The sequence below is a fragment of the Vibrio pelagius genome (assembly GCF_024347575.1).
Taxonomy (GTDB): domain Bacteria; phylum Pseudomonadota; class Gammaproteobacteria; order Enterobacterales; family Vibrionaceae; genus Vibrio; species Vibrio pelagius.
The window spans coordinates 1-230,686 of sequence record NZ_AP025503.1; the positions used below are offsets into that span (position 1 = coordinate 1).

Here is a 230,686-nt window from a genome sequence, read left to right on the forward strand (position 1 = left end):
GTGTCATCTTCGCTTTGGTTGCAATGTTTGCAACAGCTTCAAGAAGAGCTACCAGCTACAGAATTCAGTATGTGGGTTCGTCCGTTACAAGCGGAGCTCAATGACAATACTCTTACTCTATTTGCACCGAACCGCTTCGTGTTGGATTGGGTGCGTGATAAGTACCTAAATAGCATTAACCGTCTACTGCAAGAGTATTGCGGTAACGATATCCCACATCTTCATTTTGAAGTGGGAAGTAAACCGGTATCGGCGCCTAAGCCTGCAGCCCCTAAGCCAACGCGCACAGCCGCTGATGTTGCAGCTGAATCTTCGGCTCCGGCACAACTGCAAGCTCGTAAACCTGTTCACAAGACATGGGATGATGAAGAGCCTGCAGCAGAGGTCGACCTTAACCACCGCTCAAACGTGAACCCTAAACACAAGTTCAACAACTTTGTTGAGGGTAAGTCTAACCAACTCGGTTTAGCTGCAGCACGCCAAGTTGCGGATAATCCAGGTGCTGCGTACAACCCACTATTTCTGTATGGCGGTACCGGCCTAGGTAAAACTCACCTATTGCACGCGGTAGGTAATGCGATTGTTGATGGTAAGCCGAACGCTAAAGTCGTCTACATGCACTCTGAGCGTTTTGTTCAGGATATGGTTAAAGCCCTGCAGAATAACGCAATTGAAGAGTTCAAACGTTACTACCGTAGTGTTGATGCACTGCTTATCGATGACATCCAATTCTTTGCTAATAAAGAGCGTTCACAGGAAGAATTTTTCCATACCTTTAATGCGCTACTGGAAGGCAATCAACAGATCATTCTAACTTCAGACCGCTATCCAAAAGAGATCAACGGGGTAGAAGATCGTCTTAAATCTCGATTTGGTTGGGGTCTAACGGTTGCGATTGAGCCGCCTGAACTAGAGACTCGCGTTGCGATCTTGATGAAGAAAGCCGAAGACCACCAGATTCACCTGGCTGATGAAGTGGCATTCTTTATCGCTAAGCGACTGCGCTCAAACGTTCGTGAGCTTGAAGGTGCATTGAACCGTGTCATTGCTAACGCAAACTTCACAGGTCGTCCAATCACCATCGATTTCGTGCGTGAAGCACTGCGTGACCTACTGGCACTGCAAGAGAAGCTGGTTACTATCGATAACATTCAGAAGACAGTGGCGGAGTACTACAAGATTAAAGTCGCGGACTTACTGTCTAAGCGTCGTTCTCGCTCGGTTGCGCGCCCACGTCAATTGGCGATGGCATTGGCAAAAGAGCTAACCAACCACAGCTTACCTGAGATTGGTGATGCATTTGGTGGTCGTGACCACACCACGGTTCTGCACGCGTGTCGTAAAATTGCTCAGCTTCGTGAAGAGAGCCACGACATTAAAGAAGACTATTCTAACCTGATCCGTACCCTTTCTTCTTAATACACAGTATTCTTAACCAGAGATAACAGAATATCGGCCGCTCGTTGGATAACGAGCCGCCCTTGATACCTTAAGAGTAAGCTATGAAATTTACCATTGAACGCAGTCACCTGATTAAGCCGTTACAACAAGTCTCTGGCGCACTGGGTGGTCGACCAACCCTACCAATCCTAGGTAACCTACTGATCAAGGTTGAAGATAACGTATTATCAATGACTGCCACCGATCTAGAAGTGGAATTGGTGAGTCGCGTGACACTAGAAGGTGAGTTTGAAGCGGGCAGCATCACGGTACCTTCTCGTAAATTCCTAGATATCTGTCGCGGTTTACCTGATAACTCGATGATCACAGTGGTTCTCGACGGCGATCGTGTTCAAGTACGCTCTGGCCGTAGCCGCTTCTCTTTAGCAACGCTACCGGCGGCTGATTTTCCAAATATCGAAGACTGGAGCAGCGAAGTTGAAGTGTCTGTGACACAAGCAGAACTGCGTGGTCTGATTGAGAAGACACAATTCTCAATGGCGAACCAAGACGTTCGTTACTACCTCAACGGTATGTTGTTTGAGATTGAAGGCTCAACACTGCGCAGCGTGGCAACCGATGGTCACCGTATGGCGGTATCTCAAGCTCAGCTTGGTGCTGATTTCGCACAGAAGCAGATCATTGTGCCTCGTAAGGGTGTTCAAGAGCTCGTTAAGCTATTAGATGCACCCGAGCAGCCGGTAACACTGCAAATCGGTAGCTCAAATGTGCGTGCAGAGGTGAACAACTATGTCTTCACTTCTAAGCTTGTTGACGGTCGTTTCCCAGATTATCGCCGCGTAATGCCGCAAAATACCACCAAAACGCTAGAAACTAGCTGTGATGAACTGCGCTCTGCTTTCTCTCGTGCTGCGATTCTATCGAATGAAAAATTCCGTGGCGTGCGTGTGAATCTTGCGGATAGCGAAATGCGCATTACGGCGAACAACCCAGAGCAAGAAGAAGCGGAAGAGATGCTAGACGTGAACTACGAAGGCGACGCGCTAGAGATCGGCTTCAACGTAAGCTACGTTCTGGATGTATTGAACACGCTACGCTGTGAACAGGTTCGTGTTTCGATGTCGGATGCCAACGCCAGTGCGCTGATTGAGAACGCACAAGATGACAGCGCGATGTACGTTGTTATGCCAATCCGTCTATAGAGATGGTACCGTCGTTAATGATTAATATGATGACGTTATGCCACTCTCTCGTCTGATCGTTAAGCAGTTTAGAAATATTGAAGCCTGTGACATTCAACCGTCATCAGGCTTTAACTTTCTTATAGGGGCGAACGGCAGCGGTAAAACCAGTGTCCTCGAAGCGATTTATCTGCTCGGACATGGCCGCTCTTTTAAGAGCTCCTTAACCGGTCGCATCATTCAAAATGAGTGCAGTGAGCTGTTTGTTCACGGCCGTTTTTTGACCTCGGATCAATTTGAGCTGCCTATTGGCATTAATAAGCAGCGCGATGGCACAACAGAGGTTAAAATAGGCGGTCAATCTGGACAAAAGCTGGCGCAATTAGCACAAGTCTTGCCTTTGCAGTTGATTCACCCAGAAGGGTTTGATTTACTGACGGATGGGCCGAAACATCGCCGCGCCTTTATTGACTGGGGCGTGTTTCACAGCGAATCTGGTTTTTACGATGCATGGGGGCGAGTGAAGCGTCTTAATAAGCAACGTAACGCGCTGCTCAAAACAGCCACCCACTATCGCGAGCTCAGCTACTGGGATCAGGAGCTGGCGCGATTGGCGGAAAACATCAGCCAGTGGCGAGCAACCTATGTTGAGCAGCTTAAACAGGTCGCAGAAGAGATTTGCGCCACCTTCTTGCCAGAGTTTGAGATAAAGATTAACTACTATCGTGGTTGGGACAAAGATACGCCCTATGCCGAGATACTAGAGAAGAACTTTGAAAGGGATCAGCAGCTTGGTTACACCTTTAGTGGACCAAATAAAGCGGATCTAAAGATAAAAGTGAACGGCACTCCAGTGGAAGATGTCTTGTCACGAGGTCAACTGAAGTTGATGGTGTGTGCACTGCGCGTGGCTCAAGGCCAGCACCTCACTCAGATGACAGGTAAGCAGTGCGTCTACTTGATAGATGACTTCGCTTCCGAATTAGATAGCCAACGCCGAGCACGCCTTGCGGAGTGTTTAAAGGCGACCCAGGCACAAGTTTTTGTAAGCTCTATTACCGCTGATCAGATTGCCGACATGCATGATGAAAATAGCAGGATGTTTCATGTGGAACATGGCAAAATAGAGCAAGGATAATTAGTCAGAGAGTAACTATGTCAGATAATTACGATTCATCGAGTATTAAGGTACTGAAGGGTCTGGATGCGGTACGTAAGCGTCCTGGAATGTACATTGGCGACACGGATGATGGTACCGGTCTGCACCACATGGTCTTCGAGGTGGTAGATAACTCTATTGATGAAGCACTTGCTGGTCACTGTAATGACATCATTGTTACTATTCATGACGATAACTCGGTTTCTGTTCGCGATGACGGCCGTGGTATCCCTACCGAAATGCACCCAGAAGAGCAGGTATCTGCAGCGGAAGTAATCATGACGGTTCTTCACGCGGGTGGTAAGTTCGATGACAACTCATACAAGGTATCGGGTGGTCTGCACGGTGTAGGTGTTTCTGTAGTAAACGCACTGTCGAAGCAGGTTACTCTTACTATCCACCGCGGTGGTCAAATCCATACTCAAACCTACCACCACGGTGAGCCTCAAGCGCCACTAGCTGTGATTGGTGAGACGGACAAAACGGGTACAGAGATCCGTTTCTGGCCAAGTGAAGAGACGTTTTCTAACACAGAATTCCACTACGACATTCTAGCGAAGCGTCTGCGTGAGCTTTCTTTCCTAAACTCAGGCGTATCGATCAAGCTGCGTGATGAGCGTGAAGAAGACAAAGGCGACCACTTCATGTTTGAAGGTGGTATCCAAGCGTTTGTTGAGCACCTAAACACCAACAAAACACCAATCATCCAGAAAATCTTCCACTTCGATAACGAGCGTGATGATGGCATCACTGTCGAAGTCGCGATGCAATGGAATGATGGTTACCAAGAGAACATCTACTGTTTCACTAACAACATTCCTCAACGCGATGGTGGTACTCACCTTGCAGGCTTCCGTGCAGCGCTAACGCGTACACTGAACAGCTTCATGGATAAAGAAGGCTTCTCTAAGAAAGCGAAGACAGCGACTTCAGGTGATGATGCACGTGAAGGTCTAACTGCGGTTATCTCGGTGAAAGTGCCAGATCCTAAGTTCTCAAGCCAAACCAAAGACAAGCTGGTTTCTTCTGAAGTGAAATCTGCGGTTGAGCAGGCGATGGGTGAGAAGCTGTCTGAGTTCCTAATTGAGAACCCAGCGGAAGCGAAAACGGTTTGTACTAAGATCATTGATGCAGCGCGTGCACGTGATGCAGCGCGTAAAGCTCGCGAAATGACTCGTCGTAAAGGCGCGTTAGACCTAGCAGGCCTACCAGGTAAACTGGCTGACTGTCAGGAAAAAGATCCAGCACTCTCTGAACTATACATAGTGGAGGGTGACTCGGCAGGCGGCTCCGCAAAACAAGGCCGTAACCGTAAGAACCAGGCTATCCTACCGCTGAAAGGTAAGATCTTGAACGTTGAAAAAGCGCGTTTCGATAAGATGCTATCTTCACAAGAAGTAGCAACGCTGATCACAGCACTTGGCTGTGGTATCGGTCGCGATGAGTACAACCCAGATAAACTGCGTTACCACAACATCATCATCATGACCGATGCCGACGTCGATGGTTCGCACATTCGTACGCTACTATTGACCTTCTTCTACCGTCAAATGCCTGAGCTTATCGAGCGCGGCTACGTGTACATCGCTCAGCCACCGCTTTACAAAGTGAAGAAAGGTAAGCAAGAGCAGTACATCAAAGACGAAGACGCAATGAACCAGTACCAAGTGGCATTGGCTCTTGATAACGCAGCGCTACACGTAAATGCCGATGCGCCAGCACTGGCAGGTGAATCGCTAGAGAAGCTGGTTCAACAGTACAACTCTGGCATTAAGCTGGTGGAGCGCATGAGCCGTCGTTACCCACACGCACTGATGCACGAAATGATCTACATGCCACGCCTAACGGCAGAGCAGTGTCATGACGAAGCAGCGGTTGAAGCGTGGGGCAAGCAGCTTATTGAGCAACTGAATGCGAAAGAAGTCGGTGCAAGCCAGTACTCACTAGAAGTTGAGAAACACGAAGAGCTAGGTCTAAGCCTGCCTAAAGTTGTTGTTCGTACACACGGTGTGACACACGAGCACGCATTGAGCGTTGAGCTGTTCAACTCGAAAGAGTACGACAAGCTAGCAAGCCTATCTGAGGCTCTAGATGGTCTAATCGAAGAGGGCGCATACATCAAACGTGGTGAGCGTACTCAAGAGGTGAGCAACTTTGTTGATGCATTGAACTGGTTAGTGAAAGAGTCTCGTCGTGGCCTAAGCCTGCAGCGATACAAAGGTCTAGGTGAGATGAACCCTGATCAGCTTTGGGAAACCACTATGGACCCAGAAACGCGTCGCATGATGCAAGTAACGATCGAAGATGCAGTCGGTGCAGACCAGCTGTTCACTACGCTAATGGGTGACCAAGTTGAGCCGCGTCGTAACTTCATCGAGGAAAACGCATTGAAGGTTGCTAACCTGGATGTGTAGATTGACCTAAAAAACAATCTGAAAATTTTAAAAGACTGCTAGAAATGGCAGTCTTTTTTATTGCCGATATTTTAATTATCTTTCAATAGGTTGGTTCGTCATCCTCAAGAGGGAGGAACGACCGAGTTGGGGATCTCTAGAAGCGCGTAGAAAATTTTTTAATCCGATCCCTTGAACCTATTTTGTTCAATCCATATATCTAGTTATGAAGAGGATGACTGTCTTGCTCAAGAGAGAAGAAACAGATCTTCTGGAACGCTGAATAGGTATCGCTCAGGAGAGGATAACCTTGAAGGCACATAATTGAACTGATTTATTACTACGTCCCAGCGTTATCAAAACCCGAGGAGTAGCGGATAAATCCCTTAGTCGGCAGCGATCGAACATACTATCGATCCGTGCAAACTCACGACTAAGACTATTGCTTACTAAAAGGATAGCATTATGAGAACTGTAGATTTCACTCCACTATACCGCAATGCAATTGGCTTCGATCGTCTATTTAACATGATGGAAGCGAACACATCGAAGAACTCTTCTGGCGGTTACCCTCCATACAATATCGAGCAAAAAGACGAGAACAACTACCGTATTACTATGGCAGTTGCAGGCTTTGCTGAAGAGCAGCTAGACCTAACTCAAAAAGATAACATGCTGATTGTAAAAGGTGAGCGTAAACCAGAAGCAGAAAAAACCTATGTGTACCAAGGTATCGCAGAGCGTGATTTCGAGCGTAAATTCCAACTGGCAGACTACGTAAAAGTCGTAGGTGCGAGCATGGAAAACGGTCTATTGCACATTGATCTAGAACGCGAAATCCCAGAAGCGATGCAACCACGTAAGATTGCTATTAATGGTAACAGCCTACTAGAAGGCTAATTACGATTAGCTTTTGAGAGCTAAAACTATCGGGAAATAAGAGTGAAAGAGCACCCAATGAGGTGCTCTTTTTGTTTATTCTTCTAACGTCATTCCATAGAGGGAGGAACGACCGAGTAGGGAATCTCTATTTGCTTTCGCTGTAAGCTTTCTCCACTTCCTCTGCAATGATTGCAATACCTTTCTGCATCATCTCATCGTCTTGTACGTAGTTCATACGCAGACATTGGTGAGCATGGTCCCATTCGTCTTCTTGACCAATGAAGAAATACTCACCTGGAACAATCAATACCCCGCGAGCTTTTAGACGCTTGTACAGCTCCATGGTTGTAATTGGCAGCTCATCAAACCATAGCCACAAGAACATCGCGCCCTCTGGTTTGTGAATACGGAAGCGCTCATCGGTGATCGCTTGTTGCAGTAGCTCGACAGCACGCAGAGATTTCTGACGGTAGAACGGCTTGATGGTGTTTTCACTCAACTCAAGCAGGTCGCCTTTCTCAATCATATGATGCGCCAGTGCAGGGCCGATGCTACCCGGCGCCAAGCTGATGATGCCATTCATATTGGTCATCGCTTGTGTGACTTCTTCACTCGCAATCACGATACCGCAACGTACACCTGGTAAACCAAGCTTAGACAGGCTCATGCATAGGATGGTGTTCTCGTTCCAGAACGGTTCTACATCCTCAAAGATGATGTTTGGAAACGGCAAGCCGTAAGCATTATCGATGATCAGTGGAATGTTGTTTTCGCGTGCTAGCTTATCGAGCTTACGAATTTCTTCATCTGTGAGTACGTTACCGGTTGGGTTGGTTGGACGTGAAGCACAGATAGCTGCTACTGACTCATCCACTTTGAGCTCTTCAAAGTCGACGTGGTACTTGAACATGCGATTATCAAGCATCTCAATTTCTGGGTGGTAAGAGACAAAAATGTCTTCATCAACGCCCGCATCTCCATAGCCGATGTATTCAGGCGCGAGCGGCAGTAGGATTTTCTTATGTGAGCCATCTGGCTGCTTACCTGCAAGCAGGTTGAACAGGTAGAAGAAGCCACTCTGGCTACCATTGGTTAGGCTGATGTTCTTTTCGCTGATATTCCAGCCATAGGTCTCTTTAAGTAGAGCGGCTAACGCTTTTACAAAAACATCTTTGCCCTGCGGTCCATCATAGTTGGCGAGGGCGTTGAGAAGGGCCCCACTGGCGAGGAGTTCCTCACTGGCTTGGTGAAAGTAGTCGAGCATGGCAGGAATGGCTGCTGGGTTACCACCACCGAGCATGATGGCACCTGGAGTGCGTAGGCCATCATTCAAATCATCCATTAACTGCGTAATACCTGAGTACTGATTAAACTTTTCACCAAATTGAGAGAATTGCATCGCTTGTGTTACCTAATTCATTATGTTCGTTTTAATAATTTGTGCACCAGATGTTGCTGGTGGTCGAGGGTAATTCTTGAACATACCGCAATGTGTCGGATGAGCAAAGCACGAATGTGGTATCAAACGAAAAAAAGCCAGCGAAATATGCTGGCTTTATCAACAATGGTCATGATTATACTGTTTGGTGCTTATTTAGCCCCTGTATAAACCACGAGCACTTTATCGTCTTTGTATTGGCGTTCGAAGGCGTAGTAGCCCTCTTGGTTACGAATGATGTGTTTACCCTGTGCAACCGATGGGTGGCGCTGACGGAACTGACCTAGTGCTTGCCAGTGCTTCAGTAGCTCGGCTCGCTCACCCTTGATTTGCTCCCAAGGCATATCTGAACGAGTGCCCTGCATTGGATCGGATCCCGTTGGTCCGAAGTCACGCGCAACTTCATCGCCGTAATAGATCTGTACTGCGCCTGGAGCCAGCATCAGCGCGTTCGCTGCTCGAGTCTGTTTCGCAAAATCGCTACCATGTTGTGTCCAGAACAGAGAGGTATCGTGTGATGATAGGTAACTCAGAACATTAAACTCACTATCGCCATTGATCTTCTCTGCGTAGCGAAGGTAATCCGCATCGAGGTCAGACAAACACTTGAGCGCCTTTGGGGCGATATCACTCTGGAACTCAAAGTTGATGATCGAATCAAAGCCGTTAGCGAAATAATCTGATTTCACGACACTGTGCGCCCAGACTTCACCGGTCATCCAAAACGGTAAATCATCCAATGCTTTGTCTGGGTGGTTCTGTTTCCATTCTGCGAGTGCTTGAGTGGTGCTCTCTTTTAGCTCTGCCCAGGCATCAAGTTCGACGTGTTTGGCGGTATCGACGCGGAAACCATCAACGCCATACTCTCTCACCCAGTCTGAAAGCCAAGTGATTAGGTGTTGGCGAGGTGTACGCTGCACATCTTCAGCGTTGGTCTCTTTGTTAGCGTAGAAATTAGGGTGCCCTGTCAGCTCTGTGGATTCGGTTTTTAGATCTGGCAGGTGCGCAAGTGACATAGTGATGTTGTTGTAGCCAGGTGAATCATAGGCGCCAATATCGCTGCGTAGCCATGCCTTACCCCACCATTTCTCCCACGCTTCTTGGTCACTGTAGGAGATGTAGTTATTGAAGTAGTGCCAGTTTTGTCCCTCTTTTGGCTGCCAGTCTGTCCAGTTTTTACCAAGCGTCTGCTGTGCTTCTTGGTCGCTGAGGTTGAGCTTACCGAAATCGAACTCCTGCATGTCGGCGAGGGTTGCGTATCCGGTGTGGTTCATCACCACATCCCAAATCACGCGGATACCTTTACTGTGAGCGGTGTCTATGAAGGTTCTAAGCTCGTCTTCGGTACCCATGTTGTCATCGAGCTTGGTCCAATCTTGGTGGTAGTAGCCATGGTAAGCGTAGTGCTTAAAGTCACCACGGTCGCCACCGCCAACCCAGCCATGAATTTGCTCTAGAGGGGATGTAATCCAGATAGCGTTAGCCCCGAGCGATTCGATGTAGTCGAGCTTCTCAGTTAAGCCTGCTAGGTCACCGCCGTGGAAGGTGCCAACTTCATCTTGGCCATCTTTGCTGCGCCCATAGCTGTTGTCATTGTCTGGGTTGCCATTATAAAAGCGGTCAGTCATGACGAAGTAAACTGTGGCATTATCCCAACTAAACGTCGATTGTTCTGCTGACTCAACCTCTTCAAGCAAAAGGAGCCCTTGGCTTGATTTGGCCGGTTTCATGCTGATCGTGCCGTTGGTCACTGTCGCTTGCTGGCCAGAGAGTGCGTCACGTAACAAGGTGCCATCTGCAAAGGTCTTAGTGACATCGACGGTGGTCGGTGAATCGCTTGGCACCGGACATGTGAAGCTCTGAACCTTCTTCTGTTTCGGTTTTACCTTAACTGTTAGCTCATTGGATTGTGGGTTGAGGGTAAATTGGTAGGTATTAGCCTTGAATACCTTGATATCTATTTGAGACTCTTCTGCGCAGTCGTCGACACGTAGAGGCTTGTTAAATTTCACTCGGCTCTCTTCTGCCAAGGCGTAGCTTGTGCCACAGGTTTGCGCGGCATCGCTAATAGAAAAGGTGTGTGTGCCTTTGCTGAGCTCATGCTCGACAATCAATGTCCCTTGTCCTGTTGAGTGAAAGGGCTGCGCCTGATCATCAATGGTCAACAGCAGTGGATTGTCGCTGGTTTGGCTGCATGCGCTGAGTGCAAGAATTGAGAGCGCGAGAGTGGTCTTCTTCATTGTATCCTTCCCCGAATAAGACTCTCGTTATATCAAAGGTTGGGATCTACATTCTGAGGACTAATACAATCGACTTATGGTTATTACCTCTACAAATAAATACCGAGTTCACAAAAACAAAAAGGGAAGCACGTGCTTCCCTTTGGGTATTTACCTTTCGTTGCTCAGAGCATCGCTTTGAACAGCTGTCTCACTCGTACTTATTTTTGCAGTAGAGAGATGTCAGCAATCTGTAGGAACAGGTTACGTAGGTTGTTCAATAGCGTTAGACGGTTCTTCTTAAGCGCTTCGTCATCAGCCATAACCATTACGTTGTCGAAGAACGCATCAACAGGCTCACGTAGAGCAGCTAGCTTGCTTAGGGCTTCTTGGTAGTTACCTGTCGCGAATGCTGGCTCTAGAGCTTCCGTCATTACTGCAACGTTTTCAGCCAGTGTTTTCTCTGCGTCTTCTTGTAGAAGTGCCAGATCGATATCTGCTGCTAGTTCACCATCGAATTTCGCAAGGATGTTACCTACACGTTTGTTCGCTGCTGCTAGAGCTTCTGCCGCTTCTAGTTCACGGAAGTGAGAAACCGCTTTAACACGTTGGTCAAAGTCAGTTGGCTTGGTTGGACGATTCGCTAGTACCGCTTGGATGATATCAACGCTGAAGCCAGCATCTTGGTACCATGCACGGAAACGACCTAGCATGAAGTCGATAACGTCTGCTTCTACGTTGTCGTTGGTTAGCTTGTCGCCTAGTAGTTCTTTCGCTTTTGCGATTAGATCTGTTAGGTCTAGGTTGTAGCCGTTTTCAACGATAATACGTAGCACACCTAGAGATGCACGACGAAGTGCGAATGGGTCAGAACCCTTAGGTGCTTGACCAATACCGAAGATACCAACAATCGTATCTAGCTTGTCAGCCATTGCGACAGCAGATGAGATACCAGTGCTTGGTAGGTCATCACCTGCGAAACGAGGCATGTACTGCTCGTAAAGTGCTAGTGCAACTTGCTCGTCTTCACCATCGTGAGTCGCGTAGTGCATGCCCATAACACCTTGAGTATCCGTGAATTCGAATACCATAGAGGTCATTAGGTCACATTTCGCTAGTAGACCTGCGCGCTTAGATTTCTCAACGTCAGCATCGATCTGCTCAGCGATGTAGCTAGCAAGCTCTGTGATGCGGTCTGTTTTGTCTTTGATAGTACCAAGCTGCTTCTGGAAGATAGCTTGCTCTAGCTCAGGTAGGCGGTCGATAAGAGGACGCTTACGGTCAGTGTTAAAGAAGAATTCTGCATCCGCTAGACGTGGACGTACAACCTTCTCGTTACCTTCGATAACGTGGCGAGGCTCTTTAGATTCGATGTTTGAAACGAAGATGAAGTTAGGTAGTAGCTTTTTGTTGTCATCGCCTTTCTCATGTGAATAGACAGGGAAGTACTTTTGGTCACCCTTCATGGTGTAAACTAATGCTTCAGAAGGTACTTTTAGGAACTCTTCTTCAAACTTCGCTGTTAGTACTACTGGCCACTCAACCAGAGACGTTACTTCTTCTACTAGGTCATCTTCTAGATCAGCTGTACCACCAACCGCTGCTGCTGCTTTTTGCGAATCAGCAAGGATAATCGCTTTACGCGCTTCGTAATCTGCCATTACTTTACCGCGCTCTTCTAGGATCGCTGGGTATTGCTCTGCAGAATCGATAGTAAACTCTTGCTCACCCATGAAGCGGTGACCACGGATAGTGCGGTCAGATGCTACGCCTAGGATCTCGCCTTCGATAAGGTCAGAACCCATCAGCATAGTTAGTGTTTTAACTGGACGAATGAACTGAGTTGTCTTGTTGCCCCAACGCATTGGCTTAGCGATTGGTAGGTTACCTAGTGCTTTTGCTGCTAGGTCAACAACGATTTCAGACGTTGCTTGGCCTTTTACTTCTTGTTTGAAAAGAAGCCATTCGCCTTTGTCTGTTACTAGACGGTCAGCTTGTTCAACCGTGATGCCGTTACCACGAGCCCAGCCTTGAGCTGCTTTAGTTGCGTTGCCGTCAGCATCGAATGCTACAGAAACTGCAGGGCCACGTTTTTCAACGACTTTGTCTTCTTGGCCTTCAGCCAGTGCTGCGACTTTAAGAGCAAGACGACGAGGTGCTGCGTACCATTTCACGCCTTCGTGAGCCAGGCTCGCGCCCTTTAGCTCTGCTTCGAAGTTTGCTGCGAACGCTTCTGCTAGAGTACGAAGCTGTGTTGGTGGTAGCTCTTCAGTACCCAGTTCAATTAGAAATTCTTTAGCCATGATTACTTCTCCTCGTCCTTCTTGCACATTGGGAAGCCAAGCGCTTCACGCGATGCGTAGTATGCTTCTGCAACTGATTTAGTCAGGTTGCGGATACGAAGGATGTAACGTTGGCGCTCTGTTACAGAGATAGCTTTACGCGCATCAAGGATGTTGAATGCGTGGCCAGCTTTTAGAATGCGCTCGTAAGCTGGAAGCGGAAGTGGCTTCTCAAGCTCAAGTAGCTCTTTACACTCTTTCTCACACTGATCAAAGAACGTGAATAGGAAATCTACGTCTGCGTGCTCGAAGTTGTAAGTTGATTGCTCAACTTCATTCTGGTGGAAGATGTCACCGTAAGTCACTTTGCTGCCGTCTGGTGCGATGTTCCACACTAGGTCGTAAACAGAGTCTACTTCTTGGATGTACATAGCTAGACGTTCGATACCGTAAGTGATCTCACCAGTAACCGGCTTACACTCAAGGCCACCAACTTGCTGGAAGTAAGTAAACTGAGTGACTTCCATACCGTTTAGCCATACTTCCCAACCAAGACCCCATGCGCCTAGCGTTGGGTTTTCCCAGTTGTCTTCTACGAAACGAATGTCGTGTACTAGCGGGTCGATACCAAGAACTTCAAGTGAGCCTAGGTACAACTCCTGAATGTTGTCTGGAGATGGTTTTAGAGCTACTTGGAACTGATAGTAGTGCTGCAGACGGTTCGGGTTTTCACCGTAGCGACCATCGGTCGGACGACGTGAAGGTTGAACGTATGCCGTAGACATTGGCTCTGGGCCAAGTGCACGTAGACATGTCATTGGGTGAGAGGTGCCAGCACCTACTTCCATATCTAGAGGTTGAACAATGGTACAACCGTTTTGTGCCCAGTAATCCTGCAGCGCGAGGATCATTCCCTGGAAGGTTTTGATATCGAATTTTTGCATAGTCAGGTTCGCGCGATTCTTATAAATGATTTGAAAAATAACAATCAAGTATACCCAGATATTTGCCCAGCGAGTAGCGTTAATCTTGTTTAATTAATAGCCTTAAATCCCTTTTAATGGATTTTTTACCCTTTAATCTTCTTTTTTCGACTTAACGGGAATTTTTAGTCACTTTTCAGCTTGTTTTAGAGGAGGGGGCTCGCTAAAATCACGCCGTCTTTGGGGAGTAGCTTACCTATTTATCAGCACTGGGATAATAGGTTCGTTCGTCAACATAATTGATGCAAAATCATCATGGCGTTCGAGACGACAATCGACCACAACAACACATAAGTCGACTTCGTTTAGCAAGACCTTAGACAAACATCGTGAACCGGGGTGGGGCGCGAGGTTTGTCTACGGTTAAAATAATAATCCCGCCCCAAATGAGCATGTCGTGAGCGTTTTAGCAATTTCAATTACAACTGTCGCCTTGGCCGAGATCGGTGATAAGACACAGTTACTCTCTCTTCTATTAGCCAGCCGTTATCGCAAGCCGATACCGATTATTGCTGCAATCTTCTTTGCCACTATTGCCAATCATGCCCTGGCGGCTTGGTTAGGTGTTGTTGTATCCGATTACTTATCGCCAGAAGTCCTCAAATGGGTTGTGGTGGTGAGCTTTTTGGCGATGGCGGGTTGGATTCTGATCCCAGATAAACTTGACGACGATGAGGAGATCTCTAGCCGTGGTCCGTTTGTCGCAAGCTTTATTGCGTTCTTCATTGCTGAAATTGGTGATAAGACTCAGATAGCCACTTCTATCCTAGGGGCTCAGTATGCCGATGCGCTGCTGTGGGTTATCTTGGGCACCACGATTGGTATGTTATTAGCCAACGTGCCTGTAGTGGTGATCGGCAAATTGTCAGCCGATAAGATGCCACTGGCGTTGATTCGCAAGATCACCGCTCTGCTGTTTGTTGGCTTAGCTATCGCAGCCGCAATCTATTGATGATTTTTCGGCGATAGGTCCCCTGTTTTGCTGGAGAATCTATCGCCATATCTATCAATCTATAATTATAAGCGTGCCAATTTTTGCGCTGCGATCTGCATTCTGTGTTGCAGTTCAAACTCTAACAGAGAGGTGGTGTGAGTACCGCCGACTGACATATCACTGTCACAATTGTCATGATATTTTAATGTTGTGAGTTGAGAACACGAGGGCATGATTATGTTGACGCGTTATATGGGAATCACTCCACAAAGCCAAAGCTACCTGTTTACTTTTGGCTTGGCATTAACTCTATTGGGGATGGTATTAACTGACATGTGGTTGCCGATGGTGGCAGGTGCGATGATCATGACCGGACTCGCCGTTGAGGCTTGGATTCGAGTCGCCCATATTATCCCTATGCGTAAAGAACTACGCTCAATTCAACACCAACTCGACAATCTGCAGCAACGCAGTCGAGATAGCGAATAACAAAAAGCCGCTCATTTTCAATTGAGCGGCTTTTTTACTTCTGAATCAAGCCGTTGCTAGGCTTCTAGGCCTTTCTTGATTAAGTACTGGTATGGCACAGAATCCGTATTCTGTCCTACAAGTTGATGATCCATAAATCGACAGAAACTTGGGATGTCGCGTGTGGTTGATGGATCGTCTGCCGTTACCAGTAATACATCGCCATCCTGCATGTTTCGAATTGTCTTCCTGACCATCATTACCGGTTCTGGGCAGCGTAGCCCTTGTGCTTCTAAAGTGTGTGTGGCCAGCTCAGGATTGAATGTCATGATAGGTGTCTCTTTCTGTATAACGAGGGGAATAATACGTCTGCAGAAAAAATATGCAATAAGTGCTTGGCAAACAGAATTATTTACTATAAATTATTTAACAAGTTGGTAACAACTTAAACAAATGACAACTAGCTAAGGAGTGGCGATGTTGACAGCACTTGATAGATTAACCATATATTCGGTTCTCTGCTTTATCTCTTTTTGCGCGTTAGTGTTACGCACACCAGCAGAGGCCTCGTTAATGCCAATCTTTGGCATAGCAGCAACAATTATTGGTATTTGGGTTGAAATGCGACGCTGGCGTGGCTTGCCAGAAGAGCAGGAACATTAAATCGTAAGATATTTAACCTAAGTACAAAACGTTTTTCCGATACGACACATTCCGACACTATCCCCAAATTTTCTTGGGCTTCCCCGCGTAATTGCGGGATTTTTTTTATCTAAAGCATGCTATAAACATTAATCATCAAAATTGATTGTTAACAAGCTCATTAGGTAAGCGTGTGGAACTAGAAGACATCTATCGTCGAGATTTAAATCTGTTGGTTGCTCTTAAGGTGTTGATCGAAGAGGGTAGCGTGAGCCAAGCCGCTTTGCGTTTGAATCTCAGCCAGTCTGCGACCAGCCGTGTGTTGGGGCGACTTCGCGAACTCCTTAACGATCCCCTCTTCACTCGTCAGGGGCAGCGTCTACTGCCGACCAAGAGAGCGCTCGAAATCAGCCAGCGCATTGATCAGCCGCTAGAGTCATTTCGTCAGCTGTTAAGCCCGAGTGACTTTGACCCATACTACTGCACGGAACGTTTCCTGATCGCGACCACGGATTACGCGATGCAAACTATCCTTCCGTATGCGCTGCCTAAGATTTATGAGCAAGCACCAAACATCTCGTTAGAGTTCGCACCGCTTCAGCATGAGAATCTATTTAAACAGTTGAGTACTGAGCGGGTTGATATGGCGATATGCCGACCAACAGGCCCAGTTGCACCATTGCATCAGCAAGTACTAGGGCCAGTTGGGGTATCGTGCCTACTCTCTAAAAACCACCCTCTGGCTGATAGCGCGTTAAGCCTCAATGACTATGTATCACTGCCTCATGCGATGATTGCTATCAGTGATGGTGTAAAAGCCTTGCTTGATAATGCATTAGCCAATCAACCTCCAAGAAGGATGGTGCTGCGGGCCTATCATTTAGAGGCGGCTTTAGCGATCGTCGATAGAATGCCTCTTGTGATTACTGTACCTGCCGACCTCGCGTATTTAGTGGCAGAGCGCTACGACCTCGTTGTTAAGCCACTACCATTCGAGTTTATGCCGTTTGATTATTCACTGATTTGGCATTCACGTTGTGATTCGTCAGCTTCTCAGCAATGGTTGAGACGAGTGGTGAAAGAGGAGTGTGGCGAGTTGATTCAGAAGCGGATTGCTGATGTTGGGCTAGGTTAACGGAATGAAAAAGGGCTGAGTAAACTCAGCCCTTTGTATTTTTTTCTTGAAGCTCTATAGCTTCGAGTGTTTAAAGCTATAGCTTGATGACAACACGACCAGTGATTTGACCGTTAGTAATGTCTTCAGCAGCTTGGATCGCATCATCCAGTGCCACTTCTTTAGTTGCTTGTTGGTAGAACGACTCTGGAAGTAGTTCAGCTAACTGTTCCCATGCTTTGATGCGTTTCTCACGTGGACACATTACTGAATCTACACCCTGTAGACGCACGTTACGTAGGATGAATGGCATTACCGTTGTTGGTAGATCGAAGCCACCCGCTAGGCCACATGCCGCGACAACGCCGTTGTAATCGATCTGTGCCAGTACTTTTGCTAGAACTTTGCTGCCTACCGTATCGATAGCACCAGCCCACAGCTGTTTCTCTAGTGGTTTTGCTGGCTCTTCTAGTTCTGCACGCTCAACAATGCGCGATGCGCCTAGAGATTTAAGTAGCTCACCGTTCTCAGATGCACGGCCTGTTACTGCTGCTACTTTGTAGCCTAGTTGGTTAAGTAGAGTGATAGACACACTGCCCACACCACCGCTTGAACCTGTTACTAGAATCTCGCCGTCTTCTGGTTTAACACCTGCATCAACGATAGCTTGAACACATAACATTGCGGTGAAGCCTGCAGTACCAATCGCCATCACTTTTTTAGCGTCTAGGCCTTTTGGCATTGGTACCAGCCAGTCACCGTTTAGGCTCGCTTTTTCAGCCATGCCACCCCAGTGACCTTCACCAACACCCCAACCAGTTAGTACCACTTCGTCGCCCGCTTTGTAACGAGGGTCGTCTGATTGAGAAACCACACCTGAAAGGTCGATACCCGGTACCATAGGGAAGTTACGAATAATGCGCCCTTTACCAGTGATCGCTAGACCATCTTTGTAGTTTAAAGATGAGTAATTCACATCAATCTTAACGTTGCCTTCTGGAAGTTGTGACTCGTCGATTTGAGAAACGCTAGCAATCGTTTTTTTGTCTTCTTGGTTTAGTACAAGTGCTTTAAACATGGTGCTCTCCACTGGAGGAATATTAGGAAACTGAGATAACTGTAGTTGAATAATTGAAGAAAAAATAATGAAACGTCAACATTGAATCTATGCATCACATGCATAGTTCCAGTTTTGTGATATCGGTAAGTCGGCAGATAAAAAAATGCAGCCCTAGAGACTAAGGCTGCATTTTTATCGTTACCCTACTAACGACAATTAATTGGTCTCTTAACTTAGAGTTACTCTAGATTAAGGGCGTTCAAATACCGTTGCGATACCTTGGCCCAAACCAATACACATGGTTGCTAGGCCGTACTTCACGTCCTTCGCTTCCATTAGGTTAATCAAGGTGGTTGAGATACGCGAACCTGAACAACCCAGCGGGTGACCAAGTGCGATTGCACCACCATTGAGGTTTACTTTCTCGTCGACCACATCCAGAAGACCTAGGTCTTTAGCACATGGCAGAGATTGCGCTGCAAAGGCTTCGTTAAGCTCAATGACGCCCATATCTTCAATCGATAGACCTGCACGCTTCAGTGCTTTCTTAGTCGCTGGAACAGGACCGTAGCCCATGATTGATGGGTCACAGCCTGCAATTGCCATTGACTTAACACGAGCACGAATCGTCAAACCAAGCTCGTTAGCTTTCTCTTCGCTCATGATCAGCATCGCAGATGCACCATCTGACAGCGCTGATGATGTACCAGCGGTTACGGTACCGTTAGCTGGATCGAATACTGGGCGAAGCTGAGATAGGCCTTCAACTGTGGTCTCTGGGCGAATCACTTCATCATGATCGAGTGTGAACAGTGAACCGTCTGCCGCGTGACCTTCAGTTGGTAAGATCTCGTTTTTAAAACGACCTTCAATCGTTGCAGCATGTGCACGAGCGTGAGAGCGGGCAGCGAAAGCATCTTGGTCTTCACGACTGATGCCGTGCAGCTTACCAAGCATTTCTGCCGTCAGACCCATCATGCCCGCAGCTTTCGCTACGTTCTTTGACATGCCTGGGTGGAAGTCCACACCATGCGTCATAGGAACATGACCCATATGCTCAACACCACCAATCAGACAGATATCGGCATCGCCAACCATAATTGAGCGTGCTGCATCATGCAGAGCTTGCATAGATGAACCACATAATCGGTTAACAGTTACAGCACCAATTTCAATCGGTAGACCAGCAAGTAGCGCAGCATTACGTGCCACGTTAAAGCCCTGCTCAAGTGTCTGTTGGACACAGCCCCAGTAGATATCTTCAATCTCACTCGGGTTAACTTGCGGGTTACGCTCAAGAATGCCTTTCATCAGGTGTGCAGAAAGATCTTCTGCACGTGTATGACGGAAAGCGCCACCTTTGGAACGGCCCATTGGGGTGCGAAGGCAATCAACAACAACTACGTTCTTCATTTTGTAATTCCTTTTCCAAATGTGGGTTATAGAGAGCTAGCTTGTTGAGCGTCGTAAAAGCTTTCGCCTTTCTCTGCCATATCAAGCAACAGTTGAGGTACTTTGTACATTGCGCCAAGGTCTTGGTAGCCTTTCGCTGTCTCAACAAAGTTCGCGATGCCCACACTGTCTAGGTAACGGAAAACGCCGCCTCTGAATGGAGGGAAGCCAAGTCCGTAAACCAGAGCCATGTCTGCTTCTTGTGGTGAGGCAATAATGCCTTCTTCAAGACAAAGTACCACTTCGTTGATCATTGGAATCATCACACGCTGGATAATGGTCTCTTCATCAAATTCCTGTGGTGCTTGGCATACGTCTGCCAAGATAGGAAGGATATCTTCAGAGAAAGCTTTCTTCGGACGACCACGTTTGTCGACGCTGTAGCTGTAGAAGCCGCTACCATTTTTCTGCCCAAACTTGTTCGCTTCAAATAGCGCGTCGATCGCGTCACGGCCTTCTTTACCCATTCGCTCTGGGAAGCCTTGTGCCATCACATCTTGAGCGTGATGCGCAGTATCAAGACCAACCACATCCAGTAGGTAAGCAGGACCCATAGGCCAACCAAACTTACGTTCCATGATTTTGTCGATCTTGGTGAAGTCAGCACCGTCGCGAAGCAACATGCTAAAGCCGCCAAAGTATGGGAAAAGAACACGGTTAACGAAGAAGCCTGGGCAATCGTTAACGACAATTGGTGATTTACCCATTTTCGCCGCGTAAGCGACAACGCGATTGATGGTTTCATCTGAAGTGTGCTCACCACGGATGATCTCTACTAGCGGCATGCGGTGCACTGGGTTGAAGAAGTGCATACCACAGAAGTTTTCTGGGCGTTGTAACGATTTTGCTAGTAGATTGATTGGAATCGTCGACGTGTTAGAAGTAATCACGGTATCAGGACTAACCTGCTGTTCTACTTCACTCAACACGGCTGCTTTAATTTTCGGGTTTTCTACTACCGCTTCAACAATCACATCTGATTGCTCGATACCTGCGTAGTGAAGGCTAGGAGTAATAGAAGAGAGAATGCCCGCCATCTTGAAGCCATCGATGCGGCCACGAGATAGACGTTTATTAAGAAGCTTAGATGCTTCGTTCATGCCTAGATCTAGCGATGCTTGAGCAATATCCTTCATCATCACTGGCACGCCTTTCAGCGCAGATTGGTAAGCAATACCACCACCCATGATACCTGCACCTAATACAGCAGCACGCTCTGTGGCTTTATTCGCTGACTTGCCCGCTTTTTTCGCGATGCCTTTGATGTATTGGTCGTTAAGGAATAGACCAACCAGTGCTTTTGCTTCTTCAGACTTCGCCAGTTTAATGAAATGTTTACGCTCGATATCCAGTGCAGCATCACGATCGCAACGAGCCGCTTCTTCAATCGCGATAACTGATGTGATCGGTGCTGGGTAGTGAGGACCTGCTTTCTGAGCTACTAGGCCTTTCGCCATCGTAAAGCTCATCATCGCTTCTAGCTTGCTGAGTGATAACGCAGAGGTTTTCTGTTTGCGGCGAGCAACCCAGTCTAACTTCTCGCTCGCTGCCAGAGATACTGTATTAATTGCCGATTCGAGTAGTTGGTCGGTTTCAACAATCGCATCTAACAACCCAACTTTCAGTGCTTCATCTGCTCGGCATGCTTTGCCCTGCGTGATGATTTCCATTGCGCTGTCAGCACCAATAACACGTGGCAGACGTACACAACCACCAAAGCCAGGCATGATACCTAATTTGGTTTCTGGTAAGCCGATGCTGGTGGTCTTGTCACCAATACGGAAGTCAGTGGCTAGTACGCACTCACAACCGCCGCCAAGTGCATGGCCGCGCATCATTGAAAGGGTAGGAACAGGTAGGTCTTCTAGCTTGCTAAAAATAGAGTTCGCAAAAATCAGCCACTCTTCTAGTTCCGCTTCTGGTTTCGCGAATAGGCCCAAAAACTCCGTGATGTCTGCACCTACGATGAAGGCATCTTTGTTTGAAGTTAAGATCAAGCCGCGCAGTCCAGCGTGGTCATTTAAAGCATCAAGTGCTTTGTCGAGTGATTCTAATGTAGCAAGGTCGAGCTTATTTACAGAGGCTGGAGCACAAAAGCTAAGTTCGGCTATACCATCTTGTAATTCCTTTACCTGTAGGGTGTTAGCTTGGTAAATCATTGTCTATCTCCATGACATACAATCGACGATTGTTTGAGAGAATTTTGTTATCTTTCTTTAAGTATAGAATACCTGGTAAGACCAGTTTCTTTAGTCTGTACCCACTACTGGCTAATTTCAATACATTTTTTAAACAATTGTTTAACATTGTGCGTTAGCACAGATCCGCTAACCCTTATTATTCACCCGTGATACACTTTGCCGCCCTGATCGCTAAAGTAAATGATATGAATGACCAACCATATTTAATCCCGGCTGCTTCGGCTGTTTTTGAAGAAGAAATTAAGAAAAGTGTCTTCATTACCCACCTTGCTCATACACCGAGTATCGAGGAGGCTAAGCAGTTTGTTGATCAGATAAAACAAGAGCATAGCGCAGCAAGACACAATTGCTGGGGATTTGTTGCGGGGCGACCAGAAGACTCGATGAAGTGGGGCTTCAGTGATGACGGTGAACCTTCTGGAACGGCGGGTAAACCAATATTGGCTCAACTGTCTGGCTCTGGAGTGGGGGAACTGACGGCCGTGGTGACTCGTTATTCGGGTGGAATTAAGCTCGGTACAGGTGGTTTAGTAAAGGCGTACGGCGGTGGTGTGCAACAAGCGCTTAAGCTGCTTCAAACTATCGAGAAAAAAATAACCACAAAATTTCGCCTAGAGTTAGACTATGGGTTTATGCCGATCGCCCAATCAATCATGTCGCAATATCAGGCGGTAGAGGTTGAAGCGGATTATGGCGTTCAGGTCACAATGGTCATAGAGATTGAGCTGCTTCAGGTCGAAGCCTTCACTCAAACCATGATCAATAAAAGCGGTGCCAAGGCACTGGTCACTCAAGTAAAAGATAACTAGGAAGTGTGAAGCCTTTCGCTTCGTTCATTAGCTCATGCAATTTCGCTCAATTATTCGAATCGTCGGATTATTATTAGCACTCTTTAGTGTCTCAATGCTTGCACCCGCGCTGGTGGCATTGATCTATCGAGATGGTGCTGGTGTTCCTTTTGTTACGACCTTCTTTGTTTTACTGTTCTGTGGTGCTACCTGCTGGTTTCCAAACCGTCGACACAAGCATGAATTAAAGGCGAGAGACGGCTTTCTTATTGTGGTTTTGTTCTGGACTGTAATCGGCAGTGCTGGTGCACTTCCTTTTTTAATAGCAGATAACCCAAATGTTTCGGTTACTGATGCCTTCTTCGAGTCTTTCTCGGCTCTTACCACAACCGGTGCTACTGTTATTGTTGGACTGGATGACCTACCTAAAGCGATTCTTTTTTATCGTCAGTTCCTGCAGTGGTTTGGTGGTATGGGTATCATCGTACTCGCGGTAGCGATCTTACCGGTACTGGGTATCGGTGGTATGCAGCTATATAGAGCGGAAATCCCAGGTCCTGTTAAAGACAGTAAGATGACCCCGAGAATTGCAGAAACAGCAAAAGCACTCTGGTATATCTATTTAAGTTTAACTATTGCTTGTGCAGTGGCGTTTTGGCTGGCGGGAATGAGCTTCTTTGATGCCATTAGCCACAGTTTCTCTACTATAGCTATCGGTGGCTTCTCGACGCATGATGCCAGTATGGGTTATTTCAATAGCCCTGCGATTAACATGATCACGGTTGTGTTCCTTCTTATCTCTGCGTGTAACTACTCTCTTCACTTTGCAGCATTTGCATCGGGCGGTGTTCACCCTAAGTACTATTGGAAAGATCCTGAGTTTCGTGCCTTTATCTTTATCCAAGCGGTGTTGTTTCTGGTTTGCTTCTTATTACTACTGAATCACCACTCTTACGACTCTTATTATGATGCGTTTGATCAAGCGCTATTCCAGACTGTCTCTATTTCAACCACGGCTGGTTTTACTACAACCGGCTTTTCAGAGTGGCCACTGTTCTTGCCAGTACTGCTTTTATTCTCTTCTTTTATAGGCGGGTGTGCAGGTTCGACTGGTGGCGGTATGAAAGTTATCCGTATTCTATTGCTGACTCTGCAAGGCGCTCGTGAAATGAAGCGTTTGGTTCACCCACGTGCGGTTTACACCATCAAGGTTGGCGGTACGGCACTTCCTCAACGTGTTGTTGATGCGGTATGGGGATTCTTCTCTGCTTATGCTCTGGTGTTCGTGGTTTGTATGTTGGCTCTGATTGCAACGGGTATGGATGAGCTGAGTGCGTTCTCTGCCGTAGCGGCAACATTGAACAATCTGGGCCCAGGCCTAGGAGAAGTAGCAGTCCACTTTGGTGATGTTAACGATAAAGCAAAGTGGGTATTGATTGTCTCTATGCTGTTTGGGCGCTTAGAGATCTTCACTCTATTAATTCTATTAACGCCTACGTTCTGGCGTAGCTAAGGAACCATTGTGGCAAAAGCACTATTTCTTTACTCAAGCCGAGAGGGGCAGACCAAGAAGATTCTTAACTATATAAAAGAGGAGATGGCGGAGTTTGATTGCGACATTCGCGATCTGCACATCGTTGGCGACGTAGATTTCGCTCAGTATGACAAAGTACTGATTGGTGCCTCTATTCGTTATGGTCATCTTAATAAAAAGCTGTACCAGTTTATTGAGCGCAATCTTACTCAACTTCAATCGAATAAAGTGGCGTTCTTCTGCGTAAACCTAACCGCTCGCAAAGAAGACCAAGGTAAAGATACGCCAGAAGGCAGTGCATATATAAAGACATTTCTTAAGAAGTCACCGTGGCAACCCTCTTTAATCGGTGTTTTCGCAGGTGCTCTCTATTACCCTAGATATAACTTCTTCGACAGAACCATGATTCGCTTTATTATGACAATGACTGGTGGTGAAACGGATACCAGCAAAGAAGTTGAGTATACCAACTGGCAAAAAGTCTCTTTATTCACTGAAAAACTCAAGAATCTATAAGAGAAAAGCTTACTTTTGAGGCGTTTTGTTTTCTTTTTAATCGAACAATTAAAAAAAGCAAAAAAACTTGAAAAAGGGCTTGCCAATGTGATCGCAATCTCTATAATGCCACCTCGCTGACACGGGATGGCTTCGCAAGAAACCAGAACGAATCAGCAAGCCAAATTAGCCAAGCTAAGCGCTTGAAAAAAGTTTTGAAAAAAGTGGTTGACACTAAAACTTAAATCGCTAAAATGGCCGTCCGATTTGAGCGAAGCTCAAAAAGGAAAAGCTCTTTAACAATTTAAACCTATCAATCTGTGTGGGCACTCGTTGATGAATATCACTAAGTTTGTTTTCGCTTTTAAAAGCAAAGGCAAACACGAAACTTCGGTTTCAACTTGATTTCAATGAACTGAGTGACCAATTCGAATTGGTACAGCCTTGAGCTGTTTGATTTCACTTTTTAAAGTGAAAACCAATAAGAGCACAGTCAATTCACTATCGTTAGATAGAATCAGTATTCATTGAGTCAACAAAATCTTAAATTGAAGAGTTTGATCATGGCTCAGATTGAACGCTGGCGGCAGGCCTAACACATGCAAGTCGAGCGGAAACGAGTTATCTGAACCTTCGGGGAACGATAACGGCGTCGAGCGGCGGACGGGTGAGTAATGCCTAGGAAATTGCCTTGATGTGGGGGATAACCATTGGAAACGATGGCTAATACCGCATGATGCCTACGGGCCAAAGAGGGGGACCTTCGGGCCTCTCGCGTCAAGATATGCCTAGGTGGGATTAGCTAGTTGGTGAGGTAATGGCTCACCAAGGCGACGATCCCTAGCTGGTCTGAGAGGATGATCAGCCACACTGGAACTGAGACACGGTCCAGACTCCTACGGGAGGCAGCAGTGGGGAATATTGCACAATGGGCGCAAGCCTGATGCAGCCATGCCGCGTGTATGAAGAAGGCCTTCGGGTTGTAAAGTACTTTCAGCAGTGAGGAAGGGGGTGTCGTTAATAGCGGCATTTCTTGACGTTAGCTGCAGAAGAAGCACCGGCTAACTCCGTGCCAGCAGCCGCGGTAATACGGAGGGTGCGAGCGTTAATCGGAATTACTGGGCGTAAAGCGCATGCAGGTGGTTTGTTAAGTCAGATGTGAAAGCCCGGGGCTCAACCTCGGAACTGCATTTGAAACTGGCAAACTAGAGTACTGTAGAGGGGGGTAGAATTTCAGGTGTAGCGGTGAAATGCGTAGAGATCTGAAGGAATACCAGTGGCGAAGGCGGCCCCCTGGACAGATACTGACACTCAGATGCGAAAGCGTGGGGAGCAAACAGGATTAGATACCCTGGTAGTCCACGCCGTAAACGATGTCTACTTGGAGGTTGTGGCCTTGAGCCGTGGCTTTCGGAGCTAACGCGTTAAGTAGACCGCCTGGGGAGTACGGTCGCAAGATTAAAACTCAAATGAATTGACGGGGGCCCGCACAAGCGGTGGAGCATGTGGTTTAATTCGATGCAACGCGAAGAACCTTACCTACTCTTGACATCCAGAGAACTTTCCAGAGATGGATTGGTGCCTTCGGGAACTCTGAGACAGGTGCTGCATGGCTGTCGTCAGCTCGTGTTGTGAAATGTTGGGTTAAGTCCCGCAACGAGCGCAACCCTTATCCTTGTTTGCCAGCACTTCGGGTGGGAACTCCAGGGAGACTGCCGGTGATAAACCGGAGGAAGGTGGGGACGACGTCAAGTCATCATGGCCCTTACGAGTAGGGCTACACACGTGCTACAATGGCGCATACAGAGGGCGGCCAACTCGCGAGAGTGAGCGAATCCCAAAAAGTGCGTCGTAGTCCGGATTGGAGTCTGCAACTCGACTCCATGAAGTCGGAATCGCTAGTAATCGTAGATCAGAATGCTACGGTGAATACGTTCCCGGGCCTTGTACACACCGCCCGTCACACCATGGGAGTGGGCTGCAAAAGAAGTGGGTAGTTTAACCTTCGGGAGGACGCTCACCACTTTGTGGTTCATGACTGGGGTGAAGTCGTAACAAGGTAGCCCTAGGGGAACCTGGGGCTGGATCACCTCCTTATACGAAGATATTCACGATAAGTGTCCACACAGATTGATACGGTTTAGAAAGTAAAAGAGACGAAGATATCCCAATATCTTCAAGCAATTTGGTTCTGCTTTTTAAAGTGGAAGCAAACTTAGTGTCCCGTTCGTCTAGAGGCCTAGGACACCGCCCTTTCACGGCGGTAACAGGGGTTCGACTCCCCTACGGGATACCATTGGGTCGTTAGCTCAGTTGGTAGAGCAGTTGACTTTTAATCAATTGGTCGCAGGTTCGAATCCTGCACGACCCACCATTCTTTCCGCGAAGAATGGCTTTTGTTTCACTTTTCTTAAAAAGTGAAAACAAGAGGAAACTATCGTGGGCGATTAGCTCAGTTGGGAGAGCACCTGCCTTACAAGCAGGGGGTCACTGGTTCGAGCCCGGTATCGCCCACCATTCTCTAAATATTCTTGGAAGTTCAAAACTCCAAACCACAATTTAGGTTGCTGGTTGGATTTTTCGACTGTGAGAGTCTTTAGAAAATGAACTTCTAACGAAGTCTCATGCTCTTTAACAATTTGGAAAGCTGACTGATTTAAATAACAGAGTTATTTAAATCAAATTAAAAGTTCTCAATGTTTATCTGCTCTTATTTATTAAGAACAGTAAACACAACACAAACACATTCAAGTGTCTTGTATTCGAATCAATGTTTACATTGATTCACCATTGAGTCCGGCAAACACGTAATAAGAATTAACCCTTCTTGTTACAACCAAAAACCTTGGTTGTTTACCATACATAAAGACCTCTTCGGGTTGTATGGTTAAGTGACTAAGCGTACACGGTGGATGCCTTGGCAGTCAGAGGCGATGAAGGACGTATTAACTTGCGATAAGCCCAGATTAGGTAGTAAAAACCTTTTGAGTCTGGGATTTCCGAATGGGGAAACCCACTTACATAAGTAAGTATCTTGTTGTGAATACATAGCAACAAGAGGCAAACCGGGGGAACTGAAACATCTAAGTACCCCGAGGAAGAGAAATCAACCGAGATTCCGAAAGTAGCGGCGAGCGAAATTGGATTAGCCCTTAAGCTTTTAATGATGCAGGTGAAGGCTCTGGAAAGTGCCGCAATAAAGGGTGATAGCCCCGTAACCGACACATCATAATCAGTGAAATCGAGTAGGGCGGGACACGTGATATCCTGTCTGAATATGGGGGGACCATCCTCCAAGGCTAAATACTACTGACTGACCGATAGTGAACCAGTACCGTGAGGGAAAGGCGAAAAGAACCCCTGTGAGGGGAGTGAAATAGAACCTGAAACCGTGTACGTACAAGCAGTAGGAGCACCTTCGTGGTGTGACTGCGTACCTTTTGTATAATGGGTCAGCGACTTATATTCAGTGGCAAGGTTAACCGTTTAGGGGAGCCGTAGGGAAACCGAGTCTTAACTGGGCGTTCAGTCTCTGGATATAGACCCGAAACCAGGTGATCTAGCCATGGGCAGGTTGAAGGTTGAGTAACATCAACTGGAGGACCGAACCGACTAATGTTGAAAAATTAGCGGATGACTTGTGGCTAGGGGTGAAAGGCCAATCAAACCTGGAGATAGCTGGTTCTCCCCGAAAGCTATTTAGGTAGCGCCTCGGACGAATACTACTGGGGGTAGAGCACTGTTAAGGCTAGGGGGTCATCCCGACTTACCAACCCTTTGCAAACTCCGAATACCAGTAAGTACTATCCGGGAGACACACGGCGGGTGCTAACGTCCGTCGTGGAGAGGGAAACAACCCAGACCGCCAGCTAAGGTCCCAAAGTATAGCTAAGTGGGAAACGATGTGGGAAGGCTCAGACAGCCAGGATGTTGGCTTAGAAGCAGCCATCATTTAAAGAAAGCGTAATAGCTCACTGGTCGAGTCGGCCTGCGCGGAAGATGTAACGGGGCTAAGCTATACACCGAAGCTGCGGCTGCACACTTTAGTGTGCGGGGTAGGGGAGCGTTCTGTAAGCCGTTGAAGGTGGTCTGTAAGGGCTGCTGGAGGTATCAGAAGTGCGAATGCTGACATGAGTAACGATAAAGGGAGTGAAAAACTCCCTCGCCGGAAGACCAAGGGTTCCTGTCCAACGTTAATCGGGGCAGGGTAAGTCGACCCCTAAGGCGAGGCCGAAAGGCGTAGTCGATGGGAAACGGGTTAATATTCCCGTACTTCTTACAATTGCGATGGGGGGACGGAGAAGGCTAGGTGGGCCTGGCGACGGTTGTCCAGGTTCAAGTACGTAGGCGGAAGGTTTAGGTAAATCCGGACTTTCTTAACGCTGAGATACGATGTCGAGCCACTACGGTGGTGAAGTCATTGATGCCATGCTTCCAGGAAAAGCCTCTAAGCTTCAGATTGTAAGGAATCGTACCCCAAACCGACACAGGTGGTCGGGTAGAGAATACCAAGGCGCTTGAGAGAACTCGGGTGAAGGAACTAGGCAAAATGGTACCGTAACTTCGGGAGAAGGTACGCTCTTATCGGTGAAGTCCCTCGCGGATGGAGCTGACGAGAGTCGCAGATACCAGGTGGCTGCAACTGTTTATTAAAAACACAGCACTGTGCAAAATCGTAAGATGACGTATACGGTGTGACGCCTGCCCGGTGCCGGAAGGTTAATTGATGGGGTTAGACTTCGGTCGAAGCTCTTGATCGAAGCCCCGGTAAACGGCGGCCGTAACTATAACGGTCCTAAGGTAGCGAAATTCCTTGTCGGGTAAGTTCCGACCTGCACGAATGGCGTAATGATGGCCACGCTGTCTCCACCCGAGACTCAGTGAAATTGAAATCGCTGTGAAGATGCAGTGTACCCGCGGCTAGACGGAAAGACCCCGTGAACCTTTACTACAGCTTGGCACTGAACATTGACCCTACATGTGTAGGATAGGTGGGAGACTTTGAAACCGCGTCGCTAGATGTGGTGGAGTCGTCCTTGAAATACCACCCTTGTAGTGTTGATGTTCTAACGTTGGTCCCTGAATCGGGATTACGGACAGTGCCTGGTGGGTAGTTTGACTGGGGCGGTCTCCTCCCAAAGAGTAACGGAGGAGCACGAAGGTGGGCTAATCACGGTTGGACATCGTGAGGTTAGTGCAATGGCATAAGCCCGCTTGACTGCGAGAATGACAATTCGAGCAGGTGCGAAAGCAGGTCATAGTGATCCGGTGGTTCTGAATGGAAGGGCCATCGCTCAACGGATAAAAGGTACTCCGGGGATAACAGGCTGATACCGCCCAAGAGTTCATATCGACGGCGGTGTTTGGCACCTCGATGTCGGCTCATCACATCCTGGGGCTGAAGTCGGTCCCAAGGGTATGGCTGTTCGCCATTTAAAGTGGTACGCGAGCTGGGTTTAGAACGTCGTGAGACAGTTCGGTCCCTATCTGCCGTGGGCGTTGGAAGATTGAAGGGGGCTGCTCCTAGTACGAGAGGACCGGAGTGGACGAACCTCTGGTGTTCGGGTTGTCATGCCAATGGCATTGCCCGGTAGCTAAGTTCGGAATCGATAACCGCTGAAAGCATCTAAGCGGGAAGCGAGCCCTGAGATGAGTCTTCCCTGGCGCTTTAAGCGTCCTAAAGGGTTGTTCAAGACTAGAACGTTGATAGGCAGGGTGTGTAAGCGCTGTGAGGCGTTGAGCTAACCTGTACTAATTGCCCGTGAGGCTTAACCATACAACACCCAAGGGGTTTTGATGGACTCAAAGATACAAACGCTTGAATGAGTTTGAAGAGAACAAGAAACAGCTTTCCAGATTACTTTTCTGAAAGAAAATCAGAGAAGAAAGAATTTGCTTGGCGACCATAGCGTTGTGGACCCACCTGATTCCATGCCGAACTCAGAAGTGAAACGCAATAGCGCCGATGGTAGTGTGGGGCTTCCCCATGTGAGAGTAGGACATCGCCAGGCTTTAATTTAGTTATTTGCTATGTGCAAATAACAACTTCAACAGTGTACTAATCTGTTGATGAAAATTTGTTGGAGGGATGGCTGAGTGGTCGAAAGCACCGGTCTTGAAAACCGGCAACCGTTAATAGCGGTTCTAGGGTTCAAATCCCTATCCCTCCACCACCATTGAAAAGCCCGCTGAGAAATCAGCGGGCTTTTTTCATACCAATCGCACTAATTTTGTGATCTAATATCAGCTTCAAAAGGAGCTGATATGACACACGATTTTCCTAAGCTTATCCAAGCAACATCTGACGCGAGAAAACGAACTAGACTTCTTGCTATTTCGCATTTCATTGATGGGAAGACTCGTACTGAGATATCCCAATACCTAAAAGTCAGCCGAGGCAGTGTGAATCGTTGGGTCAGTGCCTACCTAGAAAACGGACTCGATGGGTTGGTAGAAAAGCAGCATACAGGCAGACCTTCCCGCCTTTCTGAAGGACAACGCTCTCAACTAAAAAAATATATCAGTGACAATGCAATCAAACCTGATGGAGGAAGACTACAAGGCACTGATATTATTGAGTATATAAAACAAGAGTTTGACCTCGTTTATAGCCTATCTGGTGTATATAAATTATTGAGAAAGCTAAACTTAGTGTGGATTACTACTCGGTCTAAGCACCCCAAACAGTCACTTGAAGCACAAGAAGCTTTTATACCAATCGCACTAATTTTGTGATCTAATATCAACTTCAAAAGGAGTTGATATGACACACGATTTTCCTAAGCTTATCCAAGCAACATCTGACGCGAGAAAACGAACTAAACTTCTTGCTATTTCGCATTTCATTGATGGGAAGACTCGTACTGAGATCTCCCAATACCTAAAAGTCAGCCGAGGCAGTGTGAATCGTTGGGTCAGTGCCTACCTAGAAAACGGACTCGATGGGTTGGTAGAAAAGCAGCATACAGGCAGACCTTCCCGCCTTTCTGAAGGACAACGCTCTCAACTAAAAAAATATATCAGTGACAATGCAATCAAACCTGATGGAGGAAGACTACAAGGCACTGATATTATTGAGTATATAAAACAAGAGTTTGACCTCGTTTATAGCCTATCTGGTGTATATAAATTATTGAGAAAGCTAAACTTAGTGTGGATTACTACTCGGTCTAAGCACCCTAAACAGTCACTTGAAGCACAAGAAGCTTTTAAAAAAATTCCTAATCGAAACGATCAATAAGATCCCTGGCCACATTCCATTAAATGACGTCCAAATTTGGTTTCAAGATGAAGCGAGATTTGGTCAACGGAATACAACGACAAGAATATGGGCTGAGAAGGGCACTCGCCCTTTAGCGATTCAGCAGCAACAGTTTGAGTCGGCGTATTTATTTGGTGCCGTATGTATTAACACTGGTGAGACCGAAGCAATAGTTTCTCCGCTGAGCAACATGGAGGCCATGCAGAAACATTTAGCGCTCATTTCGTCAGCGACTCCTTGCGGCAAGCATGCTGTAATTATTATGGACCAAGCCAGTTGGCATCAAAGCTATCTTGCCGATGAGTTCAAGAATCTAATACCAATCACAGTAAATAAGTGGTCAAAAATAGCGCCGGGAAAAGGCTTAAGAACAAGGCAGAATTTTTTGGTAAGTAGTTATTCTACAATCAAAAATTCTAACGCAGTTATCAAGCGTTTTAACAAGCTAGGATGATCAGTTATTTACTACGATTGGTATTAAAAAAATTCCTAATCGAAACGATCAATAAGATCCCTGGCCACATTCCATTAAATGACGTCCAAATTTGGTTTCAAGATGAAGCGAGATTTGGTCAACGGAATACAACGACAAGAATATGGGCTGAGAAGGGCACTCGCCCTTTAGCGATTCAGCAGCAACAGTTTGAGTCGGCGTATTTATTTGGTGCCGTATGTATTAACACTGGTGAGACCGAAGCAATAGTTTCTCCGCTGAGCAACATGGAGGCCATGCAGAAACATTTAGCGCTCATTTCGTCAGCGACTCCTTGCGGCAAGCATGCTGTAATTATTATGGACCAAGCCAGTTGGCATCAAAGCTATCTTGCCGATGAGTTCAAGAATCTAACCATCATCCATATTCCTCCATACTCACCCGAACTCAACCCTATTGAACAAGTGTGGAGTTGGCTCCGACAGCATGAAATTGCCAATCGTTGCTTTAATAGCTACGAGGATATCGTAGACAAGCTCTGTAACGCTTGGAATCGGTTCTGTGAAGATAAGAATAGAGTCATTTCACTTTGTTTTAGGGACTGGGTTAATCTGACTTATTAATTAGTGCGATTGGTATCATTTCTATCGTGTCGAATTCAAATCACAAAAAAGAGCACTAGTGTGCCCTTCAATGTCGTTCTATTTATTAGCGAGAAAAGATAGTTAATCCGTTAGGTACTTCCCTTCTGCAACCTGCCAGAGCGCTCGGATGAGTGGGTTATCCAGTTGCGCCCGCTTGCAACATACACCAAGCTCAAAAGGCTTAATTGGTTCTATCTTTAAGCGTTCAACCTTATCTCTTACCGGACTATTGTTGATCACTACATCTGGAGCAATTCCAATACCACACCCAAGCGCCACCATACTAACGATCGCTTCATGTCCAGATACCTGAGCATAGATATTAGGTTTGATTTTCAGTTTCTTAAACCACGCATTGGCGCGTTCACGTGCTGTGCCTGCCTCTGGGATGATGAATGGTAGATCATTCCAATCGATGTGCTCAGCCTGTAGTTGTTGGCTGAAGCTACTGACTCCTGCTGGAGAAATAACAGATAGCGGGATATCACTAATCGTTTCAAATTCGAGGCGTGATGGAAGGATATCTGGCTTAGCGGAAATAGCGATATCGACTTCGTCATTGAGGATCTTATCTATAGCTTGAGCTGGGTCGCCTGTTGAGAGTTTAAATTCAATATAAGGATGGAGAGCTCGAAACTCAGTTATTAACTCAGGAAGATGACTATAGCTTGCAGTCACTGAGCAGAAGATTCGAATCTCACCTTTCAGCTCTTGTTCTCCGCCTTTTAAATGAAGGTTGTACTGTTGCCATTCACTGACAATATTGAGTGCAACGGGAAGCAGTTGTTTTCCTGCTGGAGTGAGGTCGACACTACGGTTATCTCGAATCAGCAGCTCTTGCCCTGTTTCATCTTCGAGTTTCTGTATTTGGCGACTTAAAGCTGATGGGCTGACGTGCATCGCTGCCGCAGTCTTGCTGAAGTTTTTGCTGTCACACAAATGTATGAATAACTGTAATGATTTTATGTTCATATATTACGAATGTTTCCACGTTGCATTAATTGCAATAACTAATTGTGAATATATCACTTTAAGCAACCGTATGTCTGTTTTAGTATGAACTCATTCGGTAACAAAGCTACCGACCTCAACGGAAAAATTCTTAAAAGGAGCGCCCAGATGGCTAACTATTTCAATACTTTAAACCTACGCGAGCAGCTAGACCAATTAGGTCGTTGTCGTTTCATGGACCGCAGTGAATTTGCAACTGAAGCGGATTACCTGAAAGGTAAGAAAGTCGTTATCGTTGGTTGTGGTGCTCAAGGCCTGAACCAAGGTTTAAACATGCGTGACTCTGGCCTGAACGTAGCTTACGCACTTCGTCAGGCTGCGATTGACGAGCAACGTCAATCTTACAAAAACGCAAAAGAGAACGGTTTTGAAGTAGATAGCTACGAAAACCTAATCCCTGAAGCAGATCTAGTAATCAACCTAACTCCAGACAAACAGCACACAAATGTTGTTGAGACAGTAATGCCTCTAATGAAAGAGGGTGCAGCACTAGGTTACTCACACGGCTTCAACATTGTTGAAGAAGGCATGCAAATTCGTAAAGACCTAACGGTTGTTATGGTTGCACCTAAGTGTCCAGGTACAGAAGTACGTGAAGAGTACAAGCGTGGCTTCGGTGTTCCGACTCTTATCGCGGTTCACCCAGAGAACGATCCAAAGGGTGAAGGTTGGGATATCGCGAAAGCATGGGCTGCTGGTACTGGTGGTCACCGTGCGGGCTGTCTAGAGTCTTCATTTGTTGCTGAAGTGAAATCGGACCTAGTGGGCGAACAGACTATTCTATGTGGCATGCTACAAGCTGGTTCTATCGTTTCTTACGAGAAGATGGTTGCTGAAGGTATTGACCCGAGCTACGCAGGTAAGCTTCTACAGTACGGTTGGGAAACTGTTACGGAAGCACTAAAGTTTGGTGGTGTGACACACATGATGGATCGTCTATCAAACCCAGCGAAAATCAAAGCGTTCGAGCTTTCTGAAGAGCTAAAAGATCTAATGCGTCCACTGTACAACAAGCACATGGATGACGTAATCACAGGTCACTTCTCTAGTACTATGATGGCTGACTGGGCAAACGACGATGCGAACCTACTAGGCTGGCGTGAAGAGACAGGTCAAACTGCATTCGAAAACTACCCTGAAGGTGATGTTGAAATCTCTGAGCAAGAGTACTTCGACAACGGTATCCTAATGGTTGCAATGGTTCGTGCTGGTGTTGAGTTAGCGTTCGAAGCCATGACTGCATCTGGCATCATCGATGAGTCTGCATACTACGAATCTCTACATGAGCTTCCACTGATCGCAAACACGGTTGCTCGTAAGCGTCTATACGAAATGAACGTAGTAATCTCTGATACAGCAGAATACGGTAACTACCTATTTGCAAACGTAGCAACGCCACTACTACGTGAGAAGTTCATGCCTTCAGTATCTACAGACGTGATTGGTAAAGGTCTAGGTGAAGCATCTAACCAAGTAGACAATGCTCGTCTAATCGAAGTGAACGAAGCTATCCGTAACCACCCAGTTGAGTACATCGGTGAAGAGCTACGTGCTTACATGAGCGACATGAAGCGCATCGCTGTAGGCGGCTAATTAGCATCGCAAGAATTTAGAGAACTCCAAAAAAATTGGAGTCATAAATAAAAAACACAACATCTAATTAAAAGGCTTGGTCGCCGTTGACCAAGCCTTTTTGTTTTTACAGAGCTCGCCAACTTGCTCCTGAAGATGTGTACGATGTATGTCTTCACTAGCACGCCTTAAAGCAATGGAAGAGTATTGCTTGGAGTATACCTTCCAGAATACGAGCGTATAAAAAAGGGTTGATGCTTACACATCAACCCTTTTGTATTTTTGCATTGACGCTTATTTGTCAGCGAGCTTCGCTTCTAGATCTGCTAGTTTTTGTTCCATCTCAGTTAGCTTCTGACGTGTACGTAGTAGAACCTGAGTTTGAACATCGAACTCTTCACGGCTGACAACGTCTAGCTTGTTTAGTTGGCCTTGGATAACTTGGCGAACCTTTTGGTCCACATCAGAACCTAGCTCTTTCACTGGCTGAGGCATAGAGTCATGGATTTGTTTCGCAATCTGCTCTAGTTTTTTTGGATCAAACATATCAATTAAAACTCCTGATTATTTCCTACTATTCTATTTAATCGCAGTGGAGATGTCGCCTGTGACGTATAAAAAAAGGTCACCGAAGTGACCTTTTTGCGATTAACGTGAAACTCGAGGTTAGTTGTTGTCAGCCAACTCTCTTTGCGCCGCTTTCGCTTCGTCGACACGTGCTAGTTTCTCTAAGTCTTTATCTTCTACAAAAACCGGTAGTGGTTTGTGCTTCTCTGCTAGGTAGCTGTAGATAACAGGCAACACGAACAGCGTGAAGATAGTACCAATTGCTAGACCAGCAACGATAACAATACCGATACTGAAACGTTGAGCAGCACCTGCACCACTTGCGTACATCAGTGGGATAAGGCCTGCGATCATCGCTGCAGTGGTCATTAGGATAGGACGTAGACGAACCTTCGCCGCTTCCATTACCGCTTCAATACGTGATTTCTTGTTGTGCAGTTGCTCTTCTTTTGCCACCTCACAGATCAAGATACCGTGCTTGGTAATCAGACCAACCAGTGTGATCAAACCTACTTGTGAGTAGATGTTCATGGTTGCTGCACCCCACGCAAGGGCAATCAATGCACCACAGATCGCCAGTGGTACCGAAACCATGATAACCAGTGGATCTTTCACCGACTCGAACTGAATCGCCAGTACTAGGAAGATGATCGCCAGTGCTAAACCAAATGTTGCGTATAGCGCGCTACCTTCGGTTACGTATTGGCGAGCCTCACCCATGTAGTCATGGTTGTAGCCACTTGGTAACTTGGTCTCTGCAATGTTCTCAAACCATGCAATCGCATCACCCATCGCAGCGCCTGGTGCTGGTACTGCACCAATTGTTGCTGAGTTCAATTGGTTGAAGTGAGGAAGAGAGCGAGGCTCAGCCACCACATCAATAGTAATCAAACTGCCCAGAGGAACGGCTTTGCCATCAGCTGCACGCACGTAGTAGTTGTTCATCGATTCCGGGTTTAGACGGAACTTACGCTCAACCTGTGGGATAACCTCGTACGAACGACCATTGAGGTCGATACGGTTTACGTAACCATCGGACATCATAGTACCTAGCGTGATACCGATATCTTGCATGGTCACGCCGTAAGCACCCGCTTTGTCTTTGTCGATATTGATCTTCATGGTCGCTGAGTCGTAGTTCAGATCAAGATCTGAGTAAACGAATAGCGGGTTTGAAGATACTTCTGCCAGAATGTCTGTTGTGATCTGGAAAAGGCTCTCAAAGCTGTTTGGTGTTGTAATAACAAACTGAATTGGAAGACCTGAACCTGCACCTGGAAGCTCTGGCATTTGGAACGCCGTTACTGCCATTCCTGGAACATCTTTAACTAATTCACCTACACGGTTAGCAACGTCAGACTGACTGGTTTCACGCTCACTCCAAGGCACCATAGATGCAATACCAAAGGCTTGGTTTGCGTTTGGTACACCAGTAAACACCTGAGCGTACGCTACTTCCGGTTGATCAGATAGAATCGTGTTGACGTCGTTCATGGTGTTTTGCATGAAATCTAGGTTCGCATTCGATGGTGCGGTACCCATCAGCATGATTACACCTTTATCCTCAGATGGCGCGAGCTCACTCGGGATAAATTTGAACAGCATTGGCAGACTTGCAAATACGATGATAGCGAAACCAATGAACACTGGACGATGCTGCATAACAGCACCAAGCATGCGCTCATAACGGTTAGTCATACCATCAAGAACACTGTGCACCTTCTGCTCAAACTTACTTGGCTCAGCGTGAGCTTTAAGCATCTTTGAACACATCATAGGTGAAAGTGTTAGTGCTACGATGCCCGATACAAATACTGAACCGGCAAGTGTTAGTGCAAACTCTTTAAATAGTGAGCCCGTAATACCACCCATCATCGCGATTGGCGCGTATACCGCACCTAGCGTCAGTGTCATTGCAATAACTGGAACCGCGATTTCACGAGTACCAATGATCGCTGCACGGAATGGCGATTCACCAAGCTTGATGTGACGGTCAACGTTCTCAAGAACAACGATCGCATCATCTACCACCAGACCGATAGCGAGTACCATTGCCAGTAGCGTCATCAGGTTCCATGAGAAACCCATCGCCTGCATTACCATTGCCACACCGATTAGAGACAGTGGAATAGTAACGATTGGAATCAGTACTGCACGGAACGAACCTAGGAACAGTGTAATAACGACCAATACGATCAAAGCCGCTTCAAGAATGGTTTTAATAACCTCTTGAATAGATTCATTGATAGCGATAGTCGAGTCATACATCACGTTCATCGAGATGTTGCTTGGTAGGTTCTTCTCTAGTTGAGGAAGAAGCTCAAGTACATCTGCTGCAATGTTGATCGGGTTTGCACTTGGTGCTGCGTTAATCGCTGCAACAACCGCTTCCCGACCGTTGGCACTTGCTCGGTAAACATCGTGGCTCTTCTCTAGAGAAACCTTAGCAATGTCAGATAAACGGATAATTTCGCCTTCGCCGCTTCGTACTACAAGGTTTTCTAGCTCTTCTGTATTCGAAACCTGCGTGTCGGCACTACCGTTGTAAAGTACGAACTCACCCGTCGCTTGGCCTGTCGCTGATTGGTAGTTGTTAGCGTTCAATACCGTCATCACATCGCTAGCAGTGAGGTCAACTGCCGCCATTTTTGATGGGTCTAGCCATACGCGAAGGGCGTATTTCATGCCACCGTATAGATCAACCTTCGATACACCGTTTACCGTAAATAGCTGCGGGTTGATTACACGCTCTAGGTAGTCCGTAATCTGGCTCGAGGCCAATTCATCACTGGTAAAGCCAATGTACAGTACCGCCGTTGTCGAACCCGTAGACATGGTTACGGTTGGGTCTTCTGCTTCTTTTGGAAGCTGAGAACGTACCGAGTTTGTCTTGGCCAGTATGTCCGACAGAGCGGCATTTGGATCTGTGTTCAACTTCATGTTTACGGTAATGGTAGAGCTACCAAGAACCGAAGATGAAGTCATATAGTCGATGTTATCCGCTTGGGCAACTGCTTGCTCAAGAGGTTGAGTAATAAAACCTTGGATAAGATCGGCACTCGCACCGTAGTAACTTGTGGTAACGGTTACTACGGTATTCGTCATTTCTGGGTATTCACGCACCTGCATCTTGAAGATTGCTTGTAAACCAAGCAGTGCTATCAAAAAGCTGATGGATACCGCTAGAACTGGACGTTTAATGAAAACATCAGTAAAGCGCATTGTGACTCCAATTATAACTGAGGTGTTTCAGAAGGTGGTGTGATTGCATCACTCTCAACAACTCTCACCTTGGCACCATTACTTAGACGAACTTGACCTGAAGTCACGACCACATCACCCGCTTTTACACCTTCTAGGATGTGTGCGATGTCTGCAGTACGTTCACCTACTTTTACTACGTGTTGTGTAACGCGTTTCACGCCATCTTCTTCAGTCAAGATGTAAACATTGTCACCGTATAGAGTGAAAGTGATCGCTGTTTGAGGCAGCGCAACTTGGTTCTCTAGAGTCGGTAGAATGATGTTGGCACGAGCGAACATACCGCTACGTAGCTTGCCATCACTGTTTGGAATGTCGGCTTGAACTTGAATCAAACCACTTTGCACGCTTACTGCTGGTTCAATAGCACTAATAGAGCCTTCAAACGGTGTCTCTGGGTAAGCATCAACAAAGATATCGACCGCTTGGCCGACATTGATGCGAGAGATGTCCGTTTGAGAAACCGTAAAGCGCAGGCGCATCACACTGGTGTCTTCTAAACGAACGATATCCGTACCAGATTGAAGGTATTGACCTAGGTACACATTACGAATACCCACAGTACCGTCAAAGGGTGCGCGAATTTCACGACGAGCGATCGAAGCTTTTAGGCTCTCAATATCAGCAGATAAAGAGAAGTAGTTCGCTTCTGCTTCATCGTAGGCTTCTTTTGAAATAGAACCTTTTTTGAATAGGCCTTGGTAACGCTTGTACTTAGCTTGTGCAGCAGGTAGTCGCGCTTGAGAGCTTTTAAGATTTGCTTTCTCAACGTCAGAATCTAGACGCACTAATAGTTGATCGCTCTTAACTTCGGTACCCGACTCAAAAGAAATTTGATCGATAACACCACTGGTTTCATTCGCCAGTGTTACACCTTGGTTTGGCTCGATAAAACCGATAGCCTCGATTACTGGAACCCAGTCGATCGGCTGAACGTCAGTTACCGTTACTGGGAACTCAGGTTCAGGTCGGTTTGCCATGTATTCAGCAATTTTTTGTTGTTTGAACATGTTGAACCCAATAACGCTGCCAAAAAGAAGCACAGCAATGAGTAACATGAAGAAAGTCCACTTTTTCATTATGGTCAAAACTCCGATCAGTGTTGAATTATCGCATCCCAGCTCGCTTCAATGGCAGCTTCTAAAGCCTTATCATCGAGTTGGTAAAAACCTAAAGAATGCTTGCGGGCGAGTGACACACTTGCCGCTAAGCTCAGTCCACTTAATACTTGATTATCAAGTGGTTTAAATAGCCCTTGCTCTTTGCCTTCATCAAACAACAGCTCAACTTGGGCAAACATTTTTCTTTCTAGTTCCCTGAAAGTTTTGCTATTTGTTACAGGTAAAGAGTCGTATTGAACGCGGTTTTTTATCGCCGCTATGTCGGTACCAGCCAGGTTCCATATGTTGAGCCACATGGTTCTGTAACGCTGCTTAATCGGCTCTGAGTCATCGACTCCGGATTGAACCGCTTGTGCGATACGTTGAGTAACCTGAATGCGCACCTCTTCAATTAAGTGCTCTTTATCGTCAAAATAGCGATATATCGTGCCTGCAGCTACACCGGCTTCCTTCGCTAACTTCTGCATCGAAAGGCCTTGAAAGCCCTCTTCTGCAATCAGTCGTTCAGCAGCAGATAGAATCTGTAAGCGCTTATCTTGAGACGTATGATTACTCATAATCTTATCACTAATGAATGAACGTTCATTCATTATAGCTCAAGAACCATCCACTTATGCAAGTAAGTTTTGTACAAGTAGCGTAAAAATCTTGTACAAGAGAGCGTAGCATTCATAACATTGCAGCATTATTATAGGCGGAAATTCCAATTGACCCCCTGAGATGACATCGAGAATCTAATGAGACTGAACCCAAGACAAGACGAAGCCGTGAAGTACGTATCAGGCCCCTGCTTAGTGTTAGCGGGCGCAGGATCGGGCAAAACACGAGTTATCACCAACAAGATTGCTTACTTGGTTCAGGAGTGTGGCTACAAGGCGCGAAACATTGCAGCTGTGACCTTCACCAACAAAGCGGCTCGTGAAATGAAAGAGCGTGTTGGACAGACATTAGGTAAGAATGAATCTAAGGGGCTGATCGTTTCGACCTTCCACACCATGGGTTTGAACATCATCCGCCGAGAATATAAGGCGCTTGGTTTAAAAGCAGGCTTTTCACTGTTTGATGATCAAGACCAGCTCGCTCTACTCAAAGAGCTAACGGAAAAGCAGATCGATGGTGATAAGGACCTGCTGCGTCAGCTATTGAGCACCATCTCAAACTGGAAGAATGACATGCTCACGCCAGATCAAGCGAAAGCGCGTGCCAAAGGTGAGCAAGAGCAGCTCTTTGCTTTCTGTTTTGAAATGTACCAAAAGCAGATGAAAGCGTATAACGCGCTTGATTTTGATGATCTGATTGCAATGCCGGTATTACTGCTGAAGACCAATCAAGAAGTGCGTGAGCGTTGGCAATCTCGAATTCGTTATTTATTGGTCGATGAGTACCAAGATACCAACACCAGTCAGTATGAGTTAGTGCGTCTGTTAGTCGGCGAACGAGGTCGCTTGACCGTGGTAGGTGATGATGACCAATCGATCTACTCATGGCGTGGCGCGAAACCACAAAACTTGGTGCTCTTGGGTGAAGACTACCCGAATCTACGTTTAATTAAATTGGAACAGAACTACCGCTCAACCAGTCGTATCCTGCGAGCGGCTAACATCCTGATCGCCAATAACCCTCACGTGTATGAAAAGTCACTTTTCTCTGAGATCCCAGACGGTGAAAAGCTCAAGGTACTCAACGCTAAGAATGAAGATCATGAAGCGGAGCGCATAACCGGTGAAATCATCGCACACAAATTCTTAAATCGTACTGAATATAAAGATTATGCGGTGCTCTATCGTGGTAACCACCAATCGCGCCTGATTGAAAAAGCGCTGATGCAAAACCGTATCCCTTATAAAATCTCAGGTGGCACCTCTTTCTTTGCACGTGCAGAGATTAAAGACATTATGGCTTATCTACGTGTATTGGTGAATCCAGACGATGACAACGCATTCTTGCGTATTGTGAATACCCCACGCCGTGAGATTGGTCCGGTGACACTCGAGAAGCTGGGTAGCTACGCCAACATGCGTGGTAAGAGCTTGTTTGAGGCGAGCTTTGAGATGGGCTTGGAGCAGACACTGACAGGTCGAGGGTTAGAGAACCTGCGCCGCTTCACCGATTGGATTGTTCGTATCTCAGATAATGCAGAGCGTGGTAATACGGTTGATGCCGTTCGCTCTTTAGTTCGCGACATTAACTACGAAGATTGGTTATACGAAACGTCAGCGAGTCCGAAAGCGGCAGAAATGCGCATGAAGAACGTCTCTGATCTCTATAGTTGGATTGTGGCTGACCTTGAGGGTGACAACTACGATAAAGAAGAGAAGACATTGAGAGAAGTGGTTCAGCGACTGACTCTGCGTGACATGATGGAGCGTGGTGAAGATGACGATGACGCTGACCAAGTTCAACTGATGACTTTGCACGCCTCTAAAGGTCTCGAGTTCCCATATGTCTACCTAATGGGCGCGGAAGAGGGAATTCTTCCTCACCAAACCAGTATTGATGAAGGTAATGTCGAAGAAGAGCGTCGATTGATGTACGTGGGTATTACCCGAGCTCAGAAAGAGCTGACCTTTACTAAATGTCGTGAGCGTCGTCAGTTTGGTGAATTGATTAAACCAACGCAGAGCCGCTTTTTAGATGAATTGCCACACGATGATGTGGAGTGGGAGACAGTGAAGAAGCCTCAGTCACAAGAAGAGCGCATGGAGAAAGGCCAAGCGCATATCGCCAATATCAGAGCGATGTTTAATAAGAAATAAGTCAGGAAAACAAAAAGGAGACCATGTGGTCTCCTTTTTAGAATTTTGGTTTGCTTACAGACCAGCGATCATGTGCTCGATAGCGTCTTTGATCTCTTCGTCTGAACAGTCCATACATGAGCCTTTCGCTGGCATCGCGTTGAAGCCGTTGATTGCGTGGTCCGCTAGGATATCTCGGCCTTGAGCAATACGAGGTGCCCAATCCGCAGCATCACCCGTTTTTGGTGCGCCACTTACGCCAGATGCGTGACAAGCAATACAAAAAGTACCGTAAACAGTTGCGCCATCACGAGGACCAGTAGGTTCTGCTGCAACAGGTTCGCTGCCCACTAGGTAAACTTGACCAACGGGCTTGATGCGCTCAGCAATAGCATCATGCTCAGCTTGGCTCAGTTCTGATGCGACCGCTGTCGTTGAAAAAGTCACTGCTGCGATGACAAGGCTTAAAATTCGACGAGACATATCCATTAAACTCACTTTACATTCCCAAGGTAAGTACGTGCCTACCAATTATAGTGTTAGAGGGGTGTGTTGATTTAAGTTGCAAAAAGCGACTGTTAAATCAATGTAAATAATGGGTGATTATATCCCGATAAGTTGTTGCAATAAACAACAACTTATCGGCAATAGGGGGTTCTAGTACTCAAATAAGGGGTTTATCACATATTAACTGTCGAAAAAGAGAGCAAACGAGAAAAAAAATAAAAAAAGTACTAGACGACCTAGGGTGATATACGTATTATTCCACTCCGCCGACAGGGCATGCGCCTGTAGCTCAGCTGGATAGAGCGTTGGCCTCCGGAGCCAAAGGCCGAAGGTTCGAATCCTTTCAGGCGCGCCATCCGGACACTTGTTTCGACAAGTGAGAAATTGGCAAAAAGAAACAATGGTGGCTATAGCTCAGTTGGTAGAGCCCTGGATTGTGATTCCGGTGGTCGCGAGTTCGAATCTCGTTAGCCACCCCATTTTCTTTTAAGAATATCGGTAGCTTCGGCTCCCAGTTCTGATAAAATCGGAACAAAACATAAGTCGGTGAATAGCGCAGCTTGGTAGCGCATCTGGTTTGGGACCAGAGGGTCGGGGGTTCGAATCCCTCTTCACCGACCACTATTTCAATAATCGCTTCGGCGGTTATACAAAAAAATTAGTGGTGGCTATAGCTCAGTTGGTAGAGCCCTGGATTGTGATTCCGGTGGTCGCGAGTTCGAATCTCGTTAGCCACCCCATTAATTTTGTCGGTGAATAGCGCAGCTTGGTAGCGCATCTGGTTTGGGACCAGAGGGTCGGGGGTTCGAATCCCTCTTCACCGACCACTATAAGAAGCCTCGTCAGAAATGACGGGGCTTTTTTACGTCTGTAATGTAGATAATTTTTGGACCAGAAGGGCGGAGGCTGGTGCGCCAGTCCGATCGAATCCCTCTTCACCGACCACTATAAGAAAGCCTTAACTGGCCGTCCGCGTCAGAAATGACGGGCTTTTTTCATCTATCTTTCTCTGCCATCCTTAATAAAGCTTCTATTATTACTTCCTAGTACTTCCCGTCTATCTCTATAAACAAATGAACGATCAGTGTTGTCTATTTATCATTTTCAAATGCACTTAAAAGCATATGAACACCATCAAGTGGATAGGGTTTGCCCTAATTCAATACTACGGCGATTAATTTATTGAAGTGGTTGATGAAACTCTGCACCAATACTAAGCATTCTTGTCTTTTTGGGGCATTTTCATGATTGGGAGAATGTTGTTTTTCTTGGGTTGGTGAGGGATTTATCACCAAACCTTATTGAGACGATGTTTTGCTTATTGGGAAACTTTACTTAACCTTATTGAGGTTCAGGTTGGGAGAGTGTCTACGGTAATTTTTCTTTTCAAAGCTCTATGATCCCCCAAATATTACTGCCAGTTTTGAGTAGATCTTACTATCAATTCTGTAAATAAAACTTGGTTTAAACTTCTGTGTTTGTGATGTTATTTGGATTAAGTATCGGGTATTTTTACCAAACTTAGTTTATGTTTCTATAATGTTAATTGATTTTTGGAATAATTATTTACCTAAATTGACTAAAGGTAAAAAGTGCTTTAACGGTCAGGAAATCTTATACAAGTATATGTATAAAGGTGTTTGCTTGGCTTTTCTAATGCAAGATAAATGCTGAATTCTTCTTACTATATGCTTAACAACTGAATAATTATATGGTGTTTTTGCTTGCTTGACGTTTAATGTCGACTTTTTATCCTATTTTTGTTGCTTTTCTGTGAATTATTTGCCAAATTGTCAATCGTATAAAATATCAGAACATTATTCTGGTAAGAATGGATTCAATTTTGCAGACAGGGCAGAAAACTGCCAAAGCAGTAGAGGTCTGGTAATGTCACTTTTAGAAGTAAAAAATCTTCGTATCGAATACCCATCTCGTCATGGTGTGCACGCTGCGGTGAAATCGCTCTCGTTCAATATTGAGCGAGGAGAGATCGTGGGCGTAGTAGGGGAGTCTGGTGCTGGTAAGTCAACGGTTGGTAACGCGGTTATCGATCTACTGAGCCCTCCAGGTCGCATCGCGAGTGGTGAAGTCTTCTTAGATGGTGAGAAAGTATCAGGTTTATCACCTGAAGATATGCGCAAAGTACGCGGTTCAAAGATCGGGTTCATTTTCCAAGACCCGATGACATCTCTTAACCCTCTTTTCACCGTTGAGCAGCAACTGAAAGAGACGATCCACGCCAATATGAACGTTTCTGACGAAGAAGCGTATCAGCGCGCTCTGGATCTTATGAATCAGGTAGGCATTCCTCAACCTGAGAACCGTCTGAAACAGTACCCTCACCAATTCTCTGGCGGTATGCGTCAGCGTGTGGTTATCGCAATTGCACTGGCGGGTGAGCCAGATCTTATCATTGCTGATGAACCAACCACAGCACTGGATGTATCGATTCAAGACCAAATCCTAGGTCTGATTCGTGAGTTGTGTATCAAGAAGAATGTAGGTTGTATGTTGGTAACGCACGATATGGGTGTGGTTTCTAACGTAACCGATCGTGTCGCGGTAATGTACCGCGGTGACTTAGTTGAGTTTGGTCCAACGGCGCAAGTCCTTGGTACTCCTGAGCACCCATACACGCACAGCTTGATCTCTGCGGTGCCACGTTCGGATCGCAAACTTGATCGCTTCCCTCTGGTGAGCTACATCGAAGAAGCGCATGAGATGGAACCTCTGGATGTTAAAAACCACTGGTTGGGTCAAAGCCAAGATCACCGTGAATACACAGGTCCATTATTGAATGTGGAAAACGTAAACCTACGTTTTACCACTAAAGATTCGTTCTTTGAGAGCCGTCGTGAGTATGTCCAAGCTTCAAACAATGTGAGCTTTGAAGTGCATGAAGGGGAAACCTTTGGTCTTGTGGGTGAGTCTGGCTCAGGCAAATCAACAATTGCACGTGTGATTGCTGGTTTGTACGCACCAAACTCAGGCAAGGTTACCTTTGAAGGTGTTGATCTGACAGCCCTTAAGTCAGAGAAAGAGCGCCGTCCAATGCGTCGTCAGATGCAGATGGTGTTCCAAAACCCTTACACATCAATGAACCCTCGAATGAAGATATTCGACATCATTGCTGAGCCTATCCGTTTCCATAAGCTAACGCGTAACGAGAATGAAACGCGTCAGATCGTACACGATCTGTTAGATCACGTAGGTCTGGGTAAGATGGCGGGTGTTAAGTATCCACACGAATTCTCTGGTGGCCAGCGTCAGCGTATCTCTATCGCTCGTGCTCTGGCGACTCGTCCTCGTCTTCTGATCTGTGATGAACCAACGTCGGCACTGGATGTGTCGGTTCAAGCGCAAATCCTTAACCTACTAAAAGACCTACAGGATGAGCTAAACCTAACCATGCTGTTCATTAGTCACGATTTACCGGTTATTCGTCAGATGTGTGACCGCGTGGGTGTGATGCAGATGGGTACACTGCTTGAGGTTGCGCCGACCGAACAGTTGTTCCAATCACCTCAGCATGAGTACAGCAAACAATTGATTTCTTTAATGCCTGAATTTACAGGCTTACGTGAAGAAAAAGCAGTGGCGAACGCCGCGGTATAAATGTAAGCGGGCGAGGTTGAGCCTGCTTTAAAAAATAAAACAGACGCAAATACAACAACTAGGGATCTGGATTCCCGCATGAAGGAGTTATGCAAATGAAAACCATGAAAAGCAAATTAGCAGTCGCTTTGATGGCAGCTGGCCTAAGCTTTAGTGCAGCAGCAGCAGATATTACCGTTGGCTACGCAGCTGACCCAGTATCACTTGACCCGCACGAGCAGCTGTCTGGTGGCACACTGCAAATGTCTCACATGGTGTTTGACCCTCTAGTACGTTTCACTCAAGAGATGGATTTTGAAGGCCGCCTGGCATCTAGCTGGGAGCGTATTGATGAAACGACTTTCCGCTTTAACCTACGTAAGGGTGTGAAATTCCACTCTGGTAACGAACTAACAGCTGACGATGTTGTGTGGACTTTCGAGCGTCTACAAGCGTCTCCAGACTTTAAGTCTATCTTCGCACCGTATGAGAAGATGGTAAAAGTGGATGACTACACAGTTGAGCTAGTATCGAAAGCGGCTTACCCACTAGTACTACAAACAGCGACCTACATCTTCCCAATGGACAGCAAGTTTTACTCTGGTAAGACTGCGGATGGTAAAGATAAATCAGAGCTAGTGAAGCACGGTAACTCGTTCGCTTCAACGAACGTTTCTGGTACAGGTCCATTCATCGTTACTGAGCGTGAGCAGGGCGTAAAAGTTCAATTCAAACGTTTCAACGATTACTGGGACAAGGAGTCAAAAGGTAACGTTGATAACCTAACGCTAGTACCAATTAAAGAAGACGCAACGCGTGTAGCTGCACTTCTTTCTGGTGACGTAGACATGATTCACCCAGTAGCGCCAAACGATCACAAGCGTGTTAGTAACGCGAAAGGCATCGACCTTGTGACGCTACCTGGTACTCGTATCATCACGTTCCAAATGAACCAAAACAGCAACGAAGCTCTGAAAGATGTTCGCGTTCGTCAGGCGATTGTTCATGCTATCAACAACGAAGGTATCGTTAAGAAGATCATGAAAGGCTTCGCAACGGCCGCTGGTCAGCAAAGCCCAACAGGCTACGCAGGTCACAACGAGGATCTAGTGCCACGTTACGATCTTAAGAAAGCAAAAGAGCTGATGAAAGAAGCGGGCTACGCAGATGGCTTCACGCTAACTATGATGGCACCAAACAACCGTTACGTGAACGATGCAAAAGTTGCTCAAGCATCTGCAGCAATGCTGTCTAAGATCGGCATCAAGGTTGATCTGAAAACAATGCCTAAAGCGCAATACTGGCCTGAGTTTGACCTATGTTCAGCAGACATGATGATGATCGGCTGGCACTCAGATACAGAAGATTCTGCGAACTTTAACGAGTTCCTAACCATGACTCGTAACGAAGAGACAGGTCGCGGTCAGTACAACTGTTCTGGTTACTCAAACCCAGAGATGGACGCAGTCGTAGAAGCATCTAACACTGAAACGGATCCTGCTAAGCGTTCTCAAATGCTGAAAGGCGTTGAAGCGACACTTTACAACGACGCAGCATTTGTACCGCTACACTGGCAAAGTGAAGCGTGGGGCGCGAAGTCTAACGTTGGTGCGGCTGATATCGTTAACCCAATGGTGATGCCTTACTTCGGTGACCTAGTTGTAAAATAATCTAGCTTGCTAGGTGCGAGAGCCTGTTGGTTCAGGCTCTCACTATTTAAGTTGTTCTATTAAGTTTCGGTATTTAGTCTTCCTTCAGTCTGGCTAGATACCTTTTTTAAGACTGAATATTTGTTGTCTGGTTACGGATTTAACTAGACAGTCATGGATAGATAAGGGGCAAGGAATGTTTACGTTTCTGGTCAAGCGCCTGTTTCAGGCACTGATAGTGATGTTTGTGATCAGTTTGGTGGCGTTTGCCATTCAGGATAACCTGGGCGACCCGTTACGTGAGTTGGTAGGTCAGTCTGTTTCAGAAGCGGAGCGTCAAGCGCTGCGTGATGAACTGGGCCTCAACGATCCCTTCATTACAAAATACACTCGCTTTGTAGGGGCTGCTCTACAGGGTGATCTTGGTACCTCGTACTTCTTTAAGCGTCCAGCTGTGGACGTTATTTTAGATAAGCTGGTAGCCACACTTGAGTTAGTGTTTGGTGCATCGCTTATCATTGTTTGTTTGTCGATCCCGCTTGGGGTTTACTCGGCGATTCATCCAAAAAGCTTCTTTACCAAGTTGGTGATGGCGGGCAGTAGTATCGGTATCTCAATTCCGGTGTTCTTAACGGCCATTATGCTAATGTATGTATTCTCTATTGAACTTGGCTGGCTGCCTTCTTATGGGCGTGGTGAAACCGCCAACTGGCTTGGCTGGGAGTCTGGCTTCTTTACGCTGGATGGCCTTGCACACTTAGTTCTGCCAAGTATTGCGCTAGCTTCTATCATGTTGCCGCTATTCATCCGTCTCGTACGTTCTGAGATGCTGGAAGTACTGAGCTCTGAATACATCAAGTTCGGTAAAGCGAAAGGCTTAGCACTGAACAAGATCTACTACCAACATGCGCTGAAAAACACCATGCTCCCTGTACTAACGGTGGGTGGTGTTCAGATTGGTACTATGGTGGCTTACACCATTCTTACTGAAACCGTATTCCAGTGGCCGGGTACCGGCTTCCTATTCCTTGAAGCGATTAACCGAGTGGATACACCACTGATTACCGCATACGTTATTTTCGTTGGTCTGATTTTCGTCGTAACCAACACCATTGTTGACCTGCTATACGGCATCATTAACCCAACAGTGAACATTACAGGGAAAGGAGCATAATCATGGAACAATCAACAACAGCTCCATCTCGTTGGGAGCGCTTCAAGCAGTCAGACATTCTGTACTACTTTTTACGTGACAAAGTGGCGATGTTCAGCTTCGCTGTCTTTACCGCATTCTTGGTGATGGCTCTGGCTGCGCCGATTATCGCACCGACTGACCCATACGATGTGACGTCGATTGATATTATGGACTCTGAGCTACCGCCATCATGGATGGAAGATGGTGACGAGCGTTTCCTTCTAGGTACAGATGAGCAAGGTCGTGACATTCTATCTACCATGCTTTACGGCTCGCGTCTGTCGCTAACGATTGGTTTCTTGGCGGTCGGTCTTCAGCTAACACTGGGTATCATTATTGGTCTGTCAGCGGGTTACTTCGGTGGTCGTATCGATAGCTTCCTAATGCGTTTCGCTGATGTTCAGCTTTCGTTCTCTACTATGATGGTTGCGATCATTGTTTCGGCTATCTTTAAGGCGAGCTTTGGTAGTGATTTCTACGCTCAGTATGCAGTAGTGATGCTGGTGGTGATTATCGGTATTGCTGAATGGCCGCAGTATGCGCGTACGATTCGTGCGTCGGTATTGGCGGAGAAGAAGAAAGAGTATGTCGAAGCGGCACGTGTTATGGGCTTTAAAGCACCTCGCATTATGTTCCGTCACATTCTACCGAACTGCCTATCTCCAATTTTGGTTATCTCTACAGTACAGGTGGCAAATGCCATCATGTCAGAAGCGGCACTTTCTTTCCTAGGTCTTGGCCTTCCGGTAGATCAACCATCGCTTGGCGCACTGATTAGTATCGGTTTCAACTACATCTTCTCTGGTGCATGGTGGATTACTGCCTTCCCAGGTGTGCTATTGGTAACGCTGGTACTGGTTATCAACCTGCTTGGTGACTGGTTACGTGATGTGTTTAACCCGAAAATTTATAAAGGTTGATCCCGAGCGATTGATTTTTAATAAAAAAGCTCACTAAACTAAGAGCCGTAAGTAATTACGGCTCTTTTTTTGCTTATAGTTTAGGAACTATGAGTTATTGATCTAGTCAATAATGTCTAAAATGGAATTCATTTATTATCGATATTAAGTCGGTGATAATTTTACCCCTGAGGGTTGAGTGATGGGTATGAAATTGACAATAAATGCAGTATGTCGAGGTTCTCGTAAAGGGTTAGGTTTAGCACTGTTCACAGTCGGTGCGTCATTATCTGGTTATGTGAATGCAGAGTCGGTGCTTTGTGATGCGACTCAAGCCAGTGCAGATCAACTGCCTCAGTTAGAAGCTTCTTGTCCAATCGGTAAAGGGATATGGGGGAGTAAAGCACCCAAAACTCATTCAGAAAGTAACCTTTTCTGGGTTCAGTGTGGACTGCTCAATGACCCACTGCCGCTAAAGAAGGCGAAACCTATCTATAAAAATATCTCGACCAATGTATGGATGAAACCAGAACAAGGTAACTACCGCTGCTTGATTGGTCCTTACTCCAATTATGCGGATGCACGTAAAGAGTTGCTACAGGTTAGGAAGGTATCGGGCTACAAAGAAGCCTTTATCCGCATGGTTGATAAATCTCAATCAACTAATGTTGCACCACTGGCTGCCGCGACTGCAAAAACGGATAAAATGACCGCTCCTAAAGCTCGAGTGGAAGCGCAACCTGTAGAGCGCACCGCGGCAAAAGCACCTGCGACGGCAGCGGTTGCCAAAGCTTCTGCGCCAGCACCTAAGGCTCCTGCTCCTAAAGCTATAAGCAAACCTGTTTCTACTGGGTCGATGGCAATCCAATCTCTACCAGATCATTCGAAAAACAGCAGTGATACCGAGGTCGAGGTACGTTTAAGCGCTTCTGTTTCAGGTAAGACCTACGCTGTTCCTTACATTCTTGATGGTCAACAACAGTTTTATATGGAACAAGGCAAACCTTGGAGCCGTTTGGATTACGACCAAGCGCAAAAGACGTGCAATGGCTTAGGTATGGGGCTGTTGAGTGAAAAAGATTGGCAAACTATTTTGAACTCAAAAGTGATGGAGCAAAAAGATTGGCCAATGCATCTACCTTACTGGGGGGCACAGAAGAAAGGCCTCTTTACCAATGGCAATATTACTCAACTTAAAGGCTCATCACTTCTCAACGTGATGTGTGTGAAGTAGCCGGATACACCAAATAGACGAAAGCCCCGCGAGTGCGGGGCTTGTTCATATTCTATAGCTCGTTATTTAATCCAAGCATCATGAATGGATTTAATGATCTCTTTATCTTCTGATGCAATGAAGAAAAAGCCGAAGTCATTCAAATCACGTCCCCATTGTGCGTCTTTGTCGCTGTCACCAACGCCGATCTGTACATCGCCGAAGTCACGGTAGGTGAAGTAACGACGTAGAATGTCACGGTTTACATCCTCATTGAACTCAGGAAGTCCAACATACGATAGACCGCCGGTAGGTGGCACTTCTTCATATACCCAGTTACCAGACCAACCTTCGTCTGGGAAGCTAACGGATGATACACGGTAGGTGCCTTCAGCTAGGACTGTTTCTGAATCAAAGCCTGATGTTTTGGTAACTGTGTAATCAAACTGATCAAGCAAAGGATCGATTTTATTGTAAGCTGTCGCATCATCTATCAGAAGGTATTCTGTGTATTGGTCACCTTCTGGACGATTTGATGGACTAGGGTAAGCAAAGGTGTTGTAGATTGAGCCAGTGCTGTCTTCTGTTGAGTCTAACCAGAATAACTCTACAATATTACCCTCATCCAAAGTCATGATGATCTGGTAGTCATTGTTCTCGGTAATGTGTTGGTAAACCATAGAGATAGTGGTTACAGAACCTGGTTCATCACCTTCAACTTCTAATGTGCCATCAGTATTGAGTTTTGCTGGCATACAGTCATCGCCACCAATGACGTTACCGTTATTTGCTTTGTATTCTGCAGCTTGGTAATCAAATGTTTCCATCCAGCTCTTACGACTGATTGTGCTGTCAGCGTCATCTTCTGAAGCCCAACATAGTACATGTTGACCCGCTTCCATGCGAAGTGATGCAAATGCGAACTCACCGTCACCGTAGTCAAAGCTACCCATTTGCCACACGCCACCTTTATCAAAGTGTGCTTGAGTGAAGCCCAGTTCAGATACTGGTGGCTCTACAGGGGTGCCTTTTAATACTTCCGGCAGAGTAAACGTTACGTAGGTTGGTTCGTTATCGTCATCCACACCACCGACATTGAAAGTTTGTCCTGCTGGGTATGACTTACTTGGTGTGCCTGAAATAGTAACGATTGAACTTGTGTCTTCCGTTGGGGTAATGGTTAAACCATCAATAGTCAGTCCACCAGAACGATACTTAACAATAGCGCCATCTGTATCGTTAAATAAGCCGGCTAAGTCGATAGTTTGGTTGAACAATTCACCTTCTTGAAGTTGCCAGCCATTAATCACACTTTGTAGCCTGTTTTGTTCTTCTGTGTCGATTTCTGGAGCTAGGTTATCAGCCAACTTTGTGACTTTAAGATTCAGAGGGTATGACAATGCACCATGAGCATCTTTTGCGAAGATTTGGTAATTGTAAGTGCCAGCCTTAGTAAGGTCGCCACTAATAATACCTGTATCGCTATCGATCACTAGTCCATTGAGATCATTAGCGAGCTCTTTGAGTTCGAACGTTAATGTATCGTTCTCTACGTCTTGGAAGTAAGCTGAAGCATTCAGTTCTACCCATACGTCTGAAGACTCAAGCGTGATGCTCTCTAGTGCACCATTCTTGTTGTCCACAGGACGAGAGTTAGGAGTTACGGTGATCGGGTTGCCATCGGTAGGAACCTCTACGACCGGAGAGAAGTCTTCTAGGCTCTCTTCTTTCTCGATGATTGTCTGAGCTGCGCCTGCGACTTTATCCGTCAGTTCTAGTTGTTTATCGACAGCTAAGCCTGAATTATCAACTAGCTTTTCACCGATAGCATTGAGTGCTTTTGCTTGCTCAGATCTATCAGCAATGTAGTCACCAAAGATCAGATCTTGAGAGGCTGTTAGGCCTGAGTTTGTCACTGACGTAACAACTTTATTTTCAGCATCTTCTTGCGTCAATGTATCATCAGCCGCTAATTGCTCAACAACCATATTGGTCATTGGGCTAACAACGGTAGCGCCTGCGGTAGCCGCGAGATCGAAGTTGGATGTGACTAAACCACGAGTTTTATCGATTGTTTGGCCAGCAATTGCTTTGATAAAAATGGCGTTGTCTTTGTACTCATTTGGAAGAGTAATTTCACCGTTTGCATCGGTATTGCTATCAAGCTGTTTATCTTCTGAGTCCCATTTGAAGTTGTTATTAGTATCAACCCAAACTTGAGCATTCTCTAGATAACCATCGATAGCCGTGATCACAACACCACTTGGAGTAGCACTAGAGCTATCACCATCTGAACCACCACAGCCTGTGAGAGCGAAAGCCACTGACGCTGCTAGTAAACTAACTTTTTTCATTTCATATCCTTTGTAAAGAGCTCTAGCCAAGCCCTATTTTGTTTTGTTTTCTGAGGCTTATATCAATTAGATAAATGTTTTACTTGGGATTGAGTACGTTTTCAACGTACGTAAAATCAAAAAAAAACCGTAAAATTTATTCGATTTTTGTTTGAAAAAGTGGATGACTAAGACTTTATGTAGGAAGTGATGCTTGAGAAGGGAGAAGGAAATAACAATCGATGAAATAACGCTGGAGTGGGTGTCAGATTACCTGAAGCCGACACTGATACTTTTCGCGCCGGCTTGCAGGTGTTGTGGCGTTATCAAGCGTCGGGGTCTAGATATCTAACATTGAGTTTCATCTCTTCAACCTTATGACGCCACTCTTTCTTAGGGCGGAATATGATGCTAAATACTTCGCCATGTTTAAACTCATCGAATTCCAAGAAATCGACATCTAAGTATGAGTATTGAAGGTGACCTAGCGGACGCTTGGCACACTCGATCGGCTCAAGATTTTCGCCGATGGTTTGACCAATGATGTCGCCATACACCCCTTGTCCGCCAACGGAGTAGTAATCAAACTTACTGAGTAAATCTTCGCAGACAACCGTTGTGTTGTATGACTGAACATTGAGGTCACCATCCATTCGATCTTGCCATGCTGGATTGGTTTGTTGAGCGTTACTTAGGTGCATGCCATACCAGCCTAGGTAGTAGTGACCATCGTTAGCTAAATACATATAGTTGAGTGGTGTTAGCTGCAGAGCTTCTAATCCTGTCACAGTGTTTATGCGTTGTTCTATTTGCGCTTTCGAGGCCACCGTGTAAGTTTCATACTCATTGCCCATTTTAACTTGAGTGACATAAGCGGTAGTGAAGGTTGGGTGATTTGGGTAAGTCTCCAAAATTTTCCAGCGCATGTCGGTATCAAAAATAGACTGGTTGCTAGAGACAACTAAGATATCACCATCGACATGATAGCTTCCGACCTTACGCAGAGCGTGCTCATTCGGGCAGGTAGTGAGATTGCTCGAAGAGGCGAAGAACACTTCGTCGTTGATGAACTTAAAGGCTTCGCAGTAGACCTTTTCGTAGTTGTACGTCCTACCGGCAAATTGATGGTTGGTCTCCAGTCGATACCAAGTTTCGCCAATCAAAGGGTGTAAGCCGTCCTCCTCTATGCCTGAAGATATAGAAGGAAGTGAAAAGCGTGTGGTAACCCAAGCACTTTCTTCTGAGCCGTGATAATCATCTTTAGCTCGAGCAATCAGTTGTGTCGGTGCTTCTCCAACTTTCGGGGTGCCTTGTACGCTTGTTCTTCCGCCGAGATTCGAAACCGAAAACTTAGGATGATTGACGGCAATTTGTGTTGTCAGTAAATCATCATCTGGATCTTCAAATAGGCCGGTAACATCGATCGAGTAGTTAATCGGAGAGTTCTCGGTAAAGGACCATTGATTGATTTCATGTTGAATACTTTGCTGTACTGCTGGGTTTACTTGTGGTTTCTGGTTGCGATCGGCGCGGTCTTTGTCGTCAGCGACAATCAAGGTTTCGGTATCACTGTAAAATTTCTCAGCTTGATCCTCAAATCGATCCGTTTGGCTTTCGAACGTAGCCGATGGGAATGACACCTCTGATAGGGTTGACTCGGCTTTGCTTTCTATCCGTGTTGTTGAGGATGTGCGATTTTGCACAGATGCATCGATAACGACGCTCTGCGAGGCTTCAGTGGCAGCTTGTCTGACAGATGTGTTGTCTTTGATTGGTAGGGAAGCATTCACTTCTTCAGATGCAAGCCAAGGTGGCAGCAGGACGAGTGCCGCGCATCCAGAGACAACTAAAAAACAGAGGCGCTTTTTCATGTTAAACCAGTTTGCTTTGTAACCAACAACGGGAGAATTTGAGGTCTTTCTCTATTAAGCTTGCACTGCATTCAAGCAGTTCGCTGATCTCCTGGTTTCGCATCCCCATCAGATACTTGAGTTTTAGCGCTTGCGATTGGCGAGGGTAGTGGATGCTGAAGTTATCGATGGCTTTATCCATCATCATAAACTGTTCAAACTTGTCGCCGTCATTGTCGCTTACCATCGTCATTTGCTGGCGCTTTTGTGCCTGTAGATGACGAGCGTTATCGATAAGAATCTGGCGCATTACTTTAGCTGCCATCAAAAAGAACTCTTTTTTGTTCTCGATTGATTGCAGATCTGAAGAGGATATTTTCAGGTAGGCATCGTGAATTAATGCGGTGGTGCTATTCATGCTGTCACTCAGCACTTGGTTATCAGTGCCGTACTTCTGTGCGCTACGAGTGCGCTCTTGCTGGGCGATCTGGCGAAGCTGTAAGTAAGCGAATTGATACAGGTCTGCTTCGGCGCTTTTGTCGCCGGATTGCCATTGGTGGATGATCTGTGTGATATCTGGAGTTGTTGCTTCCATTAGCTGTTAGACCTCACTTTAGTAAACTCAGAAACAGATAGGGTGCTGATATTATGGGATTTATCTGGGTTTAGCGAAATTTTTTGTTTGAATCTATAGAGGATGCCTTGGTCCCAGTTCTTACCTGCAGGCAAGTATTCCCACGCAGTGAAATGTTGTTGAGGTACAGAGTCGTACCAACGAACAGCAACATTCATCTGAGCAAGGGATACCGTTGGATCTGGGTTGCTTAGCCACCACATATCACCAAACTTTTCCGTCACATCCTTTGTGTATTGCTGGTGGTTTGTTGGGCAGGCTTCAGATTCACTAGGCCCTAACAGAACGCGTTTATCTTTAACCAATAGACACTCTGTGATGATGTCGGCGTGCTGATATTGAGTGTGTTGCCAGACACCTTCGTAAGGGATGTGGTTACCACGCTCATTGGTGTAGGTGAACCAGATCATCTCACTCTTGTTAGCATGACGAACGTGCTCCTTTTGGCCCAAGCCTTGGGTTTTCTCCATCAGGAGTTCGGTCTCGGTATCGAAATCCAAAGCGACCGTTCGATATTTCCAGTCCCCTTCATCGTCGAAGTCTTCGATTGAGAAGCCACTTAGATCGTGGCGGGTGCAACCTGTTTGTGCGCAGCTAGTAAAGCCTGTCCAGCCATCGCCGATGGATAATGGTTCACGGATGATTTCTTGAGGTGTGTGGTAAGGGAGTAGGTTACAGCCGTTGAAATAGTCACCCGTTCCCGGGAACTGAATCAGCTCAGTGTCGGTAATTTGGTAGCTTAGCTCGCCAATGGGCCCCTTATATTTTGGGTTGGCGCGATGAGCCAAATCGTAGAAGCAGGCTCTTCCCGCGTAATCTTTTTTGGCGATGATGATGTTGTGCAGCACTTTGTCTTTTGGAGAGAAAATGATCTCCTCAGAGGCAAAGTTGTCTTTGATGTACTCCTGACTCTGATTCAGATGCTCAGCTGCTTCCTTAACGGAAACCAACTCGATACCAAGGTCTTGGTCATCTAGGTAGCTCAAATCTAGCTTCTTAAGCTTCTTTTGAAACTCGACGTCCGACAACACCTTACTGGCTAAGATGATCTCATCGCGATGCTCCGGCGTGTCGTCGAGCGACAACAACAGGCGCGTCATGTTGATACTGCGGCTTGGGCGCGTCGATGACAACGTTGGTGTAATGACTTCTTGGCCAGATAGAGTGGTCAGTAAGTAGCCCGAGTTATCGGTGCCAATAAAGAAACTCACGATATCACCGGAGTTGTATTGGAACGCCCCTTTGTCTGTGGTGCCGGTGAGGTTTGAGCTGGTCTCATAGTAGAGTCCAGAAACTGGCGAATCAATAAAGTACCCAGTCAGAGATTGGTTATTTTCAGCGTGCGCGCTTAGGCTCAAAGCGCACGTTACAATACAAGGTAAGAGAGCTTTTTTCATAATCAGTTACTGGATGAATTTGGTTTGTTTTTATTAGTCACGGATTTTTCGGGTGCTGGTGTTAGCATCGCCAATAGCATTTTTTGCTTCACGTCTTTGGGTAAATCTGGGTTCGAAAGTATGCGACGCCTGGTGAGTTCGAGCATGGTCCCCACCGACATTTTGGCAGCATCACTGCCCTTAGCATGAAACAGCAGGCTTGTTACCTCGTACATCATCTCCTCGGCAACCTGTTTCTCTTTTTGCAGTTGCAGATTTTTGTGGAAGATTGCGGTTGAAAAGGAGGCGCCTGAAATCAATAAAAGAATAGTGAGAGCACTCTGTACTGGACGACGTTTCAGTAGTTTGGATAGAGTGTGGAGCGGGTGCTTCTCGCGGAGCGAGATAGGTCTGCACTCCAATATTCGGACGATATCTTGGCGCAATTCGCCCACACTGGCATAGCGCCGACTAGGTTCATCTTGTGTCGCCTTTTCAACAATAAGATCGATATCCAAGTTGGGTGAAGAATCGAAGATCAGCGCTAGAATTTTACCTAATGAATAAATATCGCTTTGTTGAGTTAAAAACTGTCCCGCAGCTTGTTCTGGGCTTGCATAAGCCTTGCTGTAAGCTGTGAGCAGAGATGCGTCGGTGTTTTTGTCCGGTACTGGTTGCTTAACTTTTTGAGTCAGGTTGAAATCCAAAATCTTAGGTGAACCTAGCGGGTCAATTAAGATGTTCTCTGGTTTGAGATCTGCGTGTAATACCTGCTTTTGGTGCGCGTGCTCAATGGCGGAACACACCTCTTTGAAGAGGTTAAGCTTTTGCTTTTCACTCAATATACGATTCTGCAAATGCAGTGAGAGCGTCTCACCTTCTACACGTTCCATGACGATGTAGACCGACTCCTCATAGACCCCACCATCAAACACTTTGGCGATGCAAGGGTGGTTGAGATGAGCAAGCAACTGCGCTTCTTGAAATAGTGCATGTTCCCCGAGGATATGCGAGAGGGCTGGTTGAATGAATTTCACCGCCAAATCTTGCTCAAAGGTTCTGTCCGCCCGGCTCGCCGCGTAAACAATACCCATACCACCACGACCCAGTTCATGAGAGATCTGGTACTTGTCGACTAGTGTGTTGGTGAGGTCGAACTCTGCTTCAGTTGCTTGCTGTGCGTGGAAGCCGAACAGCGATGTGATCTGCTCTGATGGTCCCTCGTTCACAAGAGGAAGAATTTGCTGGTATAAGCCGGGCTGTTCAGCCTTTAATCGCTCTAGATAAAGACGTTTTTCTCTATCTGATAGATCCATGAGGTGATAGAAAACTTCAGTGGACCCACTGCTTTTATTTTGCACAACTGATCTTTTTTGTTTTTTATTATTTGGGCATTCTATAAGAGTTTTTGATGTTTTTTCGACATTTTTATCAATTACATATGAAAAAATGAGCTAACGAGTCGCATTTTTGAGAAAGCGGGTGAGAATTTCAACGTGTGATCTTCTCCCCAAAATTTGATTCTTACTTTTTCTATCTAGAAGTTGAAATTCTGTAAATGCATGAGGGTGTATTTATCGGTGAAGGTTATCGAAATTGCTCTCAACCCCCGTTTGTTTCGTATTGCTGGTGACTCACTAAAATGAGGTTACAAAGATATGAAATTGAAGAAGTGGATAGAGGGTGTCTCCCCTCAATTCGAAGCGGGTGGTAAGTACGAAAAGTGGTACCCCTTATATGAAGCAGCCGCGACCATATTCTATACCCCCGGTCATGTGAACAAAGGGCTAACCCATGTTCGAGACAGCATCGATCTCAAACGCATTATGATCATGGTGTGGCTAGCGACTTTTCCTGCGATGTTTTGGGGTATGTATAACGTCGGTCACCAAGCTGTCATGGGATTGAGTGCGACTTACTCTGGCGCAGAGCTGTTAGTGGTTATTGAGGGAAACTGGCGCTTGGCTTGGGCCTTTGGTAGCGCAGAAGCGCTCACATCGAGTGGTTGGCTGAGCCAGATGTGGTTGGGTGCGCTCTATTTCTTACCTGTTTATGCCACCGTGTTTGTTGTAGGGGGCTTTTGGGAGGTGTTGTTTGCCATAGTGCGCAAGCATGAGGTGAACGAGGGCTTTTTCGTTAGTTCGGTGCTGTTTGCTCTGATACTGCCGCCAACGATTCCACTTTGGCAAGCGGCATTAGGTATCACCTTCGGTATTGTGGTTGCCAAAGAGATCTTTGGTGGTACGGGCCGTAACTTCCTTAACCCAGCGCTTGCGGGGCGTGCATTTCTCTATTTTGCTTATCCGGCCAACATGTCAGGCGGCTTAGTATGGGTAGCGGCTGATGGCTATTCTGGTGCAACACCATTGAGTCAATGGTATGAGGGAGGTAATAGTGCACTTCTGAATAACATGACTGGGGAATCAATTTCTTGGATGGACGCCTTTGTCGGTAATATTCCCGGTTCGATGGGTGAAGTATCGTCGCTGCTAATCATGCTCAGCGGTTTGGCGCTTATTGCGATGAAGATAGCTTCGTGGCGGATTGTCGCAGGGGTGATAGTTGGTCTTGTTGCTACTTCAAGTCTGCTTAACTTGGTAGGGTCAGAAACCAATGCCATGTTCTCTATGCCCTTCTACTGGCATTTTGTACTTGGCGGCGTGGCTTTTGGTACTTTCTTCATGGCGACCGACCCGGTATCTGCAGCCTTTACCAATAAAGGGAAGTGGGCCTACGGTATTCTGATCGGGGTGATGACAATCGGGATTAGGGTGCTCAACCCAGCCTATCCCGAAGGCATTATGCTCGCAATACTGTTTGCTAACCTGTTTGCGCCACTGTTTGATTTCATCGTTCGTGAGGGCAACATTAAGCGCAGAAATAGACGCATGGCGCGTTAGAGAGAAAGCTTAGGCAGAAAAAGGGGGCTTATCAGTAAGTCCTCTTTTCAATTTGATTGTTTTGCGATGGGTAGGGAATCACCATCTTAAATCAACGCTGAGTGGCATGTCGCTGCCACACTGCTCACCACACATTTCATCGTAAGCGCTGTTGTGAATTAGGGTGGCTGACGTGATTGATTGGTCATTGAAGTGATCACGCACTTGGTTGAGACTCATAAACTTTTTTGGATGGTGGTCACTGTCCATCACCAGTCTACGGTTATGGTCTGTGACTTGATAAGCAAGGTAGATACCGCCTTCAAAAGATTCAATCAGTAGGTTCATAACACACTCCGATGTTTCGTTAAGAGAAAATCTTTGTCTGTTACGTTGAAATTTTGAGCAAAGTTCAGAGCAGGTACATAAAAAAAGCAGACCGAAGCCTGCTTTTCAAAGTCTAGAGAATGCTTGTGATAGCGATTAACGCATCGTAACAAACTCCTCGGAACCAGTAGGGTGGATAGCCACAACAGAGTCGAAGTCTGCTTTGGTTGCGCCCATCTTCATTGCTACACCGAAGCCTTGAATCATCTCGTCAACCGTGAAGCCAATGCCGTGTAGACCAACGACCGTTTCTTCTTCGCCAGCGCATACTAGCTTCATCTTACAAGGTTGACGGTGTTTGGTTACTGCTGTGTACATTGCAGTAAAGCCAGACGTGTAAACCTTGATGTTGTCTTTGCCGTACTTCTCTTCAGCTTCTTGAGTCGTTAGACCAATGGTGCCGATTGGTGGATGGCTGAATACAACAGTAGGAACAAGATCGTAGTCCATCTTCGCGTTGGTTTTACCGTTGAATAGGCGCTCAGAAAGCTGACGACCCGCTTTAACAGCCACTGGTGTTAGCTCGATACCACCTTCCATGATGTCACCTACACAGTAGATGCCAGGAACGTTAGTCGTTTGGTACTCGTCTACCTTGATGTAGCCGCGGTCGTTCGTTTCAACGCCCGTTGATGCTAGGTTGATCGCATCAGTTGCTGGGTGACGACCGATAGCCCAGATTAGGGTATCAACATTTTGGCTCTCACCGTTTTCTAGATGCAGAGTTAGGCTACCATCTGCTTCTTTAACCACTTCTTTGGGTACAGAATGAGTGTGTAGCGTTGGACCTTCTGCGTCCATCACTTCTACTAGCGTTTCGATGATCATTGGGTCGAAGCTGCGTAGTGGAGACTCTTTACGGCAGAATAGGTGTGTTTCTGTGCCTAGTGCGTGCAGAACGCCAGCAATCTCAACTGCGATGTAACCAGCACCGATAACCGCAACACGTTTTGGTTGCTCTGCAAGCTCGAAGAAGCCATTTGAATCAATGCCGTATTCAGCACCTGGAATGTTTGGAATCGTAGGACGACCACCCACTGCGATCAGGATGTGATCGGCTGTGTAGTGTTCACCGTTCACTTCAACCGTTTTCTCGTCAACAAACTTAGCAAAGCCTTTAATCACATTAACTTTGTTGTTGCCTAGAACACGATCGTAAGATTGGTGGATACGACCAATATAAGCTTGGCGGCTCTCAACCAGTTTACTCCAGTCGAAGCCTTTTACATCTACATCGAAGCCGTAGTCTTCTGCGTATAGGTTCATCGCTTCTGCAACTTGAGCACCGTGCCACATGACCTTTTTAGGAACACAGCCAACGTTTACACATGTGCCGCCTAGGTCTTGTGCTTCGATAAGTGCAACCTTTGCGCCGTACATTGCTGCACGGTTTGCTGATGCGATACCGCCGCTGCCACCGCCGATACAGATATAATCAAAATGAGTCGCCATTACTTTCTCCAAGAGCTTATTAATTTTGTTGATAACCATTACATTGGGGTGCGTCTGAGTGAACTCAACGCTATCAACATGAATTGTTACCTATCCTATGCTGCTATCATAAATCGAGTCTAGCAATTTACTAAATGGGAAAAAGTGACATTGCTTATGACAAATAGCGATGAAAGGATAGGAAAATGGAATCAGAGTTATTCAGGAACGATCCAGTCGACTTTCCAGTGGCCAGTTGCTGGCGCAATGGCGTCTTTGAGGAACGGCAGAATCTCTTTCATCTGGCTTTCCAGTTTCCAAGGTGGGTTAATCACTATCATCCCCGAAGCTGTCATACCGCGTTCATTGGTGTCTGGGGATACACCCAGTTCAATTTGCAGAATTTTGCGAATGCCGAGACCTTCTAGTCCTTCTATCATATCTTCAATATCGCAGCGGTTAACCACAGGATACCAAATAGCATAAATACCCGTTGCCCAGCGTTTATGGCTTTGGAAAATGGCGTTGACGACGTCACGATACTCTTTCGCTAGCTCGTAAGGTGGGTCGATCAGAACCAGACCACGACGCTCTTTTGGTGGTAAGCTGCCTTTTAGTCGCTTGAAGCCATCTTCTTTGTAGATAGAGACTTGGCGATCACGGTGGAACTCTTGCTCAAGCAGTGGATGATCGGCTGGGTGAAGCTCGGTCAGCACCATACGATCTTGTTCACGTAGGTGAGCACGAGCAACACGTGGTGAACCTGGGTAGTAACGCAGTTTTTCACCGTTGTTGAGGGTCGCGATAGCGTCTAGGTAGCTTTGAATCTCTTCTGGAATCTGCTTTTGATCCCAAACTCTTGCGATACCTTGTTTGTATTCGCCGGTCTTTTCCGACCATTCGTGAGTCAAGTCGTAGCGACCAACACCTGAGTGGGTATCGTGATAGACAAAAGGTTTGTCCTTCTGCTTCAGTGAATTAAGAATAAGGCTTTGTACAATATGCTTAACCACATCGGCATGGTTACCTGCGTGGAAGCTGTGGCGATAACTTAACAAATTAAACTCTCGTAACACTCTCGCTATAGAGTGTGGTTGGTGTCGGTGGGTATTCTGTCTTCATTATATACCGCACTAGCTAATAAATTCTCCCCAAAATGCGGGTGTCGTCGCGAGGGTGAACGGTTAGTTATTGGTTCTACTATTGAAATTTGCGCTTATGGACACTATTTAATAACTATTCGCATGTCATTATTAGCTCACTCAGCTCGATACTGTAAGACGACCCAATTACTTAAAGACGCAAGTCTCCAAGCCAAAGGAATGTTTATATGTCTAACCCGCTATTAACCTTCACGGACCTACCGCCGTTTTCACAGATCACCCCTGCGCACGTCAAGCCAGCGGTAGAGCAAGTGATTGAAGAGTGTCGCAATAAGATAGAACAAGTACTTGAAGGTAATACCTCGCCAAGCTGGGACAACCTAGTGGCTCCGATTGAAGAGGTGGATGACCGCCTTAGCCGCATTTGGTCACCAGTGAGCCATATGAACTCTGTCGTGAACAGCGATGAACTGCGTGAAGCGTACGAGAGCTGCTTGCCTCTGCTTTCTGAGTACGGTACTTGGGTAGGTCAACACAAAGGCTTGTTTGAGGCTTACAAAGCGATCAAAGCGAGTGATGAATTTGCATCATTGAGCCAAGCACAGCAGAAAACCATTACCGATGCACTACGTGATTTCGAATTGTCGGGCATTGGCCTACCGGCTGACGAGCAACATCGCTATGGTGAGATCAGCAAGCGCATGTCTGAGCTAGGCTCTCAGTTCTCTAATAACGTGCTCGATGCCACTATGGGTTGGAGCAAGCAGATCACGGACGTGGCAGAGCTTGCCGGTATGCCAGAGTCAGCATTAGCGGCAGCGAAAGCCGCCGCAGAAGCGAAAGATCTAGAGGGCTACCTTCTAACTCTGGATATCCCATCTTACCTACCGGTGATGACTTACTGTGACAACCAAGCACTGCGCAAAGAGCTGTATGAAGCGTACGTGACTCGCGCATCAGACCGTGGTCCAAACGCTGGTAAATGGGATAACAGCGAGATCATCACAGAACAACTTAAGCTGCGTCACGAAATCGCACGTATGCTTGGTTTTGGTACGTACAGCGAGAAATCTCTGGCAACCAAAATGGCCGAGACGCCGGATCAGGTACTGGGCTTTTTGAACGACCTAGCGGTGAAAGCAAAACCTCAAGGTGAGCGTGAAGTGGAAGAGCTGCGTCAGTTCGCCGAAAAAGAGTTTGGTGTGTCTGAGTTGGAGCTTTGGGACATCGCTTACTACAGCGAAAAACAGAAGCAGCACCTATTTGAGATCTCGGATGAAGAGCTACGCCCTTACTTCCCAGAATCTAAAGCCGTCTCAGGTCTGTTTGAAGTGCTAAACCGAGTGTTTGGTATGACAGTGCAAGAGCGTGAAGGCGTGGATACTTGGCATGAGTCAGTGCGTTTCTTTGACATCTTTGATGCTAATGAGGCACTGCGTGGCAGCTTTTACCTAGATTTGTACGCACGTGAGCACAAGCGTGGTGGCGCATGGATGGATGATTGCCGTGGTCGTCGTATTACCGCATCGGGTGAGCTGCAAACGCCGGTTGCGTATCTAACGTGTAACTTCAACAAGCCTGTGGGCGATAAGCCTGCACTGTTTACTCACGATGAAGTGGTGACTCTGTTCCACGAGTTTGGTCACGGTATTCACCACATGCTGACTCAAGTGGAAGCGGGCGCGGTTTCGGGTATCAATGGCGTACCTTGGGATGCGGTCGAGCTACCAAGTCAATTCCTAGAAAACTGGTGCTGGGAAGAAGAGGCGCTAGCGTTTATCTCGGGTCACTACGAGACCGGTGAAGCGCTACCAAAAGAGATGCTAGAGAAGATGCTCGCGGCGAAGAACTTCCAATCGGCGATGTTTATTCTGCGTCAGCTAGAGTTCGGTCTGTTCGATTTCACGCTACACACAACGTATGACCCTGAAGTAGGCGCACGTGTGCTTGAAACGCTGGCAGAGGTGAAGTCGAAGGTTGCGGTATTGCCAAGCCTAGAGTGGAACCGTTTCTCTCATAGCTTTAGCCATATCTTTGCGGGTGGCTACAGCGCGGGCTACTACAGCTATCTTTGGGCTGAAGTACTGTCATCAGATGCATTCTCAGCATTTGAAGAAGAGGGCATCTTTAATGCAGAAACGGGTAAACGCTTCCTAAACAACATCCTTGAGATGGGGGGCAGTGAAGAACCTATGGAGTTATTTAAGCGCTTCCGTGGTCGTGAGCCACAAATCGATGCCATGCTGCGTCACGCGGGTATCAGCGCCTAAGATTGCGTTAATCGAACCTAAAAAGAGCCTCTTCGTGAGGCTCTTTTGGTATTTATACATCAACCTATTATGGGTTTACGTTGCGATTGATTGGATTTTGCAGCGAGATTAGCGTCTCGGTTGATTGCACTTCATCAATCGCTTGCAGCTTATCAATCAACACGTATTGCAGCTCTTCAATGGATTTACACATCAATTTTACAAAGATGTTGTAAGCGCCTGTGGTGTAGTAGGCCTCGACCACCTCATCGAGTGCATTTAATTTCGCAATCGCAGAGTGGTAATCTCTTGCGGCATTGAGGTTGATGCCGATAAAACAGCATACATCGTAGCCTAGCTTCTTGGTGTTAACCACCACTTCCGTGCCTTCAATGACTTCTGCTGATTTCATCTTCTCAATGCGCACGTGAATCGTCGCAGGGCTCACATCGAACTGCTTCGCCATCTCCGCATAAGGGGTGCGAGCGTCTTCCATTAACGTTTTAAGAATGGCGCGATCTAGATCATCAAGACGAGCGGTTGAAGTCGGCATGCAAACCTCGTGAATTGGTTGAAAGTTTAATAGCTAGAGTACACATCATAGCCAAGGGTGATAATATTAGCAGCAAGTGTGTTGTAAGGGTGAGCTTAGTGCGATTTTCGTTATTTTTTATTCTTTTGATTTGGAGCTTTTGGGTTTCTGCTCAATCAAAAGATGTATTGGTTGTTCACTCCTATCACCAAGGCTTTTTCTGGACAGATAATTTTCAAAAAGGGCTGGCTACAGAACTTGATCGCGATGACCTTTCCTATCGAGTGGTGTACTTGGACAGCAAACGTGCTCAAAGTGAAGAGTACTTCGATAAACTCTATCAGCTCTACCGTACTAAACTTGCCAGTGAAGAGTTCTCTGCTGTTGTCGTTAGCGATAACAACGCCCTCAATTTGATGAAACGGCTCGCACCAGAGCTAAACGGTACACCGGTTGTTTTCGGCGGTATCAACAACTACTCTCCTGCCATGATAGAGGGTCTTAAAGCGACAGGGATAACCGAAGACATTGATATAAAAAGCAATGTTACTCTGATTCAGCGCTTACAACCTATGACGAACAAGATCTACATCGTTACTGACTTCTCTGTCACTGGAGAAGCGGTTCGCGCGCAAGTGGATCGCCATTTGCAGCAGTACCCAAAACACGCTGATCTTATTGAGCACTACCAGCCTCGATCCTATCGTGAATTGGTAAACTTTGCGCAACAAGCGGACATGAACCAAAGCTTGTTGTTCTGGGTTTATTATAGAGATGCGAAAGGCTACGTCAGCAATGACAGTGATTGGCGTGAACTGAACAAACTATCGAAAATGCCCATCTATATGGTGCATGACCTTGGCCTGGGTTTTGGCGCCATTGGTGGTGTGATTCAGAGTGGCTTGAGTCAAGGTCGTGAGACTGGACGTACTCTACGTCGTATTCTTGCCAACCCCGAGCAAGGGCTACTTCCTGTGGTTGAAGGCGCTGCTGAGGTTAAGCTCGATTACCAGCAACTCAACCGTTGGGGCTTGGGTGAACATAATGATCTCTCGGCAACTTTTTATAATAAACCTCAATCCTTTTTGGAGCGTTACCAAGATGAGATTCGTACATTAGGTCTACTGTTTCTGGTCATGAGTTGTGTGATTGTGACCTTGATTTATTACATGAATCGCCTCAAAAAGAGTGAGCGTGATAGTCGTAAAAGTCAGATTTTATTGGAGTCTATCTTTGATCAGAGCTTGCAATTTATAGGCATCATTGATCGTGATGGCGTACTGCTTTCGAGTAACAGTAAACTGCATGAGCTGCTCTATAATCAAGGCTATCAAGTTGGTGCGCCCATCTATCAGCATCAGCATTGGGAAGACGCAGCGAGAGAATCTCTGAAGAAGTATTTCGTGGAAGCGCAGTCATATACGTCACTGCGTTTTGAAGCCGAGGTGTGGTGCCGAGATAGCGGTGTCCTGGTGCTGGATATCTCACTGAAACCAATGCCAGATAGCGAATCCAATGAGCTGCATTTCCTGTTTGAAGCGCGCGATGTGACCTCTCGAAAACTGGCTGAAAACAAACTGTTCCAGCGTGAGGCGAATCTCAAGCTCTATTACGATAAACAACCCGTGATGATGATTACGCTGGATGAAAACAATCGCATTCAGCAGGTCAACCAATTTGCGGAGGAGTTGTTGGGTTATCCATTAAGCGAGCTACTTGGCCACCGTCCACGTGAGTTTTATGTCGATCGCAATGCCATGATTCCGCGTCAAATCCTCCTTCAACCTCAGCATAAGTCGTGTGGAGTATGGCGTCGTGATATTCAATATCGTCATGCCGACGGCAGTAAAATTTGGATTCGTGAAAATATTCGACCGCTGGTGGATTCAAATCAGCTGTTGATTGTCGGTGAAGACATCACAGAGACGCATGAACTGGCAGAACAGTTGGAGTACCAAGCTCGTTACGATTTGCTGACTCATACTTTCAATCGAAACCACTTTGAGCAAGAACTGCAGAAGGCGCTTAAAGAAATTGAGAGCCATATGCGCACTCACGCCATGCTGTATCTCGACCTAGACCAACTGAAAGTACTCAACGATACTGCTGGTCACGAAGCGGGCGATGCAGCGATTCTATTTAGCGCGGGCTTGCTTGAGAGCGTGCTGCCTTACAATGCAGTGTTAGCGCGCATGGGGGGCGATGAATTTGCGGTGTTACTTAAAGACTGTACTGAACGAGATGCCGTTAATGTGTGTCGCAGCATTATCGCAATGATGGGTGAAAACGCCTTCCTTTGGGGGGACATTCAACTCAATCTCACCTGCTCAATCGGTATACGTTTGATTGACCATACCGCAGCTTCTCCACAGATGGTGCATGCTCAAGCTGATGCGGCCTGCCATGCCGCCAAAGAAGAGGGAAGAAACCGCTACCATTTATACCATCAAGATGATGAAGATCTGCGTCGTCGCCACTTGGAGATGGAGTGTGTCAACTTAGTGCATGAAGCACTGGCTCATGATCGCATCGAGCTGTTTGCTCAGCGGATCGTTGGCTTAGATACACAGAGTGATCTGATGCATTTCGAAATATTGGTGCGGATCAAGAATCACAAGGGTGAGTACATCTCCCCTGGGATCTTTATGCCGGCATCTGAGCGCTACAACATTGCTCACCTGATTGACCGACAAGTGGTGAGTCAAACATTAGCTTGGCTAGAAGAGAGTGATGGTGTGGTCGATGAATTGGGGATGTGCTCGATTAACCTTTCTGGTCATTCGATGGGCAACCGCGAGTTTGTTGAATTCTTGATTGATAGCTTAGAACAGTCAGCTGTGCCGTGCGACAAGATCTGCTTAGAGATCACTGAAACGGCAGCGATGAGTAATATGCAGCAGGCAATTAAGCTGTTTACGCAGTTGAAAGAGCTCGGCTGTATTATTGCTCTGGATGACTTTGGTTCAGGCTTGTCTTCATTTGGGTACTTAAAGAAGCTACCGGTTGATATTGTGAAAATTGACGGACTGTTTGTGCGTGATATCGATGTCAATGAAATGGACTATATCATGGTACGCTCAATCCACGATCTCGCCAAACAGATGGGTAAATACACGGTAGCTGAGTTTGTTGAGAACACCCAGATCCTCGATAAGCTTATTGAGCTTGGGGTTAACTACGCGCAGGGTTATGTCATTGGTCGTCCAAAGCCGTTGCCTGAGCTGGTCGCCAAGCTAAGGCAAGAACGTTCGCTTTCATGAATAATCACGACGATATATAACGATTAAGTCATTCCACATTACGTATTTGTGAGGCAATCAGGTAAACTGGTTGCCTCAACTGTTTTGAATCAGCGAGTCCTCTGGAGACCACCTTGCAACTACAACTGATTTGCGAAGACGCAAGCCAAATCGAACGCCTTAATGAGCTAGCATCACGCTGGCACCTTTCTCATGACGAGAACAGTGTATTTGCCTTGGTGCTCACCAATGAAAGACTTGAACTACGCAAAGTCGATGAGCCTAAGCTTGGCGCCATCTTTGTCGATTTGGTCGGTGGTGCAGTAGGACATAGGCGTAAGTTTGGTGGCGGTAAAGGCCAAGCTATTGCCAAAGCTGCCGGTCTGAACAAAGGTGCGACGCCAACCATTCTTGATGGTACAGCTGGCTTAGGGCGTGATGCATTTGTATTGGCGTCATTAGGCTGTAAAGTGCAGATGGTCGAGCGTCACCCTGTGGTTGCAGCTCTGCTTGATGACGGCCTGCAGCGCGCTAAGCAAGATGCGGATATCGGCACTTGGGTGAGTGAACGTATGAGCCTTATTCATGCATCAAGCCATGATGCGCTCGATAAACTGAGCGCCGACCCTGAATTTGCTCAGCCGGATGTTGTTTATCTTGACCCTATGTATCCACACCCAGAGAACAAGAAAAAGTCCGCTTTGGTGAAAAAAGAGATGCGCGTATTCCAATCCCTTGTGGGTGCCGATCTCGATGCGGATGGGCTATTACAACCAGCTTTGAAGCTTGCCGCGAAACGTGTTGTGGTGAAAAGACCCGATTATGCGGCTTGGTTGGATGAGCAAAAACCGAGTATGGCGATTGAGACCAAAAAGAACCGTTTTGATGTGTACGTAAAAGCATCAATGACTTAGCGGAAGACAGAAAAATCGTTGCGTCAGAAATACGCTAAAACTGCATATTTTGCTTGCGATAGCCGTGTTAGAGATGTATATCTAACTAAGAATTATTATTATTCTTAGCTGGAGTTGTAGCATGGCTAAACGCTTTTGTAAGTTAAACCGTCGAGACATTACTGAACATCTAGGCGAAATTCACCGCTTGGTGAGTGAACCTAAGTTTGTGTGCCGTTCGTGCGCTCGCTCGTCTGCTGACAAAGCGAACCTATGTAAGCCTGCAGCGATTCCACCGGTGAGTTGCCAAATTAAGCCAGACAGCGAAAAAGCGGCTTGCGGGCTGCTTGCTGAGGCAATAACTTCAGCGCCAGCCAATGTGCTTAGTCAAGAACCTCTCAACCTTGCAGCTTCCGCCAAACGTGCATCAAACAACAAGTCGCAACTTGTTGTCAAAAAGATACAAGCTCAAAAGCGACAAGCTAAGAAAACCCAAACGATGAAGGCACAAGCGATTCAGACATTGGATATGCAGCTGTCACCGTCTTCTGAACTGCTGGATAAGAGTGAGCTAAAGCGCGCGAAGAAAGTGGCGAAGAAACAGAAGAAGTACAACAAAAAGCTGGCTAAGATGATCAAAAAGCAGCAAAAGCTGTACAAGAAAAGCCGTAAGCTGCAGAGCCAGTTGGAAAGTATTAACCTGCAAGTTGATAGCACTGCTTTAACAGTGAATAGCAGCTCAAAAGTGAGTCATATTCATTAGTCCAACAGACATAAATAGAATTGAATTAAAAAGAGCGACCTGAGGTCGCTCTTTTGGGGTTTGCAACTGAGCTTTGTTTGCATTTAAGCTTTGTTCAGGCTCTGCTCAACACGCCTTTTAACCCACGTCTCATTCACCCACAGTGACAACAAGATAATCCCGCCACCAATCGACAGTCTCACCAGGTCTACATCACGGTTCCAAATGAGAATATTCACCACTAACCCAGCAGGCACCAGTGCATTATTCATTACCGCAAGTGCGCCTGCGTTGACGAGGCTTGCGCCCTTATTCCAGAAGAAGTAACCCAAACCTGAGGCGATTAAGCCAAGGTAGATCAAGATACCCCATTGAGTGGACGTCGTTGGCAGTTTATCGCTATTACCAAGCAGTAAGAAGGCCACTGACGCGACGCAGAATGCGCCAAGATAGAAATAACCAAACACGGTATGCTGTGGTAATTCGACAGACTCTTGCTCCATAATGGTTTTATAGCCAACCTGACCAATGGCAAAACAGAGGTTCGCACCTTGAACAACAAGGAAGCCCATTAGGAAGTTGTCATTAACACCTGCGAACTTAATGAACGCGGCACCGGCGACTGCGATTGCTGCTGTCACTAAATACCAAGGCGAGAACTGACCTTTTAAGAAGTCATAAATCAGGGTGACGTAAATCGGCGTGAAGACGGTGAACAACAGCACCTCTGGTACTGAAAGCAGTAAAAACGACTGATAGTAGAAGCAGTACATCAAGCCAAGCTGTATGCCGCCAATCGTCATCAGCTTCGCGATCAGTTTTTTTGAAATGCCTCGAAACTTCAAGAAAGGAAGGAAGACCAGTCCGGCAAGCGCGACGCGCATCCAGACGGAAAACCATGAATCAACCTGACCCGCGAGATAAACCCCGATCAGGCTGAAAGAGAAGGCCCAAAGAAGGGTAACACCAGATAAATAACGCATAACAATAATTCGTAGTAAAAGTATGCGCTTATGTTACCCAACTGTAATCAATTAGTCTTCTGGATCCCGTAATGGAATGACCAGCATATCGACTGGGGTGGCGTTTATCAGTTGGCGAGTCGAAGACAGCAGCTTACTCCAAAAATCTTGATGGTGACCACAAACCACGAGATCGACATTGTACTCTTTGATGGTATCGCACAGCTCATGGCTGAGGTCCCCGCTGCCCACTAAGGTGTGGGTGATTGGGTATTGCGCGTGCTCAGCAAAGTCACTCAATTGAATACGAGAAGCTTCCATCGCATTGTGTTGGGTTTCGGCCATGTTGATATCAATTAGCCCTGTATAGAGCTCTGCATAGTTGATATCGATGTGGATAAAAGAGACTTTGGCATCCAGCGGTTTAGCTAGTGCGACTGCTTTGTCTACGATCAGTTTACTGTCGTCAGATAAATCGACGGCGACCAAAATATGTTTGTAACTCATACCGCTATCTCCTTACTCATTGTCTAGTTAAAGATTAGCACTAAGGTTGGTGTTTTTTTGTTGAAGTGATCTCATATCCACTCTCTTGCGTAGGATTACATTAAAATGACGGTTAATTAATAGCCTGCGAGATATTCATAAAATAGTGATATAATGGGGAAAACGAAGGCGTAACTAGGAGACGTAAATGCTGTCTACAACTATGGTTGAACAACTGAATGAGCAAATTAATCTAGAATTTTTCTCATCCAATCTATACTTACAAATGAGTGCTTGGTGTGAAGATAAAGGATTTGAAGGAGCAGCAGAGTTTTTACGCGCTCATGCAGTGGAAGAAATGGAACATATGCAGCGTTTGTTCACTTATGTGAGTGAAACAGGTGCGATGCCTATTCTAGGTGCAATCGAAGCACCAAAGCATGAGTTTGAGAGCCTAGGTGCTGTTTTCCGCGAGACTTACGAACATGAGCAGATGATCACAGATAAGATCAATAAACTGGCTCACGTTGCTTTCAGCACACAAGATTACTCTACCTTTAACTTCCTACAGTGGTATGTCGCTGAGCAGCACGAGGAAGAGAAACTGTTCAAAGGTATTCTGGATAAGCTAGAGCTTGTTGGTGAAGATGGCAAAGCCCTATTCTTTATTGATAAAGACTTAGCGCAATTGGCAAAAGATGGTTCATCTTCAATTATGGATGCTCCTGCAGCGGTATAAGCTGTAAGAAAAAGCTCTGATTGTCTTTTTCTTTTGAGTAGCCTGTGAGGGTGTAGGGAGGAAAGGATGATCAGTGGCGATACTATTCTACTAGCATTGATGGTTGTGACCTGCGTTAACTTGGTTCGCTATGTTACGGCACTCAGAAAACTCATCTATATCATGCGCGAGGCGCACCCGCTTTTGTATCAACAAGTCGATGGTGGTGGTTTCTTCACGACCCACGGCAACGTGACCAAGCAGGTGAGGCTATTTAGCTATATCAAGAGTAAAGAGTACCATCACCACCACGATCCGGTATTTACTGGTAAATGCGATAGAGTAAGAGAGCTATTCATTTTATCTGTCTCTCTACTGGGTGTAACGTTACTAGCGGCATTCTTGGTTTAAACCAGTCTGATGTAATAGGTAGAGTACCCAAAAGATGCATGGCATTGCGCCCTATGTGAGCGCGATGTAGGCAATTGCAAAGTTAAAATTTGACGCTAGAATAGCGAGCAAAGAGTAAGGATGTGCTGATAACGCACATCCTTTTTTATTGGTAACGTCACTGGTATAGGAAGTACTGAGTGATGACTGGGTAAGATTAAGCAGAACACAATGAGTGAAAAATTTGATGTCATCGTAATTGGCGCAGGTGCCGCTGGCCTAATGTGTGCCGCAGAAGCGGGCAAACGAGGTCGACGCGTGCTGGTGGTCGATCATGCCAAAAAGCCAGGTCGAAAAATTTTGATCTCGGGTGGCGGTCGCTGCAATTTCACTAATTACGACGTGTCTGCTAATAACTACCTATGTAATAACCGTCATTTCGTTAAATCAGCGCTGTCTCAGTACACCAACTGGGACTTCATCTCCATGGTGAGTAAATACGGCATTGAGTTTGAAGAGCGCGATCATGGACAGTTGTTCTGTGTGAATGACCATACGGCGAAAGATATCGTCAGCATGCTGCTTGCTGAATGTGATGATGCCGGCGTCCAACAGCGCTACCGCTGTGATGTTCACTCGATAGAAAAAACCGAAGCAGGCTTTCAACTGCACCTGAATACCGAGCAAGTTGAGTGTGAATCTTTGGTCGTTGCTACCGGAGGCTTGTCGATGCCGAAACTGGGGGCGACGCCATTTGGTTATAAAATCGCTGAACAGTTTGGTTTGTCTGTCATGCCAACCTGTGCCGGTCTTGTGCCTTTTACTCTGCATAAAGAGGATAAAGAGGACTTTGCTGAGCTATCTGGTATTGCGATCCCTGCAGAAATCACCGCGCAAGATGGTACTCTGTTCAAAGAAGCGCTGCTGTTTACTCACCGTGGTCTATCAGGCCCTTCTGTTCTGCAAATCTCTTCTTTCTGGAAAGCAGGTCAAGCGGTCTCAATTAACCTTGTCCCTGAAGCGGATGTGGCCGAGCTGCTTGAGCGCTCACGTGAGAAACACCCAAATCAAAGCTTGAAGAATACGCTGGCGAAAGTACTACCCAAACGTCTGGTAGAAGCTCTAATTGAACGTAAAGAGCTGCAAGACAAACCACTCAAGCAATTCAATGAGAAGCAACTGGCCGCGATCACCGAGCATCTAGAAAACTGGAAAATCGCGCCAAATGGTACTGAAGGCTACCGTACTGCAGAAGTAACCTTGGGCGGTGTTGATACTGATCACCTGTCGTCAAAAACGATGGAGTGTAAGACCGTACCAGGCTTATACTTTGTTGGTGAAGTGATGGATGTTACCGGTTGGTTGGGAGGCTATAACTTTCAATGGTGTTGGAGCTCTGGTTTCGCAGCAGGGCAGTGGGTATAGCGCCTAGTTTAATCATAGAAAAAGGTGAGTCATGAAAGACTCACCTTTTTGTATTTTAGGAACGTAATTCGGACTTTAAGCTCTATTTAGGCGTTTTTAGGCGCTTTTGCCCTTAGATAGCTTGAGTTGTTGAATTACTAAGCCAGTAATGATCAGCACCAAGCCGAATAAAGTGGATGGATGAATTTCTTCACCTATGATGGTTGCGAGAAGCATTAATGAGATAAACGGTGATGCAAAAATCAGATTACTGATACGCGCAGTGTTATTGGTGGATTTAAGTGCTGATAGCCACAATACAAAGGTAATCCCCATCTCAAACAGGCCAACATAAGTGACGGCCATCCAGCCCTTAGCTGTGATCTGACTAAAGCCTTGTCCTTCATACAGAGTTAAGCCAATTGCAAAAGGCAGTGCAACTAAGAAGCCGAGCAATACACCCACCACGGGATCGGCTCTGTTTTTGGTGTTTAAGATCCAGTAACCCGCCCAAAGCAGTGTTGATAACAGCGCTAAACCAACGCCGAGTGGACTATCAAACTGCATCCCCAACACATCGCCCTTGGTCGCGATCACAACCACACCTAAGTAGCTGAAGGTACAGGCCACCCAGTCTTGCTTGCGAATCTTCTGCCCCAAGAAAACAGCCGCCATTAAGGTCAAGGTGATCGCCCAACTGTAGTTGATCGCTTGAGCTTGAGAAGCAGGGAGCAGGTCGTAAGCTTTAAAGAGAATCAGATAATAAGCCAGCGGATTGACGAGGCCGAGCAGTAAGTAATACCAAGGGTTAGCAAAAAAGGTAGTAGAGAGCTGAGAAAGCTTGCCTTGGAAGTAACAAATAACGATCAGAGCAATCGAAGAGACAACGCTGGCAATAGTCAGCATTTGAATCGGTGAAAACTCAGCTAAGGTTAGCTTAAAAGCGGTGGCTACCGTTGACCAGAGTAGTACCGCGGAAAGGCCAAAGCCGAGGGCGCGACGTTCGTTCATAAAAGCTCATCAAGTTGAATAAGGTAAAGGTGGAAGCTTAGTCTATATGTCGAAATTTAATACGGCAAACTGGACATTTATCCAGTATCAAAATACCATTTAATGAGTTATCTCCAATTAGGCTAAGTTACTACCATGCAATGGATTATCGATCACCAAACGACCCTTATCGCAGCCGCTTCAACCGCGGTAATCAGCGGTAGCCTTGTGGGTTGGTGGATTAAGCAGAAACTTTTATTCCAACAGCAGCTTTTAGAGCAGCAGTTGAAGTCTGATCGTCAGTTGCATGAGTCGCAAACTGCCCAGCTAAAGGCCTCATTAGCAGAGGCTCAGCAAGAGCTTGATGAGCTCGATGATGAGCGTGACAAAGCTGCTTTTGAGCTTAAGCAAGCCCACGGTAAGGTCATGGCGGCGATGGAGAAATTGCGTTATTTCGAAGCGGTAAAACAAGAGCGCCAGCAGTACTTTGATGAGATTAATAGTCTTAAAGATCAAAAATCTGAGCTTGAAGCCGAGTTGCGAGAGCAAGAAGCGCGTCACGACCAAGAGAACCTTGCCAACCACGAAAAGCTGCAGCTTTTAGAGCAAGCAGAAACACGTTTGAAGCAGCAGTTTGAGCACCTCGCCAACCAGCTTTTTGAGGCCAAAACCGCTAAGGTCGATCAGCAGAATAAGCAGAGCTTAGAGGGGCTATTATCTCCACTCAGAGAACAGCTTGAGGGCTTTAAGAAACAGGTTAATGACAGCTTTAGTCAAGAAGCCAAAGAGCGTCACACCTTAGTTCATGAGCTCAAGAACTTGCAACGCCTGAATGAAAGCATGACGCGAGAAGCGGTTAACCTGACTCAAGCACTTAAAGGCGATAATAAACAGCAAGGCAACTGGGGTGAAGTGGTACTGGCGCGCGTACTCGCAGAATCCGGCCTGCGAGAAGGGCATGAGTATCAAACTCAGGTCAATTTACAAAATGAAGCGGGTAAGCGCTATCAACCCGATGTGATTGTTCACTTACCTCAAAACAAACAAGTCATAGTGGATTCGAAAATGGCGCTGGTGGCGTATGAGCGCTACTTCAATGCAGAAAGCGATGCTGAGCGTGATGTCGCATTGCGTGACCATTTAGTCTCATTGCGCGCGCACATTAAAGGTTTGAGTCAGAAAGATTACCATCAACTGAAAGGCATTCAGAGCCTCGACTATGTATTGATGTTTATTCCTGTCGAGCCTGCATTCCAAGTGGCGATTCAGGCTGATCCAAGCCTAGTCAAAGACGCGATGGAGCAAAATATTATTCTGGTTAGCCCAACCACTTTGTTGGTGGCACTACGTACCATTGATAATCTGTGGCGCAATGAGCGTCAGAATCAAAATGCGCAAATCATCGCTGAACGTGCAAGTAAATTGTACGATAAGCTGCGTTTATTCGTCGATGATATGGAAAGCCTTGGTGGGGCGCTGGACAAAGCAAACCAAAACTATCAAGGGGCGATGAATAAGCTCGCAACTGGGCGGGGTAACGTGATTCGTCAGGCCGAGAGCTTCAAACAGCTAGGGGTTGAGGTGAAAAAGCCAATTGCCGTTAGCCTGACAGAGCTCGCGCAAAACGAGGCTTTTTCAGAAAATGCCTCGTTAGTAGAAAGACAACCCGCTGAGGATAAAGTAAACTAATCGACCGCAGCGCGTTCAAAGGCTTATTGCGCTGCCATTGAGGACTTACCAGGGTAGAGAACAGCATGACGGACACCAGTGTGCAAACAAATACAGTAGTAGAATCAGAAACCACACACTTTGGTTTTGAGACAGTCGCAAAAGAAGAAAAAGTTGCGAAAGTTGCAGAGGTTTTTCACTCTGTAGCTGCGAAGTACGACATTATGAATGACCTGATGTCAGGTGGTGTTCACCGTCTATGGAAGCGCTTTACCATTGATTGCAGTGGCGTACGCCCAGGTCAACGCATCTTAGACCTTGGTGGTGGTACTGGCGACCTAACCGCAAAATTCTCGCGCATTGTGGGCGAGAACGGCCACGTAGTCCTTGCTGATATCAACAACTCGATGCTGAATGTGGGCCGTGACAAGCTGCGTGATAGCGGTATTGTTGGTAACGTTCACTACGTTCAAGCGAACGCAGAAGAGCTGCCATTCCCAGATAACTACTTTGATTGCATCACTATCAGCTTCTGTCTACGTAACGTAACAGACAAGGACAAAGCACTTCGTTCAATGTTCCGCGTGTTGAAGCCAGGCGGTCGTCTATTGGTATTGGAGTTTTCTAAGCCAGTACTTGAGCCACTTTCAAAAGTGTACGACGCCTACTCATTCCACCTATTGCCGAAGATGGGTGAGATTATCGCGAATGATGCAGACAGCTACCGTTACCTTGCTGAGTCGATTCGTATGCACCCAGACCAAGAAACGCTGGAAGGCATGATGCAAGAAGCGGGCTTTGAAAATACGAAGTACTACAACCTAACCGGCGGTATTGTTGCGCTACACCGCGGTTATAAGTTCTAAGACAGAACTCAAGTAAAATCGACAACGAATTATAAGATACAACGGATAGGTTTCGGCTTATCCGTTTTCAAAGGTAAGGACAGTCATGCCATTTGACTCACTAGTAACGGCAGTTATCGAAACCTCTTTAAATACACTCGTCAACGACGATCCCGATTTGGTGCGTCGTTTATCGCGTTTAAAGGGTCAGATCATTCAGGTGAACCTTAAAGAGCTCAATAAGACTCTGACATTTGTGTTTAGCCAACAAATAGACGTATTAGCAGACTACGAAGGGCAACCAGACTGTTACCTCTCTTTGAATTTATCTGTGCTTCCTGAGTTACGTGAACAATCGAACATCACGAAGCTGATCAAGCAGGATAAGCTGGTCCTTGAAGGTGATATTCAGTTAGCGCAGAAGTTTGCTCAACTGATGACCGACTGCAAACCCGATCTTGAAGAGTGGCTATCACGCGTGACCGGTGATGTCGTGGCGCACACACTAGTGCAAGGCGCGAAGAACGTTGGCGGTTTTGTCGCGTCTCAAGCCAACAAACACCAGAACCATTTTGCACAAGTACTGACGGAAGAGTGGAAGATCGCTCCTGCACCGTTAGAAGTCGCACACTTCTGTGATCAGGTTGATGATGTGAAAAGCGCAGCAGCTCGCCTTGAAGCCAAATTGAACGCTCTATTGGAGAAAGCATGACGCTGGCAGAACTGAAACGTCTTTATCATATTATTAAGGTACAGTTAGAGTACGGCCTTGATGAATTGATGCCTGAGCACCAGTTGACCAAAGCGCCGCTGCTGGCAAGAAAGTCTCTTTTTTGGCTTAAAAATCGTCATCAAGACAAAGAGCTGGGTCATCGCCTACGCTTAGCATTGCAAGAGCTTGGCCCTGTGTGGATTAAATTTGGTCAGATGATGTCGACACGACGTGATCTGTTTCCTCCGCACATCGCTGATCAGTTAGCCCTGTTGCAAGACCAAGTCGCGCCGTTTGACGGTGAGTTAGCCAAGTGCGATATGGAAAAGGCGTTGGGCGGCAGTTTAGATAACTGGTTTACCGACTTTGACATTAAGCCATTGGCATCCGCATCCATCGCACAGGTGCATACGGCAAAGCTCAAAGATTCGGGCCGTGAGGTGGTACTTAAGGTAATTCGCCCTGATATTCGCCCTGTGATTGATGCAGATCTAAAACTGATGCACCGAATGGCGAGTATAGTCGCCAAGTCGCTTCCTGAAGCACGTCGTTTAAAACCGGTTGAGGTGGTGAAAGAGTACGAGAAAACGCTACTCGATGAACTTGACCTAAGACGCGAAGCAGCGAACGCAATTCAGCTGCGTCGTAATTTTGAAGGCAGTGAAGAGCTGTATGTTCCGGAAGTGATACCGGATCTGAGCAGTGAAACCTTGATGGTCTCTGAACGCATCTACGGTATCCAAGTCTCGGATATCCCGATGCTGGAAGCCAATGGCACCAACATGAAGCTGTTGGCGGAGCGCGGCGTTTCCGTGTTCTTTACCCAAGTGTTTCGTGACAGCTTCTTCCATGCGGACATGCACCCGGGTAACGTATTCGTAAACCCAGAGAATCCAGACAATCCACAATGGATTGGTCTAGATTGCGGCATTGTTGGAACGCTAAACAGTGAAGACAAGCGCTACTTGGCAGAGAACTTATTGGCTTTCTTCAACCGAGATTATCGCAAAGTGGCGGAGCTACACGTTGATTCAGGTTGGGTACCACATGACACTAACGTTGATGATTTTGAGTTCGCGATTCGCATGGTGTGTGAGCCGATTTTTGCCAAACCTTTGGGTGAGATCTCATTTGGCCATGTGTTGCTAAACTTATTTAATACGGCAAGGCGTTTTAATATGGAGGTTCAGCCTCAGCTGGTCCTTCTACAAAAGACCTTACTGTATATTGAAGGGTTGGGGCGTCAGCTTTACCCACAGCTGGATTTGTGGGAGACAGCAAAGCCTTTCCTAGAAACTTGGATGATGAACCAAGTGGGTCCGCAGGCAGTGATTAACGCTGTTAAAGACCGAGCGCCTTTCTGGGCAGAGAAGCTGCCGGAATTGCCGGAGCTGCTTTATGACAGTTTGCGCCAAGGTAAAGCGATGAATCAACGAATGGATCAGCTTTATCAAGGTTATAGAGAAAGCAAACGTCAGCAAGCGACGGGTAAATTTTTGTTTGGCGTTGGAGCAACTTTAGTCGTATGCTCCGCAATATTAGTTTCAAGCCCTTACCAGCAGTTATCTATGGGCTGTGGCATCGCAGGTGTCACATTTTGGCTGCTAAGTTGGCGAGCTTACCGTCGTTAAGCGGTAGACTTCCTTAATAATTTTTTGTAGACAGACCCGAGGACAATGACAATGGGTGGAATCAGTATTTGGCAACTTCTAATCATTGCTGTAATCGTAATCTTGCTGTTTGGAACGAAGAAGCTACGCGGTATGGGTGGTGACCTAGGTTCAGCAGTAAAAGGCTTCAAGAAAGCAATGAATGATGAAGAGCCTGCAAAGAAAGATGCAGACTTTGAACAAAAAAACATTGAACAGCAGAAGACTGACGCAACTGCTGAAACTAAGAAAGACAAAGAGCAGGCGTAAGTCGTGTTTGATATCGGTTTTTGGGAACTGGTATTAATATCTGTCGTCGGGTTAGTTGTTTTAGGACCTGAGCGTTTGCCTGTGGCAATTCGTAGTGTCTCCAAGTTTATTGGATCGGCGAAAAGCATGGCGAACAGTGTGAAAGATGAGCTTTCACATGAACTTAAGGTACAAGAGCTGCAAGAAAACCTACGGAAGGCTGAGCAAATGGGGATGGAAGATCTCTCTCCTGAGCTGAAAAAGTCGGTGGATGAATTGAAGCAGGCGGCTGCTGAAGTTCAACGTCCATACGCTAAGCCTGAGTCTGATAAGCCAAGTGAAGCTCAAACGAGCCACACCGAGACTGCGGATCATGAATCACTTCAGGTCAACAGTGAGGCATCAGCCACGCCAGATAAAAAAGCCGAATAGTCTCGCAAGGAGGAGTCGCGAAGTACTTAAACTGATAAGTATACGTGCGGCTCCTTTTCGATCGTCCTTATTAAGAGGTTTGATATGTCTTCGACTGAGCAGACACAGCCTTTAATCAGTCACTTACTAGAGCTTCGCAATCGTCTACTACGTGCTATTGTTGCCGTAGTGGTGGTGTTTCTAGGGCTGATTTATTTTGCCAATGACATTTATGAATTTGTCTCGGCTCCTTTGGTAGAGCGCCTACCAGAAGGGGCGACCATGATCGCAACCGATGTGGCTTCACCGTTTTTTACACCGTTGAAGTTAACGCTGGTTGCCTCTATTTTTGTCGCCGTTCCATTTATCTTGTATCAGGTTTGGGCCTTTGTTGCGCCTGGCTTGTATAAGCACGAGAAGCGATTGATCATGCCGCTAATGGCATCGAGCTCACTGCTGTTCTACTGTGGTGTTGCCTTTGCGTACTTTGTGGTGTTTCCGTTGGTGTTTACCTTCTTCACCACTATCTCTTTGGGGCAGGTTGAGTTTGCAACGGATATCTCTAGCTACTTAGACTTCGTACTGGCGTTGTTCTTGGCTTTTGGTATTGCCTTTGAAGTACCAGTGGCCATCATCCTACTATGTTGGACGGGAGCAACGGATCCAAAGTCGCTTTCAGAGAAACGTCCTTACATCGTGGTGGGTGCCTTTGTTATCGGTATGATGCTGACACCACCAGATATGATTTCTCAAACTCTACTGGCTATTCCGATGTGTATTTTGTTTGAAGTGGGCCTGTTTTTTGCTCGTTTCTATGTACGCAAAGAGGAAGAAGATGAAGTGGAGTCGTGAGCTTTTCACGCAATTAATGCTTAAAAGTCAATTGTTGAACCCTTAAGCAAAAAGCGGCCATAGTGCCGCTTTTTCCGTTTTATTATTATCGAATTTTTAACACGTAGCCACAGTTCTGACAGATATAAATCTCTTTAATACCAATGATTTTATGCCAAAAGGTTCGATGTTGACGTTGTAAGTGTTGTGCATGGTCACACATAATCAACCACCTCCATATGCAGAGGGGTGATATTAGACCGATTGAGCTGTTAACTCAAATGGAAAGTGTGATTTTATAATATTTTCTTATGGTATGGTGGTCTATAATTTAAACAGCTGTTTGGCATTGTGAGTTGTGATCATATCGACTTCTTCCACTGTAATACCTCGTAAGTCTGCAATTCGTTTTGCGACAAGTTCTGTATAAGCTGGCTCATTGCGCTTGCCGCGGTTTGGCGTTGGTGCTAGATACGGGCAATCTGTTTCTAAGATGACGAGATTCATATCGAGGTGTGGAATCACCTTGTCCATACCTGAGTTTTTGAAGGTAGAAACGCCCCCCAAACCTAAGTGGAAACCGAGCGCGTTGATCGCTTGAGCCTCCTCTAAGCTGCTACCAAAGCAGTGGAATACACCACGAAGGCTGCCATCTTGTTGTTGCTTCAATAGAGCTAACGTCTCTTCAATCGAATCTCGGGTGTGGATAACCACCGGTAGGTCGAGCTCTTTAGCCCACTGCAGTTGAGTAACAAAGGCGTACTCTTGCTCCGCTTTGTAGGTTTTATCCCAGTAGAGGTCGATACCAATTTCACCCACGGCGATAAAATCGTGCTTGTCGAACCAGGCACGGATAGTTTTCAGTGTATTTTCAATATTTCCATCAACATAGCACGGGTGAAGCCCCATCATTGAGCGGCAAATTTCAGGAAATTGGCGCTCGGTTGCGAGCATAGGTTCGATAGAGTCGAGGTCGATATTAGGTAGAAGAATGCGATCAATGCCTTGGGCTAGCGCGCGTTGAACGACTTGATCTCGGTCGCTATCAAATTCACTAGCGTAGATATGGGCGTGAGTATCGATCATGGTTGTGTCCTGAAAAGCTGAAGAAACGTGTTGCCAAGAGTATACGGCAGTGTGAGGAGAAGGTCATTTTTTGCCATTTATCCCGGTTTTTACGGGGGATTTAGGTTTTACTGCTAGCGTCTTTAGCTAGCGGTGATATGCTTTTGCCAACTATTTTGCACTTTTTATAATCTAGGTAGTTGTTTACCTAGGCTAGGCAAGGAGAATCACGTGTCTGTATCTATTCAAGGTCAGTTCCCAGGTCGTCGTATGCGTCGTATGCGTAAACACGACTTCAGCCGCCGCTTAATGGCAGAAAACCAGTTATCAGTGAATGACTTAATCTACCCAATGTTCATTCTTATGGGTAAGGACCGTCGTGAAACGGTTGAGTCTATGCCGGGCATTGAGCGCCTTTCAATTGACTTGATGTTGGAAGAAGCAGAATACCTTTCTCAACTTGGGGTGCCTGCAATTGCACTGTTCCCTGTCGTTAACCAAGACGCGAAAAGCCTATGTGCCGCAGAAGCACATAACCCTGAAGGTCTGGTGCAACGTGCTGTGCGTGCGTTGAAGGAGCATGTGCCAAATATCGGCGTGATTACCGACGTAGCGCTAGACCCATTCACGACACATGGTCAAGACGGCATCATTGATGAAGATGGTTATGTGATGAACGACGAGACAACCGAAGTTCTGATCAAGCAAGCGCTGTCTCACGCAGAAGCTGGTGCTGATGTGGTTGCACCATCAGACATGATGGATGGTCGTATTGGTAAGATTCGTGAAGCTTTAGAAGAAGCGGGTCACATTCATACTCAAATCATGGCGTACTCGGCTAAATACGCATCGTGCTACTACGGTCCATTCCGTGATGCCGTCGGCAGTGCATCAAACCTGAAAGGTGGTGATAAGAAAAACTACCAGATGGATCCGGCTAACAGCGATGAAGCGATTCACGAAGTGGCGATGGACCTGAATGAGGGTGCGGATATGGTGATGGTGAAACCAGGTATGCCTTATCTAGACATTGTTCGTCGTGTTAAGCACGAGCTGCAAGCACCAACATTTGCATACCAAGTGTCTGGTGAGTATGCGATGCACAAAGCCGCGATTCAAAATGGTTGGCTGAAAGAGCGCGAAACAGTACTAGAATCTCTGTTGTGCTTTAAGCGCGCCGGTGCGGATGGCATCCTGACTTACTTCGCTAAAGATGTGGCTGAGTGGTTAGCAGAAGACGATGCTCAAGCAGCACAGTTTCTAAGAAACAAATAGTCGTCGAGACTAAGGTGTGTTGATCTTTCGAACAAAATTTGACCACGAAAGGTCAACACGCCCTAATCATAGAAGGCCAGCCATCATGCTGGCCTTTATTCGTTTTTAGGAGATTTAAAATGACCGTTGTGGTTCGAGAGGGGACATTGGAAGAGTGCGTGGCTGTCGTACAGCAGATCGATGAGTTCAGCCACAAAGAGAGTGTTGAATCGCTTTCAGCTCGTCTACAAAACAAAAAACAGTTGGTACTCGTTGCAGAAGAGGATGGGCAGCTGCTCGGTTTTAAAATTGGTTATCAGTTAGATGAACACACTTTTTATAGTTGGTTTGGTGGAGTCTCTCCTTTAGCTCGAAACAAAGGCGTCGCGCAGCTTCAATTGGATTTTCAGGAGCAATGGGTACGAGATCAGGGCTATAAACAGCTAAAAGTGAAGTCTAGAAACCAATTTTCTTCGATGTTGAGATTGCTATTGAGAAATGGTTATATGATAGAAAATTTGGAACAAAAAGAAGATATTAAAGAGAATAGGCTGCACTTTGTGAAGCAGATATGAGATGACGTTTTGATGATAATTACAATTAAATGAGATTTATTATCATTTAACTGTTGACTATCAAATGAGAATCATTATTATTAACTGCGTCTTAGGGAATGAGGAAATGTTCACAAGGATGTTTAGTAACTGAGCGCTACGCTGAGTTACCAACAGAATTCTCGCGAACTTAAACTAAGTTCTTTTTGACACGACATTGCTCACATTGCTTCCAGTGTAATTTATAGCTTTTTGGTTAAGCTGTGGTATTCAATTGAATAGCTTCACCGCTTTTTGCTAGGCGACATCCTCGGGTGTCGCTTTTTTTCTATCTTAATTTCAACAAGATGCATATACGGCACCATAAAGGTGCATGCATAAATCCTCACCAATATTCTTTTCCACAATGCAAGATCGAAAAAAGATCGTTGATCATCTGTTCGATCTCTATTTTATCTTTTTTATTTCAATATCTTAGGTTATGTTTTTGTCTTGTGTTACGAACTTCTCAACAGGGTGGATAAATAATATAAACAGAGTTATCCACAGATGGGGTGGCTTGTGGAACAAAAAATAACAAGATTCTGTTTATAACAAACACAACCCATTCTACGGATACAGATCGACAACGTGGAATCCCGTCACCATACGTGGCATGCTTACCTCATTATTTCTGTACTTATTACTGGATACACAAACATTATGGCTCGTATTCCTGATAATCCATTGATTTTGATTGATGGCTCTTCTTACCTCTATCGCGCGTTCCATGCTTACCCGGGCACCATGAGTAATGGTGATATTCCCACTAACGCTATTTATGGTGTGGTGAACATGCTACGCAGCATGATGCGTCAATTCGCTTCAGATCGCATTGCCGTTGTTTTCGATGCTAAGGGCAAAACGTTCCGTGATGATATGTATCCAGAATATAAAGCCAATCGCCCGCCTATGCCGGATGATCTGCGTTGCCAGATTGAGCCTCTGCACAATGTGATTCGTGCAATGGGTCTGCCATTGATCTCGATCCCGGGCGTGGAAGCGGATGATGTTATTGGTACGTTGGCGTCACAAGCATCCAAAGCGGGTATGCCAGTACTGATCAGTACCGGTGATAAAGATATGGCTCAGTTAGTTGATGATAACGTTACGCTGATCAACACCATGACGAATGTGGTGATGGATCGTGAAGGCGTTATCGAGAAGTTCGGTATTCCACCAGAACTGATCATCGACTACTTGGCACTGATGGGCGATAAAGTGGATAACATTCCTGGTGTACCGGGTGTCGGCGATAAAACGGCGACGGCGCTACTTCAGGGTATAGGTAGCATCGAAAAGCTGTACCAAAATTTAGACGACATCGCAGCACTTGGATTCCGTGGTTCGAAAACTATGGCTAAGAAGCTGGTTGATAACGAAGAGAACGCCAAGCTTTCTTACGAGCTAGCGACCATCAAATTGGATGTTGAACTAGAAGAGACACCGGAGTCCTTAGTTAAAGGGGCGCCAAATATAGACGAGCTGATCAAACTGTATGGACAACTCGTGTTTAAGTCGTGGTTGAATGAGCTGTTAGAAGGCGGCACTGGCGTGGTTGAGGCTGATGAGAAGTCTGGTGCGGCTGGCGCTGCACGCTCTGTAGCACCAACGTCATCAAGTGTAGAGATGAACACTTCAGCTGTGACCATTGATCGCAGCAAGTACGAAACGATTCTGAATGAAGAGGACTTCAATGCTTGGCTAGAGAAGCTAAAAGCAGCGGAAGTGTTTGCCTTTGATACGGAAACGGACAGCCTTGACTACATGGTGGCGAATCTAGTCGGTTTATCGTTCGCGACAGAAGAGGGCGTTGCCGCTTACGTACCAGTGGCACATGACTACCTAGACGCGCCAGCACAGCTGGATCGTGATTGGGTACTGGAACAGCTGAAGCCGATTTTAGAAGACGATACTCAAGCCAAAGTCGGTCAGAACCTTAAGTACGATGCGTCTGTACTTGCGCGCTACGGTATTGAGATGAAGGGCATTAAACATGACACCATGTTGGCATCTTACGTTTTCAACAGCGTAGGTGGTAAGCACGACATGGATAGCCTTGCGCTGCGTTTCCTACAACACAGCTGCATCTCATTCGAGCAGATTGCAGGCAAGGGCAAGAAGCAACTGACGTTTAACCAGATTGAACTGGGCGAGGCGTCTCCTTACGCAGCTGAAGACGCGGATGTCACCCTACGTCTGCACAATCGTTTGATGCAACACATCGAGCAAGATGAAAAGCTAAAAGCGATTTACGAAGAGATTGAAGTGCCATTGGTACCGGTGATCTCTCGCATTGAACGCACCGGTGTCTTTGTCGATGACATGCTGCTAGGTGCACAGTCGCAAGAAATTGCCGCGCGTCTTGATGAGCTTGAGCAGAAGGCTTACGAAATCGCCGAGCAAGAGTTCAACATGAACTCACCAAAACAGCTGCAAGCGATTCTATTCGAAAAGATGGGTTTACCTGTGGTGAAGAAGACGCCATCGGGCGCGCCATCGACCAATGAAGAAGTGCTGCAAGAGCTGGCTCTGGATTACCCACTGCCGAAGTTGATTCTGGAATACCGTGGTTTGGCTAAGCTTAAGTCGACTTACACAGACAAGCTACCGAAGATGATCAATGCAGAGACAGGTCGCGTACATACTTCTTACCACCAAGCGGTAACGGCGACAGGTCGTCTATCTTCGACAGATCCAAACCTGCAGAACATTCCAATTCGTAACGAAGAAGGACGTCGTATTCGTCAGGCATTTGTCGCGCCTCACGGCTGGAAGATTCTTGCTGTCGATTACTCTCAGATTGAACTGCGTATCATGGCGCACCTATCTGGCGATAAAGCGCTACTTGAAGCCTTCCAACAAGGTAAAGATATCCACGCCGCAACGGCAGCTGAGATCATCGGCGTGAGCATTGATGATGTGACTTCAGAGCAGCGTCGTCGCGCGAAAGCGGTTAACTTTGGTCTTATCTACGGTATGAGTGCCTTTGGTCTTGCGAAGCAGCTAGGTATTCCTCGTGGCGAAGCTCAGCACTACATGGATACTTACTTTGAGCGTTACCCTGGCGTAATGCAGTATATGGAAGACACACGCAGCGCGGCTTCTGAGCAGGGCTTTGTTGAGACGATTTACGGTCGTCGTCTACACCTACCAGAAATTAAATCTCGTAACGGTATGCGTCGTAAGGCAGCGGAGCGTGCGGCGATCAACGCACCAATGCAAGGTACTGCGGCTGACATCATCAAGAAAGCGATGCTGTTGGTGGATGAGTGGATTCAAGCTGAAGGCGCGGGTCGCGTGAAGCTACTGATGCAAGTACACGATGAACTGGTGTTTGAAGTAGAAGAGTCAGCATTAGCTGAAATTGAAAGTAAAGTACAAGAATTGATGGAATCAGCCGCTGAGCTAGATGTCCCACTGGTTGCGGAAGCAGGCCATGGTGACAACTGGGATCAGGCCCACTAATCACTTTTTAACCTTATTTACGAAATTAGTATGAGCCAGTGCACAAACACTGGCTTTTTTTTATCATGAATAAAGCGAGCTACTTCAAGCGTTCGAAGTGTTTTAATAAAACATTCATGAAAAAAAACTACAAAAATTGTTTTCATTTCTGAGCAATTGTTGTACATTAAATCTCGTAGGGTACAGAGGTAAGATGTTCTATCTTTCAGACCTTTTGTTTCACGTTATTGGATTAGGCTGATTCAGCCGCCCCAGTCAGTATTTGACTGGGGCGTTTTTTCTTGTACGGAAGAAAATTTTCCAAACCCTCTTTTCTCGCCAATACTAACCCACCTTTCGCTTGTCTATCTCAACCAGAACAGTCTCATCGACAAATACGCTATGATTTGATGTTTGTGGAATAAAGCGATCAAAATGTAACTTTCAATCAAAGCCTCTTAGTCTTGTTTTATCTGAGAAAATAACCTTGTTAAATCTGGAGTGTGCCGCGATTTGGTTATTATTGCTGCTTTATTTGCTCTGCTTTTCAGTCGTTAAGCTTTCCTGCGCATCGCTTTTTTGATCAATGGCTTCCATTAAGTACTGTTGTTGGTCGGTGCTGTATTTCAACGCTTCCGCAGTGATCTGGATGGATTTCGCCATCGCCGAGATATTGCTGGTGGCTTGGACGAGAGTATGTTGCATCGGTTTTAGAATCAGTAGATAGATAGCAATCAAAGCCAAGATGATGACAGCCACGATAGCGACCAAGGCAATCAATATTTTGCTCTGGATATCATCAAGTAAAGTTTGGCTAGTCTGCTGGAAGGTCATTCGTGAGTGTTCAAACACTTCGGGAAGGTGATTGATCGATTGGGTCGTTGCGATGCTCAATTGATTAATACTAGCGATTGTTTCATCGAGCGCTTGTTGTTGGTCTTGACTGAGATTGGGATTATTGACAATAGACTGCAGTGACTCAGAGATGACCTGCAGCGACTGGCTGGCTTCTTTGGCATATTTCTCCATACCATCGAGGTCGAGAGTCATGTCGACATTCATCAGAGCTGGCGGCGGAGTCTGGGTCTGTTCGGCATGCAGCGATAGTGGCGTGAATAATAGTGGCATCAACAAGCTGATAAGGGCCAAAATTCGTAGCAGTGTCCATTTTTTTAACATCAGTCTTCCTTTCCCATTATTAAGTTAGATGACAGCTATTCAACCATTGTTATCATCTATTTATTCTATTTCTGTCTGTCAGTATGGCTCACTCAGAGCGCTAGCCGATGAAAATTAGGTAAAAAAATACCCCGCTTATATAAGCAGGGTAAGTCTTCTATTCATCAAAGCTAACGAATGTGTCTATTTTAGACCTCGTCGTTGCGCTCTTCTTCTGCAAGTTCATCGATCATTTGCTCAGCAAGCGCAGGTGCGAACCATTCGTCCATTTTGCTGCGTAGCTGGTCAACACCAATGCCTTTTAGAGAAGAGAACACGTCAACGGCAACATCACCTCCGAAAGATTGCGCATCTTTACGAATCTTGAGTAGCTGTGCTTTGCGCGCGCCTTGTTTTAGCTTGTCGGCCTTAGTTAGCAGGACTTGTACTGGGATGCGGCTATCGATAGCCCAGTAGATCATCTGTTGGTCAAGGTCCTTCATTGGGTGGCGGATATCCATCAATACCACCAAACCTTTTAACGATTCACGCTTTTGAAGGTATTCACCCAGTGACTTCTGCCACTTTTTCTTCATTTCTAGTGGTACTTGCGCGAAGCCGTACCCTGGTAAATCGACAATATGACAACCGTCAGTCACCTTAAACAGGTTGATCAGTTGAGTACGACCTGGGGTCTTACTGGTTTTCGCTAGACTTTTTTGGTTGGTCACGCGATTTAGTGCACTAGATTTACCAGCATTGGAGCGTCCTGCGAACGCAATTTCGATCCCTTCGTCTTCTGGTAAGTGACGAATATCAGGTGCACTGGTAATGAAATGCGTGTTTTGATAATGAATTTTTACGCTCACTGTTAACTCCATCTCGACTTTGTGTAGTCGATTGATTACTTTTTTGTGAATTTGTGTAAAATAACCGTGCTCGGCATAAGGTCGCCTATTGTACCATGAGTGGCAACATAGAGTGGTACTGGAAGCTTGATAATTATAATGGAATGTCATGAAGAAATTAGCGCTAATTTTGAGTCTATTAGCCAGCTGCTCAGTATGGGCTCAAGGTAGTATTGAAGCTGGTAAAGCCAAATCACAAACATGTGTTGCCTGCCACGGTGCTGACGGCAACAGTCTGATCACACAGTACCCTAAACTGGCTGGTCAACATGAGAAATACCTAGAGAAGCAGTTAAAAGATCTCAAGTTAGGTATGACTAGTGGTGGTAAACAAGGTCGTAATGAGCCTGTAATGGGTGCAATGGCGATGCCTCTGTCTGAACAAGACATGGCTGACCTAGCTGCATATTACGCATCTCTGCCTATCTCTAACAACTCTACGCCAGAGAACGTAGTAGAAGAGGGTCAGGTTCTATACACTGCGGGTGACGCTGAACGCGGCCTAACGGCGTGTATCGCTTGTCACGGTCCTCGTGGTAACGGTACAGAGCTATCTGGTTTCCCTAAGATTTCTGGTCAGCACGCAGAATACATCAAGGCACAGCTTGAGAAATTCCGCGATGGTAGCCGTAACAACGACATGAACGCGATGATGCGTGATGTAGCTAAAAAGCTAACAGACGCAGACATTGAAACCTTATCGAAGTACGTTGGTGGTCTACACTAATTTGTCGGTTTCTCGCTCTTAATTAAGAGTAAAGAAATGTACGTTCGAGCAATATTTAGGATGCGCCCTAGCCATGATCGGCTGGGGCGTTGTCTTTTATATAACCTCACATTATGTGTGGTGTGATCAAATAGGCATTCTTTATGAGTGTTCAAAGGCTGTACAAAAAGTGTGAAGTCGCGCTCTTGTCGTTTTTTTGATAAGTAAGTAAATTAGCCGCCATCAGCTTGGAGCTGAAATCGATATGGATGATCGTCTCGTCTAACGGTATAGACAGAAAAGGATCAGGCTAGGATAGCCCAGCGACAAGGTGTTAGAAACGGATAGCCAAAATTCATCAGGGTGATGAACAAAAAACAAATTTGGCAAGGAAAGCACCAATAACAAATGGAGATTTGTGTATCAAGTTGAGTACGCAAATTTTGGCCAATATAGGCAGATTTAGAGAGCGATAGGTTTTCCTATCGCTTTTTTTATTGATTTGATGAAAAAACACCCAATATCTCTCCACTCTAAACGCACTTTCTGGTATGTTTCGCATCCCTGTTTAAGGATGTGCTATGTATACTTGTCCCTTATGCCATCATCACGATGTGCATCACTACTTTGAAGACAAACGCAGAGAGTATCTGCAGTGTCAGCAATGTGAGTTGGTATTTGTAAAACCTGACCAAAGGTTAGAAGCAAGCGAAGAGAAAGCACACTATGATCTGCATGAGAATGATCCCAGTGATGCGGGATATCGTAGATTCTTGTCGCGCATTGCCGACCCATTAACAGACAGAATTTCATCTAACTCACATGGGTTAGATTTTGGTTGTGGCCCAGGCCCTACGCTATCTATCATGTTAGAAGAAGCTGGACACACCGTGGAGTTGTACGACATCTACTATCACCCAGAACGTGCCGTTCTTGATAAGACGTACGACTTTATGACTGCCACCGAGGTGATTGAACATCTTTATGAACCCGATAAGGTGTGGCAGCAATGGTTGAATTTAGTTAAGCCAGAGGGCTGGATTGGTCTCATGACCAAGCTAGTAATTGACGTAGACGCGTTTGCTGGTTGGCACTATAAGAATGATCCGACGCATGTGGTCTTTTTTAGCCGCCAAACATTCCAGTTTTTGGCTGAGCGGGATAAGCTCGAACTCGAATTTGTTGGAAATGATGTAATTTTACTGAGGAAGACCCAGTAATGAGCCGTAGCAAAAAATCAAGAAAGCCAGGAGCTTACGGTGCTCCTGAAGTTATCGTAACTCGCAACCGTAGCGAATCGGATGTTGAGGGACGTGAGCGTAAGCGCCTGAAGAAACGTAAAGGTTTAAAATCAGGTAGTCGTCACTCAGACGGTGGCGAAGCGAAACAGCGTAAAGCTGCACAAAACCGCGACCCACGTTTAGGCAGCAAGAAAAAGATTCCATTGGTGATCGAACCGGCTAAGAAGCCGACCAAACAAGAGCGTAAGTTGTCGTTTGAACAAGAGCTAGAGATGCTTGAGAACGATGCACAACTGAACACCTTGCTTGACCGTCTAGAAGCGGGCGAAAACTTGGGTGCAGGTCTACAGAAACTAGTAGACGAAAAGCTGGATCGTATTGAGTTCCTAATGGATCGCCTAGGCCTACTTGAACCAGAAGAGGAAGAAGTGTTTGATGACCTTCCTGAGTCTGTATCTAAGAAAGCCTCTTCAGATGAAGACCTACTGTCGCAGTTTGAAGACATCGATCTCGATAACTTTAAAGGCTAAGAATCTATGAATGTAACCTTATTAGCAATTGCTGGCGGAATTATCGTTCTCGGCTTGGGCTGTTACGCAGGTTACCTTCTACTTCAAGTGAAGAAGCAGACGGAGTTGCAAAAGCAGCATAAAGCGCTAGCCATCGAGAAACGTAACGCGAACATCTTCGACAACGTGAACACCCTATGTCTTGCGGGCATTCAAGGTCAGTGCGATCTGTCGGAGATCAGTATTCGCGTGTACAACATCATGGACTTTGTTCAGGGTGATGAACGTGTTGATTTCGACACTGAATACCCTGCAACCTCTGAGTTGTATCATGTGGTGAAAGACATGGCGCGTGGTGAAGAGCGACAAAATCTTCCGAAACGAGAGCGCATGAAGCAGAACCTGACTCGACAAAAAGCCGAGTCACGCTTGAACGAATCCATCATTGAAGAGTTGAAACAGTTACAGAAGAGAGTAAAACCGCTCAATAACCAAATCAACATTCAGATGATCTAATAAAAAGGGCTTGTATGGTGTGGTGTCACATCAAATAAGCCCTCTTACCTTTGTGTTATCTTACATCCCCTAAGTCGGTTAGTGATCAAGCTATCAATTTTGAGCATTGGTGCTCAAAAAGCGATGGGCTGTCAAACGTCCTTACACATCGTGTGGCAAAATAACCCGTCTATATTTTAATGTATGTAAAATGATTTGAGAGTACGTCAGTATTCGCGGATCTTAATTGGAAATACCATCATGTCGAGCAAGCCAGCAGTAACGAGCCAGCAAATCGTTTGGGATCAAGCCATCTTAGACAAGTACAACTATTCTGGTCCACGTTACACCTCTTATCCAACTGCGTTGGAGTTCCATGAAGCTTTCACGGTCTCTGATTATGACATGGCGTGTACTCAGTACCCTGAGCGTCCGCTTTCTCTTTACGTACATATCCCGTTCTGTCACAAGCTTTGTTACTACTGTGGTTGTAATAAGGTGATCACTCGCCACTCGCATAAGGCTGATGAGTACTTGGATGTCATTGAGCATGAGATCCGCCAGCGCGCAGCACTACTGCAAGGGCGTGAAGTGACGCAGCTGCACTTTGGTGGAGGTACACCAACCTTCCTGAGCAAAGCGCAAATCACTCGCCTGATGATGATTTTGCGTGATGAGTTCAACTTTACTCAAGATGCTGAGATCAGTATTGAAGTTGACCCGCGTGAGATTGAGCTTGATATGCTTGATCACCTGCGCAGCGAAGGCTTTAACCGTCTGAGCATCGGTGTTCAAGACTTCAACAAAGAAGTACAGAAACTGGTTAACCGTGAGCAAGATGAAGAGTTCATCATTGCTATGGTGCAGCGTGCCAAAGACCTGGGTTTCCGCTCAACCAACCTGGATCTTATCTACGGTTTGCCAAAACAGACTCAGGCGCTATTTGCTGAAACATTGAAGCAAGTGCTGGAAATGAAGCCGGGTCGTCTATCGGTGTTTAACTACGCTCATATGCCTCAACTGTTTGCGGCTCAGCGTAAGATTAAAGATGAAGACCTACCAAAAGCAGAAGAGAAGATGGCGATCCTGCAAGATACCATCGCGACGCTGACAGGTGCGGGTTATCAGTTTATCGGTATGGACCACTTCGCTCTGCCTGAAGATGAACTGGCGGTAGCACAGCGTGAAGGCATTCTTCACCGTAATTTCCAAGGCTACACCACACAAGGTGAGTGTGACCTGATTGGCTTTGGTGTATCGGCAATCTCTATGGTGGGTGATGCTTACGCTCAGAACCAGAAAGAGTTGAAGAAGTACTACGCTCAAGTGAACGAACTGCGTCATGCTCTATGGAAGGGTGTGGCTCTGGATAACGACGACCTATTGCGTCGCGAAGTGATTAAGCAGCTGATCTGTAACTTTAAACTGGATAAGACCCAGATTGAGTCTGAATTCTCAGTGAACTTTAATCGCTACTTCAAAGAAGATTTAGAGCTACTGCAAACCTTCATTAACGATGAGTTGGTTGAAGTGGATGACAAAGAGATCCGTGTAACCCTGCGTGGTCGACTGCTGATTCGTAACATCTGTATGTGCTTCGATAAGTACCTGCGAGCCAAAGCGCGTCAGCAGCAGTTCTCTCGCGTTATCTAAGCGAACTCTGTTTTCACAACATCTGTTTTTCTAACAAAAATGCCAGCATCGAGATGCTGGCATTTTTTATTCTATAACGATCAATCTGGCGGCTAACTCAGTTGGTGAGGCCATTCATCGAATGGCACCGGACGGCTATAAAGGAAGCCTTGAGCTTGCGGGCATTTTAACTGTTTAAGTAAATCAGCCTGTTGTTGGGTTTCCACGCCTTCAGCCACCAAGTTAACCTTAAAGCCGCGTGTAATGTTCACAATCGCAGCTACGATAGAGCTTTCTAAGCGTTCTTTCTCTAACTTGCTAACAAAGCTACGGTCGATCTTCAAGCAATCAAATGGCAGCTTTTGCAGGTAGGCCAGTGATGAGTAGCCAGTGCCAAAGTCATCAATCGCAATCGAAATACCCAGAGCCTTAAGTGCTAACATATTCTCAATGATCGTTGGATCATTATCGACGATACGAGACTCGGTGATTTCTAAGGTGAGATTGCGAGCTGGCAGTCTAGTATCACGCAGGGTGCTCTTAACCTGCGCGACAAAGCCAGCTTGGCTCAGCTGATCAACGGCTAAGTTAACGTGAATGGAAAACTCAGGCGCCCACATACCCGTTTCAATCGCGATTGCCGTATCACGACATGACTTATGCAAAATTTGCTGGCCGATATCACTGATAAGCCCAGTCTCTTCCGCCAATGGAATAAACTCCAACGGGGGGATGATACCTTGCTCCGTTACCCAACGAGCTAGCGCTTCGGCACCAATGGTTGTGCCGGTTTCTAGGTCAATGATTGGCTGGTAGAAGGGTTCAAACTGTTTTTTCTCTATCGCTTTATTAATACGAGCCAGCATTTTAGTGCGATGCCTTGAGGCGTTAGCCATTTCAGGGCTGTATATACTAAAGCGCGCTTTGTCTTGTTTTGCGTTACTCAAAGCGATACTGCTGTTACGCAACCACAGGGTCATATCGCAATCTTCGCATTGCTGCACAATACCAATCGAAATATTGACGACCACATTTTCTGATTCCATACAGAAGGGAGAAGAGAAAGTCTGCAGCAGTCGGTTGGCTAATAGACTGACTTCTTCTTTGTCAGCCACATCGGGTGCGTAGATAGCAAATTCATCACCGCCAGTACGAGCCAGTAAGTAATGTTCTGGCAGAATACCTCGCAGGCGAGCAGCGGCAACAATCAGCAACTGATCACCGTTGTAGTGACCAAGACTATCATTGATGTCACGGAAGCGGTCAATACCCACCAGATATAGAGTGCCTGTGTTGGCGATATTGAGTTTTTTCGCAGCATCCACTAGACCTTCGCGGCTATACAACTTGGTCAGTGAGTCATAGGTAAGTTGAGTCTGCAGAGCGTTAAACGAAGACTTGAGGTTGTCGGTCATTTCATTGAACGCTTCGACCAACATACTGGTTTCGTAGATATGGCCTGGTCGTGGCATGGTGCTTTCCCAATCGCCTTTTGCTAGCTGCTTTGCTGCATCGGCAGTTGAGGTGATCGGTCGCGTCACACGATTGAATGCTAAGAAACCAAGAGTAATCCCCGTAAAGCTTAGTAGTAGCCCAAGTAGTAAGCTATTACGCTGATTCTCTGGCAGTTTACCGAGTAGGTCTGTTTTGGGAATAGACATGCCAATGAACCATGTAATGCCGTATTCATCCGAATAAGGGGTGATCTGGTTGTAGAAGCGTTCGTTGTCGAGATCGAAGCTAAAGCGGTGCACTTGCTGATCATCAGTTAAATGGAATTGATCCACATAAGAGGCGCTTTCTCGAATGATGGGGTTGGGGCTCTCTGTCGCGAGCAACCTTTCCCCTCGTTCAGAGTGACGGGTATTGCCCCAGGATACGACACTACCGCCATCAGAATGAGCCACCATACGTTGCTGCTGATCCATAATATAAACGGAGGCGTTAGTTCTATCTTTGAGTTGTTTGAGGAAAGCGTTGAAGGTATCAATTTTAATGTCACTAACAATGACCGCTTTGAATTTGCCTTGGTCATAGATTGGCGCGAGAGCGGAGAGGGTGATCTCCTGCCTTTCGTCAGCGTTGGTGTAAATCGTTGACCATGCGGGTTTGGTTTGATGAGCAACAGGTGTGTACCAAGGGCGAACGCGTGGGTCGTAATTTGAGATCACAGAGCGAATATCTTTGCTTATCTCGCTGCCGCGATAGATGATCAGCTGATTTTGAGTGCGGTCATCTTGCAGCATTAATGAATAGCCATTGTTGGCTTCTTTACGTAGACCTACATAGTGTCCCTGCTCTGACCCAAAGCCAATAGCATCGAGCTGTTCTATGGTTGAGAAGTGCTCTGCAAAGCTTCGAAGAATGTAGTCTTGTACCGTATTCAGATCTTCCTCTTGATAGAGCTGGTGGTACCCGATGTTATGACTTAGAGATAGATTTGCGTGGAACGGCTTCTCTAGAAATTCAGATAGACTCTTGTGGACATTTTCTGTCAGTGACGCTAATTGACGTGCACTGACATCACGAAACATCTCTTCGAAGCTGTTTTTCTGAGTAAAAACCATTACACCTATGGTGACGAGAAAAATCATCACGAACGGCAAAACCACAGCGGTTCTGAGTGTAATTTGGGTTTTTATGGACATCGACGATTATAATTTTGTATGTTGTACTGTAATTGTACCGACTCCACCCCAGTCAGGCGATACTTTTTTGATTAAAAAGTAAATGCAACTTTGAGCATATCTAAGCTAGTACAACTCTTTTAGCTTCCTAGTTAGAGTATTTCGACCCCAACCAAGCACTTTCGCGGCATCTTGCTTATGACCATTAGTATGGTTCAAGGCCGCTTCAAGCAGTATACGTTCAAACTCTGGAAGCGCATAAGAGAGCAGCTCTTTTTCTCCTGAATCTAGCGCACATTTTGCCCAGTTTGCCAGAAGGTTCTGCCAACTCTCACCGTTATCGCTGGTGGTAACGGATTTCTCTTCGAGCAATTCTGGAGGAAGGTCAGATGGCAGTATCTCGCTACCACTGGCCATGACCGTCAACCAACGACAGATATTTTCGAGTTGGCGAACGTTACCCGGCCAGTTGAGCTGATTGAGTTTGGCGATAGTCTCTGGGTGAAGCGCTTTCACCTCAACGCCAAGTTCTTCTGCTGCCGAGCTTAGAAAGTGTTGTGTGAGCTTTTCGATGTCCTGCTTACGTTCGCGTAGTGCGGGGATATGGATACGAATGACGTTGAGACGGTGAAACAGGTCTTCACGGAAATCGCCTTCGTGCACTAAACGTTCTAAATTTTGGTGCGTTGCTGCGACAATACGAACGTCAACCTTCACAGCTGAGTGACCACCAACACGGTAGAACTGCCCATCTGAAAGTACACGTAGTAGGCGAGTTTGAATGTCGAGTGGCATATCTCCGATCTCATCTAGAAATAGGGTGCCACCGTTCGCCTGTTCGAAACGACCTTGACGCACGCTATTGGCACCAGTAAATGCGCCTTTTTCATGACCAAACAGCTCTGACTCAATCAGATCTTTTGGAATGGCGGCCATGTTGAGGGCGATAAATGGTTTCGTCGCGCGTGGGCTGTGGCGGTGTAGGGCGTGGGCAACCAGCTCTTTACCTGTTCCAGACTCACCATTGATTAACACTGAGATTGAAGAGCGAGAGAGGCGACCAATGGCGCGAAAAACCTCTTGCATTGCTGGCGCTTCACCAATGATTTCTGGTGCGTTGGTATCGGCGACTTCATTGGCTTGCTCACGTTTCTGTTCATGGCTGTGGGCAATCGCACGCTCAACTAGAGTTAGAGTCTCATCAATATCGAATGGCTTTGGAAGATATTCGAAAGCGCCTTTCTGGTAAGCGTTAACGGCCGCGTCGAGGTCCGAGTGCGCGGTCATGATGATGACAGGCAGATCCGGTGAGCGCTGCTGAACTTGATTAAGCAGTTCGATACCGTCGATACCTGGCATACGGATATCCGAGACTAGGACATCGGGGGTTTCGCGTTCCAATGCCATGAGCACGCTCTCCGCGTCGGCGAAGGTTTCACACTTAATGTCCGCCGAAGAGAGCGTCTTCTCGACGACCCAGCGGATAGAGCTATCGTCATCGACGACCCATACATATCCTTTACTCATAGTTCCATTCCTTTGCAGCCAATTCTATTGTGATGATCATTGTTGTTTTTATGCTGTTATATCTTGTTGCCAACACCACCCAAGCAGCTCTCTGGTGATGCCGATAAATTTATTAAATTGGTAAGTAGATGGTGAAGGTGGTGTTCCCCGGCCAGCTCTCTACATCAATTTTTCCGTTATGTTGGTCAATCAAATTCTGCGAGATTGATAATCCAAGCCCAGTGCCACCCTCCCGTCCACTGACCATAGGGTAGAAGAGGGTATCTTTGAGTTCATCTGGGATGCCCGGTCCGTTGTCGCAGATCTCAATGCGTGCCGCGAGTTTGTGTCGTTGCCCATGAATGTTCGCTTGATGCACCGTTCTGGTGCGAATGGTGATTTTGCCCGACTCTTGTGAGCTCAAAATCTGCGCCGCATTACTCACAATGTTGAGCATCGCCTGCTCAACTTGGGCTGAGTCCATCAAAATATTGGGTAGGCTCGGGTCGTAATCGCGCTCAATCGCCAATGAAGAACCTGACTCTAACTCCACCAGCTGGCGTACCTTTTCTAGAATCTGGTGAAGATTCTCTTCACTTTTCTTACCCGGCTTTTGTGGACCAAGTAGACGGTCAACCAAAGCTCTTAAACGGTCGGCCTGCTCGATAATAATTTGGGTGTATTCGTTCAGTGATTGGTCTGGCAGCATCTTACCTAGAAGCTGGGCTGCACCGCGCAGTCCACCGAGAGGGTTCTTGATCTCATGAGCTAGACCGCGCACCAATAGCTTGGCTGCTTGTTGCTGGGCATGCTGGTTAAGCTCTTGGCTGAGGCGTCTTTGTTGGTCTATCTTGCGCATCTCTACCAGCAGTAGGGTTTCGCGTTGCCAAGTCATTGGGCTGACTGTGACTTCCAGCATCAAAGGGCGGTTATCAACAACGAAGGTCACGTCACTGTCTGTAATGCTTTGCCCGCTTTGCAGTGGTTGTGTCAGAAGCGCAAGATCGAGAGACGCATGTTGAATGAGTTGACTAAGTGGGTGATCAACAATGCGTTTAGCACTCTGTGAGAACAGTTGCTCGGCGGCTGGATTGGCATAACGCACATAGAGCTGCTCATCGAGCATCAAGGTGGCCGTCACCATATTGTCGAGTATGGCGTTAGATAATTGATGTGTCTCTATGCTGTCGCTCTGCGCTGATCGATTCACGGTTGCATCCTTGAACTGAGATTATTTCCTTGCACCAAATTGGTGCGTTGATAAGTTCAAGTATGGCGCATCTCAACCAGAAGCTAAAGATAATTCCTATCTGTTGCCTTAAAGTGGTCAGTATCTGGTGAAAAACAGACAAACTGGGCTTGTTTTGTGCACATTGGCCTACTTGATCGTTGCACGGTGTAAAAACACAGTGACTGGAGTAGTAGATGCAATAAGCTTGCCGCTTCTATGTGCTTGAATAGCAATGGTATGTTCACCACGATCGATATTTTTTAACGCCCATGTTGATGTGGTTTGAGGTGCACCATAACGGCGCCCATCTAACATTAACTGCAGCTGTTCTCCAATACCGAGTTTTCGGCTGAGTTCTATTTCAATCGCAATCAAACCGCGGTTGCTGCGTAAGGTCTGATCATGTTGCGGAGTAATTAGCGTTAGCATGAGCGGAGGCGGAGTATCTGGTTTGTCTGAAGTAGGTGTTTCTTGAGTAGAAGTGGCAGTGGGTAAAGGCTCCACAGGTTTAGGGTCAACCGGCAAGACGCTATCAAACTTAGGGGCCGGCGCCACCGCTTGAACATCGGGTAGGTCTAATGCTTTGGCTTTGTTGTTGTCTGGTGTATCACTAAAGTGCAGTACCCCACTGTCGTCTTCCCAAGTATAGACAGTTTGAGCACTCAGCATACCTGAGAGTATTGCCCAAATGAATATCCATATCGCTTTCATGTTTATGACCCTTTTCTGATGCTGTGAATGCACACGTTGTAGGCAGTTGCAATAAGCTGGTTCGATAGGGAATGGTACGAAGTGAATGGGGGAGGAGGAATATAAAAAAGGCCCGCCTGCGAGGCGAGCCTAATATTTAGTTAGCGATTCTTACAGGGTTGCAGTAAGAGTGCTTATCTCTACCAGAGATTAAACAGAGTAGTACAGTTCAAACTCAAGTGGGTGAGTTGTCATGTTCACTTTCTCTACATCTTGAGACTTAAGGGCGATGTAAGAGTCGATGAAGTCATCAGAGAATACGCCACCAGCTGTTAGGAACTCACGGTCAGCATCTAGACACTCTAGAGCTTCTTTTAGTGAGTACGCTACTGTTGGGATTTCTGCTGCTTCTTCAGCTGGTAGGTCGTACAGATCTTTATCCATAGCTTCGCCTGGGTGGATCTTGTTCTTAATACCGTCAAGACCAGCCATTAGCATTGAAGCGTAGCATAGGTATGGGTTTGCTGCTGGGTCACCGAAACGTAGCTCGATACGACGCGCTTTAGGGCTTGGTACTACTGGGATACGGATAGAAGCAGAACGGTTACGTGCAGAGTAAGCAAGCATAACTGGTGCTTCAAAGCCTGGTACAAGACGCTTGTACGAGTTCGTCGCTGGGTTAGAGAACGCGTTGATTGCGCGAGCGTGCTTGATGATACCACCGATGTAGTAAAGCGCCATTTCAGATAGACCGCCGTACTTATCACCAGCAAATAGGTTAACACCGTCTTTTGCTAGAGATTGGTGAACGTGCATACCAGAACCGTTATCACCTACAAGTGGCTTAGGCATGAATGTCGCTGTTTTACCAAATGCGTGAGCAACGTTGTGTACAACGTACTTGTAGATTTGAGTTTCGTCCGCTTTCGTTGTTAGCGTGTTGAAGCGAGTTGCGATTTCGTTTTGACCCGCAGTTGCTACTTCGTGGTGATGCGCTTCTACAACTAGACCCATCTCTTCCATTACTAGACACATTGCAGAACGGATGTCTTGAGATGAATCAACTGGAGCTACTGGGAAGTAACCACCTTTAACGCCTGGACGGTGACCTTTGTTACCACCTTCTACGTCAGAACCCGTGTTCCATGCAGCTTCGATGTCATCGATCTTGAAGAAAGAACCAGACATGTCAGTTGCGAATTTAACGTCGTCAAATAGGAAGAACTCTGGCTCAGGACCAACAAGTACAGTGTCTGCGATACCTGTAGAGCGCATGTACTCTTCAGAACGTTTTGCGATAGAGCGTGGGTCACGGTCGTAGCCTTGCATTGTTGCAGGCTCAAGAATGTCACAACGGATGTTTAGCGTTGCATCTTCCGTGAATGGGTCAAGAACAGCAGATGATGCGTCTGGCATCATTACCATGTCAGATTCGTTGATGCCTTTCCAACCAGCTACAGAAGAGCCGTCAAACATCTTACCTTCTTCAAAGAAGTCTGCGTCAACTTGGTGAGCAGGTAGAGAGATATGTTGCTCTTTACCTTTAGTATCTGTAAAGCGTAGGTCTACAAATTTAACTTCGTTCTCTTGGATCAGCGATAGTACGTTTTCTACTGACATCTTGGATAACCTCCAGTGTTATTAATTTGGTTTGTGCTCGATTCGGTCGAAACTAGCATTGATTAATGTCTTTCGGCGCATTAATCGATGCTGTTTTAACTAAAGCTAAAAGCGTGCCAAAAAAATTAATCCATTAATTTCAATGATTTAGTTTGTTTGTGTTTTTCTTGGTGCGTTTCTTTGCACCAAAATGATCATGTGATGCACATTTATGGTGCAGCCGTTTGGTTGTGCACCATAATGAGTCACAAACGAGTACCATTCAGCAACGATTTGCATGGGTTGTCAATCCACTTTTTCGTTTTACGACGAGATTTCACCGGCCTGACCGAGATAATACAAAAGGTCGAGCTATTTCGAATTGAGGGCGCCTTATAGCCGGTTATTTATTGGGAATAAGCGCCTGTGGAAAAAGGCTTTGGTTCAGATCACATATTTCTGGGGTTTTTGCTAGAATCTGGTATATTATTGACCGTTTTTTTAATCAAGCTAGTGGCACTTACCCTGATTGTAGAGGTGATGTGCGGCTACTTTTATGAGTGAATCGAGAATCCATGTCTACTCCACAGATTGATAAGTTAAGAAATATCGCGATTATCGCGCACGTTGACCACGGTAAAACAACGCTGGTTGATAAACTGCTACAACAATCAGGCACACTAGAATCTCGTGGTGAGACTGAAGAGCGCGTAATGGACTCGAATGACATCGAGAAAGAGCGTGGCATTACCATCCTTGCTAAGAACACAGCAATCGACTGGAACGATCACCGCATCAACATCGTAGATACTCCGGGACACGCGGACTTCGGTGGTGAAGTAGAGCGTATCATGTCTATGGTTGACTCTGTGCTACTGATCGTTGACGCAGTAGATGGCCCAATGCCTCAAACTCGTTTCGTAACGCAAAAAGCATTCGCACACGGTCTTAAGCCAATCGTTGTCATCAACAAGATCGACCGCCCAGGCGCACGTCCTGATTGGGTTATGGATCAAGTATTCGACCTATTCGACAACCTAGGTGCTTCTGACGAACAGCTAGACTTCAAAGTAGTTTACGCTTCAGCACTTAACGGTTGGGCTTCTCTTGAAGAAGGCGAAACTGGCGAAGACATGGAACCACTATTCCAAACTATCGTTGAAGAAGTAGCAGCACCACAAGTTGACCTAGACGGTCCACTACAGATGCAAGTTTCTCAACTAGACTACAGCTCTTACGTTGGTGTTATCGGTGTTGCTCGTGTAACTCGTGGTTCTGTTAAACCAAACCAACAAGTTACTATCGTAAGCGCAGACGGCAAAACTCGTAACGGCAAAGTTGGCACAGTAATGGGCTACCTAGGTCTTGAGCGTCACGAAGTTGAACAAGCGAACGCGGGTGACATCATTGCGATCACTGGTCTTGGTGAGCTAAAAATCTCTGACACTATCTGTGCACAAAACGCAGTAGAAGCGCTTCCAGCATTGTCTGTAGATGAGCCAACAGTAACAATGACGTTCCAAGTAAACACGTCTCCATTCGCGGGTAAAGAAGGTAAGTTCGTCACTTCACGTAACATCCTTGAGCGTCTAGAGAAAGAACTGGTACACAACGTTGCACTACGTGTTGAACAAACAGACGATCCAGACAAATTCCGCGTATCAGGTCGTGGTGAACTTCACCTATCTATCCTGATCGAAAACATGCGTCGTGAAGGCTTCGAGCTAGCAGTATCTCGTCCAGAAGTAATTATCAAAGAAGAAGATGGTCAACTGATGGAACCGTTCGAAACGGTAACTATCGACGTTATGGAAGAGCACCAAGGCGGCATCATGGAGAACATTGGCCTACGTAAAGGTGAGCTGACTGACATGTCTCCAGACGGTAAAGGTCGTGTACGTATGGACTTCGTTATGCCATCTCGTGGCCTAATCGGTTTCCAAACGGAATTCATGACACTAACTTCAGGTTCTGGTCTTCTTTACCATACATTCGATCACTACGGTCCACACAAAGGCGGCGAAATCGGCCAGCGTGTTAACGGTGTTCTAATCTCTAACGGTATGGGTAAAGCGCTAACTAACGCACTATTCAACCTACAAGAGCGTGGTCGCATGTTTATCGGTCACGGTGTTGAAGTATACGAAGGCATGGTTGTTGGTATCCACAGCCGTGACAACGACCTAACAGTTAACGTACTGAAAGGTAAGCAGCTAACCAACGTTCGTGCATCTGGTACGGACGACGCACAGGTTCTTACTCCGCCAATCATCATGACTCTTGAGCAAGCTCTAGAATTCATCGATGACGACGAGCTAGTAGAAGTAACACCTGAAAGCATCCGTATCCGTAAGAAGTTCCTAACGGAATCGGATCGTAAGCGTGCTTCACGTGCAGCGAAATAATCAGATTTAACTGATTGAGTTTAAAAAGCCCCGAGTAGCGATGCTGCTCGGGGCTTTTGTTTTTTAGTTAGTTTAGATTCGAGTAAACGGAATGCGGGATACGAAGAGCGTGTTTGGTATCTACCCATTGAATCGTCATTCCAGAATCGAGGAACGAGATGTCTGGAATCTTCTTATGGCATACAAGAGATTCCCTACCACGCTCGTGCCTCGCTGTAGGGAATGACGGTGTTTATTTAGGTTCGAGTAAACGGGATACTAGATACGAAAAGCGCGTACCATTTCAGTATATTGAGTCGTCATTCCAGAACCGAGGAACGAGGTGTCTGGAATCTTTCTTTTACCGCGAATAAGAGATTCCCTATCATGCTCGTGCCTCGCTGTGGGGAATGACGGTGTTTATTTAGGTTCGAGTAAACGGGATACTAGATACGAAAAGCGCGTACCATTTCAGTATATTGAGTCGTCATTCCAGAATCGAGGAGCGAGATGTCTGGAATCTTCTTATGGCATACAAGAGATTCCCTACCACGCTCGTGCCTCGCTGTAGGGAATGACGGTGTTTATTTAGGTTCGAGTAAACGGATACGAGATACGAAAAGCGCGTACCATTTCAGTATATTGAGTCGTCATTCCAGAACCGAGGAACGAGGTGTCTGGAATCTTTCTTTTACCGCAAATAAGAGATTCCCTATCATGCTCGTGCCTCGCTGTAGGGAATGACGGTGTTTATTTAGGTTCGAGTAAACGGGATACTAGATACGAAAAGCGCGTACCATTTCAGTATATTGAGTCGTCATTCCAGAACCGAGGAACGAGGTGTCTGGAATCTTTCTTTTACCGCGAATAAGAGATTCCCTATCACGCTCGTGTCTAACTGTAGGGAATGACGGTGGTCTGTTTAGATTCGAGTAAACGGGATGCGAGATACGAAGAGCGCATACTATTTCAACTCATGGGTTTGTCATTCCAGAATTGAGGAACGAAATGTCTGGAATCTAGTTATTGATTCCTAGATGACTTTCAACAAAATGAACTCGCTCTTCCACTGTCATAAATGGCACCTCAATCACTTCATACCCGAGTTGCTGATAGAGTGTGACTAGGCTGTTGTGAATCTCTAACGCCCCCTCAAACGGGTAAGGGCGCACTTCATCCTGCACGTAAATACTTGCTTCTGGGCGACACAAGAACACTTGAGGATGGTAACCCTGACTCGCCTTTAGGTACTTCTCATCAATCTCTAGTTGTGCTTGAGATAGATAGCCACAGATGTCAGGGATGGCGCGGTCAAGAAAAGCGATGGAGTGCTGGCTGGCCTGTACCTTTTGTTCACTCATTACTTCTAAGCAGAGTGCAGCAAAAGCGGGTAGGTCGACCCAAGGCAGTATCCCACCTTCTAATTGGCTCTGCTGTTCAATTAACTGGCGAGAAGCTTCTACAAAGGTAGCGTAGCGGCGCTCGGCGAGTGCGTTGACCAAGGTTGTTTTTCCTGCGCCTGGGCCGCCACTTATGATGATAGGTTGCATTGAGTGACTCTATTTACTTCTGATTTAGCTGAGCAAGAAACTTATCTGACTCTTCAATCGCTTCATTCATCTGTTTGATTGCAAAGGCGATGTCCTTTTCTAGGCTCATGAACTCACCTTGCAGTGAACCGACAGCGCTCGCATTTAGGTTATGCTTAAGATAGAGCGTATTGTCGCGTAGGGTGTTGAGCACCGGGTCCATCTTCTTCTCCGCATGTTTCATTGCCGAGAGCATGGTTTGATAAGAGGACTTGGTTTCTCGCAACTTTTGCTCACTTGAGCGGCGCAGTGAAGCGCTGGTGTAGAGGTCGAGTTCGTCTTGCCACTCGGCGAATAGGGCATCGGAGACATCTTCGATCGCAGCGATACGGTCACTGACATTCTGTGCTGCTGTTTCGCTGTCTTGGTATTTGTCGTTGATCTTATTGTACATATCTTCAAGGTCACCGCCGTTGAAGTTGGTCAGGCTGCTCAGTGCTTCTAGGGCACTGGTGAACTCTTCTTGAGCATCTTGTTGTGACTCTTTAGCATCTTCGACACGGTCGACCATAATGTCACGCTTGTGGTAGCCCACTTGCTCCATTGCGGAGTAATACGCTGACTGACATCCCGTTAGGGTAAAAATAGATAGCACTAAGACGAGTAAATAAGGCATCCTTGGTTCCTATATACAATTAATCAACATTATTAGGACTATGAACGAGTTACATGGGAGTTACAAGTTGAAGATTCAAAAGACAACCGAACTCGGACTCGCGTTCTCACACTACCTGATGGCGCGAATGAAACACGATCGAGTCAATGTGAATGCAGGCTATTTAGCTTACATCACCTTGCTATCGATCGTGCCTATGTTGGCAGTATTGCTGTCGATACTCTCCTCTTTCTCTGTGTTTGAAGATGTTGGGCTTGTTATTCAGAAATTCATCATCAATAACTTTGTCCCAGCCTCTGGTGATGCGGTTCATAATGCTCTACAGGATTTTGTTGCGAATACTGGCAAGATGACGGCAGTCGGTAGTGGATTCCTGTTTATTGCCGCGATGATGCTGATCTCGAACATCGATAAGAACCTTAACTACATTTGGCGAGTGAGAGCCAAGCGTCGCCCGGTTCACTCATTCTCAATGTATTGGATGGTGTTAACTCTAGGTCCAATCTTAGTGGGTGCAAGCATTGCGGCTACATCCTACGTGACTTCGCTTACTCTGCTGCAAAACGAAACCGTCTCTGGGTTGTATAACTTTGTGATTCGTAAGTTGCCATTAATTCTCTCCTTCTTTACTTTTTTTGGCTTGTACTTACTGGTTCCAAACAAGAAAATTAATTTTTCTCACGCGGCTGCAGGATCGATGGTGGCAGCACTTTTGTTTGAATTGAGTAAAAAAGGCTTTGCGGCTTACATCACTCAGTTTCCCTCTTATCAGTTGATTTACGGCGCACTGGCTGCGATTCCGATCTTATTCGTATGGGTTTACTTGTGTTGGTTGATCGTGCTGGTGGGAGCTGAGGTAACGGCGGCACTTGGCGAGCGCGAACAGTGGAGTGAGACGCAAGAAATGGTACACTCTACCGATAATCAAAAAGCTCCAGAACAAGGAAATCACAGTGATAGCACTGATTCAAAGAGTAAGTGAAGCTGCCGTTCGTGTCGATGGTGAGGTCGTTGGCGAAATCGATAAAGGCTTATTGGTACTGCTAGGTGTAGAGAAAGGCGACGATGAAGCTAAAGCGAAACGTTTGATGGAAAGGGTGACGACTTATCGTGTCTTCGGTGATGAAGACGATAAAATGAACCTCAATGTGAAGCAGGTTGATGGCAAAGTCTTGGTGGTATCTCAGTTCACGCTACCAGCCGATACCAAAAAAGGGACTCGTGCCGGTTTTTCTCGCGGTGCACACCCTGCCGATGCTGAACGTCTTTACGATTACTTCGCCGATCAATGCGCGACTGTACTGCCAACGGAGCGTGGCCGCTTTGCAGCAGATATGAAAGTTTCTCTGGTCAATGATGGCCCTGTGACATTCTGGCTACAGGTTTAAGCTTAAAGGAATAAGCATGTTTAAACTTATTACTCCGACCACGGAGAATCAACTGAACAAGTATTATCACTTTCGCTGGCAGATGCTGCGCGAGCCTTGGCGCATGCCAGTTGGCTCGGAACGTGATGAATATGACGGGATGAGTCACCATCGCATGATTGTCGATGGACGTGGTCGACCTATGGCAATTGGACGCCTCTACATCACCCCTGATCTCGAAGGTCAGATCCGCTATATGGCGGTAAAGAACTCGCGCCGTAGCAAGGGCATGGGTTCTCTTATCTTAGTTGCGCTAGAGTCACTGGCTCGTCAAGAAGGGGCTAAGCGCTTAGTGTGTAATGCTCGTGAAGATGCAATCTCATTCTATGAGAAGAACAGCTTTGAGCGTCGTGGTGAGATTAATGATCAGCGCGGTCCGGTGCGTCACCAACAGATGGTAAAACATCTTGATCCTATGGCGGATGTACTGCGTAAGCCGGAGTGGTGTAATGAACTGCAGCAGCGTTGGGAACATCAGATCCCTATCAGCGACAAGATGGGCATCAAGATAAACCAATACACAGGTTACCAGTTTGAGTGCAGTGCTCAGCTTAACCCAAACCTCAACCCTCACAACACCATGTTTGCGGGCTCGGCGTTTACTCTGGCGACACTGACGGGGTGGGGCATGACGTGGTTGCTGATGAAAGAGCGCGGCCTGACAGGGGATATCGTGCTGGCTGACAGCAACATTCGCTATCGTCATCCGGTTGAGCAGAACCCTGTCGCATCAACCTCTCTAGATGGAATCAGCGGCGACTTAGATCGACTCGCATCGGGGCGTAAGGCGAGAATCATCATCCATGTGACGATTCACAGTGGCGATGTGGCCGCGGTTGAGTTTACGGGAACCTACATGCTGATCCCAGACTATAAAAAGGTTCTTAGTTCCACGCAAAACGTCTCGGAATAATGAGTTTAATGTCTTAACCAACGCCACTTCTCTAAGTGGCGTTTTTATTGGCAGCTCTCTTTGTACACGAGCTGCGCTTGAGTGACTAACCCAGAAACTTCGTAACATTCACTCGACAGACTCAGCGTCAAACTGTGCGATTGCGGTGTCACAAGATCGAGTTCGCCACCAAGTTCACCTGTCAGTGTGACTGGCTGAGGCTGGTCATCTTGTTGCGATGCACCAATAATGTGCAATGGTGGCAATGACAGATGGCCGCGGTTTAAGTCGGCTTTGATATCTGAGACCTCAAAGTTCACGATCTTGGATTGTGACGCTTGGTTTGCTTGGAGCTCAGTCGTCTGAGGGGTGTTAGAGGCAAAGTTAATCACGCCATTGCGAATACTGCCCTCAAGGCTCGCTGTAGCTGAATGTCTGAGCATTAGATCATCGCCGGCCAAGCCAGAGGCACGTAGCTCAAATTCACCAATGCCTGAGGCATCAAAGGGTAATGCCAAGTAAGGGATAAACGGCGACAACGGAACACCATCGGCACTGATGGTTACTTGCCATGGCTGGCTGACCTGGTTGAAGTCGAGCGTGGCTTGAGCCTCAATATAGCCTTGCTTGAGCGGCGCAAAAAGTCGTTTAAGCTGCCACAGTCCTTGGTGACTGCTCATTTCAACCACTGGCTGAGCAGATAAAATGCTCTGATAGCTCGCGTCATTGGCACTGGCGCTTAACTCGCCTTCCCACAGTCCCCATTCGCCTTGTTCTATCAAGGTCAGCTCTTGACCCTCTATATGTAATCCAGAGACTTGCCAATATGGCTGGTTAGCCAACTGAATACGTTGGCTTCTCTCGACATTGAGCCGCGAGAGCGAGAGTGAGTCGATCTCTTGTAGCCAAGGTTGCAATACTTCAAGCAGCTCCTTCTCTTCCTCTGACTCAGTTACCCATTTTACACCGCGAACATCCAGCTCTTGGAGCTTGATAGAGCGAGGGCCTATTTGACCATTGAGTTGGATACTGCCTTGCTGCCATTGACTGTAAAAGTCATTAATCTCGATGTGATCTTGCTGTAGGGTCAGTTTTAGATTGGGCTCAATCCACTGCTCGTCTTGCAGAGAAAGACTCTCAGCCTGCAGTGAGAAGTAGCCCTGCTGTTGCTGCCATATCTTGAAAGGCAGATGGATGTTTTCAAATGATGCACTGAAAGCTGCGAGGTGAACATCTTGCCAAGTGATGTCACTTTTCAGTACATCTAGGCTATTAATATGGCTAATGTTGAAGTTTGGGATACGCCAGTCAGATATTAGTAATTCCTGAGTTTGCTTTTGATTAAGGTGCAGACCATCAATAGTGACATTGACCAGCGACCAGCCGCTTGGGTACTGCTCGGCTTGCCCTGAGATCTTAGCGCCGCGCCAGTCGAACGACGCGCCATAGAGCGTGCTGTCATCTGTTTTTAAGTCGAGGTCGATAAGGAAGTTGTCTAGGGCCTCACCTTGCCAAAAGATCTGTCCTGCCTTGAGCTGAATTTTTCCGTTGGGCAACAACGGCTGTGAGTCTGTCCAATCTGGGTTCGAGATTTGAATATCAAGGTCGCGAGCACTGAACTCTGGTGTGGAAAAGTCGAGATTGTTGATGGCGAGTTGATGAAGCTTCACTTGTGGCTGAGTGAGCTGCGTCTTTAGTAAGTCCAACTCTTCAGATCGCCATTGAACACCGCTGATAAGCAGTGAGTCGAGTTCTAGCTGCGCGGTGAACAAACTATTGGGGTTAAACCAAAGCTGTAACTTGTCGAAGTAGAGAGGTTCAGACTCATCGTTGATTGATCCAGCAGTAACGCCTTGTAGAGTCAGTTTGTAGGGAGCTTGATACTCGACATCTTCGACTGTGATTGGGTGAGCGATTGAGTGCTTGAGCATGAAATTGGCAATGTCAGTGCGGTATTGGGTCTGCAAGCCAAGCAGCAGTGTTGCAACAGCTGCGACGAGGACAGACAATACAATCCCAACCATCATGATGACTCTTTTCATTCCTAGCGCACCTTCCATTTCTTCGTTGCTCAAAATAGAGTGGAACAAAATAGGCGCTGCGGCAACAAAAAAGCCCCTCAAAAGAGGGGCTTGCTACAAAAATATCGTTTTTAAGAGGGGGTTAGCCTTATGACTTTGTCCTCAGAGCAGAGTGAACAATTAATCCAGTTGTGGGCCTGCAGCAACAAGCGCTTTACCTTCGTCGTTGTCGGTGTACTTATCAAAGTTGTTGATGAAGCGCTCCGCAAGGTCTTTCGCTTTGCTTTCCCACTGTAGTGGATCTGTGTAAGTATCACGTGGATCTAGGATTGTTGGGTCAACATCGTGCAGTGCTAGCGGTACTTCTAGGTTAAACATAGGGATTACCTTAGTTTCTGCATCGTCGATTGAGCCATCTAGGATTGCGTCGATGATACCGCGAGTATCTTGGATAGAGATACGCTTACCACTGCCGTTCCAACCTGTGTTCACTAGGTAGGCTTCTGCGCCAACCGCTTCCATACGTTTTACTAGTACTTCTGCATACTTGGTTGGGTGTAGTGTTAGGAACGCTGCGCCAAACGCTGCAGAGAATGTTGGCGTTGGCTCAGTGATACCACGTTCAGTGCCCGCTAGTTTTGCTGTGAAGCCAGATAGGAAGTGGTACTTCGTTTGCTCTGGAGTCAGCTTAGAAACTGGTGGAAGAACGCCAAATGCATCCGCAGTTAGGAAGATAACTTTCTTCGCGTGGCCCGCTTTTGAAACTGGCTTAACGATGTTATCGATGTGGTGGATTGGGTAAGAAACACGAGTGTTTTCTGTTTTAGAGCCATCATCGAAATCGATAGAGCCATCACCACGTACTGTTACGTTCTCTAGCAGAGCATCACGACGGATTGCGTTGTAGATCTCTGGTTCTGCTTCTTTTGATAGGCGAATAGTCTTCGCGTAACAGCCACCTTCGAAGTTGAAGATACCGTCATCATCCCAACCGTGCTCATCGTCACCAATAAGTTCACGTTTAGGGTCTGTAGATAGCGTTGTTTTACCTGTACCTGATAGACCGAAGAATACCGCTACGTCGCCTTTCTCGCCCACGTTTGCGCTACAGTGCATTGAAGCGATGCCTTGCAGTGGAAGCAGGTAGTTCATCATGGCGAACATGCCTTTCTTCATCTCACCGCCGTACCAAGTACCACCGATGATTTGTACACGCTCCGTCAGATTAAACGCAACAAAGTTTTCAGAGTTTAGGCCGTGTTCTTGCCATTTCGGGTTGGTTGTTTTCGCGCCGTTCATAACGACGAAGTCTGGTTCAAATGTTGCCAGCTCTTCTTCGGTTGGGCGGATAAACATATTCTTAACGAAGTGCGCTTGCCACGCCACTTCAGTGATAATACGTACGCTTAGACGCGTATCAGGGTTAGCACCACAGTAACCGTCAATGACAAATAGGCGTTTGCCAGATAGCTGTGTCGTTACGAGCTCTTTCAGATCGTTCCACACTTCAGTGGTAATCGCTTTGTTGTCATTCTTACCTTGATCCGACCACCACATGGTATCGCGAGTCGTATCGTCTTTAACAATGTACTTATCTTTTGGTGAGCGGCCAGTAAAGATACCAGTGTCAACAGCAACAGCACCTAGTTCGGTCACTACGCCTTTTTCGTAGCCCTCTAAGCCTGGAAGCGTTTCTTCCACGAATAACTGCTCGTAACTTGGGTTACGCAGCACTTCAGTTACGCCAGTAATTCCGTGTTTAGTAAGATCGATTTGTGCAGCCTTTGTATGTTCCATAACGGTCATAGGTGCTCCTTGTAGGATATTTTGTAGGGATTTTGTATTAATTTTTTGTTGTTATCTGCTCACCATGCTAGCAACGAGACATGGGGGAAACAGGGATATAGCTCAAAAATTATCCATATTTTCCGTGGGGTTTTAAGTGTCTCGTCACATATTGGCCCAACTAGTCTATCCTGTACGCAAACCTTTGCGCTAGGGGCTTGAACATTATTAATTGATTAAAATTAAGCAGTGATTTTATTACGAGATGTTACGGGATTTGCGCCAATTTGATCACAAAAAAGGTCAGCTTTGCGCTGACCTTTTTGGTTTAAATTACGTGTTTTTAGAACGACGTAAATTAATGAACCGTATTGTCGCCTTTATCTGTCGCTTCTGCGAACAGAGCATCAACATCGCTCTTGTCGAATGCGTAGCTTGTGCCACAGTAATCACAGTGAAGTGAAACGCTACCTTCAGTGCTGATGATGCTGTAAATCTCTTCTTGATCTACTGTCACGATAGCGGCACCGCTGCGTTCACGAGAACAACCACAGAAGAACTCTACAGGTTGTGGAGTGAACAGTTGTACTTTTTCTTGGTTGTACAAGCGGTATAGAAGCTCGTTCGCTTCTAAAGTGAATAGCTCTTCATTTTTTACTGTTGCCGTGAGCTGCTCTAGGTGTTCAAAATCGTCTGGTGTACCCGTGCCGTCTGGCATCACTTGCAGAAGCATACCTGCTGCATGTGGTTTACCTTCGTGTTCGCCAGTGCGTAGCCATAGGCGTGTCTTAAGCTGCTCAGAGTTTGCGAAGTAGCCTTCAAGAACGTCTGCTAGTGTGTCGCCTTCTAGTGCTACGATACCTTGGTAACGCTCACCTTTCTTAGGATCGATAGTGATCACTAGGTAGCCTTTACCCATTAGGTCATGCAGGCTTGCATCATCAGCGATGTCGCCTTCGAAACGTGCGACGCCACGGATCTTTTGGTCGTGATCGCCGTTGATTACTGCTAGAGAAACTGGGCCATCACCTTGCAGTTGCATAGTGATAGAGCCTTCAAACTTTAGAGTCGCAGTAAGAAGAGTCGTTGAAACTAATAGCTCACCAAGAAGCTTTTGAATAGCCGCTGGGTATTCCTTGCTAGAAATAATTTGTTGGTACGCTTCGTCCAGTTGTACCAATTCACCACGTACCGATAGGTCTTCAAATAGGTAGCGATTTAAAACATTGTTTGCCATTTGGCGGTTCCTTCTAGCTTATTGATGCTTGAACTTGATGATGTCACGACGTTGCTTTTTGTCAGGACGGCGTTCAGGGCTTGGGTTATGTGCATGTAATTTACGCTGTTGGGCGTGTGCTTCACGCTTTGCCAAGCTTTCTTTCGTTTCGGTATAAAGGGTTTGGGCTTCTGGAGCTCCACGACGTTGATCCGAAATTTTATCGATCGTGACCGTCTTTTCCTCATTGCCTTGACGCAGTGAAATCACCGCCCCAAGTTCTACGATTTTGCTTGGTTTGCTGCGTTGACCATTATAGTGGACTTTACCACCATCGACCATATTACGAGCGATAGAGCGAGTTTTGTAAAAGCGTGCTGCCCACAACCATTTATCTAGTCTGACAGCTTCATTAGCAGGTTTCATATGGCGCTGTGCCTTTTAAGTGAAAAAATGAATGTGGTTAACTGAGTAAAATCAGTTCGCAACTTGTCTTAGATGATGCTTATCACATTTGGTAGAAGCTAAAGTGGTGGCAAATGTGTTTTTTTTCAAGGCATACTGCAAAATAGCTCACGTTATGACTTTTTATGCGTAGGCTATGATATAGTTTTGGATCCTATGCCAAATCAGTAATTGGCGTAGCGTTTATGTACAAAAAAGCTGAGAGCTTAATGATTTAGCGCTCTCATCTTCACAAAAGGGTTTAGGCAAGTGAAGTTATTGGAGCTCAAAAATCGCATGGGAAATTCTCCTTTGTTGAGCCGCTTAATAGAGAATGGATTTGTATTTCAGCAAAAGCTGAGCCTGATAACCTGTTGTGTATTGATTGCCATTTCTGCATGGATACTGGGTCAGTTGGCCTGGTTGATTGACCCTGCAGACCAGTCAATTACACCTTGGAAAGCGCAAGCCTCGTCATCTTCTCGACCACAATCTACGCTCGATATCTCCTCCCTCCAGAAGAGCAATCTTTTTGGTGAATATCGTGCTGAAACACCAAAAGTGGTTAAGCAACCCGTTATACAAGACGCTCCTAAGACGCGACTCAACCTCGTGTTGGTGGGGGCTGTTGCGAGCTCAGATCCGCAGCGTAGCCTTGCCGTGATTGCCAACCGTGGTCAACAAGCGACTTACGGTATTAGCGAAGAGATAGAAGGGACACGTGCCAAGCTTAAAGCGGTGTTGATTGATCGTGTGATCATTGATAACTCAGGCCGCGATGAAACTTTGATGCTAGAAGGTCTCGAATACAAACGCTTGTCGGTTTCAGAACCAGCGAAGCCTCGCGCTTCGGCATCGGTGCGTGGTAATAATCCAGGTTCTGCGGAAGAGAAGCTTGAAGAGATTAAAGCGACGATCACCAAAGACCCGCAACAAATCTTCCAGTATGTGCGTCTTTCGCAAGTGAAACGCGACGGCAATGTGATTGGCTATCGAGTCAGTCCAGGAAAAGATCCCGAACTTTTTGAATCAGTTGGGCTCCAAAGTGGGGACATCGCGACTCAGCTTAATGGACAAGACCTGACTGATCAGGCTGCTATGGGCACTATTTTTAGTTCTATTTCTGATTTGACCGAACTTAACTTAGTGGTTGAAAGAGACGGACAGCAGCATGACATTTATATCGAATTTTAAAACATGTCGCTTAGTGAGAAGCGAGAGTGTAGGAGTAGTACGTGAAGCATTGGTTTAAGAAAAGTGCATGGTTATTAGCAGGAAGCTTGATCTGCACACCAGCAGCCATCGCTAATGATTTTAGTGCCAGCTTTAAAGGCACTGATATTCAAGAGTTTATTAATATTGTTGGCCGTAACCTAGAGAAGACGATCATCGTTGACCCATCGGTGCGTGGCAAGATTGATGTGCGCAGTTATGACGTACTCAACGAAGAACAGTATTACAGCTTCTTCCTCAATGTTCTGGAAGTTTACGGCTACGCCGTGGTTGAGATGGAATCGGGCGTACTGAAGATCATCAAAGCTAAAGACTCTAAAACATCTGCTATTCCTGTGGTCGGCGACCGCGACAATATTCAAGGCGATAGCGTGGTGACGCGCGTGGTGACGGTGCGAAATGTTTCTGTTCGTGAGCTTTCGCCACTACTGCGTCAACTGAATGACAATGCAGGCGCGGGTAACGTCGTCCACTACGACCCTGCCAACATCATCCTAATTACTGGTCGAGCAGCGGTTGTGAACCGTCTTGCTGAAATCATTCAGCGTGTTGACCAAGCGGGTGATAAAGAGATTGAAGTGGTAGAGCTGAAGAATGCTTCCGCTGCCGAGATGGTTCGTATCGTTGATGCGCTCAACAAAACCACTGATGCGAAAAACACACCCGCTTTCCTCCAGCCTAAGCTGGTAGCGGATGAGCGAACCAACGCTATTCTGATTTCCGGTGATCCTAAAGTTCGCAACCGACTAAGAAGGCTGATTGAGCAACTCGATGTTGAGATGGCAACGAAAGGCAACAACCAAGTTGTCTATTTGAAGTACGCGAAAGCAGAAGACTTAGTCGATGTGCTTAAGGGTGTATCAGATAACTTGCAGTCAGAGAAGCAGAGTTCAAGTAAAAATCGTAGCAGCAATCGTGACCAAGTGATGATTTCTGCACACGCAGGAACGAACTCGTTGGTGATCACCGCGCAACCCGACATCATGAAAGCGCTGCAAGATGTGATTGCCCAGTTAGATATTCGCCGTGCTCAAGTGCTGATTGAAGCTCTGATTGTCGAAATGGCAGAGGGTGATGGAGTCAACTTGGGTGTGCAATGGGGTAACCTTGAAACAGGCGCGATGATCCAATACAGCAATACCGGTGCGTCGATTGGTAGCGTAATGATTGGTCTAGAGGAAGCTGAGGATCAAACAAGTACTGAATACTACACTGATAATAATGGCAACCGAGTTCCATATGATGTAACTGAACCGGGCGATTACTCAACACTGGCTTCAGCACTCTCTGGTGTAAACGGCGCTGCAGTAAGCGTAGTGATGGGCGATTGGACGGCACTGATCAGTGCGGTTGCGACCGATTCCAACTCGAATATTTTATCTTCTCCAAGTATTACCGTTATGGATAACGGGGAAGCCTCTTTCATTGTTGGTGAGGAGGTTCCGGTACTGACTGGCTCTACGGCGGGCTCAAGCAACGATAACCCGTTCCAAACCGTGGATCGTAAAGAAGTCGGTATCAAGCTGAAAGTTGTTCCACAAATTAACGAAGGCGACTCAGTTCAACTGAATATTGAACAAGAAGTCTCTAACGTTTTGGGTGCTAACGGTGCTGTCGACGTACGTTTTGGCAAGCGTCAATTAAATACTTCTGTGATTGTTCAAGACGGCCAAATGCTGGTACTGGGCGGTCTGATCGATGAGCGCGCACTAGAGAGTGAATCGAAAGTGCCACTACTGGGTGACATTCCGGTGCTTGGTCACCTGTTTAAGTCAACCAGTACCCAAGTTGAGAAGAAAAACCTAATGGTGTTCATCAAGCCGACCATCATTCGCGATGGTGTGTCCGCGGACGGCATTACCCAACGTAAATATAACTTCATTCGTGCTGAGCAGCTGTTCAAGGCTGAGCAGGGCTTGAAGCTGTTGGATGACGACAATATTCCAGTACTGCCTAAGTTTGGTGAGAGCTTTAACCACCCAGCAGAAATTCAAGCCTTCATCGATCAAATGGAAGAGAAATAATGGCAGAGATGGTTGAGCCTGTTCATCGCTTTCAGCGTTTGCCATTCAGCTTTGCAAACCGCTATAAGATGGTGCTTGAGTATCAGCATCCAGAGCGCCCGCCAGTGCTGTACTATGTAGAGCCGCTTAAATCCGCCGCGATCCTAGAAGTGAGCCGCGTGATAAAAAGTGGCTTTACTCCACAAGCGATTATCTCGGATGAGTTTGAGAAAAAGCTAACCGAAGCTTATCAACGCGATTCATCGGAAGCACGTCAATTGATGGAAGATATCGGCGCTGATAACGACGACTTCTTCTCGTTGGCTGAAGAGCTGCCACAAGATGAAGACTTGTTGGAATCAGAAGATGATGCACCGATCATTAAGCTAATCAATGCGATGCTAGGTGAAGCGATCAAAGAGGGCGCCTCGGATATTCATATCGAAACCTTCGAAAAATCACTCTCGATCCGTTTTCGTATTGATGGCGTGTTACGTGATGTATTGGCACCGAGCCGTAAATTGGCACCTCTGCTGGTATCGCGTGTGAAGGTTATGGCTAAGCTGGATATCGCAGAAAAACGTGTCCCACAAGATGGTCGTATTTCACTGCGTATCGGTGGTCGTGCCGTGGATGTGCGTGTATCGACCATGCCGTCTTCGCACGGTGAGCGTGTGGTAATGCGTCTACTTGATAAGAATGCGACCCGTCTTGACCTGCACAGCTTAGGCATGACAGCGCAAAATCACGAGAACTTCCGCAAACTGATTCAACGTCCGCATGGGATTATCTTGGTAACCGGCCCAACCGGTTCTGGTAAATCGACGACCTTGTATGCGGGCTTGCAAGAGCTGAACAGCAATGAGCGCAACATACTTACTGTTGAAGACCCGATTGAATTTGATATCGATGGCATTGGTCAAACTCAGGTAAACCCTAAGGTTGATATGACCTTTGCTCGCGGCCTAAGGGCGATTCTTCGTCAAGACCCAGACGTGGTAATGATTGGTGAGATTCGTGACTTAGAAACGGCAGAGATTGCGGTTCAGGCATCTTTGACGGGTCACTTGGTAATGTCGACCCTGCACACCAACACAGCGGTTGGTGCGATTACTCGTCTGCGTGACATGGGTATCGAACCTTTCCTTATCTCTTCCTCGTTGTTGGGTGTTTTGGCTCAACGCTTGGTTCGTACGCTGTGTAACGACTGTAAAGAGCCGTACGAGGCGGATAAAGAGACCAAAAAGCTGTTTGATTTGAAGAAGAAAGACAGCCTAACCCTGTATCATGCCAAAGGGTGTGAAGCGTGCAACCACAAAGGTTATCGCGGCCGAACGGGTATCCATGAGTTGCTCATGGTTGATGAATCGGTGCAAGAGCTGATTCATAGTGAAGCCGGTGAGCAAGCGATCGAAAAAGCGATTCGTAGCACAACGCCTAGTATTCGCGATGATGGCCTAGCTAAGGTTCGTCAGGGCATCACTTCACTCGAAGAAGTGATGCGCGTGACTAAGGAAGTCTAGTATGGCGGCATTTGAATACAAAGCACTGGATGCTAAGGGTAAAACCAAGAAAGGCTCAATAGAAGCGGACAACGCGCGTCAAGCTCGTCAGCGACTTAAAGAGCAAGGCTTGATGCCTGTTGAGATGGCTGAAGCAAAAACCAAAAGCAGTAAAGGGGGCAGTGCGCCTTCGACCAGCTTTAAGCGTGGTATCAGTACGCCAGATCTTGCTTTGATTACCCGCCAGATCTCAACTCTGGTGCAGTCTGGTATGCCGCTCGAGGAGTGTTTGAAAGCAGTAGCAGAGCAGTCTGAGAAACCGCGTATTCGCACCATGCTATTAGCGGTTCGCTCTAAGGTGACCGAAGGTTACACCCTAGCTGACAGCTTGGCTGATTACCCTCATATCTTCGATGAGCTGTTTCGTGCCATGGTGGCTGCCGGTGAAAAATCGGGTCACTTAGATGCAGTTTTAGAGCGCTTGGCTGATTACGCTGAGAATCGTCAAAAGATGCGCTCTAAGCTGATGCAAGCGATGATCTATCCGGTGGTGCTGGTGGTCTTTGCGGTGACGATAGTCTCATTCTTGCTCGCAACCGTCGTGCCTAAAATTGTTGAACCCATCATTCAGATGGGGCAAGAACTGCCTCAATCTACCCAATTTCTGCTGGCTTCGAGTGAGTTTATTCAGAGTTGGGGTATTCAGCTGTTCTTACTGATCGTTGGCTTTATTGTTCTGGTCAAAACGGCGCTCAAGAAGCCGTCGATTCGTTTGAGCTGGGATAGAAAACTTCTGAGTATCCCTCTGATTGGAAAAATTGCCAAAGGGATCAACACCTCGCGTTTTGCGCGCACTCTATCTATCTGTACTTCAAGTGCTATCCCTATTCTTGAAGGGATGAAGGTCGCGGTGGATGTGATGTCGAACCACCATGTGAAACAGCAGGTTCTACAGGCTTCAGACAATGTACGTGAAGGTGCGAGCCTGAGAAAAGCGCTCGATCAAACCAAGCTGTTTCCACCTATGATGCTGCACATGATTGCCAGTGGTGAGCAGAGTGGTCAGCTAGAGCAGATGCTAACTCGTGCTGCCGATAACCAAGACCAAAGCTTTGAGTCTACAGTGAACATTGCCCTAGGTATCTTTACGCCAGCTTTGATTGCGCTGATGGCGGGTTTGGTGCTGTTTATCGTTATGGCGACCCTGATGCCAATGTTGGAAATGAATAATTTAATGAGCGGATAATCTCGCTTATTTTACTTATTAGCTTTTAAATATTGCTTATTAGTTTTTAAATTTTACCGATTAGTTTTTAGATTTGGAGAGAGGCGCGTCTGCTAAACTCTCCGGCTGTCATTTGGAGAAAACAATGAAAAATAAAATCAACAAGCAATCCGGCTTTACCCTGTTAGAGGTAATGGTGGTTGTGGTTATCCTAGGTGTGTTGGCGAGCTTCGTTGTGCCAAACCTTCTGGGCAACAAAGAGAAAGCGGATCAACAGAAAGCGATCACTGACATCGTTGCTCTGGAGAACGCACTCGATATGTACAAGCTAGACAACAGCGTGTACCCAACAACGGATCAAGGTTTAGATGCATTGGTTTCAAAGCCAAGCAGCCCAGAGCCACGTAACTACCGTGACGGTGGTTACATCAAGCGTCTGCCAAACGACCCTTGGGGTAATGCGTACCAATACGTAAGCCCTGGCGACAATGGCACGATTGATATCTTCACGTTAGGTGCTGATGGTCAAGAAGGCGGTGAAGGTGCGGCAGCAGATATCGGCAACTGGAACATGCAAGACTTCCAATAAGCCCTCGCTTATTGTGAACGCATATCGTGATGGTAATACGAAACATGAGAAGCTCTGTTCAATCGCGCAGCACAATACGTTTGCGTGGATTTACTTTAATAGAAATTCTGCTAGTTCTCGTATTACTGTCACTAACCGCAGTGGCGGTGATCGCCACGATTCCTACCAATGCCAAAGATGTCGCTAAGCAGTACGCACACAGTTTTTACCAGCGTGTACAGCTACTTAATGAAGAAGCCATTCTCAGTGGCTTAGACTTTGGCATTCGTGTTGATGAGAAAAAATCCACTTATGTCCTGATGAGCTTGAACTCTGAAGGTTGGCAGGAAGTGGAGTTTGAAAAGATTCCTTCGACGACTGAGCTACCAAAAGAGTTGTCTCTTTCATTGAAGCTCGGCGGTGGTGCGTGGCAAGACGATGATCGGCTCTTTAATCCAGGCAGTCTGTTTGACGAAGACATGTTTGCAGACTTAGAAGAAGAGAAGAAGCCTAGACCACCTCAAATCTACATCCTATCGAGTGCTGAGTTAACGCCCTTTACCCTCTCATTCTACCCAAATACTGGTGATTCGCTGCAAGATGGTTGGCGTATCCGCGTAAAAGATAATGGAGTTATTCGTCTGCTTGAGCCGGGAGAAGAAGATGAAGAGGAGTAATCTTAGCTCGCAGTCTCAGCGTGGTATGACACTGCTAGAGGTACTGGTGGCGTTGGCCATTTTTGCAACAGCGGCGATCAGTGTCATTCGCGCGGTCACTCAGCACATTAATACGCTGAGTTACTTGGAAGAGAAAACCTTCGCGGCGATGGTGGTTGATAATCAAATGGCGATGGTGATGCTGCACCCCGAGAAACTGAAAAAGACACAGGGAACCCAAAAGCTTGCAGAGCGTGACTGGTTCTGGACTATAACACCTGTGCCGACCAGTGATAATCTTTTGAAGGCTTTTGATGTCAGTGTGGCAACCAGTAAGAATGCATCACCTGTCGTGACGGTACGCAGTTATGTCTCAAAATAAACGTGTCTGCGCGACTCGCAGTAAAACAAAAGGCTTCACCTTGATTGAGGTGCTGGTCTCGATTGCGATATTCGCCACCTTGAGTGTGGCGGCGTATCAGGTGGTGAATCAGATCCAACGTAGCAATGACGTCTCGATAGAACGTAGTGCGCGATTGAATGCTCTGCAGCGTAGCTTGGTCATTTTAGATAATGATTTTCGCCAGATGGCGCAACGCCAGTTTCGAACAAACGGCGAAGAAGCATCATCTAAACTGATCTTAATGCAAGAGTATCTGCTCGATTCGGACTCGATCGGTGTGATGTTTACCCGTTTAGGGTGGCACAATCCACAGCAGCAGTTCCCAAGAGGGGAAGTCACTAAAGTGGGTTACCGAATTAAAGAAGAGACGCTCGAGCGAGTATGGTGGCGTTACCCCGATACTCCAACCGGACAAGAAGGCGTAGTGACACCACTACTCGAAGGGATTGAAGCCTTTAGCCTAGAGTTCTACAACGGAAGCTCATGGCTAGAGGAGTGGCAGACAGATCGTGCGCTGCCACAAGCAGTCAGACTTAAATTGACCCTTAAAGATTACGGTGAAATTGAGCGTGTCTACCTAACACCTAGTGGCGGCATGAATACGAGTGACAGCTCCTCGTCAAGTGGGGGCAATAATGGTTAATCGATCCCCAATGGGGAAGCCCAGCAAGCAAGGTGGTGTTGCGCTTATCGTGATATTGATGCTGCTCGCGATCATGGCAACGATTGCAGGGAGTATGTCTGAGAGGCTGTTCACGCAGTTTAAACGTGTGGGTAATCAGCTCAATTATCAACAAGCCTACTGGTATAGCATTGGTATTGAAGCGCTGGCTAAGGTTGGTATTGAGCAGAGCTATAAAGACAGTGATACCATCAATTTAAGTCAGCCGTGGGCACTGGAAGAGCAGGTTTATCCGCTCGACTATGGTCAAGTGGTGGGGCACATTCGAGATGGTCAAGCGTGTCTAAATTTGAATGCGTTGAAGTCTGTTGCCAGCACCACAGATAACACATCACCTTATTTGGTCTCTGTGTGGCAAACCCTGTTAGAGAATCTAGAAGTGGACTCTTATCAAGCTGAAGTGATCGCCAATTCGACGTGGGAATTTGTCGATGAGGATACGCGCAGTGCCTCTTCTGTGGGAGTGGAAGACAGCACCTATGAAGCGATGAAGCCCGCTTATCTGGCAGCGAATGGTTTGATGGCAGACGAGTCTGAACTGCGTGCCGTGTATCAAGTGAGCGGTGAGGTGATGGATAAGGTACGCCCTTATGTGTGTGCTCTGCCAAGTGATGACTGGCGTTTGAACGTAAATACACTCAAGGTCAAACAGGCTCCGCTTCTAGAAGCGATGTTTGCCCCGAACTTGAGCGAATCTGACGCTAAAGCGTTGATTGAAAACCGCCCCTTTGATGGCTGGGATAGCATTGATGATTTCTTAGCTGAGTCGAACTTATCGAGTGTCAGTGCCGATGTGACCAAGAAAGCCAAAGGGTATTTAGCGGTAGATAGTAGCTACTTCGAGCTGGATGCTGAAGTATTAGTGGAGAAGTCGCGAGTTCGAATTCGCACTCTCTTTTATAGTAGTAATCGAGAAACAGTGACGGTTGTGCGCCGTCGCTTTGGAGGAATCAGTGAGCGAGTTTCTGACCGTTCGACTGAGTAGCGAACCACAAAGCCCTGTGCAGTGGTTAGTTTGGTCGACAAGCCAGCAAGAAGTGATCGCAAGTGGCGAGCTTGCGAGCTGGCAACAGCTTGATGAGCTGACACCTTATGCTGAGAAACGGACCTGTATTGCGCTACTCTCGGGCAATGATTGCCTATTGAAGCGTGTGGAGATCCCAAAAGGCGCAGCGCGTCAGTTTGAGTCGATGCTGCCATTTCTATTGGAAGATGAAGTCGCACAGGATATTGAAGATCTGCACTTTACCATTCTAGATAAAAACGCGGAGACGGCGGTCGTTTGTGGTGTCGAGCAGCAATGGCTTACTCAGGTAATGAGTGCATTTTCAGAGGTTGGTATAACCATTCGCAAAGTCCTGCCGGATACACTTGCCCTTCCCGTTGATGCGGAAGGCGTAACCGCATTGCAGATTGGTGATCAGTGGTTATTGCGCCAAAGCACCTTTCAAGCGGTCTCTATTCGCCAAGCATGGCTGCCGATGTTTTTAAGCAGCGATTGGCTTGTTACTGAAGACGATGTTAAGCCGACGATCTTGAGTTATACCGCACTGCCAGATGAAGAAGCTCAGCAGCAGAGTGGAGTGGAGTGGCAAGCAAAACCAGCAGAATTGGTGATGTCGGTACTCAGCCAACAGGCGATTATCAGCGGAACTAACTTGCTGACAGGTCGCTTTAAAACCAAATCTTCATTCACTAAATACTGGAAGATTTGGCAAAAGGTGGCGATTGCCGCGTGTCTGTTGATTGCGGTTATCGCAACCCAGCAGACACTCAAAGTACAGCGCTACGAAGCGGAAGCTCAGGCGTATCGAGCTGAGAGTGAACGCATTTTCCGTCAGGTGATGGCAGGTAAACGTAAGATTCCAAGCGTCAGTTATTTGAAGCGCACGATGAACGAAGAGGCAAGTCGATATGGTGGCTCCAGTGATAGCGCGAGTCTGCTGGGTTGGCTAACTCAGCTACCAAGTACGTTGGGGCAAGTGACGTCCATCGAAGTGGAAAGTATTCGTTATGATGGCAACCGCTCTGAAGTGCGTCTGCAAGCGAAAAGCTCTAACTTCCAACACTTTGAGACCGCTCGCACTAAGCTTGCCGAGAAGTTCTCTGTTGAGCAAGGGCCGCTGAACCGTAACGGCGATGCTGTGTACGGCAGCTTTACACTTAAACCATTACAGTAACTCACGTTAGGAGATCAATGATGAGAAATATGATTGAGCCACTCCAGGCGTGGTGGACATCGATCAGTCAACGCGAACAGAGGCTTGTGATTGGGTGCTCTATTTTGCTGATCGTCGGTGCCGTTTATTGGGGTGTACTTCAGCCGCTCAATACTCGCGCGGAATTGGCGCAAAGCCGTATTCAGAGTGAAAAGCAGCTGCTGGCTTGGGTGAGCAACAAGGCGGATGAGATTGTTGAACTGCGTGGCAGTGGTGGCGCGAAAAGTTCTGAACCTTTGAACCGTTCTGTACCGGCTTCAATGCGCCGTTTTAAGATTGAGTTGATTCGAGTACAACCTCGTGGCGAAATGCTGCAAGTGTGGGTTAAGCCAGTACCATTTAATCAGTTTGTTGATTGGTTAACGTACCTGAAAGAGCAGCAAGGCGTTGAAGTAGAATTCATGGATATTGACCGCAGTGACACGCAGGGCGTGATTGAAGTCAAACGATTACAGTTCAAGCGAGGTTAGTGTGAAGCGAGGCTCTTCTCTAAAATATGGCTTACTTTTCAGTGCCATTTTTATCGTGTTTTTTTCAGTCAGTCTGCTTTTGCACTTGCCAGCAGCCTTTGCTCTTAAGCATGCGCCTAAGGTGAGAGGGCTACAAATTAACGGTGTGCAAGGCTCTATCTGGCAAGGCAGCGCCAGCAATATCGTTTGGCAGCGTGTTAATTATGGCTCAGTGCAGTGGGACTTTCAGTTTAGCCAGCTTTTCCAAGGCAAGGCAGAGCTAGCGGTTCGATTCGGTCGTGATAGTGATATGAACCTGCGTGGTAAGGGCTATGTCGGTTACAGCATGAATGGTGCTTACGCGCAAAATTTGGTGGCATCACTGCCAGCTGAAGAGGTACTGAAGTTCGTCCCAAATATTCCAGTACCGATCGCTGCTGTTGGTCAGGTGGAACTGACGATTAAACACCTTCAACAAGGCCAACCTTGGTGTCAAACCGGTGAAGGCACCTTAGCTTGGTCAGGTGCTGGCGCGGAGACACCGCTAGGCGCGTTGGACTTTGGTCCTGTTATCGCTGATGTCACTTGCCAAGACAATACGATTGCTGCAAAAGGCACTCAGAAAACCACGCAAGTTGAGAGTGAATTCGATGCAAGCTTAACGCCGAACCGTCGCTACGCAACCAATGCATGGTTCAAACCGGGTGCTGAGTTCCCACCCACGATGCAAAACCAACTGCGTTGGCTAGGCAAACCTGACAATCAAGGGAAGTACCAGTTTACTTATCAAGGGCGCTTGTAGTTGTAGCATCGCGAATAAAAAAGAAAGGGCGATAGAACTAAATTCTATCGCCCTTTTGTTTATGGATTGGTTGTTACTTTGAGTCGTCTACATATTGATAAGCAACGATAATTTCAGCGCCTTGTGCTGGAATAGCCGTACCTGTAAACACAATGGATTCAGATAGTGGGTAATATTGCCAACCATTGGAAGAGTTGCGATCCACTTTTGCCCCATCAACGGTTACTAGAATGGACGATGAAAGAACATGTTGAGCTTCAGCTTTAGAAAGCTTGTAACCCGCACTTGAGGCCCCCGCATTTTTCGCCATCACTTCAACAAATGATTTGTATTCAGTATCTACATTGATGTTTAGAGTTTTACCTAGCGTTGTTGAGGCGAGGTCGTCATACTGACTCTTATCTGCATGTGATGGGTCGACGATAGAGTACACTCGATAGCCATTATCAAGGAACAAGTTGTTGTTAGGATCAAACTCTGGAGAGTTGTATCTTTGGTACTGGCTTGGTTCATCACTCATGATAACGACTGACAGTGAAGCGCCAGTTCGTGGGTATCCAGCAAGCTCTACCGTCCCCCCTTTTTGTAGTGCAAGTTCTGAGTAATAGATCCCGCGTTCCGTAGTGCTGCCGCCGATGCCTGGTTTAAAGTCTTTGGCAATTTGAATTAAATCACTAGTAAAGCCATTTCCACGCAGTTCATCTGAATCTGTGGTAATGGTACCAACCATGAAGTCCACACCCGCATTTTGAATGGTTTCTGTAAAGGCTACCGTTAAGTCACTGATCGCTTGCTGCTCGCCCCCCATACTACCTGAGTTGTCGATAACAAATAGGAAGTCAGCTTTAGAGGTGGTTTGGTCAAGCGCAGTAAACTTATCATTCTGCAGTTGCAATGTTGCATCTTTAGATGCTTGGATACTTTCTGAAGTCGTTGAAACAATCAGATCTGAGTAATCCACAACTTTGTCGTTTTGCACCAGTGTGCTGGTAATCACGGCACTGTCTGTGACTTTGTTGTAGCTGGTTGTGATATCAAGTTGATACTCTAATTGAGTGACCTCAGACGCTGCTGGAACTAAAGCGCTAGCGGTTCCGCCAATCTTATTCACGGCTACTTGATTGATCAGAGTATTGAGGATTTCAGTAAGCTTCAATCCTGTGCGCAATGTGATCTTATAGGTTGCGTTGACATCGCCATTTTCTAGCGTTGTCAGGGATGTCTGCACAATATCCGCTCTGCTGAGCTGAGAGGCAAAAGCACCAACCCCATCAACAAGGATCTCTTGAGCCGTTGTTTGTCCACTCAACGCTCCCCTTTCTGCCACAAAACCAGCGAGTTCAGTATTATCTGGCGTTGGAAGTGAGCTTCTTGCTGAAGCGGCTGCGGTAGTAACAGGCTTCGCGTAGATAATCGTACCTGTTACATCACCAGTAAGCGCGCTGGTTGTATAACCTTCAGGTAAGAAGACTTGTTGGCTATTAAGAACGACAGACTGAGTTGGTGCTGGCGCTTCTGCAACGGTGATAATGATCTCTTTGGTTTGCAGTACGGTTTGGCCTTGATCGTTGGTCGTTTCAATGCTGAGTTTGTACTTCTCTTGACCGACGGTCGTCCCTGCTTGAACGGTAACTTGAGTTGGAGTGGTTGTCGTTAACGCATCTCCATTTTCGTTATACCAAGTCACCTTATCATTTGGTTGAAGGTTACTGATGGTTGCTGTTAGCGTTGTTTGTGCGCCTGCCGCAACAATGGCTGGATTCGCTGTGATCGAGTTGATGATGGCGCTTGGTGCGAAATCAGCACCGATACTACACAGTACTTCTGATGACTGAACTTCGCTGCTATCAAGAATGCCATTCTTGTTCGCATCAACACCAAGAGTGACTAATTGTCCTCCGGCATCACATCTGGTGTCCGTTTTTGCGATTAAAGCGACCGACACCAAAGCTTGATTGAAGATATCGCTACCTTCTTGCTGAGTATTATTCGTTCCATCGTGACAGATGGTTTTATTGGAGACATGTTCGCTATCTTCAAGCGTGCCATTTTTATCGTCATCGTAGCCAGCGATAACCTTGAGACCACCGTTAGCACATTCAGCATCACCAGCAGGTAGAGTTAATGTGGAAATCAAGGCGTCTTTTTGTACCGTACCGCCGTTTGAAGAACTGTCGGAAGGGTCGCTATCGCTGCCACAACCGGAAAGTAGAATAGATGCCACCGAAGTCGCGATTAGAGTCTTTTTAGTAAGCCTAGCATTGACGTTCATTATCATATCCTTGTGATATATGAAATTAGTTTTGATATATGCAAGGAATGTTTTTATAGGACAGTTCAAACTTTGTAAATGAAACAAGTATGATATGACCTAGAACTTTGAGCCACTTAACTGTATGAATGATAATGATAAAATCATCAGTTTCTATTGATAGATTTGTATATTTGTTCGACAGTTTGGTGAGAAAAGCACCACCTTAACAGTGGTGCCTGAGTGGAGTTTAATCTTTACCTTGTAGAATCTCTTCCCAAGGTAAGTCTGCATCACCGAGCACGATGAAGTTTGGATTCTCTAATGTTTCCCGTTCGTTGTATGACAGGGGCTCAAGGTGAGTGCTTAATATGCGTCCGCCAGCTTCTTCAACGATACACTGGGTTGCGGCTGTATCCCACTCACCGGTTGGACCCAAGCGTAGGTAACAATCTACCGCGCCCTCTGCGACTAGACACGCCTTAAGGGCAGCTGACCCAAGCGGAACTAAATCGTAGTTCCATTTTGAGCTCATACGGTTGGTGATGCGGTTGATATCTTGGCGACGGCTTATTGCCATTGCAATCGGCTGATTTGGTAGCTCATGGCGATGAGTTTTGATTTTCACGCTATCGTTCAAATCTGGAATCTTCCAAGCGCCTTTACTGTGGTAAGCGTAATATGTCACACCAGACACTGGACCGTAGACGACACCCATCACAGGCTTGTTGTGTTCAATTAGTGCAATAATGGTGGCAAAGTCTCCGCTGCGCGCGATGAACTCTTGGGTGCCATCCAGTGGATCAACTAGCCAGTAGCGATCCCACTGAGAGCGTTTCTCTAGGCTGATATCGGCAGCCTCTTCTGACAGGACGGGAATGTCTGGGGTCAATTCACTCAATCTTTTTGAGATCAGTTTGTGTGCTGCAAGGTCGGCACTGGTGACAGGGGTATCGTCACTTTTTGTATACTCTTCGTAATTTTTCTTCTCGTAGATCTCTAGAATCAGCTGTCCCGCTGAGCGAGCGATTCCAATCACGGAGGGCAGTAGATGGGATAAATCTTTTGTCATTGGCATAAAAGGTCTCTTACTCTTCGTCAGATTGTTGTTTTAGTAGTCGAAGAGCCAGTAATAAGGCGGTAATGGAGCGGGCTTCACAGAAGTCGAGATGCGTCAGTAACTCTTCTCCTTGAGCCAGCGGCCAGCGCACAATATCCAGTGGTTCTGGCTCGTCACCTTCTAGCTGTTCTGGGTAAAGATCTTCGGCAATAAACAGCGTCATTTTGCTCGAAAAATAAGAAGGGGCGAGAATCACTTCCTTGAGTGGCGTGAGTTTGCGAGCGCCAAAACCAATCTCTTCTTTTAATTCTCTAACCGCGGCTTCACTTGGAGTTTCACCTTGGTCGATGAGACCTTTGGGGAAGCCTAGCTCATAGCGTTCGGTTCCTGCGGCGTACTCGCGCACCAATAAAATATCGCCTTGTTCAGTAATTGGGACCATCATTACTGCGTTGCGACCGCTTGGTTTCATCCGCTCATAGGTACGAAGCTCACCGTTAGAAAACTTGAGATCGAGAGATTCAATAGAGAACAGTTTTGATTGAGCGACAGTTTGCTTAGCCAAGATTTCTGGCTTGGTCCTTCTTGTCATGCGCTCGCTCCTTAGCTTTTTGGAAAGTCTTTCTAATATAGGGGAAATGGCGGTCACTTCCTAGAGGTGAGTTTTTATATCATGGAATTATTGAATAGGAAGCGATTGCAATCTCAGTTCTCTAGATTAGAGCGCCACTCTGTTGATTTTGTTCGTGAAGTGAAGGCAGCAGGGTGGATGTATTGGTTACTGGGAGCCTAAAAAACAAAAAGGCCGATGTTTTCACATCAGCCTTGGTCCTTGGTCTCTAATCTTAGGTGTGATTAGTAGTAAGAGTGCTCACCGCGATCGTGCTCAGTTGCATCACGAACCGCTGTTAGTTCACCCTCGAATTGTTGTAGAAGTTCTTTCTCGATGCCTTCTTTTAGAGTCACATCAACCATAGAACAACCGTTACAACCACCACCAAACGCGACGATAGCAACGCCTTCATCAGTGATTTCAACTAGGCTTACATGACCGCCGTGGCCTGCTAGTTGCGGGTTTACTTGAGTCTGGATTGCGTACTCAACACGCTCTAGAAGAGGTGCGTCATCAGCCACTTTACGCATTTTTGCGTTTGGAGCTTTTAGAGTTAGCTGTGAACCCATTTTGTCGGTAACGAAGTCGATTTCAGCTTCGTCTAGGAATGGCAGGCTTAGCTCATCTACGTAAGCAGAGAAACCTTCAAATGCTAGTTCAGTATCAGATGCTTCTACCGCATCTGTAGGGCAGTAAGATACACCACACTCTGCATTCTGCGTACCTGGGTTTACCACGAATACGCGGATGTTAGTCCCTTCTGGCTGCTGTGAAAGCAGGTTAGCAAAATGAGTTTGAGCTGTTTCTGTAATAGTAATATTTGACACGACGAATACCTGAGTAAATTTGTAGGCTATTCTGCCATTCTACTCCTGTCGGAACGGTAATTCAGCCCTTTTTTGCTGAATTGATAGACAAGTTTCGTGGGAAATTGACTAAGACGCGGGTTCAGGAGTGCGGCAGATGCAGTAAATATCAATCCTTTTAACGCCCACTTCAAGTAGCAATTGACATAATTGATACACAGTACTGCCTGTGGTGACGACATCATCCATTATTGCAACATGGGCGTCGCCTTTTGCTATCACTTTCATCACATCCTTGTTCCTTAAAGAAAAAGCATTGCGCAGATTATGCTGGCGTTGCGTCTTACTAAGCCCTTGCTGCGTTGGCGTGGCACGTTGACGTTTAAACAGCGCTAGGCTTTGGCTGTTAAGTTGGTGGGCAAGGGCATCGGCTAGCAACGCGCTTTGATTAAATCCGCGGTGTAGGTAGCGCCGCCAATGCAGCGGCACACTAGTGATAATAGGGGCAGGTTGCTCAATATGGTTTGCCAGCAGTTTGACTAAGTCTCGGCACAACCAAAATTGACCACTGTACTTCATCTGATGCACGTAGTGGCTGAGAGGAAAATCGTAGTCACCAACACAATAGAGCCGCTGCCAAGGTGGTGGTGTTTTGAGGCAGGCCCCACATACTATGGCGTCAATATCGAGTTTGATACCACAACGTTGGCAGCGGTGTTGGGGGGCGAATTGAGATAGACAGCTATTGCACCACTTAGGGTGGGTATCTTTAGGCTGCTTTGGCAATTGACAGAGCTGGCATTGTGGTGTGACCAAGCGTGGTGTGTGTTTTTGGATCCAATCAGATAACATAGCGAGCATAAGTGCATTGATGATGTAGGTTTGGATAGCCTAGACAGCAAGATCATCATTGTTGGATGAGAATAGTAGGGAAAATCACGAGATGAGCGACAAACTGTATTGGCATGTATCTGGGCAGGGTCCAGATTTGGTGTTGGTTCATGGATGGGGAATGAACGGTGCGGTATGGCAGCAAACCGTAACGGCACTTGAGAGCCAATTTCGTGTTCATGTGGTTGACCTGCCAGGTTATGGTCACAGCAGTCATTGCCATGCTGATAACCTTGAGAGTATTGCCGAGCAGTTGATGGAAGAGGCGCCAAAGCAGGCGATCTGGGTTGGTTGGTCGTTGGGTGGTTTAGTCGCGACGCATATGGCGCTGCACCATACCGACTACGTCTCCAAGCTAGTCACAGTTGCGAGCTCTCCAAAATTTGCCGCAGCCAAAGAGCCGGTATTGTGGCGCGGTATTCAGCCTAACGTTCTGAGCAACTTTACCGAGCAGCTGGTGGAAGATTTTCAAACCACCATCGAGCGCTTCATGGCACTGCAAGCGATGGGCAGCCCTTCGGCAAGACAAGATGTGAAACAGTTAAAACAGGCGGTACTGTCACGTCCTCTGCCTAACCCAGATTCCCTGCTTGCCGGATTAAAAATGCTTTCCGATGTTGATCTGCGCGAGCGCTTACCTGAGCTAACAGTGCCTATGCTGCGTTTGTATGGTCGGTTGGATGGTTTGGTGCCGATTAAGGTGGCGAAAGATCTAGAAAAAGCGTTGCCTAACACTGAGCAATATATCTTTACCCAGTCTTCGCATGCACCGTTTATGACTGAAGCGGACGCTTTTTGCTGTGAACTGATCAGCTTCGCCGAGAAATAATTGCTAAAATTATAGACAGCGTGGTCGATATATAATCTAACCAAGGCACTGAACGATGCTCAGCCCTCTCTCTCACCTGAGCAGAACACAGTACGTTGGGCTATGCCTGTTGTGCTTACTCAGTTCAACGGTGCAATAGCAATAGCGACGGGCGATTCTTGAGGAGAGTTCGCAATGATTGTGTCACCTGCAACGGCAGTAAGTGTGCCACTGATCGCCCCATCCGTTAATGTGCAAACTGAGCAAGTTGCGCGTGAAAATAGAGTTCGAGAGCCTGTTGCTCCAGCCGTCGCATTGGCTAAAACTAATGCAGAGCGCAAGGTAAAATCGGACGATAAACGAAGGCAGCAATCAGCTTGGGATCCCTCTGACCATCCCGGTTATGAGATGGATAACGAGCAGGAAATAGATGCGGTAAACCAAGAAGAGCCTAAAGATCCATTTGATAGGTTGTTCAGCTTATTGGCGCTGAGTAGTTATAGTGCCGATCAAGGAAAGGGTTACACCATGCGTTTTCGATTGCCCAAGCACATTCTTGATGTGGCGATTCGAGAAGGGCAGATGGAACAACGACGTAAGGTCATTAAGTATCACTATGGCCATGCTGTTGCGCCTCATAAGCCATCTGAGGTATTGGTTGTGCTCTAGCGCAGTCAATATCGCCAAGCCTTTTTGAACCTAATAAAAAAACCTGCATGCCAATGGCGATGCAGGTTTTCTGTTTTTAGGAGCAAGCTTGTATATTTTGAAGGGCGCTCTTCTGTCTACGAGAGCGCTCTGACAGCTTTAGGTCTACTATGATCCAAACGCTTTTCTAGCTGCTCACTTCCTTATTGCGCAGCGTTACTTCTTCGCTTTTGCAAAGGCAGCAGCAAACGCGCCACCCATAGCGCCGTTCTGTTGTGGCTCTTCACGGCGACGCTGTCCACCATTTGATGGACGACCTTGCGAGCGTGGTGCAGATGAACGTTGAGCGCGATTGTCTTGTCCCGGTTCGTCTTTCATACGCATACTTAGCGCAATACGCTTGCGTTGCACATCGACTTCCATCACCTTCACTTTGACAATATCACCCGCTTTCACCACTTCACGTGGATCAGAAACAAAGCGATCAGTCAGTGCTGAAATGTGTACCAGACCGTCTTGGTGAACACCGATATCAACGAAAGCACCAAAGTTGGCTACGTTAGAGACCACGCCTTCTAGAACCATGCCCGGCTCTAAATCAGACACAGAGTTAACGCCTTCCGCAAAGGTCGCCGTTTTGAACTCAGGACGCGGGTCTCGACCTGGTTTATCTAGCTCTTTGATGATGTCTGTTACCGTTGGAACGCCGAAGTTATCGTCGGTGTAATCGACCGCGTGCAAGCCTTTTAGGAAGTTGGAGTCGCCGATTAGGGTCTTGATATCTTTGCTGTTCTTCTCTGAGATCGCTTTTACCACAGGGTAAGCTTCTGGGTGAACCGCAGACGCATCGAGTGGGTTTTTACCACCCATGATACGCAGGAAGCCGGCACACTGTTCAAAGGCTTTTGGCCCCAAGCGCGCGACTTTCTTCAGCGTGGTGCGTGCTTCGAATCGGCCATTTTCGTCACGGTAATCAACGATATTTTGCGCGATGGTGCTAGATAGACCCGCGACACGGGTCAGAAGCGCAGCAGACGCGGTGTTTACATCAACACCGACGGCGTTTACACAGTCTTCAACAATGGCATCTAGGCGTTTCGCGAGCATGGTTTGGCTCACATCGTGTTGGTACTGACCAACACCGATCGACTTAGGATCGATTTTCACTAGCTCTGCCAGTGGATCCTGTAGACGACGAGCAATCGATACGGCACCACGCAAAGATACGTCCATATTCGGGAACTCTTTGGCTGCAAGTTCAGATGCCGAGTAAACCGACGCACCCGCTTCGCTCACAATGATCTTCTGCACCTTCAGATTACCGCGTTTAATCACGTCAGCCACAAAGCTGTCGGTTTCGCGTGAAGCTGTACCGTTACCAATCGCAATCAGGTCAACATTAAATTGACGCACCATCTGTTCTACGATATGTGCAGATTTGTCGTACTGCTTTTGCGGTGGGTGAGGGTAGATGGTCTCAGTTGCCAGCACCTTACCGGTTGCATCAACTACGGCGATTTTTGAACCAGTACGTAGGCCAGGATCGAGACCTAGTGTTGCACGTGGACCAGCTGGAGCGGCCATTAACAGATCTTTTAGGTTGGTCGCGAACACTTCAATCGCTTCGATTTCTGCGCGCTCTTTCATTGCGCCCATCAGCTCGGTTTCCATGTGCATAGACACTTTAATGCGCCATGCCCAGCTGATCACCTGTTTACGCCATGCATCGGCAGGCGCACTGCTCAGCGTAATGCCATAGTGATCAGAGATGATGTTTTCACAGTAAGAACCACGCACGCCTTCTTCTTGCTCTGGGTCAGCATTCATGGTCAGAGTTAGGAAACCCTCATTACGACCACGCAGCATCGCTAGTGCTCGGTGTGAAGGCACTTTGCTCAGCGTTTCGTCATGCTCGAAGTAGTCTTTGAACTTCTCACCTTCTTGCTCTTTACCCGCGACAACACGTGCGCTCAAAGCCGCGTTACGGGTTAGGTGCTGACGTATTTTCTCAAGCAGGTTCGCATCTTCTGCTATGCGTTCCATGATAATGGCGCGAGCACCATCGAGCGCGGCTTTGGTATCTTCAATGCCTTTTTCACTATTCAGGTACTGAGAGGCTTCACTTTCTGGATCGTGTTGTGGTTCGTTCCAAAGTGTCTCTGCTAGCGGCTCTAAGCCTGCTTCAATTGCGATTTGGCCTTTGGTACGACGCTTAGGCTTATAGGGTAGGTATAAATCTTCTAGACGAGTTTTGCTATCGGCTTGAGTGATCTCTTTCTCAAGCTCAGCGGTCAGTTTGCCTTGGTCTTGAATCGATTTGAGGATCGTTTGGCGGCGATCGTCGAGTTCACGCAGATAAGAAAGTCGGCTGTCTAGATTACGTAATTGGGTATCATCAAGGCCGCCCGTTACCTCTTTACGGTAACGTGCAATAAAGGGAACCGTGTTACCGTCGTCGATTAGGGTAACTGCTGCGGTCACTTGATCGGGGCGAACGCTCAGCTCTTGAGCGATCTGTCTACAGATAGCTTGGCTCATCCGTTGAATCTCTTTTTGATTATCGTGCCCACATATATGGGGGTGAACCTTAGCTTTTTCTAGCTTTACTAAGTCAATTTCCTGTTTGTTCGGTGATTTCCCGATCTGATATACCCTTTGTGCGAGATCTCTTACAAGTGATGTGCGACTAAATCACTTTATGCATGTTGCTTTTACTGTGTCTTGATGTAAGTTACTGATATTTAATGACTTAAGTTAAGGTGTGATCGATGTCATATCATTTTTTTGTTGGCAGATATCTGGGATGTCATCGGATTTCGCGTAATATTTAACTTGTCGACAGGGAGTTGGCAGGAACAGGAAAAAGCCTAACGGATTAGGTATCTTCAGGAAGAAGATTTGATTGCTTAGGATGAGTGATCAGCAAGGATGTAAAACACTGATTGAGTTTGATGTGGCTAGGATGGTTACTGATGCTGATGAAAGTGAATGTCTCTGGATGAGATTAGCCCGTCAGGATGATAGGCAAGCATGGACACCGCTAGGATGGCGATGACAAAAGGAAATCGGTTAAAGGATTTAGCCAATATCAAGGAAAGATGCAGGGAGCACCTTATCTCAATGAGATAAATAGTGGCAGGAAGGCTACGAAAGAACTTAACCCCGTAGGGCGCAAGCCTCACGGGGTTTCCTTTTATCTAGAGCTTTGAAAAGTCTCTATGGCGTGTAGCGAATCGCATTCACAAACCACTCTTTGTCACCCTCTGGGGTGCGTACCGTGAATTCATCATCCACTTCTTTCTTGAGTAGTGCTCGTGCCATCGGTGAGTCGATCGAGACGTAATCTTTGACCCCACCATAGATCTCATCTGGCCCAACGATACGAAATGACTTGGTATCGCCATCGTCATTCTCTATCTCAACCCAAGCACCAAAAAAGACCTTACCTTCTTGCTGCGGCGAGTAGTCCACCACCTTGACTTGGTCGAGGCGCTTTCTTAAATAACGCACACGGCGATCTATCTCACGCAGGCGCTTCTTGTTGTATTGATAGTCTGCGTTTTCACTGCGATCTCCTAGACTTGCTGCCCAGGTTACCTTTTTGGTCACTTCTGGACGCTCTTCTCGCCATAGGAAATTCAGCTCTTTAGTGAGTCTGTCATAGCCCTCACGAGTAATTAAGTTTGTTTTCATAATTCTGACTTGGTGAAATCATGTCCTAAGATAGAATATATAGAAAGGCAACATACGTTAACAATTCTTTAGGCGACATTTTCCCCAAGAATGTTACATTTTCAATGTCTAAAAAGAATACTTAATCTTCAAGTTTGAGTTTTAATAGGTGGAACCATTACATGCAAGAAAACTACAAAATTTTAGTGGTCGATGACGATGCTCGCCTTCGTGCATTGCTGGAGCGCTACTTGTCTGAGCAAGGCTTTCAAGTGCGTAGCGTGGCAAACAGTGAGCAGATGGACCGCCTGTTAACCCGTGAAAACTTCCACTTGATGGTATTGGACCTGATGTTGCCAGGTGAAGATGGCCTCTCAATCTGCCGTCGTCTACGTAACGCCAACAACATGCTGCCGATCTTGATGCTGACCGCTAAGGGCGATGAAGTGGATCGCATTGTTGGTCTAGAGGTGGGTGCCGATGATTATCTACCTAAACCATTTAACCCGCGTGAGCTGCTTGCCCGTATTAAAGCAGTACTGCGTCGCCAAGTGATTGAAGCACCGGGCGCGCCAAGCACGGAAGAGTCTGTGGTTGAATTTGGTGAATTCCGTCTAAACCTAGGTACACGTGAGATGTTCCGTGGTGAAGAGCCAATGCCTCTCACTTCAGGTGAGTTTGCGGTATTGAAGTCACTGGTCACCAATGCGCGTGAGCCAATGTCTCGCGATAAGCTGATGAATATGGCTCGTGGTCGTGAGTACTCAGCGATGGAGCGTTCTATCGACGTTCAGATCTCGCGCCTGCGCCGCCTTGTTGAAGAAGATCCAAGTAAGCCACGCTACATCCAAACGGTGTGGGGCTTAGGTTACGTGTTCGTTCCTGATGGAAAAGCAGTGTAACTCTATCAGTCACCATCGTGATTGAAATGTGATTGTTATCGGGTCATCTCATAATTATGTGATGGCCCGTTTTCTATTCAGAACAGTGGTTTAGAGTTATAGTTTCTATGATGTCTCTGTTTCTCTACCTTTCACTCTAGGTTTTCTATGCGTATACGTAGCTCCTTTACTCAATCTATCGTTCTCTTCTTAACCTTATTGGTTGCTAGCCAAATATTCTCTTACTACGCGGTGTTTAACTACGCCTTGATGCCGAGTTTGCAGCAGTTCAATAAGATCTTGGCACATGAGCTGAATTTGGTTTTAGACGAAGGTGATCTTGATATCGAGATGGATGCACCGCTGCGTCAGCGTGTACTCGAGCAACTTGGGGTAACGGTCCACGCCAAAGACAGCGACGCTGCGGGTGAGTTTTACCATGCGGTTGCGATTGACTTGATGAGTCAAGAGATGACCAAGGAGCTGGGTTCGGAAACCGAGGTGAGGTTGATTCTAGGTGCGGAGAGCTATGTGTTGTGGATGGATATCGCGCAGTTACCTAACTCATTGATTCGAATACCACTATCAGAACTGCAAGAAGAAGACTTTGCACCACTATTTCGCAATAGCTTGATAATGGCGATGTTGATTATTGCCGGCGGTTGGTTGTTTATCCGTTTACAGAACCGCCCTTTGATTGCATTAGAGAAAGCCGCCCAAGGGGTAGGACGTGGTGATATTCCACCGCCTCTGCCAGTACAGGGTGCGCAAGAGATTCGCTCGGTAACTCGAGCCTTTAACCAGATGTCGAAAGGCATTCAAGAGCTTGAGGAAGATAGAGCGCTATTGATGGCAGGCATCAGTCACGATCTGCGTACGCCATTGACCCGTATTCGTTTGGCGACGGAGATGATGTCCCCAGAAGACAGTTATTTAGCGGAAGGGATTATCAGTGACACCGAGGAGTGTAATGAGATAATCAGCCAGTTTATGGATTACCTAAAGCCGGTGGATCGCAATTCGTTCCAAGCGGTGCACCTAGAAGATATTGCTGGAGAAGTAGCAAGCTCGGAAGGCGGCTATGAGGTAGAAATTGAAACAGATTTCTCTTCTAACATGAAGCCTGCCTTGGGCAACCCAATCGCGATTAAGCGCGCGATCAGCAATTTAGTGGTGAACTCTCTGCGCTATGGTAATGGCTGGGTGAAAGTCACCACGGGTATGACCGCGGATAACAAGCTTGCTTGGGTCACGGTAGAAGATAATGGCCCCGGTATTCCTCACGATCAGGTCAGCAAATTGTTTGAACCCTTCACCCGAGGCGATACCGCGCGTGGTAGTGAAGGTACAGGTTTAGGTTTGGCGATTGTGAAGCGAATTGTTAGTCAGCACCACGGCGCTGTTGCGGTGAATAATCGTAGCCAAGGGGGGCTGAAAGCGCAGATTAGCTTCCCAGTTCAGTTGTAGACCTTTGTGAACTTCGGGGGTTGCGATAGATCCCCGACTCGGTCATTCTTCCCTCTCGGGGATGACAAAAAAATATCGTCATTCCCTATCGTGAGGGACGAGCGAGTAGGGAATCTCTCTCTTGGTTCTGTTCGAAAGGGTTCATATATAAAAAGGCTTCGATGAGGAAGCCTTTTAGTTCAATCCATTACCTGTGATGCCTACGCTTTAGAGTACACATCACGTTCACCCAACCAGCGGTTGATGATCGCCTTAGCATTGTCTGGGTAGTTATCATGAATGTGGCGCGCGATACGCTGCACTTCTGGAATTAAGCGCTGGTCTCGAACCAAGTCGGCAATCTTAAAGTCAGCCAAGCCAGTCTGTTTAGTGCCAAGCAGTTCACCTGGGCCGCGGATTTCCAAGTCTCGCTGAGCAATCACAAAGCCATCATTACTTTCTCGCAGTACACCTAAGCGCTTCTGAGCGGTTTTCGACAGTGGTGAGTGGTACAGTAGTACACAGTGGCTTGCGACCGACCCACGACCCACACGGCCACGTAACTGGTGTAACTGAGCTAGGCCGAGACGCTCGGGGTTCTCTATGATCATTAAGCTCGAGTTGGGTACATCTACACCCACTTCAATTACGGTTGTTGCAACCAATAGATGCAGCTTGTTATCTTTGAACTCCTGCATCACGGCTTGTTTCTCGGCTGGCTTCATTCGGCCATGTACCAAGCCAATTTTCACGTCGGGCAGTTTGCGCTGTAGCTCTTCTGCGGTGTCGGCTGCGGCCTGCGCTTCCAACACTTCAGACTCATCAATCAGCGTACACACCCAATAGGCTTGTTTGCCCTCGTTAAGACACGCATTACGCACTCGCTCAACAATGTCGTCACGTTTGGTATCGGGAATAGCGACGGTTTGAATTGGCGTTCGACCCGGTGGCAGCTCATCAATAATCGAGGTTTCTAAATCGGCATAGGCCGTCATCGCCAGAGTTCGTGGAATCGGTGTCGCTGTCATCACCAGTTGGTGTGGATAATGACCTTGCTTAGCGCCTTTCTCACGCAGCTCTAGCCGCTGGTGGACACCAAATCGGTGTTGCTCATCAATGATAACTAAGCCAAGGTTTTTGAATTGGACATGCTCTTGAAACAGAGCGTGTGTACCCACCACCATTTGCGCTTCGCCACTGGCAATGCGTTCAAGCTCTTTCTCTTTGGCTTTGCCTTTAAGCTTACCGGCGAGCCAACCCACTTGAATGCCCATGCTTTCAAACCAGTTAGCAAAGTTGATCGAGTGCTGCTCAGCCAGAAGTTCAGTGGGTGCCATCAGTGCAACTTGTTGGCCGTGTTCTAGTGCGCGAACCGCGGCAAGGGCGGCGACTAGGGTTTTACCTGAGCCTACATCACCTTGTACTAAGCGCATCATAGGGTAAGGTTTCTCTAGATCGTCCTCAATCTCTTGCACCACTCGTGTTTGTGCATTGGTTGGAGAGAATGGAAGCTGTGCCAGTAGCTTGTTTTTAAGCGTATGTACGGGTGGTAGTGGAATGGCGTTGTCTTGTTGACCTTTACTGCGAACCGAGAGCATGGATAGGTTTTGAGCCAGTAATTCTTCCATAATCAAGCGCAGTTGAGCAGGGTGCTTGCCTTCATCAAACAGTTCAAGATTGATTCCCGGTGGTGGCCTGTGAATGGTATGCAGTGCCTGAGCCAGTGTAATTTGGTGATCGTATAAGCCAGACGGTAGCAGCTCATTCACCGCAGCCTTGTCGATAAGTGCTAACGCTTGGTCGGTGAGATTACGCAGCGTGACTTGTCTTAGGCCATCTGTGGTTGGGTAAACCGGAGTTAAGGTTGCTTCTACATCAGGTTGCTGTCTTGGAGCGAAGAACTTGTAGTCTGGGTGGACGATCTCTAAACCCATACCGCCACGTTTGATCTCGCCGTAGGCATGAACCTGTTTACCTTCAGCAAAATTGTTCTTCATCCCAGCGGTGAAGTTGAAAAAGCGCAAGGTGATGGTGCCATTACCGTCGCTGATTTTTACCGCCAGCATTTTGCGCTTGCCGAAAATGGTATCAACACTCATTACTTTGCCTTGTACCGCAGCCCAGATTCCCGCGTGCAGTTTGGCAATCGGGTAGATACGTGTGCGGTCTTCGTAGCGAAGTGGTAGATGAAACAGCAGATCTTGTACGTTGTTCAATCCAACCTTTGCCAGTTTTTCGGCGACTTTAGCCCCAACTCCGGATAGGGAGTTAAGAGGAATAGCAGATAAAAGCTGTGACATAACAAGGCTCACGACGGTAATAGATACCATCTATTCAAGCATTTTACTGGATTTTTGTACAGGATAAAGCGAAAGAGCAGATGAGAGGCTCGGGTAAACGAGATGCGAAACGACTAAGAGCGAGTGCGGGATACATGTAAATGGGATACGAGAAGAGTAGGACAGTACAAAAAACTAAAGCAGACTCGAAATACGAAAAGTTGAGTGCTGAAAAGCTTTTGCTCTTCGTATCACGGCACTCGTATCTCTCATCTGCTTTATCTATTGCGATTCGAAAAAACTAAAAGCAGATGTGGAAATAAGATGGTGAGTCACGACGTTTTTTGCTCTTCGTATCTCGCCATTTCGAATCCCTCATCTGCTTTTGGATCAGTTCTTGCGACGTCTTACCTTCAACGCGTGTGGCATAACACGCAACTTCTTCATAATACTTGCAAGATGCACACGATCTTTGGTGGTCAGCAAGATGGTCACTGTGTACAAGCGTCCATCACGTTCTTCAGTCGAGATACCGTGAATGTTGGAGCCTGTTTTCGAGATAACATTGGTTAGCTCGGCCAGTGCGCCTTGGTGGTTCTGAAGATCGACTTGAAGCTCAGCAGTGAACTCTTGGTCGTAATCGTTCGACCACTCTACTGCCATGTATTTGTCTGGCTCTTTTTGGTAACCACGAACGTTCGGACACGTTTCGCGGTGAACCACAAGGCCACGACCAGGAGATACATGGGCAATGATGTGATCATCTGGGATCGGGTGACAACAGTTTGCAAATGTCAGCAATAGACCTTCAGCGCCACGGATAGGCAGCTTCTTCTTCGGTGCATCGCTGTCGTTGTTCACTTCTGTCAGTTCGTCTGCATCACCCAGTAGACGACGGGCAATCACGATACTCATCAGCTCACCCAGACCAATCGAAGCCAATAGATCTTCAACCGACTCTAAGCGCAGATCAGACAGAACGTGGTCGACATTCTCTTGGGCAATATCGCCAATCGAATGTTCACCCAGTGCGTGGTTAAGTAGGCGACGACCTAAGGTTACCGACTCTTCACGGCGCATGGTTTTAAGAACCTGACGAATCTTAGTTCGAGCACGAGAAGTCACCACATAGTTAAGCCATGCTGCATTTGGACGTGCGCCCGGTGCGCTGATGATTTCGATCGTCTGACCGTTCTTCAAGGCTTTGCTTAGCGGGTAAGGGTTCATGTCGACACGAGCGCCAACACACATGTTGCCAACGTCAGTATGTACTGCGTAGGCGAAGTCCACCGCTGTTGCGCCTGCTGGCAGCTCAACGATACGACCTTTCGGTGTGAAGACGAAAATTTCATCTGGGAACAGGTCAGACTTAACGTTCTCGATGAATTCGAACGAGTTACCGGCGCTTTGTTGCAGCTCAAGTAGGCTCTGCATCCAACGCTGAGCTTTCACTTGCGCGGTCGTGCCATTGCTACGAGTACCATTGCCTTTGTAAGACCAGTGCGCCGCGACACCTTTGTCTGCCATTTGATCCATATCTTCAGTACGGATCTGAACTTCAACTGGCACCCCGTGAGGGCCGATCATTGATGTATGCAGAGATTGGTAGCCGTTGGCTTTTGGTACCGCAATGTAATCTTTCATGCGACCAGGGCGAGGCTTGTATAGGCTGTGTGCCTGACCAAGGACACGATAGCAAGTGTCTGGCGTATCCACTACGACGCGGAATGCGTAGATATCCATAATGGTGTGAAAGCGCTGCTCTTTGGTTTTCATCTTGTTATAGATGGAGAACAGGTTCTTTTCACGACCCAGTACGCGAGCAGGCAACCCGACTTCTTCAAGACGGCCTTCAATTTCGCTATGGATACGTTGAATCATCTCCTTACGGTTACCACGCGCAGCTTTCACTACATTTTTCAGTACGCGATAACGGTTAGGGTAGAGGGCTTCGAAGCCCAACTCTTCGAGTTCGGTCTTGATGTTATGAATACCAAGACGGTGAGCAAGTGGAGAGTAGATTTCTAGGGTTTCACGAGCAATACGACGCTTTTTGTCAGGACGAAGAGCCCCAAGGGTACGCATGTTGTGAGTACGGTCAGCTAATTTGATCAAGATAACGCGGATGTCTTGCACCATGGCGAGAACCATTTTACGGAAGTTCTCTGCTTGCGCTTCTTTGCGATCACGAAATTTAAGCTTATCCAGCTTAGATACACCATCTACCAATTCAGCAACGGTATTGCCAAATTTTTCCTCTAGATCTTCTTTAGTGACATCACAGTCTTCAATCACATCGTGAAGTAGAGCAGCTTGCAGAGTTTCGATATCCAGACGCATTTCGGCCAAGATTCTTGAAACAGCTACAGGGTGGATAATGTATGGTTCACCGCTTGAGCGGGTTTGCCCTTCATGGGCGTCTCTCGCTACCACATAAGATTGACGCAGAGCCTCAATTTGAGGCTCTGTTAGGTATTCTTGGGCAACGTCTTTGAGGCTATCGAATAGATACAAATTAAAGGCCCGGAAGGTTAATTAGTTCAAATGCCGCTATTAACGAGAGTGAGCGATACTGCTTACTGCTGCAAGCTCAGCTGCTTCTTGCTCTTGTTGCTCTTGACGCTCACGAGCATCTAGTACGTCTTTAGTGATAAGACCTTCTTCGATTTCACGAAGTGCGATAACCGTTGGCTTATCGTTTTCTTCAGGCACTAGTGAATCTTTACCGCCAGTTTGCATTTGACGAGCGCGGCGAGCCGCAATAAGAACTAGGTCGAAACGGTTGCCAACTTTTTCAACAGCGTCTTGAACAGTTACGCGTGCCATGAGGACTCCAAATAGTTAACTAATAAATTTTGAATGACGAGAAAGTATACAAGTTTAACTAGAGACTTTCTAGATCACCGTATACTTATCTCAATGGAAAATCTAGCCTTGCTAGTTTAATCCGCCAGTAGAGCAGTAAGCATGCCGCTGTATTTTGCTGCTTGCTTATCTTCTTTTAAGCGCTCCGCACGGATGATGGCTCTGAAGTCCATAAGGGCTGCATCAAAGTCATCATTCACGATCACATAGTCATACTCATTATAATGAGAGATTTCTGACTTCGCTTCGCTCATGCGTTTCGCAATAACTTCTGCGCTATCTTGACCGCGAACGTTCAGGCGACGCTCCAACTCACCGTTTGATGGTGGCAGAATGAAGACACTCTTCGCTTGAGGCATCTGTTCACGGATCTGACGAGCACCTTGCCAGTCGATATCTAGGAACACATCGATACCGCGCTCTAGGTTCTCTTCAATCCATACGCGAGAAGTACCGTAGTAGTTACCAAACACTTCTGCATACTCTAAGAACTCACCTTTAGCGATAAGATCTTCGAAGTGGTGCTTTTCAACGAAGTGGTAGTGAACACCATTCTCTTCACCAGGGCGCATACCGCGAGTGGTGTGTGAAACAGATACCTTCATTGCGTAGGTTGGATTGGTTTCTAGCATTGCTGAGATCAAGCTCGATTTACCTGCGCCACTAGGTGCAGATACGATGTAAAGAGTACCTTTGCCCATCTGTATGTTTCCACTGTTGGTTGGATTGAGTGAAAGTGTTGCCCTTCACTGTAAAAGATAGCACTAACCGAACTCTTGCTCACCTTTGCTGTGTACAGCGTACACATAATGTGGTGAAAATTAGGTCAGAAAAATGGAGGCGAAGAGTAGCATATTTCAATGATTCAGAACAACTGGCTTGATCGTTATTTATTGGCAAATGATCCTCTCAAGTATCGCTGTCGAAATGTAATCACTGACCAGCGACACTTTTTTATGTGATCTGGGCAAAATTTGTTGAAGTTTTAATCCCAATCCTTACAATCCGCGCAAACGATTAAATGCTGTATATGTTTGATGAAATGGGTCAAATGTTTCTACTACCGAGCCTATCTTGGTAACTACAGTTTTTAGTGTAGAGACCGCTCTATTCTCACAGCATTTGAATCTCCAAATTCTTAATTTATTGCAAAGGTTTTGTTGTGAGTACCGATTCCACCCTTAAGGCCCAAAACGCCTCATCTGGTTCGCTGGATTCCCTGTTTAAGATTTCTGAAAGAAAAACCACCATTAGCACTGAGCTATACGCAGGTTTTATTACTTTCTTGGCGATGAGCTACATCCTTGCGGTGAACCCTGCCATTTTGGGTGGCATTCCAGGTATGGATAAAGGCGCGGTATTTACTGCAACTGCTTTGGCGGCGGCTATCTCAACCCTAATCATGGGGATTTGGGGGAACTATCCGGTAATGCTAGCACCGGGTATGAGCATGAACGGCTTCTTTAAAGGCCTTCTACTAAGCGGCTCGGTGGCGGTGCTGTGGAATGAAGCGCTATTTGGTATTTTCCTATCGGGCATTTTGTATCTTGCGTTCTCTCTGACCAATATTCGTAAGTCGATGATTGAGTCGATTCCAGAAGATCTGAAGTTGGCGATCACGGTGTCGCTTGGCCTGTTTATCGCGTTCTTAGGTCTTAAAAATGCGGGCATTATCGTTTCCAACCCATTTGTATTGGTCGGTTTAGGTGATATCTCAGACCCACAAGTGATCATCGCTTATGTGAGTATCTTTATTGCGCTTGGCTGTATGGTTCGTGATATCAAACTAGCGACGTTTATTTCTTTTGTATCGGCAATTGCGCTGACGATTATCGCGGATTTGTTGATGGGTACGTCGAATGCGCCAATCCCAGAGCAGCTAGTCGCGATGCCACCGAACATGGCGGGCAGCTTCGGTGCGATCTTTGATTTTTCAGCCTTTACCACAGAGAAGATGTTTGATCTGCTGTTCATCGTTCTTATCTTCTTGATTGTCGATTTCTTTGATGGCTTGAGCACCATTGTTGGTGTTGGTCGTGATGCGGGCATCATAGATAAAGACGGTAAAGTGCCAAACGCGAAATCGGCACTGGTTGCTGATGCTGGTGGTACTGTGATTGGCTCAGTTCTGGGCACCACTTCGATTACGGCGTTCTCTGAGTCGGGCATCGCATCTTCTCAAGGTGCGAAAACCGGTTTAGCAGCAGTGATGGTTGCAGGTCTGTTCCTGATTTCACTATTCCTATACCCAATCTTCTCTATCTTCTCAGCCGCTATGGTTGCGCCAGCGATGGTCGTTGTCGGCATCTACATGGTCGGCCGTCTTGGTCAAATTAACTGGGAAAAGAAAGAGTCACGTATTGCGGCGTTCTTCACCATCATGTTTACCGTGCTGAGCTTCTCTCCTGCAAACGGTATGGCGATGGGCTTTATCAGCTACGCATTCACTATGGTTGTCGCGGGCAAAGGCAAAGAGGTGCACCCACTGATTTATGGACTGTCGGTTGTGTTCCTTGTGTACCTACTGCTTCTGTAGTCGATATTGATATTTTGATAGTGGCTCTGCATTGTGCGGGGCCATTTTTTTTTGCGTGTTGGATAACGATGTACATCGCTGTCGTGCTCTACGCCTAAAGTTGGTTACAACAGATAGCGCGACCTGGACAGAGGCATGCTATTGTACTGACAGGTTTAATTAGAAATTAGAGTGTTTATGCCTTCTCATTTACCAAAAGGTTTTAGTCAACCTTTCTTGAAGATATTCCATATCCTTGAAGCTGTACTGTTGGTGGCCATTACGTTGGCGACCTTGTTTGCAATGGTCGAAGAGTTCATGCATGTGTTTGCTGAAAAGCGCGTTCTCTTGACTGACATCCTGCTGATGTTTATCTATCTCGAAGTGCTGGCGATGGTGCAGCAATTTGTGGTCAACGGTAAGATTCCTGTTCGATACCCTATCTATATCGCCATGATGGCAATTGCCCGTTATATTACGCTGGGTATGAAAGAGTTGGATGCGGTGTTGGTGGTGTGGCTGGCGGTGGCAGCATTTATACTTGCGGCTGCGACACTACTGATTCGAGTAGGGCACCATTATTGGCCATATGTCGACCGACGTACGCAAGAGCCTGATGAGTAATAGCGAACGAAAATAGGCACATACTGAAAAGGGCGACATTGAGTCGCCCTTTTTATAAATCAACGAACGGTTTCTAATTCAACGAAATGTTGACTCTTAGAACTTGTAGGTTGCACCAGCGTAGAAGCTACCAAGCTGAACAGTCACATCATTGTAGTACTGAGTACCCATATCTACATTGAACGTGTCCACTTCGTAAGCAACGCGGAAGTTTAAATTCTCAAGACTTGCCGGAGTATATTCAACACCTGCACCTAGGCGCAGTGCTGTCTCATCATCGCTACCATAGCCATTAGTATCAAATGAAAGGTGAGTCAGACCAACAGTACCAAATGGGCGCCAGCCGTTATCAAACGTGTAGCCAAGGTTTGCTGCAATCGAAATGCCTGTAGGTTCGATAGCACCAGAAAAGCCTGGTGCAGTTACGTCACTGTATTTTGTGTATTGCGCTTCAACACCCACGATGCGGTTAAACTGGTAACCACCAATCAGTTTAAAAGTAGAGTCGTTAGTCTCTAACGTAGAAAATGCAGCATCATCATCATAAGTTGTAGTACCGAAACCACCACCTAAATAAAAACCAGACACGTCTTTTTCTACGGCTTGCTCTTGAGCACCTGCAAAGGCAGAAAATGCTGCTAAAAGGATCACTGCTTTTTTCATTTTATTAATCTCTTTTTGGAAATAAAAAACAGTGTGCATTATGTGTTCAGTATCAATATAAAACTAAAGCGGGATTACATTTAAACTTCATGAATTGCAGGGTTTTTATAAATTTCCTCTTTATGTATTTTTATATTTTTGGGGTAAGTTGTTGATATGGTTGATGGTGTATTTTTCTTGGTTGTCCTCTTTCGATTTTTGGTGGTTTTCAAACCACCTCTTACGTCGCAGAGGCAGTAGTGATATGATCAAAAGCTCCGCAGTATATTTTTGAGTGATATTTGCTCAACTTCTAGTCACAGTGAGCCTATGCATAGAGTCTGTTTTTCCAACTTGATACTTGATCCCGCGACCCGGACACTGTCGAGTGTGGAGGGAGGAAGCATTCAATTGCGACCGCTGCCTTATGATGTATTGAGCTTGTTGTTAGAGAATCGGGGTACCCACGTTACCCGTGAATGTCTGTTTGAAAGGTGTTGGGAGGGTGCTCTAGTTACCGACCAAGCGATCACTAATGTCATTTCTGGTTTAAGAAAAAGCTTTGCACAATTAGGCGCTACTGATGTCACTATCAGAACAGTGAGTAAGATTGGCTACGTACTTGAAATTCACTGCGCTGAAGAGCCTGTAAAAAAGAAGGTCGAAGAGCGGACAATTCGCGTCAGCCAAGAGAGCGAGGTTATTCCGGCAACATCAAGCAAAGGCGATGCAACTATCAAAGTTAGCGCGCCTATCAAACACAAAGAGAACCGGTATCTGTTGCATGGCGTGATAACAGTGCTTCTGTTTGTTTGCTTGGTGTTTGTTTTGCTAGCGAAACCTTTTATAAGAAAACCAGACTTTCTCCAGCCAAGTGAGTATCAACACTTCCAAGTTGGCGCAACTGACTTTTATCTTCATGATAGTGCGCATTTGGTCAGCGATGGTCGACTCCTCGCGTATGAGTTAGCGACACTGTCTTTTCCTACTTGTCATGCGGATGTGTACTTGCGAGTGGCAGAGTCGGCGTATGATGATGGTGTGTATCTGATTAAAGCGTTCGCGTTTGCAAAAAATGGCAACAAGAACGCCAGTTATGTGAATCACTCAGTGACGGTCGAGCAGATACCAGAGACAGTCGTTAAAGCAATCAAGAAGGCGAGAGCAATATGCGGTTAAAAACAGTTATCGCTTTCAACATCGTACTCTTTGTCAGTGTTGTCGCGATAGGGCTGTATCAATGGAAATTTGAGCAGCAACAGTTGGCGGGTACTCGCTGGGCATGTGTACAGCTCGATGAAGGGTTTGTCACGCAAGGCTATAGCGGTTATCAAGAGATCGCTGATCGCTCTATCTTAGAGTTCACTTCAGATAATACGTTGCTGATTTTTCAAAAGGGACACTTCACAACAGAAACATCGGGCCCCCATCCCTATGAAGTCTATTTTGAGGCAGACTACACCGCTGAAAATGGCCGATTGTCGGTTGCCTATCATCATATCGATTGGGATTTGAAGCCCGCAGACAGTGGTAGCCTTGTGCGCGACATGGATGCCCTAGTAAGAGCTAAGATTGAATTGATGTATAAAGTGAAAGGTGAGCATCTGTTTCTATTCAGCAAAGGGCATGCCGAAGAGAGAAACTACGCCTGTTATAAAAAATAGCCCCTGAGAGCAGGAGCTATTGTCGAATCAGGTTAGGTGGAAGCCTAATAGGTTATTCAATATTCTGAATCTGCTCACGCATCTGCTCGATAAGAACCTTAAGTTCTACGCCTGATGCGGTGATGTCTGTGCTGATAGACTTAGATGCTAGTGTGTTGGATTCACGGTTGAACTCTTGCATCATGAAGTCTAGACGACGGCCACATGCGCCCCCTTTCTTCAGGATGTTAGTGGCTTCTTTTACGTGAGAATCTAGACGGTCTAGCTCTTCAGCGACGTCAGATTTTTGAGCCAGTAGGATCAGTTCCTGTTCAACACGTGCACCTTCAAGCTCAATCTTCGCTTCTTCAAACTTATTAAGAAGACGCTCACGTTGCCACTCTAGGATCTCAGGCATGCGTGCGCGAACCTTAACAACTTCGTCTGTGATTGCAGTTAGACGCTGTTCGATCAGAGCCTTCATGTTCTCACCTTCACGACCACGTGCGTCAATGAAATCTTTCACTGCGTCATCAAACGCGGCTAGCAGGTCTTTGTTGATCGCGTCCATGTCTTGCTCTGGTGTTTCCATCACACCAGGCCAGTTCATCACCTGGAACGGGTTTAGACGGCTCTCTTCGCCAGTCATCCCCATTACTTGGTTCGCAGCATTGATCACCTGTTGTGCTAGGCCTTCGTTGATGCTCAGCTCGCCTTTTGCCGCAGGGTTTGCTTCAAAGCGTAGATTACATTCAACCTTACCGCGTGCTAGACGTTTACGAAAACGCTCGCGAAGGATTGGCTCTAGGCCACGGAACTGCTCTGGCATGCGGAAGTAAGTTTCAAGGTAGCGCTGGTTTACACTGCGGATTTCCCACACAGCTGTACCCCAATCGCCTTTCACTTCTTTACGTGCGTATGCCGTCATACTATAAATCATCGAATTTTCCTGTCTTTTATCATTCTGAAAATAACGCGCACGCATAGTATCACGATACGGGGTGCTATGTGCGTCCATCGCGTTGTTGGTTTAGAAGCTGCTCTGGAAGCGCTGAGCTTCAGGATAAATAGCTTTGCACCACAAACTGCTATATAATCTCGTCCCAATCCAATTTGTCTCACCCCTTTCTTAGGTGACAGACACTTTCAATAGTTAAACACCTAAAGATAAGACTAATAAGGTAGATACTTATGCGTCCAAATGACCGCGCTGTAGATCAAGTTCGTCCAATTAAAATTACTCGTAACTATACAGCTTATGCTGAAGGCTCTGTGTTGGTTGAGTTTGGTAACACCAAAGTTCTATGTAACGCGACGGTAGAAGAGAACGTACCGCGTTGGTTGAAAGGTCAAGGAAAGGGTTGGGTAACCGCAGAATACGGTATGCTGCCACGTGCAACACACACTCGTAACCGTCGTGAAGCCGCGAGCGGTAAGCAAGGCGGTCGTACGATGGAAATCCAACGTCTGATCGCGCGTAGCCTACGTGCTGTGGTCGATCTAAAAGCGATGGGTGAAATCATGATCACTGTCGATTGTGATGTTATTCAAGCAGATGGCGGTACGCGTACTGCGTCTATCTCTGGTGCAAGCGTAGCAATGGCTGACGCGATTAATCACCTATTAGAGAGCGGTAAGCTTAAAACGAACCCAATGAAAGGCCACGTTGCGGCAGTTTCAGTGGGTATCGTTGGTGAACAAGCTCTGTGTGATCTTGAATACGTTGAAGATTCAGCAGCTGATACCGATATGAACGTTGTAATGACGGAAGACGGTAAGATGATTGAGATTCAAGGCACCGCAGAAGGCGAACCGTTTAGCCACGAAGAGCTGATGCAGCTTCTAGCCCTAGCGAATAAGGGCATTGCCGATATTGTTGAAGCGCAGAAGTCGGCGTTGGCAGAATAATCAATTTTAATAGCTCCTTTTTAAGGGGCTATTTTTTTATTTTCGTCATATATAACTCTACACCCGCGTTAGCTGCAATTTTTCACCCTAATCACATAGGTCTGAAAAACCTTGCTGCCTTGTTGTAGAGCTATCTATTTAGAAAATACATCATTGTTAGCTTCCTAAGTGATTGGAAGTTAGGAACTGGAAAGTAAATTAATTTAGAGGATGAGCATGAAAGCATATCAACGTGAATTTATTGAATTTGCACTAGAGAAAGAAGTACTTAAGTTTGGTGAGTTTACTTTAAAGTCTGGCCGTAAGAGCCCTTACTTCTTCAATGCTGGATTGTTTAACACAGGTCGTGATCTAGCACGCCTAGGTCGTTTCTACGCAGCAGCACTAGCAGATTCTGGCATTGAATTCGATGTACTGTTTGGCCCTGCATACAAAGGTATCCCAATCGCAACGACAACGGCAGTTGCGCTGGCAGATCACCATGATGTAGACACGCCTTACTGCTTTAACCGTAAAGAAGCGAAAGACCACGGTGAAGGTGGCAACCTAGTCGGTAGCGCACTGGAAGGTCGCATCATGCTGGTGGACGATGTGATCACAGCAGGTACAGCGATTCGTGAGTCAATGGAAATCATCCAAGCGAACGGTGCTGACTTAGCGGGCGTTCTGGTCGCGATTGACCGTCAAGAGAAGGGCAAAGGTGAACTGTCTGCGATTCAAGAAGTTGAGCGCGATTTCGGTTGCGCAATCATCTCAATCGTTAGCTTGACTGATCTAGTCACTTTCCTTGAAGAGAAAGGTACAGACAAAGAGCATCTAGAAGCAGTGAAAGCGTACCGCGCTGAGTACGGCATTTAATGCGATTCTGTTGAGAATATAAAATGCACAAGGGGCTGATGAATCATCAGCCCCTTTCTTTTGGTGAACGTTTATTTGTAGCGAATGCCTTTTGGCACTTCTGGATCTTGCATGGTCTTATAGCGCTTGTGCAGCCACATCCACTGTTCTGGTGCTCTTAAGATGGTTTTCTCTAGGTAGCGGTTCATGTAAGCCGCCGCAGCTTTCTCATCTTTTTGTGGGTAATCTGCTTCTACGGACTCATTAGCGATGATCTCATACTTGCCGTCTTCATTTCTAAAGCCAGAGCCCGGAACTAGAGCACACTTACTGGTGTAAGCCAAAATGCTGGTACCAGTAGTGGTGCAGGCATCTTCGACAGCAAAGAAAGGCACAAATACCGACTTGTTACGGCCGTAATCATGATCTGGCAGGTAGAAAAGGATCTCCCCTTTGCGCAGTACTTTGATCATACGCTTAACGTCTTTACGGTGAATCAAGCGGTTGCCATTTTGAGTTCTACCACGGTACTGAATGAACTCATAAGCAGGGTTGTTATGTGGGCGATAGACGCCAAGACCCGGAATGCCCAATACCGCCATGCCGCGAGCAGTGATCTCTAGGTTAAGCGCATGAACACAGCATAGCAGTACGCCCTTGCCATTTTGTTGATGAGTGCGCAGAGCTTGGGTGTCCTTGTCGACCAGCAGACGCTTAAAGCGCCACGTTGGCCAGAACCAAGTAATGCCGGTTTCGATAAGCGCCATGCCAGTATTCTTGAAGTTCTCTTGCACCATCGCATCAACTTCGTCGGCGGGTTTGTCGGGAAATGCGAGTTCTAGGTTGCGTGCGGTGATAGCAACGCGCTTTTTACCATAACGAGCGCCAATCGCGCCTAGAGAGCGGCCAATCAGCAGCAGAGCGCGATAAGGCAGCACATTAACAATGAAGGCAAGCAAGCCAAAACCGAACCAAACACCCCAATATTTAGGGTGCAGTAGAGAAAGCTGAAAAGGTGGTTTGGTGATTACGTGTTGTGTCGAACTGGTTTTTGTCGTCATAAGCACCGCTTAGGTTATGAATTTATTTAATTTGAGCACTCAGTAGCGCCCAGTAAGCATCAAAGTTCTCAGTCGGCTGGTATTTGAAGTCTGAACGCACAAAGCGATTGAGGCTACCTTCAACCTGTCCAAGCAATTGAGCGGCAAGAATTCTTTCATCCACAGGGAAAGATTTGCCTTCACGAATCTTGCGCTCACGCAGGATCTGACGCAGCTGTGTTTCGATACGCTCAAATAGCTGGTTGATACGATCGCGTAGACGTTCGTTTTCAAACATTAGAGCATGACCAGACAAAATACGAGTCAGGCCAGGGTTACGTTCTGAGAAAACAAGGATCAGTTGGAGCACTAATCGAATACGCTCTAAGGTATCTTTCTCTTCATCAAGGATACGATTAATGCGCGACATTAGCGCCTCTTCGATGAACTCGATTAACCCTTCAAACATGCGCGCTTTACTTGGGAAATGGCGATAAAGTGCAGCTTCTGATACACCGACCTGCTTGGCCAGTTTTACCGTTGTGATGCGAGAGGCGCCTTCTGCTGACTCCAACATTTGAGCAAGCGCTTGTAGAATTTCTTCACGACGGTTCGATTTGCGGGTACCAGCCATCTGTTTACTTCCTTTGATAGAGAGGATGATGAGTGAAAAGGATTATAAACACCAATCAATTCTGTTCCTAGCTCTGTAAGCATTAGGTCAACAGAATCGAGAGATGTCAGGGTATTGTCAGCGCAAAAATGCGGCTACGCTTCAAGAAGTATTTCGATTTGCTCCAAGATCTTAAAACTTAATGCCTCTTTGCTCTCTAAAGGAAGCGATTGTTCACCATTGTTCCAGTAAAGGTTCAATGCGTTGTTGTTGCTGTTGAAGCCTTGCCCTTCTACCGATACATCATTGGCACAGATCATATCGAGGTTCTTCTTCTCCAGTTTGCCACGCGCGTACTTCTCTACATCTTGAGTTTCTGCTGCAAAACCAACGGTGAATGGACGATCTTGCGTCATGGCTGCGACAGTCGCGACGATATCTGGGTTCTTAATCATCTCGATAGACATATCATCAGTCCCGTCGACCTTCTTCATCTTTTGATCGGCTACGGTGCGAGGGCGGTAATCGGCTACGGCGGCGCAGCTAATGAAGACATCGTGTTGTGGTGCTGAGCCCATAACAGCATCGAACATCTGCTGAGCGCTCTCGACGTCAACTCGTGTTGCACCTTCTGGCGTTGCTAAAGCAACAGGGCCGCTCACTAGCGTTACCGTTGCGCCGAGCTTGATTGCCGCTTCTGCCAGTGCGTAACCCATCTTGCCTGAGCTATGGTTAGAGATGTAGCGAACAGGATCGATCGCTTCTCGAGTTGGACCCGCAGTGATCAGTACGCTACGCCCTTCAAGAGGTTTTGGCTGAAAGAAGTTCTCACAACGGTGAACAAGCTGCATAGGCTCTAGCATACGACCCATACCAACATCACCACACGCTTGCTCTCCAGCCGCTGGGCCCCAGATTTGGCAACCACGACGCTTCAGAGTCGCGATGTTCTCTTGCGTTGCTGGGTGGGCATACATCTGTTGATTCATCGCAGGGGAGACCGCAACTGGCGCATCGGTTGCAAGGACGAGTGTGGTCAATAGGTCGTTACCCATGCCAGCTGCCATACGGGCAATCAAGTCCGCTGTTGCAGGCGCAAGTAGCACCAGATCAGCCCATTTTGCCAACTCAATGTGACCCATAGACGCTTCCGCCGCAGGATCAAGCAAGCTATCAGACACCGGCCTACCCGAGACGGCCTGCATGGTGAGTGGGGTGATAAACTCCTTCGCTGCGTGCGTCATCACCACTTGGACCTGTGCCCCTCTTTCTATTAGGCGACGTGTTAGCTCCGCACATTTATACGCGGCAATACCGCCACTGATACCGAGTAGAATTTTCTTTCCTGCGAGTGTTTGCATCTTAAATCTCCAATTTTCTGGCGACGATTTTAACACAACTGATTCTGTCATCACCTCTGCAAATCTGAGGAGAAGCTAATCGATATCAAACTACAGAATATTAATTGCTGAGAGTTATATAAAACCTTCGTCTACCTCACAGACAATCTTTGCCTGCTCTGCAAGATAGGAGGGGAAAATAACAATAATGAGGTAGTGGAAAAAATGGTACTGAAAAGTCGAGGTAAATTGCTGCTGGTGACTCTGATCCCTTTGTTGTTGATCACCACATTGATCTCGGTGGTCTATTACATTAACGGCAGTAATAGCTTAGAAGCTGAATTGGCGCGCGACAGACAAGAGTTGATCGATACACGCAAGAAAGAGCTGCAAGCCTACATGATGATGGGCGTTACCGCGATAAAGCCGCTGTATGATACAGACGTCAACGGCAATAACAAACAAGCGGCAAAAGATATCCTTAAAGCGATGCGTTTTGAAAGTGATGGTTATTTCTTTGCGTATGATTCGAAAGGTGTTAACACGCTGCATGCGATTAAACCGTCCTTAGAAGGCAAAAATCTCATCGGTTTGAAAGATGAAAATGGCGTGGCGGTTATTGGTGGTTTGATTGATGCGTCTAAAAACGGCGATGGTTTTCTGTATTTCTCTTGGCATAAACCAAGCATTGATGCACAGGCGCCAAAATTAGGCTACGCCGAGTACTTGCCTAAGTGGGACTGGGTGTTGGGTACCGGGATCTACATTGATGATATTGATCAGCAAGTAGCGATGCAGCGTGAACTGCGTACCCAAGAGCTGAATGAACATACGCTGTCAGCAATAACAATCTCGGTCATTGGTCTTATTATCACTTGCGTGCTGACGAGCATTATTGTGTCTAAAGGCATTAAACCACTGCAGCATATTGCTAAGTCTTTACAAGATGTTGCGGCAGGTGGCGGTGACTTAACGGCGCGTCTGAAAATGGAAAGTAAAGATGAAGTCGGAGAGGTGGCATCGGCCTTTAATGAGTTTATGGATAAGCTTCATCCGCTGATGCAGGACATTCAACGTTCTGCCGATACCGTACAAAGCGTCTCTGGGCAACTGGATTCGCAGACGTCTCAAGCCAGTGCTCAAATGCAAAATCACTGCCTCGAAACCGATAAAGTGGTCACAGCGGTGACGGAAATGAGCATGACGGCTAAAGAGGTCGCCAGCAATACCCATGAAACGGCGCAGGCGATTGATGATGCCAACGGACAAGTGACCGAGGCGCAGCGTGAAGTGGATCAAGCGATTGATGGAATCAGTAAATTGGTCGATGAGGTCAACAGCTCCTCTGAAGCGATCGCAGAGCTGAGCCAACAAACCGAGCAAATTACCAAGGTGCTAGATGTGATCGGCGAAATTGCTGAGCAGACCAACTTACTCGCATTGAACGCGGCGATAGAAGCTGCACGTGCCGGTGAGCAAGGTCGTGGCTTTGCCGTGGTTGCTGATGAGGTTCGTTCGCTAGCAAGCCGCACACAAAACAGTACCCATGAAATTGGTGATATGCTCAAGCAGCTGCAAACAGGCGTATCACGAGCGGTGACGACTATGTCGGCGAGCCAGGAGCGTGGCGCGAAGACGGTTGAAGAGTCGTCAATGATCCAACAATCTCTGTCTGGCGTGCAGCACTCTATCGGTATGATTCGAGATCGCGGTATTCAAACCGCCACGGCGGCAGAAGAGCAGAGCGCGGTCGCTGAGGATATCAATCAGAACCTAGTGGCGATTCAGCAAATCGTAAACCATATCAACGACACACTTCAGCATGCAGAAAGCATTAGCACTCAGTTGTCGCAGTCAGGATCTGAAATTCACGATCTGGTTGGAAACTTTAAGCTTTGATGGATCGCTCAATTACATAGAAAAGCAGTGGTTAACGAAAAAAACGAAAGTCAGATACGACTTTCGTTTTTTATTTTGTTCAATAGGGGCTTATTCACCTACAGAGCCGCCTAATGATACTGAAAGCTTTGCCTAACGATTCAATGCCAAGAGAAAAATTGCTGCAACGTGGACCACAAGCGTTGTCGGATGCCGAATTACTCGCTATTTTTCTGCGCACTGGTACGCGAGGCATGAATGTTATCGAGCTGGCCGATTTTCTTATCCAAGATTTTGGTTCTCTGCGTCAGTTGTTCTCTGCTTCCGAGAAAGCGTTTTGCCAGCATAAAGGGTTGGGGCAGGCTAAGTATGTTCAACTGCAAGCGGTGTTGGAGATGACCCAGCGCTATCTTGCCGAGACGCTAAACAGAGGCGACGCGCTAACGAGCCCGACCCACACAAAGCTCTATCTTTCGAGTGTGCTAAGGGATCGCCAACGCGAAGCCTTTTATATCCTATTTCTAGACAATCAGAACAGGGTGATTAAGGATGAAGTGATGTTTGAGGGCACGATTGATGCTGCGTCTGTTTATCCTAGAGAAGTCGTCAAACGGGCTCTGCACCACAACGCTGCGGCGCTGATATTGGCTCACAATCACCCGTCTGGCGTCGCAGAGCCGAGCCAAGCCGACAGAAGAATCACGCGCAGATTAACCGATGCGTTGGCGCTGGTGGACATTAGGGTGCTCGACCATTTCGTGGTTGGTGATGGTGAAGTGGTCTCTTTTGCTGAACGTGGGTGGATTTGAATCACATTATGGCTTGTTAGTTGCTAGAAATCTGCTATGATTCGCCCACATTTTTAGACCTTAAATCAGCTCTGATTACTCAAGCAAGCTGTGTTGCACAAAAAAAGATCACGAAATCCTTAAAAAGGATCTGTTCGGGTCTTGAGCAATGCGCGTCAAGTTAGTATAATGCGCGACCTTTGATAGCCTTGTATGGGTTTTCCATAACGGTTTTTACCTTCTATTTTTTATAGATAGAGAGGTTCGGCCACCAAGGTTGATATCGAGCTGAAACGATTGGAGAAGACATTCATGTCCCGAGTATGCCAAGTAACTGGTAAGCGTCCAGTAACGGGTAACAACCGTTCACACGCACGCAATGCTACTAAGCGCCGTTTTCTGCCGAACCTACAAACTCATCGTTTCTGGGTAGAGAGCGAAAAACGTTTTGTTAAACTACGTCTAACTGCTAAAGGTATGCGTATCATTGATAAGAAAGGCATCGATGCTGTTCTTGTTGATATCCGTGCACGCGGCGAAAACGTTTAAGAGGAATTAAGCAATGGCTAAAGGCATTCGTGAGAAAATTCGTCTAGTATCTTCTGCAGGTACTGGTCACTTCTACACAACTGACAAGAACAAGCGTAACATGCCAGGCAAATTTGAGATCAAAAAGTTTGATCCAGTAGTTCGCCAGCACGTTATGTACAAAGAAGCGAAAATCAAGTAATTGATGCTTTTTTGGCTCTTCTTAAGTAGAAGAAAGAATTGAAAAACCCAGCTTATCGCTGGGTTTTTTTATACCTATAATTTGCCACAACGCTTGCCGCAATCGCCACCAGATAGAATATCTCGCCACTTTCACGCTATACTGAGTCTTCTTTGTGCAGAGATGAGTAAAAGCAATGAGATACCGTGGTCGCCGCTGGAACAACATTCTAATCCTGAGTGTGATTGCCTTTATTGGCGTACTCAACCTGCCAACGATCATCAAAGCTTATCTGTTAGCGCCTGAAGCTGAAGTTACGTCTGAAAGCGGCTTTCCTTACCTACTGAACCCATCAGATCAAATCACCGCAATGCATTTTTCGCAGTGGTCAATTGTGTTGAGTGAGAATGGCTGGGAGTATCAGGAACAAGGCCGACCTGTAGAACTGACACAACCAAGTGCTCAAACCCTCTCACAGCGTTGGCAACAGCTTGTTGGCACAGAAGTCGAAGACGAGACATATCAATCTCTTAGCGCGTCTCTGAGTTCACCACAAACCATTGAGGTGTGGTATCTCAACCAAGAAGAGCCTCAGCGTATTACTTACTACCGATTGCCTGATTTTTGGCTGTTACAGAACTGGCAGGGTAAGTGGCTAGCCGTGTCGGTTGAACCTGAGTACTTGATGCCATAACAACTCGAAGTCTAATACTTCTTTCTTTTTGCTTTGTTGCTAATGCAAATTGCTTCCTACACTTGAAAGACAACTCAATCTCTAGAGTTGGTTTTTAGGGAGAGCAATATGAAAAGACGACTCGTTGTTTTATTGAGCTTATTACCACTCTATGTGCATTCGCATACCTTTGAAGTCAGTACCAACCTTTTAGACGGCACTTATGTTGGTGAGCCGGGTTTCTATCACACCAAAAACAGTGTTGAAGGGGGCTTAGGTGTTCGCTTTATCTATGAGCTGGAAACTTGGGATATCTTTGTTAAGTACGCGATGGGGAATTCAGATTTTCGTGACTCAAAAACCTACGCGGGCGGCGTACGATACCGAGTCAATGATCAACATTGGATCTCGGCTGAATACAAAGGTCTATATGCGAAAGAACAGTATGAGGTCGACGATAGAGTTTTAGATCCGAGTCATCAGAATGCCATCACTAATGGTGAATGGGGAACATTTGCGATTGCGCGCTACCAATACAACTTAGCCAGTGAGGACTACCCATTTTACTTTGGGTTTGAGCTTGCAGCGGATACGACCACCACGGCATTAGTCGAAGACGATGCATCGGTTTTAGCCGGTTACAACAACGACAAGTATTTTGCTGAAGCAAAAGTTGGGGAAGAACTGATGTGGCTCTCTTTAGGGTTAACGTTTGAGTTGTAATTTATGGGCTTACGCGAGAACATCGTGTTAAACCTTTGTGATTAATAAGAGCGTGATATGCCAGAGTTACCTGAAGTTGAAGTAAGCCGTATGGGGATAAGCCCGCATTTGGTTGGTCAAACGATTCAATCCATTACTTTTCGTACACCAAAGTTGAGATGGGATATTCCTCAGGAACTTAAGCTGTTGGAAGGTAAGGTGATTGAACAGATAACTCGACGCGCGAAGTATTTGGTCATTCAAACTCAGGCAGGGAATGCGATTGTGCATTTGGGGATGTCTGGCTCACTAAGAGTGCTTGATGCGGAATTCGCACCAGGCAAACATGACCATGTCGATCTCAAATTAACCAACGGAAAGATTTTGAGATACAACGATCCCCGTCGATTTGGTGCATGGTTATGGAGTCCTGCTGATGAAACACACCCGGTATTGCTAGGAGCGGGCCCAGAGCCGCTGACGGAGGCGTTCAACGCTCTTTACATTGCTGAGCTTGCGAAGAAGCGTCGCGTCCCAGTTAAGCAGTTCATTATGGACAACAAAGTCGTGGTGGGTGTTGGTAACATCTATGCCAATGAAGCGCTGTTCTCTTCCAAAATTCACCCGCTGCGACCCGCCAATAAGATCACCGCAACAGAGTGGGATCTTCTGACTCACGAGATCAAACAAGTTCTTGCCACCGCAATTAAGCAAGGCGGAACCACACTCAAAGACTTTGCTCAAGCGGACGGTAAACCCGGTTACTTTGCGCAAGAGCTGCAGGTCTATGGTAAAGCGGGCGAGCCTTGCCCAAGTTGTGGGGAAGCACTGCAAGAGCAGAAAATTGGACAGAGAAATACGTTTTTCTGTGATTCTTGCCAAAGCTAGGAACTTTAGAAAACGCATTTCCTGAATATAAACCGAGCATGGTATTGAGCTGTGATATCATGCTGCGCTTGATTTAACCACCTCTTCCAGAAGCGTAAAACATGGATTTTGACCAAAATTATCGTAAGTTGACTCGCACACTTATCGTGCTTTTTATTGCGGGTATTGCCCTCCTGTCTCTTTCTCGTGCTTTGTTCTACTTTCAGGTTGTGGACCCTTCAGAATTAATCGGTATCGAGACGGATGTCTGGCGTGCTTTCTGGGTTGGGCTCCGTTTTGACGCAAAAGTGGTCGCAATTGGGTTTGCCCCTTTGTTGCTGGTGGGGCTGATTGTTGCTAGCTTCTCTTCCATTTACAGAAAGTTCGCTCGAATTATCCCTAGCTACAGTGCCTTGATATTTTTCTTGTTGTCGGGAATGTCTATTGCTAACTACTACTACTACGTCACTTACGGTAGCTATATTGATGTTTTTGTTTTTGGATTAATCGATGACGATACTGAAGCGGTACTAGAAAATGCTTGGGCAGATTATCCAATCCTACGATCGTTTTTGACGGCTATTTTCATTGGACTACTTGGCTATGTGGGTTCAAGTAAGTTATTGGCTCGTATAGAGAATAAACACTGGGAGGCTCGTCGTTGGTGGCACGTTACTGTGTCTGTTGTCGCTATGATTGCTGTGACGGTGGTGATTGCTCGAGGGTCTGTCGGTACGTTACCTTTGAAGCGTTATCATGCCAATGTATCTCAATATGCTCCGCTTAATAATATTACCCCTAATGCCTTTATGGCGCTCGATTGGGCTAAGAGTGACTATAAAAAACAATCCAAATTTGAGCCTATTTCCAAGCAAGCTCTAGAGCAGCAAATGCTTCAAGTGTTAGGGCAACCTAATCCAGTGTATACGACGCCTAAAAATGAGTACCTAGAAACTCACCAACCTCACGTTGTGATGGCATTGATGGAAGGGCTTGGAAACAATGTGCTTGTCGAAGATGATCCAGAAAACAATGACCTGCTGGGCTCTTTACGCACACATTTTGATGAAGATTTTGTCTTTAAGCGCTTCATGGCGAGTACATCTGCAACGATAGATAGCATTGTTATGATGTTGTTCCACAGCGATATACCGACCATCAGCCACTCAAATGCACAACGCGTTGAGCTGCCAAGCTCTGCTGTCTTGCCATATAAACAGGCAGGCTATGATGTGGTGTTTATCTATGGTGGTAACAGTATGTGGCGTAACCTCGCCAACTATTTACCCCGCCAAGGTTTTGATGTGGTTTACGACGAAAACAGCATCATTAAAGCCTTCCCAGAAGCTAAAGAGGAAGCGGATACTTGGGGAGTCCCAGACGAATTTACCTTTAAGTTTGCCCGTAAATTGCTTGAGGAAGCGGACAAGCCGCAGATGATATACATCATGACGGTGACCAACCACTCCCCGTTTAGAGCGCCGTCAGACTATCAAGCCAAGCCAGTACGAGAGAGCGAGCGACTAAAACAGTTACTCGGCCCAATGGCAGAGGAAGCGACAAACCTTCTTCAGGTCTACCAATATGCGAATGACGCTTTGGGACAATTTATTACGGGTGTGAAAGCATCGCCGTTAGGTAACCAAACCTTGATAGCGGCATCAGGTGATCATCGTGTTCGTTATTTGGCGACGGATACCAAGGAAGAGTTCGGCCTAACGTATGGTGCGCCTTTTTATATGTATGTTCCAGATGCAATTTTAGAGCATACAGACTATGAGTATGACCAACATAGAATTGGATCCCATCGAGATGTCTATCCAACGCTGTATCACTTCAGTTTGTCTGACCAAGCGTATATTTCTCTAGGCGGTGAAAACATGCTGTCTCAAGATGGTGTGAGTAATATTGGTTACAATAGTGCTCGTACGATTACCCATCATGGAGCGTTTGCCAACGGCAATGCAGAAAAACTGTTTCCTTGGCGCGATCAAAATAGTGTATTTAACTTGAACAGCAGTGTCGAAAACCCAGACCAAGATTGGGCTCAGGAGTATCGCAAACTGCAGAACTACTATTTACGCTATCAAGTGACAGCACAGCCCTAGCAGAAAATACAAAACAGCCCTCAATAAGAGGGCTGTTTGCTAAATGTGAGTTTTGCTGTGAAGCGCCTCTGCAATCACACTAGGAACGAATTGAGTGACATCACCACCATGAATGGCGACTTCTCTGACGATAGTCGAAGAGATAAAGGCGTACTCTTCTGCAGGCGTTAGGAATACGCTCTCTAAGCCTGGCATGAGTCTGCGGTACATGTTGGTGAGTCCAAATTCGTACTCAAAGTCGACCGTTGTGCGTAGGCCTCTGATTAAGACATTGGCTTCAACTTCTTTCGCGAAATCGACCATAAGCCCACTGAACCCTTGTGCTGTCACGTTATCAAGGTGCTTAGTGACTTCGATACAAAATTCTACACGCTCCTCCAGTGTGAACATGGTGTTCTTACTTGGACTGGCGGCGACGGCAATGATCACCTCATCGAACATTTCTGCTGCTCGCTCTATGAGATCAAGGTGTCCATTAGTGAGTGGATCAAACGTACCAGGGTAAAGAACTTTCTTGTTCATAACTATTTCTCAAACTGTTGGTAGAGTGATTGATAAGTTTGAGCCGTGGTTTCGATCTCAAATTTATTCAGGTGTTGTGTTGCACCGTCGATGAGTCTGTCTCGCAGTTCTTTCGAGTTGTAGAGAGATTGAATGTGTGTGTTCAGTTCCTTGGCATCTGCAATTTCAAACAACAACCCAGATTCATCGTGCGTAATAACATCAGGAATGCCCCCTGCTTTTGAGCCCACGACGGGTAGTCCTGCTGCCATCGCCTCCAAAATTACAGAGCCCATTCCTTCGGTATAAGAGGTATGTATGAGTAAGTCTGCAGCCTCAAACCAGTTTCCTATCTCTGTTTGGTTGCCCATGAAATGAACATTGGGTGTGTCCGCAGCGAGTTGTTTAAGCGTGTCGAACTCAGGACCATCGCCAAGCAGAGCGAACTCAATATCCTTATTCACCTTACTGAGCAGCGCTGCCGCTTCAATCGCGACGTCGAAGCCTTTATGTTGATACATTTTGGCGGCTTTGATGACGAGAAACTTGCCTTCAAACTTCTCACGTATCTTTTGAACTTCTATAGGGTCTGATGTGTACCTTGCTGGAGAGTCAGGTATGAAGACGGCGTGGGCATCAGGGTGTCTTTGCTTGACCACTTCTACTACTTTGTTGCTGACGCCAGTGATGGCAGACGCTGAGTCATAAGCTCTTAGCGATAGAGATTTATTTTTCAGAGGGTTATCAATGCGACGCGTGATGATGTAAGGCGTTTTGAAAAGCAACTTTTGGATGTAAGCCCAGTAGATAGCTCGACCTTCATGAACATGCATCACAGCACAATCTCTGGTGATTTTTGAGCTGTGACCGAGTAAGAAATGTTTCGCAGCGAATACACGACAGTTAAGTTTTTCAACTTCATGAAAAAAAGGGCTTTTAGGATTAGCAACGACGGTCAGGGTGTAGCCGAGCTTAATTTGCTCTTTTATCAACACTAACGTTTGTCGCTCTCCCCCACTAAACCCAGTAGCAAGATTCACATGGCAAATATTCATAGTAGATTCTCGTTTATTTGGCATCTTATTTTTGGGCATCACGCATGTCATGTTTTTTGGTCGATGTTCTGATCCAGAGATCTGAATACTTCACGATGGTGTAGTGTGTTGAGAGCATCGATAATAACAAGCCCTGTTTTCCGTCTAGGAAGCCTGCTTTAAGAATATACATTTTTACAAAACAGGCTAAAGAGTGAGTAAGAATACTTGAAAAGCTGCCTTTTTTACCTTGTTTGGCTCTGTCTGCACTCCAAGCCAGAGCATAAGAGTTGGATTTTTTGAGGTAATGTTCAAGGTCGTTGTAAGTGAAGTGAATCGCGTCACCGGCAAGGTCTTTGACGACCATAGATTTATCAACCAACACTTTTTCATGAACCTGCGCAGTATCGTACTGAGTTAGTTGCGTAGGGTATAAGCGCACAACACGGTCTGGATACCAACCACAATGACGTATATAACGACCAAACACCCAGCTCAGACGACAAATGCTGTAGAGCGTGTTCGGTTCATTTTTTTCAACGGCTTGTTTAATGCTTACCTGTAGCTCATCGGTAACACGTTCATCTGCATCTAGCCAAAGCACAAAATCGGACTCAACATACTCTTGAGCAATACGTCGTTGCGGGCCGAAACCAGGCCAATCCTGATTAACATGGAACTTTTCAGTGTACTTACGAGCAACTTGTTCAGTTTCATCGGTGCTGCCGGAGTCGAGAATGACAATTTCATCAACCCAATCGGCCACCGTGTTTAGACAAGCCTCAAGATTTTTTGCTTCATTTTTAACAATCAAAGCAACGGCTAAAGTTGGTTTTGCTGAGCTTGGCATGATGTTATTTACCTTGTGTAATTTTTTCGAAAGATTGCACAACAGATGCTACGGAAATATCAGCCATAACATGGTCGCCTTTAACTCGAGTACTCCAAGGTAACTCAGATATAGGCTTTTTATGTTGCAGTTCAGCGTGCTTTTCATAAACACTTATAACAGAAGCTAGGTCGTTGTAAGGACCGGTTCTTAGAGGGTTACTGTGACCGTATAAGCCGATAACAGGGGTTCCCTGAGTTGTCGCTATATGTGCTGGGCCAGAATCTGGTGCTACAACAACCGCAGCTTCTTTGAGGAGCGCTGTCAGTTGTTTTAAAGAGGTTTTTCCAACCAAGTTTAAGGCGGGGTGAGCCATCTTATCCGTGATCACCTTCGCTAGGGTCATTTCTCGCTCCGCTGGAGAGCCGCAAATCGCCACTTGATAACCTTGGGATACCGCATAGTCCGCAAATTCAGCGTAGCGCTCAGGCAACCAGTTCCGTTCATCTTTACTTGCCGCTGGGCTAATCACCACCGTGTTTTTTTGCCCTAATGCGTTTTTAGCAAACTGAGTATCTTCAGCACCAATAGGTAAGTGCCACTCGGGTACAGAGCGAGGCACACCTAAATATTCGACAAAAGAGTAGAAGCTGTCGAGGACATGTTGAGATTGAACATCCTCGATTTTTTTATTGGTAAAAAGCCATTGAGCCTCTTTCGCTCGTTTGAAATTAAAACCGACTTTATAATCGGCCTTGATGCCTAAAGTGAGCAAACTCGCTCTTAAAGCAAGCTGCATATGAACCAATGCATCGAACTTGCGGTCAGATAGTTGTTTCCATATCGCTTTCATACCAGCAAGGCCGGCTTTTTTATCAAAGACGATAAGCTCTACCCCTTCTAGCCCTTGTAGTAGTTGGGCTTCAACTTTACCAATGATCCAAGTGACCTTGGTTGTAGGCCATTGTTTTTGCAGGGCTTGTACTGCTGCGACTGCGTGGCAAACGTCACCGATGGCAGACAAACGCAAAAAACAAACAGATTCAGGTGCTTGAGTAAAAAGGGGCATAAAAATCGCTCGCAAATTTAATTGCCTAAGATTATGCAGAGAGTGCCGATAAATGTAAAATAGTGCTCATTTTACACCAATCAAATAGCAGAACTCTCACCTATGACAATAGAAAACCAAGGAAAGCCAGGAAATACTGGTCTGAAGCGGATTATCAAAGCGACAGGATATTCAATTCAGGGCTTAAAAGCCGCATTCAAATATGAAGCTGCTATTCGACAAGAGCTGGTTTTACTGTCTGTCGCGATCATCGCGTTAATTTGGTTGGATGTTAGCCCTGTAGAAACGGTTCTGATGTTGGGCTCTGTGGTGCTGGTGTTAATTGTTGAGTTGGTGAACTCTGCTATTGAAGCGGTTGTCGATCGAGTCGGAGTTGAGCGCCATGAGCTGAGTGGTAGAGCCAAAGACATAGGTTCGGCAGCGGTATTGGTTGCTCTGCTATTTGCTGGTTTTACTTGGGCTTTTATTCTGATCAATCATTATTGGTAATCTAACTCATGATCAAAAAGATCCACTCACGCAACTCTGTCATATGGTTCGACGAGCAACTGTTGGAGCATCCTCCTGAGTTAGTGTTTGATATCGAATACTGGCAAGGCCAAGAAAGTGTGATTGGCAGTGCAACAGGTCGAGGCACAACTTGGTTTGTTGATACCGGGAAATTACCTGCAGCACTGCGACACTATCGTCGTGGTGGTCTGTTTGGCAAGTTGATTGAAGATAGCTATTGGTTTGGTGGTTGGGACAAGACTCGCTGCTACTTGGAAATGCAACTGCTTAGCGAACTGATTGAAGCCGGTGTCAATGTCCCGAAACCTATCGCTGCGAGAGCGGTAAAAACTGGGTTCACCTATCGAGCGGATTTGTTGAGTGAGAAGATCGCTGGTGCTACCGATCTTGTTGATATCCTGACAACCCGCTCAGTATCGGCAGACCTTTATCGACAAATTGGACAACAAATAGCGAAAATGCACCGTTTGGGTGTTAACCATACCGATTTAAATATTCATAACATTCTCATCGATCAGCATGAACGCGTTTGGATTATCGATTTCGATAAGTGTGGTTACGGTAAAGGGAGTGCGTGGAAGCAATCTAACCTCGACCGCCTGAAGCGCTCTTTCTTCAAAGAGCTCAATAAACGTCAAATACATTGGCAAGAAGAGGAGTTCGAGACTCTGCTTGCTGGATACAATGATTACTCTGCGAAATAATCGCTTATACAATTAGTTAGGATAGTAAATATGTCTTTGAAACAGAGGCTACACGCGCACGGATGGTTTATTCTGGTGAATGCACTCGTTGCCATGTTGATCGCGTGTCGTTATTTCTCATTTTTGCCTGAGTTTCCTTCAGAGCCATTAGCGGTCGTTTTTATTATTGTGTCTGTTTTTGGGCAGATGACGCTGATTGCGGCGTTAATCGGTCTTGTTGCTCTACCTAGTCTGTTTCTACCCAAAACGCCAAGAAACCTATTGCAAGCCGTCATCGCTTCCATTGGTGTCGCAACTCTGTTCATCGATACGATTGTTTTTGCACAGTACCGTTTCCACATTAATGCTGTTGTCCTTGAGCTGGTACTCTCGGGGCAAATCGTCAGTTTCCCACTGATTACGTGGGTGATGGTGATTGGTGGGATTGCGTTGCTACTTGGTCTTCAGTGGACTTTGATCCGCTGGTTGGAAAATGATGCGCCAGTACGCTCGTACAAACTCGGTCGTAAGTTTGCTTTCATTACTTTCCTAACGTTATTGGCGACTCATGGCATCCACATTTGGGCTGCTGCGCACGCGTATCAACCTGTGACTATGGTGAAGCGTTACTTACCCCTGTTCTATCCTGCGACGTCAAACAGCATGATGAAAAAATATGGCTGGATTGATGAAGAAGCGATTGCTCGCCAAAAGTCATTGACACTAAATCGCAAGAGCGACCTGAACTACCCACTGTCTCCTTTGAAAGTCGAGAGTGTTGAAAAGCCGGTCAACATTATGTTCCTTGTTGTTGACTCTTGGAGATACGACACATTCAATGCTGACAATACGCCAGTCATGTGGGAATACGCTCAAGAAGGTCTAATCTTTGAGAACCATATGGCGACAGGTAATGCGACTCGTACCGGTATTTTTGGTCTGTTTTACGGTATTCCAGGTACTTACTGGCATGGCTTTTTAGCGAATCAACAGAGCCCTGTTCTCATCGACCGTCTACAAGAGCTCGATTACGATTTAGGTATATTTACCGCTGCACAATTAAGAAAACCGGAATTTAACCAAACAGTATTCACTAATGTGGACAATCTGCGTATTGGCTCGAAAGGTAACCGACCTTCAGAACTGGATGCTGATCTGACAAAAGATTGGTTAGATTGGTACCAGAAGCGTGACCAGTCGAAACCGGCATTTTCATTCCTGTTCTACGATGCACCGCATGGTTATGACTTCCCTAAAGGCTTCGAACCTCGTTATGAGCCAATGCTCGAAGTGGTTAACTACTTGAAGTTGAATAATGAAACCGACCCACAACCATTCTTTAATCGCTATAAGACGAGTGTGCGCTACGTTGATACCGTGGCATCACAAGTGTTGAATAAGCTCAAAGAAACAGGTGACCTTGAGAACACGGTTGTCATTATTACAGGTGACCACGGCCAAGAAATGAACGACAACAAGTTGAATTTCTGGGGGCACAACAGCAACTTTACTGATGCCCAAGTGAAAGTACCTTTTGCGATATTTGGCCCGGGCATTGATAAACTAGACACCAAGTGGTCTTCAAAAAGCCTGACGAGCCACCAAGATGTTGTGCCAACAGTCATGAAACATTACCTCGGCGTAACCAATGACATTAAAGATTACTCAGTGGGGGAAGACCTACTGGGTGAAGAGGTTATTAGAGAATGGGTTATTTCTTCTAAATATAGTGGTTATGCGATTATATCTGACAATAACATCTTAGAGGTTGGGTCTGGTGGCCAGTACCAACTGATGGATAAAACTAATCGCCCAGTGAAAGATGATCAACCTAATGTGACTCATATACAAGGGGCTTTGAATCAAATCAGCAGATTTAGTAAATAAATCTCTGTAGTAATAAAAGCCTCTATTAATGTCCCCCTGTTTTATATTGAGCCTTGAGCGAAGTTAAAGTGGGGGGGCGCAATTATCTGAACTCATTTTGGTGATATCATAGCAATTTGATAGACTATTGCAGAGCTCCCTCTGAATGTGTAAGCAATATCGATGAGTTTACATATCTAAGCTCACAATTAAATATATTAAAGAGAATAATAAGATAAATTGTTTTTGAATCATGTTTTTATTCGGTTTATGATTAAAAGTTATAATTCTGGTTGATTTTGAGAGATAAAAATGAAAGCCATATATGTACCAGCAGGTCGAAGTGTCTGGATTGATGTTGCGAAATATTTAAAAAACAACAATGTTGATATAAGGATTTGGTTCGGAGATACAAAGCTTGACGAAAGTGCCAAGTTATTATTTCCTAGCTGCAATGTTGAAAGTTTTTTTAAAGCCAATAAAGTTGTTTTGAATGAAAGAGTAGTACAACACACACCAGGTAAAGAGATTATCCTTAACCCTAAGTTTTGTTTGTTAAAAGACAAAGTATACAAAATAATGGATAGGCAAGACGACGAGAGAAAATACGGCAGGTTGGAAAGGGAAGCTGTGTTTTATGAGTTGTTTAACTATTATTATGATATGATCGTTTGTGAAGAAATAAATGTATTTATTGCATCGGAAGCTCCTCACTCTACGGTTGGGATGATATTGTATGGTATCTGTGAAATGTTAGATATACCCAGATATCATATGATGGAATCGGGTGTTGCTCCGGTGTTACATGTATGCAAAGACTTTTATGGTGAAACTGCTGATGTTTGCAGAGCAAGCTCGGATACAGTTGACATTTATAAGCCAATATTTGAAGAATACGTTGAATCTTTTGGAAATGTACCAGAAGAGCCTCTTTATATGGTTCTTCAAAAGAAATATGATATCAAAAAAAACAAGCTGGGCTTTCTGAAGTATGTAGAGCTTATAGGCAAAGGTATCAAGTATTCAAGAGCTAAGAAGAACGAGAATTCTTATGTAATAAACACTAACTTTTTTAAAGGAAGTAATAAAAAAAGTATTTTCTCTCAAATAACAGCGAATCGATTACATACTCAATTAGAAGATTCTTATTTGAGTCATGTTTCAAACGTTCAGCTTGATGTTGAATATGTATATTACCCTCTACACTATGAGCCGGAAAGAACATCTAATCCTGATGGGGGGTTATTTTATCAGCCATATGATTCTTTGATGGCTTTGAGAAAATTTATCCCTTCTCACATTCCTATTTATGTTAAGGAACACTATTCTCAATTTACACGAATGTTGCCGGGTTATAGAGGTAAAAGTCCATATTTGTATGATGTGCTGGCGTCTTTACCGAATGTCCACTTAGTGGATCCTGAAGTTAAGTCTGAAACTCTAGTTCGAAACGCGTTATTAACAGTTAGCCAAACTGGTACTGCGTGTATCGAAGCGGCATGTTTTGAGAGAAAGGCTATTCTTATGGGGGATACATGGTTTTCGGGGACACCGAACGTACATAGCTTTGATGAGCTGAGCTCATTTGATAGCTTAATGGCAATGCCTACATACACTAGGAAAAAAGTCCTGGAATCTATGATCTGTTGGATAGATAATAAGGCCATTCCTGGTTGTGTTAACCCATCGAGCGAAGAGTACTTTCGTCAGAAATTTAAAGGAGATGAGTACTCTGTAATGTTTGATAACTCTGTAATGGCTAAGCAGTACGTTGATACAATCCTAGCAGATCTTTCAAAAGATTAACTCGAAAGCAACAGTGTAGATTGTGACACCGAAGCAAACTGGAGAAAACATGTTAAACAACAAAACGGTCTTAATTACTGGTGGCACTGGTTCATTTGGTAAACAATTCATCAAAACGATTTTAGAGCGCTACTCTGATGTAAAGAAAATTATCATTTTTTCGCGCGATGAATTGAAGCAGTTTGAGATCAAACAGCAATACCCTCAAAACGACTACCCTCAGTTGCGATTCTTTATCGGTGATGTTAGAGACCGTAATCGTATGATTCAGGCGTGCGAAGGTGTTGATGTGATTATTCATGCAGCAGCGATAAAGCAAGTCGATACAGCAGAATACAACCCGACAGAGTGTATTCGTACTAATGTGGATGGCGCTGAAAATGTCATTAATGCAGCACTAGCATGTGGCGTTAAGGATGTGGTCGCATTGTCGACAGATAAAGCTTGCGCACCGATTAACCTATACGGCGCCACTAAGCTTGCATCGGATAAACTGTTTGCTGCTGCGAATAACATCAAGGGCTCAAAAGACATTCGTTTCAGTGTTGTTCGTTATGGCAATGTTATGGGCTCTCGTGGCTCGGTTATTCCGTTCTTTTTGAAAAAGAAAGAAGATGGAATTCTGCCTATCACCCACGAAGAGATGACTCGTTTCAATATTTCTCTACAAGATGGCGTGAATATGGTGATGTACGCACTAGAAAACCACTTGGGCGGTGAAATTTTTATCCCTAAGATTCCATCTTACAGAATCCTAGATATAGCTGAAGCGGTTGCTCCTGGCATTCCAACCAAAGTTGTTGGCATTCGTCCTGGCGAAAAACTACATGAGGAAATGATTACAGATACTGACTCTTTGAATACTATTGACTTGGGTCGTTATTATGCAATCTTACCCTCTGTATCTTTCACCTACTCAGAGCAAGAATATATGGATCATCACAAGGCAGAGAAAGTGCCTTTTGGTTTTAAATACAACTCTGGCACAAACACAGAGTGGGAAACTATTGAAGGTCTACGTGAGTTAATTAAAGAGCATGTTGATCCTAACTTTACAGTGTGAGAAAGCTCGTGATTCCTTACGGTAAGCAAGATATAAATCAACAAGACATCGATAGCGTGTTGGATGTTTTGAAATCTGATTTTTTAACGCAGGGGCCTCAGGTTCCTGCATTTGAAAAAGCTATCACTGATCAAACCGGATCTCAGTTTGCTCTGGCGGTTAACAGTGCGACTTCAGCTCTACATATTGCTTGTCTCGCTTTAGGTCTTGGCCCTGGTGATTGGCTGTGGACATCTCCAATTACTTTTGTTGCGTCAGCTAACTGCGGTTTATATTGTGGAGCTCAAGTTGACTTCGTTGACATTGATTCAGATACATACAATATGTGCCCGAAGCGTCTTGAAGAGAAGTTGATTAAGGCAAAAGCTGAGAACAAGCTACCTAAGGTTGTTGTACCGGTACATTTATGCGGTCAACCATGCGATATGGCGGCAATAGGAAAACTAGCGAAAGAATATGGTTTTAAGGTTATCGAAGATGCGTCGCATGCTATTGGTGGTCGATACCAAGGCCAACCAATAGGAAGCTGTGCATATTCGGATATAACTGTATTTAGTTTTCACCCAGTTAAAATTGTAACCACAGCAGAGGGTGGGGCTGCTCTTACGAATGATAAAGAGCTTGCCGATAGAATGACACTCTTGCGCAGCCATGGTATTACTCGTGAACCAGAACTTATGCGTGGTAACCCTCACGGCGGTTGGTATTATCAACAAGTTGATCTTGGTTTTAACTATCGTATGACAGAATTACAAGCTGCTCTCGGTGTTAGTCAAATGACTCGCCTGGATGAGTTTGTATCTGCGCGTCATGAATTAGCACAAGGCTATTATACAAAACTCTCTGAGTTGCCGTTGGTTTTACCATATCAGCTTCCAGATACATATTCTGGTTTACATCTGTTTGTGATTCGTTTGCGCTTGAATGAAATTGAGTTAACCCATAAACAGGTGTTTGATGCCCTGAGAGATAATGGGATTGGTGTAAATCTTCACTATATCCCAGTTCACACGCAACCTTACTACCAAGATATGGGTTTTGCGGATGGGGATTTTCCAGAATCTGAGCGTTACTACCGAGAAGCTATCTCGTTGCCAATGTTTCACGGCATGACTGAAGAGCAACAAAACACAGTTGTTTCAACGCTAAAGAAAATATTAGACAAATAACTAAGACTTGAATGATGAAGAAGATTAAATACTGTAACACCTGTATGTACCCTGAAACTAAACCTGATTTATGGTTTGACGAGGCTGGGAAATGTAGTGCTTGTATCAACTTCGAAAATAGAACAGAAATCGATTGGGCTGCGCGTCAAAAAGAATTTTCTGATATAACCGAACGTTATAAATCTATCGATGGTTCGAACTACGATTGTATTATCCCTGTAAGCGGCGGTAAAGATAGTACTTTTCAAGTAATTAAAGTCCTACAAGCTGGCTTGAATCCACTGTGTGTTACAGCTGAAACTGATTCTCTCTCAGAATTAGGTCGAAGAAACCTAGAAAATCTTAAGCGTTTGGGCGTAGACCATGTAAATGTTACACCAAACCCTAAGGTCAGAAGAAAGCTATCTCGTCTTGCGTTGCGCGAAGTGGGTGATATTCAATGGGCTGAGCACGTAACTATTTTCACTATTCCAATTCAGGTTGCAGTAGAGAAAAATATTCCTTTGATTGTATGGGGTGAAAACTCTCAGCATGAATATGGTGGTCCGGCGGCGGCGGCTGAAAATAATGTTTTAGATCGTCGTTGGTTGGAAGAGTTTGGCGGTATGTTAGGTATGCGCATCACAGACCTTATTGGCCAAGATGGTATTACACGCAAAGACCTGATCCCATATTTCTACCCATCAGATGAGGATTTAAAAAGAGTTGGCGTTACAGGTATTTTCCTAGGCTATTACTTCCCGTGGGATGGTTACAACAACACATTGTTGGCACAAGCGTATGGCTTTGAGAGCTACCCAACACCAACAGAAGGTAGTTTGGTTAACTATGAGAACTTAGATAACTACTACCACCGTATTCATGATTACTTCAAGTACATCAAATATGGCTTTGGCCGTGCGACAGACCAGGCGAACAACCATATCCGCCGTGGTCGACTTGATCGCAAAGACATCGTTGAGTTTTTGAAAGAAAACGATGGTGCATATCCTTCGGTTTATTTGCAACGACCATTAGAAAGTGTCTTGGAAGAGATAGAACTGTCTAAAGAAGAGTTTGATGAGATTTGTGACCGGTTTACCAATAAAAAATTGTTCAAAACTGACCGTAAAGGAAACTTGGTCAGAGACGCAAAAGGTAACCTAATTAAGCTAAATTACGATAACTAGGCCAAACATGACGATTGCAATTGTTGATTATGGCATGGGAAATATTGGATCCGTGGCTCGAGCTATTTCTGTCTGTGGTTTCGAGCCCGTGATTGCTACACATGCTGATGACATAATGGAAGCGGATAAGATCTTACTTCCGGGAGTTGGGTCCTATGCTAAAGCTATGCAAGAAATTCGGAGTCGAGGTCTAGAGCAGGCAATTATTGACTCAGCTATCGAAGATGACATCCCAATTCTTGGGATTTGTCTGGGGATGCAAATCTTGTCAACACTTGGTCGGGAACATGGTGAATCAAAAGGACTTGATTTGATTCCAGGTGAGGTAATACGTATGGAGTCGCAAAGTAAAGATATCCGTATTCCTCATGTGGGTTGGAACAGCGTGAAGCATAATAGCAATTCGGTACTCTTTGATGGAATTCCTTCTGGTACCGATTTCTATTTTGTACATAGTTACCACTATAGCAAAGTAAGCTCTGACAACGTAGTCGCAACATCCTCTCACGGAGATGATTTCAATTGTGTTGTTGCAAGAGATAACGTGTTTGGAACTCAATTTCACCCTGAAAAGAGCCAGCAAGCTGGGCTTAGATTATTGAAAAACTTCCTGGAGCTCTAAACATGCTTAAGCGTCGTATTATACCCACAATGCTTTACTCTGATTTTGGCCTAGTAAAGGGAGAGTCTTTTAACTCTTGGCGTCGAACTGGCTCTGTTATTCAGACAGTGAAAATCTACAATATGCGTAATGTCGATGAGTTGGTTTTTTTTGATATCAAGGCTACCGAAGAAGGGCGGGAGCCAGACTATCAGCTGATTCATGACATTGCAGATGAATGCTTTATGCCCTTTTCGGTTGGTGGCGGAATAAAGTCAGTTGAGCAGATCCGAAAAGTACTTTTGGCCGGTGCAGATAAAGTCGTTTTAAATACAGCTGCTATTGAATCCCCCTCTTTGATTCAAGAAGCCTCTCAAGTTTTTGGTAGCCAATGCATCATAGTCTCGTTAGATGTGAAGTTAATAGATGGCGAGTATCAGGTGTTTACTCACTCTGGTAAAAAACGTGCGGGAATTTCTTTATCAAAAGCGGCCATGTTGGCACAAAATCATGGTGCAGGAGAATTACTCGTCACTAACATTGATTTAGACGGGACGCTAAGCGGTTACGATTATAAGCTTTTTGCTGATGCGGTTAAAATAGTCGATATTCCAGTTATTGGTGCTGGTGGAGCAAAAGACTATGAAGATATGAGAAACGCGTTTGAGAAGTCAGGGGTAGATGCTCTTGCTTCGGCGGCAATGTACCACTTTACTGAGCAGACACCTAATGAGGCTAAAGCTTATCTTAAAGCTAAAGGAATCAATGTTAGGAGCTAATTTGTGAAAGTTGCGATAATTCCGGCGCGTGGTGGTAGTAAACGAATTCCGCGTAAAAACATAAAAGCATTCCACGGCAAGCCTATGATTGCTTATTCTATTGAAGCTGCACTGCTATCAGGCTGTTTCGATAAAGTGATTGTATCGACCGATGATGTTGAAATTGCGGAGGTTTCTCGGAATCACGGAGCATTAGTCCCATTCCTTAGACCAACCGAAATTTCTGATGATTATGCGACAACTATGGATGTAATGGAACATGCTATTCGTTGGTGCCAGAATGAAGGTTGGGATTTAGAAGCGGTTTGTTGCTTGTATGCAACGGCTCCGTTTGTTTTGCCTGAAGATCTTCAGAGAGGTGGCGAGTTACTTAAGGATGCTGGGGTGAAATTTGCATTCAGTGCGACCTCATTTCCATTCCCAATCCAGCGAGCGATTAAGCTCGACCAACACCGTTCGGTGTCAATGTTTGCCCCTGAAAACGAGCAGGTGAGATCTCAGGATCTGGAGGAGGCTTACCATGATGCTGGTCAGTTTTACTGGGGACGGACACACGCATTCTTAAACAAGCTTTCCATTTTCTCTCCTCACTCTAAAGCCGTGTTGCTGCCTAGGTGTCGTGTCCAAGATATTGATACTCAAGAAGATTGGGAGTTGGCAGAGGCACTTTATTCTGCTTTAAAACTTGAAAAAGAATAAAGTGAAAATGCTATGAACGTTATTTTTCGAGTCGATGCTTCCTTGTTAATTGGAAGCGGACATGTCATGCGATGCTTGGTTCTTGCGGACCAACTGAAGCGAAATAAGTATGACGTGACTTTCGCATGCACGCCTTTAAAGGGAGATATGCGGTCGTACATCAAAGAGCGCGGGTTCAATGTGATGACGCTCGCAAGCCCGCAGCAGACTATCACTCCCCAGCACGATGCGGACTATACCGCTTGGCTTCAAAAAACAGTCACTCAGGATGCAAACGACTTTATTGAAGTGGTGGGTGATGTCGATTTAGTCGTGACAGATCACTACGCAATAGGTGAACAATGGCAGAACCGAGTCAAGAAAGCGTTGGGCTGCAGATTGTTGGCAATTGATGACCTCGCTCGTGTTCACAACGTAGATGCTCTTCTTGACCAAACCTTGGGGCGTACCGAAACAGAGTATTGTGGAAGTGCCTCTGTTGTGTTGGCTGGCAGTGAATATGCCATGCTTCAGCCAGCTTTCGCGAGCAAACGCGAATTAGCCCTGTCACGGAGTTTATCCTCTGAACCTCTAAAGGTATTGGTATCAATGGGAGGTGTCGATGCTCCGAATGCGACGCTTAAAGTATTAGAGACTTTAGTCCCACAAGTCCATGCGAAGTTTACCGTTCTACTCTCTCCACGTGCACCTCATTACAAAGAGGTCACACGATGGTGTGCTAGCCAACCTCACGTGGCGCATTTAGACTTCGTCTCTGATATGGCAAGTTTAATGTTGGAGCATGATGTGGCGGTTGGTGCCCCTGGTACCACAAGTTGGGAGAGAGCATGTTTGGGATTGCCAAATCTGATTATTCCTCTGGCTGACAACCAGAAACTGATCAGTCAGCAGCTCATTCAACGTAAAGCCGCAATTAAAGTGGAGATTGAAGACATCTCTACGGAGTTAGTAAGTGCTTATACTGCTTTGATTGAAAATTGGTGTCAAACAAAGCAAGCCAATCTCGCTTTATGTGATGGTCGCGGTGTTCGCCGAGTGGCATTTGCCATCGACCAACTCCTTGGATTAAATAAGGTGGATGTGTCTCTAGAGCTGGCATCGTGTGAGGATATCGAACTGGTTTATGAGTGGCAGTGCCATCCACGCACGAGAGAATATGCGTTAAACGCTGAACCACCAACTTGGATGGAACACCAGGCCTGGATGTCAAACAAGTTGGCCCAGGCTTCTGATTATTTCTATATGATGATAAACCGCGCTGATCACCGCAAACTTGGCGTCGTACGTTTGGATAGAATAAAGGCCGGGCATTATCTTGTCTCCATCTTTGTTGAGCCTGGAAGTTATGGGCGAGGTATTGCATCTCAAGCACTGACCGTCGTTGATGCGATACACTCTGATATGACTTTGCATGCCACTGTTTTAAAAGCCAACACGGCTTCTCAGCGATTGTTCCAAAGAGCGGGTTACCACCAAATCGATGACGAAACTTATATTCGACAACCTATTGATTGAGGCAAAAATGAAGCCATTTATAACCATAGACGGCCGTAAGATCGGCCCAGATTTTCCACCCTATATCATTGCTGAACTTTCTGCTAATCATAATGGTGATATCAACCGTGCCTTTCAAATTATGGAAGAGGCGAAGAAAGCCGGGGCAGACGCGATCAAACTTCAAACCTACACACATGAGACCATTACGATGGACTGTGACTCTGAAGAGTTTCAGATCCACGGTGGTTTGTGGGATGGACAAAGTTTATACGAGCTTTATAAAGGCGCTCATATGCCTTGGGATTGGCACAAGCCACTTTTCGAAAAAGCTCGAGAGCTAGGTATCACCATTTTCAGCTCTCCTTTTGACTTTACCGCAGTCGACCTTTTGGAAGAGTTGAATGCACCGGCATACAAAATTGCGTCATTTGAAGTAATAGATTTGCCGTTAATTAAACGTGTCGCTCAAACTGGCAAACCAATGATTATCTCAACAGGGATGGCGAATGAAGAAGAAATTTCAGACGCTATCAAAACGGCTAAAGATAACGGCTGTCAGGAGTTAGTCGTTCTTCATTGTGTAAGTGGTTATCCAGCCCCTGCTGAACAGTATAATCTGAAAACAATAGCCGATATCGCAGAGCGCTTCGATGTTCTGTCTGGTCTATCCGACCATACTATTGACAATGCTACTGCTGTTACGTCTATTGCTCTTGGCGCTGTTCTTATTGAAAAACATGTCACGATGGATCGTAATGGTGGTGGTGCTGATGATAGTTTCTCACTTGAACCCGCAGAGTTACAGGCACTTTGCCAAGATACTAAAACGGCGTGGCAGGCATTGGGCCAAGTAAACTATGAGAGAACAGAAGCAGAGAAAGGCAATGTTAAATTCCGTCGTTCTTTGTATGTAGTAAAAGATGTGAAAGCTGGAGAAGTATTTACAGCAGACAATGTACGCAGTATTCGCCCTGGGTTTGGTTTAGCACCGAAGTATTATGACAGTGTACTGGGTAGTGCAGCAAGTAAATCAGTAGCGGCAGGAACTGCACTAACATTTGATATGATTAAAAGATAAAAATTGTGGGGATTACTCCCCACTTTTTTTTACATCAATGTTAACAATGTTACTTTGAGAGAAGAGATTGAATATTCTCTGTTCACGTTTACTTACTATGTCAGTTAGTTGGAAAGCCCCATCATTTTCATTGTGTAAGTTGTATATAGGCATCCCTGGGTATAGCATTAATGCGGTGTATTGAGCTGTAGATAAAATGCCGACTAAACCTGAAAGTTTTATTTGCTTTTCAAGGATTTCCACCTCTAAGGGAAAATCACTAACGTGATAAGTAACACTCTCCATTTGAAGAATTCGACTTTTCAGCTCCTCTGACTCTGTTCGGTGAGGAAAATATACTATTGGCTTGTTATGTTTTTTTATAAAGTAATTTAGTTCATTTATATAAGAGTCTATTGTCTTTCTTCTTTTATGCCCAATTGCTCCCTGCCCAATAAAGCCTATAGGTGCATTAGAGTCATACAAGGATTCCGAGTTATATCTCTCTTTCAGGGTCGATAATGTATTTTTCGTTATTTTATGTTCCGGGTTAGGGATGTCGAATATGGTGAAGAGCTCGAGATTTTTACTTTGACTAATCTTACCAATTGGTTTGCAACCGAGTAATCTCACAACAAGATCTTGAAGAAATCTTGGTCGATAATATATATCTTTTGTTCTAATGGTTTCTTCATATTCGTTGATGGTTAGTGTGCCATCATCAAAATAGATTTCATTATCAATTTTTAAATTGCGAAGTATTAGTTTGGTTCGCCATGATTTATATTCACCGTGAAAAAAATTTTCCAATTTACTGTTTCTAGTTATCGTTTTTATTTTTTTTATAACGCTAGGTACTTTCGTTGTTCTATTCGTTCTATCTAACGTAATAACATGATCCCAAAGGCTCTTATTTACTATTCTCCTTTGCTGAGTTATTCCTGGTTCTGAGTCTTGATTTACTAGGACAAGAATATTATTCTCAGTTTTGTATTCCACACGAGCTTCATTGGCACAAATATATTGAAATGGTGATGTTACAAGAAATAAATTCATAGCTGATTTCCTATATGCTTTGTATCTTTTTTATGGTTTTTCCTATAGATCCCATGTTAGCTCTTACTACTTGTTGTGCATTCTTTGCTAAAATATCTCGTTCTTGAAAATTAGAAAAGTAATAACCTATAATTTGACTTAGGTTGTCACTACTCGTTATAACGATACCATTTTTAGAGTTTAACTGATTTACTATCTCTGGAAAATTAAAATAACTCGGCCCCGTCACCACAGGCACTCCCAAAGCTGCGGGCTCAAGCACATTATGCCCACCAACCTTATCGCCAATTAAGCTGCCGCCCATAAAGCAGATATCTGCAGCGCCTATTAAAACCAGCATCTCGCCCATGGTATCACCCACATAAACTTGTGACTTTTCATAAGACTCAATGTCTGTGTTTGTTCTACGCGTGGTTGTAAACCCTGAGGATTGACATAAATGAACCACATCATCAAATCGCTCAGGGTGACGTGGAACTATCATTAGCAAAGCATCCGGATAGGTGTTAAGTACCTCTTTATGTGCCTCTAGAATCTGCTCATCTTCACCTTTGTGAGTACTAGCGGCGATCCATACTGGGCGGTTTACACCAAGCTCAGCCCTTAACGCTTTGCCTTTTGCTTTTACCTCATCTGAAATTTGTATATCGAACTTGATTGAGCCTGTGACGACTAGCTTACTCTTCGCAACACCCAGTGACTCAAAGTGGTCAGCGTCAGATTGACTCTGGCAAAGTATCTTCGTCAAGCAAGGCTCTATGACATTGAAGACGGGCTGAAACTTTGCGTAGTTGTTTCGAGACTTTTCAGATAAGCGTGCGTTGACCACCGTGACGGGTACACCAAACTTAGACACTTGGTGCAGCGTGTTCGGCCACAACTCTGTCTCAATGATCAGCATTTTCTGCGGTTGGATCGCGTTAAGAAAGCCTTTTACCGCAAAGCCAAAATCAATCGGCATGTATCTGTGTTCAACCAAAGTACCAAGCTTCTCAATCTGCTCAGCCCCCGTACTGGTCGTGGTGGTCACCACAATAGTCTGCTCTGGATTTTGCTTTTTTAGCGCTTTGATAAGAGGCGTTGCGGCAATACTTTCACCAACCGACACCGCATGAATCCAAATAGGGCGCTGGCTTGATGCGAGCTTAGGTGTGATACCGAAGTGTTCCTTCCAACGTGTACCAAACTTGGGTTTGTTTGGCTTACTTTTATATAAGCCAAACAGAAGCAAAGGAGCGACAAGTGCGAGGAGCAGCGTGTAGAAAAACCGAATTAACATGCGCTTACCGAAATGGCCTCTAACTTGTGGATGCTATTAATGACTTGTTTCGGTGACAGCTCGGTTAGGCATTTTAAGTGTTTGAACTCGCATTCACGTTGGAAACACGGACGGCAATCAATGTCGGTATGCACAATCTCGACTTTTTCAGCCAGTGGTGGCGTATATTTGGGAGATGTTGAGCCGTAAACCGCAACAACGTTGCAACCCACGGCTGCAGCAACGTGCATCAAGCCAGAGTCGTTTGCAACCACAGTTTGACAAGCGCCAAGCAGATCTACGGCTTCAATTAGGCTAGTTTGACCCGCTAAGACGTGAATTTGCGATTGCAGTTCATCAGGAACAAGATCTTTGATGTTGTTACACGTGTCCAAATCTTTTTGAGAACCAAACAGCCACACTTGCTTACCTGCTTTACTCATCGAGGTTGCAACTTCTGCATAATGCGTTTCTGGCCACTTTTTAGCAGGGCCGAACTCCGCACCTGGGCAAAGGCCAGTGATGGTAGTATCTAAGGTAAGGTTAAACCTGTTCGCTGTTTTTAGCTGCTCATCTTTGAGAATGGTGAGAGCCGGTCTCGGTAGCTGCTCCAATCCACCTAAAGAGCTAGAGTCGATCATCTCTGCTTTAGGGTGGGCAAGGGCGACATAACGCTCAACCATGTATTGGAATGATTTTTTATTAGGGCGCAGATCATTTAAAAGACCATAACGCATCTCACCTTTCCAGCCGGTACGTTTGGGAATATCCGCAAACCAAGGAATCAGTGCCGATTTAGCCGAGTTAGGGCAAATGAAAGCTTGGTCATACTGAGCTTCACGCAGCGTTTTACCGATCGCTCGACGACCGAGAAAGTTAAATTCACCATGACCAATCGGCATATCAATCGCTCGATTAACCTCTGGCATACGCTCAAGAATCGGCTTACACCAACCGGGTGCCATCACATCGATGACGGCATCAGGGTGTTGTTGTTTCAGGGTGATGTAAAGTGACTGTGACATCACCATATCGCCCACCCAAGATGGACCTATGATCAGAATTTTTTTCATCGTGTATACGTCTTGAGCCACAGCTCTCTGTCTTCGTAAGGATTGTAAGTACTTTCGGGATCCGGCTGAGTAGTTAAAAAGCGCAGTACCCACATGTACTGTTCCGGGCGTTCTTTTACGCACTCTTCGATAAACTGATTCATTCTCTGAGTGTCTTGATGATCGCTTTTTGAAGGATAATCCTGCCACGCCGGAAGTACATCAATATTGAATAAGCCGGTTTGAGCGTCATAGCTTGAGAAGACCGGGATGATTTTTGCACGGCTTACTTTAGATAATTTACCTAGTCCAGGGAGTGTCGCTTTCGGTATGTTGAAAAAATCCACAAAAATACTGTGTTCGCGACCGTGGTCTTGGTCCGGTAAGTAATACCCTAAATAACCCTCTCGTACGGATTTGATAAAAGGTTTAATGCCGTTGTCTCGCTCATACACTCGACCGCCATATTGCACTCGTTGTCTGTGCATTAACCAGTCTGTCACTGGGTTCTTCTGTTTCTTGGCCATCGCTGAAACGGGTAGACCTTGAGAAGCTAGATAGATAGCGGGAATATCAATTCCCCAGCTGTGAGGCACTAACAAAATAGCTTTGTGCCCTTGCTCCAGCGTCTCATGAATATTGTTGATACCGTTGACGGTGGTGTTTTTTGTTAACCAGCTTTGGCTGCGCAGCGAAAGAGAGGCGAAGTTAAGCAAAAATGAAACGGCAGTGGTTAGCGTTTTCTCAAGCAGTTGCTCTTTTTCCGCGTCACTTTTTTCTGGGAAGCAGAGGCCGAAGTTAATCCACGCATTGTTTATGGTTCTACTCGGTTTTTTTATCGCATATCTTGCTAGCTTGCAGCTCAACCAGTACTTTGTTTTTTGTGGGAAAAATACCAATGGTATTCCCACTAAGATAGCTAGCCATGTTCCCCAGTGCTTCGGAGCAAGAAAGCCCCACTCAAAGGTGGGGTTGTAGGCATCTGGATCGAAGTCGTTACGCTTCTCGGTCATTGAAAACTCTCAGTTCTTAGAGCGCTCTTAATCTAGCGAGCGCTCCTGATCTTGAAAAAAAGCAAGAGGACAATTATTTGTTCTTCAGTGCCATGTACTCAGCAACGCCTTCGGCAACGGTTTTGAATTGAATATCACAACCCGTTGCACGCAGCTTCGTTAAGTCTGCCTGAGTAAACTCTTGGTAAGCGCCTTTTAGGTGCTCTGGGAATGGAATGGTCTCAATTTCACCTTTACCGTGGTGCTTGATGACGGCTTTGGCAACCTCTTCAAAAGATTCAGCATTACCTGTACCTAGGTTGAAAATACCTGACACGCCATTTTCTAGGAACCAAAGGTTCACTGCTGCTACGTCACCCACGTACACGAAATCACGTTTGAATGTTTCGCTACCCGCGAATAGCTTTGGATTTTCACCCGCGTTCATCTGGTTGTTTAGATGGAAAGCAACCGATGCCATACTGCCTTTGTGGTCTTCACGTGGGCCGTAAACGTTGAAGTAACGGAAGCCGGTGATTTGCGATAGTTTTTCGTTATGCGCTGCGGCGTCTTCTTGCAAGCGACGAACATAGTTATCGAACTGCTGCTTAGAGTAGCCGTATACGTTTAGCGCACCTTCGTACTCTTTCTCTTCAATAAACGTGTCTGTCTCGCCATAAGTGGCGGCAGATGAGGCGTATAGGAAAGGAATTTCACGCTCAACACAGTAATGCAGTAGCTCTTTTGAGTACTCGTAGTTGTTAAGCATCATGTACTTACCATCCCACTCGGTTGTCGCAGAGCATGCACCTTCGTGGAAAATCGCTTCGATATGGCCGAAATCATCGCCAGCCATAACTTGAGTTAGGAAGTCGTCACGATCCATGTAATCAGTGATGTCTAGGTCGACAAGGTTTTTGAACTTCTTACCATTCTTTAGGTTGTCGACGACTAGGATATCGTTGTGGCCTGCTTCATTAAGTGCCTTAACAATATTGCTGCCAATCATGCCAGCGCCACCCGTTACGATAATCATATTTTACCTACTCTTTTGAATACAAAACTATCGCGAGTATAGCAAGGAATGAACAATTCGGGCTAGTGCAAACCAAGGTTACTCGCCTGTTAGCACCTGAATTGACTTCATAAATTAGGCATATAATCAGGAAGTTTTATATCGCAATGAGGGATAGCTTCCAGCTGTTCAAGATTTACTGCCAGCCGTTCAAGACTGACTAACAGCCGAATAAGGCTTGTGGTTCCACCGACCAGATGTTAACGACTCGATCTATCTGGTTAGGGGCGATATACTGACTCTCTAAGTAGATAGGGATTAGAAATAGAAATGAAGACACGTGACAAGATTGTTTATGCGGCATTGGAACTATTTAATGAGCACGGCGAGCGTAGTATTACCACTAACCATATCGCTGAACACATTGAGATCAGCCCTGGCAACCTATACTACCACTTCCGTAACAAACAAGAGATTGTGCGCGATATCTTCACTCTATATTCAGAGGAGCTGCTTGAGCGATTTACTCCCATCCAGGGTCAAAAAGAGAGCCTGACTCTGCTTAAGCATTACTTGGATTCCATCTTTACCTTGATGTGGAAATACCGTTTTTTCTACGCCAACCTTCCTGAGATCTTGTCTCGAGATGAGCAGCTGCATAACGATTACATGGCGGTGCAAGAGCGTTTGCAATCTAACCTAATTGCGATCATGCGTGCATTCGTGGATTTGAAATTGTTGAAAGCCTCTGAAGATGAGATGAAATCTATGGTGACGTCTCTGCACCTTATTGCGTCGAGCTGGCTTGCTTATCAATCTGCCATGTCACCAAGAACCCAAATCACCGAGCAAGTGATTCATCAAGGCATGCTACAGATGATTGCTGTGGTGAAACCTATCGCAACCACTCAAGGCTTTGAGCAGTTAACTTTGTTGGAAGATGGTGTTCGAGCGTTGAATGGGTAGAGCAGATGAGAGTGACGGGATACGAGATTCGAAGAGCTGATTAGAGTGACGGGATACGAGATGCGAAAAGCAAAAAAACGTTCTCACCCTGCCGTTCTTCACCACCCATTGACTCGAATTCCGTCTCTATTCTTTAATCTCTTCGCATCTCGATTACCCGAATCCCGTATCTGCTTTTTTGATAGCGAGGAACGAGCGTGATAGGGAATCTCTTTGTGTAGCTGAAGGTAAAATCGACACATAGATTCCAGACATTTCGTTCCTCAATTCTGGAATGACGAATCCTAAAAACTTTCTAACTCAAAGCTGAACTCATGGCATGGACTTTCCGCCACTCGTAACTCGAATTTGCTGCTTTTAATCCCTTCGCATCTCGATTACTCGCATCTACTTCTACAATCAATTCCCTCATTCCCTACAGCGAGGAACGAGCGTGATAGGGAATCTCTTTGTGTAGCTGAAGGTAAAATCAACACATAGATTCCAGACATTTCGTTCCTCAATTCTGGAATGACGAATCTTAAAAACTTCTAACTCGAAAAATGAACTTTTAGCGTGGGCTGTCCGTATCTCGAATCCTCGGCTTTTAATCTCTTCGCATCTCGCGCACTCGCATCCCGCATCTGCTCTTATCTCACCAACCAACTCTTCGGGTTCTGCGCCTGACTGTTTCGGCGGATCTCAAAATAGAGGGATGGACGGGATTGACCGCCGGTGTCACCTGCGAGTGCAATGGCTTCGCCGGCTTTGACTTTATCGCCTTCTTTCTTAAGTAGCGCCTGGTTAAAGCCGTATAGCGTCATATCACCTTTACCGTGATCGAGCAGCACCACCAAGCCGTAACCGCGCAGGTATTCAGCAAATACCACGGTGCCAGAGTAGACAGATTTAACCTGTTGACCGTAGCTCGCGTTAATCACCATACCTTTCCAATTCACTTGTCCGGTTTGGCGAGTACCATAGTTATGCAGCACTTTTCCTTTAATCGGCCAAGGAAGCTTACCTTTGCGTTTTGCGAGGCCGTCCATAGGTACCGCATTGCGTCTTTCACGAGCGGCTTTTTCCGCTTTGGCGATCTCTGCTTTTAGGCGAGTCTCATTGCGTTGCAGCTCTGCTAGATAGGTTTTATCTCCAGAGATCCTCTTCTTAATACTGCCCACCGTCTTTTTACGTTGCGCTTGCGTCTTAGCGAGCTGATCGCGCTTGGTGGTTTGCTGTTTAAGCAGGGTCGCAATTTGCTCTTGTTCGGCTTTACGAAGGCGCTGACTCTCTTCAAGTTCAGCTTGAGTTTGTTCGATCGCTTTAATCGTGGTGGTGCGCGCTTTAGCTAGGTGTTGGTAGTAGTGGCTAATACGATCTTCTTCGACACCGGTATTCAAAATATGCGAAGGCGCTTTTGCTCGGCGCGTCATGTAGTAAGTTTGAATAAGCTGTTCGAGCTTTTGGGTATGAACTTGCTTCTGAGTAATCAGCGCTTGAATCTTATTGTTGAGTTGCTGGATATTGGCATTGGCGGTAGCAAGTTGCTCCTTACGTTCCTTGATGCCTTTCTCTAATGAAGCGATAGAGAGCTCTTGTTGTTTGAGGTTGGCCTGCAAGCTATCCAATTTTTTTTGTTGGGAAGATAGGGCTTGCTGCTGACGAGAGATCTCACTCTTCACCCCTTTTAGCTCACCTTGGGAGGCGGCATGAGTAGAGATAGAAAACATTGCACTAGAAAGTAAAATAAGGCTGCTTATAGCTTTAATTTTTTTCATTGTTTTCGTCATCTAAGTTACAGCCTACTCATTTAATTACTTCTAGTTTTTAGAGCTATCTCTAGTGGATATAGAGATTCCAGACACTTCGTCCCTCAGTTCTGGAATGACGAAGTTTATAAGGACGTCATCTCCAAGAGTGAGGAACGAGCGAGTTGGAGATCTACTCACAGCGAGTCCATTCGTTACCTTTAACAGAAACCAAAAGCACGCGATTTCATTTTAAGCCTTTCGTATCTCGCTTACTCGAATCTCTAACCTGCTTTTATTCTCTTCGCATCCCGCCACTCGAATCCCGAATCTGCTCTTATATCCCATCACCATGAATAAAGTTTTGAGAGCGTCCGTTAAACCCTTGGTCCATATCCAGAGATGGCTTATCGGTTTTCGGCTTACCCACAATTTTAGCAGGAACACCAGCCACTGTAGTATGAGCAGGAACAGCTTGCAGTACCACAGAACAAGAACCGATTTTCGCGCCTTCACCAACTTCAATGTTACCCAAGATCTTGGCGCCAGCACCAATCATGACACCTTCGCGAATCTTAGGATGACGATCACCGCCTTCTTTACCTGTACCACCTAAGGTTACGTCTTGCAGAATAGATACGTCGTTCTCAACAACCGCAGTCTCACCAATCACAATACCGGTTGCGTGGTCGAGCATGATCGCTTTACCAATACGGGCAGCAGGGTGGATATCCACTTGGCACGCAACAGAAATTTGGTTTTGCAGATAGGTGGCAAGCGCAATACGGCCTTGTTTCCACAACCAGTTAGCCACGCGATAACCTTGCAGAGCGTGGTAGCCCTTTAGGTAAAGCAGCGGCATAGAGTACATCTCTACCGCAGGGTCTCGTGTCACGGTTGCGCAAATATCGCAAGCGGCAGCATCAATGATGGCTTGGTCTTCTGCAAAGGCTTGCTCAACCACTTCGCGTACCGCCATCGCCGGCATAGACGCAGTTTTGAGTTTGTTTGCCAGGATATAACTTAACGAAGCACCGAGACTGTCATGGTTGATAATGGTCGCATGGTAAAAACTCGCGAGCATAGGCTCCTGCTCAGACTGCTCTCGAGCTTCCTTTACAATGCATTGCCAGACTTTTTGTTGTTCACAGTGTTTCATTTTTTCTATCCATATTTTTTGAAGGGCAGATACGAGTATCGAGATTCGAAAAGAGACTAGATTCCAGACACTTCGTTCCTCAGTTCTGGAATGACGAAAATAGAACTCACGTCATCTCCAAGAGCGAGGAACGAGCGAGTTGGAGATCTCTCTTTAGCTCTTCGCTACTCGTTAACCCGTATCTCGCATCTGATTTTAAACACTTCGTTCCTCAGTTCTGGAATGACGAAAATAGAACTCACGTCATCTCCAAGAGTGAGGAACGAGCGAATTGGAGATCTCTCTTTAGCTCTTCGCTACTCGTTAACTCGTATCTCGCATCTGATTTTAAACACTTCGTTTCTCAGTTCTAGAATGACGAAATCAAAATCAACGTCATCTCCAAGAGCGAGGAACGAGCGAGTTGGAGATCTCTCTTAGCTCTTCGCCACTCGTTTACTCGAATCTCTCATCCGCTCTTAACCTTCCGATTTCTTATCTCGAGCCAGCAGATCTTTCGCTGCTAAGTGTGCGTCTTTTCCTTGATACAACACTTGATAAATTTGTTCAACAATTGGCATCTCAACACCCATGCGTTCAGACAGAAGCCAAACCTCTTTGGTGTTGCGATAACCTTCGACCACTTGGCCGATCTCTTGTTGCGCGGTATCGACATCTTTACCCGTCCCCAAAGCTAGACCGAAGCGGCGGTTGCGAGATTGGTTATCGGTACAAGTGAGTACCAAATCGCCTAAACCAGCCATGCCCATGAAGGTTTCAGGTTTTGCGCCTAATGCTGCACCTAAGCGGCTCATTTCAGCGAGGCCACGAGTGATTAGAGCGGTACGAGCATTGGCACCAAAGCCGATGCCATCCGACATACCAGCACCAATCGCGATAACGTTCTTAACCGCACCACCCAGTTGCATGCCGATGAAGTCATCATTCGCGTAGACACGGAAGGTACGGGTACAGTGAATCTTCTCTTGCAGCTCTTTTACGAACTCTTTGTCTGGTGACGCGACAGAAATCGCCGTCGGCATACCTGCAGCCAGCTCTTTGGCAAAAGTAGGGCCAGATAGAACGGCTAATGAATAACCGTCACCAATCACATCATGCGCGACATCTTTGAGTAGGCGACCTGTTTCCGGCTCTAGACCTTTGGTTGCCCAACAGATACGTGAATCTGCTTTTAGGTGAGGTTTTAGGCTATTCAACACAATGCCAAACACATGGCTCGGTACAACCACAAGTAGGTCGCGGCTTGCTGATACTGCTTTCTCTAGATTCGACTCAATAATCAAGCTTTCAGGGAAGTCGATGTTTGGCAGGAACTCATGGTTAGCGCGGTCGGCTTCTAAACGAGCCATATGCTCAGGATCATGGCCCCAAAGCACAATGTTAGCGCCGTTACGTGCAAGAGAAATGGCTAAAGATGTGCCATAAGAACCAGCGCCAATCACCGTCATGGCGATCTCTTTGCCATAAATGTCATTGGTGTCATTAGTGCGAGTTGTGTCTGTCATGCTTCCACCTGAAAGTCTTGAGGAAATGAGAGGAGTATCTTTCTACTATATCGCTAGAATAAAAGCGATAAAATAAAAAATGCACACCGCATAAGTCGCGCTGTGCATTTTTAAACGGTCGGTTTAAGTCTTAAATAACTTAATTGCTCGCCTTAAGCTTGAGCTTGCTCGCCTTCAGCTTGTTGAGCTTGGTTTTGTAGGTAGTTCATGAACAGAGCGTCGAAGTTAACTGGCGCTAGGTTCAGTTGTGGGAACGTACCTTTAACCACTAGGCTAGAGATTGTTTCACGAGCGTATGGGAATAGGATGTTCGGGCAGAATGCACCTAGGCAGTGTGCCAGTTGGCCCGCTTCCATTTCGCTAGCAGTGAAGATACCACCTTGTTGAACTTCACACAGGAATGCCGTCTCTTCTGCGTTCTTAACTGTCACAGTAAGACGTAGGATTACTTCGTAAACGCCTTGACCAAGTTCACGGCTCTGAGTGTCTAGATCCAGTTTTACATCTGGGTTCCACTCTTTTTGGAACATATCTGGCGAGTTTGGCGCTTCAAAAGAGACGTCTTTTAGGAAGATACGTTGGATTGCGAAGTTTTGTTGTGCTTCTTGAGGTGCTGCTTCAGCCATTTTCTTGTCCTTAAAAATTTACATTGGGCTCCGTAACTTGAGATGGGTTACGAAACCTGAAAAACGAGTATATCGATAACCGTGCTAATAGCATTGGTGCTTATTAATAACAGTGTCTGCTAATAACGGTAATTGCTACTAACGGCGTTACTTCTTGCCTTTCACTAAAGGCAGGTTTGCTTCGCTCCAAGCAACTAGGCCATTTTTCAGTAGGCTCACGTTTTCAAACCCAGCTTTCGCTAGTAGGTTTGCACTTTCTTGAGCGGTTTGACCTGTTTTACATACCACAATGATTGGGTCTGCTTTGTGGCTTTCAAGGCTACCAAAGTTATTTGCTTTGATATCTGAAGGCAAAATGTGAAGTGCGTCAGTAATATGACCTTTTTTGTATTCATCTTTAGTACGAATATCCACCACAACACCATTTTCACGGTTCATTAATTGCGTGGTTTGCGCCGCAGTAATCTCTTTGTAAGCCGCATTCGATGTTTTGATGACATTCATAATGATGGCCACTACTAAGCCAATCCATACGATGGCTAAAATCATATTATCTTGAATAAAAGGTACTAACTCTTGCATATCTTAGACTCTTGTCGTTTAGGGCTAGAAACTATACCCAAGCTTCTCGCGGTTACTTTGGTATGTCGCTCTGGAGTATAGCGATAATGGATTGCAGAATACAGAAGAAGCCGAAGGTTGTGAGTGAAGGCGCGCAATAAAGCCGTTTTTGTCTAGAATTTATGCATTTACTTGTACACTCTTATTCACTATCATGATCAATTAGTTGTTTAAGCTGAACAACTAATTGAGGTTGAAGCTTAGCCTCTGTATATAAACGTTTATATCTTTAATAGGAATCAGTATGAAAAAGATGGCTCTAGTAGCAGCGCTAGCTGTTAGCTTCTCAGGTGCGGCTTTCGCAGCGACTGAAACTGCAGCAGCGGCAGGTGCTGGCGCAGGTACTAGCGGTGCAGCGGCAGGTGCAGGTGCATCAGCGGTAGCAGCAGGTACAGCAACGACGGTAGCGGTAACAACAGCTGCAGTAGCAGTAGGCGCAGCAGTAGCCGTAGCTTCTAACGACGGCGGCGCTACAACTACGACTAACACTCAGTAATTTCTTACTTGAGTGAATGAAAAGCCATTTTATGTGAGAGCATAAAGTGGTTTTTTTATATTAGAGTGTTCCCTAACTTATCAGTTCATTATCTCACTCGTTCATACTATCGCTAGGAAGCGTAAACAATCATGATTAAACCTTTTATCGCCTCTTTAGGTTTGCTGCTTGCGGGCTGTTCCCAGCAGTTTCAAGACTTAAACGCCACTTTTAATGAAGCCATGTTTGGTGGTGCTGATGTTTCCACTTCAGCTGAATACATCCAAGACCTACCTTACGCCAGCATTTATGCGCAGATTAACGATCAAGGTAAAATATTTATGGTGTTGGCGTTTGTTGGACAAAACCCAGAAACGGGCGCAGAGCAACTCAAGTGGATGTCTTCAGATAAAGCGATGATCGTGACTGAAAATGGCCGAGTAGTTCAAACCTTATTGCTACCTTACGAGAACCTGTCTGGCCTAGCAGTAAAGCCAACCAATGCATTGGTCCCAAGTTTTGATTTATCAGTACAACCCAAAGCACAGCAATGGCAAGCCACGTACGATTGGCAGCCAGACTATCGATTTGGTTACAGCGCTAACGTTGTACGCACTTATGCAGATCAAGAAACCGTGCAGACCCCGTTTGCCGCGATTGAAACCAGTAAGTTTATCGAACAAGTGAGTTATCCAGCCCTTGGCGAAAAAATAGAAAATGAATATTGGGTAAACAGTGAAGGTAAGGTGGTGAAAACGGTTCAGTTCCTTGGCCCAGATATGACTCGTATAGAGTTAACCTTGCTTAAGCCTTATCAAGCGAACTAATCGGTGGTGATAGACAGTATGAAATTAGTAATGAAACTCGGTAAACGTACCGCATTGGCTTCGCTTGGTGCTGCGCTCTTCTTGTCAAATATGGCATACGCCCAATCTTTAGAGCCTCACGCTCAACAAGCGCAACAACCACAGCTTAGCGTTGAGCTGCCAGTTCAAGGTGTTACCCTCAATTACACTCAACCCGTTCGTTTAGAGCAGGTATTGAATGACGCGAATGCGAATGGCGCGTTAGGGTACTTTCCACTATCTGCACAGTTGTTTGATCGTAATGCACAGCAGCAAGTTGATACTTTAAAAGAACAGGTACTTGAACAGTTGAACCAGTTGGCGCTTCAAGAACCACAAGTCAGATCTGTGACTACACAGCTCGAATCTTTTGATTTCCAAGCCCGTTACTTTGTTGATTTAGACAGAAACGCAGTGATCTCCCAACCAGAGAAAAATCCGTTATTGGTTTCAAAAGATATGTTGCTTCTCAAAAACGGATCGCTTTCAAAAGAAGAGGCGCTCCAATCAGCTAATTTGTTTATATCAGAGCAGTCAAACCAAGCGCAGCGCTTTGACTTATATCTCACCCCAAGACCAACCGATCTAACTTTAGTTGGTGCAGTTAAACAAGCACATAAACTTAAGTTAATTGAGCACGGACAGTTAGATAACTACCTCTCTAAACTCCCAAAAGGTGAGTTGCTTGAGATTGCAGATAAAAGCACAGCCTTTGTCATTCAGCCAAATGGGCATGTGGATGAGATAAGCTACGCCTACTGGAACAGTAAACAGGCTTACTTTGCACCCGGTGCGATTCTGTTTATCGCATTTGAGTCGCTGCCTTCTGAGTTCTCAACTTTGAATCAAAATATTATCGAACTTCTACGTCATAAGGTTAATTTGTAATGTCGGCTAATCAATCATTCCCATTAACGCTTCTTGCTAGTTCGATTACTGGTGCTTTACTGGCTGTCAGTAGCTTCTCTGCTGCTGCGCAAGACTTTTCCGCAGAAGTGAAAGAGCAAGCACCTTTAGAAGTGGAAGTTTCAAGTTTTAATGCCCCTACGCTAAAGCATTCGCAAACCAACTTTGGTGGCGTGGGCTTAATGCAGATGCCCACCGCACGTATGGCACCAGAGGGTGAATTCAACTTAAGTGCATCGTTTAACAACGAGTATTACTTCTACAACGTTAGCCTACAGGTAATGCCTTGGTTAGAAGCGACGGTTCGTTATACCCAAGTTCAAGACTTGCTTTACAGCGGTAACGGTAGCGCAGATTGCTCTCAAAACAGCTTTAGTGGCTGTACGAAGTACACAGATAAAGGCATCGATTTCAAAGTTCGCTTAATTGAAGAAGGCTACTACTTGCCAGAGTTGTCTGTCGGTGTTCGTGACTTTGGTGGGACAGGCCTGTTTGATGGCGAATTTGTTGCAGCCAGCAAGCGATTTGGCCCGCTCGATGTAACCTTAGGTATGGGCTGGGGTTATATGGGGACTAGTGGCAATTTCACTAATCCATTCTGTAAAGCCAGCGATAGGTTTTGTGAACGCCCGTCCGATTTTAAAGGCAATGGCGGCAGCATTGACTTTGAGCGTTGGTTTAAGGGTGATGCCGCTATCTATGGCGGTTTAGAGTATCAAACGCCCTATAAGCCACTAACCTTAAAGCTCGAATACGACAGCAACGATTACTCGCAAGACTTCCCTGTAGTACGTGGTGGTGTTGATATGACGCAACACACTCCTTGGAATGTGGGGGCTCTGTACCGTTTCAATGACTGGGCGACAGCCAAGGTGAGTTACGAGCGTGGTGACACCCTAACTTTTGGCTTTGACTTAACCACTAACTTCAATGAAATTGCGTCAATCTGGCGTGATACGGAAGCTGCACAGCTTCGCCCTACAGAAGCGAGCAGTATGGATGAGGTGGATTTAGCTAAGCTAACAGAAGAGTTGGATAGCATCGCAGGCTATGAACAAGCGCAGGTCCTGGTTGATAACAATACGCTGGTGGTGAAAGGCGAACAGGTTAAATACCGCGATCGTGAAGTGGCACTTGAACGAGGAGCGACAGTAATCGCTAATCACGTTCCTGATTACATCGATACTTACCAAATTGTTGAAACCAGCAGTGCAGGTGAGCTTTCTCAAACGGATATCAATGCTGATCAGTTTAAACAAGCGGCCAGTTACTCTTATTTAGATTCAGATATCAAAGATTCGACTCAACACAGAGAAGTTGCATCGAATTCAGCCACTGAGTACCACGATGCGCGTGAACGTTTTGATGTATCGGTATCGCCAAACCTAGCCCAATCTTTTGGTTCGGCTGAAGATTTTTACCTGTATGCGCTAGGTTTATATACCAATGCCTCTTTCTGGGCGACCAATAACATTGAGTTGTCGGGCTCTTTGTATATCAACCTTATCGATAACTACGATAAGTTTAACTACACAGTACCGGAAGACGGCACCGACCAAACCGCAAGGGTTAGAACCCTATTTCGTGAGTATGTGGAAGAGCCAGTTCGTTTAGATAGATTACAACTGACCTGGTTTGAAGACTATGGTAGTGGCATATACAGCCAAGCCTATGCAGGTTATTTAGAGAGTATGTTTGCTGGTGTCGGTGGCGAAGTACTTTACCGCCCATATAACAGTAATTGGGCTGTTGGTGCCGATATAACCGCCATTAGTCAACGTGACCCAGACAGCTGGTTTAAAACCTTTGATCAAGAGTGGCAAGCTCACCCAACAGATTCAAGTCGCTCATACCGCGTGATTGACAAAGGCACCACAGGCTTTGTCACTGGTTACTACATGCCACAATGGGAGTTCTTGAGTGATACCTTGTTTAAAGTCGGCGTTGGTAAATTCTTAGCTGGCGATGTGGGTACCCGAATCGATTTCTCAAAACAGTTCAAGAGCGGCGTAATTGCAGGTGCATTTGTGAGCTTAACCGACTTGAGCGAAGAAGACTTCGGTGAGGGCAGTTACACCAAAGGCTTCTACGTATCGATTCCATTTGACTTGCTAACCGTAAAACCAAGTTCAAACCGAACTCAGTTTACATGGCAACCTTTAACCCGTGATGGCGGACAGGTATTGAACAAGCAGTACAATTTGTTTGAACAAACCGATGCAAGATCACCATGGTTCCAAAGGCCAAGTAAGGTTAAATGATTTAGTAGATACGAGTAAACGAGATTCGAAGGGCTGCAAAGTCTGATGTTGGACTAGAAATGCGTTCAGTATGGATTATTAGCTGCGTCATTCCCTACAGCGAGGTACGAGCGTGATAGGGAATCTCTTTTCGTGAACAACGGAAAGAGATTCCAGACGCTTCGTCCCTCAACTCTGGAATGACGAGTTTTAATAATGCCCTAACTCGAATTCGATTCTTGGATGATATCTTCCGCAGTCCCGAATTTTTATGCTATTCGATTCTTATTTTTCTAAGCGCCCAACCATTCAACAAGGTTGATAATACAAACAAACTGTGGATAATACATACGGATTAAATTTGAGCATGTTTTTGATGCGTGCTTTATAAAAATTACCATTGGCTTTTATCTACTGTTCAAGAGCTGTATATGGTACACAGACAATTACGCAGTGTGATGTCGCGGTATATCAACGGGCGGTAGCGTGCCCGAACGCGAATTTAAATGGGAGCGATATCAAACTATCACTCCTTTTCCCTTCCGTTTTAACTGCTGCTATTCGTTTAAGCCACTGCTAATGGTAAGGTCATCTGTCTTGTATCACTTGGATGTGATTACATTTTCTCAACTATGATTTGGTTAACATGAAGATTAAGAAAAATCGTCTCCTTCTTGCGTTATTGCCCGCTTTACTGGTTGGCTGTACTACTCCAGGCACGCACCTTACTACCGATGATAAGAATGTGATCCTTCCTTCTGAGGAACAACAAACTGCGGATATTTCAGATGTTGTTAACCTTTACCCTTTAACCGCCCAAACGGTTTCTAGTTATAAAAGCGAAATCCAATCTGTCTCTCAAGCTAACCCTGAGTTAGATGTTGATATCGCGAAGTATGAGTACAAAGTGGGTGTGGGCGATATTCTGAATATCACAATATGGGATCACCCAGAACTGACGATTCCTGCAGGCTCTTACCGTAGCGCTTCTGAAGCGGGTAACTGGGTTCATGCCGATGGCACCATTTTCTACCCATACATTGGCACGGTAGAAGTTGCAGGCAAAACTGTGCGTGAAATTCGTGCAGAGGTTGCCAAGCGTTTAGCGAAGTACATTGAAAGCCCACAAGTGGATGTCAATGTTGCGGCTTTTCGCTCTAAGAAAACCTACGTGACTGGCGAAGTTTCTAAGCCGGGTCAACAGCCAATCACCAATATTCCGTTAACACTGCTGGATGCGGTAAACCGCTCTGGCGGTCTTTCTGAAAATGCCGATTGGCGTAATGTTTCTTTAACGCGTAATGGTGTTGAAGAGAACATTTCACTGTATGGACTGATGCAGCGTGGTGATTTAACGCAAAACCGTTTGCTGCAAGCCGGCGATATTGTTCATGTACCACGCAATGACAATCAAAAAGTGTTTGTGATGGGCGAAGTGAATGAACCACAGTTACTGAAGATTGACCGTGTAGGCATGAGTCTAACCGAAGCGCTGAGTAATGTGGGTGGTATTAACCAACTTTCTGCTGATGCGACAGGCGTGTTTGTGATTCGAACTTCTGATGATAAATCAGAACGCATGGCGGACATTTACCAACTGAACATGGAAGATGCGTCCGCTTTAGTCATTGGTACCGAGTTTGATTTGAAGCCGTATGATATTGTTTATGTCACGGCAGCGCCGATCAGCCGTTGGAACCGTGTCATCGGACAACTTGTTCCGACCATTACTGGTTTCAATGACCTAACGGAAGGCGTACTACGCGTTCGTAACTGGCCGTAAATAAAGTAGATTAAATATCGGGCCGTATTCTGTGTGGCTCGGTTTATATGGTTGCCCACTTTATATAGTTGATTGCAATTTATGTTTAATAAAATTCTTGTAGTTTGTGTTGGTAATATTTGCCGCTCTCCAACGGGGGAGCGTGTTTTACAAAAGTTATTACCAAACAAACACGTCGCTTCAGCGGGTATTGCCGCGGAAAAAAGCCGTTTAATTGGTAAACCAGCAGACGAAACCGCAATTCTGATTGCAGCAGAAAATGGCGTGGATGTAGAAGCCCACCAATCACAACAAGTGACGCCGCAGCTTTGTGCGCAGTATGATTTGATATTAGTGATGGAAAAAGGCCATATGGAAGCGTTAACCCAGATATCTCCGGAAGCGCGCGGTAAAACCATGCTGTTTGGCCAGTGGATAGGGCAACGCGACATCCCTGATCCTTACCGCCAGAGTCGAGAGGCTTTTGAACATGCTTATAAATTGATTGATGAAGCTGCACAAGCATGGGCGAAAAAGCTTTAATCGATTTAGCAACGCTGTAATTAATTCAACAAGGCTTCAATCGATTTAACAAAGCGTTTCACTCAGAAGAGTAAGCGTTGAATCAGCAGAAACGATAACATAAACGATTTAGGGTGGTTTGTTTTTAATGAGCCAGCCAACAAAATAGTACGAGTTTTAGGAAATAGTATTTCGATGACAACACAACCATCTAGGCAAACACAGACTGATAACTCAGATGAGATCGATTTAGGAAAACTGTTTGGTATTTTGCTTGATGCTAAGTGGTGGATTATCTTTACCACGTTTATCTTTGCAGTTGGCGGTGTTGCATTTGCACTGTTATCCACGCCTATCTATAAAGCGGATGCATTAATTCAGATTGAAGAGAAAAGCTCTGGCGGCATCTCTTCCATGGTGGGTGATATGGGCGAACTGTTCGCTCAAGAATCTTCTGCCACCACTGAAATTGAGATCATTAAATCGAGAATGATCTTAGGTGAAACGGTCGATAAGTTTAATTTAACCACGGTCACCTCTCCTATTTATGCGCCCGTTGTAGGCAAAGGTATCGCTCGTTTAACCGGAGATGTTAACAACATTTCCGTTAGCCGTTTTGTGGTTCCAGGTTATGCCAGTGAATACGCGCACACGATTCGTATCCTAGATGCAGAGCTGGACACTTATCAGCTGATTCGAGAAGACGAACGTGTCATCTTAGAGGGTAAGATTGGTCAACTGGCCACTGCAGATGATTACAGTCTATTTGTTGCTGGTTTTGAATCCCATGATGGTTTTGAGTTTGCCATCGCTAATCGTAGTCGTCTTGAAGCTATTGAATGGCTCAAGCAATCTTTGTCTTTGTCCGAGCAAGGTAAGCAAACGGGTATCCTGAAGCTAAGCTTTGAGGGTGAGAATAAGCAGCAGATTTCTGAAATCTTAAACCATATTAGTCAAATCTACTTCCTACAAAATGTAAAGCGCAACTCAGCGGAAGCCGAGAAGAGTTTGGCCTTCCTAGAGGGGCATCTTCCTGGTATTAAATCTCAGCTAACCACATTTGAAGATACGCTAAACAATTACCGCCAAGAAAACGAATCGATTGATTTGGGCTTAGAAGCTCAGTCAACACTAAAAGTGATGGTAGAACTGGAAGCGCAGCTGAATGAACTGACGTTTAAAGAGAGTGAAATTAGCCAGCGTTTTACTAAAGACCACCCGGCTTATAAATCACTGCTTGATAAGCGCGAAACGCTGCTGAAAGAGAAAGAGCGTTTAAACAAGCAGGTACAAAAGCTACCTAAAACGCAACGTGAAGTGCTACGTATGACACGTGACGTGGAAGTAAACCAACAGATCTATATTCAACTACTCAACAAAGTACAAGAGCTCAGCATTATCAAAGCGGGTACCGTGGGTAATGTACGCATTTTGGATGATGCACAAGCTTATGCGCGTGCAGTAAAACCGAAGAAGCCACTGATTGTTGTATTGGCGACACTACTTGGTGGCATGTTAAGTGTGGCGTTTGTATTAGTGAAAGCCGCGTTCCACCGCGGAGTTGAAAGCGCAGATCAAATCGAAGAAATTGGTTTACCAGTTTACGCAGCGGTACCTAAATCAGACCTACAGTTAGAATTAACTAACCGCTTTAAATCTAAGAAAAAACAGACCTCTGGAACTCAAGCTTTGCTTGCAGAATCTAACCCTGCCGATCTTTCTGTTGAAGCGCTACGCGGCCTTCGTACAAGTTTGCACTTTGCGATGCTTGAAGCGAAAAACAATATCTTGATGATCTCTGGCCCTGCGCCAGGTATCGGTAAGTCATTTATCTCAACTAACTTTGCGGCAGTAGCAGCAAAAACAGGCCAAAAGGTGCTGTTGATTGATGCGGATATGCGTAAAGGCTATTTGCAGCAAAGCTTTGGTGTGTCATGGGATAATGGCCTTTCTGATATGTTGAGCGGTAAGCAAGGTTTTACTGAATCGGTCAAAGCAACCCCAGTTGAAAACCTAGACATTATCACTCGCGGCCAAGTACCACCAAACCCATCAGAGCTTCTCATGCACCCACGCTTTGCGGAGCTGATGGAGTGGGCATCTAAAGAGTACGACCTGGTAATTGTTGATACACCACCAGTATTAGCTGTAACCGATCCAAGTATTGTGGGTGCATTTGCTGGTACCACGTTAATGGTTGCTCGCTTCGGTCAAAACACGGTTAAAGAGATCGATGTAGCACGCAATCGCTTTGAACAATCTGGTATTGAAGTGAAAGGTGTCATTTTCAACGCCATCGAGAAAAAGGCCTCAAGCTCTTACGGCTATGGTTACTATAACTACGCTTATTCTAGCGATAAAAAGTAGGTTAAAATCAGATGCGGGATGCGAGTGGCGAGATACGAAAAGCGCCGCTCGAACCCTTCTTTATCTCTGCGTTACCCGCATCTGCTTTTTAAGCCCTTCGCATCCCGATTACTCGCTACCCGAATCTATTTTTTAATCACCCCTCCCGTCAAATACAATCCAATCGCTGCTAAAACCGGATAACCAAAAGCTTCATTGGTCATCTCCCCTAATGGTTTCCAATCGTAGCCGTGCATACAACCCAATATCACCATGACATGCAGCGCCACATAAGGAATAGTGAACAGCAACACAATGTAGCGCTGCACCAACTTAAAAGGTTCATACGCTTTTAATAGTGCCAGCTTGTGCTTCGCTTTTTCTTCATCAGTAAAAAACATCGCATCTCCTGTGTTGGTCAGTGCCTCTAAACCTTTGTTAATGGAAGACTCGCTCCCAAATATCTTTCCGAACAATGTCATACAACTCCTTGATTGATGGTTATATACTGCCTTTCTCGCTCTTCAGCCTCTCGCCTACTCGAATCCCGTATCTGCACTTCAGTCTTTTCGCCTCCCGTCACTCGCATCTCGCATCCGCTCTTTAGATCATCGCATCCCGTTTACTCGCTACTCTCATCTGCTCTTTAGCCCTTCGACTGTATTACCCTCTCGCTCTTCACCTCTGCTTTTCCACTCTTCGAATCTCGTTTACTCGAATCCCGTATCTGCTTTTCATCTCTCAAAACCATCACCGGACAGGCCTTATTCACTCCCCAATCTTTATGTCCCTTAACATTGTTATCCGCTATCAAAAATCGTTTTTGCAACACTTCGATTAGGCCAAACAAAGCCTTGCGCTGAGCAAAGGTAAAATTGTCTTCAGGTTGCTGGACAGCATTGCAGCCTCCTACCAAACAAACACCAATATTGCCTTTGTTGTGTCCTTTAACATGCGCGCCGGTTTGCGACAACGGACGTCCTATTTCAACCTTACCGCAGCGACGAATCACAAAATGGTACCCCACATCTCGCCAGCCTCGATTTTTATGCCAACTGCGAATCTCGGTCACACCAATATCTTGGATTGAAGGCGTTGCGCTGCAGTGCACAGTGATAAAAGAAAAATCTGCACCAACTGTTTTATTAATCAGGGGAAGTAGTGTGATCACTTGTTCTGGCAATGCGACTACTAACAAGTTGATAGTTGAGTTATCAAGCATTAGTCGTTGCTTACGAGCTGGTTCAACTGGTGGTGGAGTGCTTGGCAAAATTTATCCTCTTGTTGTCGTATCCATTGATGTAACGATCGCTGTAGTCGGCGTTGCTGTTGCATACCTTGTTGTTGCAAACTTTGCTGTTGTAAACATAGAAGTGACACGTTGTGTTTTTGTGTTCCCCCTTTTTCTCTCTCTTGTTCAAGCCGACAGAGCTGTTCATTCAAGGCCACTCGAACGGCTTTAGCATATTCGAATTGGTAACTCACATAATGCAGGTAGGTGATGCAGTATCCGATGGGGTACTGCTTTTTCGCTCGCAGTATCGCCCAAGCGAGTTCGTCGTGGTTGAACGTGTGATGACAGGGCGTTTGATTAGTATTACCGCAAACGGAATCCGCCCGACATTCAAAGCTCGCCATGCTGGGCAGGTACGCTGAAATAAAAACAGAGATGATTGCCTTCATTAAACACCTTGTGGTTGCTAAGGGATGAGCAATGTAATGCAAGGCGATCGATTGGGGGCGGTACGAATAGTAAAATTTATTCGCTTGCATAAAAAATGAGAGCTGTTTCTAAGTAAGGAAAACTCAGCAATAACACGTGTTGCATAGCCTTGCGAACAGAACTGCAAAACATGTTTTGTTACGGATTATCTTACCTTCGCTTCGCCCCCATATTCATAAAAAGTGTTGTTAATGCTCTGAATGTCATCGGCTGTCTATTAAAAAAGCCATAGTAATAAGGAGTGTTATCGAATGTGTGTTTCTTTGATTCTTTCATTTATTCCATTAAAAACGGGCTCACCGATCAGCAAATTGGTGTTACTCAAACTGGCCGACAACGCCGATGCGCGTGGTGTCTGTTTCCCCTCGTTAAGTTACTTAGCGCAATATTGTGAAGTATCGGTCAGAACCGTAAAGCGGCACATTAACGAATTAGAGAAGCAAGGTTTTGTGAAGCGTATAAAGCGCTTTGATGGTTCAGGGCGTCAACGCAGTAACTTGTATCAACTGCGCTTACCGAGTGAGAGTGCCTGCCACATTGAGCAGGATGACCTAGAAAGCGCAGATCAAGAAGCCATTGTTCAAGGTAAAGCTCAACACAAAGCTCAAGCAGAGTTCAACACCGCGCTACCATAAAGTGACGAATGTGACACCCACCAGAGTGTCACCATGACAGACACAGAGAGTGATCCCTTGACACACATAATCTTTCAAAAAGAACATAAAACAGGGCTCAATACTGATCAAAGTGCGCAGGCAGCGAAGCAAAACAGTGCGCCATCATCACAATCATCACAACCACCACAAGAGCAGGCACAAGACGAAGCGGTGATTCACCTACTGACCAAGGAGGGTAGTGCGCCAGTTTACCAAGAGTTTTACCACATATTAGAACGCACCTACCCCAAACTAGATGTGCAGCAAGAGCTGCACGCCATGCAAGCGTGGCTCTATGTTAACCCAGAGAAACGTAAACCTTTTGAGCATATTGGCCACTTTGTGAACGGTTGGTTAAGGCGCAGTGCGCAAGCCAAGGCTAAGCAAGGCGCATCGTCAGCGGTTACTCGAAGTGAAAAGGTTCAAGCGGAAAAGTTTCAAACGGCAAAGAAGCCAAAATCCAAAAAAGCATCAAAACAGAGAAAGGGCTTGAACCCAGATAATCGCAACGCATTGGATAACGATCGCCCTTCAAGAACTGAAACTGAGCAAGCAACACCTGTTACGCAGGCATTGGCGGAGTATCACGCTAAAAACAGAGTCAATCCATTTGAAGCGCGCATTCAAGCCTTGATTCAATCTCGCACCCCTGAATCGAGCTAAAAACAAAAGAGAAAGGTAGGGCAGGCTATGGACAGCAGCAATCGCTTAAAAGTATTAACAACGGATGAAAAAGCCGCCATCTTGGCACAAGAAGTCGCAAGAGTAGAAGGGCGTATTGGGGAGTTTTAACCCTGTTAGCTGCGCATTACCCGCAAGGGTTAACACGCACAGAAATCAAGACGCTACTGGCCGTGAATAACAACGAAAGCTTTGTGTCGCTATATCGAAACGGTAATATTTTTATCGATATAGAGAAACGCTACTGCGATGTAGCGAAAGAGAACCGTTTTTTCATTGGCACGCAGTTTTTGCATAATGTGCAGTGCTTTCACTGGCTTAAAGCGTGGTAAAAACTTAAGCGAAAAGATAGCTATGTTGCGGTAGTTTATATGCACACATTTTGCTAGAATCCTACCGAAATAAAAAAACGTATTAAAAACGCATAAACTGATTCTTGCCTTTAGGAGCCAAACCTAAGGGCGGTAGCGTACCCAAGCGCAGCCCACCGCAAGTAACAACGTTACGCTAAATGGTGAGTTGGTTGCCTATTGGGGCCGTTTTTAAAAAGAGAGCAAAATCTAGATTTTACAAGGGATGGGCGAGAATCGACTGTCTCAAAATGAATAAAAAGTGTCTCAGTGGCTTAACATGGACTGAGACACTTTTTTGTCATCGCTGCAGGAAAATTCATGTACATGCATATGCTTAAAGAGATTGCAAAACAAATCGTCAACAAAGATGCCGATTACCTTCTATCAGTGAAAGGTAATCAGGAAAAGCTCGATCAGACAATAAGTAAGACGTTCAACTCGAGTATGATTAATGACTATGATGGCGATAAGTATTGTATTCAGGATCGAGGACATGGACGTACAGAAACAGGCTTAGCGCTCTTGTGTCATGACACGTCTTTGTTGGGCGATATTGCTTATGACTGAGCCAAATTAAAGACAATTGGCATGGTAGCCTCGATTAGACAAGAAGGTGACAAGCAAGCAGAGTGTATGAGCATTCGATATTCAGCTTAGCTGACTTAGGCTCTCAAGAGCTGTTAGAAGCATCTCGTGCGCATTGGAGTATAGAAGTTCAAATGCATTGGCGTTTGGACGTGGGTACGAATGAGGATAAATGCCGTATTCAGCGAGAGTTCGCTGGGGAAAACTTAGCTGTGATCCGCCATATGGCGCTTAACATGTTAACTAATGAAAAAACCTTTGAAGCAGGTTTACAAAGAAAGCAGCGAAAAGCAAACAGGAATACTCGTTACCTTTCGCTAGTCCTTGCGGGCCAAGGGGTTTCGTAATCTTGCCCTGACTCACAGAGAAGTTTGGCGACTTTGCGATAAAATGGAAAGGTTTAAAAAGCTTATGTGTAGCGGTGACGTACCTGAAAAAATGGCGATGATACAGGTAGTGTTGGTATTAGATACTTCATTTCTTCAAAGGATATGAAAGCCGAAGAATTTGGTCAATCATGCCGCGGTCACTGGAGTGTTGAAAGTATGCACTGGTGGTTAGACGCTGTGATGAATGAAGACGACAGCCGAATAACTTATAAGCACGCAGAAGAAAATCTTTCTCGTATACGTCAAATGTGCATGAACTTTATCAAGCTTGTAGAGATGAAAGGGACATTGAAACGGCGTTAATTAAAATGTGCGCTAAATAATGACCTCCGAGAGAGTTTTGTTTGGGACTTAGGTCTTCTACAAAGATTTAACTCATGCGGGAGCCCTGATGCTCTAATTAGCCTTATATTACAGCGATGTTTATACGGTTTCCGTGACAGTGGTATCAAGTTGAATTTATTTTAGGTTTATATGCAAAAGCAAAAAAAAATTTTTAAAAGCACATTAATACTCTATTTTAGACAAGCATTTGTTGTGTTAGTGTCTCTATATACAGTTAGAGTTGCTTTGGGTGCTCTAGGTATAGAAGGTTATGGTATTTACACTGTGGTTGCTGGCGTGGTTACCCTATGTTCGTTTTTGACAGGTACGATGAGTTCAGCCACACAAAGATATATATCATATGCATTGGGTAAGGATGATATTAACCTACTTAAATATACATTTTCTTCAAACTTAGTGATTTACATATGTATGGTTATAATAGGTTTGATTGTACTAGAATCGATAGGGCTATGGTTTGTAAAAGATGTTTTAATTTTACCACAAGATATGATGAGTTCTGCAATTTCACTTTATCACTATAGTGTTTTTTCATTTCTTTTTAGCTTTTCTACGGCGCCTTTTGTTGCTATAATAATAGCTCATGAGGATATGAAGTATTTTGCGTATATATCTATATTTGAGTCTATATTAAGACTTCTGGCTGTTTCGAGCTTAGAATACATACCAATGGACAAGTTAGAATTATATGCTCTTCTAGTATTGCTTGTGTCCTCAATTGTTTTTCTTGTCTATTTGTTTACATGCTCAATTAAGTATAGCGAAGTTCAATTTAAAAGATTTTATTTTGATAAAAATCTTTTTAAAGAAATGTTTAATTTTGCTGGCTGGAGTTTGTTTGGGGCAGTGACCAATGTTATTAGAAATCAAGCAGTAACAATACTTCTTAACCAGTTTTTTAATCCGGCAACAGCTGCAGCCCGTGCTATCGCAGTTGCTATATCCTCTCAGATAAATTTATTTTCGAATAATTTCAATACGGCACTATATCCGGAGATTATCAAAAATTACGCTAAAGGAAACAATAAAGAGCTTAATTTAACTGTTATCGAAGGCTCTAAACTTACGTTCTTCTTAATGTGGATATTTTCCTTGCCATTATTATTTGAAATGCAAATTGTTCTTGATATTTGGTTAGAAGATGTTCCGGCTAATGCAGTTTTGTTCAGCCAGTTAGCTTTGATTGAGGTATTGTTGGTGTCTATTAGTTTGCCATTATCGACTGCAGCAAGAGCACCTGGAAAAATGAAACAATATGAAACAATACTAGGTGTAATGCAAATTTTCATACTGATATTGTCTTACTTATTTTTACGTTTAGGATATGAAGCTTACTCTGTATTTATTGTTGCTATTATTATTAATATACTTATGTTTGTTGTAAGATTAATTTTATTATCTAGATTAATTAAGTTTTCTATATCAACTTATCTTTACAGTGCTCTTATCCCAATAGCGGTAATTTCTAGTACATCATTAATATTTACATATGCTTTTAAACTAATGCTCCCAGATGGATTGATTTTTTCAATTGTAAATGTAGTCGCATCTATGATAATAACTACCATTTTAATGTTCTATATTGGGTTAAATATTGAATATAAGGTAAAAATAAAAGATATCATATATAATAAGTATTTAAATATTTTTCAAAAAGGTTAGGTTTTATGAACATAAAGTCAGTGTTACGTAACATCGTTACTATTAAGAACTTTATGGTAAGTTTGTTGCGAAATGGTGGAGTTACATATGCCAATATTGTACAAGTTAATTATGACTCTAGGTTGAAAGGGAAACGAATAGTCGTTACAGGAGGGACTACAGGCATTGGTTTTTTTATAGCTAAAAAGGCCATAGAAGAAGGTGCTTTCGTTCTAATAACAGGTCGTTCAATAGACAATTTAGAAAAAGCAAAAAACAAGATAGATAGTGATCGATTATTTGTCCTTAAGTGGGATGTTGCTAATCTTAGTTTATTAGATGAAAAGTTTGATGAAGTAGTAAGATTATTAGGTGGTATTGACGTTCTAGTAAATAATGCCGGTGTTCTCGTTGAGCAGAGTTTTCCTCGAGTAAAAGAAGAAGCGTGGGATAAAACATACTCCGTTAACTCCAAGGCAATATACTTTTTATCTCAATGTATATCTAACTACTGGATAAGTAAAAAAGTTAAAGGGAAAATTTTAAATATATCGTCAACAAGTGGATTCTACGGTTCTGTAATTCCATATGGATTAACAAAATGGGATGTATTGGGATTAACAGAAGGCTTAGCAAAAGCTCTTGCTCCTAAAGGTATTATTGTTAATGGTATAGCACCTGGCAGAACAGCTACACCTATGTTAAATAAAAGTAGTGATAATAACATTTATGATAGTATGACTCTTCCCAACAGATATGGATTACCTGAAGAAATAGCAGAACTAGCCGCATTTTTAATTTCTGACTCTGCAAATTTTATAGTTGGTCAAACAATTATTTGTGATGGTGGATATATTCTTGGTAAATGATTTTTATAAATGTCAATAGAGTTCTATATGTAATGTCAACACCAGAATTATCAAAAAACTTAGAGGTAAATTATGTCGTGCTTATATACTAGAGAAAAAAATGCCCAGATGCTCATTTTTTTATTGAAAGAGAGTGGTATAAAAAAAGTAGTAGCATCTCCAGGTAATACAAACATTTCCTTTATTGGAAGTATACAAAATGATCCTTTCTTTGAAATATACTCTGCAGTAGATGAAAGATCTGCTGCATATTTGGCTTGTGGTTTGGCCGAAGAAAGTGGGGAAATAGTTGTTTTAAGTTGTACTGGTGCTACTGCTTCGCGTAATTATTTACCCGCTCTTACTGAAGCATATTATCGTAAAATACCCATTCTTGCTGTTACTTCGACTCAACCAACTTCGCGTGTCGGACATAATATTGCGCAAGTAATAGATAGAAGTGTTATTCAGAATGATGTGGTCAAATTAAGTGTTACTCTACCTGTGATAAAGGATGATGAAGATTTATGGGATTGTGAAATAAAACTAAATCAAGCTATTTTAGAGTTAACGCGTAATGGTGGCGGACCTGTACATATTAATTTGCCAACGACATTTACACTACCTTTTGATGTTAAAAAATTGCCAACATTTAGAAAGATAGAACGTATAACAAAACATTCAACGCTACCAGAGTTAAAAGGAAAAGTTGCTGTTTTCATAGGTTCACACAAAAAGTGGAGTATAGAAGAGACAGAAAGCTTAGATAAATTCTGTGCGTCAAATAATGCAGTAGTTTTGTGCGATCATTCAAGTGGTTATAGAGGAAAGTATCGTATACTTTCATCATTGATTGGTTTTCAAGCATTTTTAAATAAAACTGACCTAAAGCCGGATGTACTAATTCATATTGGTGAAATTACAGGTGATTATTCTATATCTAACCTAATAGGTGGTAATATTTGGCGAGTAAATGAAGATGGAGAAATTAAGGATACCTATAGAAAGCTAAGATATACTTTCGAAATGAGTGAAAAAGAATTCTTCGAGTCGTATAGCAAGAGTGTAGAGCTCGAATCTAGTTACTATACTAAGTTTAAGGATATCCAATATAAATTAAGTGAAAATATACCAGAAATTCCATTTTCTAATATTTGGACAGCTTCGATCTTATCTAATAAATTACCAATGGGCTGTTTTATTCACTTTGCTATTTTGAATAGTTTGAGATCATGGAACTTTTTTGAATTGGATTCAAGCATCTCTACAACAGCTAATGTTGGTGGCTTTGGTATAGATGGACCACTATCGACAGTAATTGGTTCATCACTAGTTAATTCAGAACGTACTTATTTTTGCGTGGTTGGAGATTTAGCGTTTTTTTACGATATGAATGCGTTAGGAAATCGTCATGTTGGCAAGAATCTTAGAATTTTGTTGATAAATAATGGTAAAGGTACTGAGTTTAAGAACTATGATCACCATGCATCTTATTTTTCCAGTACAAGTGACGATTTCATTTCAGCAGCTCAACACTTTGGCAATAAATCTGGTGATTTGGTTAAAAACTATGTTGAAAATTTGGGGCTGAAGTATCTTAGTGCAAATAATAAAGAAGAGTTCTTGAATGTATCTGAGGAATTTACTGATAGCTCCAAGTCAGATAGTTCAATAGTATTAGAGGTTTTTACTAATGATGTAGATGAAAGCCATGCTCTCAAATTAATGCATAACATTATAGTAGATAAAGATTTAAAGCTAAAGAAACAAGCTAAGAATATTATTGGCACTAAAGGTCTAAAATTAGTCAGAAAAATACGTGGATAAAGAGTATAAGTAATATGAAAACAGTTGGTATAGTAACTTTCTATAAGGCTCATAATTACGGCGCTGTATTACAAGCTTATGCGCTAAAGCGGAAGTTAAATTTGTTAGGATTAGACCCATTTTTTATAGAATTTGACAATGAAGCATTGGATGAGAACTATCGCCTTTTTCCGTATTATAAAAAAGGTTCTAAGAGATTTGTAATAAAATCTATTAAGCAATTATTAGATTTTAAAAGAGTAATCATTAGAAAAAGATCTTTTGATTTGTTTATAAGAGAAAATCTACCACACCGACTCTTAAAAGAAAAAATTTCTTGTGATTGTGTAGTTATTGGTAGTGACCAGATTTGGAATCCTTTTATTACAGGTGGTTTCGATCCTATTTTTTTTGGTGTCAACGAAAATTTAGTTTGCGATAAAGTTATTTCTTACGCAGCTAGTATGGGAAGAGCAATAGAACATGAAGAGTATTTTCACGACACTGAATTTTTGAAATTATTAAAGAATTTGAGTCATATTTCAGTCAGAGAAAGCGAATTAGGGATTAAGATAAAAGAAAAATTTAACTTTAGTTCGAACTTAACAATTGACCCAACATTATTATTGCCAGTACAAGAGTGGGACGAGATAGCAATACAGCCAAAGCTGAGTGAAAAATATGTTTTGGTGTATGAGGTTGAAAACCACCCGTTAACACCTATGTTTATAGAAACTATTAGAAAAAAATATAAATATGAAGTGAAAGTTATAAGTGCAAAAACCAACTATAAAACAGCTAAAGACATTATAACAACTGCTTCACCACAAGAATTCCTAGGTTTGTTTAAGCATGCTAGCTTTGTAATTACATCGAGTTTTCACGGCACAGTTTTTTCTATAATTAATAAAATCCCATTTTTTACTATGAAATTTGGAAATGGTATAGATAGTAGATCAAACGGTATACTTAAAGAATTAGGTTTATTGGATCGTCATATTGACAATATGTGTGATTTAAATGAATTGATCGAGAAAGATGTATGCTTTGATACTGCATATGAAAGGTTGAATTCATTAAGGAAAGAAGCTGAAGATTACTTAGTTTCGTCTCTTAATGTTTAGTGGGGATATTTATGGCAAAAGTTTCTGTAATTGTTCCGGTTTACAATAGTGAAAAATATATTGAAAAAACCTTGTCATCATTGTTATCTCAAACTCTTGAAGAATTAGAGATAATAATTATAGATGATGGTTCAAAAGACAATAGCCTATTTCTTATTAAGAGTATTCTAGAGAGAACACCTACAAAGAAATTTGTACGATTAATTAACAGAGAAAATAAGGGAGTATCTTTTACACGAAATGAAGGAATAAGACTTGCCAAGGGTGAATATGTAATACAATTAGATAGTGATGACTGGTGTGAAAAGAACTGGATAGAAAAGCTTTATCTTAACGCAATTACTAATGACTCTGACATTGTTATCTGTAATTATAAAAAAGTATTTAGATCAAAAGAATTACTAGTAATTGAGCCTAGATATAATAGTAGTATTGAGTATATAAATGCGATGCTTGTGGGTGATATAAGTGGGTTCAGTTGGAATAAATTGGTTAGAAAGGAAGTAATAATTAGGAACAATATTATTTTTCCTGTTAATATTAATTATTGCGAAGATCTTATATTCTTTATAGATGTTTTTAATTGTTCATCTTCCATTTCATATATAAATGATGCGCTTGTATATTATAATAATGACAACCCATCATCTATTACTAAAAAAATGGATAAGAAAAAGGTTAACCAAATAATAAAATCTATTGATTTTATTGAAGGTAGACTAACGTCTTTGTTTTCAAGTGATGAGGTCTTGTACTATATTGATATATTTAAATTAAACCAAAAATGTTGGATAATGCAAAGTATGTTACCAAATGTACCCAAGTCCATTTGGCTTATGTACCCAGAGTCTAATAAATACATCACAAAATCAAGGCAGCCTTACTATATTAAATACCCAATGGCCGCCTCTGGAATTATAGGGTTTGGTTTGTCCATTAAGATTTTAAAACTGTTAATGATTTCTAACCCTTTCCTGTTAAGTATAAAAAATAAGTTATCTAGGTTCTTATGACTTCACAAGTTAAATATGAAGCCAATAATACGTTTTTTATAATGTATATAGTTGTATCCATAGTTCTTATTTTTTTTGCTCCTTTATGGATTGTACTAATAATAAACGCACTTTTGGCAACTTGCATTTCAAATAGGCTACTAATTCCTGTAGGTATAGTTCAACTAATTATTTCTACTTTGCTTTGTTCTTCAGTGGATGTTACTGGAGACTTAAGTAACTACAGCTTATTGTATAGCAATATTGATAATGAATACTTTAGGTATGAGTTTTATTCTGAGCCCTTTATATTATATATTTTCAGCTTATTTAACTCATTAGGGGTTGAGTTTAAAGTACTGCTACAAACTACATCATTAATAATAAATGGATTGTTATTAATTTATCTTATCAAGTTTGGGAAGTATGATTTCCTTAGATTTTTTATTTTGTTGCTAACATATCCTATATATTTTCAAACGCAGTTATATTTATATAGACAATCATTAGCAGTGTGTTTATTGCTTATTGCTCTTATTGTAAGAAGTTTTGGTTTTAAAATCTTTTTTTTACTATTGTCTGTATTTAGTCACTCGTCATCAATATTATATTTGTTGATGCTTGCTTTTTCTAAAATGTTCAAGCCTTCAATATATAGGACCCATCTAATTGTTTTATTCATGCTAGCATTAGCATTGCCGATCACAGTAGAGATGCTTACGTCTTTTTTATCTGGATTTTCTGGTATAAGTTATGCCCTAAATAGAAAGTTGGATTTTTTTTTGAGGCAAGATGAGCTTGATGTAAGTATCAAAATTTACAGTACATTATTAATTCCATTGCATTTGGCTTTTCTGTTATTGATTAAAACGAAGAAAAAGATCGATCTAAAGCCTATAACTTTCTTGTTTTTGTCTTTGTATTATTTCGCTTTATTCTTTAGGGATTACTCGATTCTGCCTACACGTATATCGTACCCGATACTATGGTTGTCTCCGTTGTTTATATACTTATTGTCATTGGAGCAAGATTTTAAGATAAAGCTTTCCCATCGAATTGTATTATCCTTACTTATATGTTTCTCTATTTTTCGGTTTGTAGGTATAAATGATTCTAACAAGACAAATATTCCATTTAGAAATAATGATATAGAAACATATTCCATTTTTGAATATTTTGGAGATTTATAAATGTCAGTTCCTAAACATATACATTGTATTTGGATTGGTAAAGATATGCCTGTGCTATATAAACGGTGCATAGAGTCCTGGAAAACTGTACATCCTGACTGGGATTTTTCTGTATGGGATGAAAGTATATTTTTAGATGATATCCCTGCGTATTTTCAAAAAGCTATGTCTGATAATAAAGTTGCATTTGCATCAGATTATTTAAGATGTTATATCTTGAAGAAGCACGGTGGTATTTATGTTGATGCAGATATGGAGTGTGTAAAAAACTTTCATCCTCTATTAGAGGAGTCTTTTCTTGGCTATGAAGCTCCGGATAGATTAAGTAATGGTGTTATGGCTTTCGAAGCTAACCATATTTTGATTGATAAATTGCTGGAATATTATGACAATAACGTCGGCGTCTACAAAGCTATACCAAGGATAACAACAAATATCGTAAATGAGTGCAATATATCTATCAAAGTATATCCTGAATGTTTTTTTTATCCGTATAACCCATATAGAGAAAACAGTCTAGACCAATTGATGTATTCTGATATTAAAGATAATACTTATGCTATACATCATTGGGGTAAATCCTGGAATGTTAGTCGAGTAGACGCACTTAAAAATATTTTTATTCAGAAAGTTAAGAGTTTAAAATGGAGAAGATAAAATACATTATTGGTTCAGGTTGGTGGTGTAGTGATATTTCTGATATTAGAGATGTCTTCTATGGCGATGATGAAATCAGAGGTAAAGATTTTCATGAGCTTTGGAAGCTCTCTATTGATAGGTTCACTAATCCAGAGCAAATTATTATTGTTGATAGTAATTCACCAATAAAACCTTCAATTAGAGATGACATCACATTTATATCACTAAATGAAAATGCTGGACACTCAACAAACCATAGAGGTAAGTTTTCGGGTTGGATGAGATCTGTTTTAGTCTCCGCATCTTATGCTTCTAGCTGCGATTGCGATTATTATGTATATGTAGAGCAGGATGTACTGTTATATGGTAATAACATAATCGAAAGATGTATAAAAGAAATGAAGTCTTCTTATGCATTTGGTAAATGTAATGATCATTCAAACTCTTTACAACAATCATTTTTCATAATAAAAAAAGACAAGCTAGATACATTTTTGTCCAATTTGTACAATATCAAGTACACGGATTTCAGTTTACCACCAGAGCGTAAGTTTAGCTTAGCTACTAGTCCATTGTTCAAATTTATTCCAAAAGTTATTTTTGTGTCACCAAAGAATGAGCTACTAAAAAAAATATTACGTCGACCTCAAAATATGCTTTCAAAAATTGTTGGCTCGTATGATTTCTTTTCAATTGGTTATGGGAGAGATAGACCTATCAACTTTGAAAGCTCATGTTTTTATTTTCAGCATGGAAGTGCTGAAGAAATTGAAATGTATGTAGACAAGGTTAATGGTTAGGTGGCTTTCATGATCCATAAGATAAAAGTACTTGCTATATCTTTCTTTAAATCAATTCTTTATACGCTTTATTCTTTATTTTCTTATAAAAATGGAATTAATAAAGATAGCAATTTTATTGTATCATTAACAACTTATAATAAACGGCTTCCGTTTGTATATTTAACTATAGAGAGTATTTTAAGACAAAAATTCAAACCTAGAAGTGTTATTTTGGTCTTATCAAATAAAGATTGTAGCACAGAAAGATTACCATACCTTTTGACAAGATTGCAAAAACGAGGGCTGGAAATAAAGTTTGTAGATGATAATTATAAGTCTTATAAAAAATTGTCGTATTGTTTTGATTATGAGTTCAATCAAGGTGATTTTATAGTAACTGCCGATGATGATGTTTTCTATCCTAATTACTGGCTTGAAAAATTTCAAAGTAAGGTTTTAGAAAATTCAACTATCATATACTGTTATCGTGGGAGAATTATTACATTCAAAAATAATGACAGTTTGATTGATTATAATGAATGGCCAATTGCTAATACAAGTAATGTAAGTGATAATTATTTAATACCAACAGGAGTCTCGGGAGTTTGTTACCCTTATGAGGCCATTTCAAATTTGGTATGTCACTTTGATCTTATTGATAAGTTTTGCCCTAATGCGGATGATATTTGGTACAAGTTGATGACAACTAAAAATGGATGTAAATCAGCACTGGTTGAGAATGATAGTGTACATTTTACACCGATTATTACTGGTTTTGAAAAAGGTTTAGAAAAGGTTAACGTGCACAATAATCAAAATGTTAAACAGTTTATTCAGAGTATGAGTGCGCTGGGTATAACAAGGAACGACTTTAATTATGAATGAATATCTAGTTTCCATTGTTACACCTACATATAACTCCGCCAGCACTATAAGAGAAACATACAACTCAATATGTATTCAATCATATTCGAACTGGGAGTGGGTTGTCACTGACGATTGTTCTACAGATGAAACTCATCAAATCCTTTGTAACCTAGCAAAGCAAGACTCTCGAATAAAAGTTTTCCGAAATTTAGTTAACTCTGGTTCAGCAATATCTAGAAATAACTCTTTGAAAAATGCCTCTGGTTGTTTTGTTTGTTTTATCGATAGCGATGATTTATGGGACCCGAATAAGTTGGAATTACAAATAAGATTCATGTTAAATAATAATATTGATTTTTCATTTACAGCCTATGAATTGATTGATGAATATTCCACACCTCTGAACAAGGTCGTAGATAACCAAAGTAAGTCTTGTTTTAGCTATTACGATATGTTGAAAAAAAATGCTACGCTTGGTTGTTCAACAGTTATGCTTAAAAGAAGTATACTTCCTTCTGAATTAATGCCTAATATTAGAACAGGTCAAGATTATGCGTTTTGGTTGACTATGTTGAAATCAGGAATAAATGCATATTTGTTAAGAGAAGTTTTGACAAAATATAGAATCATGCCAAATTCCATATCTAGAAACAAATTCAAGAAGGCACTACGACAATGGGAAATATATCGCACTCTAGAAAAGTTACCTGTGATGCGTTCTATATACTATTTCTTTTTTTATGCTTTTCACGCAGTATTTAGAAAGTAGTCTACTTGGAATATAGTAGTTATTCATATTATTCAGAAGTGTGTGTATTTTAAAAGTTAATCCAGAGCGTGAATTTTTAGATGCTGTTCTTTTAGCTTCTTATTGGCTAATTTATAATTAAGTGGATAGTTTAAAAATGAAAATTGTAGTTGCCGGAACGGGATATGTTGGTTTATCAAATGCGATGTTACTTGCGCAGCATCATGAAGTCGTTGCTGTTGATATCGTAGCTGAAAAAGTAGAGATGCTCAATAATAAGCAGTCTCCAATTGTAGATACCGAAATCACCGATTTTCTCACCAATAAATCGTTAAATTTCACAGCGACACTCGATAAAGAAATAGCGTATTCCAATGCAGACTATGTGGTGATTGCTACTCCTACGGACTACGATGTTGAAACCAACTACTTCAACACGGCTTCTGTTGAAGCGGTCATTAAAGACGTCATGGCGCTTAACCCGACTGCCGTAATGGTGATCAAGTCTACAGTGCCAGTTGGGTATACCGCTCGTATTAAAGAGGAACTGGGCTGCGAAAACCTAATGTTCTCGCCAGAGTTTTTACGTGAAGGCAAAGCGTTATACGATAACTTACATCCATCGCGTATTATTGTTGGTGAGAAAAGTGAGCGTGCTAAAGTGTTTGCTAGTCTGTTGGTTGAAGGGGCAGAAAAAGAGAACATCGAAGTGCTTTTCACGGATTCAACCGAAGCTGAAGCGGTAAAATTGTTCTCAAACACTTACCTTGCACTGCGTGTGGCTTACTTTAATGAATTGGACACCTATGCCGAGACACATGGTCTAAATAGTCGTCAAATTATTGAGGGGGTAGGCCTTGATCCTCGCATTGGTAATCATTATAACAATCCATCTTTTGGTTATGGTGGTTACTGTTTACCAAAAGATACCAAGCAGCTACGCGCAAATTACGAAGATGTACCAAATGAAATTATCGGCGCAATTGTGGATGCTAACACGACACGTAAAGATTTTGTCGCAGATTCAATCATCAAGCGTAATCCCAAACGCGTGGGTATCTACCGCCTAATCATGAAAGCAGGCTCCGATAACTTCCGCGCTTCAAGTGTACAGGGCGTGATGAAACGCATTAAAGCCAAAGGTATTGAAGTTGTGGTGTATGAGCCAGTATTGGATGAACCAGAATTCTTCCACTCGCAAGTTATCAATGACCTTGACGAGTTTAAAGCCACTTGCGATGTGATTGTCTCCAATCGTATGGTGGACGAGATCAAAGATGTTGCCGAAAAGGTTTACACGCGGGACTTGTTTGGTTGCGATTAGTTATGGGAATTTAATTTAAAAGGAGAAGCATGGTCTGGTGCTTCTCCTTTTTTGTGCGCATTTTAATAAACAAGCATATTCGTGTGTCTAATAAACCTTTTCAGGCAAATTACGACAGCGTCTCACCCAACTTGTAATACGCCACACATAGCTCATCGCAACTGTGTAGCCAAAGAAACAAACCAAAAATAGCAGGAACATCGTCGATTCTGCAATATCGTTTAATTCCCCATAAATCCCAAACCCAGCAAAACAGCTAGCGATAGTGCAGATGATTGCCAGAGTTTGTCTTGGCGTGCACCCTAAACGCTGGAATATGTGGTGTAAGTGTTCTCTGTCCGGTTTGAAAGGTGAATCTCCACGACGCACACGTCTAAACATAATCGCGGCCATATCCATTAGTGGGATGGCTATAAGCCATAGGGCTGTAGTTGGTCTCATGAGTGTTTCTGAAGGCTCTTGACTTGCCCCAAGTAATAACCAAATGACTGTAAAACCTATCATCATACTTCCAGCATCGCCCATGAACACCTTACGTTCTCGGCCTAAAATACCGAGGTTCATTAGGATGTATGGAATTATCGCGACGATGAAAACCAAACATAAGTAGGCAAGGCCATATTGGCTATCGACTTTTAACAAGATGGCGATAGCGGCAAAGGTCACAATAGCCAGCCCACCTAACAGTCCATCAATACCATCCACCATGTTAAACGCATTGATTGCGCCGATGACAGCTAAGATGGTAACGATTGGGCTCAATAAACCTAAATGGATATCTCCAAAACCCAAGATATTGCCGATATTATCCAATTGAATATCCGCGAAATACATCATTGCGATAGAGAGTAGGGCTTGAACGACTAATCTTATTTTAAAACTGATGTCGAATTTGTCATCTAACGCACCCACAACAATCAAAATGGCGATGCATGAAAGGAATAAGTAGCTGTGTGGGATAACATCTGGGTTGGAAGCGATGTACTGCCCAATGGAGAGGCAAATTGAAATGCCACCGACAAGTGGAATAGCTCCTGTATGCAATTTTCTTGCATTGGGTTTATCCACTAACCCTATAGACTTCGCGACTTTACGCATTAGAAATAAAGATGCGAAAGAGAAGAAGCCAACAAAAGAAAGCTCTAAGAACATGATTAACTCTAGCCAATAATTATTAGTTTTAATTGCGTGAATCATACGCTAAAAGCATTGCAATGTACATTGAGTTGATTATGATCTGGTCGGCTTTGTAGTGTATATTGATGCATTATATTGATATTTAAAAGTGAATTTATAACGTCAGTGGATAAAAATTATGATCAAAAAATGTCTTTTCCCCGCAGCAGGCTACGGAACTCGTTTCCTTCCTGCTACTAAATCTATGCCTAAAGAAATGATGCCTGTGGTGAATAAGCCGCTCATTGAGTATGGTGTCGAAGAAGCGATTCAGGCCGGTATGAGTGATATGTGTATCGTAACCGGTCGTGGTAAGCATTCGCTTATGGACCACTTTGATAAGAACTACGAACTTGAACATCAGATCATGGGTACCAGTAAAGAGTCCTTGTTGGATGACATCCGCGGCTTAATTGATTCAGCGAGTTACACATACATCCGTCAGCGCGAGATGAAAGGCTTAGGTCACGCTATTCTTACGGGCCGTGAGTTGGTTGGTGATGAACCATTTGCCGTGGTTCTTGCGGATGATTTGTGTGTGAACGAGCAGCAGGGTGTGTTGGCACAAATGGTTGAGCTGTACAAACAGTTCCGCTGCTCAATTGTCGCCGTTCAAGAAGTGCCTGAATCAGAAACACACAAATATGGCGTGATTTCTGGCGAGATGATCAAAGACGATATCTTCCGTATCGATGATATGGTGGAAAAGCCAGAGCCGGGTACAGCTCCGAGTAATCTCGCGATTATTGGCCGTTACATTCTTACTCCAGATATCTTTGACTTGATTGAGCAAACAGAGCCAGGTAAAGGTGGTGAGATCCAAATTACCGATGCACTTCTGAAGCAAGCTCAGTCAGGTTGCGTTCTTGCATACAAGTTCAAAGGCCAGCGTTTTGATTGCGGTAGTGTTGAAGGCTACATCGAAGCGACTAATCATTGCTATGAAAACTTCTACAAGAAAGCACCAAGTGCTGAGCTTGCTAAAAAGCCGACGGTAAAAGTGGTAGAAGAAACAGAAGTGGCTTAGTGATCTTTGGGTAAGTGTTCAGCAAGCCCTACGTAATTTCGGTTACATGGAAAAGTTTGGCCCTTCTGAGTCTGCTCCCTCCAGTGCTTTTCTTGTATCGTTAAGGATTTTCGTTAGAGTTGCCAATATGTAGGGCTTGAATTTATCAGTAGCCAACGTGCCGTCAAAGGCAACAGTAACCCCGATTTGATCTCTAGGTAAGAGGGGCTCTTAAAGCGTTAAGAGTCCCTAGTGAAATCATTGGTAGTTCCAGAGCTACCGACCTACTGAGCTTTCCCACTGCCAAGGTCGTTGGTGGTACTGATATTGGTTGAGCTCAAATGACACTGCTTTGTTGATGGTCGTGTAGCTGTCACATCGCCTCTCGTGGGGCTTATCGATAATAACAGTTTTCTCACCATAACAAATATCGCTGCGTGGGTCTTGGTTGTGCTCATACATAGCCAAAGATAATGCTTGGCACCATCGAAGATGTGTTTCCCAGACCTCCGATCTATCCCAATATCCATCGCTTTGTTTCAGCGCGCTGTAGTATTTGGCTAAAGGCAGTCCCGCATATTGAGCGTGCAATCGAACATCGTGCAACATGACCGTCTCAGAGCTGAATATATTATCGGCATATTCATTCAGTACAGAGTGTAGCCTCGGCTCATCCATAAAACGCTCATAACATTGCTCGGCTATCGCTTCTAGACGGCTTTGTTCGTTCAATGAACTCAGCGCTATCGAGCGTTTATGGCCGATGAGAGTATAAACCGAAGGCAGCTCAACACCTAACGCAAAGGCGCACAGTTGATGCTTGTCTGTCAGGTTTTGATGAAAGTATTGAGCGCGGTTAAAAGACACTATCATCATGCTACACCTCCTAACATCATATCGTTAAACGCTTTTCCGTCTTGTCTGGACGCATTGGCGACATAAGGGGCGTAGACCTCAAAAAGAAGCTTTGTATCGCTGTGACCTAACTTGTGTGAGATAAAAAGCGGATTCTCATGCGCGGCAATGTGCAATACCGCTGCAGTATGACGCGTCTCGTAGGCACGGCGAGGTGTAAGTCCGGCTTTTTTTAAGGTTGGGTGCCATACCTTTTGACTGATGTAATGGGTATCAAGTCCACGCCCATTTTGGAATGGAAACACAAACGGGCTGTTGTCTTGCTTTTTATTCCACTGGCGTTTGAGCGCGGCATATAACGTATCACACATCTGAATATCACGACGTGATTTAGGCGTCTTCACAGCACAAATTTCCCCATTCACATAATTTTGTCTCACATGAATCAATCGGTGGTCAAAATCGATGTGCTCCCAATGCAGTCCATGCACTTCACAGCTTCTCATGCCCGTCCAAAATCGCAGTAAAAAGTAATCATGCCAGTGCTCATCGCAGCATTCTAAAAACGTACGCACTTCTTCCATGGTCAGCGGCTTCGAATCGGCTTTTTCTTCTTTCAGTGACTTGTAGCGTCTAAATGGGTATTCGAAGCCATGCTCTTCAGCGGCAAGGCTGATAATGGCGATCAGTGGCCATAAAATGTTATTGATGCGTTTGTTGGTGAGTTTGCGTGTGCCGTCCTCTTTTCGAGCTTCTTTTAGCGTTTGGCGAAAAAACTCCGTTTGCGACAAGGACACCTCAGAAACCAATGTATTCCCAAAGTGCGGTATGAGGTAGTGCTCAAGCGTGTTTTTGACCACGCTTTGATAGCTGTTTTTCCAATTGCTTTTTTGACGCTCATACCACTGATTCGCAAAATCATTAAAAAATGGATATAGGCGGTCAGGGCATTTCTCACGCTGCAAGCGTTCAAACAGATCGACTTTTTTACTCTCAGGGAAGTAGTCGCGGTATTGAAAAGTGCCAAGGTCAATCTCGGCGTTCATTTGTTTGAGAGTAGCTTGAGCAAGCCTTAAGTTTTTAGGAGTGGCCATTTGTTTGGTGCCTTCGCGAAAGCGCTGGCCGTACAAATGAAGATCGAATTGAATGCGCCCGTTAGGGCGTACGCGAATATGAGCCATAGTGGCCTCCATAGATATCAAATCTTAAATAGATCTGTCCCTTACCAATGGAATTCGCTAGAATCGAGCCATCGGCTGGGGTGGTTTAAACGTCTCGCAGCCGGTACGGGATAGGGAGGTGGCCGCCTTCCTATCCCAACTGCATATTGTGTGGTGTGATGAGGCAAGGTTTCATCTTCCCACTCATTTTATGGCATTTCTGAATTTTAAATGGGTTTCAGACCCACTCTTCAACTGCCTATAAAATGTTCAATATAGACTCTAGTTGTTTACTGGATTGATGTCCAGTGTTTTGGTGGTTTTTTCATCAAAGTTAACGATTCATTTAGACGTTGTCTAGATGTCATCATATCCAAACAGGTCAGTTTGCTCACCGTCTTCGTTGATTTGTTCTTGTAGTTTGGCTTTTGCCTTAAGCACGGCGTCCATTTTTTCTGGCGCGGGCGCAACATCATGAACACTGTTGTACGGGTGGTCGTAATTGCGATCGTTGTAAAATCCGAGCTTATAGTTCCCTTCTTTGTTTTTAAGCATGCAGAGCTTGATCGCTTCGGCCTCTGTAATGCCTTTGATATTGATTTTGGACAGTTCACTTAAATTGATGCGATAAACGGCAGGGTGTTTGATTTTAATTTCTTTAGTGGAAATCAAACAATTTTCTCCAGTTTCAGGGATAAGCCCTGCCAACATGACATGGCTCTTGTCGACATACAGCAGCGCCTCATTGGCCTTTTTAAGTAGCGCTATTTTCCGATAACTCTCAATTTCATTCTTAAACGTGTAAATGTCCACGATCAATTTCAGCTCTTGCTGATAGGTATTAGTTTTCTTTTGTGCGTATTCTTTGAGAGAAAGCAGTGAGCTTGTGAAGGTGCGCTTACCATCACTGAACATGGCGCGCTCGTCATCGGTGTGGATCTCAATGGTTGGAGAATCGGTGGTGTTACACAGGTGACTCAGTTGGTCTACGCTGTCTTTGTTGAGCAGCAAATGGCAATCAGGCTGTATCTCTTGGGGAAGTTCAAAAGGAAGTAAGGTATTGTCGCGGTCGATCACGACTTGCTTTTCGGTGACTTCAAAAGAGTCAAAAGGGCGGTAGGTATCGGCGAGCTCCATCATGACACAAGCCGAATCCGTCGCCAGTGTTTGACGGTTGGCGTTTTGAGTAAATTCGAGAAACTCAAGGTGGGCAGGAAGCGCAGGCTCGGATTGGATGTATAAGCGAGATTGGCGCTCAGTGAGTGAATCCATCATTGGCAGTGTTGGGTTGTCATCATAATTAAGGTGAATGACCACCGGTAACTTTTGATCGATCAAAGGGGTCTGTTGGCCCCAATATTCTTTGAAGCTGCTGGCATAAAGCATCCATTGTCCGGTTTTTAGCGCCCACTCTGGCTTGATATCAATCGTGAGTACTTGTAACGAATTTTCGAGACCTCCAATAATGCGGCAATGTGTTTTGTCGATAATAAACGTCAAACATGCCTGTTGGTCAGATGCCTTAATTGGCGACAACAAGTGTTTGATGTCGTCATGATGTTTGGGTTCAAAATACAATTTAGCCATGTTGAGTCTCTCTTTGTCGGTGTAGGGATGGGTGTGATTGAAACAGACGCTCGATGTATTGCGTCAATGGTGATGCTAAATGATGCGCCAAAATATTCGTGTGAAGTTCGATAATCATTGCGCCATCGCCTTCTGGGATAACGAATGTTTGTAAGGAATCTTTGGTTCGCTTAAATTGACACTCTACCTTTTGATATTGCTTGCTGCGCAGCGATTTGCGGTTTTGCACCAAGCTCAACGTAGCGGGGTGAGTTTTGAAAGGCCCTTCGTGAAAGAGTTGAGCAAACGCTTTTTGGGTTTTCTGATTGCATTTGATGCAAAAAAACAAGCTGATATAGGGACGTCGTTTCGGTCGCTCTTGTGATCCATCTTGGCGCCAATGTAGAGCAACTTTGGGCATACCTAATGCTTTGAGTTGCGTTCGCTCTTTCTTTTCAAAAGCAAACTGGTTGATCTTTTTTAATGCGAGCCATTGCTGACTGAGAGTCGGAAAGTCAAATTTTGAGTCGTCGCCAAGTCTTAGCGTGTGACGATTAAACAAGATAAAGCCGCCATGATGTTCATCCGTGAAATCCAGAGGCAGTGAGCGAACCCACATAGAGATGAACGCTTGGTCGGATCGCGGTTTATTTGCCGATGTTGGCAGCGCGGGAAGTGAAGCGATAGGCGACGAAGTGTCGTTATGGAGCCTTTGATAACGAGCAATAATCTTGGGTAAGAGTTCACTCTGGCTAAACTGCAATACATGACGTTTCTTCTGCTCGTCACTTTGCAGCGTGTAATTGGGGTGAAGGTCGTTGAGGACTCGAGAAATATCATTGGACCCAACCGACATGCCAAACAGATACCTAAGCTCGTCTCGTGAGTAGGTGCGTTGCTGTGGTTGTACGATGTTGCCCACCTTTTCCATGCCGTGTAAGTAGTGTTTACGGGTGGTCGCGTAGTAAGAATGCCCCAGCTCTCTTCCAATCACATCCAATAGTATGGCGTCATTGACATCGCTAAAAGGTTGCCCTTCAAGCCAAAAATCAAAGCGCGCATGACATGTTGCCTGCGTCAGCATCATTTGACTTTCAGGCACGCCCTGGACGCATGCTAGATGCTCGGGTGAGCGTTGATAAGCCAGATGCAACCCCTGTAAATACAACAGATCCGCACCGCTGTGTCGAAGGTGGTGAAAGCGAACGTTCTGACCCCATAAAGACTTTAGTGCTTGGGTCACAGGGTAGAGATAGCGCATCGCTCTTTGAGATACGCTTTCCCCAGATAAGCCGAGTAACGGCTCGCGCCCTGGCGCGCGCTTTTTAATGGCCAGTAACGCGCGGATAAGTTTGGCGCAGAACTCGGGTAAATAGGCGGCGGTGATGCGCGTTTTCCCTCCTTTTGGCGAGCCTTCTTGTGTAGTGGTGATGGTTAAGTAAAAGCGCTGTGGGTCTTTTGGGCAGATCATGATGTCACTCATTCGAAGGCGAAGCACTTCGCCTCGTCTCATCGTGCCATAATACCCAAGCAGCAGTGCCACCGCGGCGCACAATTGTTGTATGGGATCGCCATTCGTTGAAGATAGTAGCGTTTCAACCGTGTCATGAATCTGTGTGACGCTCAGACAACACGCATCAACGAGAGAGGGCAGGGTCGGTTTTTCAAACTGGGACAAATCCAAGTGGTCGGTAAGCTCTTGCTGGGCTAGGTAGCGTAAAAAATTATACAAGTACCAAGGAGAGCTCTGCTCTTGTAGGGCTGCAAATTGCGCGTGAGCCCAAGCATGAAGGGTGTCTGGGTTACTGGCACAAGCAAAACTGAGTGGGGTGAGGTGCTTATAGAAATTGGTGTATCGATCAATACTGCCTGCTTCCAATTTCTTTTTTTGAACACCACCGAATTCAAATCTCTCATTTGTAAGCCCATAAAAGAGCAAAGGTAACAGGTTGCTCTCTTGCCATGGCGGTGCCGGAGGACACGTTTTGTATTTCCCTTGGTGGTATTTGATGAGCGCCTTATGTGGCCATTGAAAGCGACGTGAAAGATGCGGCGTTGAAGGTGTCTCGCTGATCTCCGTCATTGGCAGTTGGTAAAGCTCTGCGCTCATGACTTGGCCTTTTGTGGTGTGTATATGAGCGGTTGATAATGTGGCCACGTGGCGCATTGGATCGCTAAAGTCGCGCAGAATAGGTGCTGGGAGCCGGTGATGGCTGTACCAGACGCATTGAAAGGTTCGAAACCATTGGGCGGGTTTAAGCTCATCAAAATAGTACGGCGTTTGTGCGCACCATTGATTGAGATGCTGAGTCAACTGACGAGGCGTATAGGGCGCTGAAGGCGTGGTTAAATAAAAGTCTTCAAGGAGTCGGTAGACAAAGAGTGGAAGCATATAGCGAGTGCAACTGGGGGTGTCTTTACTGTCATAGGCCGCTATCGGTTTTGGGTGCATCACCTTTAACGTCAATTGCCCTTCAAAATATTCAATGGAGGACGGTTTGGAAAGCACATCTGCCCAGTAGCGTATCGGTAAAGGAGCCACCTCCATGCTCAATACCATCACCAACCAACCAACGTCTGTCCAGCGCTCTATCATAAAGGCCGATCGTTGGGTTTTGTACCCATTCAGTAACACGGTCGCAGGTTGACTGCGCTTAAGAATATTCAGCATCCAGATCATCTGCGCATCTTCAAACTGCGCTTCTTTCACTGGGGGCAATTGCCACTCACACACGGTACGAAGGTAATACAGCACCTGATCGCGAGCGGCCATCAGTGGGCGTTGCCTGCCCGTTGGGATCACCTTGATGGCTTGATTCAACTGAGTAAGGTGATGGTCGGTGAAGATTCGCTGCTTAATCGATAGGCGATGCAACTGCTTACAAATCCAATCAATATTATCAAAGGTCTCACACTCAAGGCTTAAATCCTGGTGGTATTCAATAACGTGGCTTGCACTTAACAAAGCATTCATCATAGAGGTGCCCCCTTAATTACAGGTAAGTGTAAAAAGTCTGGAATGCTATTGAGAAATTGGGTCAATTTCGCCTCTTTAACAGGAAATACCGCGTCGCTGCCTAACCTCTCGCCAATATTGGCATGCCCCATCAATCGGTCCACATCGTTGGTGGTCAGTTTGGCCGAAGGCGAATCTAAAGCATGTTGTGCAAAGTTATGACGCAGCTGATACGGAACGGCTTCGGAATGCGGATTGATGTGTCTCCACCAATGATGCATAAATTGTCGGAGCCTTTTGGCGTTCAATGGCTGGCAAGTGAGGGCATCATCGAGCTCAAACCATAAGTACGGTGACGTGTCCAGATGAGGGACGTGATGACGCAATGAAATGTGCAAGGCTTGATAGCGTTGTAAAGCGAGTTGGAAGTGGTCATTGAGCCAAATCGGGCGGTAATGCCCTTTGTCATACACCAACACCCAGCGCTGGTCAAAACAGTACTGCTTTTCTATCGAGATGGCGTGAGTGGGGCGAGTGCCGGTTAAAGCAATTAGCAACAGTGACAATTCGAACGCTCGAAAGTTATGCAGCGCTTTGAGGCTCGTGAGCGTATGAACCTTGCGCTCGAGGCTATCTCCGTGCTTGGCCAGTGCCTGAAAAAAGCGCCGCACGTCATCGATATGAAGCAAACGCTGGGAACCAATATCCACAGGAGGCAATGGGACATAAGCGCGCGTGGAAACAGAGACATCATAATGAAAAGCGTCGATTTCTCCGGGCGTGGTAAGGTAAGCCTGCAGTGAGGTACTCGCATGTAAGAGAGGGGACTCGACAAAGGTGCAGGCTTTCAGAGCGTTTAATTGACTGGAGAGCGCGAGCGGAAGCGATTGTCGAAGCCTGGCGAGGTAGCGTGTTTGGGCTGCAAAGAGATCGCTGCGAATCTTTTTGCTGCTTCGGGCTTGATACGAGAGGGCGCTTTCGTGATGCAAGGACTCCCCTTTTAATCCCACATGCTTACTTGGTGCAGGCAAACGGGCATCTGTTTGCATCATTGATAAAAAATAGTCATAGAACACATCCCGACGTATTAAACGGTAACCATCAAGAAACGAAGGTGTGCGCCATTTGGTATTGATAAATCGCAGGAACCGTTTCTTTTCTTCCTTGCTCATCCCCCACTTTTTCGTTCCTTGAGAAAGGGCATGATAAAACCAGTCGTTCAGGCCGTTAGGCATCGGTTGCCAGTGCCAAACTATGCCGGCTTTGGTTGGGTAAGGGTACGCATATTCAACCCAAGAGGGGTCAGTCTGTCGAATTTTTCTCAATCGATGCGCTTGGCAAGGCTGACTGCCGCTGACAATCTCAAGATCTGGAATGTCTTCCACGCGTTGACACTGATTCAATCGACCGGTGAGCCAAAGATACAGAAAGTAGAGCAGCGCGCGATCGTAATCGGAGACCTTTGCACTTTTCTTTGGCTTGTAATGCCGGCGTAAGCGATACAAGGCGGCGAGCAGTTTGAGCGCATGTTGCTGAGGGTTGGGCGGAACAGCGCCACTGTTACGTCGCCGGTTTTTCTGTTTTATCGCCTCGAGCTTCATCTGTTTTCCTTGCGTTCTGAGTGACGGCGCAATGATGAACTGGAGGTGTTTGCAAGCTTGGCCAACGTGCCTTTTTTGGGTATAAGTGCCGCCAGTCTAGGTTCATGATGATGACAGTGCCTAGCCGCTTGTAATCGCTCTGCTAAGACGGTTAAGGGCTTTTTATTGTATTGATAATCGAGCGCGGGCTTTACAAACATTAAGGTCGCAATGGCAGCAATGGGATCATCGTGAACACACAGAGAGATCGGATGCCTTGATGCATTGGGGTGAAGCTTAAGAACATCAAAGGTCGGGTTGGGTTGTAATAACCAATAGTGTTCGGGGTTTGAAGCACGTGAGACGTGCAGTGTGGTGCTGCGCAGTAAAATGGCAAGCTGCTCATCAGACAAAAGTGACAAGGCATGGTCAGAGCGCAGCGCAAACGTGTCGAGTTCAATTAACGATTGTGTCAACGGATGATAATCGTATTGGAACAATTTAAGTGGCAGTGTCTTTGAACGAGAAATAGATATGCCCTCTATGTTGTGTTGAGTCGAGGTGGTACATGGCTGATCTTGTGTTTGGTTAATATACAACCAAACTCCGTTCGCTTTGGTCAATCCTGTTTGGAAGGCGTGTCTCAAAAGTGTGAACTTTCATCCTTTTATTGGAAATCTAACAAAAAAACCATTGACAAATGGCTTGGTGATTAACTGGTGGGGAATTTGGAGATAGTTCAATGTAATGATCTTGCAGGGTAATTTTTAGTTGTCGAACGACAGCCACGCCATACTACGTGTACACCCTTAACCTATATCTAAAAAATTAAGTGATATGCAGAGAATTCGGCTCTGCCTTAGGTGAAGCCTTCTTAGACCCGTATCGATGTATGACAACGAAGGCGCTGAATGATGAGGTCGAGACCGTGGAATAGTGACACATCATGGAAAAGTCAGACGCAATCGCTCACTCACGGTTTTGTTTGGAGGGAGAACTGAGCGTTGTTTTGATAAATCAGCAGACGAAGCCTCGACTGATGTTTATGGGGCCGGGTATTTTCCAGCCTTACTCGCTTTCGTTATTCTTGTGATAGCCGTAAGTGTATTTAGTGCGTCCTGACACTTAACGTCATCATCTTCCTATATTTTTAT

At 45.3% G+C, this 230,686-nt stretch carries 194 protein-coding genes, 9 tRNA genes, 3 rRNA genes, 4 pseudogenes and 2 riboswitches; of the genes and pseudogenes, 130 read left to right on the plus strand and 80 right to left on the minus strand.

What is annotated here, in order from left to right; genetic code table 11:
• From dnaA to vsple_RS00025, 5 genes are all read left to right on the plus strand, one after another.
• A complete protein-coding gene (gene dnaA / locus vsple_RS00005; protein ID WP_261882314.1) occupies positions 1–1,419 on the plus strand; it encodes a chromosomal replication initiator protein DnaA in 1,419 nt (472 codons plus the stop codon).
• Positions 1,420–1,502: 83 nt separating this feature from the next.
• Positions 1,503–2,603: a DNA polymerase III subunit beta gene (dnaN, locus tag vsple_RS00010; protein ID WP_261882315.1), complete on the plus strand. Its 1,101-nt coding sequence runs from the start codon at positions 1,503–1,505 to the stop codon at positions 2,601–2,603.
• Positions 2,604–2,640: 37 nt separating this feature from the next.
• A complete protein-coding gene (gene recF / locus vsple_RS00015; protein ID WP_032548620.1) occupies positions 2,641–3,720 on the plus strand; it encodes a DNA replication/repair protein RecF in 1,080 nt (359 codons plus the stop codon).
• Positions 3,721–3,737: 17 nt separating this feature from the next.
• On the plus strand, positions 3,738–6,155 hold the full coding sequence (gene gyrB / locus vsple_RS00020) for a DNA topoisomerase (ATP-hydrolyzing) subunit B (RefSeq protein ID WP_261882316.1): 2,418 nt from the start codon (positions 3,738–3,740) through the stop codon (positions 6,153–6,155).
• 444 nt (positions 6,156–6,599) lie between these two features.
• Positions 6,600–7,034: an Hsp20 family protein gene (locus tag vsple_RS00025; protein ID WP_120119637.1), complete on the plus strand. Its 435-nt coding sequence runs from the start codon at positions 6,600–6,602 to the stop codon at positions 7,032–7,034.
• A gap of 127 nt (positions 7,035–7,161) precedes the next feature.
• Here vsple_RS00025 and vsple_RS00030 read toward each other — a convergent pair whose 3' ends face one another.
• The 4 genes from vsple_RS00030 to glyQ all read right to left on the minus strand — a co-directional run bounded on the left by vsple_RS00030 (position 7,162) and on the right by glyQ (position 13,899).
• Complete coding sequence (locus vsple_RS00030) at positions 7,162–8,415, minus strand: valine--pyruvate transaminase (protein WP_261882317.1); 1,254 nt, start codon at positions 8,413–8,415, stop codon at positions 7,162–7,164.
• A gap of 191 nt (positions 8,416–8,606) precedes the next feature.
• Positions 8,607–10,694: an alpha-amylase gene (locus vsple_RS00035; RefSeq protein ID WP_261882318.1), complete on the minus strand. Its 2,088-nt coding sequence runs from the start codon at positions 10,692–10,694 to the stop codon at positions 8,607–8,609.
• A 200-nt stretch (positions 10,695–10,894) separates the two neighbouring features.
• Complete coding sequence (glyS, locus tag vsple_RS00040) at positions 10,895–12,976, minus strand: glycine--tRNA ligase subunit beta (protein ID WP_261882319.1); 2,082 nt, start codon at positions 12,974–12,976, stop codon at positions 10,895–10,897.
• A 2-nt stretch (positions 12,977–12,978) separates the two neighbouring features.
• Positions 12,979–13,899, minus strand: coding sequence for a glycine--tRNA ligase subunit alpha (gene glyQ / locus vsple_RS00045; RefSeq protein ID WP_032548614.1), 921 nt, complete (start codon positions 13,897–13,899; stop codon positions 12,979–12,981).
• A 209-nt stretch (positions 13,900–14,108) separates the two neighbouring features.
• A riboswitch (yybP-ykoY riboswitch) is annotated at positions 14,109–14,297 on the plus strand.
• Positions 14,298–14,335: 38 nt separating this feature from the next.
• On the opposite strand from glyQ, the gene vsple_RS00050 reads away from it, so the two are divergent.
• The gene (locus vsple_RS00050; protein ID WP_032548613.1) at positions 14,336–14,890 is read left to right on the plus strand and encodes a TMEM165/GDT1 family protein; all 555 of its coding nucleotides are present in this window, start codon (positions 14,336–14,338) and stop codon (positions 14,888–14,890) included.
• Between the two features lie 213 nt (positions 14,891–15,103).
• Positions 15,104–15,361 carry a hypothetical protein gene (locus vsple_RS00055; RefSeq protein WP_084181750.1) on the plus strand — a complete coding sequence of 86 codons (258 nt, stop codon included), beginning with the start codon at positions 15,104–15,106 and terminating at the stop codon, positions 15,359–15,361.
• Between the two features lie 56 nt (positions 15,362–15,417).
• Here the strand turns inward: vsple_RS00055 and tusA are convergent, their stop codons facing one another.
• Positions 15,418–15,669, minus strand: coding sequence for a sulfurtransferase TusA (gene tusA, locus vsple_RS00060; protein ID WP_032548612.1), 252 nt, complete (start codon positions 15,667–15,669; stop codon positions 15,418–15,420).
• 148 nt (positions 15,670–15,817) lie between these two features.
• On the opposite strand from tusA, the gene vsple_RS00065 reads away from it, so the two are divergent.
• Positions 15,818–16,003: a hypothetical protein gene (locus tag vsple_RS00065; protein ID WP_032548611.1), complete on the plus strand. Its 186-nt coding sequence runs from the start codon at positions 15,818–15,820 to the stop codon at positions 16,001–16,003.
• Between the two features lie 172 nt (positions 16,004–16,175).
• Positions 16,176–17,117, plus strand: coding sequence for a LysR family transcriptional regulator (locus tag vsple_RS00070; protein WP_150870603.1), 942 nt, complete (start codon positions 16,176–16,178; stop codon positions 17,115–17,117).
• A 76-nt stretch (positions 17,118–17,193) separates the two neighbouring features.
• Here vsple_RS00070 and acuI read toward each other — a convergent pair whose 3' ends face one another.
• The 3 genes from acuI to fadB all read right to left on the minus strand — a co-directional run bounded on the left by acuI (position 17,194) and on the right by fadB (position 21,767).
• Positions 17,194–18,174 (minus strand): acrylyl-CoA reductase (NADPH), encoded by a 981-nt coding sequence (acuI, locus tag vsple_RS00075; protein WP_261882320.1) that lies wholly within the window; start codon positions 18,172–18,174, stop codon positions 17,194–17,196.
• A gap of 231 nt (positions 18,175–18,405) precedes the next feature.
• The gene (fadA, locus tag vsple_RS00080; RefSeq protein WP_261882321.1) at positions 18,406–19,569 is read right to left on the minus strand and encodes an acetyl-CoA C-acyltransferase FadA; all 1,164 of its coding nucleotides are present in this window, start codon (positions 19,567–19,569) and stop codon (positions 18,406–18,408) included.
• A gap of 26 nt (positions 19,570–19,595) precedes the next feature.
• Positions 19,596–21,767, minus strand: a complete 2,172-nt coding sequence (fadB, locus tag vsple_RS00085) for a fatty acid oxidation complex subunit alpha FadB (protein ID WP_261882322.1) — start codon at positions 21,765–21,767, stop codon at positions 19,596–19,598.
• Positions 21,768–21,994: 227 nt separating this feature from the next.
• Between fadB and vsple_RS00090 the strand changes: the two genes are divergently transcribed.
• The 14 genes and pseudogenes from vsple_RS00090 to vsple_RS00155 form a co-directional block, all read left to right on the plus strand.
• A complete protein-coding gene (locus vsple_RS00090) occupies positions 21,995–22,618 on the plus strand; it encodes a YigZ family protein (RefSeq protein WP_261882323.1) in 624 nt (207 codons plus the stop codon).
• A 34-nt stretch (positions 22,619–22,652) separates the two neighbouring features.
• The gene (locus vsple_RS00095) at positions 22,653–24,110 is read left to right on the plus strand and encodes a TrkH family potassium uptake protein (RefSeq protein WP_032548605.1); all 1,458 of its coding nucleotides are present in this window, start codon (positions 22,653–22,655) and stop codon (positions 24,108–24,110) included.
• Positions 24,111–24,119: 9 nt separating this feature from the next.
• Entirely contained in the window at positions 24,120–24,647 is a 528-nt protein-coding gene (gene hemG, locus vsple_RS00100; protein WP_261882324.1) for a menaquinone-dependent protoporphyrinogen IX dehydrogenase, read from the plus strand.
• A gap of 524 nt (positions 24,648–25,171) precedes the next feature.
• Positions 25,172–26,723: ribosomal RNA gene (locus vsple_RS00105) — 16S ribosomal RNA — on the plus strand.
• A gap of 123 nt (positions 26,724–26,846) precedes the next feature.
• Positions 26,847–26,922: transfer RNA gene (locus tag vsple_RS00110), tRNA-Glu, on the plus strand.
• Positions 26,923–26,924: 2 nt separating this feature from the next.
• Positions 26,925–27,000: transfer RNA gene (locus tag vsple_RS00115), tRNA-Lys, on the plus strand.
• Positions 27,001–27,067: 67 nt separating this feature from the next.
• A tRNA-Val gene (locus vsple_RS00120) sits at positions 27,068–27,143 on the plus strand.
• Between the two features lie 368 nt (positions 27,144–27,511).
• Positions 27,512–30,402 (plus strand): 23S ribosomal RNA (locus tag vsple_RS00125).
• A 119-nt stretch (positions 30,403–30,521) separates the two neighbouring features.
• Positions 30,522–30,637 (plus strand): 5S ribosomal RNA (gene rrf, locus vsple_RS00130).
• Together the 16S, 23S and 5S rRNA genes with 4 tRNA genes alongside form the textbook arrangement of a ribosomal RNA operon.
• A gap of 71 nt (positions 30,638–30,708) precedes the next feature.
• Positions 30,709–30,799 (plus strand) — tRNA-Ser (locus tag vsple_RS00135).
• Positions 30,800–30,890: 91 nt separating this feature from the next.
• A complete protein-coding gene (locus vsple_RS00140; RefSeq protein WP_261882325.1) occupies positions 30,891–31,361 on the plus strand; it encodes a helix-turn-helix domain-containing protein in 471 nt (156 codons plus the stop codon).
• A gap of 28 nt (positions 31,362–31,389) precedes the next feature.
• Positions 31,390–31,866, plus strand: a complete 477-nt coding sequence (locus tag vsple_RS00145) for a helix-turn-helix domain-containing protein (RefSeq protein ID WP_261882227.1) — start codon at positions 31,390–31,392, stop codon at positions 31,864–31,866.
• Complete coding sequence (locus tag vsple_RS00150) at positions 31,817–32,341, plus strand: transposase (RefSeq protein ID WP_261882228.1); 525 nt, start codon at positions 31,817–31,819, stop codon at positions 32,339–32,341. The genes vsple_RS00145 and vsple_RS00150 overlap by 50 nt, the downstream gene beginning before the upstream one ends.
• A 26-nt stretch (positions 32,342–32,367) precedes the next feature.
• A pseudogene (locus vsple_RS00155) lies at positions 32,368–32,943 on the plus strand (IS630 family transposase); the annotation flags it as partial.
• Positions 32,944–33,045: 102 nt separating this feature from the next.
• Here the strand turns inward: vsple_RS00155 and ilvY are convergent.
• A complete protein-coding gene (gene ilvY, locus vsple_RS00160; RefSeq protein WP_255229538.1) occupies positions 33,046–33,936 on the minus strand; it encodes an HTH-type transcriptional activator IlvY in 891 nt (296 codons plus the stop codon).
• Between the two features lie 147 nt (positions 33,937–34,083).
• On the opposite strand from ilvY, the gene ilvC reads away from it, so the two are divergent.
• Complete coding sequence (gene ilvC, locus vsple_RS00165; protein ID WP_261882326.1) at positions 34,084–35,568, plus strand: ketol-acid reductoisomerase; 1,485 nt, start codon at positions 34,084–34,086, stop codon at positions 35,566–35,568.
• 273 nt (positions 35,569–35,841) lie between these two features.
• Here the strand turns inward: ilvC and ubiK are convergent, their stop codons facing one another.
• The 4 genes from ubiK to vsple_RS00185 all read right to left on the minus strand — a co-directional run bounded on the left by ubiK (position 35,842) and on the right by vsple_RS00185 (position 41,053).
• Complete coding sequence (gene ubiK, locus vsple_RS00170; RefSeq protein WP_032551009.1) at positions 35,842–36,093, minus strand: ubiquinone biosynthesis accessory factor UbiK; 252 nt, start codon at positions 36,091–36,093, stop codon at positions 35,842–35,844.
• 120 nt (positions 36,094–36,213) lie between these two features.
• The gene (locus vsple_RS00175; RefSeq protein WP_261882327.1) at positions 36,214–39,336 is read right to left on the minus strand and encodes a multidrug efflux RND transporter permease subunit; all 3,123 of its coding nucleotides are present in this window, start codon (positions 39,334–39,336) and stop codon (positions 36,214–36,216) included.
• A gap of 11 nt (positions 39,337–39,347) precedes the next feature.
• The gene (locus vsple_RS00180) at positions 39,348–40,454 is read right to left on the minus strand and encodes an efflux RND transporter periplasmic adaptor subunit (protein WP_239842158.1); all 1,107 of its coding nucleotides are present in this window, start codon (positions 40,452–40,454) and stop codon (positions 39,348–39,350) included.
• A 17-nt stretch (positions 40,455–40,471) separates the two neighbouring features.
• Positions 40,472–41,053: a TetR/AcrR family transcriptional regulator gene (locus vsple_RS00185; RefSeq protein WP_255229534.1), complete on the minus strand. Its 582-nt coding sequence runs from the start codon at positions 41,051–41,053 to the stop codon at positions 40,472–40,474.
• 180 nt (positions 41,054–41,233) lie between these two features.
• Between vsple_RS00185 and rep the strand changes: the two genes are divergently transcribed.
• On the plus strand, positions 41,234–43,252 hold the full coding sequence (gene rep / locus vsple_RS00190) for a DNA helicase Rep (protein ID WP_255229533.1): 2,019 nt from the start codon (positions 41,234–41,236) through the stop codon (positions 43,250–43,252).
• A gap of 54 nt (positions 43,253–43,306) precedes the next feature.
• On the opposite strand, the gene vsple_RS00195 is transcribed toward rep, so the two are convergent.
• Positions 43,307–43,720, minus strand: a complete 414-nt coding sequence (locus vsple_RS00195) for a c-type cytochrome (RefSeq protein WP_255229532.1) — start codon at positions 43,718–43,720, stop codon at positions 43,307–43,309.
• A 296-nt stretch (positions 43,721–44,016) separates the two neighbouring features.
• On the opposite strand from vsple_RS00195, the gene vsple_RS00200 reads away from it, so the two are divergent.
• The 10 genes from vsple_RS00200 to vsple_RS00245 all read left to right on the plus strand — a co-directional run bounded on the left by vsple_RS00200 (position 44,017) and on the right by vsple_RS00245 (position 52,309).
• A tRNA-Arg gene (locus vsple_RS00200) sits at positions 44,017–44,093 on the plus strand.
• Positions 44,094–44,141: 48 nt separating this feature from the next.
• A tRNA-His gene (locus vsple_RS00205) sits at positions 44,142–44,217 on the plus strand.
• Between the two features lie 65 nt (positions 44,218–44,282).
• Positions 44,283–44,359: transfer RNA gene (locus vsple_RS00210), tRNA-Pro, on the plus strand.
• Positions 44,360–44,402: 43 nt separating this feature from the next.
• Positions 44,403–44,478: transfer RNA gene (locus vsple_RS00215), tRNA-His, on the plus strand.
• A gap of 10 nt (positions 44,479–44,488) precedes the next feature.
• Positions 44,489–44,565, plus strand: a tRNA-Pro gene (locus vsple_RS00220).
• Positions 44,566–45,625: 1,060 nt separating this feature from the next.
• The gene (locus vsple_RS00225; RefSeq protein ID WP_261882328.1) at positions 45,626–47,353 is read left to right on the plus strand and encodes a dipeptide ABC transporter ATP-binding protein; all 1,728 of its coding nucleotides are present in this window, start codon (positions 45,626–45,628) and stop codon (positions 47,351–47,353) included.
• A gap of 95 nt (positions 47,354–47,448) precedes the next feature.
• Entirely contained in the window at positions 47,449–49,002 is a 1,554-nt protein-coding gene (locus tag vsple_RS00230) for an ABC transporter substrate-binding protein (protein WP_261882329.1), read from the plus strand.
• Positions 49,003–49,177: 175 nt separating this feature from the next.
• Positions 49,178–50,155 carry an ABC transporter permease gene (locus vsple_RS00235; protein WP_032551023.1) on the plus strand — a complete coding sequence of 326 codons (978 nt, stop codon included), beginning with the start codon at positions 49,178–49,180 and terminating at the stop codon, positions 50,153–50,155.
• Between the two features lie 2 nt (positions 50,156–50,157).
• Positions 50,158–51,096, plus strand: coding sequence for an ABC transporter permease (locus tag vsple_RS00240; RefSeq protein WP_255229529.1), 939 nt, complete (start codon positions 50,158–50,160; stop codon positions 51,094–51,096).
• Between the two features lie 187 nt (positions 51,097–51,283).
• Complete coding sequence (locus tag vsple_RS00245; protein WP_261882330.1) at positions 51,284–52,309, plus strand: SPOR domain-containing protein; 1,026 nt, start codon at positions 51,284–51,286, stop codon at positions 52,307–52,309.
• Between the two features lie 62 nt (positions 52,310–52,371).
• Here the strand turns inward: vsple_RS00245 and vsple_RS00250 are convergent, their stop codons facing one another.
• From vsple_RS00250 to vsple_RS00270, 5 genes are all read right to left on the minus strand, one after another.
• On the minus strand, positions 52,372–54,642 hold the full coding sequence (locus tag vsple_RS00250; protein ID WP_261882331.1) for a putative Ig domain-containing protein: 2,271 nt from the start codon (positions 54,640–54,642) through the stop codon (positions 52,372–52,374).
• 305 nt (positions 54,643–54,947) lie between these two features.
• Positions 54,948–56,492 carry a hypothetical protein gene (locus vsple_RS00255; protein ID WP_261882332.1) on the minus strand — a complete coding sequence of 515 codons (1,545 nt, stop codon included), beginning with the start codon at positions 56,490–56,492 and terminating at the stop codon, positions 54,948–54,950.
• Between the two features lies 1 nt (position 56,493).
• Positions 56,494–57,066, minus strand: a complete 573-nt coding sequence (locus tag vsple_RS00260; RefSeq protein WP_261882333.1) for an ECF-type sigma factor — start codon at positions 57,064–57,066, stop codon at positions 56,494–56,496.
• Positions 57,066–58,502, minus strand: a complete 1,437-nt coding sequence (locus vsple_RS00265) for a chromosome partitioning protein ParA (RefSeq protein WP_261882334.1) — start codon at positions 58,500–58,502, stop codon at positions 57,066–57,068. Before vsple_RS00265 ends, vsple_RS00260 begins: the two co-directional genes overlap by 1 nt.
• A gap of 2 nt (positions 58,503–58,504) precedes the next feature.
• A complete protein-coding gene (locus vsple_RS00270; protein WP_261883095.1) occupies positions 58,505–59,797 on the minus strand; it encodes a serine/threonine protein kinase in 1,293 nt (430 codons plus the stop codon).
• Between the two features lie 342 nt (positions 59,798–60,139).
• Between vsple_RS00270 and vsple_RS00275 the strand changes: the two genes are divergently transcribed.
• Positions 60,140–61,381: an NADH:ubiquinone reductase (Na(+)-transporting) subunit B gene (locus vsple_RS00275; RefSeq protein ID WP_261882335.1), complete on the plus strand. Its 1,242-nt coding sequence runs from the start codon at positions 60,140–60,142 to the stop codon at positions 61,379–61,381.
• Between the two features lie 78 nt (positions 61,382–61,459).
• Here the strand turns inward: vsple_RS00275 and vsple_RS00280 are convergent, their stop codons facing one another.
• From vsple_RS00280 to vsple_RS00290, 3 genes are all read right to left on the minus strand, one after another.
• Complete coding sequence (locus vsple_RS00280) at positions 61,460–61,708, minus strand: DUF6482 family protein (protein ID WP_032551034.1); 249 nt, start codon at positions 61,706–61,708, stop codon at positions 61,460–61,462.
• 135 nt (positions 61,709–61,843) lie between these two features.
• Positions 61,844–63,199 (minus strand): glutathione-disulfide reductase, encoded by a 1,356-nt coding sequence (gene gorA / locus vsple_RS00285; protein ID WP_032551036.1) that lies wholly within the window; start codon positions 63,197–63,199, stop codon positions 61,844–61,846.
• A 197-nt stretch (positions 63,200–63,396) separates the two neighbouring features.
• A complete protein-coding gene (locus vsple_RS00290) occupies positions 63,397–64,236 on the minus strand; it encodes a 23S rRNA (adenine(2030)-N(6))-methyltransferase RlmJ (protein WP_032551040.1) in 840 nt (279 codons plus the stop codon).
• 272 nt (positions 64,237–64,508) lie between these two features.
• On the opposite strand from vsple_RS00290, the gene prlC reads away from it, so the two are divergent.
• A complete protein-coding gene (prlC, locus tag vsple_RS00295; RefSeq protein ID WP_261882336.1) occupies positions 64,509–66,551 on the plus strand; it encodes an oligopeptidase A in 2,043 nt (680 codons plus the stop codon).
• A 67-nt stretch (positions 66,552–66,618) separates the two neighbouring features.
• Here the strand turns inward: prlC and asnC are convergent, their stop codons facing one another.
• Positions 66,619–67,083, minus strand: coding sequence for a transcriptional regulator AsnC (gene asnC / locus vsple_RS00300; RefSeq protein WP_255231747.1), 465 nt, complete (start codon positions 67,081–67,083; stop codon positions 66,619–66,621).
• Positions 67,084–67,181: 98 nt separating this feature from the next.
• On the opposite strand from asnC, the gene vsple_RS00305 reads away from it, so the two are divergent.
• The 3 genes from vsple_RS00305 (at position 67,182) to vsple_RS00315 (ending at position 71,957) form a co-directional block, all read left to right on the plus strand.
• Positions 67,182–70,322 (plus strand): EAL domain-containing protein, encoded by a 3,141-nt coding sequence (locus tag vsple_RS00305; RefSeq protein ID WP_261882337.1) that lies wholly within the window; start codon positions 67,182–67,184, stop codon positions 70,320–70,322.
• 113 nt (positions 70,323–70,435) lie between these two features.
• Entirely contained in the window at positions 70,436–71,215 is a 780-nt protein-coding gene (locus vsple_RS00310) for a class I SAM-dependent methyltransferase (protein ID WP_255231745.1), read from the plus strand.
• A gap of 121 nt (positions 71,216–71,336) precedes the next feature.
• The gene (locus vsple_RS00315) at positions 71,337–71,957 is read left to right on the plus strand and encodes a hypothetical protein (RefSeq protein ID WP_261882338.1); all 621 of its coding nucleotides are present in this window, start codon (positions 71,337–71,339) and stop codon (positions 71,955–71,957) included.
• 83 nt (positions 71,958–72,040) lie between these two features.
• Here vsple_RS00315 and vsple_RS00320 read toward each other — a convergent pair whose 3' ends face one another.
• Positions 72,041–72,919: a carboxylate/amino acid/amine transporter gene (locus vsple_RS00320; protein ID WP_261882339.1), complete on the minus strand. Its 879-nt coding sequence runs from the start codon at positions 72,917–72,919 to the stop codon at positions 72,041–72,043.
• Between the two features lie 51 nt (positions 72,920–72,970).
• A complete protein-coding gene (gene uspA, locus vsple_RS00325) occupies positions 72,971–73,405 on the minus strand; it encodes a universal stress protein UspA (protein WP_255231742.1) in 435 nt (144 codons plus the stop codon).
• Between the two features lie 187 nt (positions 73,406–73,592).
• On the opposite strand from uspA, the gene ftnA reads away from it, so the two are divergent.
• The 3 genes from ftnA (at position 73,593) to vsple_RS00340 (ending at position 75,917) form a co-directional block, all read left to right on the plus strand.
• Complete coding sequence (gene ftnA, locus vsple_RS00330) at positions 73,593–74,123, plus strand: non-heme ferritin (protein WP_255231741.1); 531 nt, start codon at positions 73,593–73,595, stop codon at positions 74,121–74,123.
• Between the two features lie 66 nt (positions 74,124–74,189).
• Entirely contained in the window at positions 74,190–74,513 is a 324-nt protein-coding gene (gene uspB, locus vsple_RS00335; protein WP_255231740.1) for a universal stress protein UspB, read from the plus strand.
• A 210-nt stretch (positions 74,514–74,723) separates the two neighbouring features.
• The gene (locus tag vsple_RS00340) at positions 74,724–75,917 is read left to right on the plus strand and encodes a BaiN/RdsA family NAD(P)/FAD-dependent oxidoreductase (protein WP_255231739.1); all 1,194 of its coding nucleotides are present in this window, start codon (positions 74,724–74,726) and stop codon (positions 75,915–75,917) included.
• 96 nt (positions 75,918–76,013) lie between these two features.
• Here vsple_RS00340 and vsple_RS00345 read toward each other — a convergent pair whose 3' ends face one another.
• Positions 76,014–76,907 carry a DMT family transporter gene (locus tag vsple_RS00345; RefSeq protein WP_261882340.1) on the minus strand — a complete coding sequence of 298 codons (894 nt, stop codon included), beginning with the start codon at positions 76,905–76,907 and terminating at the stop codon, positions 76,014–76,016.
• A 135-nt stretch (positions 76,908–77,042) separates the two neighbouring features.
• Between vsple_RS00345 and rmuC the strand changes: the two genes are divergently transcribed.
• The 7 genes from rmuC (at position 77,043) to tatC (ending at position 83,272) form a co-directional block, all read left to right on the plus strand.
• Positions 77,043–78,575: a DNA recombination protein RmuC gene (gene rmuC / locus vsple_RS00350; RefSeq protein WP_255231734.1), complete on the plus strand. Its 1,533-nt coding sequence runs from the start codon at positions 77,043–77,045 to the stop codon at positions 78,573–78,575.
• 65 nt (positions 78,576–78,640) lie between these two features.
• Complete coding sequence (gene ubiE, locus vsple_RS00355; protein WP_261882341.1) at positions 78,641–79,420, plus strand: bifunctional demethylmenaquinone methyltransferase/2-methoxy-6-polyprenyl-1,4-benzoquinol methylase UbiE; 780 nt, start codon at positions 78,641–78,643, stop codon at positions 79,418–79,420.
• An 85-nt stretch (positions 79,421–79,505) separates the two neighbouring features.
• Positions 79,506–80,111, plus strand: coding sequence for a ubiquinone biosynthesis accessory factor UbiJ (locus tag vsple_RS00360; protein WP_261882342.1), 606 nt, complete (start codon positions 79,506–79,508; stop codon positions 80,109–80,111).
• A complete protein-coding gene (ubiB, locus tag vsple_RS00365; RefSeq protein WP_261882343.1) occupies positions 80,108–81,742 on the plus strand; it encodes a ubiquinone biosynthesis regulatory protein kinase UbiB in 1,635 nt (544 codons plus the stop codon). Before vsple_RS00360 ends, ubiB begins: the two co-directional genes overlap by 4 nt.
• A 51-nt stretch (positions 81,743–81,793) precedes the next feature.
• Positions 81,794–82,030 carry a Sec-independent protein translocase subunit TatA gene (gene tatA / locus vsple_RS00370; RefSeq protein WP_032551065.1) on the plus strand — a complete coding sequence of 79 codons (237 nt, stop codon included), beginning with the start codon at positions 81,794–81,796 and terminating at the stop codon, positions 82,028–82,030.
• A gap of 3 nt (positions 82,031–82,033) precedes the next feature.
• Positions 82,034–82,441 carry a Sec-independent protein translocase protein TatB gene (gene tatB, locus vsple_RS00375; RefSeq protein WP_255231730.1) on the plus strand — a complete coding sequence of 136 codons (408 nt, stop codon included), beginning with the start codon at positions 82,034–82,036 and terminating at the stop codon, positions 82,439–82,441.
• Positions 82,442–82,525: 84 nt separating this feature from the next.
• On the plus strand, positions 82,526–83,272 hold the full coding sequence (tatC, locus tag vsple_RS00380) for a twin-arginine translocase subunit TatC (protein WP_255231729.1): 747 nt from the start codon (positions 82,526–82,528) through the stop codon (positions 83,270–83,272).
• A gap of 303 nt (positions 83,273–83,575) precedes the next feature.
• On the opposite strand, the gene vsple_RS00385 is transcribed toward tatC, so the two are convergent.
• Positions 83,576–84,337 (minus strand): TatD family hydrolase, encoded by a 762-nt coding sequence (locus vsple_RS00385; RefSeq protein WP_261882344.1) that lies wholly within the window; start codon positions 84,335–84,337, stop codon positions 83,576–83,578.
• Positions 84,338–84,547: 210 nt separating this feature from the next.
• On the opposite strand from vsple_RS00385, the gene hemB reads away from it, so the two are divergent.
• The 4 genes from hemB to spfP all read left to right on the plus strand — a co-directional run bounded on the left by hemB (position 84,548) and on the right by spfP (position 89,872).
• Positions 84,548–85,591 (plus strand): porphobilinogen synthase, encoded by a 1,044-nt coding sequence (gene hemB, locus vsple_RS00390; RefSeq protein ID WP_255231727.1) that lies wholly within the window; start codon positions 84,548–84,550, stop codon positions 85,589–85,591.
• A 119-nt stretch (positions 85,592–85,710) separates the two neighbouring features.
• A complete protein-coding gene (locus vsple_RS00395; protein WP_261882345.1) occupies positions 85,711–86,145 on the plus strand; it encodes a GNAT family N-acetyltransferase in 435 nt (144 codons plus the stop codon).
• A gap of 681 nt (positions 86,146–86,826) precedes the next feature.
• On the plus strand, positions 86,827–89,631 hold the full coding sequence (gene polA / locus vsple_RS00400; RefSeq protein ID WP_261883096.1) for a DNA polymerase I: 2,805 nt from the start codon (positions 86,827–86,829) through the stop codon (positions 89,629–89,631).
• A gap of 193 nt (positions 89,632–89,824) precedes the next feature.
• Positions 89,825–89,872 (plus strand): small protein SpfP, encoded by a 48-nt coding sequence (spfP, locus tag vsple_RS22070; protein ID WP_438356636.1) that lies wholly within the window; start codon positions 89,825–89,827, stop codon positions 89,870–89,872.
• A gap of 269 nt (positions 89,873–90,141) precedes the next feature.
• Here spfP and vsple_RS00405 read toward each other — a convergent pair whose 3' ends face one another.
• Positions 90,142–90,789, minus strand: coding sequence for a GTP-binding protein (locus tag vsple_RS00405; protein ID WP_420833784.1), 648 nt, complete (start codon positions 90,787–90,789; stop codon positions 90,142–90,144).
• 188 nt (positions 90,790–90,977) lie between these two features.
• Entirely contained in the window at positions 90,978–91,637 is a 660-nt protein-coding gene (gene yihA / locus vsple_RS00410; RefSeq protein WP_261882346.1) for a ribosome biogenesis GTP-binding protein YihA/YsxC, read from the minus strand.
• A gap of 148 nt (positions 91,638–91,785) precedes the next feature.
• Between yihA and vsple_RS00415 the strand changes: the two genes are divergently transcribed.
• The 5 genes from vsple_RS00415 to hemN all read left to right on the plus strand — a co-directional run bounded on the left by vsple_RS00415 (position 91,786) and on the right by hemN (position 96,280).
• Complete coding sequence (locus vsple_RS00415; RefSeq protein WP_261882347.1) at positions 91,786–92,403, plus strand: c-type cytochrome; 618 nt, start codon at positions 91,786–91,788, stop codon at positions 92,401–92,403.
• 560 nt (positions 92,404–92,963) lie between these two features.
• A complete protein-coding gene (locus vsple_RS00420) occupies positions 92,964–93,602 on the plus strand; it encodes a class I SAM-dependent methyltransferase (RefSeq protein ID WP_261882348.1) in 639 nt (212 codons plus the stop codon).
• Positions 93,602–94,153, plus strand: a complete 552-nt coding sequence (yihI, locus tag vsple_RS00425) for a Der GTPase-activating protein YihI (RefSeq protein WP_261882349.1) — start codon at positions 93,602–93,604, stop codon at positions 94,151–94,153. The genes vsple_RS00420 and yihI overlap by 1 nt, the downstream gene beginning before the upstream one ends.
• 6 nt (positions 94,154–94,159) lie before the next feature.
• Complete coding sequence (locus tag vsple_RS00430) at positions 94,160–94,648, plus strand: DUF2489 domain-containing protein (RefSeq protein WP_255231721.1); 489 nt, start codon at positions 94,160–94,162, stop codon at positions 94,646–94,648.
• Between the two features lie 240 nt (positions 94,649–94,888).
• Positions 94,889–96,280, plus strand: coding sequence for an oxygen-independent coproporphyrinogen III oxidase (gene hemN, locus vsple_RS00435; RefSeq protein WP_032551084.1), 1,392 nt, complete (start codon positions 94,889–94,891; stop codon positions 96,278–96,280).
• A gap of 92 nt (positions 96,281–96,372) precedes the next feature.
• On the opposite strand, the gene gepA is transcribed toward hemN, so the two are convergent.
• From gepA to glnA, 5 genes are all read right to left on the minus strand, one after another.
• Positions 96,373–98,907 (minus strand): phosphodiesterase GepA, encoded by a 2,535-nt coding sequence (gepA, locus tag vsple_RS00440; protein ID WP_261882350.1) that lies wholly within the window; start codon positions 98,905–98,907, stop codon positions 96,373–96,375.
• 105 nt (positions 98,908–99,012) lie between these two features.
• Positions 99,013–100,413, minus strand: coding sequence for a nitrogen regulation protein NR(I) (gene glnG / locus vsple_RS00445; protein ID WP_261882351.1), 1,401 nt, complete (start codon positions 100,411–100,413; stop codon positions 99,013–99,015).
• A gap of 112 nt (positions 100,414–100,525) precedes the next feature.
• Positions 100,526–101,602 (minus strand): nitrogen regulation protein NR(II), encoded by a 1,077-nt coding sequence (gene glnL, locus vsple_RS00450; protein WP_191907594.1) that lies wholly within the window; start codon positions 101,600–101,602, stop codon positions 100,526–100,528.
• A 168-nt stretch (positions 101,603–101,770) separates the two neighbouring features.
• Positions 101,771–102,334: a DUF4124 domain-containing protein gene (locus vsple_RS00455; protein ID WP_261882352.1), complete on the minus strand. Its 564-nt coding sequence runs from the start codon at positions 102,332–102,334 to the stop codon at positions 101,771–101,773.
• Between the two features lie 189 nt (positions 102,335–102,523).
• Positions 102,524–103,933 (minus strand): glutamate--ammonia ligase, encoded by a 1,410-nt coding sequence (gene glnA, locus vsple_RS00460; protein ID WP_255231716.1) that lies wholly within the window; start codon positions 103,931–103,933, stop codon positions 102,524–102,526.
• 554 nt (positions 103,934–104,487) lie between these two features.
• Here glnA and typA point away from each other — a divergent pair.
• The gene (typA, locus tag vsple_RS00465) at positions 104,488–106,317 is read left to right on the plus strand and encodes a translational GTPase TypA (RefSeq protein WP_032551091.1); all 1,830 of its coding nucleotides are present in this window, start codon (positions 104,488–104,490) and stop codon (positions 106,315–106,317) included.
• Between the two features lie 998 nt (positions 106,318–107,315).
• On the opposite strand, the gene vsple_RS00470 is transcribed toward typA, so the two are convergent.
• Both vsple_RS00470 and vsple_RS00475 read right to left on the minus strand, forming a co-directional pair.
• A complete protein-coding gene (locus vsple_RS00470) occupies positions 107,316–107,846 on the minus strand; it encodes an AAA family ATPase (protein WP_261882353.1) in 531 nt (176 codons plus the stop codon).
• 13 nt (positions 107,847–107,859) lie between these two features.
• Entirely contained in the window at positions 107,860–108,501 is a 642-nt protein-coding gene (locus vsple_RS00475) for a DUF2959 domain-containing protein (protein ID WP_261882354.1), read from the minus strand.
• A 40-nt stretch (positions 108,502–108,541) separates the two neighbouring features.
• On the opposite strand from vsple_RS00475, the gene vsple_RS00480 reads away from it, so the two are divergent.
• The 3 genes from vsple_RS00480 to vsple_RS00490 are packed head-to-tail and all read left to right on the plus strand — an operon-like array spanning position 108,542 to position 110,841.
• The gene (locus tag vsple_RS00480; RefSeq protein WP_255231713.1) at positions 108,542–109,483 is read left to right on the plus strand and encodes a virulence factor BrkB family protein; all 942 of its coding nucleotides are present in this window, start codon (positions 108,542–108,544) and stop codon (positions 109,481–109,483) included.
• Positions 109,455–109,889: a D-aminoacyl-tRNA deacylase gene (dtd, locus tag vsple_RS00485; protein WP_261882355.1), complete on the plus strand. Its 435-nt coding sequence runs from the start codon at positions 109,455–109,457 to the stop codon at positions 109,887–109,889. Before vsple_RS00480 ends, dtd begins: the two co-directional genes overlap by 29 nt.
• A 16-nt stretch (positions 109,890–109,905) precedes the next feature.
• A complete protein-coding gene (locus vsple_RS00490) occupies positions 109,906–110,841 on the plus strand; it encodes a bifunctional GNAT family N-acetyltransferase/hotdog fold thioesterase (RefSeq protein ID WP_032551099.1) in 936 nt (311 codons plus the stop codon).
• Positions 110,842–110,885: 44 nt separating this feature from the next.
• On the opposite strand, the gene vsple_RS00495 is transcribed toward vsple_RS00490, so the two are convergent.
• The 4 genes from vsple_RS00495 to hslR form a co-directional block, all read right to left on the minus strand.
• A complete protein-coding gene (locus vsple_RS00495) occupies positions 110,886–112,862 on the minus strand; it encodes an AsmA family protein (protein ID WP_261882356.1) in 1,977 nt (658 codons plus the stop codon).
• A gap of 159 nt (positions 112,863–113,021) precedes the next feature.
• Complete coding sequence (gene pckA, locus vsple_RS00500; protein WP_255231710.1) at positions 113,022–114,647, minus strand: phosphoenolpyruvate carboxykinase (ATP); 1,626 nt, start codon at positions 114,645–114,647, stop codon at positions 113,022–113,024.
• A gap of 337 nt (positions 114,648–114,984) precedes the next feature.
• Positions 114,985–115,863 (minus strand): Hsp33 family molecular chaperone HslO, encoded by an 879-nt coding sequence (gene hslO / locus vsple_RS00505; RefSeq protein WP_255231709.1) that lies wholly within the window; start codon positions 115,861–115,863, stop codon positions 114,985–114,987.
• 18 nt (positions 115,864–115,881) lie between these two features.
• The gene (gene hslR, locus vsple_RS00510; RefSeq protein ID WP_255231708.1) at positions 115,882–116,268 is read right to left on the minus strand and encodes a ribosome-associated heat shock protein Hsp15; all 387 of its coding nucleotides are present in this window, start codon (positions 116,266–116,268) and stop codon (positions 115,882–115,884) included.
• 315 nt (positions 116,269–116,583) lie between these two features.
• Here hslR and gspC point away from each other — a divergent pair, with 315 nt between their 5' ends.
• The 12 genes from gspC (at position 116,584) to vsple_RS00570 (ending at position 128,028) form a co-directional block, all read left to right on the plus strand.
• Positions 116,584–117,480, plus strand: a complete 897-nt coding sequence (gene gspC / locus vsple_RS00515; protein ID WP_255231707.1) for a type II secretion system protein GspC — start codon at positions 116,584–116,586, stop codon at positions 117,478–117,480.
• 41 nt (positions 117,481–117,521) lie between these two features.
• Entirely contained in the window at positions 117,522–119,543 is a 2,022-nt protein-coding gene (gene gspD, locus vsple_RS00520) for a type II secretion system secretin GspD (protein WP_261882357.1), read from the plus strand.
• Complete coding sequence (gspE, locus tag vsple_RS00525; protein WP_261882358.1) at positions 119,543–121,045, plus strand: type II secretion system ATPase GspE; 1,503 nt, start codon at positions 119,543–119,545, stop codon at positions 121,043–121,045. The genes gspD and gspE overlap by 1 nt, the downstream gene beginning before the upstream one ends.
• 1 nt (position 121,046) lies before the next feature.
• Positions 121,047–122,270 carry a type II secretion system inner membrane protein GspF gene (gene gspF, locus vsple_RS00530; RefSeq protein ID WP_261882359.1) on the plus strand — a complete coding sequence of 408 codons (1,224 nt, stop codon included), beginning with the start codon at positions 121,047–121,049 and terminating at the stop codon, positions 122,268–122,270.
• Between the two features lie 124 nt (positions 122,271–122,394).
• Positions 122,395–122,838 carry a type II secretion system major pseudopilin GspG gene (gene gspG, locus vsple_RS00535; protein WP_255231703.1) on the plus strand — a complete coding sequence of 148 codons (444 nt, stop codon included), beginning with the start codon at positions 122,395–122,397 and terminating at the stop codon, positions 122,836–122,838.
• Between the two features lie 44 nt (positions 122,839–122,882).
• Complete coding sequence (gene gspH / locus vsple_RS00540) at positions 122,883–123,494, plus strand: type II secretion system minor pseudopilin GspH (protein WP_255231702.1); 612 nt, start codon at positions 122,883–122,885, stop codon at positions 123,492–123,494.
• A complete protein-coding gene (gene gspI, locus vsple_RS00545) occupies positions 123,481–123,855 on the plus strand; it encodes a type II secretion system minor pseudopilin GspI (protein WP_255231701.1) in 375 nt (124 codons plus the stop codon). Before gspH ends, gspI begins: the two co-directional genes overlap by 14 nt.
• A complete protein-coding gene (gene gspJ / locus vsple_RS00550) occupies positions 123,842–124,519 on the plus strand; it encodes a type II secretion system minor pseudopilin GspJ (protein WP_261882360.1) in 678 nt (225 codons plus the stop codon). The genes gspI and gspJ overlap by 14 nt, the downstream gene beginning before the upstream one ends.
• Positions 124,512–125,543 (plus strand): type II secretion system minor pseudopilin GspK, encoded by a 1,032-nt coding sequence (gene gspK, locus vsple_RS00555; protein ID WP_261882361.1) that lies wholly within the window; start codon positions 124,512–124,514, stop codon positions 125,541–125,543. Before gspJ ends, gspK begins: the two co-directional genes overlap by 8 nt.
• Positions 125,512–126,738: a type II secretion system protein GspL gene (gspL, locus tag vsple_RS00560; protein ID WP_261882362.1), complete on the plus strand. Its 1,227-nt coding sequence runs from the start codon at positions 125,512–125,514 to the stop codon at positions 126,736–126,738. The genes gspK and gspL overlap by 32 nt, the downstream gene beginning before the upstream one ends.
• 20 nt (positions 126,739–126,758) lie before the next feature.
• The gene (locus tag vsple_RS00565) at positions 126,759–127,247 is read left to right on the plus strand and encodes a type II secretion system protein M (RefSeq protein ID WP_261883098.1); all 489 of its coding nucleotides are present in this window, start codon (positions 126,759–126,761) and stop codon (positions 127,245–127,247) included.
• Position 127,248: 1 nt separating this feature from the next.
• Complete coding sequence (locus vsple_RS00570) at positions 127,249–128,028, plus strand: type II secretion system protein N (protein WP_261882363.1); 780 nt, start codon at positions 127,249–127,251, stop codon at positions 128,026–128,028.
• A gap of 73 nt (positions 128,029–128,101) precedes the next feature.
• Here the strand turns inward: vsple_RS00570 and vsple_RS00575 are convergent, their stop codons facing one another.
• From vsple_RS00575 to vsple_RS00595, 5 genes are all read right to left on the minus strand, one after another.
• The gene (locus vsple_RS00575; RefSeq protein WP_261882364.1) at positions 128,102–130,300 is read right to left on the minus strand and encodes a vWA domain-containing protein; all 2,199 of its coding nucleotides are present in this window, start codon (positions 130,298–130,300) and stop codon (positions 128,102–128,104) included.
• A 229-nt stretch (positions 130,301–130,529) separates the two neighbouring features.
• Positions 130,530–131,357 carry a 3'(2'),5'-bisphosphate nucleotidase CysQ gene (cysQ, locus tag vsple_RS00580; RefSeq protein WP_255231695.1) on the minus strand — a complete coding sequence of 276 codons (828 nt, stop codon included), beginning with the start codon at positions 131,355–131,357 and terminating at the stop codon, positions 130,530–130,532.
• A 10-nt stretch (positions 131,358–131,367) separates the two neighbouring features.
• Entirely contained in the window at positions 131,368–131,931 is a 564-nt protein-coding gene (gene nudE, locus vsple_RS00585) for an ADP compounds hydrolase NudE (RefSeq protein ID WP_255231694.1), read from the minus strand.
• 263 nt (positions 131,932–132,194) lie between these two features.
• The gene (gene nfuA / locus vsple_RS00590) at positions 132,195–132,779 is read right to left on the minus strand and encodes a Fe-S biogenesis protein NfuA (RefSeq protein WP_032551117.1); all 585 of its coding nucleotides are present in this window, start codon (positions 132,777–132,779) and stop codon (positions 132,195–132,197) included.
• A gap of 108 nt (positions 132,780–132,887) precedes the next feature.
• Positions 132,888–133,610, minus strand: coding sequence for a ComF family protein (locus vsple_RS00595; RefSeq protein WP_261883099.1), 723 nt, complete (start codon positions 133,608–133,610; stop codon positions 132,888–132,890).
• Between the two features lie 91 nt (positions 133,611–133,701).
• Between vsple_RS00595 and bioH the strand changes: the two genes are divergently transcribed.
• Positions 133,702–134,478, plus strand: coding sequence for a pimeloyl-ACP methyl ester esterase BioH (gene bioH, locus vsple_RS00600; RefSeq protein WP_261882365.1), 777 nt, complete (start codon positions 133,702–133,704; stop codon positions 134,476–134,478).
• Between the two features lie 174 nt (positions 134,479–134,652).
• Positions 134,653–135,126, plus strand: coding sequence for an ATP-dependent Lon protease (locus tag vsple_RS00605; RefSeq protein ID WP_255231691.1), 474 nt, complete (start codon positions 134,653–134,655; stop codon positions 135,124–135,126).
• A gap of 195 nt (positions 135,127–135,321) precedes the next feature.
• Here the strand turns inward: vsple_RS00605 and vsple_RS00610 are convergent, their stop codons facing one another.
• Together vsple_RS00610 and greB are read right to left on the minus strand one after the other, a co-directional pair.
• Entirely contained in the window at positions 135,322–137,643 is a 2,322-nt protein-coding gene (locus tag vsple_RS00610; RefSeq protein WP_255231690.1) for a Tex family protein, read from the minus strand.
• 678 nt (positions 137,644–138,321) lie between these two features.
• Positions 138,322–138,798, minus strand: coding sequence for a transcription elongation factor GreB (gene greB, locus vsple_RS00615; RefSeq protein WP_255231689.1), 477 nt, complete (start codon positions 138,796–138,798; stop codon positions 138,322–138,324).
• Between the two features lie 161 nt (positions 138,799–138,959).
• Between greB and ompR the strand changes: the two genes are divergently transcribed.
• Positions 138,960–139,679: an osmolarity response regulator transcription factor OmpR gene (gene ompR / locus vsple_RS00620; RefSeq protein ID WP_032551125.1), complete on the plus strand. Its 720-nt coding sequence runs from the start codon at positions 138,960–138,962 to the stop codon at positions 139,677–139,679.
• Positions 139,680–139,826: 147 nt separating this feature from the next.
• Positions 139,827–141,125: a two-component system sensor histidine kinase EnvZ gene (gene envZ / locus vsple_RS00625; RefSeq protein WP_261882366.1), complete on the plus strand. Its 1,299-nt coding sequence runs from the start codon at positions 139,827–139,829 to the stop codon at positions 141,123–141,125.
• 200 nt (positions 141,126–141,325) lie between these two features.
• Here the strand turns inward: envZ and recG are convergent, their stop codons facing one another.
• The 4 genes from recG to gmk all read right to left on the minus strand — a co-directional run bounded on the left by recG (position 141,326) and on the right by gmk (position 146,949).
• Positions 141,326–143,404: an ATP-dependent DNA helicase RecG gene (gene recG, locus vsple_RS00630; RefSeq protein WP_261882367.1), complete on the minus strand. Its 2,079-nt coding sequence runs from the start codon at positions 143,402–143,404 to the stop codon at positions 141,326–141,328.
• Between the two features lie 369 nt (positions 143,405–143,773).
• Complete coding sequence (spoT, locus tag vsple_RS00635) at positions 143,774–145,897, minus strand: bifunctional GTP diphosphokinase/guanosine-3',5'-bis pyrophosphate 3'-pyrophosphohydrolase (RefSeq protein WP_261882368.1); 2,124 nt, start codon at positions 145,895–145,897, stop codon at positions 143,774–143,776.
• Between the two features lie 39 nt (positions 145,898–145,936).
• Positions 145,937–146,209, minus strand: coding sequence for a DNA-directed RNA polymerase subunit omega (rpoZ, locus tag vsple_RS00640; RefSeq protein ID WP_004741437.1), 273 nt, complete (start codon positions 146,207–146,209; stop codon positions 145,937–145,939).
• Positions 146,210–146,325: 116 nt separating this feature from the next.
• Positions 146,326–146,949 carry a guanylate kinase gene (gmk, locus tag vsple_RS00645; protein ID WP_261882369.1) on the minus strand — a complete coding sequence of 208 codons (624 nt, stop codon included), beginning with the start codon at positions 146,947–146,949 and terminating at the stop codon, positions 146,326–146,328.
• A gap of 303 nt (positions 146,950–147,252) precedes the next feature.
• Positions 147,253–147,352: riboswitch (purine riboswitch) on the plus strand.
• A gap of 58 nt (positions 147,353–147,410) precedes the next feature.
• Here gmk and vsple_RS00650 point away from each other — a divergent pair.
• Both vsple_RS00650 and vsple_RS00655 read left to right on the plus strand, forming a co-directional pair.
• Positions 147,411–148,784: an NCS2 family permease gene (locus tag vsple_RS00650; RefSeq protein WP_261882370.1), complete on the plus strand. Its 1,374-nt coding sequence runs from the start codon at positions 147,411–147,413 to the stop codon at positions 148,782–148,784.
• Between the two features lie 177 nt (positions 148,785–148,961).
• Positions 148,962–149,387, plus strand: coding sequence for a phosphate-starvation-inducible protein PsiE (locus vsple_RS00655; protein ID WP_261882371.1), 426 nt, complete (start codon positions 148,962–148,964; stop codon positions 149,385–149,387).
• Between the two features lie 96 nt (positions 149,388–149,483).
• Here the strand turns inward: vsple_RS00655 and vsple_RS00660 are convergent, their stop codons facing one another.
• A complete protein-coding gene (locus tag vsple_RS00660; RefSeq protein ID WP_261882372.1) occupies positions 149,484–150,050 on the minus strand; it encodes a porin family protein in 567 nt (188 codons plus the stop codon).
• Positions 150,051–150,359: 309 nt separating this feature from the next.
• On the opposite strand from vsple_RS00660, the gene vsple_RS00665 reads away from it, so the two are divergent.
• Positions 150,360–151,208 carry a transcriptional regulator gene (locus vsple_RS00665; protein WP_420833785.1) on the plus strand — a complete coding sequence of 283 codons (849 nt, stop codon included), beginning with the start codon at positions 150,360–150,362 and terminating at the stop codon, positions 151,206–151,208.
• Complete coding sequence (locus vsple_RS00670) at positions 151,199–151,693, plus strand: hypothetical protein (protein WP_261882374.1); 495 nt, start codon at positions 151,199–151,201, stop codon at positions 151,691–151,693. Before vsple_RS00665 ends, vsple_RS00670 begins: the two co-directional genes overlap by 10 nt.
• A 52-nt stretch (positions 151,694–151,745) precedes the next feature.
• Here the strand turns inward: vsple_RS00670 and vsple_RS00675 are convergent, their stop codons facing one another.
• A complete protein-coding gene (locus vsple_RS00675; RefSeq protein WP_261882375.1) occupies positions 151,746–152,612 on the minus strand; it encodes a YicC/YloC family endoribonuclease in 867 nt (288 codons plus the stop codon).
• Positions 152,613–152,863: 251 nt separating this feature from the next.
• Here vsple_RS00675 and rph point away from each other — a divergent pair, with 251 nt between their 5' ends.
• Positions 152,864–153,580 carry a ribonuclease PH gene (gene rph, locus vsple_RS00680; protein ID WP_032551137.1) on the plus strand — a complete coding sequence of 239 codons (717 nt, stop codon included), beginning with the start codon at positions 152,864–152,866 and terminating at the stop codon, positions 153,578–153,580.
• 216 nt (positions 153,581–153,796) lie between these two features.
• Positions 153,797–154,438, plus strand: coding sequence for an orotate phosphoribosyltransferase (gene pyrE / locus vsple_RS00685; RefSeq protein ID WP_026000307.1), 642 nt, complete (start codon positions 153,797–153,799; stop codon positions 154,436–154,438).
• 71 nt (positions 154,439–154,509) lie between these two features.
• On the opposite strand, the gene vsple_RS00690 is transcribed toward pyrE, so the two are convergent.
• The 3 genes from vsple_RS00690 to coaBC all read right to left on the minus strand — a co-directional run bounded on the left by vsple_RS00690 (position 154,510) and on the right by coaBC (position 157,431).
• Positions 154,510–155,478 (minus strand): Kdo(2)-lipid IV(A) acyltransferase, encoded by a 969-nt coding sequence (locus vsple_RS00690; protein ID WP_261882376.1) that lies wholly within the window; start codon positions 155,476–155,478, stop codon positions 154,510–154,512.
• Positions 155,479–155,500: 22 nt separating this feature from the next.
• Positions 155,501–156,091 (minus strand): nucleoid occlusion factor SlmA, encoded by a 591-nt coding sequence (gene slmA, locus vsple_RS00695; protein ID WP_032551139.1) that lies wholly within the window; start codon positions 156,089–156,091, stop codon positions 155,501–155,503.
• A 134-nt stretch (positions 156,092–156,225) separates the two neighbouring features.
• Entirely contained in the window at positions 156,226–157,431 is a 1,206-nt protein-coding gene (coaBC, locus tag vsple_RS00700; protein ID WP_261882377.1) for a bifunctional phosphopantothenoylcysteine decarboxylase/phosphopantothenate--cysteine ligase CoaBC, read from the minus strand.
• Positions 157,432–157,635: 204 nt separating this feature from the next.
• On the opposite strand from coaBC, the gene vsple_RS00705 reads away from it, so the two are divergent.
• From vsple_RS00705 to vsple_RS00740, 8 genes are all read left to right on the plus strand, one after another.
• The gene (locus vsple_RS00705; protein ID WP_261882378.1) at positions 157,636–159,309 is read left to right on the plus strand and encodes a methyl-accepting chemotaxis protein; all 1,674 of its coding nucleotides are present in this window, start codon (positions 157,636–157,638) and stop codon (positions 159,307–159,309) included.
• A gap of 113 nt (positions 159,310–159,422) precedes the next feature.
• Positions 159,423–160,097, plus strand: a complete 675-nt coding sequence (gene radC, locus vsple_RS00710; RefSeq protein ID WP_255231673.1) for a RadC family protein — start codon at positions 159,423–159,425, stop codon at positions 160,095–160,097.
• A 291-nt stretch (positions 160,098–160,388) separates the two neighbouring features.
• Positions 160,389–160,625: a 50S ribosomal protein L28 gene (rpmB, locus tag vsple_RS00715; protein ID WP_004728407.1), complete on the plus strand. Its 237-nt coding sequence runs from the start codon at positions 160,389–160,391 to the stop codon at positions 160,623–160,625.
• 13 nt (positions 160,626–160,638) lie between these two features.
• Positions 160,639–160,806, plus strand: a complete 168-nt coding sequence (rpmG, locus tag vsple_RS00720) for a 50S ribosomal protein L33 (protein WP_002535344.1) — start codon at positions 160,639–160,641, stop codon at positions 160,804–160,806.
• A gap of 175 nt (positions 160,807–160,981) precedes the next feature.
• A complete protein-coding gene (locus tag vsple_RS00725; RefSeq protein ID WP_261882379.1) occupies positions 160,982–161,479 on the plus strand; it encodes a hypothetical protein in 498 nt (165 codons plus the stop codon).
• A 108-nt stretch (positions 161,480–161,587) separates the two neighbouring features.
• Positions 161,588–162,181 carry a hypothetical protein gene (locus vsple_RS00730; protein ID WP_261882380.1) on the plus strand — a complete coding sequence of 198 codons (594 nt, stop codon included), beginning with the start codon at positions 161,588–161,590 and terminating at the stop codon, positions 162,179–162,181.
• Between the two features lie 57 nt (positions 162,182–162,238).
• Positions 162,239–163,048: a bifunctional DNA-formamidopyrimidine glycosylase/DNA-(apurinic or apyrimidinic site) lyase gene (gene mutM, locus vsple_RS00735; RefSeq protein WP_261882381.1), complete on the plus strand. Its 810-nt coding sequence runs from the start codon at positions 162,239–162,241 to the stop codon at positions 163,046–163,048.
• Between the two features lie 101 nt (positions 163,049–163,149).
• The gene (locus vsple_RS00740; RefSeq protein ID WP_261882382.1) at positions 163,150–165,135 is read left to right on the plus strand and encodes an LTA synthase family protein; all 1,986 of its coding nucleotides are present in this window, start codon (positions 163,150–163,152) and stop codon (positions 165,133–165,135) included.
• 39 nt (positions 165,136–165,174) lie between these two features.
• Here the strand turns inward: vsple_RS00740 and coaD are convergent, their stop codons facing one another.
• The 4 genes from coaD to vsple_RS00760 are packed head-to-tail and all read right to left on the minus strand — an operon-like array spanning position 165,175 to position 168,568.
• Entirely contained in the window at positions 165,175–165,657 is a 483-nt protein-coding gene (gene coaD, locus vsple_RS00745) for a pantetheine-phosphate adenylyltransferase (protein WP_255231668.1), read from the minus strand.
• 2 nt (positions 165,658–165,659) lie between these two features.
• Positions 165,660–166,691 carry a glycosyltransferase family 4 protein gene (locus tag vsple_RS00750; RefSeq protein WP_261882383.1) on the minus strand — a complete coding sequence of 344 codons (1,032 nt, stop codon included), beginning with the start codon at positions 166,689–166,691 and terminating at the stop codon, positions 165,660–165,662.
• Between the two features lie 25 nt (positions 166,692–166,716).
• Positions 166,717–167,520 carry a glycosyltransferase family 2 protein gene (locus tag vsple_RS00755; RefSeq protein WP_261882384.1) on the minus strand — a complete coding sequence of 268 codons (804 nt, stop codon included), beginning with the start codon at positions 167,518–167,520 and terminating at the stop codon, positions 166,717–166,719.
• A 4-nt stretch (positions 167,521–167,524) separates the two neighbouring features.
• On the minus strand, positions 167,525–168,568 hold the full coding sequence (locus vsple_RS00760; RefSeq protein ID WP_261882385.1) for a glycosyltransferase family 9 protein: 1,044 nt from the start codon (positions 168,566–168,568) through the stop codon (positions 167,525–167,527).
• A 102-nt stretch (positions 168,569–168,670) separates the two neighbouring features.
• On the opposite strand from vsple_RS00760, the gene vsple_RS00765 reads away from it, so the two are divergent.
• The 12 genes from vsple_RS00765 to pseI all read left to right on the plus strand — a co-directional run bounded on the left by vsple_RS00765 (position 168,671) and on the right by pseI (position 181,488).
• A complete protein-coding gene (locus tag vsple_RS00765) occupies positions 168,671–169,057 on the plus strand; it encodes a diacylglycerol kinase (RefSeq protein WP_261882386.1) in 387 nt (128 codons plus the stop codon).
• An 8-nt stretch (positions 169,058–169,065) separates the two neighbouring features.
• The gene (locus vsple_RS00770) at positions 169,066–169,782 is read left to right on the plus strand and encodes a 3-deoxy-D-manno-octulosonic acid kinase (RefSeq protein ID WP_261882387.1); all 717 of its coding nucleotides are present in this window, start codon (positions 169,066–169,068) and stop codon (positions 169,780–169,782) included.
• Positions 169,783–169,812: 30 nt separating this feature from the next.
• A complete protein-coding gene (locus vsple_RS00775) occupies positions 169,813–171,648 on the plus strand; it encodes a DUF3413 domain-containing protein (protein WP_261882388.1) in 1,836 nt (611 codons plus the stop codon).
• 291 nt (positions 171,649–171,939) lie between these two features.
• Positions 171,940–173,433, plus strand: a complete 1,494-nt coding sequence (locus vsple_RS00780) for a hypothetical protein (RefSeq protein ID WP_261882389.1) — start codon at positions 171,940–171,942, stop codon at positions 173,431–173,433.
• A gap of 49 nt (positions 173,434–173,482) precedes the next feature.
• The gene (gene pseB / locus vsple_RS00785) at positions 173,483–174,496 is read left to right on the plus strand and encodes a UDP-N-acetylglucosamine 4,6-dehydratase (inverting) (RefSeq protein ID WP_261882390.1); all 1,014 of its coding nucleotides are present in this window, start codon (positions 173,483–173,485) and stop codon (positions 174,494–174,496) included.
• Positions 174,493–175,665, plus strand: a complete 1,173-nt coding sequence (pseC, locus tag vsple_RS00790) for a UDP-4-amino-4,6-dideoxy-N-acetyl-beta-L-altrosamine transaminase (protein ID WP_261882391.1) — start codon at positions 174,493–174,495, stop codon at positions 175,663–175,665. The genes pseB and pseC overlap by 4 nt, the downstream gene beginning before the upstream one ends.
• An 11-nt stretch (positions 175,666–175,676) precedes the next feature.
• Positions 175,677–176,834 carry an N-acetyl sugar amidotransferase gene (locus vsple_RS00795; RefSeq protein ID WP_276540050.1) on the plus strand — a complete coding sequence of 386 codons (1,158 nt, stop codon included), beginning with the start codon at positions 175,677–175,679 and terminating at the stop codon, positions 176,832–176,834.
• Between the two features lie 7 nt (positions 176,835–176,841).
• Positions 176,842–177,456, plus strand: coding sequence for an imidazole glycerol phosphate synthase subunit HisH (gene hisH / locus vsple_RS00800; protein ID WP_261882392.1), 615 nt, complete (start codon positions 176,842–176,844; stop codon positions 177,454–177,456).
• A 2-nt stretch (positions 177,457–177,458) separates the two neighbouring features.
• Positions 177,459–178,214, plus strand: a complete 756-nt coding sequence (gene hisF / locus vsple_RS00805) for an imidazole glycerol phosphate synthase subunit HisF (protein ID WP_261882393.1) — start codon at positions 177,459–177,461, stop codon at positions 178,212–178,214.
• 3 nt (positions 178,215–178,217) lie between these two features.
• Positions 178,218–178,913 carry a pseudaminic acid cytidylyltransferase gene (gene pseF / locus vsple_RS00810; RefSeq protein WP_261882394.1) on the plus strand — a complete coding sequence of 232 codons (696 nt, stop codon included), beginning with the start codon at positions 178,218–178,220 and terminating at the stop codon, positions 178,911–178,913.
• A gap of 12 nt (positions 178,914–178,925) precedes the next feature.
• Positions 178,926–180,428: a UDP-2,4-diacetamido-2,4,6-trideoxy-beta-L-altropyranose hydrolase gene (gene pseG, locus vsple_RS00815; protein ID WP_261882395.1), complete on the plus strand. Its 1,503-nt coding sequence runs from the start codon at positions 178,926–178,928 to the stop codon at positions 180,426–180,428.
• 7 nt (positions 180,429–180,435) lie between these two features.
• A complete protein-coding gene (gene pseI, locus vsple_RS00820; RefSeq protein ID WP_261882396.1) occupies positions 180,436–181,488 on the plus strand; it encodes a pseudaminic acid synthase in 1,053 nt (350 codons plus the stop codon).
• Positions 181,489–181,500: 12 nt separating this feature from the next.
• Here the strand turns inward: pseI and vsple_RS00825 are convergent, their stop codons facing one another.
• From vsple_RS00825 to rfaD, 5 genes are all read right to left on the minus strand, one after another.
• A complete protein-coding gene (locus vsple_RS00825) occupies positions 181,501–182,523 on the minus strand; it encodes an alpha-2,8-polysialyltransferase family protein (RefSeq protein WP_261882397.1) in 1,023 nt (340 codons plus the stop codon).
• 10 nt (positions 182,524–182,533) lie between these two features.
• A complete protein-coding gene (gene waaA, locus vsple_RS00830) occupies positions 182,534–183,802 on the minus strand; it encodes a lipid IV(A) 3-deoxy-D-manno-octulosonic acid transferase (protein WP_261882398.1) in 1,269 nt (422 codons plus the stop codon).
• Entirely contained in the window at positions 183,796–184,854 is a 1,059-nt protein-coding gene (waaF, locus tag vsple_RS00835; protein WP_261882399.1) for a lipopolysaccharide heptosyltransferase II, read from the minus strand. Before waaF ends, waaA begins: the two co-directional genes overlap by 7 nt.
• A complete protein-coding gene (lpxM, locus tag vsple_RS00840) occupies positions 184,851–185,846 on the minus strand; it encodes a lauroyl-Kdo(2)-lipid IV(A) myristoyltransferase (RefSeq protein WP_261882400.1) in 996 nt (331 codons plus the stop codon). Before lpxM ends, waaF begins: the two co-directional genes overlap by 4 nt.
• Before the next feature lie 73 nt (positions 185,847–185,919).
• Positions 185,920–186,861: an ADP-glyceromanno-heptose 6-epimerase gene (gene rfaD, locus vsple_RS00845; protein WP_261882401.1), complete on the minus strand. Its 942-nt coding sequence runs from the start codon at positions 186,859–186,861 to the stop codon at positions 185,920–185,922.
• A 309-nt stretch (positions 186,862–187,170) separates the two neighbouring features.
• Here rfaD and vsple_RS00850 point away from each other — a divergent pair, with 309 nt between their 5' ends.
• Positions 187,171–187,806, plus strand: coding sequence for a TetR/AcrR family transcriptional regulator (locus tag vsple_RS00850; RefSeq protein WP_255231639.1), 636 nt, complete (start codon positions 187,171–187,173; stop codon positions 187,804–187,806).
• Between the two features lie 629 nt (positions 187,807–188,435).
• Here the strand turns inward: vsple_RS00850 and vsple_RS00855 are convergent.
• From vsple_RS00855 to vsple_RS00875, 5 genes are all read right to left on the minus strand, one after another.
• Positions 188,436–189,575, minus strand: coding sequence for a murein hydrolase activator EnvC family protein (locus vsple_RS00855; protein WP_261882402.1), 1,140 nt, complete (start codon positions 189,573–189,575; stop codon positions 188,436–188,438).
• A 295-nt stretch (positions 189,576–189,870) separates the two neighbouring features.
• Positions 189,871–190,692, minus strand: coding sequence for a serine O-acetyltransferase (cysE, locus tag vsple_RS00860; RefSeq protein WP_150896142.1), 822 nt, complete (start codon positions 190,690–190,692; stop codon positions 189,871–189,873).
• Positions 190,693–191,150: 458 nt separating this feature from the next.
• Positions 191,151–192,197 carry an NAD(P)H-dependent glycerol-3-phosphate dehydrogenase gene (gene gpsA, locus vsple_RS00865; protein WP_261882403.1) on the minus strand — a complete coding sequence of 349 codons (1,047 nt, stop codon included), beginning with the start codon at positions 192,195–192,197 and terminating at the stop codon, positions 191,151–191,153.
• A 152-nt stretch (positions 192,198–192,349) separates the two neighbouring features.
• On the minus strand, positions 192,350–192,823 hold the full coding sequence (gene secB, locus vsple_RS00870) for a protein-export chaperone SecB (protein ID WP_261882404.1): 474 nt from the start codon (positions 192,821–192,823) through the stop codon (positions 192,350–192,352).
• Between the two features lie 147 nt (positions 192,824–192,970).
• Positions 192,971–193,405, minus strand: a complete 435-nt coding sequence (locus vsple_RS00875) for a rhodanese-like domain-containing protein (protein WP_150896144.1) — start codon at positions 193,403–193,405, stop codon at positions 192,971–192,973.
• Positions 193,406–193,688: 283 nt separating this feature from the next.
• Here vsple_RS00875 and vsple_RS00880 point away from each other — a divergent pair, with 283 nt between their 5' ends.
• The 7 genes from vsple_RS00880 (at position 193,689) to vsple_RS00910 (ending at position 202,561) form a co-directional block, all read left to right on the plus strand.
• Positions 193,689–193,940, plus strand: coding sequence for a hypothetical protein (locus vsple_RS00880; protein ID WP_261882405.1), 252 nt, complete (start codon positions 193,689–193,691; stop codon positions 193,938–193,940).
• 131 nt (positions 193,941–194,071) lie between these two features.
• Positions 194,072–194,746 (plus strand): YjbF family lipoprotein, encoded by a 675-nt coding sequence (locus vsple_RS00885; protein WP_261882406.1) that lies wholly within the window; start codon positions 194,072–194,074, stop codon positions 194,744–194,746.
• Between the two features lie 18 nt (positions 194,747–194,764).
• The gene (locus tag vsple_RS00890; protein WP_261882407.1) at positions 194,765–195,652 is read left to right on the plus strand and encodes a capsule biosynthesis GfcC family protein; all 888 of its coding nucleotides are present in this window, start codon (positions 194,765–194,767) and stop codon (positions 195,650–195,652) included.
• Positions 195,652–197,931, plus strand: a complete 2,280-nt coding sequence (locus vsple_RS00895; RefSeq protein ID WP_261882408.1) for a YjbH domain-containing protein — start codon at positions 195,652–195,654, stop codon at positions 197,929–197,931. Before vsple_RS00890 ends, vsple_RS00895 begins: the two co-directional genes overlap by 1 nt.
• A gap of 625 nt (positions 197,932–198,556) precedes the next feature.
• The gene (locus vsple_RS00900) at positions 198,557–199,693 is read left to right on the plus strand and encodes a polysaccharide export protein (RefSeq protein WP_261882409.1); all 1,137 of its coding nucleotides are present in this window, start codon (positions 198,557–198,559) and stop codon (positions 199,691–199,693) included.
• 81 nt (positions 199,694–199,774) lie between these two features.
• The gene (locus vsple_RS00905; RefSeq protein ID WP_261882410.1) at positions 199,775–200,215 is read left to right on the plus strand and encodes a low molecular weight protein-tyrosine-phosphatase; all 441 of its coding nucleotides are present in this window, start codon (positions 199,775–199,777) and stop codon (positions 200,213–200,215) included.
• A gap of 174 nt (positions 200,216–200,389) precedes the next feature.
• Positions 200,390–202,561 (plus strand): polysaccharide biosynthesis tyrosine autokinase, encoded by a 2,172-nt coding sequence (locus vsple_RS00910; RefSeq protein WP_261882411.1) that lies wholly within the window; start codon positions 200,390–200,392, stop codon positions 202,559–202,561.
• A gap of 125 nt (positions 202,562–202,686) precedes the next feature.
• Here vsple_RS00910 and vsple_RS00915 read toward each other — a convergent pair whose 3' ends face one another.
• The 3 genes and pseudogenes from vsple_RS00915 to vsple_RS00925 all read right to left on the minus strand — a co-directional run bounded on the left by vsple_RS00915 (position 202,687) and on the right by vsple_RS00925 (position 204,223).
• The gene (locus tag vsple_RS00915) at positions 202,687–203,022 is read right to left on the minus strand and encodes a hypothetical protein (protein WP_255231629.1); all 336 of its coding nucleotides are present in this window, start codon (positions 203,020–203,022) and stop codon (positions 202,687–202,689) included.
• 254 nt (positions 203,023–203,276) lie between these two features.
• A pseudogene (locus vsple_RS00920) lies at positions 203,277–203,762 on the minus strand (N-acetylmuramoyl-L-alanine amidase); the annotation flags it as partial.
• Positions 203,762–204,223, minus strand: a complete 462-nt coding sequence (locus vsple_RS00925; protein WP_261882413.1) for a hypothetical protein — start codon at positions 204,221–204,223, stop codon at positions 203,762–203,764. The pseudogene vsple_RS00920 and the gene vsple_RS00925, both read right to left, overlap by 1 nt.
• Before the next feature lie 291 nt (positions 204,224–204,514).
• Here vsple_RS00925 and vsple_RS00930 point away from each other — a divergent pair.
• From vsple_RS00930 to vsple_RS01000, 16 genes and pseudogenes are all read left to right on the plus strand, one after another.
• A pseudogene (locus vsple_RS00930) lies at positions 204,515–205,582 on the plus strand (helix-turn-helix domain-containing protein).
• A gap of 27 nt (positions 205,583–205,609) precedes the next feature.
• Positions 205,610–205,932 (plus strand): annotated as a pseudogene (locus vsple_RS00935) (hypothetical protein).
• 339 nt (positions 205,933–206,271) lie between these two features.
• Positions 206,272–206,520 carry a hypothetical protein gene (locus vsple_RS00940; protein ID WP_261882414.1) on the plus strand — a complete coding sequence of 83 codons (249 nt, stop codon included), beginning with the start codon at positions 206,272–206,274 and terminating at the stop codon, positions 206,518–206,520.
• Positions 206,521–206,582: 62 nt separating this feature from the next.
• Positions 206,583–206,885: an ISAs1 family transposase gene (locus vsple_RS00945; RefSeq protein WP_261882415.1), complete on the plus strand. Its 303-nt coding sequence runs from the start codon at positions 206,583–206,585 to the stop codon at positions 206,883–206,885.
• A gap of 144 nt (positions 206,886–207,029) precedes the next feature.
• Complete coding sequence (locus tag vsple_RS00950; protein WP_261882416.1) at positions 207,030–207,230, plus strand: hypothetical protein; 201 nt, start codon at positions 207,030–207,032, stop codon at positions 207,228–207,230.
• A 171-nt stretch (positions 207,231–207,401) separates the two neighbouring features.
• The gene (locus vsple_RS00955) at positions 207,402–208,934 is read left to right on the plus strand and encodes a lipopolysaccharide biosynthesis protein (RefSeq protein ID WP_261882417.1); all 1,533 of its coding nucleotides are present in this window, start codon (positions 207,402–207,404) and stop codon (positions 208,932–208,934) included.
• Positions 208,935–208,939: 5 nt separating this feature from the next.
• On the plus strand, positions 208,940–209,782 hold the full coding sequence (locus vsple_RS00960; RefSeq protein WP_261882418.1) for an SDR family NAD(P)-dependent oxidoreductase: 843 nt from the start codon (positions 208,940–208,942) through the stop codon (positions 209,780–209,782).
• A gap of 72 nt (positions 209,783–209,854) precedes the next feature.
• Positions 209,855–211,588, plus strand: a complete 1,734-nt coding sequence (locus tag vsple_RS00965) for a thiamine pyrophosphate-binding protein (protein WP_261882419.1) — start codon at positions 209,855–209,857, stop codon at positions 211,586–211,588.
• Between the two features lie 14 nt (positions 211,589–211,602).
• Complete coding sequence (locus tag vsple_RS00970) at positions 211,603–212,691, plus strand: polysaccharide pyruvyl transferase family protein (RefSeq protein ID WP_261882420.1); 1,089 nt, start codon at positions 211,603–211,605, stop codon at positions 212,689–212,691.
• 11 nt (positions 212,692–212,702) lie between these two features.
• The gene (locus tag vsple_RS00975) at positions 212,703–213,704 is read left to right on the plus strand and encodes a glycosyltransferase family 2 protein (protein WP_261882421.1); all 1,002 of its coding nucleotides are present in this window, start codon (positions 212,703–212,705) and stop codon (positions 213,702–213,704) included.
• A 41-nt stretch (positions 213,705–213,745) separates the two neighbouring features.
• Positions 213,746–214,873 (plus strand): EpsG family protein, encoded by a 1,128-nt coding sequence (locus vsple_RS21980; RefSeq protein ID WP_420833792.1) that lies wholly within the window; start codon positions 213,746–213,748, stop codon positions 214,871–214,873.
• Positions 214,874–215,530 (plus strand): glycosyltransferase family 32 protein, encoded by a 657-nt coding sequence (locus vsple_RS00980; RefSeq protein WP_261882422.1) that lies wholly within the window; start codon positions 214,874–214,876, stop codon positions 215,528–215,530.
• Entirely contained in the window at positions 215,518–216,312 is a 795-nt protein-coding gene (locus vsple_RS00985; RefSeq protein WP_261882423.1) for a hypothetical protein, read from the plus strand. The genes vsple_RS00980 and vsple_RS00985 overlap by 13 nt, the downstream gene beginning before the upstream one ends.
• A 9-nt stretch (positions 216,313–216,321) precedes the next feature.
• Entirely contained in the window at positions 216,322–217,179 is an 858-nt protein-coding gene (locus vsple_RS00990; protein ID WP_261882424.1) for a glycosyltransferase family A protein, read from the plus strand.
• Positions 217,172–217,930 (plus strand): glycosyltransferase family 2 protein, encoded by a 759-nt coding sequence (locus vsple_RS00995; RefSeq protein ID WP_261882425.1) that lies wholly within the window; start codon positions 217,172–217,174, stop codon positions 217,928–217,930. The genes vsple_RS00990 and vsple_RS00995 overlap by 8 nt, the downstream gene beginning before the upstream one ends.
• Positions 217,931–218,066: 136 nt before the next feature.
• A complete protein-coding gene (locus vsple_RS01000) occupies positions 218,067–219,233 on the plus strand; it encodes a nucleotide sugar dehydrogenase (RefSeq protein ID WP_261882426.1) in 1,167 nt (388 codons plus the stop codon).
• Positions 219,234–219,320: 87 nt separating this feature from the next.
• On the opposite strand, the gene wecA is transcribed toward vsple_RS01000, so the two are convergent.
• Positions 219,321–220,385 (minus strand): UDP-N-acetylglucosamine--undecaprenyl-phosphate N-acetylglucosaminephosphotransferase, encoded by a 1,065-nt coding sequence (gene wecA, locus vsple_RS01005; RefSeq protein ID WP_261882427.1) that lies wholly within the window; start codon positions 220,383–220,385, stop codon positions 219,321–219,323.
• 163 nt (positions 220,386–220,548) lie between these two features.
• Between wecA and galU the strand changes: the two genes are divergently transcribed.
• The gene (gene galU / locus vsple_RS01010; RefSeq protein WP_261882428.1) at positions 220,549–221,436 is read left to right on the plus strand and encodes a UTP--glucose-1-phosphate uridylyltransferase GalU; all 888 of its coding nucleotides are present in this window, start codon (positions 220,549–220,551) and stop codon (positions 221,434–221,436) included.
• A gap of 255 nt (positions 221,437–221,691) precedes the next feature.
• Here galU and vsple_RS01015 read toward each other — a convergent pair whose 3' ends face one another.
• The 6 genes from vsple_RS01015 to vsple_RS01040 form a co-directional block, all read right to left on the minus strand.
• Positions 221,692–222,291 (minus strand): hypothetical protein, encoded by a 600-nt coding sequence (locus vsple_RS01015; RefSeq protein ID WP_261882429.1) that lies wholly within the window; start codon positions 222,289–222,291, stop codon positions 221,692–221,694.
• Complete coding sequence (locus vsple_RS01020; RefSeq protein ID WP_261882430.1) at positions 222,288–223,451, minus strand: tyrosine-type recombinase/integrase; 1,164 nt, start codon at positions 223,449–223,451, stop codon at positions 222,288–222,290. Before vsple_RS01020 ends, vsple_RS01015 begins: the two co-directional genes overlap by 4 nt.
• 336 nt (positions 223,452–223,787) lie before the next feature.
• A complete protein-coding gene (locus vsple_RS01025) occupies positions 223,788–225,017 on the minus strand; it encodes a hypothetical protein (RefSeq protein ID WP_261882431.1) in 1,230 nt (409 codons plus the stop codon).
• Positions 225,010–227,973, minus strand: coding sequence for a tyrosine-type recombinase/integrase (locus tag vsple_RS01030; RefSeq protein WP_261882432.1), 2,964 nt, complete (start codon positions 227,971–227,973; stop codon positions 225,010–225,012). Before vsple_RS01030 ends, vsple_RS01025 begins: the two co-directional genes overlap by 8 nt.
• On the minus strand, positions 227,970–229,553 hold the full coding sequence (locus vsple_RS01035; RefSeq protein WP_261882433.1) for a site-specific integrase: 1,584 nt from the start codon (positions 229,551–229,553) through the stop codon (positions 227,970–227,972). Before vsple_RS01035 ends, vsple_RS01030 begins: the two co-directional genes overlap by 4 nt.
• The gene (locus vsple_RS01040) at positions 229,550–230,131 is read right to left on the minus strand and encodes a hypothetical protein (RefSeq protein WP_261882434.1); all 582 of its coding nucleotides are present in this window, start codon (positions 230,129–230,131) and stop codon (positions 229,550–229,552) included. Before vsple_RS01040 ends, vsple_RS01035 begins: the two co-directional genes overlap by 4 nt.
• Positions 230,132–230,686 lie beyond the last annotated feature (555 nt).

Bases quoted from the DNA above. Each gene is read 5' to 3' on its own strand.
- vsple_RS00140 (WP_261882325.1), top strand. From the start codon at position 30,891: ATGACACACGATTTTCCTAAGCTTATCCAAGCAACATCTGACGCGAGA.
- rph (WP_032551137.1), top strand. From the start codon at position 152,864: ATGCGTCCAAATGACCGCGCTGTAGATCAAGTTCGTCCAATTAAAATT.
- vsple_RS00910 (WP_261882411.1), top strand. From the start codon at position 200,390: ATGACAACACAACCATCTAGGCAAACACAGACTGATAACTCAGATGAG.
- ubiB (WP_261882343.1), top strand. From the start codon at position 80,108: ATGACGCTGGCAGAACTGAAACGTCTTTATCATATTATTAAGGTACAG.
- vsple_RS00955 (WP_261882417.1), top strand. From the start codon at position 207,402: ATGCAAAAGCAAAAAAAAATTTTTAAAAGCACATTAATACTCTATTTT.
- glyQ (WP_032548614.1), bottom strand. From the start codon at position 13,899: ATGCAAAAATTCGATATCAAAACCTTCCAGGGAATGATCCTCGCGCTG.
- rpoZ (WP_004741437.1), bottom strand. From the start codon at position 146,209: ATGGCACGCGTAACTGTTCAAGACGCTGTTGAAAAAGTTGGCAACCGT.
- vsple_RS00750 (WP_261882383.1), bottom strand. From the start codon at position 166,691: ATGAATATTTGCCATGTGAATCTTGCTACTGGGTTTAGTGGGGGAGAG.
- vsple_RS00975 (WP_261882421.1), top strand. From the start codon at position 212,703: ATGGCAAAAGTTTCTGTAATTGTTCCGGTTTACAATAGTGAAAAATAT.
- vsple_RS00605 (WP_255231691.1), top strand. From the start codon at position 134,653: ATGATTGTGTCACCTGCAACGGCAGTAAGTGTGCCACTGATCGCCCCA.
- hisH (WP_261882392.1), top strand. From the start codon at position 176,842: ATGACGATTGCAATTGTTGATTATGGCATGGGAAATATTGGATCCGTG.
- vsple_RS00725 (WP_261882379.1), top strand. From the start codon at position 160,982: ATGAGATACCGTGGTCGCCGCTGGAACAACATTCTAATCCTGAGTGTG.
- glnG (WP_261882351.1), bottom strand. From the start codon at position 100,413: ATGAGTAAAGGATATGTATGGGTCGTCGATGACGATAGCTCTATCCGC.
- vsple_RS00065 (WP_032548611.1), top strand. From the start codon at position 15,818: ATGTTGACAGCACTTGATAGATTAACCATATATTCGGTTCTCTGCTTT.
- vsple_RS00855 (WP_261882402.1), bottom strand. From the start codon at position 189,575: ATGACGAAAACAATGAAAAAAATTAAAGCTATAAGCAGCCTTATTTTA.
- vsple_RS00245 (WP_261882330.1), top strand. From the start codon at position 51,284: ATGAAATTGACAATAAATGCAGTATGTCGAGGTTCTCGTAAAGGGTTA.
- vsple_RS00415 (WP_261882347.1), top strand. From the start codon at position 91,786: ATGAAGAAATTAGCGCTAATTTTGAGTCTATTAGCCAGCTGCTCAGTA.
- vsple_RS00905 (WP_261882410.1), top strand. From the start codon at position 199,775: ATGTTTAATAAAATTCTTGTAGTTTGTGTTGGTAATATTTGCCGCTCT.
- vsple_RS00705 (WP_261882378.1), top strand. From the start codon at position 157,636: ATGGTACTGAAAAGTCGAGGTAAATTGCTGCTGGTGACTCTGATCCCT.
- vsple_RS01000 (WP_261882426.1), top strand. From the start codon at position 218,067: ATGAAAATTGTAGTTGCCGGAACGGGATATGTTGGTTTATCAAATGCG.
- vsple_RS00225 (WP_261882328.1), top strand. From the start codon at position 45,626: ATGTCACTTTTAGAAGTAAAAAATCTTCGTATCGAATACCCATCTCGT.
- uspA (WP_255231742.1), bottom strand. From the start codon at position 73,405: ATGAGTTACAAACATATTTTGGTCGCCGTCGATTTATCTGACGACAGT.
- vsple_RS00900 (WP_261882409.1), top strand. From the start codon at position 198,557: ATGAAGATTAAGAAAAATCGTCTCCTTCTTGCGTTATTGCCCGCTTTA.
- fadA (WP_261882321.1), bottom strand. From the start codon at position 19,569: ATGAAGAACGTAGTTGTTGTTGATTGCCTTCGCACCCCAATGGGCCGT.
- vsple_RS00885 (WP_261882406.1), top strand. From the start codon at position 194,072: ATGATTAAACCTTTTATCGCCTCTTTAGGTTTGCTGCTTGCGGGCTGT.
- rmuC (WP_255231734.1), top strand. From the start codon at position 77,043: ATGCAATGGATTATCGATCACCAAACGACCCTTATCGCAGCCGCTTCA.
- acuI (WP_261882320.1), bottom strand. From the start codon at position 18,174: ATGTTTAAAGCACTTGTACTAAACCAAGAAGACAAAAAAACGATTGCT.
- tusA (WP_032548612.1), bottom strand. From the start codon at position 15,669: ATGACATTCAATCCTGAGCTGGCCACACACACTTTAGAAGCACAAGGG.
- gpsA (WP_261882403.1), bottom strand. From the start codon at position 192,197: ATGACAGACACAACTCGCACTAATGACACCAATGACATTTATGGCAAA.
- vsple_RS00995 (WP_261882425.1), top strand. From the start codon at position 217,172: ATGAATGAATATCTAGTTTCCATTGTTACACCTACATATAACTCCGCC.
- vsple_RS00575 (WP_261882364.1), bottom strand. From the start codon at position 130,300: ATGAACGTCAATGCTAGGCTTACTAAAAAGACTCTAATCGCGACTTCG.
- vsple_RS00235 (WP_032551023.1), top strand. From the start codon at position 49,178: ATGTTTACGTTTCTGGTCAAGCGCCTGTTTCAGGCACTGATAGTGATG.
- slmA (WP_032551139.1), bottom strand. From the start codon at position 156,091: ATGGCTGGTACCCGCAAATCGAACCGTCGTGAAGAAATTCTACAAGCG.
- vsple_RS00145 (WP_261882227.1), top strand. From the start codon at position 31,390: ATGACACACGATTTTCCTAAGCTTATCCAAGCAACATCTGACGCGAGA.
- typA (WP_032551091.1), top strand. From the start codon at position 104,488: ATGTCTACTCCACAGATTGATAAGTTAAGAAATATCGCGATTATCGCG.
- vsple_RS00095 (WP_032548605.1), top strand. From the start codon at position 22,653: ATGCAATTTCGCTCAATTATTCGAATCGTCGGATTATTATTAGCACTC.
- tatC (WP_255231729.1), top strand. From the start codon at position 82,526: ATGTCTTCGACTGAGCAGACACAGCCTTTAATCAGTCACTTACTAGAG.
- ubiK (WP_032551009.1), bottom strand. From the start codon at position 36,093: ATGTTTGATCCAAAAAAACTAGAGCAGATTGCGAAACAAATCCATGAC.
- vsple_RS00340 (WP_255231739.1), top strand. From the start codon at position 74,724: ATGAGTGAAAAATTTGATGTCATCGTAATTGGCGCAGGTGCCGCTGGC.
- vsple_RS00770 (WP_261882387.1), top strand. From the start codon at position 169,066: ATGATCAAAAAGATCCACTCACGCAACTCTGTCATATGGTTCGACGAG.
- prlC (WP_261882336.1), top strand. From the start codon at position 64,509: ATGTCTAACCCGCTATTAACCTTCACGGACCTACCGCCGTTTTCACAG.
- vsple_RS00480 (WP_255231713.1), top strand. From the start codon at position 108,542: ATGAACGAGTTACATGGGAGTTACAAGTTGAAGATTCAAAAGACAACC.
- asnC (WP_255231747.1), bottom strand. From the start codon at position 67,083: ATGCCGACTTCAACCGCTCGTCTTGATGATCTAGATCGCGCCATTCTT.
- vsple_RS00360 (WP_261882342.1), top strand. From the start codon at position 79,506: ATGCCATTTGACTCACTAGTAACGGCAGTTATCGAAACCTCTTTAAAT.
- vsple_RS01030 (WP_261882432.1), bottom strand. From the start codon at position 227,973: ATGATGAATGCTTTGTTAAGTGCAAGCCACGTTATTGAATACCACCAG.
- vsple_RS00470 (WP_261882353.1), bottom strand. From the start codon at position 107,846: ATGCAACCTATCATCATAAGTGGCGGCCCAGGCGCAGGAAAAACAACC.
- vsple_RS00940 (WP_261882414.1), top strand. From the start codon at position 206,272: ATGTACATGCATATGCTTAAAGAGATTGCAAAACAAATCGTCAACAAA.
- vsple_RS00850 (WP_255231639.1), top strand. From the start codon at position 187,171: ATGAAGACACGTGACAAGATTGTTTATGCGGCATTGGAACTATTTAAT.
- vsple_RS00895 (WP_261882408.1), top strand. From the start codon at position 195,652: ATGTCGGCTAATCAATCATTCCCATTAACGCTTCTTGCTAGTTCGATT.
- ubiE (WP_261882341.1), top strand. From the start codon at position 78,641: ATGACGGACACCAGTGTGCAAACAAATACAGTAGTAGAATCAGAAACC.
- vsple_RS00195 (WP_255229532.1), bottom strand. From the start codon at position 43,720: ATGGATATGTCTCGTCGAATTTTAAGCCTTGTCATCGCAGCAGTGACT.
- vsple_RS01025 (WP_261882431.1), bottom strand. From the start codon at position 225,017: ATGGCTAAATTGTATTTTGAACCCAAACATCATGACGACATCAAACAC.
- vsple_RS00950 (WP_261882416.1), top strand. From the start codon at position 207,030: ATGAAAGCCGAAGAATTTGGTCAATCATGCCGCGGTCACTGGAGTGTT.
- vsple_RS00265 (WP_261882334.1), bottom strand. From the start codon at position 58,502: ATGAAAAAAGCTCTCTTACCTTGTATTGTAACGTGCGCTTTGAGCCTA.
- envZ (WP_261882366.1), top strand. From the start codon at position 139,827: ATGCGTATACGTAGCTCCTTTACTCAATCTATCGTTCTCTTCTTAACC.
- vsple_RS00660 (WP_261882372.1), bottom strand. From the start codon at position 150,050: ATGAAAAAAGCAGTGATCCTTTTAGCAGCATTTTCTGCCTTTGCAGGT.
- vsple_RS01035 (WP_261882433.1), bottom strand. From the start codon at position 229,553: ATGAAGCTCGAGGCGATAAAACAGAAAAACCGGCGACGTAACAGTGGC.
- coaBC (WP_261882377.1), bottom strand. From the start codon at position 157,431: ATGCAAACACTCGCAGGAAAGAAAATTCTACTCGGTATCAGTGGCGGT.
- ilvC (WP_261882326.1), top strand. From the start codon at position 34,084: ATGGCTAACTATTTCAATACTTTAAACCTACGCGAGCAGCTAGACCAA.
- vsple_RS00970 (WP_261882420.1), top strand. From the start codon at position 211,603: ATGAAAACAGTTGGTATAGTAACTTTCTATAAGGCTCATAATTACGGC.
- vsple_RS00825 (WP_261882397.1), bottom strand. From the start codon at position 182,523: ATGAATTTATTTCTTGTAACATCACCATTTCAATATATTTGTGCCAAT.
- vsple_RS01020 (WP_261882430.1), bottom strand. From the start codon at position 223,451: ATGGCTCATATTCGCGTACGCCCTAACGGGCGCATTCAATTCGATCTT.
- cysE (WP_150896142.1), bottom strand. From the start codon at position 190,692: ATGAAACACTGTGAACAACAAAAAGTCTGGCAATGCATTGTAAAGGAA.
- pyrE (WP_026000307.1), top strand. From the start codon at position 153,797: ATGAAAGCATATCAACGTGAATTTATTGAATTTGCACTAGAGAAAGAA.
- vsple_RS00610 (WP_255231690.1), bottom strand. From the start codon at position 137,643: ATGAGCCAAGCTATCTGTAGACAGATCGCTCAAGAGCTGAGCGTTCGC.
- gyrB (WP_261882316.1), top strand. From the start codon at position 3,738: ATGTCAGATAATTACGATTCATCGAGTATTAAGGTACTGAAGGGTCTG.
- gspE (WP_261882358.1), top strand. From the start codon at position 119,543: ATGGCAGAGATGGTTGAGCCTGTTCATCGCTTTCAGCGTTTGCCATTC.
- tatA (WP_032551065.1), top strand. From the start codon at position 81,794: ATGGGTGGAATCAGTATTTGGCAACTTCTAATCATTGCTGTAATCGTA.
- vsple_RS00395 (WP_261882345.1), top strand. From the start codon at position 85,711: ATGACCGTTGTGGTTCGAGAGGGGACATTGGAAGAGTGCGTGGCTGTC.
- rep (WP_255229533.1), top strand. From the start codon at position 41,234: ATGAGACTGAACCCAAGACAAGACGAAGCCGTGAAGTACGTATCAGGC.
- pckA (WP_255231710.1), bottom strand. From the start codon at position 114,647: ATGACCGTTATGGAACATACAAAGGCTGCACAAATCGATCTTACTAAA.
- hisF (WP_261882393.1), top strand. From the start codon at position 177,459: ATGCTTAAGCGTCGTATTATACCCACAATGCTTTACTCTGATTTTGGC.
- recF (WP_032548620.1), top strand. From the start codon at position 2,641: ATGCCACTCTCTCGTCTGATCGTTAAGCAGTTTAGAAATATTGAAGCC.
- radC (WP_255231673.1), top strand. From the start codon at position 159,423: ATGATACTGAAAGCTTTGCCTAACGATTCAATGCCAAGAGAAAAATTG.
- galU (WP_261882428.1), top strand. From the start codon at position 220,549: ATGATCAAAAAATGTCTTTTCCCCGCAGCAGGCTACGGAACTCGTTTC.
- vsple_RS00665 (WP_420833785.1), top strand. From the start codon at position 150,360: ATGCATAGAGTCTGTTTTTCCAACTTGATACTTGATCCCGCGACCCGG.
- rfaD (WP_261882401.1), bottom strand. From the start codon at position 186,861: ATGATTATCGTAACGGGTGGCGCTGGCATGATTGGCAGCAATATTGTT.
- yihI (WP_261882349.1), top strand. From the start codon at position 93,602: ATGAGCCGTAGCAAAAAATCAAGAAAGCCAGGAGCTTACGGTGCTCCT.
- vsple_RS00780 (WP_261882389.1), top strand. From the start codon at position 171,940: ATGAAAGCCATATATGTACCAGCAGGTCGAAGTGTCTGGATTGATGTT.
- vsple_RS00775 (WP_261882388.1), top strand. From the start codon at position 169,813: ATGTCTTTGAAACAGAGGCTACACGCGCACGGATGGTTTATTCTGGTG.
- vsple_RS00275 (WP_261882335.1), top strand. From the start codon at position 60,140: ATGAAATTGAAGAAGTGGATAGAGGGTGTCTCCCCTCAATTCGAAGCG.
- vsple_RS00385 (WP_261882344.1), bottom strand. From the start codon at position 84,337: ATGATCGATACTCACGCCCATATCTACGCTAGTGAATTTGATAGCGAC.
- vsple_RS00055 (WP_084181750.1), top strand. From the start codon at position 15,104: ATGATTATGTTGACGCGTTATATGGGAATCACTCCACAAAGCCAAAGC.
- lpxM (WP_261882400.1), bottom strand. From the start codon at position 185,846: ATGACCGAGAAGCGTAACGACTTCGATCCAGATGCCTACAACCCCACC.
- vsple_RS00760 (WP_261882385.1), bottom strand. From the start codon at position 168,568: ATGCCCCTTTTTACTCAAGCACCTGAATCTGTTTGTTTTTTGCGTTTG.
- vsple_RS00035 (WP_261882318.1), bottom strand. From the start codon at position 10,694: ATGAAGAAGACCACTCTCGCGCTCTCAATTCTTGCACTCAGCGCATGC.
- vsple_RS00270 (WP_261883095.1), bottom strand. From the start codon at position 59,797: ATGGATCTATCAGATAGAGAAAAACGTCTTTATCTAGAGCGATTAAAG.
- vsple_RS00985 (WP_261882423.1), top strand. From the start codon at position 215,518: ATGGAGAAGATAAAATACATTATTGGTTCAGGTTGGTGGTGTAGTGAT.
- pseG (WP_261882395.1), top strand. From the start codon at position 178,926: ATGAACGTTATTTTTCGAGTCGATGCTTCCTTGTTAATTGGAAGCGGA.
- vsple_RS00875 (WP_150896144.1), bottom strand. From the start codon at position 193,405: ATGCAAGAGTTAGTACCTTTTATTCAAGATAATATGATTTTAGCCATC.
- vsple_RS00565 (WP_261883098.1), top strand. From the start codon at position 126,759: ATGAGAAATATGATTGAGCCACTCCAGGCGTGGTGGACATCGATCAGT.
- vsple_RS01015 (WP_261882429.1), bottom strand. From the start codon at position 222,291: ATGATGATAGTGTCTTTTAACCGCGCTCAATACTTTCATCAAAACCTG.
- hslR (WP_255231708.1), bottom strand. From the start codon at position 116,268: ATGAAACCTGCTAATGAAGCTGTCAGACTAGATAAATGGTTGTGGGCA.
- pseB (WP_261882390.1), top strand. From the start codon at position 173,483: ATGTTAAACAACAAAACGGTCTTAATTACTGGTGGCACTGGTTCATTT.
- vsple_RS00420 (WP_261882348.1), top strand. From the start codon at position 92,964: ATGTATACTTGTCCCTTATGCCATCATCACGATGTGCATCACTACTTT.
- greB (WP_255231689.1), bottom strand. From the start codon at position 138,798: ATGAAAACAAACTTAATTACTCGTGAGGGCTATGACAGACTCACTAAA.
- ilvY (WP_255229538.1), bottom strand. From the start codon at position 33,936: ATGAACATAAAATCATTACAGTTATTCATACATTTGTGTGACAGCAAA.
- vsple_RS00180 (WP_239842158.1), bottom strand. From the start codon at position 40,454: ATGAAAAAGTGGACTTTCTTCATGTTACTCATTGCTGTGCTTCTTTTT.
- vsple_RS00185 (WP_255229534.1), bottom strand. From the start codon at position 41,053: ATGAGTAATCATACGTCTCAAGATAAGCGCTTACAGATTCTATCTGCT.
- glnA (WP_255231716.1), bottom strand. From the start codon at position 103,933: ATGTCAGTAGAAAACGTACTATCGCTGATCCAAGAGAACGAAGTTAAA.
- vsple_RS00090 (WP_261882323.1), top strand. From the start codon at position 21,995: ATGAATGACCAACCATATTTAATCCCGGCTGCTTCGGCTGTTTTTGAA.
- vsple_RS21980 (WP_420833792.1), top strand. From the start codon at position 213,746: ATGTATATAGTTGTATCCATAGTTCTTATTTTTTTTGCTCCTTTATGG.
- vsple_RS00280 (WP_032551034.1), bottom strand. From the start codon at position 61,708: ATGAACCTACTGATTGAATCTTTTGAAGGCGGTATCTACCTTGCTTAT.
- gspG (WP_255231703.1), top strand. From the start codon at position 122,395: ATGAAAAATAAAATCAACAAGCAATCCGGCTTTACCCTGTTAGAGGTA.
- vsple_RS00405 (WP_420833784.1), bottom strand. From the start codon at position 90,789: ATGTTAAAAAAATGGACACTGCTACGAATTTTGGCCCTTATCAGCTTG.
- vsple_RS00345 (WP_261882340.1), bottom strand. From the start codon at position 76,907: ATGAACGAACGTCGCGCCCTCGGCTTTGGCCTTTCCGCGGTACTACTC.
- vsple_RS00960 (WP_261882418.1), top strand. From the start codon at position 208,940: ATGAACATAAAGTCAGTGTTACGTAACATCGTTACTATTAAGAACTTT.
- gspC (WP_255231707.1), top strand. From the start codon at position 116,584: ATGGGAAATTCTCCTTTGTTGAGCCGCTTAATAGAGAATGGATTTGTA.
- gepA (WP_261882350.1), bottom strand. From the start codon at position 98,907: ATGTCCATAAAAACCCAAATTACACTCAGAACCGCTGTGGTTTTGCCG.
- vsple_RS00240 (WP_255229529.1), top strand. From the start codon at position 50,158: ATGGAACAATCAACAACAGCTCCATCTCGTTGGGAGCGCTTCAAGCAG.
- vsple_RS00990 (WP_261882424.1), top strand. From the start codon at position 216,322: ATGATCCATAAGATAAAAGTACTTGCTATATCTTTCTTTAAATCAATT.
- vsple_RS00260 (WP_261882333.1), bottom strand. From the start codon at position 57,066: ATGGAAGCAACAACTCCAGATATCACACAGATCATCCACCAATGGCAA.
- gspI (WP_255231701.1), top strand. From the start codon at position 123,481: ATGAAGAGGAGTAATCTTAGCTCGCAGTCTCAGCGTGGTATGACACTG.
- fadB (WP_261882322.1), bottom strand. From the start codon at position 21,767: ATGATTTACCAAGCTAACACCCTACAGGTAAAGGAATTACAAGATGGT.
- hslO (WP_255231709.1), bottom strand. From the start codon at position 115,863: ATGGCAAACAATGTTTTAAATCGCTACCTATTTGAAGACCTATCGGTA.
- secB (WP_261882404.1), bottom strand. From the start codon at position 192,823: ATGGCTGAAGCAGCACCTCAAGAAGCACAACAAAACTTCGCAATCCAA.
- polA (WP_261883096.1), top strand. From the start codon at position 86,827: ATGGCTCGTATTCCTGATAATCCATTGATTTTGATTGATGGCTCTTCT.
- mutM (WP_261882381.1), top strand. From the start codon at position 162,239: ATGCCAGAGTTACCTGAAGTTGAAGTAAGCCGTATGGGGATAAGCCCG.
- vsple_RS00475 (WP_261882354.1), bottom strand. From the start codon at position 108,501: ATGCCTTATTTACTCGTCTTAGTGCTATCTATTTTTACCCTAACGGGA.
- vsple_RS00675 (WP_261882375.1), bottom strand. From the start codon at position 152,612: ATGATTTATAGTATGACGGCATACGCACGTAAAGAAGTGAAAGGCGAT.
- waaF (WP_261882399.1), bottom strand. From the start codon at position 184,854: ATGAAAAAAATTCTGATCATAGGTCCATCTTGGGTGGGCGATATGGTG.
- vsple_RS00890 (WP_261882407.1), top strand. From the start codon at position 194,765: ATGAAATTAGTAATGAAACTCGGTAAACGTACCGCATTGGCTTCGCTT.
- vsple_RS00740 (WP_261882382.1), top strand. From the start codon at position 163,150: ATGGATTTTGACCAAAATTATCGTAAGTTGACTCGCACACTTATCGTG.
- bioH (WP_261882365.1), top strand. From the start codon at position 133,702: ATGAGCGACAAACTGTATTGGCATGTATCTGGGCAGGGTCCAGATTTG.
- vsple_RS00670 (WP_261882374.1), top strand. From the start codon at position 151,199: ATGCGGTTAAAAACAGTTATCGCTTTCAACATCGTACTCTTTGTCAGT.
- vsple_RS00765 (WP_261882386.1), top strand. From the start codon at position 168,671: ATGACAATAGAAAACCAAGGAAAGCCAGGAAATACTGGTCTGAAGCGG.
- recG (WP_261882367.1), bottom strand. From the start codon at position 143,404: ATGTCACAGCTTTTATCTGCTATTCCTCTTAACTCCCTATCCGGAGTT.
- vsple_RS00690 (WP_261882376.1), bottom strand. From the start codon at position 155,478: ATGACGACAAAAACCAGTTCGACACAACACGTAATCACCAAACCACCT.
- vsple_RS00795 (WP_276540050.1), top strand. From the start codon at position 175,677: ATGATGAAGAAGATTAAATACTGTAACACCTGTATGTACCCTGAAACT.
- nudE (WP_255231694.1), bottom strand. From the start codon at position 131,931: ATGACAAGAAGGACCAAGCCAGAAATCTTGGCTAAGCAAACTGTCGCT.
- vsple_RS00315 (WP_261882338.1), top strand. From the start codon at position 71,337: ATGGCTAAACGCTTTTGTAAGTTAAACCGTCGAGACATTACTGAACAT.
- vsple_RS00030 (WP_261882317.1), bottom strand. From the start codon at position 8,415: ATGCAATTCTCTCAATTTGGTGAAAAGTTTAATCAGTACTCAGGTATT.
- uspB (WP_255231740.1), top strand. From the start codon at position 74,190: ATGATCAGTGGCGATACTATTCTACTAGCATTGATGGTTGTGACCTGC.
- vsple_RS00320 (WP_261882339.1), bottom strand. From the start codon at position 72,919: ATGCGTTATTTATCTGGTGTTACCCTTCTTTGGGCCTTCTCTTTCAGC.
- vsple_RS00925 (WP_261882413.1), bottom strand. From the start codon at position 204,223: ATGAAGGCAATCATCTCTGTTTTTATTTCAGCGTACCTGCCCAGCATG.
- rpmB (WP_004728407.1), top strand. From the start codon at position 160,389: ATGTCCCGAGTATGCCAAGTAACTGGTAAGCGTCCAGTAACGGGTAAC.
- vsple_RS00595 (WP_261883099.1), bottom strand. From the start codon at position 133,610: ATGTTATCTGATTGGATCCAAAAACACACACCACGCTTGGTCACACCA.
- rpmG (WP_002535344.1), top strand. From the start codon at position 160,639: ATGGCTAAAGGCATTCGTGAGAAAATTCGTCTAGTATCTTCTGCAGGT.
- gspF (WP_261882359.1), top strand. From the start codon at position 121,047: ATGGCGGCATTTGAATACAAAGCACTGGATGCTAAGGGTAAAACCAAG.
- cysQ (WP_255231695.1), bottom strand. From the start codon at position 131,357: ATGCCAATGACAAAAGATTTATCCCATCTACTGCCCTCCGTGATTGGA.
- vsple_RS00965 (WP_261882419.1), top strand. From the start codon at position 209,855: ATGTCGTGCTTATATACTAGAGAAAAAAATGCCCAGATGCTCATTTTT.
- vsple_RS00655 (WP_261882371.1), top strand. From the start codon at position 148,962: ATGCCTTCTCATTTACCAAAAGGTTTTAGTCAACCTTTCTTGAAGATA.
- vsple_RS00755 (WP_261882384.1), bottom strand. From the start codon at position 167,520: ATGCCAAGCTCAGCAAAACCAACTTTAGCCGTTGCTTTGATTGTTAAA.
- vsple_RS00730 (WP_261882380.1), top strand. From the start codon at position 161,588: ATGAAAAGACGACTCGTTGTTTTATTGAGCTTATTACCACTCTATGTG.
- vsple_RS00880 (WP_261882405.1), top strand. From the start codon at position 193,689: ATGAAAAAGATGGCTCTAGTAGCAGCGCTAGCTGTTAGCTTCTCAGGT.
- coaD (WP_255231668.1), bottom strand. From the start codon at position 165,657: ATGAACAAGAAAGTTCTTTACCCTGGTACGTTTGATCCACTCACTAAT.
- vsple_RS00430 (WP_255231721.1), top strand. From the start codon at position 94,160: ATGAATGTAACCTTATTAGCAATTGCTGGCGGAATTATCGTTCTCGGC.
- vsple_RS00230 (WP_261882329.1), top strand. From the start codon at position 47,449: ATGAAAACCATGAAAAGCAAATTAGCAGTCGCTTTGATGGCAGCTGGC.
- vsple_RS00175 (WP_261882327.1), bottom strand. From the start codon at position 39,336: ATGCGCTTTACTGATGTTTTCATTAAACGTCCAGTTCTAGCGGTATCC.
- gspK (WP_261882361.1), top strand. From the start codon at position 124,512: ATGGTTAATCGATCCCCAATGGGGAAGCCCAGCAAGCAAGGTGGTGTT.
- vsple_RS00025 (WP_120119637.1), top strand. From the start codon at position 6,600: ATGAGAACTGTAGATTTCACTCCACTATACCGCAATGCAATTGGCTTC.
- gspJ (WP_261882360.1), top strand. From the start codon at position 123,842: ATGTCTCAAAATAAACGTGTCTGCGCGACTCGCAGTAAAACAAAAGGC.
- vsple_RS00455 (WP_261882352.1), bottom strand. From the start codon at position 102,334: ATGAAAGCGATATGGATATTCATTTGGGCAATACTCTCAGGTATGCTG.
- hemN (WP_032551084.1), top strand. From the start codon at position 94,889: ATGTCGAGCAAGCCAGCAGTAACGAGCCAGCAAATCGTTTGGGATCAA.
- vsple_RS00255 (WP_261882332.1), bottom strand. From the start codon at position 56,492: ATGAAAAAGCGCCTCTGTTTTTTAGTTGTCTCTGGATGCGCGGCACTC.
- vsple_RS00495 (WP_261882356.1), bottom strand. From the start codon at position 112,862: ATGAAAAGAGTCATCATGATGGTTGGGATTGTATTGTCTGTCCTCGTC.
- vsple_RS00915 (WP_255231629.1), bottom strand. From the start codon at position 203,022: ATGACATTGTTCGGAAAGATATTTGGGAGCGAGTCTTCCATTAACAAA.
- vsple_RS00250 (WP_261882331.1), bottom strand. From the start codon at position 54,642: ATGAAAAAAGTTAGTTTACTAGCAGCGTCAGTGGCTTTCGCTCTCACA.
- gspH (WP_255231702.1), top strand. From the start codon at position 122,883: ATGAGAAGCTCTGTTCAATCGCGCAGCACAATACGTTTGCGTGGATTT.
- ompR (WP_032551125.1), top strand. From the start codon at position 138,960: ATGCAAGAAAACTACAAAATTTTAGTGGTCGATGACGATGCTCGCCTT.
- vsple_RS00980 (WP_261882422.1), top strand. From the start codon at position 214,874: ATGTCAGTTCCTAAACATATACATTGTATTTGGATTGGTAAAGATATG.
- waaA (WP_261882398.1), bottom strand. From the start codon at position 183,802: ATGTTAATTCGGTTTTTCTACACGCTGCTCCTCGCACTTGTCGCTCCT.
- gorA (WP_032551036.1), bottom strand. From the start codon at position 63,199: ATGGCGACTCATTTTGATTATATCTGTATCGGCGGTGGCAGCGGCGGT.
- pseI (WP_261882396.1), top strand. From the start codon at position 180,436: ATGAAGCCATTTATAACCATAGACGGCCGTAAGATCGGCCCAGATTTT.
- ftnA (WP_255231741.1), top strand. From the start codon at position 73,593: ATGCTGTCTACAACTATGGTTGAACAACTGAATGAGCAAATTAATCTA.
- vsple_RS00490 (WP_032551099.1), top strand. From the start codon at position 109,906: ATGTTTAAACTTATTACTCCGACCACGGAGAATCAACTGAACAAGTAT.
- gmk (WP_261882369.1), bottom strand. From the start codon at position 146,949: ATGGGCAAAGGTACTCTTTACATCGTATCTGCACCTAGTGGCGCAGGT.
- dnaN (WP_261882315.1), top strand. From the start codon at position 1,503: ATGAAATTTACCATTGAACGCAGTCACCTGATTAAGCCGTTACAACAA.
- wecA (WP_261882427.1), bottom strand. From the start codon at position 220,385: ATGTTCTTAGAGCTTTCTTTTGTTGGCTTCTTCTCTTTCGCATCTTTA.
- glyS (WP_261882319.1), bottom strand. From the start codon at position 12,976: ATGGCTAAAGAATTTCTAATTGAACTGGGTACTGAAGAGCTACCACCA.